The organism is Paenarthrobacter sp. TA1.8 (assembly GCF_048595705.1).
GTDB classification, from domain to species: domain Bacteria; phylum Actinomycetota; class Actinomycetes; order Actinomycetales; family Micrococcaceae; genus Arthrobacter; species Arthrobacter nitroguajacolicus.
Genome location: NZ_CP184287.1, coordinates 169690 through 389202, shown reverse-complemented (window position 1 = coordinate 389202; position 219513 = coordinate 169690). Strand labels below are relative to the sequence as shown.

The window sequence follows — 219513 nt, the reverse complement described above, 5'->3', positions numbered from 1 at the left end:
GAGCTTGTTCCCCACCGCAGCGAAGGTTTCATACGTGCCCTGCAGGATGCCCTGCGTGCCGATGTAAATCCAGGACCCGGCCGTCATCTGCCCATACATCATCAAACCCTCGGCCTCGAGACGGCGGAACTCAGGCCACGTCGCCCAATCCCCCACCAGGTTCGAGTTCGCCAACAACACCCGCGGAGCCCACTCATGAGTACGGAACACACCCACCGGCTTGCCCGACTGCACCAGGAGCGTTTCGTCCTTCTCCATCGTCTCCAACGTCCGGGTAATCGCATCAAACGCAGCCCACGAACGGACCGCACGACCCGTGCCGCCGTAAACCACCAGATCATCCGGACGCTCAGCAACCTCCGGATCCAGGTTATTCATCAACATGCGCAACGGCGCCTCGGTCTGCCACGACTTGGCAGTAAGCTCAGTACCCCGCGCGGCCTTAACCGGACGGGCACCAGTAGTGAAATCGGCGGGTGCCATGGTGACTCCTTCGTCTGTGGGAAGTATGTGGTGGAAAGATCTTCTGCTTCTACTAAAGCCCCTTTATCCTGCGGCCGGAACGGCTTTTTGAGTGGTGCTGTCCGGGATTACAGACCCGCCCAACCCCTCGCATTCGCGCGACAAAAAGAGCATGCTGGACCCATGGGAACGCACCGGGTAACCACGCTCGTCGCCGCGCCGCCCGAGCGCGTCTTCGCAGCATGGACGAATCTTGACCGGTTCCCGGAATGGATCGGCGGAGTAACCCGCGTGACAGACCGCGTGGGCTCCACCGACCAGGCCGGCAGCCGCTACACGGTCTGGTTCGGGCGGATGGCCAGCCCCACCGAAATCCTTGAGGTCGAGCGGCCTTGGCACATCCGCACCCGCTTCGGCAATGCCATCCTGAAGGGCGAGTCAGATGTGCGGTTTGCCAGCGAGGGACAGGGCACGCGCATCCACCAGGAGTTCGTGACCCGGGGGTTTATCGCCGGAATCTTCGGGCGGCTGTTCGCCATGGGCTCCTACCGCGGCAGCTTCCGGGGCGAGCTGGAGACTTTCCGAAAACTCGTCGAGCGCGATGCCTTGGGGCAGGATTAGCCCGCGGGGCGGCCGTGGATCCGCACCGATAGTTCGTCTGCCGCTTTACGGATGCGGGCAGCCAGGACCGGCCATTGCTCAGCCGGCACTTTGTCCTCCAGGAACGTGACGGCGACTGCCGCCGTCGGCCATCCCACATGGTCCGTCACAGCGGCGGCGATGGAACCGAAACCTGGCGTGATTTCGCCGTTTTCCGTGGCGTAGCCGCGTTGCCGAACCTGATCCAGATGGGATGACAACGCGGAGTACTTCATGATGGGAAACTCGACTTCGTGCCGCGAGGTGAAGGCAGCGGCATTCGGATACAGCGCGCGAACTTGCGATTTTGGTAGCGCGGCAAGGATCGCGCGGCCCGAGGCAGTGAGGTGGCTAGGCAGGCGGACGCCGACGTCGGTCACCAGGCTCGGGCGGTTCTTGGCGCGTTCCTCCACGATGTAGAGAACGTCGCGCCCGTGGAGCACCGCCAAGTGCGCGCTCTCACCGATGACGTCAACCAGCGAGGCGAGCATCGGCCGCCCGAGCCGCGATAACGGCTCCTGCCGCGAGTACGCCGAGCTGAGCTCGAATGCGCTGATGCCAAGCCCGTAACGCTGTTCCTCGTGCAGGTGGAGGACAAAGCCGTTCGCCTCCATCACGCCGAGCAGGTGGTACACACTGGATCGCGGCAGGCCGAGCGCTGTTGCAATGTTCGACGCCGCCATGGGACCACGGCGCGAGGCCAACAGCTTGAGGATGCGCAGCGTATTTTCGGCAGCCGGGACTTTGGACGTGGCTTTGCCTGATGCGGTTGGCGTGCTTGTCATGGTTCCTCGCTGCTCGGATTTCGGGATCGTCGAACCGTTGCTGTCCGGTATCCCGTACTCTAGCGTGCACCCTTCGCAGGCCAATCACCAGCACGGACCGGTCGACAGCGTCCGGAATACCGGACACTCCCCGAACCATGCTCCCGGCGAGTGGTGCCGTTGGCCCACTGTCTGCGATCAAAGACACCAAAGCCTCGTGAGTCCGATCACAAGGCGCCCAAAAGTGATCTGCTGGATAGCGATCCCCTCCCAAAGACGAGAAGGTTTTACTATGCAACAAACCAAGCTGGCTGCGGAGAGCTCTGTCCTCCAAGCCGCAGGTACGGCGCTCAGCCGAGGCCTCAACGTCCGTCACATACGCTTCATGGCGCTCGGCTCTGCGATCGGCACCGGCCTCTTCTACGGCTCCGCCTCCGCCATCCAGAAAGCCGGTCCTGCCGTCCTGCTGGCCTATATCATCGGCGGTGCGGCCGTGTTCATGGTGATGCGCGCCCTCGGTGAGATGGCCGTCCGACACCCTGTTTCCGGCTCGTTCGGCCAGTACGCAAGCAAGTATCTGGGGCCGTTCGCCGGGTTCGTGACCGGGTGGACGTACGTGTTCGAGATGGCGATCGTGGCCATAGCCGACGTCACCGCCTTCAGTATCTATATGGGCTTCTGGTTCCCACAGGTGGACAGATGGATCTGGGTGCTCGCGATCATCCTGTTTCTGGGCGCCATGAACCTGCTCAGCGTGAAAGTGTTTGGGGAACTCGAGTTCTGGTTCTCGCTCATCAAGGTGGTGGCGATCATCGCCATGATCGTGGGCGGCGCAGCGATCGTCGTGTTCGGCTTCCAAACGGGCGACGGCGGTGGCGTGGCACCGGGACTTGGGAACCTTGTGAATCACGGTGGTTTGTTCCCGAACGGTTTCGAGGGGCTCCTGGCCGCGTTCGCCGTCGTAATGTTTGCCTTTGGCGGGATCGAAACGATCGGTATCACGGCGGGCGAAGCCACAAACCCCAAGAAGGTCATCCCGCAGGCAGTCAATACTGTGCCCGTCCGCGTTTTGTTGTTCTACGTTCTGACCCTGGGCGTGCTGATGAGCATCTTCCCGTGGAACGAAATCGGAAGCAGCGGCAGTCCGTTCGTGCAGATCTTTGACGGCCTGGGCATTCCTGCCGCCCCTCACATTCTCAACGCCGTGGTCATCACAGCCGCTCTCTCGGCGATCAACAGCGACATTTTCGGGGCCGGACGCATCCTCTTCGGCCTGGCCCAGCAGGGACACGCACCCAAGAGCTTCAGCAAGATCTCCCGACACGGCGTTCCATGGATGACCGTGGTGATGATGGGCGGCATCCTGCTGGTGGGCGTCGTGCTGAATGCGGTCATTCCGGAGGACGTGTTCGTACTCATCGCCTCCATCGCCACCTTCGCCACCGTATGGGTCTGGGTGATGATCCTCGCTTCGCACGTCGCCATGAAACGGGAGATCAAGCGCAAGGGCCTGCCGGCGTCGGAATTCGGCTCTCCGCTGTGGCCGCTCGCATCCATCCTGACCATGGCGTTCATGGCCATGGTAATCGTGATCCTGGGCGTTTTCGAGGACACTCGGGTTGCGCTGTACGTTGGCGGCACCTGGCTCGTGCTGCTCTTCGTGGCTTACAAACTGTGGGTTCGCGGTGGTGGCCTGCGCCGGGCAGAGCTGGTGGACGAGACGGCCTGATTTCCCCGCGCCGAAACTACAGTTAATGCCAATGTTCACGCCGAACATTGGCATTAACTGTCACCTCGGGGGCGCGGGGGCGGGGCGCGGGGCGGGGGCGCGGGGCGGGGCGGAACTATCGCGCGGACCATCCCCCGTCCATGGTGTAGCTCGCGCCGGTGACCATGCCGGCGTCGTCGGAGGCCATCCACGCTGCCAGCGACGCGACTTCCTCCACCTCCACGAGCCGTTTCACAGCGGACTCCGTGAGCATCACCTTGGCCAGGACCTCGGCTTCGGGGATGCCGTGGAGCCGGGCCTGATCGGCGATCTGCTTCTCCACCAAGGGCGTCCGAACGTAACCGGGGTTGATGCAATTGGACGTGACGCCATGCTCTCCACCCTCCAAGGCGGTGACCTTACTCAGCCCTTCAAGCCCATGTTTGGCGGACACGTAAGCGCTTTTGTAGGCGGAGGCGCGTAAGCCATGGACGGACGAGATGTTGATAATCCGGCCGAATCCGTTGGCGTACATGTGCGGGAGGGCGGCCCTGATGAGGAGGAACGGTGCCTCCAGCATCAGGGCCAGGATCCGCCGGAACTCCGCAGGTTCAAACTCCTCGATCGGGGCAACTTTCTGGATGCCGGCGTTGTTGACCAGGATGTCGCAGTCGAGGTTGAGGGCGGCCAAGGCGTCGACGTCCAGGAGATCCACCGTCCAGGCGGTGCCGCCCAACTCGTCGGCGAGGGCCGCAGCTCCGGAGGCATCGACGTCGGCCACTACTACTTTCGCCCCGCGGGCGGCGAGCGCCCGCGCGCAGGCTGCCCCGATTCCGCTCGCCCCGCCGGTAACCAGTGCCTTGCGTCCATTCAAGGAGTTATCCATGGAACTAGCCTTTCGAAGTAGATGCAGTGGCCAGTCCGTGACGGATGGCGTCGGCCTGGTCCACTTCCTGCAAGGCGATGCCCTTGGTCTCCTTCAGCGAAACAACTGCGACGACGGTGACGGCGCAAGCAACCACGAGGTAGATCGCTGTGGGAACCCAGGAGCCAGTGTCCTTGAGCCATTGTGTGGCCAACAGCGGCGCGAGCGAGCCGGCGAAAATCGACGTGACCTGCGAGCCGAGCGAAACACCGGAGTAGCGCATCCGGGTGGGGAAGAGCTCGGACATGATGGCCGGCTGACCTGCGTACATGAACGCGTGCAAGCACAAGCCGATGGTCACGGCGAGGACGATGATCACTGCGTTCCTGGTGTCGAACATGGGGAAGGCGAAGAACGGCCAGGTCGCGCCGGTGATCGCACCCACCAGATACACGGGCTTGCGTCCCCACGAGTCCACCAGGCGCCCGACCTGCGGAATGACCAGGAAGTGGATGACGTGGGCTATCAGGAGTGCCAGGAGGAGCGATGAGGTGTCGTACTTGTGGACGCTCTTGAGGTACACGATCGCGAAGCTCACCACGAGGTAATACATGATGTTCTCTGCGAAGCGGAGGCCCATGGCCTGGAGGATGCCCTTGGGGTACTTGCGGATGACTTCGCCGACGCCGTAGCTGATGGCCTTGGACTCTTCCACCTGTGCCTTGGCTTCGAGGAAGATGGGGGCTTCGGTGACGTGGGTGCGGATGTAGTAGCCGACGAACACGATCACTGCGGACAGCCAGAACGCTACGCGCCAACCCCAACCGAGGAAGGCTTCGCTGCTGAGCACTGTGGACATGGTGAACAGGACGGCGGTGGCCAGGAGGTTACCTACCGGCACTGCTGCTTGCGGCCACGAGGACCAGAACCCGCGGGATTTGTTGGGGCTGTGCTCAGCTACCAGCAGCACAGCACCTCCCCATTCGCCGCCGAGCGCGAAGCCCTGGATGAAACGGAGCGCCACCAGCATGGCCGGTGCCCAGTAGCCGATCTCCACGAAGCCCGGGAGGCAGCCCATCAGGAAGGTGGAAACACCCACGATCACGATGGTCAGCTGCAGGGTGGGCTTGCGTCCCAGCTTGTCGCCGATCTGGCCGAACACGATGCCGCCGAGCGGACGGGCCACGAAGCCAACCGCGTAGGTAATGAACGCCTGGATGATGCCGTCCAGTTCATTCCCTGTGCTCGGGAAGAAGTACTTGCCGAAAACCAATGTGGCGGCCGTGGCGTACAGGAAGAACTCGTACCACTCCACCACGGTGCCCACCATCGACGCCGCGACGATCTTCTTGAGTCCGGAACCTTCGCCGGCGCCTTTCCCTGCTTTTGATGCGGAGCGCTGCTCTACGCTCATATCCATCTCCTCAGTGTCCTCTTTGACCCTTGTGAACGTGATGTGATCCACAACACGAAATGCTCCACTGAGTATTGCTGCAGATTCTCCCGCGCTCAATGACCAAAGTGGCACCCGATGTGTGCAGAATTGCAGATATGAATCCCAACCCCGACGACCTCCTCATCTTCCTCGCCGTCTCACGTTCAGGAAGATTCACGACGGCGGCCCAAGCCTTGGGGCTCAACCACACCACCGTTTCGCGCAGGATAGCGGCGTTGGAGAAGGCGCTGGGCGGCAGGGTCCTCGCGCGTGCGGCCGGTGGTTGGGAAGTGACAGAGCTGGGTGCCGAAGCCGTACTTGTCGCTGAGCGGATTGAAGCTGCGGTGAGCGCGCTGGGACCAAGCGACCGCGCGCCCGACCGCATCACCGGCGTCGTACGCATGACCGCGACTGATGGCTTCAGCGCCTATATCGCCGCACCAGCAGTGGCCCGCTTGCGACGCGAACATCCCGGACTCAGCGTTGAGATCGTGACCGTGACGCGGAGGGCGTTGCAACAGCGCTCGGGGCTGGACATCGAAGTGGTGGTGGGGACGCCGCAGGTTCACCGGGCCGAGGCGATCCAACTAGGCGAGTATCGGCTGGGGATGTATGCCTCGCGCGCTTACCTGACGGACAACGGAACGCCTTCCAGCATTGAGGAACTCACGCAGCACCAGCTGGTCTACTTTGTTGACTCCATGCTGCAAGTGGATGACCTGGACGCTCCCCGCAGGCTTGTCCCGACCATGCGTGACGGCCTGAGTTCCACCAACGTTTTCGTGCATGTGGAAGCTACCCGGGCCGGCGCCGGCGTGGGCTTCCTGCCGTGCTTCATGGCCGACCGGCACGCTGACCTGGTGCGCCTCCTACCTTTCGACTTCGCCGAGCTGCTCCCCTACTGGATGGTCCTCCGCCCGGACTCGATGCGCCGCCCTGCGGTAGCCGCCGTCGTGCAGGCTTTGCGGGAGGAGACGGAGCAGCGGCGGGAGGAGCTGCTCGGCGCTGAGTAGCGCGTCGAGGTGGCAGACCGCGCCGAGGTGGCACTTCGCCCGGTGACATCTGGGGGTTCCATTCCGTCAGACAACGTGTAGCATCCGTCTACGGGCAATGACGCTCGTGACGCTTTTTGGGGGGAAGTGATCACGTTTCCAACAAACAATCGGTGCAGGTTTCTTGCGCTTGCGATCAATGCCGCCTCCTCATCAGGCGTCCTATCACCACACCCACTCCGCGCGCTTCGCATCACACGTCGGTCAGGTGTCCTATGAAGGGACTCTCATGAGCCATAACCCCTACCCCACCGCATACCCTCCATCCCAGGCCCACGGACAACAACCGCAAAGCAACAAGTCATTCCTTGTCACATGGTTGCTGTCCCTTCTCCTCGGTGTCTTTGGCGTAGACCGGTTCTATCTGGGCAAGGTCGGAACCGGCCTCCTCAAACTGTTTACCATCGGAGGTTTGGGCATATGGGCCCTCATCGATCTCATCCTGGTGCTAGCGAACCAAACCCGCGACAAGCAAGGTCGGCCGCTCGAGGGGTACCAGCAGCACAAGAAAGTGGCTTTGATCGTCACGGGCGCATTCGTCCTCTTGAGCATTATTTTCAATGCCACCCGCGTTGGATCGGCGACTACATCGGCGCCCGCCGTTTCCACAGCGAAGGAATCCGCGGCTGCCCCCGCAGCTTCTTCACAGACACAGGACACAGCTGCCGCGTCTGCGTCCGCTAAAGCAAAAGCTGATGCCGATGCTGCGAAGGCTGCGGCAGATGCCGAGGCAGCGGTGAAAGCCAAAGCCGACGCCGAAGCTGCCGCCAAGGCAAAGGCGGACGCCGACACCGCCGCGAAAGCAAAAGCGGACGCCGACACTGCCGCGAAGGTTGCGGCCGATGCTGCGGCGAAGGCTGCAGCCGGGACCACCAGCCAACAAAACGCACTGCGGAAGGCCAATGATTACCTCGAATTCAGCGCCTTCTCACTTACGGGTCTCATCAAACAACTCGAGTTCGAGAAGTACTCGACCGAGGATGCCACGTGGGCCGTGGAAAGGGTAAAGGTCGACTGGAATGAGCAAGCAGCCAAAAAAGCCAAGAACTACTTGGACTTCAGCTCATTCTCACATGCCGGGCTGGTTGACCAACTACTCTTTGAAGGTTTCACAGCCGAGCAGGCGGAGTATGGAGTGAGCCAGACGGGTTTGTAGCGACCCCGGGGTGGCTTGCCGTCCACCCGGGTGACGTCAGTGTTCATCGAGGTGGCACTTAATGCCAATGCTCCGCGGAAACATGGGCATTAAGTGCCATCTCGGCGGGAGGGTAAGGCAAGCCTTACTATGGTAAGCATGCCCTCCAGTTCGGCCTCCCGGCTCTTCAGCTTCACCTTGTTCGCCAACGGCCGCTGGAAGCTGCTGTTGGCGGGCTGCGCCGGACTCTCCCTGCATCAGGTCAGCGAGGCTTTGGTGCCGGCTACCATCGGCGCCGCGGTGGACAACGCCATTGAACCGAACGACGCCGGCGCCCTCCTGGGGTGGCTCGGCGCCTTGGCTATGGTGTTCGTTGTGCTGGCTCTCTCGTGGCGCTTCGGGACCCTGGCCACGGAGCGCTCCTTTAACTACGGCTCGCATGATCTCCGCCAACTGGTGGTGGAGCGGACACTTCATCCCCGCGGCATGGCCGCCCGACGGGCACCGGGCGAAATCGTAGCCATCGCTTCTTCCGACGCCGACAGGGTTGCCGGGCTGTCCTGGCTGATCAGCGGTGGTCTTGCTGCGGCCGCCGGTGTGATCACATCCGCCGTCACCCTCCTGCTCATCTCAGTACCTCTGGGGCTTGCCGTTCTCCTGGCAACACCGGTGATGCTGCTGGTGATGCACCGGCTCACCAAACCGCTCGAAAACCGCAGCGACGTGGAGCAGTCCACAGCAGCTCGCGCGGGCGCCTTGGCCACGGATTTCATAACCGGCTCCCGCCCGTTGAAAGGGCTAGGCGCAGAGGACGCTGCCATCGCGCGCTATCGCGCCGAAAGCCGGGCGTCGCTGACTTCCGCCCTGAAGGCCATCCGCGCCAAGTCCGCTTACACGGGCGCGAGCACCGCGCTGTCCGCAGCGTTCCTGGCCGGTATCGCCTTCTTTGCAGCGTGGTTTGCACTCCAAGGCAGCATCACGGTGGGGCAGTTGGTGGCCGTTGTTGGAGTGGCGCAGTTTGTTCAGGGACCCATGACCGGGCTCGGTTTCGTGAGCGTCGAACTCGCCCGCAAACGCGCCTCCGCCGCACGCATAGCAGTGTTGCTGGAAGAACCCGAGGCGGTGCCCGCACCCGAAGCAGCGGAACGTTCGACGACGGCAATCGGCTCAGCCTCGCCGGCAAACCCACCGGGCGGACCAGCTCCGCTGCTGGAGCTCTTGCCGAGCACTACGCACACTGCTTTCCCGCCCTTCACGGCGTCCGCCGGCGAAATCGTGGGTGTCGTCCTTCCGGACAGCACACAAGCGCGGCAGTTGGTAGACACGTTGGGCTTTCGCACCCCAGCACCCCGCGGTGTAGTGTCCATCGACGGCCACGACGCCGCAGACCTCGACCCCCACCACGCCCGTTCAAGGGTCTTCGCAGACAACCACGACGGGGTCCTGTTTAGCGGCAGTATCCGCGACAACGTGGCAGTAGCCAACGCCGAACTGACGGAACGCGCCATGGCGGCTGCCGCCGTCGAGGATTTCGTGTCACAACTGCCGGAAGGCACCGAGACCGTCCTGACCGGGCATGGCCAGAGCCTGTCCGGTGGGCAACGCCAGCGGCTGGTTCTTGGCCGCTCGCTGCACCAGCAACAGCCGGCGCTGGTCCTGCATGACCCCACCACCGCCGTCGACACTGCCACCGAAGCCGTCATCGCGGACGGTCTGCGGAACTTCCCGGACAAAGCATTGGTGCTGATCACCACAAGCCCCACCCTGCTGGCCATCTGCGATCGGGTGGTGGTGGGCGGAGCCGGTGGGACACCGGAGACCGGGACGCACCGGGAACTTCTCGCCAAGTCGGCTGGTTACCGGGAAGTGGTGGGCTCGTGAACTCGGAAATCCTGCCTATAGCCACCCCTCGCGAGACCCGGAAAGCAATGTGGCGCCTGTTGGCGCAACGCCCCGGTAGGCTCACCCTCACCATCTTCGTGTTGCTGGCGGCATCCTGCTGCGGCTTGGCAGCCCCGGCACTTCTGGGCGTCATGGTCAACATTGCAGCATCCGGAGGGGACGTCCTGTCCCTGCTGTGGCTGGCCATCGGCTTGCTGGTGGCCGGTGGCCTGGGCGCACTGCTGGGCATCGCGGGCCAGAACCTGTTGGCCCGTATCTGCGAGGAAGCGCTCGCCGGGCTGCGCGAGGAAGTGTTCGCGGCAGCCGTTCGGAAGCCGCTGGCACAACTGGAAAAGGCGGGCATCGGCGACGTCGTGGCCCGGGTGTCCGGCGATGTCGAGGCTGTCAGCGAGGCCATTTCCGGGGTGCTGCCCGCGTTCACCAGCGCAGCTTTCACCATTGGGGTGACCCTGCTGGGCTTGGGCGTCATCGACTGGCGCTTCGCGGTGGCCGTGCTCATCGCAGCACCCCTGCAGATCTTCACCCTTCGCTGGTTCCTCAAGCGAACAGCACCCATTTACCGGACGGTCAGGATCACAGAGGCCAACCGAACCGAGCAGATCATCGAGACCGTCCATGGCTCCCCGTCTGTTGTGGCCTTGGGCCTCGGGTCACGCCATGCGGATCTTGTGGCAGCCGCCTCGCACGAGCACATCGGCCATTCGCTGCGCGGGGTTGGTTACCTGACCCGTTTTTACAACCGCCTCAACCTTGCGGAATTGATCGGACTTTCCGCGGTTCTGCTAGTGGGATTCTGGCTCCACGCCGAAGGCGCCGTCACCATCGGCGCGGCGACGGCGGCCGCACTTTACTTCTACCGGCTGTTCGATCCGATCGGGCTGGTTCTGGGGCAATTCGATGAGCTTCAGAAAGCCGCAGCCGGATTGGGGCGCATGTTCGGCCTGACGATGTCCGCGGGGCAAACCACTGCCCCGGTATCGCCAGCTGCCTCTGATGCCGGCATCGTCCTGGACGATGTCACCTTTGCTTACCCGGGCCAGCGGCCGGCCCTCAAAGGAGTTTCCCTCACGATTGCCTCGGGCGAGCGGGTGGCGATTGTCGGCACTTCCGGTGCGGGCAAGACCACATTGGCCAAAATCATCATGGGTTTGGAGCACCCCGGCAGCGGGACAGCCTGGGTGGGCGGGCTGGACTCAGCCGCCGCTGCCCCGGCGGACCTGCATCAGCGCATTGCCATGGTCAGCCAGGAGGTTCACGTCTTCTCCGGAACGCTGGCCCAGGACCTCAAGCTTGCCAAACCAGACGCTTCCCCCGCGGAACTCACACGCGCCCTGCAGGCTGTCGGGGCTGCTTGGGTTGAAACGCTCGACGACGGCTTGGAGACTTCCGTAGGCGCAGGTGGGCATCAGCTCACACCTGAGCAGGCACAACAGCTGGCCTTGGCTCGGCTGATGCTCAAGGACCCACCCATTGCAGTGCTCGACGAGGCCACTGCAGAAGCGGGAACCGGGTCTGCCACCATGCTCGATCAGGCTGCCGAAGCCGCGTTGGCGGGCCGGACGTCCGTGGTGATCGCGCACCGATTGTCCCAGGCAGCGTCGGCGGACACCGTGGTGGTCATGGAGCATGGGCGCATTGTCGAGTCGGGTTCGCACCAGGAACTGATGTCCGGCGGCGGCCGCTACGCACACCTGTGGGAAGCCTGGAACAGTTCACTCAGCCGGAACTGAGGCTTCAACCAAAGGCTCGGCCGCCGGGTCGTGCCGCACCGGGATTCCCCTGGCGAATGCGCGCACTTTTGCGTCATCCCAAATGTGCGCGGGGACGCCTCCGCCCAGGAGCTTGCGGGCCAACGTGGGGTCATCGCCGAACGGCGCATGGCTGCCCGCCATGATCATGTTGCCGTAGCGGCGCCCCTTCAGCATGGCCGGATCGGCAATGATCATGGTGTGCTCGAAAGTGTCCGCGATGGTGGCAGCGTCAGCCCGGGCGTTCTTGAGGTCCGGGGCATCGCCCGAGTTCACCACATACAGTCCGTCAGATGCGAGAACCGAGTCCGCGTGCGCTGTGAACTCCCGGGTGGTCAGGGCGCGGGGCGTGAAAGCTCCGGCGAAGACGTCGCGAATGATGAGATCCCGACTGTCCGGAGTAAGGGATTCAGTGACTTGCCGGGCTTCACCCACGCGGATCCGGAGGAAGGGCGCCTTGGGTAGATCGAACCAGCCGCGCACGTAGTCAGCCAGTTTGCCGTCGAGCTCAACAACTACCTGCCGCGCTTCAGGGTAGGCCGCGTGGAAGTAGCGTGCCATGGAGCAAGCTCCCCCACCTAGATGAAGGCCACGTAGCTTGGGCTTCTGCTCGCGCGGCCAGCGCGATTCAACCAGGGCAGCGATCCAGCGCATGTACTCAAAGTCCAGGAACAGGGGGTCAGCCAGGTCAATGTGCGAGCTCATGACGCCGTTGATTCTGAGAAGCCAGCCATTGGAGTTGTCCTGGTCCTGCAGCAGCTCGCAGTCGCCGGTATCGATGTAGTAGACCCCCGCGACCGGACCGTCAGGACGGGTGCCGGAAGGCACTTCGACGACTCCCGTCGTCGACCTCTGGGACCTGTTTGCCTTGCCGCGTTTCGCCACTACTTCAGCCCTGCATGAGTCATGCTCCAAGCCTAGTGGAGCGCCACATTACTCCGAACGTCCACATTGAAAGTAAGGCTACTTACCGTTTTGCCTTCAGGAGCCATATGATCTCTACATGGAACTCGGAGCATCGGTGTGGGCGGAGGTTTTGACGGTCGCAGTCGCATGGCTGACGGTGGTCTGCCTGATACTCGCTCGCGTCCCTAAGCCACCGAGCCTCCTCGATTCACCACTGGAGGGTTCACCGCGGGATATGGATCACCCTGAAGATCCAGAGCCCCGCTAGAGCCTGGTAATCCGTGCCACCGTCCGCAAATGTCAGGTTCTACGGACGGAAGTGGGTTCGTAAACTATCACCGAGCCCTCCATGGGCGCCCGGCAGGTGAGTTGACGTAATGGCGTGCGGCGGGCGTGCAATTCTACATCGATATGCGCCGGTTGGGGCGGCTTGCCAGTGATGTGGATGCGCCAGTGGTCGCCCTCGCGCAGCGTCTCCGTGACCAGATAATCATGCCGCCCGGCAGGGCCGAAACGTTCAATCACGGCCGCGACGGCAGCCTGCTGCGGCGGGAGGAGGTCCGTGTAACCGCGCAAGTGCTCTGCTCCGATGCGGTCGGCGAGGTGACCCTCAACAGTGGCGACGGAGCTACCGGCGTCGAGCCCTCCGTAGTACACACCGTCGGGGACGATGACCGCGTTGGCCGCGAACCTGTCACCGCCAATGTGGGAGCACTCCCACACCAATTCCGGCCATCGCTCACTGAGCGCACGCCCCACAGGCCGGCCCCGCACTGCGCAGCAGGCGTCATGCTGCCCATGAGCGCAGACCAGGATGACCGGCGGAAGGCCGGGATCCCCGGGAGATGCCAGAGCTGAAACGATCCCTGCAAGGTCCTCGTCGCGGTTCCATGTTCCCCATAGCTGTTGATAGGCGCCGGAGCTTTGATGGCGGAGTACGGCCCAGCTGCCCGGACCATGGCGCTGACGAGCACCGAGCCGGCGGGGGCCGGGACGCCGCACAAGGAGGATCCGTGCATTCGCAGTCCGCGCGGCGGAGCTGACCAGGGCCTTGGTCCCGGCGTCAAGATCAAGGCCCTCGAAACCGTTGGGCGGCCAGGCGCCCGGATACTCTACGAGAACCCAGACCAGGCCCGGTGACGCCGTGCCTGCCATCGAGTCGCCACGCAGCCGGGCACGTTCCGCGCAGAAGAAACGGCCCGTTGCGGCAGCTGGGGATGTCACGGTTCGGGGTCGCAGTTCGCGTTAGGGTCGCAGTTCACGCCGAGATCACTGTTCACGCCGACATCACTGTTCAATGGGGACGAGAACTCCTGCGCGTAACAGCCTCTCCACAAGTTCAACGCCGAGATCAGCCGCGCGGTGAGCCTCGCCGTCCAGCAGGCGCCGCACGGACGGCAGATCCGCCTCCGGGAAGTCGAGCCAGCCGACGCGGGTAGTCAAACGTGAGCCCTCAAACCGGGCTTCAAGTGCTTCCCGAAGCCGCACCAGCGTCTCCGGGCCGAGGCCCTCGACGGCCGCAAGCTGGGCCACCGGGCCAAGCGGGGCCGGGCGTCCCTGACCTCGCCGTGCACGCTGGAAAAGGGAAGTGGTATCAGCCTCCATGACAGCGGCGGCGAGACGTTCGCGAATCGCGGCGATCTCCCCTTCAGGACCATCCACGCCCATTGGCAAGGACCGTCGCATCCCGGGATCGTCGCATAGGGCCGCAAGAGCGGCCTGCGCCAGGTGTTCGGCCAGCGCATGGCGGGTCCAGCTGTGTATCCCCAGCGTGAGATGGATCGAGACCTTCCCCTGCGCCTGTGCGGCGTGCAGCCAACCGCGCGGCAGGTAGAGGACGTCGCCGGGCTCCAAGACGGTGTCAATATAAGGCTCACCTTGAGCGGCTTCTTCGACGGCGGAGCGGCGATCCGTCCACGGCTGGCTACGCAGTGGGTCCACGTGGACCGGCTCATGGATGATCCAACGCTTGGTCCCCTCGATTTGCAGGACGAAGACGTCGTGGACATCGTAGTGATCGTCGAAACCACGGTTCTGAGGCGGGGTGACGTATGCGTTGGCCTGCACAGGATGTCCGAGCTCGGTGCTTAGCTTTGTGCTGAAGCTCGAGACAGGCTCCCACGTGCGATGCAGCGCCTGCAGCACGAGGGTGGCTCCGTCGCCGAACTTGCGCCAAAGCGCTGTGTCGTCCAGCTGGTCGGAGATGGTGGCACCAACGCCTGCCGGAGAAGTGTAGGAGGACTCGGGAAGAGTGGAGCCACCCTTGGCGACGCGCAGGAAGGGTGTCCGCAGACCCCGGCGCGAAATCAGCTCGTCAACCGCGTTGGCCGAGAACAAATCGGAGAAATCGCTGGCACCACGCGTGAGTAACGCGGTGCGCCCCCAGACCTCGCTGGCGAACCTCTCCTGACCGATGTCGATCAGGCGTCTTTCCAAGACCCCGGCCTCCTTCACAGCGCCGGGGTCCTGGAAATCAGTACTGGTAGAGCTCAAACTTAGCTGCCTTGTTGGCCGGCGCCGCCATCGGCACCGCCGTCAGCACCGCCGTCGTGGGTACCTGGGACGCGGCCCGCTCCACCGTCCGCCGGGCCTTCGGCACCACCATCGGCACCACCATCAGCGCCGCCATCGGCACCACCGTCGTGCGTTCCCGGGACGCCGTCCGCGCCACCGTCGGCAGGGCCTTCGGCACCACCATCAGCGCCGCCATCGGCACCACCGTCAGCACCGCCGTCGTGCGTTCCCGGGACACCGGCCGCGCCGCCGTCTGCCGGGCCTTCCTGCTCGCTTGGATCCTGCTCTGGAATGGTCATGCTTCCTCCCGAGAATCGAATGGCGTACACAGGCTCCGGTTATCGACGCCTGATTCCAACCGGACGGGTCGTCACCGACACCGCCCGTGATCACCATATCGACATGAGTCAGCTGTGGGAACAGCTCGCGAGCGTTGGGATTCCGCTACGTCCCGGCTGCGGGGCGCACCATCCGGTGTTCGGGCAACGAGTACCAGGATGGGTCGCAGAGCTGACGTTTGCCGTCCGGCACAAAACCGTTGCGACGATAGAAAGCCTGGGCCCGGGGATTGTCGTCCAGCACCCACAAGTACGCCGGTCCATCGCCGATCAGCGCCTCCACCAACGCCTGCCCAACACCCCGGCCATGGATGCGTTCCAAGGTGTAGAGCATGTAAAGCTCCCGATCGTAAGGACCGTCCTCGTCCTGTCCGGGACCAGCTGCGCCGAGGCCAATCAGTTGGCCATCGGGATCGTGGGCCAGCATCCGGGTGTGGCCTGCAGCGATGAAGGCCCGGTACCGTTCGATGCGGTCAGGCAACGCCGCTTCCTGTTTCTCGAAGAACTCCGGAGGCAGCAAATGCGCGTAGCTCTCCCTCCACGACTGAACATGCATGAGCGCCATGGCCTCGGCGTCATCCACCGTTGCCGGCCGAATCGTGAAATCCACTTACCGCACCCGCGCTATCGCAAAACCGTCCCAACCCTTGCTGCCCACAGTTTGGATGGCGGTGGCATCGAGTCGCGGATCCTGACCCATTCTTTCCAGCATGGCCACAATGCCTGGTGCGTTGACCTCGTCGCGCTCGGGCTCCAAGATGGCCCCATCCCAAATCACGTTATCCACCACGATCACCGTTCCCGGATGACCTAGACGGATGGCCCAGTCGAGATAGTTGGCGTCATTTTCCTTGTCGGCGTCGATGAACACGAAGTCGAACGATTCCTGGCCGGCCAAAGTTGGCAGGGTGTCCAACGCAGCACCAACGCGAATGTCCACCTTGTGCCCCACTCCGGCAGCATCCAAATTGGCTCGCGCCACGTCGGCATGCTTTTGGAGGAATTCGCACGTGACTATCCTGCCGTCGTCGGGCAGTCCCTGGGCCATCCACATGCTGCTGAAACCCGCAAGGGTTCCAATTTCGAGGACCCGCCTGGCCCCCGACATTTGAACCAGCATGCGCAGCAGCTTGCCGGCGTTGGGTGCTACTTCAATGGCAGGCATCCCTGCCTCAGCGGCAGAAGTCACGGCGCGCTTATGGACCGGATCAGGACGCACGACGACGTCAGTCAGGTAATGCTCGACGTCGACCCAACCAGGCTCGGTTCCGTGTTCAATCATGGCCCCCAGTCTGGCACTCACCGCAGCTTGGGGAAAGGATCTAGTCCGTGGCGGAAATGGCTTCTTCCAAGCGCTCCACCTTGCCGGTCAGCTCTCCACTGAATCCGGGACGGATGTCAGCCTTGATCACCAGCGAGACGCGGCTGCCGTAACGGCCAACAGCCTCAGTGGCGCGCTTGACGACGTCGAAGACCTCATCCCACTCGCCCTCGATAGTGGTGAACATTGAATCCGTCTGGTTGGGCAAACCCGACTCGCGGACGATCTTGACCGCCGCAGCGACGGCGTCGTGCACGGAGGCGTCGGGGGTGGGTCCGCCGTTGGCGGCGGAAGCAGGCTGGCCCGAAGGGGCGACTGAAAATGCAAGCAACATGAAATCCAGTGTTTCACGTGCCGGTTTGTCACAAAACAACCTACTCCCGCGTAACAAGGGGCCGGGAGGCCTCCATTGCTACCCTGACAAGCATGGAACAGCCCTCTGAACGCAAGCCCCTCAGGGCAGACGCCGCACGTAATGTGGACAAAATCATCACCGCCGCCAGGCAGTGCTTCCGGGAACACGGCCCCGACGTACCCCTTCAGACCATCGCCGCCACCGCTGGAGTTGGCCCCGCAACGCTGTTCCGCAACTTCTCGGACAAAGAACAGTTGGTGCTTGCGGCACTGTCGCGCCAGCTACGCCTCCATGTGGACCCGGTTGCCGCCGCCGCGGCTGACGGCATGGACGCCGCCGAAGGTCTCATCAACGTCATCGACGCCGTGATGAAGGTCGCCAGCGATGACGCGAACCTCCTCGACGCGGTCGCAGGCCGACGCGGCCTCCTCATGGGCATCACGGGCGGCCTCATCGGATCCATGGAGTTCCTGCTCAAGCGCGGGCAAAGCCAAGGCACCCTGCGCCGCGATATCACCATCGAGGACATGGTCAGGCTGCTGGCGATGCTGATCGGCGCAGTGGACACCATGGAACCTGGATCCGAAGCCTGGAAGCGTCCCGTGGCATTGATTGAGGATGCCATCCGGACCGAACGCCCCTCGCGGCCGCTCCCCGATCAGTCGGGCATCCCGGGCGTGACGTTCACCGAGGCCGTCTAGCCCCAACCCAGCAGCCGCAGCAATGCTGCGGCTGCTGCGCCTGAAATCACTACGACGAGGAACGGCGCGCGGAGCCAAAGCGCGACGGCGGCGGCAACCAAGGCGCCGATGCGCGCATCGAGGACCAGGCCTTGCCCTGAAGCCACAGCATTAACAACCGTCAAGGATGCCAGCAGCCCAATGGTCATGGTGCCGGCGATGTGCATGATGCGCGGGTTTTCCAGCAGTTTGGCCGGGACGAAGTAGCCCACCAGCTTGGTCAAATACGCCAGCGCACAGGCAATGAGGATCCAAAGCCAGAGGTTCATTTCTTGCCTCCGTGTTCACGCTGGTGCTTCTCGGCATACGGATCCAGGTCCGGTTCCAGTCCTTCATCCATGCGTGCGTGGCTGAACCAACCGATGACGCCAGCCACTACTGCCGCCACGAGGATGGGGACTCCGGAGGGAACGAACGGCACGGCCAGGATGGTGGCCAGCGCACAGGCTGCGGCGATTGCCCAGGGTTCCCGGCCTTTCAGCCTCGGCCACAGCAGCGCCAAGAACGCCGCAACTGCAGCACCATCCAGGCCCCACTGCTTGGGATCACCCATGGCGTCACCAGCCAACGCACCAATGGCCGTGAAGATATTCCATAAGATGAATATTCCTATGCCGGCAGTCCAGAACCCGCGGCGTTGCTCGTCGGGATCAGACTGGCCGGACGCCGTCGCCGTTGATTCATCGATGGTTACATGCGCGGAAACGTAACGTTTCCACCCGCCGGGGCGAAGCATGGCATTGATCTGCATGCCGTAGATGCCATTGCGCAAACCCAGCAACGCACTGGCCGTCATGGCCGCGACCCCCGAGCCGCCGCCGGCAACGACACCGATGAAGGCAAACTGCGAACCTCCGCTGAACAGCAGCAAGCTCAGCACCATCGTCTGCCAGAAATCGAACCCTGACGCCACAGCCAAAGCACCGAATGACACGCCATACAGTCCAGTGGCAATACTCAGGGACAGTGCGACCTTGAATGCCGGCGACTCCCTGAGTTTCATAGGGGCAGTACCGGCGCTCATTTCCGCAGGCTCCAGGACCACAGGATAAGCGGAATCTGCAGGGGCAGCCGAACCGTGTGGATGCGGCGCTCGGCGGCCGTACCCTTGGGACCATACGCGCGTCGGAGGGCGTCTATATGCCCTGCAAGGAATGCAGTGAACATCGCTGTGGTGGCGTCCGCGGCAACCTTGCGGGTGGCAGGGATCAAGAGTCCGACGGCGGCAGTCACCTCAAGTAGGCCGGACGACGCAATCCATTCCTCGCGGGACATAACTGCCAAGGGGCCGTTTGGACGGCTTCCCGGCTCGTCGTTGCGGCACAGGTAGTCCGGAACCACCGGGTAATAGAACCTGGGAGTACGGAAGTGCTTGGCGGCGCTGGCCAGGAGCAGTGCGCTCAAAGCTAATGCTGAGGTGGTTCGGGTTGCTTGTGCTGACCAGCGAAAAGACATGAGACCACTCAATCACAAGCGCGGTGACCCCCAAAGCGAGACCCAACTGAGTCGCAGCAGAGCACCTTTTGACGGCTCAAAACGCGCTCTGCTGCGACTCAGTTGGGTACCATCAACTGCGCGAGCACCTGGGCTGGCCTGTTGGTGGTGATTTCGTGGATGCCGAGTCCTTGGCACAGGGCGACGTCCTTCTCCGAGTCAACGGTCCACACCCGGAAGACACGGCCTGACTCCAACCAGCGCTGAACGTTCCGCGCATGCTCCCTCACGTAATCGATGCCCGGGCCGGCGATAGCTACTTCGCCTGCATCCAGGACGCGTTCGGCCTCGAGCTGAGTTGCCCGCATAACGTTCGCTACTGCGCCGCCAGTAAGGAACCCGAGGCCGAGCTCTTGTCGGATCTCTTTCACGGTGAAGTCGTCCACCAATTGGCAGATGTGCTCCTTGGGAACGGTCTGCAGCAAACGCTGAACGGAGTCGGTGTCAAAGCTCATGAAGGAGATCCGAATGTTCTCCAGCCGGGATTCCTCAGGTGTCCAACCCTCCTCCTCCAGCAGGGCAAGAACACGATCCTCCAGTTTCAGTCCGTACGGGCTGGGGTGCTTGAGCTCAATGGCCAAACCAATGTCGCGCCCGGCTGCACGGAGGATATCCAGCAACTCCGGCAAGGTAAGGAGCTGGTCAGCTACTCCCCCGTAGGCATCCGGTATGCGGGCACCCTTCCACGACGAGAAGTCCAAGGCCCGGAGCTCCTCGAGAGTGTGCTCACCAACCGGGCCCGTGCCCGTGGAAGTCCGGTCCAGGTTCGCATCGTGCAGCAGCACCACATGCTGGTCCCGGGTCAGGTGGACATCGCATTCAACACCGTCGGCGCCATCGGCGAGTGCCTTCAGATAGGCAGCACGGGTGTGCTCGGCGAAGGCGGCACTGGCGCCGCGGTGGGCGTAGACCTTGGGCCGGCTCGGGGTGAAGTCGTCGCTAGTCATGCAGACACGTTAGCCCACCCTGCCGGACGCTCGGGGGCTACGCTGGGCTAATGCAGGTGAACTCTGAACAAATCCCAACCGAAGACGTCACCAACCCCGCTCCCACCGCCGGCGCCGCACCCGCACGAGGCGCATCCGCCGTCGTCGCTCCCTCCGCGGGAGATATGGAAAAAGCGGCCGCGTTGGTCCGGATGAAGCGGTTGGCCCTGGCGCTGCTGATCGCGATGGCAGTGATCTTTACCGTGGCGTTCGCGTTCCAGAAGCAGTACCCGTGGCTCGAATACGTCCGGGCGGCAGCCGAAGGCGGCATGGTGGGTGCGCTGGCAGACTGGTTCGCTGTCACTGCGCTGTTCAAGTACCCCATGGGCCTGAAGATCCCGCACACGGCCATCATTCCGCGTCGCAAGGACCAGATCGGGCAATCACTCAGCGACTTCGTCGAGAGCAACTTCCTGTCCCAAGAGGTTGTCCACGACAAGCTGGCAAGCATTGATATTGCCCGCAAGGCCGGGCGCTGGTTATCCGGGCCAGGAGGTGCCGAGCGCGTGGCCAAGGAAGGCGGGGCCGTGATTAGAGGCGCCTTCACAGTACTGAACGACGACGACGTCCAGGCAGTAATTGAGGGCATGGTCCGTAAGCACCTCCTCACGCCGCCCTGGGGGCCACCGGTGGGCAGGATGGCCGAACGGATCTTCGCCGACGGCCACCACCACACCTTGGTTGACCTCTTGGTTGACCGGGCAGCCGACTGGGTGGACGCCAACCATACAACGGTGAACAGGCTCGTTTCGGATCGCTCGCCTCTGTGGGTGCCGACATTCGTTGATGGCCTGGTGGGTGACCGCGTCTACGTGGAACTGTCCAAGTTTGTCCGCGCAGTACAGGCGGACCAGAACCACCAGGTGCGGCAGTCGATCGACGCCTACCTGACTGATCTGGCCCAGGACTTGCAGCACGACCCCGCGATGATCGAGCGCGCGGAATCCATCAAGGCCCAGATCCTCGGTGATCCCGAGGTCCGCGAACTGGCGTCACGCACGTGGGGAACGGTGAAGACTGCGCTGCTGAACGCCGTCGACGATCCCGACAGCGAACTGAGCCAGCGTTTCAAGAGCGCCGTCCGGGACTTCGGCACTCGCCTGGTCAACGACGAAGAACTGGCCGGCAAGGTCAACACCTGGATCGGTGATGCTGCAGGCTATCTGGTGAATACGTACCGTTCTGACATCGCCGGGGTCATCTCAGACACCGTAGCCCGCTGGGATGCCGAGGAAACGTCCCAGAAGATTGAGCTCCAGGTGGGCAAAGACCTCCAGTACATCCGCATCAACGGAACAGTGGTGGGTGCATTGGCCGGATTGGCGATTTTCACAGTGGCGCATCTGCTGTTTGGGTAACCGGCAGCACTGGAGCTATCCGATGGGCCTTGGTAGCTTCAACGCATGCCTATCAAACTTGAGAACGTCGGTATAGCTGTTCGCGATCTTGAGGAAGCAATCGCCTTCTTCACGGATCTCGGCCTCACGGTTCTGGGCAGGGACACGGTCAGTGGCGAGTGGGCCGACACTGCCGTTGGCCTGGATGGCAACCATGCCAAAATTGCGGTGCTTCAAACCCCGGACGGCAACGGTCAACTTGAGCTCTTCGAATATCTCCACCCTGACGCAATCGAGACGAACCCAACGCTTCCCAACGAGATCGGGATGCACCGTGTCGCCTTCTCAGTTGACGACATCGACCATGCCCTTGAGATCGCTGCAAAGCACGGATGCCATCCACTGCGTGGGGTGGCGAACTATCAGGACGTTTACAAGCTGACGTATCTTCGCGGCCCCAGCGGCATCCTGGTCATGCTGGCGCAAAAGCTCTAGGGAAGGCAGGGCCATGCTGAAGCAAGTTGCTGAAGGCGTTCTGGTGCACGAGAGCGAATTCATCCAGAGCAACTGCACTGTGGTGCAGGGTCGGGACGGTGTGTTGCTGATCGACCCCGGCATCACCGTCAATGAAATGGCGGGTATCGCCAGCGACCTTCGCGACGTGGGCCAACCCGTCGTCGCAGGTTTCTCCACGCATCCTGATTGGGACCATGTGCTGTGGCACCCGGACTTCGGCGATGCGCCACGTTACGGCACAGCCCGTTGCGCGGCTTCCATCCGGGGCGTCCTGTCCCAGGCGGACTGGAGGGACCAAGTGGCTGAGGGTTTGCCGCCGGAGCACGCCGGGGAGATCCCCATGGATCTGCTCGGACTCATCACCGGCCTACCCGCCGGCGCTACGGAGATTCCGTGGGATGGGCCCACCGTCCGCATCCTGGAGCACCAAGCCCACGCTCCAGGCCACGCAGCTCTCTTGGTTGGAGAATCCGGTGTGCTCGTCGCGGGCGACATGCTTTCTGACATCCTCATGCCGTTCCTCGACTTGGAAGCAGCGGATCCGCTCAATGACTATCTCAAAACTCTGGACCAGTTCGAGACCGTGGCTGGCAACGTTGCTGCTGTGGTCCCCGGCCATGGTTCCGTGGGTGGCGTTGCGCAGCTGCGGGAACGTATTGCCATGGATCGCGCGTACGTGCAGGCACTGCAGGTTGGCCGAGATCCTGAGGACCCGCGCGTCGGCCCATCTGCACCCTTGGATTGGCTGCCGGACGTGCATTCATGGCAACTCCAGCGGTTGGCAGAAAGAGGAACGAATTAGTTCAGGGCAGGATCCGGGTGTACACCATGTCAAAGTCGTGTTCCAAGGGACCACCAGGGTAGCTTCCCCGTTCCAAGCGTGCATGGATGGTGTTGCCGTCCGCACTGAAGCGGCCAACGAAGCGTTGAGGCCAGTCAGGTCCATCCCGAAAAAGGGTCCACACGTTGTCCTTGAGCGTCATGTCGTAGATCCGTGCGACGCCACGGGAGTCGAAGTAGTGCTGTTGGAAGGCACCATCCGAGCCGGTGCCACCGATGATGCTGACCGCATTGGGATACTCGGATCGCTCGACTGTGGAGCGCTGGATAAGGAAGCCTCCGCTTTCCAGCCATTCAAAGGTGGTCCGGCCGGGGACTTCCAATCCAGGGACGGACGTTTCCCATTCGCCAATGAGGATGTTCAGTTGCTCTAACGTGGGTTTTGGATCCTGTGCCATGGCAGCCTCTCTTCGAGAGTATGAACAGGTTCAGCGTAGAACTCTTCTCCCGTTCAACCCAGCAGGTGCACCATCTGACCAGGCCTTGCTTGTCCGATCAAGTCCAGGTCCTCGTCCCGGACCACTGCGAACACCGGTGACTCTGCAGTATCCGGATGGGCGGCCAACGCGATAACCGGAAGGCCCGACGCCGGTAACAGGACGGAGCCTAATACCAGCGGCTGGGGCTGGGGTGCTTCACCGCCGGCGTCCTTAGAGGCCGCTGCAACATCAAGCGGCCTGCCGGCCAAGCGCGCACCTACCCGATCCGACTCAGGCGAGAGAATCCATGGTTCGCTGGTCAGCCGAAGCCACGTACCGGCGTCGTAATTCCGTGCCTGAGGCCCAGGCGAAACTCTGGCAACCACAGGACGTTCCGGGTCCAAAGCACGCCGTGCAGGGTGCGTCACCTCGGGGAAACGGTGCCCGTGCGGCCGACCAAATGTCAGCGCCGCACCAGCTCGCAGCGGCTCTGCCTGGGCCGCAATGCCGCCTTGGACCCCCACGTAATATCGCAGACCAAACAGGGCAGGGCCGAACTCAAGCACTGCGCCGGGCGCCACCCGTACAGCCTTGTTGAAGGGCAGTTCGTTGCCGTTGAGTCTCACCATGCCCTCGGCCCCGGTGACTGCCACGGCCGACCCCGTGACGAACCTCAACTTCAACCCACCCAACAGCACCTCAAGTCCGGCCGCAGAGTCCGGGTTACCCAGTAGGGCATTGGCCATGTGCATGGACGCGCGGTCCAGTACTTGCTCCGGGCCGAGAACCAACGTGGCCGATCCCGGCTCCACCACTACCGCACCCATAGGGCCTCCCCAGCCACAGCTTTAGGCGAACGCTTCAATCTGAACGCCGGCGTGTTCAAGGCCCTCCCTCACGGCAGCAGCCATGTTTACCGCACCGGGTGTATCGCCGTGGATGCACAACGAGTCGGCTAGCACTGGCACCACGGTTCCGTCGGTGGCCAGAACCTCCTTGCGTGTTGCGAGACGCACGGCCTGGGCCACCACGGCGTCCGGGTCATGCAGCACGGCGCCTTCCTGGGTGCGCGGTACCAGCGTTCCGTCGGGCAGGTAGGCGCGATCCACGAATGCTTCACGGAACACCGGGTGCCCGGATTCCTCAGCAAGCGTCAGCCACGCCGAGCCCGGCAAACCCAGGACCGGCAGCCCGGGATCGTAAGCGTGGACGGCGGCCACTACGGCTTCCGCCTGCTCGGCGTCCCGAACGATCCTGTTGTAGAGCGCACCGTGGGGCTTCACGTAATCCACCGAAGCTCCCACCGCGTGGGCCATGCCGTCGAGGGCGCCAAGTTGGTAGAGAACGTCACCGAACAACTCGTCAAAGGTCATATCCAGGGAGCGCCGGCCGAAGCCGGCCAAGTCCCTGTACCCAACATGCGCACCGACGCGGACATCCAGTTCGAACGCCGCACGGCAGCTGTCCAGCATGGTGAGGGGATCACCAGCGTGGAAGCCGCAGGCCACGTTGGCGCTGCTCACGATGCGGAACATCGAGGCGTCGTCTCCCATGGTCCAGGAGCCGAATGACTCCCCCAGGTCAGCGTTCAGATCCACCGTTACCGCCTTCCAGCGTTGTGTTGTCCAAGACGTTCTTTGGTGCGTTCGGGAGCAATTCGCCAGGGATGGTATCCGGCAGCGGGCCGAAAGCTTCCTTTGCGGTGGACACCACGGCACGGCCCATCATCAGGTTGCCCGCACCACCCACCACGGCGCCGACGCCGAACGGCAGGGCACGGCCGAGGAACGCCGTACCTTGGCGTTTCAGGAGGTTCTTCAGGAATGCGCGCTGGATGGAGTCGCGGATGACACCGAAGCCACTCCCTGGAATCTTCTTGGTCAGCGTCCGGCCCCAGGCGTTGGTCACGCCCTTACCGCGTCCTAGCGATTGTCCGCTCAGGGCGCCCAGCATGGACGTGCCTTCCTCGCCCAGCATGATGGCCATAACCATTGTTTGGGCACGCACAGGGTCAGTGAGCCGGATGCCGTGGAGCTCCGCCAGGGACGACGCATACAGCGCGGTGGTCTCCAGGAAGCCCACCGTTGCGAGCGCGGAAAGTCCCAGCGACGCCGCGGTTCCAATTCCAGGCACGACGGCGGTAGCACCCACTGCTGCACCCCCGCCGGAAATGGCCAGTAGGTAGTGGCGCTCGAGTTTGGCGGCAAGCTGCGCCGGTGAATCGTTGGGGTGCCTGCGTTGGAGCCTGCGAAGGTTGGCCAGGACCAGGGGTCGCTGGACTTCGACAGCCTTCAGAAGCACATTGTGAACTCCGGGCTTGGCGTTGCCTTCGGTGTCAAACACTGCGTTGTGGGCTGTTTCCTGGGCGATCTTCACCGCCGGGTTGGGGCGCTTGGGCATCTTCACCTCTCCTTGGCAGTTAGTCGTTTCACGGGGAACTGCTGGCTTCAGCCTATGCCACGCCTCCACCTTGCGAGACCTGTTCAGCGCCGTATGTGGACAGTATTCCGCGCAGAGTTGACCCCAAAACCGGGGTCCTGCGGCGTAGACTGGGATGCACTCACGGAAGCAGTCCAAGCGAGGACAGGGAGTATCCGTAATGAAGGCGACAGACAAGACCGAGCATGTCAACCGGCACCACACCGACGCTCCGGCGGAGGGTGAAACGGAAGGCTGGGTTTCGCACGATACCGGCATCCACAGCCAGGACGCAGCGGAAGGTCCGGACATCGACGACGACGACGCCCCGCCGTCGGGCGCTTCATAACTTAGCTTCCTCCCGAACTTCGTTCCGGTCACCGGAACCCCAACCAAGCAGGCGCCAGCCACAGCTCCAACGCGCCTTCCACAGCGTCATTTCGCGGGTCTAGGCTAGTGGGATGGCCGCGTTGAGAGCGCTGCGTCCCTTTGCGCACCGGGAATTCCGGGTGCTGATTTCTGCGCTGTCCATTTCCATCTTCGGATCCGGCATGTGGGCAGTGGCGATGGTCTATGAAGTGATCCATCTTGGTGGCGGTCCGCTGGAACTGTCCTTGGTTGCCACCGCGGCCAGCATCGGACTGGTGGGTTTCGTGTTGGCGGGAGGCATAGCGGCAGACAGGCTCCCGCAGAGACTCCTGATCATCGCCGTGGAAGGCGCCAATCTGGCTGTCATTGCCACGATCACAGGACTTGCCATGTTCAATGTCCTTCAACTGTGGCACCTCGCTATCGGTGCTTTCGTCCTGGGAGTGGGCCAGGCGTTCTTCTTTCCCGCGTACTCGGCCATCCTGCCGCGCATACTGCCTGCGGACGACCTCCTGGCAGCGAATGGCTTGGAAGGCACTGTACGGCCGGTCTTGCAGCAGGCGGCCGGTCCTGCCCTTGCGGGAATTCTGGTAGCAGCGCTTTCCCCAGCGCACGCGGTCGCAGGAGTTGCTGTCTGCCATTTGCTGGCGTTCGGGATCGTGAATTTCCTGAGCCGCCGGACGCTGGGTCCAAACACCCCCGGGACGGTTGAGGCCCCGGCAAAATCCTCCCTCTTCAAGGACCTCCGGGAAGGATTCAGCTACACCATCCGGACACCGTGGCTTCTGTGGACGCTGATCTGGGCTTGCCTGTCCGTGCTGTTCCTCATCGGACCCATTGAGGTCTTGCTTCCCTTCGTTGTCCAGGACCAGCTGGGCGGCGACTCGAGGATGTTCGGCTTTCTCCTGGCCATCATGGGTGTCGGCAGTGCCATAGCTGCACTGGCAACGGCGTCCTTGCGCCTTCCCCGCCGCTACCTGACCGTGATGGTGGTGACATGGGGGTTGGGGAGCCTGCCGGTTGCCGCCATTGGTTTCATGGACAGCTTCTGGATGCTCGGCGTTGCCATGCTCATCTTCGGAGTCACAGAGGGGATCGGAACTGTCATCTGGGGCACGTTGCTGCAACGGCGCGTGCCACGGCATCTGCTGGGACGGATTTCCAGCTTGGACTTCTTCGTTTCGCTAGCGCTAATGCCGGTGTCCATGGCTCTCGCCGGCCCGATCGCCGAAGTTGTCCCCATCTGGCTCATTTTCTTCATTGGTGGTTTGGCGTGCCCCATCATGGCCTTCGTGGCGCTGTTCGCCGCACGAATGATGAAGGATGAGATCGAGAACCCCCTGGACTCCAGCGCTGTGGACACGGAATCTGCAGACACACAGCCTGACTCTGTGTAGCGTGGGCACTATCTCAGGAAGGACTTACCCATGGCCGCTGGCACCAAAGACGATCCCTGGCAGCTCACCACTCCCCCAGGCTCGTCCGACTACACAATGTACAAGGACGAGGCCGCCGATCCTCCGACCCTTGTTTGCCAGGTGGGTTCCACAAAACTGCTGTACCAGTTGCGTGCCATTGAGGACCTGCACGCATGGCTCGTAGATCAGGGTGATTGGGTACCCCTCGGCGCCGCGGACGAAGGCAAGGATGCTGCTCCTGGAACAGTAGAGGCCTGGGGTCGCAGTGAGGACAACCCCGTAGGCGGTTGGTACGGACTGCGTAAGGGCTACCGTGGCCGGTTTGGGATGTACATGCCACCGCTGCTCGAGACCCTCGGCTTGGCTGAGCTCACCCACGAGAAGCGAAACAACACCATGCGGGCAGTCACGAAGTAGCTACTTGCCTGCAGCGAGCGTGCCGATCTCGTCCCCGCCCTGGCCGAATACCGCTAGCTTTCCGTCTTCCTGGATCCTTGCCGTGGAGGCGTTGGACAGCCACGTATCGACGCCTCCGCAGGCCATGCGGGTGGAGGCGAGCCCCCCGAACGCGATGGTTTTGCCGTCCTCTTTCCAAGATCCCATGAGTCTGTTGCAGCCATCAGTTCCGGTCGCATTACCATCCGATTTCAGCTCAAGGGAGGGTTGCTTGGGGTCGCTGGTATCACCCCAGACACCGACGAAGGGACTGGTGCCGCTTCCCATGCAGCCCGCCAACAAGGCGGCCGCAACGAATGCAAGGGAAACAACGCGGACGGTGCGGGTCGGGGTCTGCGCCATGCGGTCAGTCTAGGTTTACTCCTCCGGATTTCACCAGAGTTCGGTCGACTGAGGGCGCCCGTAGCCGCGGATCGTGCGGTCGGTCGCGACTCAGACGACCGACCGCACTAGCCCGGTTGACGCAGTGATGGCGCCCCGGGCGGGCCCCAGAACCCGCCACACCCATCACTGCTAACTCCGTCGATGAACCGCAACGCGGCCGAAAAGGGCAACGGCGCAGTACGCGGTTCAAACGACATGGGCACTGGATATGTGCTTTGACCTGCGGAAACGTGACGCGTCGTTTCCAGAATTATTTGTGTTGCAGCAGAAGAAGCCCGACGGCGGTGCGTCACCACGGCCGTCGGCGTTCCTCTGCGGCCACGAGGCAGCCTAAGGTCCGGGGCCCGCGGCCTTAGTGCGAAAGCTCAGTCGTCAAAGCGCAGCTGGTTGTCACTGCTGCCACTGAGGTTGGCGATGATCTCTGACGCGACCGCATGGAGTTTCTGGTTTCGATGGCTTGAAGCTTTGGTCAACACACTGAACGCCTCGTCCTGGCCGCAGCGGTTCTGGGCCATGATGACGCCGCAGGCAAGATCAATGACTGTCCTGGAGGACATCGCCGTCTTCAGATCAGCATTGAGCTGCTCCACGGTTTCGATCCTGATGGCCAGGCGCAACGTACTGCCGGCCACGTCAGCAAAAGCGGCAGCTTCAGCCATCACAACATCCGTGAAGGTTCCAGCGGTAGGGGCAAAAAAGTTGATAACCGCTTCGGATGTCTCCCCGAGGTCCATAGGCACGCCCAAGGCGCTGTGGACGCCCTCAGCTTCCAAGGCCTTGCTGTACAACGGCCAGTTAGTGTCGGTGGCAACGTCTGCCAGCAGCACCGGCCTGCCAAGGTCCAGGGCTTCCAGGCAGGGGCCTTGCCGAAGTTGCTGTTCAATTTTGTCCAGATACACGGCCCTCTCACTGCTGCCTGCAACAGTGGCTGTTCGTTTGCGCCGGCGCAACGTCAGGGCACAGTCGATGTTCTCCCCGGCTACCTTGCTCATCGCATCGCAAGCGAAGCTGGTCACGCCGTTGAGAATCCCGTGGATGTCGGAACTACCGACCACCAGCTCATGCAGGCTTCTGATATGTTCGGCATTTCCGGTGGGTTCCATGAGCCTAATCGTAGGAACACTTCGGCTTCCCGTCACCCATTGCCGCGGAAACAGAGCAGAAGGTACAGTTCAAAAGTAAGTAACCTGACAAGTTCACTTGGGAGCGAGCCGCCGCTTGCAGCGGGATATCTGCCATGGAAGATCCACGTCGAACAGCGCGAAACCTCATACGAAGCCGGACCATTGATCTTGAAGACCTCTGGATCAAGTACTGGGCCCACGGCGGAAATGCTCCCATCTTTGAACTCGACGCCTACGTCTTTGAAATTCAGGAGGGGCACCCCTTCGAGCTGCGGATCTTGTCATGGGCCCTTGAGGATCTGGGCGCCGACGCCGCCCTTTGAGAGGACGACACCCAGCGCGCCGCATAGCTAAGCATGCTTACTATGGTTTCGGGCAGTGACTCAACTACTGACGAGGAGCCAAGCATGACTCAACGAACAGTTTCGGACCTCATGGTGGAACGCCTCCAAGCATGGGGCGCGGACAGGGTTTTCGGATACAGCGGCGACGGCATCAACGGCTTCATGGGCGCACTCCGCCGATCCCAGGGCAAGATCGAATTTGTCCAGGCGAGACACGAAGAAGCGGCGGCTTTCATGGCCGTAGGGCATGGCAAGTACACGGGCGGCGTCGGCGTCGTGACCTCCACGCAAGGTCCCGGCGCCGTCCATCTTTTGAACGGTCTCTACGACGCCAAGATGGACAGCGTCCCGGTGGTGGCGATCATCGGGCAGCAGAGCACCACGGTTTTGGGCTCTGCCTATATGCAGGAAATTGATCTGCTGACGCTCTTCAAAGACGTCGCAGCCCAGTTCGCCCAGCTGGCCAGCTCACCCGAGCAGGTCCCCATGCTGATCGATCGCGCATTCCGCACTGCCCTGGAAACGAGATCGCCGTGCGTGGTGATCGTCCCGCACGACATCCAGACCGCACAAGCGCCCGAGCTTGAGCACGAACACGGAATCGTGGTCACTGCTCCGGTCTGGCATCCGGCACGCGTTATGCCCCGGGACGAAGAACTTGAGACCGCCGCGGACATCCTTTCCAAGGGTGAGCGGATCGCGATATTCGTTGGGCAGGGTGCCAAGGAAGCCCAAAAAGAAGTTGTGGCGCTTGCAGAAAAGCTCGACGCCGGCATCACCACCAGTTTGCTCGGCAAGCCTTACGTTGACGAGACACTCCCGTACGCCGTGGGCACCATGGGCCACCTTGGCACCACCGCCAGTGCGTTTCTCCTCGAAAACTGTGACACCCTGCTCATCATCGGATCCAACGACCCCTGGACGGAGTTTTACCCCAAGCCCGGCACCGCCAAAGCTGTGCAAATTGACATCGACGGGCGCAAGATCGCCAACCGCTACCCCGTCGAGGTGGGCCTGGTAGGAGACGCGGCGGAGACGCTGAGCGTGCTGACTAAACGCCTCGACGGCAAACAACAGCCATCACGAACAGCATGGCGTACCGACGTCGAAGAGCAGGTCCGCGCATGGCGCCAGCTCTCAGAGGAACGCGCCAACATACCCGCGGAGCCGGTGAACCCGGAACTTGTGATCCGCGAGCTCAACGGCAGGCTCCCCGACAACGCTCAGCTGAGTATCGACGTCGGCAGTTGCGTTTATTGGTACGCCCGCCAACTGATCCTTCCGCCCGGAGTCCCTGCCCATCTGAGCGGCACGCTCGCCAGCATGGGGTGTGCCATCCCTTATGGATTAGCGGCGAAACTAGCCCACCCGGAACGTCCCCTTGTAGCGCTGGCGGGGGATGGTGGCATGCAAATGCTCGGTGTCGCCGAATTGATCACCGTGGCGCACCGCTGGCGCGACTGGGCGGATCCTCGGTTTGTGGTCTGCGTCTTCAACAACCGCGACCTCGCCGAGGTCTCCTGGGAGCAGCGTGAAACCGAGGCAGAGCCGAGGTTTCCCGCCAGCCAGGAAATCCCCGACTTCCCCTACGCGGCCTATGCGGAACTGCTGGGCCTGGCGGGAATCCGGGTGGAGGACCCCGCCAAGCTCGGCGACGCTTGGGACTACGCGCTTTCCGTGGATCGCCCGGCCGTCATCGAAGTCCTGACAGATCCGAGCATCCCGCTACTGCCACCCTTCCCTGCCGGAGCGGAGAAGCTGGAGGGCATGCGTTCGGCACTGGCGGAAGAAGGCGCGGACGGTGAGCACGCACGGAGACTGCTGGACACGTACGCGGAGGGCGAGTCCAGCCTGCGTGATTCAGCGCCAAACGAAGCCTAGAGGTTTTCCACCAGCGAGACGTCGCGAACAGCGCCCTTGTCTGCTGACAGGGCCATGGCTGCGTAAGCACGGAGCGCGGGAGACACGTGGCGTTCGCGGTCCTTCGGCTTGTAGCCGCCGTTGGCCTCGAGTTTTTCGCGTCGTTCGGCAAGGATCTCGTCCGAAACCTGCAACTGGAGGGAGCGCTCGGTGATATCGATGCTGATAATGTCGCCGTTCTCCACCAGGGCGATGGCGCCGCCGGAGGCAGCCTCCGGCGAGATGTGCCCGATCGACAGGCCCGAGGTACCGCCGGAGAAGCGACCGTCCGTAATGAGGGCGCACTTCTTGCCCAGGCCGCGGCCCTTGAGGAATGAGGTGGGGTAGAGCATTTCCTGCATTCCCGGGCCACCCCTGGGGCCTTCGTAGCGGATGACCACCACGTCGCCTTCCTTGATGCTCTTGTTCAGGATCTTTTCCACGGCCTCGTCCTGCGACTCGCACACTACTGCCGGACCTTCGAAGATCCAGATTGACTCGTCAACGCCCGCGGTCTTCACCACAGCGCCGTCCACTGCAACATTGCCGCGCAGCACAGCCAAGCCGCCGTCCTTGGAGAACGCGTGCTCCACGGATCGGATGCAGCCGCCCTCAGCGTCGGTATCCAGGGAGGTCCACTGGTTCGACTGCGAGAAAGCTGTGGAAGAACGAACGCCGCCGGGAGCCGCGTGCCATAGTGCCTGCGCCTCCTCAGTGGCCTTGCCGCCGCGGATGTCCCAGTCGTCCAGCCAGCCATCCAGGTCGTTGGAGTGCACGGAGTGAACGTTCTTATGCAAGAGGCCGCCGCGGTTCAGCTCACCCAGCAAGGCGGGGATGCCTCCGGCGCGGTGCACGTCTTCCATATAATAGGTCTTGTCCCCGGCGACGTTCGGAGCCACCTTGGCCAAGCAGGGCACCAGGCGGGACTTGGCGTCCATCTCTTCCAAGCCATAGTCCACGCCCGCCTCCTGGGCCGCGGCCAGCAGGTGCAGGATCGTGTTGGTGGAGCCGCCCATGGAAATGTCCAGGGCCATGGCGTTGTCAAAAGCCTCGGCAGTTGCGATGGAGCGCGGCAGAACGGAGTCGTCGTCGCCGTCGTAATAGCGCTTAACGAGCTCGACGACGGTGGCGCCGGCCTTCTCGTACAGCGCCTTGCGTGCGGTGTGGGTCGCGAGCACGGAGCCGTTGCCCGGCAAGGCCAGGCCGATGGCCTCGGCGAGGCAGTTCATGGAGTTGGCAGTAAACATGCCCGAGCAGGAACCACACGTGGGGCAGGCGTTCTCTTCGATGAGGTTGATGTCTTCATCGGAGATGGATTCATCCACAGCGTCGGCAATCGCGTTCACCAGGTCCAGGGAGCGCACGGAGCCGTCGGTCAGGGTCACGCGGCCGGCCTCCATGGGACCGCCGGAGACGAACACCACCGGGATGTTCAAGCGCAGCGCGGCCATGAGCATGCCCGGGGTGATCTTGTCGCAGTTGGAGATGCAGACCAGGGCGTCGGCGCAGTGTGCGTTGACCATGTATTCGACGGAGTCGGCGATCAGGTCGCGGGATGGCAGCGAGTAGAGCATGCCGGAGTGGCCCATGGCGATGCCGTCGTCCACGGCGATGGTGTTGAATTCGCGCGGTACAGCGCCTGCAGCGAGGATCGCGTCGGAGACGATCCTGCCCACGGGGGCCAGGTGGGTGTGGCCGGGGACGAATTCGGTGAAGGAGTTGGCCACCGCAATGATCGGCTTGCCGATGTCAGTGTTGGCAACACCGGAGGCACGCAGCAGTGCGCGGGCTCCGGCCATGTTGCGGCCGTGGGTAACTGTTCTGGAGCGAAGTGCAGGCATGATTACCATCCTGCTGTTGTTCTACGGCTGGCGGAAGACGGTGCTGCTACTAGTAGTGAAAGTACCAGAGTAATAGTGTTGAGTGCGTGAAAGACGAGAGACGCAAGGAACTGGGGCTCTTCCTAAGGACCCGCCGAAACCAGGCCCTCCGATCGGACTACGGGTTGCCGCCTGTGGGGCGATCCCGCGAGCGCGGCCTCCGCCGGGAAGAGATCGCGTTCCTCTCAGGGGTCAGTGTTACTTGGTACACCTGGCTGGAGCAGGGCCGTGACATCAGCCCATCGCGCCAAGTCCTGGAAGCCGTGGCCCGCACGCTGCATCTTTCGGACACCGGGCTGAGTTACGTGCTCTCTTTGGGCGGGTACTCGTCGGCGCTCCCCAAAGGACCCGTGGCGGCCGATGCGCCCGCTCACGTTCAGCGGTTATTGGACGCCTTGGACCCCAACCCCTCCTACGCTTTGTCTCCGGACTGGGGCATCGCAGGTTGGAACCGCGCCTATGAGGCGCTGTACCCAAACATCAGCACGTTCGACGCCGCCGACCGGAACCTTTTGTGGCTGGTCTTCACCGATCCCTTCATCCGCGACCTGCTCCCCGACTGGGATGTCACCAGCAAGCGCTTTTTGGCTGAGTTCAGGGCCGAAACGGGGCAACGCCTGGGCGACCCGGATGTGGAGTACCAGGTGCAGCGGCTCAAGGAGGCGAGCCCTGAATTCCAGGAAAGCTGGGACCGGTACGACATCCTCGGCTTCGAATCCCGTGAGCGGCAGTTCCACCACCCCGCCGTTGGCGTCCTGCATATGGAGCACCACCAAGTGTCACCCTCTGACCGGCCCGACCTTCACATCGTGGTCTACACGCCGGCGCCCGGGAGTGACGCGGGTGAGCAGATGCAGCGGCTGATGGGGGTCTGATGCACATCACGGGACCTGGTGGTGATTGCCTTTAGCTGGGCTCCCTCTTGTTCAGGACGAAATTCGCCGGCACCGACGCGACGCCGTTTGCCTGGACTACTACGTAGTGCTGCCCTGGGTAGTAGGACCGGGTTGTTATTGGGCGGAAGGAATGAGTTTTTCTGACAGTGACGGTCTCGCCGGGCTTAATTTGGCGGGACGTGAGCTTGAAAGTTTTAGCGCTTACCGTGCCGTTGGCCCGCTGGAAACCGATGGCATAGTCAATGGCTGCTTTAGCGGGCTGGGTGCCTTCATTCACCACCTCGACTGAAAATTCCACAGTTCCGTCCCATGCCACTGAAGTGTGGAGGATTCGAGGCTCCATCACCACGAGTTGGCCACCCGAATAACCCAGGAGGCCCAGTGCTTCGGGATTGCCTTGCTTGACCAGGGTCCTGAGTCCATGGCGAATCACCTTGGGAGTGGCGTCATCAGGTTTTCCTGACCAACGGCGGGCAGTAGCTATCACCAACTGTGGATCGATGCGGCTCAGATCATTGAGATGGTTCGCCGCAGAACGTCGAACGTAATCGGCAGGATCTTGATAGGTGGCATCCAGGATCCCCTGCGTTGCGGCTGGATTGGCCACCAGCCAAGGAACTCTTTTGGCCCACGGCAAGTAAGCGCGAGAGCCCTCGGTAGCGAGCCGGCGGACGTTTTCGTCTTCGTGATTCGTCCAGGTTTGCATGGTCGCGATAGCTCGTTCCGGGCGGGCAGCTATAAGGTCACGGATGGCGAACTCTCCCGTTAGCCTGCTGGTTAGGCGGGACAGGACTGCAAGAGCGGCATCAAAGTCCGCGAGCGACGCCGATTGCAGGGCCCTCCCGGTCACGACTTCGGTTGCCGGCCAGACCATCCATCCGGTAAACCGGGGGTCGTCGAGAGCATCGAGCATGACCTTCTCAACAGCGAGGTAGCCCGCCGGCAAGTCCTCAAGGAGCGCGTCCCTGACGATATCAACACGCTGCCGGAGGCGCTGTCCGCCAAACAAGTCAGGCGACCGCTCCAATGTTGTCAGTTCAAGGCCGGGCTCGGCGCTCATCAGTATGGAGCGCAGTTCGGTGACCACACTGGAATTGATGAGCTCATCCATTGCACCCATATATGTTTCTCCTTCGCCGGTGTTGCCATGGTAGGCGATGGGGGTGACAACAAAAGCGGGCTGGCAACCCACGGTGTACTAGCCCTTAGGCGGGGCAGCGAGCGGTTGCTTGTCGAGCTGCGACGGTTCGGGAGCTGCAGTCCTTTCGGCTGTAATCCGTCCTAGGATCACCACCAAAACCAGAGCCACAATCACAGGTATACACACAGAAAGGACAATGGTGCCGGTATCTACGCCAAGGCCGATGAGAATTCCGCCGAATATCGGGCCCACCACCGATCCGAGTCGCCCCAATGAAGCTGCCCATCCCACCCCCGAGGTCACAGTTGCTTGAGGGTAGAGAGTCACTGCCACAGCGGCCTGGCCAATCATGCCGGCTTGGAGCCCAAGACCAACGCCACCGAAGACGATCAGTAACAGCGCCTTGTCCGGACCAAGGAATGCCGAGATGACGAGGAACACAACCGCTGCTGCTGAAGTCCAGGCCAGGACTGTGGTCATCCGGCGTCGACGTGATCCCAGAATCAGCACACAGGCGCCAACAATGCTTCCTACGCCCAACGCCGCCGATCCCAAGGGCGCCAGACCAAGACCAAAGCCGTAGCTCGTAAGCAGGGTAGGCAGCCACGAGGAGAACACGTAGTAAACGGCGAAGATAAGGAATGAGAAAGACCAAAGTAAAACGGTTCTGCTCCGTACAGGTCCATCGAAAAGGCGGGAAACCGAGGCGTGGTGCTTGGCCACTGAAGTATCCATGGGGGTGATCGACGCCTGTTTACCCGATAGGCCGATCCACAGGAACGGCAGGAGCACGCCTGAGGCGATGGCTCCGAGAATGAAAACCCATTCCCACCCGAGCGCATTAGTGATCACACCCCCGCCGAGCCCAGCGATAAGTGCCCCGAATGAAATACCGGTCATCACGACCACCGCAATCGATTGGCGATAACGCGACGGATTGACGGCGGTCGCATGTGAGACAGCCGCAGGCAGCACGGCCCCTAACCCCAGCCCGGTCACGAAGCGAAGAATGGTCAGCTCCACTATTGAACCTGACCACGCCGTCAGCAGTGAACCAACGGTGAAGAGCACAACGGCGGAAAAGATGACATTCCTTGTGCCCATTTTTGCTACTAAGCGTCCTACCGCCATGTAACCGAGAGCCACCCCCGCGCTCGTAAATGCGAGGGCCGGGGTGAAATGGGCGGGCTCAACTCCCCATTCCTTTGATATCGACGGAATGGACACCCCGAGTGCGACCGTGTCGTATCCATCGAGCACTACAGCGGCAAATGCAAGGCAGAGCACCCACCAGTTCGGTTTGATCTCATCCTGTATTTTGGGTTCGCTCATCGTCTCCATCGGACATCCTTAAAGTTGTGAGGGCTTCAAAGTCGAAGCAGGGGCCTGCCGTCCGGGAACCATCGAAGTGCGCGAGTACTCACTTTCTTGATTTAATGTATCTTAGCATTGAGATTCTACAAAGTGACTCATTTCACGCGCTAGTCCCTCTGGCAGAAGCAAATAGCCTCCACAGGGCAGTAGCTGTACAAAAAATCCACAATTCGGCGCACTATGGAGGCATGAACGCTCCCGGCGCCAACGGCTTTGCGCAGGGTGGTTCCGGTAGCTTCGGGGCCGGCCTGCACCCGTGGTGCCGTTATGTGGCTTTGGGCGACTCGTTCACCGAAGGTTTAGGCGATCCAGAACCGCGGAGCCCCGGCGGCCTCCGCGGCTGGGCGGACCGGATCGCGGAAGAATTGGCCACCGGTCACGACAATTTCGCCTATGCGAACCTGGCCATCAGCGGGAGGCTGCTTCACGAGATTCTCGAAGAGCAGGTGGGTCCGGCCATCGAGCTCCAACCTGATCTGATCACTCTTAACGCAGGCGGCAATGACTTGCTGTTCCACAGGAGCGATCCGGACAAACTTGCCCTTGAACTGGACGCGGGTGTGGAAAGACTGGCCTCGACCGGCGCCACGATTGTGCTCTTTACCGGCCCGGACTGGGGTGCGACCCCAGTGCTGGGCCATACTCGCGGCAAAGTGGCCATCTACAACGAGAACATGCGGGTAGTTGCCGCCCGCCATGATGCCCTGATCGCAGATCTCTGGGCGCTACGCCAGCTCACGGACCCTCGAATGTGGAACGCGGACCGGTTGCATTTCTCGCCGCTGGGCCAGCACACCATCGCCATCATGGTGCTCGATATCCTCAATGTTCCGCATACCCTGGAACCTTTAGCACCCAAGCCCCTACCCGAGCGCAGCTGGCGTGAGGCGCGGGCGGGCGACATCATCTGGGCTCGGGAACATCTCTTCCCATGGGTGGTGCGGCGCCTGACGCAACGAAACGTTGACGATGGACGGCACCCAAAGCGACCCGAGCCAGGCCCTGTCTTTGGGGCAAGCATGCCTCCCGGGGCATACGTAGGGCCGGACCCGCGTATCGACTGAGACCAGGCATGAAACACTCGACCACTCCGTGTTGCAGCTATGGAGTCCGTCACCCTTTGCCGCGCCTGTAGTGGTGTTGGCTGGATGAACGCTAAAATTTCACTTGCCGCAAGTACAAGCCCTTCGGCATCAATCCGCGTTGCATTTCTTAGGAGCGCCATACCGTGAGTGGGGGAACCGACCAGTCATGACGGCAGGTAGTACCCCCAGTCCTCATCCCGGCACTTCAGCAGCCACCAACCAGCCTTCATCCACTACGACGAAGGCCCCAAAGCCGGCAGCTCCTGCAACAAAGCCCGTAGCGTACCCCGCCATTTTGCAGGGGTTCCTCGGTTCACTGTTCATGTTTGCAGGGTCCATTGGCATCGGATGGATCGCCAACGGATCCCCGATGATCCGCCACCCCATAGTCATTGCCCTGCGCACTGAGGGCTGGGGAGTAACGATCTCCGCCGTCCTCCTTACCGTGGGCGCCATGGTACTGGTTCGGTCCTGGCTGAGGTTGGGACAACGGATGGGCAGTTGGGAGGGGAACTCCCTCAAACCGATCGTTGCAGCGATCGGAGCATGGTCCCTTCCGTTGCTGTTCGCTGTGCCCGTCTATTCCCGTGACGTCTATGCGTATATAGGCCAGGGCCGCCTGATGATGGAGGGCCAAGACCCTTACGACGTCGGCATCTCGGCTTTGAACAACTGGTTCGCCTTGGGTGCGGACCCGGCCTGGGCGGAAGCCCGCACTCCGTACGGGCCCTACTTCTTGTGGATGGCCCACGCCGTGGTGGCCATTACGGGCGCCCAGCCGGACGTCTCAGTCCTGCTGTTCCGGCTTCTGGCCGCCGGCGGGGTGCTGTTGTGCGTTGTGTACGTCCCCAAACTCGCGGAGCTTCACGGGATTAATGGTGCCCGGGCGCTCTGGATTGCGGTGGCTAATCCACTCTTCCTCATCAGCTTCGTCGCCAGCGCCCACAACGACGCCATCATGGTGGGCTTCGCGGTAGCGGGAACCTACTTCGCAGCCACCAAGCGGCCGTTATTGGGGATCCTGTTGGTCACGCTTTCCATCGGAATCAAACCGGCCACCGTTTTGTTGCTTCCCTTCATCGGGCTGATGTGGGCTGGTGCCGGAGCGTCCTGGCCGCGCAAGTTCGGAATCTGGGCCGCGACCGCGAGCATCAGTTTCGCTGTTCTGGTGATCAGCGGCATCCCTTACGGCCTGGGTCTGGGCTGGGCGTGGGCCATCACGGACCCCACTCCCGGGTTCACCGGCTACTCGCCGTCGGGATTCCTCGGCCAGCAAATCGAGTTCCTCGGCAACGCCCTGGGGCTGCCGGGCAATGCGATGGCCGACGTCCTGCGAGCGGCCATGAAGTGGGGTGCAGTCGCCCTGGTCCTCGTTCTGATGTTCCGCGGAGACCACTCCCGCGTGGTGCGGCGCATGGCCCTTGCCTTCGCAGCCATCGTGCTGCTCTCCCCCATCATTCAGCCTTGGTACATTCTCTGGTTCGTCCCCTTCCTGGCCGTGACGGGGATCAGGGACGACTGGCAGATGCGGTGCCTCTACGTCGGCGTGACATTCTTTGTGGTGTTCGGTGCGCAGGACCAGTTGTCAGTCTGGTCCTTCGTGGAGGTCTCCGTGGACCTGTCCTCGTTGGCCTTCGCCATCGCGCTTCTGTTCGCGTTCTACCTGGTGTTCCTGGACATCCACACCCGCAGGCTTCTGGTCCAAGGCAAACTGTCGCGCTGGGTGGGGCAGACTGACCGTCGCCTGCTCCACCGCCCTCCGACTATCCGCTAAAGCGCTTTCGGGACCACCGGAGCGCCATCCCGGTTCACGCGCCGCCCCAATTCAACCGTCCTCTGCACCGACCACCACAGCAGCACCACCAGCAAGACATTCCGGGTGGTCAGCACAGCGGCCATGATCGGGTGGGCGTGGATGAGCGGGGTGTAGAACAGCGGATAAATCACGAACGTTGTCATGGCAATGCCCATCAGCAAGGCAGCCGGCACTTTCCACCGGTTCCAGTCGTGCGTCAGGCCGGCAATGATCACAGGGGCCAGCCAGATGATGAACTGCGGCGAGCCCACCTTGTTGAACACGATGAACGCCGTGGTCATCATCAAGGCACCCTCGAGGAACAGTTCCTCGCGCTCCGCTCCACGATTGAGTGCACGGATCAGGAGGATGGCGGCCGCAATCGCGGCAACTATCAGCAGCGGCTGCATCAGGAACGCCGCAACCTCGGCACCGGGCCCGTAGACCTCTGTGGAGTTGATGGCTGTATTGTCGGCCATTTTGGATCCGGCGATGTTGAAGACGCTCAGCCACACCCAGGGCGTGGAGAAAGTGGCTTCCAGCTGCATGCCGCGCTCGCCCTGGTTGATCAGGAAGTCCAGGATGTGGCTGAAGCCACCAGCGAGGTAGGTTCCTAACCCTACGACGGCGGTGACGCCCACCCCGGCAGCGATCATCTGCAGCCGGTTGCGGGAAGCGATGATGATGGGTACCAGCACCGCTGCAGGCCACACTTTGATCCACGTTGCGATGCTCAACAGGACGGAGGCAACAACCGGCCTTTGGGCAGCGCAAATCAAGGCAATCAAAACAATGGAGGTGGTGATGCCTTCAACGCGGGCAAAGCTGAGGTATCCCATGAACATTGTGAAGAACAGCCACCACCATGCGGGCGCGATCCCGGTGACCCGCCGTGGGCCACGCGTCAGGTACCAGAGACCCAACGCGTTGAGGGCCGTGATCAGCAGGGTCCACATCAGCAAGTAGAGGTCCGGACCGGCAATCCCCGCCAGGAAAATGGGAATCTGGGCCAGCACGGGGTAAACCCAGGGGCTGATCTTCCCGTTGAGGTTCTCCGGGTTGTAGCCATCCATCGCCCACTGGCGGTATTGCTCAGTGTCGCTGAAGGTGTTGCCGCTGAGGAAGAAAGAAGCCATCCAGCACAGGAAGTAGAAATGCACCACGGCGAATCCCCACCACACGCTGGAGGGGCGGGCGAACCACGCTACAACTGCGGGAGGAAGGACACGGCTGCGGATACGGACCAGCTGGTCGAAGAACGTCGCGGAAATCTTAGTGCTCCTTGCCCGCTGGTGCACTGACCACGGAGGGCTTACGGCCCAGTGAATACAGGCGACGCGCCGACCAGAAGAAGAGGACCACCAGCAGGACGTTGCGGATGCTCAGGACCAGGGCCATCCAAGGATTGTTGTGACTCAAAGCATCGTAGAAGAGCGGGTAGATGAAGTAGGTGGCAACGGCGATCACTATCAGCATGGTGGCCGGAACGCGCCACTCTTTCCAGTTGTGCGCCAGCCCTACAGCTACAGCCGGTGCAAGCCACACCATGAACTGCGGTGAACCCACCTTGTTGAAAACGATGAACGCGGTCACCAGCGTGAGGGCTCCTGAAAGCAGGAGTTCTGTCCGGTCCACTCCGCCGTTGAGCTTGCCTTGGTGCAGGGCCCAGAAGGTCAAACCCGCGACGGCGGCCGCTGCCAGCAGGAGGAGGGGCTGCATCAGCACGGACATGAACGCAGTGCCGGGTCCGTCCACCTGCATGGAGTTGATGTCAGTGTTCATATACATGCGGGAATCCCCGACGCCGAGGACCGACAACCACAGCCATGGGGTGGTGAAGGTCGCTTCGAGCTGCATGCCGCGATCTCCCTGTTGTGTCAGGAAGTTCAGCAGCTTGGGAACGGCACCAACTGCCGCTGCCAGCCCAACCACAACCGCCGTCGTCGCAATTCCTGCCGCCACAACGTGCAGGCGTTTCCTGACCACTGCGAACAGGGCCAGCATCACGGCGGCGGGCCACACCTTCACCCAGGTGGCGACGCTCAGAAGGACCGACGCGACGAAGGGCCGGGTGACACCGTAAACAAGGGCCACGAGGACTATGGGGGCAGTTAGTCCGTCAACGCGGGCGAAGCCCAACCACCCCATGAGGAAGACGAATACCAGCCACCACCAGGCAGCCGGCATTGCTTCCTGCCGGCGGCCGCGGTCGGTGAGTTTGAGCACCGCCCATCCGTTCAGCAGCGTGGTGAGCAGGACCCAAAGGAAGAAGAAAGGGCCAGGACCGGCTACAGCTGCCAGGCCCATGGGAATCAGCGCCAGGATGGGATAGACCCACGGGCTGGGTCCCCCGGTGAGGTTTGCGTCGTCGAATCCGGCAAGCGCCCATTCACGGTAGATAAAGGTGTCGCTGAAGGCTTCGCCGCGCAACGAGAGCACGGCCCCGAAGACCAGGAACACCAGGTGAATCACCACGAAGCCCCACAGCAGGCCCCGCGGGGAGTTTATGCGTGCCGCCAACCTCGCTGGGATTGTTTTACCGCGGATTTCCGCGAGCTTACTGAAAAAACTGTCCATCAACGAAGAACTTCCTGGCTAGGTGGGTCCTTGCCTCAGCAATCCCCAATTTTCTTGGGACCGAAAAACCCCCGCATGCTACTTTACGCGAGACACCCAAACGCCCGGCAGTTGCTTACCCTGCGGGCTGGGCTTCCGTCTGCGCGCGTATGCTCCATGCGGACCAATCCAACGGGTGAACGGAGGGACGGCCCAGGAGGTAACCTTGCGCTGCTGTGACCTTCAGCGCGGTGACTTCATCAAGCTCGGCTGCAGTTTCGATGCCTTCTGCAATGATGTCCGCGCCGATCTCCCGCGCCAGTTCCACGATGGCCCTGGCCCGGATTTTCTGACCGTCGCTGCTTTCTATTCCCTCAATCAAATGACGGTCCAGCTTGATGATGTCGGGGCGCAGCTGTTCAATCCGTTCCATGGAAACCAAAGCTGCACCGGACGCACTGATGGCGAGCCGCAGGCCCAGGGTTCGCAGTGGCCCCAGGCCGTCGTCGCCGGTTTGCCCTTCCACGGATTCCAGGCTGCCCGTCAGTTCAACAATGATCCTGTCCGGAGCCAGTGCTGCTGCAGCAAGAAGATTCCGCACTCGGGGGTCATTGGACGTTGCGGGGGTGAGGTTTAGCGCCACGGACATGTTGTCCGGGACGTCGTGCGCTGCCGTCAGGGCGCAGTGCAGTGCGGCAATTTCGAGTTCCGTGCCCAATCCGGCTGCTGCGGCCTCGTTGAACCACACATCGGCTCCGGCTCCATCCTCGCCAACGAACCTGGTCAGCGCCTCTACGCCCACCACCTCGCCTCCAGGCAGTGCATGGACGGGCTGGAAAGCTGTCAGCAAGAGCTTGTCCGCCAGGATCGACTGGATGCCTTCGCGGACCTCATGGCTAACAGGGACCGATACTGTCCGGGCTGTGTCCGAGGACTCCAAGTGCAGGCTGGCAACTTCACGCTGAACCGGGACCTTGGCCGTTGAACCCGGCGGCTTGCGGGTCTCGAGCAAGTGCTCCAGCAACGCACGCTCCGGGTCGTCGGGACGTGCCTCAATCAACGCGCGAAGGTTTTTCCTCGCTCCTTCGCTCCGGGCATCACTGTCGGCAAGGATGGATTCAATGATATCCAGCACTTGTTCGCGCATGGTCATGTCTTCGCTGGCCGGCGCCACAACAGCGTCATCGGCCGCCGCAGCGCCATCCTTCGGTGAGCTGCCGCTTTCCGGTTTAAAAGAGCCCGCGTCTTGAGCCATTAATTATTCCTTTGTGTGTCCCCCACTGGCAAAGCCAGCCATGACATGACCTCCACGAAAACGTGTGGGCCTTGTCACGAATCTTACAGAGGAATCAGAGCATCCGAGACACCGCAATGACTCCTGACAAGGGAAAACGTGTCCTTGGACGACAAGCCCTGACATGCTGGAGGGGTGACATCCATTTCAACGGAATCACCCCGCACCGCACTCAGTTGGAAGCTGCTGCCGGCGGCGTTGCTTTCCTTGTCCGGCGTGCCGCTCTTTGCGATGGGCAACGAGCTGCTCGGCTATAGCCTGCTGCTGGCGAGCGTGGCCACCGCGGCTTTCATCGACCACCGATTGATGCGACACCTCGCATTGATCGCGGCGGGCATGACCATCTTCAGCTTGGTACCGCTCAACGCCGACCTCAGCACAGAGCACATGGCCCTCATGGGCGGCGCCCTGGCATTGGCTGTGCTGGTGCCATGGCTGGTGTCCCGGTTCGCCTACCGCGAGGACATCATCAAATTTCCCGTGAACACCGGCCGCAAGTGGCCCTTGGCAGCGAAGCTGTACCTGATAGGCGTGGTGGCGCTCGGTTACTTCATCCTGCCGGTGTACCTGATCCGGACAGGTGTTTACCAAAACTGGCCGGATGCTTCCGATCCCGATATCTTCTGGCGGCTCTTCCTTGGCGTCAACGCCGTGGGTATCTGGGATGAATTGTTCTTCATCTGCACCACCTTCACCCTGCTGCGGCAGCATTTTCCGGACTGGCTGGCCAACCTCCTGCAAGCTGTGGTGTTCTCGTCATTCCTGTGGGAGATCGGCTACCAGTCGTGGGGTCCGCTCCTGACGTTCCCGTTCGCATTGCTGCAGGGCTACACCTTCAAGCTCACCAAGTCATTCACGTACGTGGTGTCCGTACACCTGCTGTTCGACTTCGTGCTGTTCCTCGCGCTGGTGCATGCACACAACCGGGACTGGCTGCCGATCTTCCTTTACTAGTCCGGCTCTCTGAATCGGCGGCGGGCCTACGTCCCCGAACCTGCCCACGCTTCATGTGAAACTTCGATCTCCTGTGCCATGTCGTCGAGGAATCGAATCACCGATTCCCGTTCGGGAGGGCTCAGCCTGGCCGCAGCGAGGAACCGTTTGGCCTGCTGCCGCCCAACGGTCCTCATGGCGGCCTCGTGCGTTTCGGGTGTGATGGCGATGGCGAGGGCGCGGCGGTCGGAGGGGTGCGCGCGTCGCGTGACGTGGCCGGCGCGTTCCAACCGGTCGAGCAACTTGGTGGTTGAGGCTGTCGAGATATTGAGCCGGGAGGCTATTGCGCCTGGTGTGGCTATCACGCCATGGTTGGCGCAGACAATCAGGTAGTGCAGCGCACGCATGTCGGACTGGTTGAGTTTCATGTACCGGAGCGAGGCGTCGGAGAGGCGTTGTTCGGCTTCGCGCAATCTTCCCAGCGCTGCCATTACGTCGCTGATTTGCTGGACATCCGCGTCGGAGAGGTCGGAGCGATCCACCAGTTCCTGATGAGGATCGTTGGCGTCCAAATCGTAGATGCCAGCGGAAACCGGGGTCCCGGCTTCTTCAGGTGTCTCTTCAGGACTGGACATGTTTGGTATGTTACACCTAACTTCCTACATGGTAGCCTTTCTTCTAGCTTGTCTAGCAATATTCAGATTTCGGGCAGAAACAGGGTGTGGAGGAAGGCGCAACATGAACGCGACAGAGATGGTGGTCCTCCTTGATGACGCCGGGGCGCCCATAGGCGAGGCTCCCAAGGCAGGAGTTCACACACTGGATACGCCCCTCCACCTCGCCTTTTCCTGCTACCTGCTCAACGACGCCGGGGAAGTTCTCCTGACCCGCCGTTCACCCGAAAAGAAAACGTGGCCCGGTGTTTGGACCAACAGCTTCTGCGGCCACCCGGGCCCCGGTGAAGAGTTCGAGGATGCGGTTCTTAGACGCGCGCAGTTCGAACTCGGAGTGGACGCCAACAGAATTGAACTGGTCCTCCCCCACTTCCGATACAGGGCAGTAGATCCAACGGGCATAGTGGAAAACGAAATTTGCCCTGTCTACATAGCCCGCATCACCGGGGTGTTGAAGCCGAATCCCGCCGAGGTAGCGGACTGGGCCTGGATCTCACCCGCACTGCTGGCCGATGCTTTGGAACACACACCGTCCGCTTTCAGCCCGTGGCTCGGGCTTCAATTCCCGGAGCTCCTCGAGGCGAACGCATTGCCACTCCAAGCTGGAGCCGAAGCATGACCATCACCTCAAGCGCCGTACGCGGCCGCACCGATCTTTGCACTGCGATCGAAAACGAGTTGAGCGGACTCATCGGCAAAAGGGCCAGCGCAGCGACCGCCTATGGCCCGGACTTCGCCAGGATTTGGGCGCTCGCGGGCCAGAACGTCTTGGGCGGCAAGTTCGTCCGGCCCTTGTTACTCATGGAAACGTACGACGCCCTCTGCCAGCGGCATCAACAGTACGACTCCGCACACTCACGTCAGCGCGAGACCGCCATCAGCATCGCCGCCGCCATTGAACTCCTGCATTACGCCTTCCTGCTGCACGATGACGTGATCGACGGCGACCTTGTCCGACGCGGGCACCCGAACCTGATCGGTTCCCTCCTCGCGGAAGCCTCCGCAACCGCCCGCACGGACGCCGCGGACGGCGCGGACGGCGTTAATGGCGCTGACGGCGTTCGTGGAACCCGCGCCGGTAGCAGCCTCCACTGGGCCCAAACCGGCGGAATACTCATGGGCGACATGCTCCTCGCGGCTACGCACCAGTCCTTCGCCCGGGCGGATCTCCCCCACGAGCTTCGCCTGCGGCTCCTCGACCTCCTGGAACACACCATCAACGAGACAGTGGCCGGCGAACAACTGGATGTGGGTCTGGGTGACGGCGTCATAGCCCCGGACCTCCAGACCATCCTGGTGATGTGTGGCTACAAAACCGCCACGTACACCTTCGAGCTCCCGCTCCGTGCCGCCGCTACGCTGGCCGGCGCCGACTTCGCCGTCGAGAATTCGCTCGCAACCGCCGGCAGGCATCTTGGGCTGGCTTTCCAACTCCAGGACGACCTCCTGTCCACGTTCGGGGATCCTCGCCGCCACGGCAAGGATCCCTTTTCGGACCTCCGCGAGGGCAAGGAGACGGCCATCATCGCCCATGCACGGACAACGCACGCTTGGCCGGACATCGAGCCCTTCTTCGGCATGCCCGAGCTCAGTGTCGGCGACGGCGAGCACGTCCGCCGGCATCTCAGCGATTGCGGAGCCGAGGCATTCGTCCAAGGCCTTATCGAGGAACAAATGCAGGCATTCAACAGTCAGCTGACCACCACCATCCCGGCAAGCGTACGCAACGTCCTGCTTGACCTCGCGGGACAGCTGGAAGGACGGCAATCATGACTGTCGCCACCGATACCTCGTTGACGCATTTCACCCGGACGGCCGAGCGCGCCGCCAACCAGGTCATCTCCGCATACTCCACCTCGTTCGGTTTGGCATGCAGGCTGCTGGGATCCAGGCACCGCCAGCACGTCCGCAACATCTATGCCTTGGTACGGGTGGCCGACGAACTCGTGGACGGCGTCACGGCGGAAGCCGGCCTGAGCTACCAGGAGCAGTGCGACGCCCTGACGCACTTCATTGATGAGACACACCGGGCCGTCAAACTCGGCTACAGCAGCGACCTCATCATCCACGCATTCGCCCAGACGGCCCGTGCGGCGGGGATCGATGACTCGCTCATCGATCCGTTCTTTGACTCCATGCGCATGGACCTCGGCGAGCGCACTGACTTACTTGAGAGAAATGCGGCCCCGCCCGCACCGCTCCGTTTCGACGCCGACGCCCACGACGGTTACGTCCACGGTTCCGCGGAGGTGGTGGGGCTGATGTGCCTGCGCGTCTTCATGCGGGACGAGAAGATCGACGACGGCGACGCTGCGGCTTTGGAGCACGGCGCCAGCAGGTTGGGCGCTGCTTTCCAGAACATCAACTTCCTCCGGGATCTTGCGGACGACACCACCCGGCTGGGGCGCAGCTACCTTGGCACCGCAGACCATCTTGAGGACCGCGACCGCATGGGCTGGGTCAGCACCATTCGGGCGCAGCTTGCCGACGCCAACGCCGTCATTCCAATGCTTCCGCGCGACGCCAGGGCTGCTGTCCGGAGCGCGCTGGCACTGTTCCAAGCGCTCACCGACAGGATCGAACAGACCACCGTGGACGAACTCTACCGCTCCCGGGTCCGTGTACCGGATCCCGTGAAAGCCGGGCTTGCCGCTCGCGCCGTCGCCTCAACCTGGATGGAGTTGCACCGATGACCCGGACAGTAGTGATCGGCGGTGGCATCGCGGGGCTTGCCACCGCCGCGCTACTCGCCCACGAAGGACACGAGGTCCAGCTCCTCGAACAGCGTGACCAGGTGGGCGGCCGTGCCGGCAGCCTCGAGAGGGACGGCTTCCGCTGGGATACCGGCCCTTCCTGGTACCTGATGCCCGGCGTTTTCGACCACTTCTTCAATCTGCTCGGCACCAGCACCGCCGAACAGTTGGACCTCAGGACGCTCAACCCTGCGTACCGCATCTTCAGCGAACCAAACCACGACGGCGTGCGGCCCGACCCGCTCACCGTCCCGTTTGGCAGTGACCAGGTTTTGGAAACCTTCGAGCGAGTTGAGCCCGGCAGCTCCAAACAGCTCAACTCCTACCTCGCTTCTGCGCGGCACACCACGGAAATGGCCGAAAGGTTCTTCCTCTACAACCCGTTCACCAAACTCCAGGCGCTGCTTCAACCACAGGTTGTGCGCAGCCTTCCCAAGCTCGCGCAGCTGCTCCTGACGCCCCTCGATAAATACGTGGCCCAGCGATTCGAGCATCCAGTGCTCCGCCAGGTTCTGGGCTACCCGGCAGTCTTCCTGGGCACCAACCCCTCCGATGCGCCGGCCATGTACCACCTGATGAGTGCTTTGGACCTCGGGGACGGCGTGCAGTACCCGATGGGCGGCTTTTGGGCCCTCGTTGAGCGCCTCGAAGCATTGGCGCTCGACGCAGGGGTCAGGATTCACACGGGCGCGGAAGCCCTCAAGATCACCACGCGCGAAGCCACGCACACCAAGAAACTGGGGCGCTTTGACGGCCTGAACCTTCCCTCCGGCCTTACCGGCAAGGACAGCCGCGAAGTCACGGGCGTTAAGTGGCGCGACAACTCCGGGGCAGAGCACTACAGCGTTGCGGACCAGGTGGTCTCCGGCGCCGACCTGCACCACACCGAAACCCAGCTCCTGGGCGTTAGGGACCGGAGCTACAACAAAAAGTACTGGCAGAGCCGCACCAGTGGGCCCGGAGCAGTGCTGGTGATGTTGGGTGTAAAGGGTGCGCTGCCGGACCTTCCCCACCATTCCTTGTTCTTCACCCGGGATTGGGAGTCAAACTTCGCCTCAATCTTCGGTGAAGAACCGGGCATTCCGGATCCCGCGTCCATTTACGTCTGCAAGCCCAGTGCTACCGACGGCGGTGTCGCACCACCGGACCACGAGAACCTTTTTGTCCTGGTTCCCATCCCCGCCGACCCATCCCTGGGAGCGGGTGGACCTGATGGCAGCGGCGATGTGCTGATCGAACGGACTGCCGACGCCGCAATCGACCAGATCGCCCAGTGGGCCAACATTCCGGACCTCCGCGAACGCGTGGTGGTCCGGCACACCATCGGACCGGCCGACTTCGCACGAGATTACAACTCTTGGCGGGGCGGCATGCTGGGACCGGCACACACCCTCCGGCAAAGCGCGATGTTCCGGGCCCAGAACTCGTCCAAACGTGTTCGCGGCCTCTACTACGCGGGCGCCACCACTGCACCGGGTGTCGGTGTGCCCATGTGCCTCATCAGCGCCGAGCTGGTGTTGAAGCGAATTCGCGGCGATCACAGCACCGGCCCTACCACTGTGAGGCCTGTAGCTAGCAGGATTGGCTAATGGGTGTTCTTTACTTGCTCTCATTGCTGCTGGGTATCACCTGCATGCTGCTGCTCGACCACCGTTTCCGACTGTTCTTCTGGCGGGACGCAAAAGCAGCGGCAATCGTGACCGCCGTCGGGCTCTTGTTCCTTCTTGCGTGGGACCTGGCCGGAATCGGACTGGGGATCTTCCTGCGCGGGGAAGGCACCATCGCCACGGGGTTGCTGCTCGCGCCGGAGCTGCCCATTGAAGAACCCGTGTTCCTGATTTTCCTGGTGCTGTGCACGATGGTCCTGTACACAGGTGCGCGGCGACTGCTTGACCGTTTACTGGTCACTCGCCGTGAGAAAGAGCGGGAGACCGTATGACGTACCTGTGGCTCGCGCTCGCCTTCATCGCCGCGGCAGCCGTTGCCGGCGTGATCTTCGCTCGTCAGGGCGCCCGGCCCGGTGAGGCTGGCAAGCACTGGAAAGCCGTAGGACTCGCGTTCGCGGCCTTGGCCGTCCTCACTGCCGTGTTCGACTCCGTCATGATCGGGATGGAGCTCTTCCACTACGACTCTTCGCATATCCTCGGCCTCAAGATTGGCTTGGCACCCATCGAGGATTTCGCTTATCCGCTGGCGGGTGTCGTGGCGCTACCTGGCTTGTGGATGTGGCTGACGCGCAAGCGTAAGGGTTCCAGTTCATCCAACCTCAAAAGCCTCGTCCCCCAAGCCCTGCTGGCGTCACGACCGGTCAGTTGGATCAACACTGCCTACCCGTTTGCCGCCGCCATGCTCTTGACCACCCGCGAGATCGACTGGGTTCTGATCGTTGGCACGTTTTACTTCCTGATCCCGTACAACCTGGCCATGTACGGCATCAATGATGTGTTTGATTATGAGTCGGACCTCAAGAACCCGCGCAAGGGCGGCATCGAAGGCGCGCTCCTCCTGCCGCACCTTCACCGGCCCATGCTGTGGCTCGCGGCGATCACCAACATTCCGTTCCTGCTGGTACTGGCATTCGCTGGTGGGCCTGGCGCGTGGGTCAGCCTGGCCGTAAGTGCATTCGCCGTGGTGGCTTACTCGGTTGCAGGACTTCGCTTCAAGGAACGCCCCGTCTTGGACTCGCTGACGTCGAGCACGCACTTCGTCAGTCCCGCCGTCGTCGGGTTGGCATTGGCCGGCGCTGACGTGACGCCGGGGCTGCTGATCCTGCTGGCCGCGTTTTTCCTGTGGGGAATGGCCGCACACGCCTTCGGCGCGGTTCAGGACATTGAACCCGACCGGCAAGCCGGCATTGGCTCCATAGCAACGGTCATCGGTGCCCGCCGGACGGTGAGGCTCGCCGTCGGACTCTGGCTTGTTGCCGGACTGGCCATGCTGGCCACGCCGTGGCCGGGGCCGCTCGCGGCGATCATTGCCGTGCCGTACATCGTCAACTGCGCCCCGGACTGGAACGTCACGGATACGACGGCGGCACGCACCAATGTGGCATGGCGGCGGTTCATCTGGCTCAACTACGGTTCAGGATTCCTGATAACGCTCATTTTTATCCTGCAGTGGAGCCTCGCGTCATGAAGGCGGCGTTTGTTCGGGCGCCTCAGGTTCTTCGTCGATCGTGTCCAACGCTTCACGCATGTGCTGCAGGAAGTTCACCACTACCTGCGACTCGTCAGGGCTCAAGGCGCACGCCGCGTCCAGCATCCGGCGGTGCATTCCGCCCAAAGTGTGCCGCACTTCCTGGTCCGAGCCCGGAGTGGCCTTCAGGATCAATGCCCGACGATCAGTGGGATGGGGTTCGCGCCGAATATGGCCGGACTCCACCAAACGGTCAATCAGTGTGGTCATGGACGCCGACGTTATGCCGAGCTTGTCGCCCAAGTCCTTCGGCTTCATCACTTTGCCCGCGGCCTCGGCTTCGAAGAGATAACGCAGGGCCAACAGATCCTTCTCTCCCATTCCCATGGACGAGCGGGTCCTGCGACGCATCGCTTGCTCGGAGGCGCGGTAATCCCGCAAGGCGTTCAGGACATCAATGGCAATGGCCTTCTGGCCCGGGTCTTTCCCGTACCAATAGCCCTTTGCGTGGCCTTCCGAGTCCATCCCACATTCCTTCGATAAGCGTAAAGCTCGTTTCACTAGCATTTTGATACTAGGTCACGTACCTCGTGAATGCATGACATCGCACATCCCACAAGGAAAGAGGCTCAGCATATGGCTACCCGAAGCTCAGATCTTTTGCGGCAAATCATGGTCACCGTGAGCCTGGTGGTCTGCATCGTTGGTTCGATGATCGGCGTTGGCGTCTTCGGCGGGACGCCTATCGCGCAGGCAGCCGGCGGCGCTTTGGCCGCCGATTCAACCCTTTTGGCTCCCGCGACCCCGGCGTTCTCCATCTGGTCTGTGGTTTACACCGGGCTTGCCGCTTTCACGGTATGGCAATGGCTGCCGTCACAGCGCTCCAGCATGCGGCAGCGGTCGCTTGGTTGGATCGTCGCCGTGTCCATGATCCTTAATGCTGCGTGGATCTTGTCCGTGCAGGCTGGCTGGCTCCTGCTTAGCGTCCTGGTGATCCTGGCGTTGCTGATGACCCTTGTGCTGGCTTTCCTGCGCTACAGCCAGAGCCCGGCCGGGTCCTGGGTTGAGGCAGTGGTTGTTGATGGGACCCTGGGCTTGTACTTGGGCTGGACCAGCGTGGCCGTGTGTGCCAACATTGCTGCTGCTTTGAAAGCCTCAGGATTTGGGGGCTTCGGGTTGCGTCCCGAGGTCTGGTCCGTCGCCGTTTTGGTGGTGGTTGCCGTGATGGGCATCGCCTTGGCGATCAAGGGTCACGGGCGCCTCGCTTTGGCGGCCGCCATCGCGTGGGGCCTCATGTGGATTACGGTCGGCCGCAGCGCCAACTCACCGGAATCATTCCCGACGGCGATCGCCGCGGCTGTTGCTGCTGCCCTGGTCCTCGGTGCTGCAATCACAGTGCGGACGCGGGCGGTGCTGGCAGGGCGCTAGCTTCCGGCCGCTGGCCCGGCTGCTGGCCCGGCTGCGAAACCCGCACTAGTTCGCTGCACAACCCGCACAACGGTGAGTCACACGGATAAGCGGGATTCAGGGGTTAAGGTGCGCAGGCGTCCTTGAGGGCCTGAACCGACTCGGCCGGCACCTCGTCTCCGGCTTCTGCGATCTGGTTCAACGGCGTCGTGATTTCAGCGGGAACGCCGGCAGCACCAGCGGCTGAGACCAAGCCGGCAAGCAACTGCTTGTCCTGAACGCTGACCAAACCGTCCTGGACTACAGCGCACACCTGCTTGGTCACTTCATCGGCGGCGGCCGTAGCCACCTTCGATGCGGCGTCGCTGGCTGCGCTTGTAGCTGCTTCCTCCACGGCTCCGCAGCCGACGAGCAGCAGCAGCAAGGGGACGGCGGTCAGGGCGGCAAGGCGACGGGTCATGAGTCCAGCCTAGCAATCGGGCGAGAAGATCCCTTCGCCAGGGGTGTCGTACTGGCTTGCGGCTTCGTCGTCCCAGAGCTTTTGCTGGTTGATCATGGCTCCACTATTGCACCCACCTATGCTTGACGGATGGGAGAAAAGCCAGTGGACCACGTGGCGTTGGCCGTCTGCATGATTGATATCTCGTCCGACATCCGGCGCAAGTCGCTCAACGAAACAGGCCTCCGTCCCATATCCAACGGCGTACTGGAGATCCTTAGGGTCATCGAGAGCCACCCTGGCGTCACCGTCGCTGAGGTGGCCGCGCGCCTGGGGAGGCAACTGAGCAACGTAAGCGCCCAGTTGCGCGAGCTGGTGGCTGCCGGCCTGGTCACGCGAGTCAAGGATGCAGCGGACAAGCGGTACGTCTCCCTCCACCCCACGGACGAATCCAAGCGCATCAAGTCACTCCTCGAGGGTGCATGGGCTGATGCGCTGACGAAAGCCAGCGAACGATTGCTTCCCGAAGAGCGTGAACAGATCACGGCCAGCCTGCCCGCCTTGAAGCGGCTGGCTTCGTTCCTTGCCGAACCCGAACAGGCACCCGAACAGTAAACCGAACTGGCACAAACCCCACAACCAGAACATCACTAGGACATAAGTCACTCCCCTACGGCTTACACGCCTCTCCAAAAGTACTTATACTTTCATAAGTATTACTACTTACAAGAATGGGTGACGCGTGGCATCACAACTACTCGAGACGCCGGGCTCTTTGGGTCAAGGCGGCAAACAAGGCCAACACAACAAAAAGGGGGTCGGCTGGCGCGCCCTCCCCTTCCTGGCCCTGGCCCAGTTCATGGTTGTCCTGGATGGCACCATCGTGAACCTGGCACTCCCCCGCCTCCAGATGGAGATGGGCATCAGCGACTCGACCCGGGCATGGGTGGTCACGGCCTACGCACTGGTCTTCGGAGCTTTCCTGCTGCTCGGGGGGCGCATCGCGGACTTCTGGGGGCGGAAACGGACTTTCATCACAGCCTCGGCAGGCTTCGCCATCGCGTCCCTGATCGGTGGACTTGCGCAGCAGCCGTGGGAACTGATCGGAGCACGAGCGCTGCAAGGCATCTTCGCAGCACTACTCGCGCCGGCGGCGCTGGCGCTTCTGACGGTTGCTTTCCCGGGAGGCAAGGACCGTGGCACCGCGTTCGCCATCTTTGGCTCCATTAGCGGAGTGGGCGCGGCGGCCGGAGTCTTGCTCGGCGGTTTTCTCACCGAGTTCGTCTCTTGGCGCTGGTGCTTCTTCGTGAACGTCCCCATCGCCGTCATCGCCCTCATCGGCGTTTGGACTTTGGTGAGTGAAAGCAAAGCCGGTGGCTCCACCAAATACGACTGGCCCGGCGTCGTTCTTGCCGCACTGGGGCTGGGCTCCCTGGTCTACGGCTTCGCCAATGCCGAACATGGCTGGGGCGCTATCGATTCGTGGGGTTTCATCGCCGCAGGTGCGGTGCTGCTGGTACTGTTCGTCGCCGTCGAACGCAAGGTCAAGAATCCACTGCTCCCGCTGCGCGTCGCTACGGAACGCAACCGCGCGGCAGCCTTCCTGGCGTCGTTCCTGGCGGGGGCAGTGCTGATCGGCGGCATCCTGTTCATCAACTTCTACCTGCAGATCGTTTTGGGCTTCGCGCCGTTTGCCGCAGGAATCGCATCGCTGCCCATGACGGTGGTCCTGATTGTCACGGCGGGCCTCATTGCGAAGAACCTGCCCAGGTTGGGTGCGAGAATCCCCAGCGCCTTGGGGCCTGTCTTCATGGCCGCTGCCATGCTGTGGCTCACCCAGGTCACACCCGAGGGCACTTACACCGTGAACATGCTGCCTGCGCTGGTGTTGATGGGCATCGGCCTGGGAATGGTCTTCGTACCCATGCAGAACCTGGCCCTGTTCGGAGTGAACAAGGACGATGCCGGCGTCGCGAGCGCACTGGTCAACGCGTCACAACAGATCGGCGGCTCGCTGGGCATCGCGCTCTTCAGCACCATTGCGGCCGCGGCCACGGCCGCAGTCGGCGGCGGGACACTGACCGCCTTGACCTCGGGCTACTCACTGGTGTTCCTATGGGCGGCAGGAGTGGCGGTACTGATCGCCCCGATTGCATTGCTCCTCATCAGGATCGACCGCAAGACCTTCAGCGGCACCGAGGACACTCCCCACATCCATCTCGGATAAACGCAGAGGCGCCGCCACCCCGGCAAAGGTGGCGGCCCCTTGCCATGGGCCGCGGAACCACAAATTACGACGGCGGCCAACTCACGTAATGATTGACATGACATAACTCACATTCTGTAAGCTAATTTCATAGTCACGCAGTCGGCTTCCTTCGCACTCATCAGGGAGGTCCGCTTTGGCCCCCAATTCCCTCAAGTCAGAGATCCTCCTGGCCCACGGGGCCGCGCCTTCCGCGGCCAGCGTTGCTCGACGAAGAGCAGCCGCAACCCATGGAAGCCACGGTGGGTCCAACAAACCCGACGCCCTTCTTGGAGCCATCGCCGTCAGGCAGTTGTTTCACCGCTGGCCCTTAGTGCCGTCACGGGAACTGGAACGGATCCGCCACGTGCTCCTGCACTGCGACCAGCTGGGCTCCCCCGACACCCACCACCTGTCCGAGCCTGCCCAAGCGCTCCTGGAGCTGATCAACTGCGAGTTGGAACGGCGTCGAAACGCCGCGGCTCCGCAAGGGGCGCCCGGGGCAAAGGCGCCCGCAGAGGTTCCGGAACGGGGCGCCGCATAGATGGCCGGCCACTTTGAGTTGTTCGAAGAATCCGGAGGTGATTGCCGCGTCCGACTCGTCGATGGCGACGGGACGGAACTCGCTCTCTCCATCTGTTTCCAAGACAAAGACTCGGCAGCCAGGGCCATCTATTCGCTACGGGAGATCGCGGCGAGTGGCCTTATTGAGGACCACACGTCGCGGGCATCCTGACGCGGGTCGCGGCACCGGTGGCTTAATGGATGATCGGAAGGCCCGCCGTCGGGAAGACGCTGGGGAAGATCGACGGCGGCGGGACGGGTACGGTGTCCAGCGGCACGGTGACGGTGACCGCACCAACAGTGACGTCGTAACCCCGCACATCAATCCTCAACGGCTCGTCGCTGTAGCCCTCACCAGGTACAACTGTCAGGGCCATGGAACCCTGCGCGAGGTCCACGGCCAGCAGGCGTCCCTGCACCTTGAGCCGGAAGGACAGGCCTTCCCACTCCGAGGGCAAGCGAGGATCAAAGCGCAGCACCTCGCCCTGGTCGCGCATGCCCGCGAAACCGCACACCAAGGAGCTCCAGATACCGCCAGTGGAGGCGATGTGGACGCCGTCGATGGTGTTGCCGTGGGAGTTGTCGAGGTCGATGAACAGTGCCTCGGTGAAGTGCTTCAACGCGACGTCGCCGTACCCAACTTCAGCCGCCATGATGCCCTGCACGCAGGCGGACAGGGTGGAGTCGCCGGTGGTGATGGGATCGTAGAAGTCAAAAGCGCGCTGCTTTTCCTCCGCTGTGAAGTCCTGCCACTGCAGGAACATGGCCAGCACGGTGTCAGCCTGCTTGAGGACCTGGTGCCGGTAAATCACCAAGGGGTGGAAGTTCAGCAGCAGCGGGTACTTGGACTTGGGTGTATTCCAGTCCCACGGCTCCAGCGTCATGAAGTCGTTGTCCTGGCTGAAGACTTCCAGGTGCGGGTCGTACGGGAGCGACATCCGCTCGGCCGCCTGACGCCACACCATGCGCTCGGTTTCCGCGATCCCCTCGTGTTCCAGAGCGGCGGCGGCCCGCAGATTAAAGCGCGCCATGACGTTGGTGTATAGGTTGTCGTTGACCACGGCCGTGTACTCATCCGGGCCGGTGACGCCGTGGATGTGGAACATTCCGTCCTTGCCGAAGAAGCCCAGCGACGCCCACATGCGTGCTGTTTCAATCAGCAGGTCTGCGCCGAGTTCGCCGCGGAAGGTGTCATCGCCGCTGGCCCACTGGTATCGGTTGGCGGCGAAGGCGATGGCCGCGGCAATGTGGAACTGGGCAGTACCGGCGGCGTAGTAGGCACTCGCTTCGAGGCCGTTGATGGTCCGCCACGGGAACAGTGCACCGTCCACACTGAGCTCCTTGGCTCGGACACGCGCGTCCGGCAGCATTGCGTGCCGCGATTCCAGCACCTTCCGCGCACCGCAGGGATTGGTGTAGGTCAGGTACGGGAGGAGGTAGACCTCCTGGTCCCAGAAGTAGTGGCCCTCGTAACCGGAACCGCTCACACCCTTGGCCGGGATACCCGCAACGCCCGCCCGGGCAGTAGCCTGTGCCAACTGGAACAAACCCCAGCGCACCGCCTGCTGCATCTCCGGCTGACCGCCAATGGAGATGTCCGCCGTGGTCCAGTATTCGGCGTAGTGGGCCTTGCTCTGGGCCAGGATGTCGGAGAAGGACACCAGGTTCACTTCGGCTTCGGCCGCGAGGCTTTCACCACGGTCTTCGGCGTCAGAGGAGCCGGCAGCCACGTAGCTGACCGACTTCTCCAAACGGAAAGTGTCGCCGTCGTGAATGGCCAAAACGTAGCGGACGGACGATTCGTCCTCCGCCACCAAGGTCTCGAAGGGCTGGCCTTCAGCCGAAATCCAGTGGTCAACGGCCATGGCGACGCGCTGCCGGGACTCGGACGTTTCCCATGCCAGGCGAAGCGAGCCGTCGGTGCCCTGGAGGTGCAGCGGCAGCAAGACCCGGCCAGCGTGCCGGCCAGAGCGGCGGGGGTCGTGGACCGAGTGGTCCTCCACAGGCTGGTCCTGGCGGTTCACGACGCCGGAGGTAATGTCCGCGGACACGTCGCGGTCAGCTGTCAGCGACAGTTCCAAGCCAAGACATCCGCGGGAGTCGAAGCCTACGGCGCGACGCTCCACCGTCGTGACGGTAGCGCCCGAGCGGCAGGCCCAGGTGATGCTTTCCTCGTAAACCCCTGTGGAAAAGTCCACGCTGCGGTGATAGTCCAGCACCGTGGATTCGGCAAGGCTCAGGGCTTCGCCATCAATGGAGACTGTGAAGTTGTTGGCGTCCGGCACGTAGACGATCCGCTGGCCGGTCCGGGCAAAGCCATACGCATTTTCGGCGTGCTTGATGTCCCAAATCTCATGGAAGCCGTTGATGAACGTGCCGGGAAGCTCGCCGTCGCCGGCGGTCGAATGCGAGCCACGAATACCAAGGTGGCCGTTGCCAAGCGCGAATAGCGTTTCCAGCGTTCCCTCGTCACCGGGGACGTGGATATTCTCTACGAGCTTCCAGGGCTCGCAGGGGAAGCGAAGCCGATCGGAGCTGATGAGTGCCATGGGCTGTTGAAGTCCTTCGAAAAAAGTAGGGTCAGAGAAGATCGTTGAGGTCGTCCACCACCAGCGTGGCGCCGGCGTCGAGCAGGGTTTTCCGGCCCGCCCCGCGGTCCACGCCGATCACGGCGTAAAAGTTGGCTCCCGCGCCGGCCTGCACGCCGGACACTGCGTCCTCAACCACGATGCATTCCTCCACAGGCACGCCCAGCAGGCTTGCTCCATAGACGTAGGTGGCGGGGTCCGGCTTACCTGGAAGTCCGACGCCGGCAGCAACCTGACCGTCGACGACCACCTCAAAGTGGTGGTCGAGCCCGGCGGCCTTCAGTACTGCAGGCGCGTTGCGCGAGGAGGACACCACAGCCACCTTGAGACCCAGTTCCACTGCGGCGTTGATGAACTTGACCGAGCCCTCATACGGCTCAACGCCGCGGGAGTTCACGATCTCGTTGAAAATCGCGTTCTTGCGGTTGCCCAGGCCCTGCACGGTCTCGTTGTCCGGGTGGTCATGAACCGGCCCTTCGGGCAGTGTGAGGCCGCGGGACGTCAGGAAGTCACGGACGCCGTCGAATCGGGGCTTGCCATCGATGTGATCGAAGTAGTCGCTCTCCTGGTAGCCCTGCGGATGGCCCGTTGCGGCCAGGTAACCGTCGAAAAGCTCCTGCCACGCCTGCTCATGCACCACGGCAGTGGGCGTCAGCACGCCGTCGAGGTCGAACAACAGCGCCGAGGCGCCAGTCCAGGCATTACGAAGATCAGTCATGTGCATTGTTCCGTTCAGCGCTTGTGGCGCGTGGTCTTGCGTTCGATGAGCTTGGTATCGAGCAGGTGGTTGGAGGGTTGATGGGGGGTTTCAGTATTCAGCAGGCGTTCACACAGCAGGTTTGCTGCGAAGGCGCCTTGGTCGGCAACGGGTTGCGCCACGGTGCTCAGGCCCAGGAACCAACTCATGGGGTGATCGTCTATGCCGATCACGGACACGTTCTTGGGCACGGAAAGGCCGTGTTCACGCAGTGCCATCAGGGCACCGAACGCGGCCTCGTCGCAGTGGGCGAACACTGCTGTGGGCCTCCCGCCGCGGGTCATGAGTTCAGTCATTGCCCGCCTGCCGTCGTCGATGCTTGGCCCGGCTCCCACCACAAGGTCCGGGTGGACGGTGAGGTGGTGATCATCCAGCGCACGTTTGAAGCCACGGAACCGTGGAGTCTCAGTCACAACGGAGTGTTCATTGCTCGAGAGAACTGCCAAGTCCCAATGGCCCAGCCCCAGCAGGTGTTGGGTGGCCTGCCAGGCTGCGTGTTCGTCATCGATACCTACATTGTCCCACGGAACATTTCGCATGCCCACGCTGGCCACTGCCAGCCCGCAGGCTTCCAACGCTTCCACTTCTGTGGGGGCGAGGTCAATATTGAGCAGCAGCAGCCCATCCACTCTTTGCGCCAGGTTTCCCAGATCCGCAAAGAACTGTTGCCGCACGCCGGCCTTGTTGCGCAGGCTGATCAGGACTGTGTCGTAGCCACTGTCGCCGAAGACTTCCTCTGCTGCTTCCACGGCCTGGGCGAAGAACCAGGCAGTGGCGGTCGGGGCCACGATGGCCACCGAACCCGTGCTCCCACCGGCCAGCCTGGACGCTGCGGCGGAGGCTTTGTAGCCAAGTTTGCTGGCGGCTTCCGCCACCTGTCGCTGGGCTTTTTCAGAAACGTTGGGGAGGTTCCTGAGGGCCCGGGACACCGTGCAAATGGACAACCCGGAGAGAACGGCTACGTCCTGGATTGTCACTCTGTGAGTCCTAACCATGCAACACGGCCTCAACCCTTTCCATCCTCGTCTGACGCCTTCGCGTGAGCCCCTAACCGGGACACCAGCCAAAAGTGTAAGCGCTTACAATTTTGTCATTCAATAGAGTGTGGTCGAATGCGATATTGTGACGCGAATCTCGGCGAAAGCTTGATTCCGTGGTCTGGATGCCTTCTAATCCTTGGGGCTTAACCCAAGACGTAGTACTTCAGGAACGCGCTCACATCCACCAATTCGGGCGGCTCGATCCTGTGACCCATCCCAGGGTAGGTCCGCGCCGTCAGTGCGACGTTGGCATCCAACCACTCCTCCGTGTGGGCAATGGCGTCCTCGTTGATGACCGGATCGGCCTTATCCCGTCCCCAGAAGAACGGTGGCGGGGCGTCAAAGGACTCGCTCAGGGCCAGGAGATCGTTGTCCAGGACGAACCCGGACAGCCCGACCGTTGCCTTGAACGCGTTGGGCCGCAGGCGTAGGAGCGTGCTGGCCATTGCCATTCCCTGCGAGTAGCCCAGCAGGCTGACGCTTCTGTGGTTGTCCTTGACGGAGTTGATCCAGTTGAACACCGAGTTGGTGGACGCGATGACATCCGCGAAGTCGTTGGTCAGGAAGTAGTCCAGCAGGAACCAGCCGTAGTGGTCACCGATGCTCTTGGGGCCGCGAAGTGCCGCGCAGGTGAACTCGCCGGGAAGGTGCGGGAAGAGGTCAACCATACGCTGCTCGCTGGTGCCATACCCGTGCATCATCACCAGCAACGGCGTGCCCTTGCGCTGGTTTTCGGGCTTCGACCACACCACTGATTCCATGGGGACGAGCCTAGTAGACTGTGCCCATGACTCCGCAGGAACTGGCCAACCTGGCCCATCTGCGGCGCGCCCGCGACTTCATCGATCGCGAGTATGCGCGTCCGCTGGACGTGCCCATCATGGCCGCCGGCGCACTGATGTCTCCCGCACATTTCTCCCGCCAGTTCAAAGCCGCCTACGGCGAATCGCCGTACAACTACCTCATGACCAGGCGCATTGAGCGCGCCATGGCCCTACTCCGCACAGGAACAAGCGTGACAGATGCCTGCATGGAAGTCGGCTGTACCTCGCTGGGCTCGTTCAGCACCCGCTTCACGGAGATTGTGGGAATCAACCCCAGCGAATACCGGGCCCGGGAGCACCACGCCGTGAAGGCCATGCCCAACTGCATCGCCAAACAGCACACCCGTCCTGAACGAACAGGTAACAAAAACCTGAGCAGGATTGAAGAAGCGCCCGCGTCCTAGCTGCAATAGCGTTTGATTCATGAACATTTCATTGAAGTACGCACACGTCACAGTCAACGATGTCGATGAGTCGCTCGCGTTCTACCGGGACGCCCTGGGTTTTGACGTTCGGAACGACGTCGGCTCGGACGGCCAGCGCTGGGTCACCATCGGCAGCGATGCCCAGCCTGATCTTGAGCTGGTCCTTTCCCCGCCGCACGCAGGCCGCTCACAGGCCGACGGCGACGCCATCCAGGAACTCCTCACCAAGGGCGTCATGCCCATGCTCGTGTTCACCACGGATGACCTCGACGCCACCTTCGAAAAGCTGCGCGCATCCGGCGCCGAGGTACTCCAGGAACCCATCGACCAGCCCTGGGGCCCGCGCGACTGCGCCTTCCGCGACCCCTCGGGCAACATGATCCGCATCAACCAGGGCTAACCATCCTCGCAGGGTTCACAGCCCATGAGCACGCACGGCGGGACGTTACCGTGGGCACCCACGGCGACGTGCCGCCGTCGTCGTTCTTCTGTTGTCAGAGACTAATCAGGCTGGCATCCGACCGCTCGCCGTCCTGATGCGTGGATGTGATTGCCGCAGTTACGACGTCGGACAGCCGCATCCGCCGGCCATAAGCTTGCCGCTGCAGCCGCTCGCCGGTTCCGCGCCGGAGGATGTTCGCCACCCCTGTCCGCGCGAGCGCCAGATCCCCGGATTCAGTCAATGCCCGTCGGATGTGCCGGAGTAGGGCACCGGCCACATCGGCGGCAGCATATGGCGCCTGCTCCAGCGGGTGCAGCAATTGGTTGTTGATGCCGAAACGGCTGGCCTTCCAGTTGGCCATGCGTATTACCGGCGTCAAAGTGCTCGACGGCGGGCCCCCCTTGCGCCACTCGCTTGCCGACGTTTCCACAAGAGCACGTGCGAGGACCGCAATGGTGAGGGCGTCTTCGGCGTAGAGGCAGACGTCGGCAACCCGAAGTTCCACCGTCGGGTGACCCCTGGACAAGCGGGCGTCGAAGTAGATCATGCCCTCATCCAGTGGAACTCCGGTCCCCAGCAACTCTGAAAGCACCGCCCGGTAGCCGTCCGCCGAGCCGAAAACATCCATGGGGCCCGCCGTGGGCCATCTGTTCCAGATCTGCGTGCGGTAACTGGCGAACCCCGTGTCAGCGCCCATCCAGAACGGAGAATTGGCGCTCAGCGCCAAGAGGACCGGCAGCCAATGGCGCATCCGGTCCAGGACTGCAACTCCCTCCTCCGGCGACTCAATGGACACGTGGACGTGGAAGCCACAAGTGAGTTGCTCGCGGGAAATCAAACCAAATTCCGCGCCCATGGCAGCGTAGCGTTGGTTGCCCGTAGTCGGCGTGGCATGGAAGACCGGCGGGGTGGCCAACGCGGCAACCCGCGCCCCGACAGCCAGGGCAGCAGAGTCGGCCAACGCCCGCCCGGCGCGGATCTCGGCCCTGAGTTCCTTGGCAGTCCGGCAGGGCAGCGAGTTGACCTCAATCTGTTCCTGTTTGAACTCCGACTTCAGCGAAGGCCCTTGAGGGTTTGACTCCGGGCCTTCAGGGGAGGCCACATCCAGGATGTCGGCGGCCAATGCCAGTGGCATGCCGTCCACCGGATCGGCAATAAGTAGTTCCTCTTCGACGCCAAACGTACGCATAGCCACCCCTCCCCGCAACGAGTTATTTAGAGACGGCGGTTATCCAACGTGGCGCGGAACCTCCATTTGGAAACCACAACGACAGTGGAGCACCTGCGTCTGCAAGTACACCTCAAGGAGGCTGGGACTGTCCGGATCGTCAGTGGTCCGGGGCGCCTCAATGACGCGTTCCGTGGGGCGTCCCAAGGTCATGGGATCACCGCAGTGGGTGCAGCTGAACCAGAGGCCCGCTGCAGACGTTGAAAGAAATTCACTCTGGATGGCGGGTACCAAGGCATCCAGGCGGACTGCGTGGGCGTAAAACGTATCGCATTCGCTACACGTGTAACTGACTTCGACGATCTCCGACTGATTCGGTGTTGCTTCCACAACCGTCTCAACAAAAATATAGGAATCAGTATTGCAAACGGTGCACCAAGGGCGTGCTCCGGTATCGACAGTTGCAGGCGCCCGTCCGCTTGCAGGGTTCGGGGCGGGAATCGGGGATCCAAGCGTCATTGCCATTCTCCTTTTGCTCCTTCAAGGAACCTGCATGGAGGCACGCTGTGAGCCGGCCGAAAGGGGCCGCGGCTGAAAAGGTGCAGTTCTTGGACCATCCGGGATGGTACAACTCATGAGGCTCCAAGGGCTATCTGCTTAACCCATGTATGAATGTAGTTCACTAGTGGCACCCGTCACAAGTGATGGGTTTGCTGCCTGCCCCTTGTGCGCGCGCTTTTACGCTTCGAAGTGCGCCACGGGAGTTTCGTTGGCCACGCTCTTGACGATAGTCTCTGCCACGTCCCGCAGCTTCTGGTTCCGGGTGCTCGATGCCTTCTTGAGGATTTGGAACGCTTCTTCCTGCGTACAGCGGTTCTGGCCCATGATGATTCCACTGGCGAGGTCGATCACGGTACGAGTCTGCATGGCTTCCTGCAGATCGTCAGCGTGCTGCTGCTTCACACCAATCCGTACAGCCAGCCGCAGTGAGCGCTCGGCTTGGCTTGCGTACAGTTCGCAATTGCGGATGGTGGCGTCATCGTAGGCGTTGGCCTGCGGCGCGAAGAAGTTGAGCGCCGCCGTGGCGCCTTCATCCAGCTCCAAGGGCACGCAGAGAGCGGAAAGATGTCCACGCTCGGCAATGACTGAGCAGTACTCGGACCACCTTTCTTCGGTTGATGTGTCGGGAACATGCTGGGTGCTGCGGCTTCGCATGGCCTCCAGGCAAGGACCATCACCGTACGCCTGCTGCACTTCATCGATCAGCCTGGCTTCATGGGTGCTTCCAGCTACCGTGGCAGTGCGGCGGCGCCGGCTGAGAGTGATGCCGCAGAGCACATCCATGCCAACGGCCTGCGATACGGCAGAAGCCGAAAAAACCGCGAGCTCATGGAGGAAACCACCCACATCTTCGCTGTCTATCACCAGGTCCTGCAACTGCTCAGGCACCGAAACATCGTCGGGCGCAGAGACAGCATCAGGCGCCGCAAAATCAATGTTCATTTCGTCCATGCCTCATTTTACGGTCGCCCAAGCCCAACTCGTCACCCGATCAGCAAAGGAATCAAAAACCTTGCATCTGGCGTGCACCTATGTGCACAATCGACCTGTAGTCCACATCACGGGACTCAGGTTTTCCAGCTCATGCAGACGGGCACCCCGCATTTTTTGATGCAGAGGTACAGACCCATGCCGGCTCAGCCAGCGTCCAGAGTCCCGGACGAAGCACATCAACCACCCGATGAACCGCTTTGGTGCTCGCGCTGTAATACCGACCAGCACCTCCTGGTGAACTCAATTCAGTCGCACTATCCGCCCGCGCCCAACATGGTGGAAGTGGCGTACGAGTGCCATGTCTGCAGGTACTCCTACCAACATGTCGCCTCCGTGCGACGCGTGGCCGCGGTCCTGAACCGCCCCGGCGTCCCCCAAGGGGTTCTGCAATTCGGCGGCCAGTACCTCCACTGCGGTGAACCCATGAAAACCAAAAGCTGCGAGCTTCGCAGGGTCCAGGCACCCCTGGTGCTGACTCCGGGAGCGCAGCTGCGGATGTACGAGGTACTTATCAATACACGCATCCTCGGGTGCCACTGCGGCTTCCGCATGGAAATCCCGGACTGACATTGGAGACGGATGAGAGGCAGAGCCATGCGGAGCTACACCAACAATTCTGGAGCTAACGGGAGGGATAGCATGCACGCAGAATCACAACGGAAAGAACCTTTGACCACAGGTGGGAAGCTGGGGCAAGCCGCTAAGCGCCGCCTTCCGGATCCGCCGGATCCGGACAACCTTCCCATCGACTACCCGGGCTTGGGGTGGGACTCCAGCAGGTATCCCTCTACTGTTCCAGGGAGCCTTCGGCCGCAACACTCCACCCACCGGCAGAGCGCCTGATCATGAGTGGATTCCCGTCGGACCCATCGCATCCTGATCCCACCCGCGAGCCAGGACCCACTCCTGAGCCCGTTCCGCTGCCGGAACCAGGGCCGCCACCCGTCCCGGACCCCACGCCAGGACCCACAGTGCCCTCGCCACCGACGCCGGGACCGCCAACGCCGGGAGAACCGCCTGGCCCTTTGACCTAGCCGAGGCCGGCAAGGAAACCAGGCAGGTTCACTCCATAGACCGGATCCCGTATTTATCCCCCAGTCGGGATCCGAACGAGGGCATGCCGCGCTACAGGGAGCGCGGCATGCCCTTTTCGTGCGCCTGGAGTCTTGTGCTGTCCAGACTTGTCCGCATCCGCATCTGTGTTTATGTTGATTTCTATTGACTTACCAACATAAACAAAGATAGAGTCAAGCAATTCCACATCGTTGTGACAGCAGTCACTGATGTGGCTGCACTGATACGCAGCTTGACCGCTATGGAGGGTAAGTGTTCGCCGAAGAACGCCAGCAACTGATCTCCGCACTCGTCGCAGAGCGCGGACGGGTGAGCGTCACTGACCTTGCCGACCGTTTCAGCATCACCACTGAGACAATCCGCCGCGACCTTGCGGCCCTTGAGGTTTCCGGGAACCTGAGGCGCGTTCATGGCGGCGCCGTCCCCTCTGACCTCCTGAGCACCCGCGAGGAGAGCATCCTCGAGCGCGCCGTCCAGCGTCAGGTGGAAAAACTCCGCATTGCTAACGCGGCACTCGCCCTGATCCCCCAACTCACCACGGGCAGCGTCCTCCTGGACGCGGGTTCCACCACCGAAACCCTCGCCGACCTTCTGGCCCAGCGCACGCCACCGGCCAACGGAAATGATGAGCTCGTGGTCATCACGCACGCCATCCCCATCGCCGGCAAGCTCTCCTCCACGCAGGGCATAGCACTCCAGATCCTTGGCGGGCGTGTCCGCGGACTGACGCAGGCCGCCGTCGGCCAGTCAACCGTGGAGGCAGCTCACAAACTCCGCCCGGACATCGCCTTTGTTGGTGCCAACGGCATCCATGCAACCTTCGGGCTCAGCACCCCGGATCCCGAAGAAGCCGCGGTGAAAGCCGCTTTCGTCACGTCAGCCCGCCGTGTGGTGGCCCTGGCCGACTCCTCCAAACTGGACGCCGAAACCCTAGTCCAGTTCGCCACCCTGAAGGATGTTGACACTTTGATCACAGACAGCGAACCGTCCGCGGAACTCGCAGCAGCCTTGGCCGATGCCGGCGTAGACGTGGTGATCGCATGATCATCACTTTGACCGCCAACCCCAGCCTGGACCGCACGGTGGAGCTTCCCGGAGCCTTGGCCCGCGGCGAGGTTCAGCGCGCGGTGGCCGTCCACCAGGAATCCGGCGGAAAGGGTGTCAACGTTTCACGGGCTCTGGTTGCCTCTGGCCTGGCCACCCTGGCAGTCCTCCCGGGCGCCGATTCGGATCCTGTGCTTTCGGGGCTCCACGACGGCGGCGTACCGTTCGCGGCGCTGCCCATCGGTCAGGCGTTGCGCAGCAACGTCACGCTCACCGAACCGGACGGTGTCACCACCAAGATCAACGAACCCGGCCCGGAGCTGAGCGGAGAACAGCAGGAAGCCCTGATCGGGCTGCTGCTGGAACGCTCCCGTGGCGCCAGCTGGGTGGTTCTCGCAGGTTCACTCCCACCAGGAGTGCCTGCGGATTTCTACGCCACCATCGCTCGTCGACTCCGGTCGAACGGGGACGGAACGGCGGCCCCAAGCATCGCCATTGATTCCTCCGGGGCGCCGCTCGCGGCCGCCTTGGTGGGCGATGCCGCAGGAAAGCCCGACCTCCTCAAACCGAACGCGGAAGAGCTCGCAGAGCTGGCCGCCGCCGCCGGTTTTACCAACGTCTCCACTGCTGACGAACTGGAAGCAGATCCGGCCAAAGCCGCTGAAGCTGCAGCCGCCGTCGTCGCCAGCGGTGTAGGTGCCGTTCTCGCAACACTCGGGTCCAAAGGAGCAGTCCTGGTGACGGCGGACGGAGCATGGTTCGCCACGCATCCGCCCATCAAAGCCGTCAGCACGGTGGGCGCCGGGGACTCTTCATTGGCCGGCTATTTGCTGGCTGCAACCCAAGGTGGCTCTGCGCAGGACTGCCTTCGTCAAGCCGTGGCACATGGTGCCGCTGCTGCTTCGCTGCCGGGCTCCACTGTCCCGGCAGTCCACCAGACAACCCCCAATGCCGTAACCATCACGGCCCTCCAGAAGGACTCACAGTGACCCAGCTGATCACACCCCAATTGGTCACCCTCGACCAAAACCTGGGCGACTCCCCTGCCGACGTCATCCGCGTCCTGGCTGGCAAAGTTGCCGCCTCCGGCCGTGCTTCCGAGGTTGAAGGCCTCTTCGCCGACGCCTTCGCCCGCGAGCAAAAGACCGCAACCGGCGTCCCCGGCGGAATCGCTATTCCGCACTGCCGCTCTGCCGCTGTCCAGGAGCCTGCCCTTGCCATGGCCCGCCTGTCCCACAAAGTGGACTTCGGCGCCAAGGACGGCCCCGCTGACCTCATCTTCTTCATCGCAGCCCCGGACGGCGCGGACCAGGAGCACTTGAAGCTGCTGTCCAAGCTGGCCCGATCACTGATCAAGAAGGACTTCACGGCAGCACTGCGCGCGGCTGCCACTGAGCAGGACATTGTGGACCTCGTTGACGGTGCACTGGCCGATAAGCCTGCGGCCGCACCTGCGGAGGCTGCGCCGGTCGCCGCTGCCGCAAGCACGACGACGGCTGCCGCACCCAAGCGCATCGTGGCCGTGACCGCTTGCCCCACAGGTATTGCGCACACGTACATGGCTGCCGACTCGCTGGTTGCCGCCGCCAAGGAAATGGGCGTCGACCTTCAGGTCGAGACCCAGGGATCCTCAGGCGCGAAGCCCCTGGACCCGGCAGTGATCGCAGCAGCTGACGCGGTGATCTTTGCCGTCGACGTGGACGTTCGCGGCAAGGAACGTTTCGCCGGCAAGCCGGTCATCAACGCACCAGTCAAGCGGGGCATCGACGAACCCACCAAGATGGTCCAAGAAGCACTTGCAGCTGCCGACGACCCCCGGGCCCGCCGCGTTCCCCATGCCGGCGCTGAAGATCAGGCTGAGCGCGATGAGGAGGAGAAGGGCGAGCACATCGGCCAGAAGCTGAAGCGGGCACTCCTCACCGGCGTGAGCTACATGATTCCGTTCGTAGCCGGCGGTGGCCTGCTGATTGCCCTGGGCTTCCTGCTGGGTGGTTACGACATCACCGAGGTGGCCGACAAGGTGGTGCTGGAGAACAACTTCGGCAACCTGCCTGAAGGTGGCCTTGCTATTTACCTCGGTGCAGTCTTGTTCAAGATCGGAGCCCTGTCCATGGGCTTCCTGGTCCCGGCCTTGGCTGGCTATATCGCCTACGCCATCGCCGACCGCCCAGGTATCGCACCGGGCTTCGTTGCCGGTGCCGTATCAGGGTTCATGGGTGCCGGGTTCCTCGGTGGCATCGTAGGCGGTCTCCTGGCCGGCTACGTCGCACACCTGATCGGGACGTGGCAGGTGCCGCGCTGGCTTCGTGGCCTGATGCCCGTCGTCATCATCCCGCTGCTTGCCTCTATCGTCGCTTCGGGCCTGATGTTCCTGGTCCTCGGCGGTCCCATCGCTGGCCTGACCGTAGCTCTGAACAACTGGCTGACCGGCATGAGCGGTGCTTCCGCAGTGGTTCTTGGCATCATCCTTGGCCTTATGATGTGCTTCGACCTCGGCGGTCCCGTGAACAAGGTTGCCTACGCCTTCGCCGTGGCCGGTTTGAGCGCCGGCAGCGCCGACAACCAGGCACCCTGGCTGATCATGGGTACCGTGATGGCTGCGGGCATGGTTCCGCCGCTGGCCATGGCTCTCGCCACGGTCCTGAACAAGAAGCTCTTCACCCTCAACGAACGCGAAAACGGCAAAACAGCCTGGCTGCTGGGCGCATCCTTCATCTCCGAAGGCGCCATCCCGTTCGCAGCAACTGACCCACTGCGCGTCATCCCGGCCAGCATGCTGGGCGGCGCCCTGACCGGCGCCCTCTGCATGGCCACCGGGGTCACTTCACAGGCTCCCCACGGCGGGTTCTTCGTCTTCTTCGCCATTGGCAACCTGCCGATGTTCATCATCGCCATCGTGGCTGGAATGGTAGTCAGCGCCCTGGCGGTCATCGCCCTCAAGCGCTGGGCCGTCAAGAAGCCGGTAGAAGCGGAAGCCGCACCGGCCACCGTCAGCGTCTAGACTTCCCACAAAGCCAAGCCTCTCAACAGCCACCTCTTTCAACAAAGGAGCACCAATGCCAGAACGTACAGCCACCATCGCAAGCCGCGTCGGCCTCCACGCCCGCCCGGCAGCCATTTTCGCCGAAGCAGCTGGAGACCTGAATCTTGACGTCACCATCGCACGCCAGGGCGAGCCCGCGGATGACGCCATGGACGCCGCGAGCATCCTGTCACTGATGAGCCTTGGCGCTTCCCACGGCGATGTCGTGGTGCTGCGCGCCGAAGGTGAGGGTGCGGATGCAGCCTTGGACAGCTTGGTGAAGATCCTCGAAACGGACCACGACGCCGAGTAGGGTCACCCAAACCCCTCAGCGACACGCAAAGAGCCTGGTGCCACCCGGATATGGGTGGCACCAGGCTCTTTCTGTGTCCGCCTAAGGACCGGCGAGCTCGTCAAGGTGGCGCGAGAGCACGCGGAGCATCGGACCCGCCTCCGGGAGTTCACCGCTCCACAATCCATGCATCGCGATCCCATCCAGGAGCGCACGCAAGCGCTGGGCTTCATAGTCGGGGTCGCGCCCCGGGTTGAACTGTCCCGCTTCGGCCAGGAGCTGGAGGGCAACGTAACAGACGCGCTCGACTCCCTCGCTAAGCCTCATCGCAGCAGGGCGAAGTGCACTATCCGTCAGTGAGAGGACACCAAGCTGCACCTGCGCCACGAGTTCCAGCCGCCGTTCCTTGTCGAGAGGAAGCAACTGCAGGAGCAAGCCATCAACCAAGGCCCGGCCAGTGAGCTCAAGGGCGGCGATTCGGGCGGTGACCCGGTCCTCAATGAGTTGCAGGCAGAACTCCCTCAGGGCATGTTGCGTGGCAAACGCGCGCCTCAGTGAAGCAGCGGCGATGCCCGCTTCCGCTGCCACCCCGCGCACGGAAAGGCCCGAAAGACCCTCACGTTCCAGCACCCGCAAGGAAGCTTCCGCTATTGCTGCGCTGCGTGCCTCTGCATCGATTCTCCGGGGCATGGTTTCAGCGCGACAGGGTAGCAGCGGGAATAGTGCGGGCGGCTTTCTTCGGCCAGATCGTGTAGCTCAAGGCCCAGAGGAAGTCGATTGCGAAGATGATCCCCAGGATGCGAAAGAAATCCGAGAGGGCAGAGGTTCGTGCAGCGTCGTTGACCAGGAAGATGATGGCTCCCAGTGTCCCCGCAGCGATGGCCACTGCCAACGCAGTCAAAAGCACATCCCGCCAGCACTTGATCGTGTAGCGGGTTCCTGTGACTCGTTCCGGCACAGGTCCGCCCGCGAAGCGATATTGGAAGTGCGCATCAGCCCATGCCACCATCCGTTTGCCGTAAGCAATGGAGACGCCGATGTAAATCGCCGCCAGCCCGTGCTGCCATGATGCCGTTCCCCCGCCCAGCAGATCCAAGGAGACTAGGGCAAGCAGGACAGCGTCAATCACCGGAGCAAGGATCAGGAGAGCACCGCCAAGGCGAGGCCTCCGCAGCAGGTAGCGCGCTGCGAGTCCGGCGATAATCGCCACCCAGAACGCAACTTCGCACACCACGATCGCGATCAGAATCATTGACTGCTCCCCAAGGCTTGTCACACCGAACGTTATTAGTACGAGTGTACTCACAAGTTCATGGGAGCCGGCCGCTATGGCTTGCTGGTGAAACCTTGGGCTACGTCCTCGACGTTTCGCCGTTAAGGAAGGCGGCAACAGACGCCTCTGTGGGCTTCACTTCCGTGAGCTTGCCCGAGAGGTAGGCCTCGATGATCCTTGGGTCGACGTATGAAGAGCGGGCCACCGACGGGGTGTTGCCCAGCAACTCCGAAGCTTCCTTGATGGCCCGCACTATCGCTTGGCGTGGTGTGCCCTTATGTCCGGACTTGATCAGGCATAGCGCCGCAGCCGCAGTGCCCTTCCACGTCCGGAAATCCTTGGATGTGTAGGCTTCGCCGGCGATACCGCGCAAGTATTCATTGATCATGGACGCGTCAACGGAAACCCATGACCCGTTGGCTTGGTACGCCAACAACCTCTCTTTACCTGGCCGCTGCGCAAGGGGCTCAAGGAAGGCTGCCAGAGCGGGGTCGTGGATGGATGTGTCCCACAACTGGCCGCTCTTCCCAGGGAACTTCAGGAAGACGTCCTGCCCCTCCACCCGGGCGTGGCGGCATCGGAGTGTGGTGAGCCCATAGGAGCCGTTCTGCTTCATATAGATCTCGGAGCCGACGCGGAGCGCACCCAGATCCATGAGCCGTACCGCCGCGGCGAGGGTTTGTTGCCTGGGATCTTCGGTGTTCTGCAGGTGCACCGTCACATTGCGCCGTATTGCGGGAAGGACAAGGCCCAACTTGGCTGCCCGAAGGAACTTCTCGGTGTCCTTACGTTCCCGCCACCGGGGATGGTAGATGTACTGGCTGCGTCCTGCACCATCAACCCCGGTGGCCAGAATGTGGCCGTGCTCGTAGGGGCTGATCCATACATCGGTCCACGCAGGCGGGATCGCCAGCGCATTAATGCGCTGGCGATCCTCTTTGCTAACCAGGCTTCCATCCGGATGCCTGTAACTGAACCCTTTTCCTACCTTGCGGCGGACGATGCCGGGCTTGGACAGGTCACTGCGCTTAAGCCGGGGCACGGTTCTTCCGCCCTACTCTGACCGAGCCGGTCCGGTAGGTCTAGGCCTCGTCCGGATCCGTCACGGCAGCTCCGGCATTCATGATTTCGGCGTTAATCATCCACACCAGCTGCTCAAGGCGGGAGATGAACGCGTGCAGCAGGTCCGCCGTCGTGGGGTCTTCCTCGTCAACTTCGTCATGGACGTCGCGCATGGTCTGGACTGCGCGCTCAACGCGGTCAGTAACCAGCTTGACGGCGTTCTTGGTGTTGACCAGACCGGCCGGGAATTCTTCCAGGCGCGTGCCCTTGGCGATGGTCGCGCTGCGGCCATCGGGCAGGGCGTGGAGTGCTCGCATGCGCTCGGCGGTGTCGTCTGCGAACTCGCGCGTGGCCACTACAAGCTCGTCCAGCTGGAGGTGTAGGTCGCGGAAGTTCGGACCCACGATGTTCCAGTGCGCCTGCTTTCCCTGGAGCTGGAGCTCAATAAGGTCTGTCAGGACGATCTGAAGGTTGTCTGCAAGCTGCTGTGACGCTTTCATGTGTTCCTCTCATGGACGTTCATGTGAGCCAAAACGCGCCGCAAAATGTCTGCGGCAACTGCCCAATCATCAGGTGACGACTTCAATAAGCCTTTCATAAGGTTGCTTAGTAGTACAATGGGAAGTGTTACTGTTCACGACTGGCGAACTTCACCACAAGGCGAAGACCGGTATGTGATACACGAAAAGGCACTTTGAGGCCGTGGAACGCCTCCAAGTACCGGCATAACTAAATCGAAGTAAATCGGAATGCATAGTTGGGAATCGGCGATTCATCAAAGATTCCCCGAGAAAGGAATGTGCTGACCATGAATACGCTTCTGATCATTGCTGGTGTAGTAGCAATTGTTCTTCTCCTGGTGGGCGGCTTCACCGAAGCCCTGAGTTGGTTGCTGTGGGTAGGCGTCATCCTCCTCGTCATTGCGGCCATCGGCTGGTTGCTGAGCTTCATGTCGGGTCGCAGGGGACACACGGTATAAACCAGAACCGGACATACCCCACCCGGATTTAACGGGCAGGCCTTAAGCACTTACAGACAGTGAGGGCTGTTCCCACCACTGCATGTGCACGGGAACCGGCCCCCGGCTTCACCCGTCGCCCTCGGCGCCTTTACCGGTTGCTGAAGGCGGCGGGGCCGCATCAGGGTCTTGGGGTGTGGGGAACTCGTCACCCGGGGCATCGGGGACTCCCTGGGCCGGCCGTTCCGGCGTCTCGCGTTCATCACCCTGACCAGGCATTTCCTGTTCCGGAGTGGGTGTGCCGTAGCCGCCGGGTTCGCTCTCAGGGTCCACGCGGTGTTCGTCCTGGTTCATTGCTTCCTCCTTGGAAATCCGATGAGGCCCCGATAGAAAAGATCGAGGAATGCTGACAGTTCGACCGTAGTCCCGTGCATGGTCGTCGTCCACCAAAACCACCACGGAGGTGCACAAATGGTAGAGCCGGAGCAGGCTCCCAGGATCGGCAGGAACGAGTCCACCGAGGAACGGATGGACCGCAACTGGATGGAATTGATCCAAGAGTTACGGGTTCTCCAGACAGGGGTACAGATCCTTGGCGGTTTCCTGCTCACGCTCCCCTTTCAGGAAAGATTCGAACTCCTGGACGACTGGCAACGGAACCTCTACCTGTTCAACGTGATGGTGGCAGCGCTAACCACAGTCCTCATCGTGCTGCCCGTCAGCGTTCATCGCCGTTTGTTTCGTAGGGGGCTCAAGGCCACCTTGGTCTCCAGCGCCGATATTGTCACCAAGTGGGCGTTGGCTGGAGTGGCGTTGTTAATTGTTGGCTCGGCCACCTTGGTTTTCGATTTCACCGCCGGACGGACCGCCGGACTTGTGGCCGCCGGATTCATCATTCTGGTGCTGCTGCTCCTTGTAGTGGGCGCTCCTCTATGGCTGCACCGCCGCGCCATCCGAAACGGCGACGGCAACGGCAACAACGGAAAAGCAAAGGACGCGTAAGGAAGATGCTGCGGCCCTCCAAACACCAGGAGACTTCCGGTAAAGACAACAAGCCGGCCCGCCATTGGATCAAGGACCATGGTTTGCTGTTGGTCAACGCAGGGCTGTTCGTCGTTTTCCTCGGCGGCATGATCATCTCAGGGGCAGCCCATTACAGCGAAGAACAGCAAACGCACGGACAACCGGCAACCGGCATTTCCGATTTCCTGACTTCCGGCAATTTCTGGGAAGCCGTCTTCGAGAACTGGGAGTCGGAGTTCCTCCAGATGGGCATGTACGTGGTCCTGACGGTCTTCCTGTTCCAAAGGGGCTCCTCTGAATCAAAGCCCGTGGACAAGGACGCCCCTCAGGACGAGGACCCGCGAGACGCAAAGATGACAGCGAAGACGCCTTGGCCTGTACGCCGGGGTGGCTGGGTCCTGAAGGTCTACGAGCACTCACTTTCGGGCCTGCTAGGCCTGCTTTTCCTGCTCTCGTTCACCTTGCATGCTTTCGGCGGCACAGCCGCTTACAACGACGAACAGCGCAGCCATGGCCTCCCCGAGGTCTCCACGTGGGAGTACATCGGTTCCAGCCAGTTCTGGTTTGAGTCTTTCCAGAACTGGCAAAGCGAGTTCCTTGCTGTGGCCGTGCTGGTGGGAGCTTCCGTATACCTCCGCGAAAGAGGCTCACCGGAATCCAAGCCGGTCGCCGAGCCACACTACGAGACGGGCGCCTAAACCAATTCAGAGAAAGGAAGGCATCATGCCTGGAAAGAAGAACTCCAGTTTGAAGGACCCCAAACTTTATGAAGAGCTCCGCGAGGATGGCGCATCCAAGGAGAAGGCTGCCCGCGTCTCGAACGCTGCCGCGGCCAAAGGCCGCAAGGAAGTAGGACGCAAGGGCGGAAAGTCCGGTGATTACGATGACTGGACTGTGGACAAATTGAAAGTCCGAGCCAAGGAACTTGGCCTCAAAGGCTATTCAGACAAGAAGAAATCCGAGCTCATCTCGATGCTGCGGAACCACTAAAGCCAACAAAAGCAGCGGCCACCTGGACGGCGGCCGCGCTTTTATGGAATTACGACGCCGGTTCACGCCTTTTTCTTGGCCCGAGCCTTTGGTTTGCTGGCAGTTTTGCTGGCGGCAGCGGCGTCGTCGTCCGCCTTTTCCTTGCCGCGTTTCTTGTCCAGGCTGCGTTTGAGTGCTTCCATAAGGTCGATAACGTCCCCACCCTCGCCTTCTCCTTCCACCGCGCCGAAGGTGGCCTCGGTGTCCAGGGCCTCGCCCTTCTCCAGTTTGGCCTCGATCAGCGTTCGGAGCTGCGCTTGATAGTCATCGGTATATTCATCGGGGTCAAAGTCGTGCGCCATGGATTCCACCAGGGCGGAGGACATTTCCAGTTCCTTGTCGGAGATCTTGATGTCGGTCTCCAACGACGGGAACTTGGCCTCGCGGACCTCATCGCCCCACAGGAGTGCCTGCAGCAACAGAACGTCCCCACGCACCCGCAGCGCCCCCAAACGGGTCTTCTGCCGCAGCGCGTACTGGACAATCGCGATCCTGTCCGTGTCCTCCAGCGTCTGCCGGAGAAGCATGTACGCCTTGGGCGATTTGGAGTCCGGCTCCAGGAAATAGCTGCGCTCGTACATGATGGGGTCCAGCTGCTCGGCGGGGATAAACTCCACCACCTCAATTTCGCGGCTGTTCTCTTCAGGCAATGATTTCAATTCGGCAGACGTCAGGACCACTGTCCGGCCTTCTTCTTCGTAAGCCTTGTCGATATCCTCGTACGCCACAACCTCGCTGCAAATTTCGCACTTCCGCTGGTACCGAATGCGCCCACCGTCCTTATTGTGGACTTGATGCAGGCCGATATCGTGATCCTCCGTGGCACTGTAGAGCTTCACTGGTACGTTGACCAGACCGAACGCGATAGATCCCTTCCATATGGCCCTCATGCACCCAGTCAACAGCACAACACAGCAGAGGAGAAGAGGTGGCAGGCAAGCAACAGGAGCGGGTGAACGTGGAAGGCCACGAGCTCACCCTCACCAACCTGGGGAAAATCATCTACCCCGAAACCGGCACCACCAAGGCAGAAGTGCTGGGGTACTACGCCGCCGTCGCGCCTTTCCTGATCCCGGCCGCTGCCAATCGGCCGGTCACCCGTAAGCGCTGGGTCAATGGGGTGGGCACCGCCGAAAACCCCGGGGAAGTGTTCTTCCAAAAGAACCTCGAGGACTCCGCGCCCAAATGGATACCCCGTGCCGCCATCCAGCATTCGGACCACACCAACGTTTATCCCATGGTCAACAATCTGGCCACGCTCACGTGGATGGCCCAGATCGCATCCTTGGAGATCCACGTTCCCCAGTGGCAAGTGGATCCCTCAGGGAAGCCGCTCCGACCCGACCGCTTCGTTCTGGACCTTGACCCCGGGCCGGGGGCTGGACTTCCCGAGTGCGTTGAAGTGGCCAAGCTGGCCCGCTCCATCCTGCAGGACATGGGCATGGATCCCGTCCCAGTCACCAGTGGAAGCAAAGGGATCCATCTCTACACCGGTCTCGACGGAACCCTGAAGTCAGAGCAAGTCTCCGCCTTCGCCAAGGAACTCGCCCGGGCCTTGGAGTCGGACCACCCGAAGTTGGTGGTCAGCGACATGAAGAAGTCCCTCCGCCACGGCAAAGTGTTGGTGGACTGGAGCCAGAACAGCGGGAACAAGACCACCATCGTCCCCTACTCGCTGCGCGGAAAAGCCCACCCTACAGTCGCCGCGCCCCGCACCTGGCGGGAGCTCGCCTCCCCTTCGCTGGACCACCTCGACTACTTGGCCGTGATGAAGCGGGTTGCTACCGGCAAGGACCATTTCGCGCCGATCTCCGACCGGCACCTGCCGCCGCACGGCGAGGATGAGAATGACGACGACGGTGCTGCTTCGGGTGACTCCGGTGCCCGTGAGCGTGTGGTGACGGTCGAGAACCGTCTCGCCAAATACGTCGGGATGCGCGATCCGGGCAAGACCCCGGAGCCGTTTCCGTCGTCGTCGGCCGTTTCTCCCACACCAACCCGGGCCTCGTCCTCGGAGCAACCGAAGCCCGGCGACCCTCCGCCGCCGGGAGGCATCTTCGTCATCCAGGAGCACCACGCCCGCCGCTACCACCTGGATCTGCGCCTGGAGCACAACGGCGTCCTGGCCTCATGGGCGCTGCCGCGTGGCATCCCGGAAACCCCCGACCGCAACAACCTCGCCGTCCATACCGAGGACCACCCCATGGAGTACGCCACCTTCGCGGGCGTCATCCCGAAGGGCGAGTACGGGGCCGGGACCATGACCATTTGGGACCGTGGCGAGTACACCTGCGAGAAGTGGCGAGACGGCAAGGAAGTAATCGCAACCCTCACAGGCGAGCCGGGCGGTGGCCTTGGCGGCACCAAACGCTTCGCGATCATCAACACTGGTCAGAACTGGCTCATCCACCTTATGAAGGAGCAGCCGGGAGGGCGGCGGGCTACCGCAGCGGCCAGTAAAGCTGTGGCACCCAAGTCCACTCCGGCGTCTCCACAACCCATGCCGAACTACACCCCCATGCTCGCCACCTCCGGAACCACCACCGATCTCCGCGGCGACGATTGGCTGTATGAACTGAAGTGGGATGGAATCCGGGCGATCATCACCGGCACCGAGGGCAAGATCCGGCTCATGAGCCGCAACGGGAACGATCTCAGCGCCGCCTATCCCGAACTGACAGACCGCGCATGCTGGCCCGACGGCGACTTCGTGGCTGATGGCGAAATTGTGGCGCTCGGCAAAGGCTCCCGGCCTGATTTCGGGCGGCTGCAGCTCCGGATGAACTTGGTGAAGGCTGCGGACATCGAACGTGCCCGATCAACGGTTCCGGTGCAGCTGATGCTGTTCGACCTTCTTTACGACGACGGCACGGACCTAAGCGGGCTGCCTTTCCGAGAGCGTCGCGAGAGGCTTTCCGGGTTTGCGGGGCGCCTGCGAAAAGGTTGCCCGCTACATCTTTCAGCAGTGTTGGACCACGACGTAGAGGACCTCATGACCAGCGCCGCCGAGCTTGGCTTGGAAGGTGTCATGGCCAAGAAGGCCGATAGCCGCTACGTGATTGGTCGCCGCAGCAGGGCCTGGATCAAGCTGAAGCTGGAGCAGAGCCAGGAAGTGGTGGTGGGCGGTTGGCGTCCCGGTGCGGGTGCAAGGGGCGGGACCTTCGGTGCGTTGCTGCTGGGCATCCCCGACGGCGACAAGCTGCACTACGTGGGCCGGGTGGGCACCGGGTTCAAGGACTGGCAGCTCCGGGACGTCATGGAGAAATTGGAGCCCCTGGTGGTGAGTGACTCCCCCTTCGCGGACATTCCCCGGGAGGATGCTGCTGGCGCCAAGTGGGTGAGCCCTGAGCTGGTGGCCGAGGTAACTTTCGGTGAATGGACGGGTCCCGGCCGGCTACGGCACCCGGTGTGGCGTGGCTGGCGTCCGGACAAGTCCCCTGAGGACGTAAGCCCGCCCAACTGAGTCGCAGTTGAGCGCGTTTTGAGGGCTCAAAACGCGCTGTGCTGCGACTCAGTTGGGCTGGCTACGCGGGTGGTGCGGTTGATGCGGCGATGCGAGCCTAGGAGGAATGCGGCATCTGCGGGCGGCTGGTCCTGTGGATCGCCGTCACGGCTGCACCCTGGCCCATGCGGCCGTGGGCTTGGTCGCGCTCCTTCGGGTGGCGACGTTTACCGTTGCCGTCCGGCCACTGCCTGCTCTGGTCAGCACCCAGTGCAACGGCGATGGCGGTCGGTTCGGGCATAGGAGCCATGTCCATGGACTCCACCAAGTGGCTTGCAACCTCAGGATTGATGCGGTCGGAATCGTGATTCGCAGTCATGGTTCTTCCTTTCCAGTGTGCCTGTCCGCAGGTTTTACCAGCGGACCTTCTTCTCGGTCTTAGCCTGCTTGCCGCTGGCGGAGGTGGGCTTGTGCCCCTTGCCGGTGCTCTGCCAGCCGGCCGGTGCGCCACCCCCGGATTTGCTGGCCAGCATGGCCTTCTGGGCGTCGGTCAGTTTGGACTTGATACCACCGGAAGCCGGGGTCTTCTTGTTTTCGGAAGGGTTGGCAGTCATACGTGGACTCCTAAAAGTGTGAGTCCTGAAGAGACACGTATCCCATGTCGTTGCGGTTCGGGAAAAAGGCGTCGAGAACGGGAACGGCATGGAGGCAGGGCCTCAACAGGCGTGGATTTTTGTCAGGTGAAACTCGGCTGTGCCGCTAAGGCAGAGGCCGGTCTACTCAAAAATCAGTGTTCCCATGCCTCATACCCTAACCAAGTCCCGGCAGATTTGTGAACCCCTCACCTGCAGCTTCTTCCTGCTCCACCAGGATTAATCCTCGGCTAGCATGGCAAACGTGACCCGGAGAGCATCCATCGCCACCACTCTGCGTGCCGCCGGCTGCGTTTTCGCAGAGGATGAAGCACAACTGCTCATCGATGCCGCCCACCATCCGGACCAGCTCACCCACATGGTGGACCAACGCCTTCGAGGACTACCCCTTGAACACATTGTGGGGTGGGCGGATTTCTGCGGGACGCGCATCGCCGTGGAACCGGGCGTCTTCGTGCCGCGCCGTCGCACGGAGTTCGTCGTGCGGGTGGCGGCGATGATCACCAAACCCGGAGCCGTCGTCGTCGACCTTTGCTGTGGTTCCGGGGCGATAGGTGCAGCACTCAACGATCTCCTGGGGAGCTGCGAACTGCACGCGTCGGACGTCGACCCCGCGGCGGTTCGGTGCGCGCGCAGTAACGTTGAGCCTCGTGGCGGCCGCGTCCATCAAGGGGACCTCTACGCTGCACTCCCCCGGGAACTGCGCGGGAAAGTGGACGTGCTGCTCGCGAACGCGCCGTATGTTCCAACGGGGTCCATCGCGATGATGCCGCAGGAGGCACGCCTCCATGAGCCGCGGGTAGCGCTCGACGGCGGCGCTGACGGTTTGGATGTCCAGCGTCGGTTAGCGCTGGGGGCGGCTCAGTGGCTGGCGCCGGGTGGGTCCATCGTGATGGAAACCTCGGAGCAGCAGGTACCGCGGACCGTCCGGCTCCTGAACGAGGCGGGGTTGCTCGCGGAGGTGGCCTCGGACGAAGAATTGGATGCAACGGTGGTGCTCGCTGCGCAAAGGTAACCCCTCAAACCATCAGTTTTTAGGCCCGAATCCGGCCTGTTAAGTGGGCTCCGCTAAACAATTTGGTAACAACGTGCTCCGGAGGGCAAAAACGAAGCCGGATCCGCATGATTGCAGGGCAAGAGCGGGCAATGAGATGCAACACAGCTAGGCAATTTGCGCTCTCATATGACCCAAAAATCGGATCTCAACTCGGGTTTTCGTGCAAAAACCCGTAAAATTGAAGGCCTGCCCAGAGCGGGGCAGCAGAAGTCGCAAGCAAATGACCTCCCTAGGAGAACCCCAAATGCCCACAGACCAAAGCAACACCGTCTCTCCGGATGGCGCAAGGAACGCCTCCGGGACCCAGGTATTGGCAGGCCCCACCCCGGCCGCCACGAACGCAGCAAATGCAGTAAAGAACGCAACGAAGAAGCTTCGCCCGAAGCGCCGGCTGAAAGAGTCCGACGTCAACGTGGTGAACAAGCCGATGCTACGTAAAGCACTCGGAGGCACAATCGTCGGCAACACCATGGAATGGTACGACGTCGGCGTGTTCGGCTACCTCATCACCACCATGGGCCCCGTCTTCCTGCCCGAAGCAGACCCGTCGGTCCAAACACTCTTCCTTCTGGGCACCTTCGCCGCAACCTTCATCGCGCGTCCCCTCGGTGGCATCGTGTTTGGTTGGCTTGGCGACAAGGTGGGCCGTCAGAAGGTCCTCGCAGCAACACTGATGCTCATGGCGGCAAGTACGTTCGCCGTCGGCCTCCTTCCCGGCTACGCGCAGATCGGCATCTGGGCCGCCGCGTTGCTGGTGATCCTGAAGCTCGTCCAGGGCTTCTCCACCGGTGGCGAATACGCCGGTGCCACAACCTTCGTTAGCGAGTACGCCCCGGACAAGCGCCGCGGCTACTTTGCCAGCTTCCTTGATATGGGCAGCTACATTGGCTTCGCCCTCGGTGCCGCCCTGGTTTCGGTCCTGCAGCTCACGCTCGGACAGGCAGCCATGGAGGAATGGGGTTGGAGGATCCCGTTCCTGATCGCCGGTCCCCTGGGCCTCATTGCCGTGTACTTCCGTAGCAAGATCGAGGAATCACCCCAGTTCCAGGCAACCTTGGACGCCCAGGAAGCCTCTGCCAAGGACGCGGCAGCTCAGGATGCTGCCGTCGCCAAGGGACCCATTGGCATCATCAAGGCTTACTGGCGCCAGATCGTGCTGGCCATGATCCTCGCGGCCGCCGCCAACACTGTTGGTTACGCCCTGACGTCGTACATGCCCACTTACCTCACGGATTCCAAGGGTTACGACCCCGTCCACGGCACGCTGCTGACCATCCCGGTCCTGGTGATCATGGCTGTTTGCATTCCACTGACCGGTAAGCTTTCTGACCGCATCGGCCGCCGTCCTGTGCTGTGGATCGGCGCAGGCAGCACCATCGTCTTCGCCATTCCGGCCTTCCTGCTGATCGGCATTGGCGACATCTGGTCCACGCTGGCCGGCCTGGCACTGATCGCCTTCCCGGTGACGTTCTACATCGCCAACCTGGCTTCGGCCCTGCCCGCCCTGTTCCCGACGTCCAGCCGTTATGGCGGAATGGGCATCGCTTACAACTTCTCGGTTGCGATCTTCGGCGGAACCACGCCGTTCATCGTCCAGGGCCTGATCGAAGGCACTGGCGACGACATGATGCCGGCGTACTACCTGATGGCCACGTCCGTTGTGGGCGCAATCGCCATCTACTTCTTGCGTGAATCCGCCCAGCGCCCCCTGCCGGGCTCCATGCCCAGCGTGGACACCCAGGCCGAGGCACGCGAGCTCGTAGCCACGCAGGACACCAACCCGCTCATCAACCTGGACGAGATGCCGTTCGACGGACAGCCGATTGATGACACAGTGTTCGGCAAAGGCAACAAGGACCTGACTCCCGCTTAGGAACTCAATGCCTGCAACTTCTGCGCAGCGACTCAGTTAGTTCGCGGCAGCTTGCCGCCCACCGTAGCCACCACCTCAAGGCGCTCTTCTTGAGGTTGGTGGCTACGGCTGTTAAAGCCCCAACTGGGCCTGCACCGCCGCGCCAATGATCCGTGCACCTTCCGGAAAACCGCCCGGATTCGGGCCGGCGTAGTTGAGCCGGATGTACGGCCCTTCCGGTTCCGCGGGGAACCACTCCGTGCCCGAGGCGATGAGCACCCCGGCCGCTTCGCAATCCTTGGTGAGCTGATCGACGTCGAACCCGTCCGGCATCCGCAGCCACAAGTTCAAACCGCCTTTTGGCAAGTGGCTGAGATGTGCCTGCGGAACGTGCTCGCGGAGGCTGGTGACCAGCAGATCTCGCCGCGACTGCAGCTGATGACTGAGGCCGCGCAGGTGCGTGTGCCAACCCGGCTGCGTGACGACGTCGAGCGCTGCTGCCTGAAGCAGGCCGCTGACGTACATCGATTCGGCGGCCTGCGCCCCCATGATGCGTTCGCGTGCCGGACCTCGCGCTATGACGGCTGCGATGCGGATCGACGGCGAGACGCTCTTGGTCAGCGAGCGAATGTAGACCACATGCCCGGAATCGTCTTTGGCGGCGAGCGGGACCGACGGCGCGGTGATGCCGAAGTCGTGCGCCCAGTCGTCCTCCACAAGGAAAGCTCCGTGCCGCTGGACTATCCGGAGCACCTCTTCCCCCCGATCAGCCGACCACTGCGCTCCCGTGGGATTGGCGAAGTTGGGCTGCGCGTAGAACAGCCGCGCGCCCGATTCCTCGAAGGCCCGGTCCAGTTCTTCCGGGTCGGGGCCATCCGGGCCGCTCGGGACAGGAATGACATTGACGCCCGCCTGGCCCGCCGCCAGCAGCGCACCCCAGTAGCTGGGCGACTCCACCAACAGCGGTTGGCCGTGCCCCACCAGACCTCGGAAAATCGAGCTGAGTCCGCTCTGGCTACCGGGAAGAACGACGACGTCGCTTGGCTGGGGCGGCGTGACGCCCACCGGCGTTGAGGTGCTGAGTTCCTGCGCGAACCAGGTCTGGAGTTCGGGAAGTCCTTGCGCCGGCGGCCGGGACAGGGCAGCGTCTCCCCTTGCGGCCCGTGTGAGGGCGGCGCGGACGAGCCTTTCGGGGAGGAGTTCGCGGTCCGGGTATCCGGAATGGAATGCGATGACGTCGTTGGTAGCGCTCCGCATTGCGCCAGAGGTCAGTGGTCGCGCGACTTGGGCTGCCCGCAAGGCTGCTGTTTGCCAGCCGTAGTCAGAGGGCCTGGCCGTGCGGTAAGCACGGACGAACGTTCCAACGCCGGGCCGACTCTCAATCAGGCCCTGTGCCGTGAGTGTCCTGAGGGCCTTCTGAACCGTTACGGGGCTGGCCTGGTACTCAGCAACGAGTTGGCGCGTAGATGGCAGTTTGGCTCCCGGCGCAGCCCCTGCGATCCATTCTTTTACTCGCGAGACGATTCGGGAACTGCTATCGTTGTTCATGAGTCCTAATAGTAGCGCTACTACACTTTTGCGGCCAGTGGTATCCACCAAGACATCGACTGGTATCTGGTGGGGCCTCCTTGGCGTCGTCGCTTTCTCCTTCACTGTTCCACTGACACGGGTGGCTGTGGAGGGAATGTCACCCCTGTTTATCGGCGCTGGCCGTGCAGTTGTTGCCGCCATCCTCGCGGCCCTTGCCCTCGCGCTGACTCGACAACGGTTGCCGCGCGGCCGGCAATGGATTCGCCTTGCCGTGGTGGCCGGGGGAATCGTGGCCGGATTCCCGCTGCTGACCACGTTCGCGTTGACCAGTACTTCCGCCAGTCACGGAGCTGTGGTCATCGCGCTACTGCCCGCAGCCACAGCGACTGCAGCGGTGATCAGGGGACGGGAACATCCTCGTCCATTGTTCTGGGTACTGACAGTGGTGGGCGTGATCGCCGCGGTGGTATTCGCTTTGGTTCAGTCCGGCGGATTTGGTGCGCTTCACTGGGCGGACCTTCTGCTGCTGGGTGCCGTGGTGGCTGCCGCCATCGGTTACGCAGAGGGCGGGCTGCTGGCCCGGGAACTCGGTGCATGGCAGACCATTTCCTGGGCGCTAGTGGTGGCCGCGCCAGTGATGATCCTGCTAACGGTGGTATCGCTGGGCCTTGGCGCACCTTCTGCCACTCCCGTCCAGTGGTTGTCCTTCGCGTACTTGGGAGTGGTGAGCATGTTCCTTGGCTTCTTCGCCTGGTACCGGGGCCTGGCCATCGGACCCATGGCGCAGGTCAGCCAGATCCAGCTCGTCCAACCGGTCATGAGCATCGCCTGGGCCGGGCTCCTGTTAGGTGAGTCGATGACGTGGACCACCGTGGTGGGCGGCCTCGCGGTGATCCTGTGCGCCGGCGCTGCCGTTCGCGTCAGGCTCAGGAAGTAGGAACCCGCGTGCCCGTTGCGACTCGGCGAGCGCAACCGATGTGCAACGGCTGCGGACCTCGTAGAATCGGCGCATGCGTGAGGTTCCGGTGGGATCAATCCACCATGTTGAGATCTGGGTGCCGTTCCTTGACCGGGCAAGGGAAGAGTGGGGCTGGCTGCTGGGTGAGCTGGGTTATGAGCCATTCCAGGAATGGCCCACGGGGTGCAGCTGGAAGCTTGACGGCACGTATGTGGTGGTGGAGCAGACTGATGCAACCACCGCCACAACCCACCGACGCACTGATCCCGGGGTCAACCACATAGCCTTCCACGCCGGGACCCGGGAGAACGTGGACAGGATCCGGGCGCTCGGGGCGGATGCCGGTTGGTACGAGATGTTCGAGTCGAAATATCCGCACGCCGGCGGCCCGGACCACTACGCGGCATACCTGCTCAACACGGACAGCTATGAGGTCGAGTTGGTGGCAGGCTAACCCGACCGGCTGGGTTACTTGGGCGGAACTGCCGGGCGCCACATGGCTACGCGGGGCCAACGGGTCAGGCCCAACTCAGCCTCGTGCTCCATGAGGCGGGTCAGCTCCGGACCCCAGCTGCCGGCGTCGAGCACTTCGAAGCCGAGGCGGCGATAGTACGGGGCGTTCCACGGCACGTCCCGGAACGTGCTCAGGGTTTGCCGCTGCATCCCGTGTCCGCGCGTCCATACGCGCGCGGCATGCAGGAGCTCACGGCCCAGGCCTTGGTGTGCTTGATCCGGATGGACGCTGACCTGCTCCACGTGACCGTTGCCGTCAACGATGTCCGCCAACAGGTACGCCACCGGGTAGTCGAGCCCATCGACGGAAACCCAGGCGCGCCCGGCCGTGGCATAACTGTTCAGCTCATCAATGGACAGGGGCTCGTCGTCCGCGACGGACTCCATTCCCAGAGCCCGGAAAGCCTCGCCCGCGGCACGCTCGATGTCCTGCAGAATCAGCAGGTCGTCCGCGTGCGCGAGCCTGATCATTGCCGCGAATCCAGGGCAGGAGGGGTTGGGGCCACCAAGAACGCGTTGCGCTTCTCAATCAGGTTCTGCAGGTATCGGGCCAGAATCAGCTTCTCCACCAAACGGCCCAGCGGGCCGAACGGTGCAGCGAATTCCACGGTATCCACCATGAGGGTCCCGCTGCCGTCCGGCCGGAACTCATGCGTGTGGCGGAGGTACTTGAAAGGGCCCTTCACCTGTTCATCAGAGAACAACGACGGCGCCTCCATCCGCGTAATGCGACTGGTCATGCGGAACCGGACTCCGAGGTGCCATGCCTGCCAGGTGACAGTCTCACCTTCCGAAATGAGCCCAGTGGTGACGCCGCCGATTGCCTTCTCCCGGCTCTGCGTCATGGACCCTACGTGGGCATCGATGTTGCGGGAAAGATCAAATAGCTCCTGCGGTGGCATGCTGGAGCGGGTGCGGCAGACGAAAGCGACGGGCATACCTTGATCTTCCCAGAACTTCCCCCGTCCGCGCGCCCAAGTCCGCTACGGGTTGTGACCGGGCTAATGGCGGCCTGGGCCGCGATGATGCTAATTTCCAAAGACAAGCCCTGACCGATTGGTGGTGTTCCCGCATGCCCGCACTCATCTCGCATGCCCGTGAACTCCACCGGATGGGTCCTGCCAACAACGACCACCTCTCGGCTGTACGGGTGGCCTTGAGCGTCGCAGTGCCTGGCTTGTTCCTCATTCTCATCGGCCGCCCGGACCTGATGATGTACGCCGTATTCGGTGCACTAACCGGCATGTACGGCCGCAACGAAACGCATCAGCTCAGACTCAAACACCAAGCCCAGGCTGCCCTGTTCCTGGTTGGAGGACTCACCATCGGGGTGTTTCTCTCCGTCAACCACATCCAGTCCTGGTGGTTGGTACTCGTGGCAACCTTCTTTGCCGGCGCCGGTTCCCTCTATGCGGACGCCGTACGCCTCCGGCCCATAGGCCCGTTCTTCGGCATCCTCGCCTTGGGCGCCTGCGCCTCCGTCCCAACCAACGTGCCATTCACGACGGCGGTACTCATCGGCGTCGCGTCCGCCGCTTTTTCCTTGGCGGTGGGTTTCAGCGGCTGGTTCCGGCGACGCACTTGGGTGTCCGGGGCAGGCCGCGATGTTCCCGTCCTTCGCGGCCCGCAGCGCCAGGCCGCGTTGGTCCATGCTGCACGCTATTCGCTCGCGGTCGGCGTGGCCGGGGCCATCGGGGTGCTGAGCGGCAGCGGCCACCCACATTGGGCCATGGCCGCCGCGGCCGTGCCCCTCGCAGGTGCCGACCTCCCAAGCCGCGTCCACCGAGGTATCCACCGCATCGTGGGGACGTTCCTCGGGTTGGGGATAGTCGCCATCGTGCTTTTCCCCAGTCCGCTATCGCCGCTTCAGTACTTCCCTGGCCAAACCGCAGTGGTGCTCGCTGTGCTGGTGGTTTTGTGCCAGTTCCCCACCGAGCTGTTCATGGCACGACACTACGGTTGGGCCATGGTGTTCTTTACTCCCGTGATCCTGCTGATCGCCCAACTCGCTGCTCCCATGGACCCAGGGGTGCTGGTCATGGAGCGTGCCATCGAGACATTTGTGGGGGCCGTTGTTGGGATCGCGGTGGCGGTGCTGGTGCGGGCCCCGAGGGGCAGGGTCAGTTTGTAACGGGGTCAGTTTGTAACGGGGTCAGTTCGTAACTGTTTCAGTTCGTAACGACGAGGATGTTCGGGTGGATTTTCGTCAAGCCGCTTGACTCAAGCTCCTTGGTGTCATAGCCGTCGGAGACCAGAACAGCAGATTTTTGGTCGGGACCACTGATCCTCAGCATCTCTCCCTGGATGGAATCACTGCAGCCGCTATGCGAGAAGTATGGTTCCGCAGCTTCTACGATCAAGCAGGACGGACGGCCCTGTTTGCCCTGTCCCAAGTAGTACTTCTTCCCGTTCGCTTCAGCGACCAACAGCACCTTTTCCAGTTCGAATTGCTCGAGTTTCAGGCCCGTCGGCGGAGTGTCGGTCTCCGTCGCCTCTCGCTCCAGCGCCTTGAAGCCCGTGTTGCTCGTTCCGGTGCAGCCGCTCAGTAGTAGTCCGCTTACGACCATGGCCACAATGAATGCCAAGGATTTGTTCCTCACGGCGCTGCCCCCTCAGGCTCGAATGAACTGTCATAGTAACCCGGACCTCAGATTTACGGTTCGAGCGGCCGCCGGGGTGGGCCGGAAGTCAGCTTCGCCGGCAGGATACGTGCAAAGAAACTGACCACTTTGTAACGGCGCGTCGGTATGGAGACACCCTTGCCCTTGGCGTTGTCCTCCAGACCCTCGCGCACGACCCGCTCGGCTGTGAGCCACAAGAACCGGGGAGCAACGGTTTTGTCCATGCCCATACGGTCGTGGAATTCGGTGTGGGTGAAACCTGGGCAAACAGCGGTGACCTGCACTCCGGATTTCGCGTAGGTGATGTTGGCCCACCGACTGAATGTCACTTGCCATGCTTTGGCGGCGGAGTAAGTACCCCTGTTGGCGAACGCTGCCACGCTGGCGACGTTGATGATCCGCCCCTTGCCGCGAGCCAGCATGACTTCAAGTGCAGCGTGGCTCAATTCCATGGGTGTCTGGACGTGGAGCCTCAGGTGGCGACGTTCCTCGTCCAAGTCATTCCGTTCGAACGACTTCAACAGCCCGATGCCCGCGTTGTTGACCAGGACATCCACAGGCCGCGCAGCGTCCCGCAAGCGGTCAGCGACTGCCGAGACGCCGACGTCGGTGGTTAAGTCTGCGGGAAGGACCTCCGCCGAGATACTGAAGTCGCGCTCAAGTTCCTCGGCCTTCTCTTTGAGTCGCTCTTCATCGCGGGCTACCAGGACAAGGTGGTGTCCGGCTTCGGCAAGCTGGCGGGCGAATTCTGCACCGAGCCCGGCGGTGGCACCGGTAACCAAGGCAGTGAGTTCGTTGGCTCGAGTGGTCATGCGCCTAGACTAGCCCCTCCCCTTTTCCCGCTCTGCCGAGGTGACAGTTAATACCCATGTCTGCGAGCAGGATTGGTATTAACTGCCACCTCGGCGCAAGGGGACGTGCCGGTTATCTACGCGTACTGGGTGATGTGCAGCCTGTTGAGCGTGGTTGAACCGCCTACCGAGTAAAGGGAGACGTCGTTGCTCGTCAAGGACGGAAAGACTAGTTCCGTCATGGTGACTTGGCCGCCTTGAGCAAATACCTCCACTGAACAGCGGTCCACGAAGAGGGTGAGCTGGTACTTGTCCTCCACCAACCGGATGGGGGCGGTGTCGATGGATGCGAAGGCTTCATGGAAGTCTGTATGCCCCGATTCGCGGCGGTCGACGACCAGGGTCCCCTCGGCAGGCCGAATGCCAATGCGGGTTCCTTGCGAACCCCCGCCCCGGACAACGAGCCCGAATTCTTCGGCTACTCCTGGCGTCCAGGAAATGTCAATGCGTTGGACCGTTCCAGCCGCACCGTCAAGAATCGTGGTGCCCGCCGGGATGGTGGTTTCAGGGAGGCTGAAGTTTGAGACCGAGGCACTTACGGCAGCCCAGTCCCCCACCGGCTGCTGCACCAGGTGCGTCTCGCCGCCGATTGTTTGGAGTGTCAGTTCCCGGACCAGTGACATGGGGCTTCGCCATGATGCCGTGGGAAGTTCGTTGACGTATTGCCAGTTGTTCATCCACGCGATCATCAGGCGTCGGCCCTCTGGTGCATCGCTGAAGGAGACGGCGGCGTAGTAGTCCCGGCCCCAGTCCAGCCACTGGTACTCGCCCAGCCGGTCAGGGTCTTGAAGGCCTTCAGTCACTGTCGTGGCTGAGGTGAACGTGGCGCCGTCGAAGTCACCTACGAAGTATTGTCCGGCCGAGCCGCCGTTTGGACCGCCCGGGTTCAGGTTGACAGTGAGCACCCATTTAACGTCTTCGGGGTCGCCGTCGACGGGCAGGGGGAACAGGTCCGGGCATTCCCAGATCCCTCCTGTCGCGTTCGCAGGACCGAAGGTGCTCAGGTACTCCCAGTTCCTGAGATCCCGGGACTTGTAGAGGATGACTTGGAAGTCCTGCGCTTCAACGGCCACCATGACCCAGTAGCTGCCGGCGTCACCCTCGTAGCGGAACACTTTAGGGTCCCGGAAATCAGCTGAACGACGATCCAGAACGGGATTCTCCGCGTATTTTCTCCAGGTGTACCCACCATCGAGGCTGTAGGCCAGCGACTGGGCCTGAATCCCTTCCAGCCCGGATGCGGGTTTGAAGGCGCTGGTGTAGATGGCCACCAGGGGTGCTGTTCCATCCTTGCCGAAGCCGCTGGTGTTCTGCCGGTCGAAGACGATGCTGCCGGAGAAGATGTCTTCGTTCTCGTCACAGGCGATGGCGACGGGATGGTCAGTCCAGCTCACAAGGTCGGTGGACGTAGCGTGGCCCCAGGAGAGATTGGCGTGCTCGCTGCCGAACGGGTTGTTCTGGTAATAGAGGTGGTAAGCGCCGTCATGGAAGATGAGGCCGTTGGGGTCGTTGAGCCAGGTGCCTCCGGTGCTGTAATGAAGGGCGGGCCGGAAGATGTCGGTTGTCGTGGCGGCGGCGGCAGTCATGAAAGGTGAGTCTCTTTCTTGGCAGGTGATTTCTGCAGTTCTCGTGGGAGTCCCGCAGACGGAAGAGCGGTCAAGGTGGAACCAGCGCGCTGGGCGCCGGTTCCACCTTGGGTGTTGGCAGTTAGGAGTTCTTCTTGAAGCGGTCGTAGGCCGCCTGGTAGACCTCGATCATCTTGTCGACTCCCACGTTCTTGAGCTGGGTGACGTAACCGTCCCATTCCTGCTCGATGCCGCCGGAGACGATCCACTTCGCGGTGTTTTGCTTGACCAGCGAGGTGACGTCGGCCTGAATGGTACCGATCTGCTGCAGCTCTTCGTTGGACAATGCAACGGGCGGGTAGCCGTCGTTACCTGCGAAGGGCTTGTAGTTTTCAGTGACCGTCTTTTGACGGGCCGCGGCGCGTGGTTCGGGCGCGACGACGGAGGTGAAGTTCTCGGCGGTGTTTGCCTTCGGTCCGCCAGGGGCGACCTTTTGGCGGCGTTCGCCTTCGCTGGTTCCGGCGGGCGCCGGGATTTGGGTCAGGATGCCGCTGGCGTCCTTCTGCAGGGTCTCGCCAATGGGCCCCCAGTTGGCCTGGGCCGACTGGATGGGATCGTACAGGTTGTCGGCCCAGCGCATGGTGGCTGCCGGGTATTTGTTGGCCCGGGTGATGGCGAATGCGCCGCGTGCGATTTCCTGGTTGTTGGACTGGCTGGCGATTCGCTTGCCGTCGACGCCCTCAAGGACGGGCACCAAGGCGTAGTCGCCGGCGCGGTCCGCTCCAACCATTTCAGGAATTTCCCACCAGACAAATGAGCCGAGGTTTTCCGTGGCGGCCTTGCCCTTGGCCAAATAGGCTTTGTCGTCCTGGGAGAAGGACTCAGGATCGATCAGGCCCTCCTTGTACCACTCGTGCAGGGTTTGGATGGCCTTCTTGTAGCCATCCTGGGTGGCCGTGAAGATGACTTTGTCGTCCTGGACGATGCGGTGGTCCATGTTGTCCGGGGTTCCGCCGAGGGCAGCGATCAGGTCCACGATGTCGCCGCACCACGAGCCGGGCATGAAGCTCAGGGGGATGGTTTTGCCTGTGCCGGAGGCATCCTGGGCTTTGAAAGCCACCAAGGCGTCGTGGAACTCATCGATGGTCTTGGGCATGGGGATGTTGAGCTTCTTGAGCCAGGAGGTGTTGATGGCCAGTTCATTGGGGAACTGCACCAGGCCGAGCTCTTCCACGGACGGCAGGGAGTAGATGTGTCCGTCCGAAGAGGTGATCGCCGCCTTGATGTCGGGGCGTTCGGAGAGGAGTTTGGACAGGTTCGGCGCGTTTTTCTCGATCAGTCCTTCCAGCGGGATCAATGTGCCGCTGGCGGAGTATGTGGCGATCTCGGCGTCCGTCAAACCTGTGTTGAAGAACGCGTCCGGCAGGTCGCCACTGGCCAGGATCAGGTTCTTCTTTTCCTGGAAGACCGTCTCGGGAAGGTTTTCCCACTCGATGTGGACGTTGGTGGCCTTTTCCCATTCCTTGACTACGGTCATCGTGTTGTAGTCCGGAGCCAGGGCCGCCTTCGTCCCGGAGAACTTCAAGGTCAGCTGCTTGCTGACAATGGGGAAGCCTTTTTCCTGAAAGCCGAAGTCTGCGGAGGCATCTTTGATCTCCGTGGTGCCCGAGTTCGAGCCCGAGCAGGCGGTGAACGTCAACGTTCCGGCCAGCACGGCGCCAAGGACGGCGAGTTTGCGGCTGATTGCCATGGTCATTCCTGTTCTGAGGTGTTTTGGATGAAGTCCGGAGGCCGAATGCCTTGGACCGTTTCTTAGAGGTGGGCGATTATTTGACGGCGCCGATCATGGCGCCCTTGGTGAAGTGCTTCTGCATGAATGGCAGGGCAATCATGAGTGGCAGGCTCGAGACGACGATCATGGCGTACTTGGTGAGCTCTGCGATCCTTTGCGCTGCCGCATAGGATTCGATGTCCCCGCCGGTTGTTCCGGTGGAGGAGACGTCTGACTGGATCAGGATGTTCCGCAGCACAAGCTGCAGCGGGTACTTGGTGTCGTCGTTGAGGAAGATCAAGGCGTCGAAGAACGAGTTCCAATGGGCCACCACGTGCACCATGATCATCAGCATGATCAATGGCTTGGATAGTGGCAGGACCATGTTGAAGAAGAACTTGAAGTCCGTTGCCCCGTCCATCTGGGCGGCCTCGCGCAGTTCGTTCGGGATGGTGTGCTCAAAGAATGACCTTGCAATGATCAGGTTCCAGACGCCTACGGCTCCCGGCAGAACCACTGCCCAAATGGTGTCCAGCATTCCCAGGTCCCGGACCACCAGATACTTGGTGATGAGTCCGCCGTCGAAGAACATGGTGATCACGAACAGGAGCATCAGGATCTTGCGGCCCGGCATGTCCTTCCTGGACAGCGCGTAGGCACCGCACAGGATGGTGGTGACACTGATGGCGGTTCCCAGGACCGTGTACATGAGCGTGTTACCCAAGCCGTTCCAGATCCTGCTGTCAGCGAAGATCCGTTCGTAGCCTTCGGTGGTAACTCCGGAAGGGAACAGCCAGACTTTCCCCTCATAGACGGCATTGGGGTCGCTGATGGAAGCGATCACAATGAAGTAGAGCGGGTAGACCACGGCAAGGATGGACAACAGCAGCACTGCCGTAGCGCCAACGTTGAAGACGCGATCGCCGTATTTGTCGCGCAGCGTCTGCTTGCGGCGCCCCGGGTTGGGAGCGCGGTTGGCCTGGCGGATGGTTGAGGGTTCGGTTGTCAGGGACATTTCGGCATCACCACAGGGTCGCTTGGTTGGCCCGACGCGCGATCGTGTTGAAGACGAGCAACAGCGCAAGGTTGAGGAGGGAGTTGAAGAGGCCAATGGCGGCCGAGTAGCTGAACTGCGCTTGCTGCAAACCAGCGTGGTAGACGTAGGTCTGGATGATCTCTGATGTGGACAGGTTCAACGGTGTCTGCATCAGCAATGCCTTTTCGAAGCCCACGTTCAGCAGGTTGCCGATAGCCAGGATGAAAAGGATGGTCACCACCGGCATGATGCCCGGCAGGTCGATGTGGCGGATGCGCTGGAGCTTTGACGCACCATCCACCTTCGCGGCGTCGTGAAGTGCGGGGTCGATAGCGGCCAAAGCTGCGAGGTAAACGATCATGGAGAACCCCGCGTTCTGCCAGACATCCGAGATGACGTACACCGGCCGGAACCACTCAGCCGAGCCCATGAAGAAGATCGGCTCGCCGCCGGTGAGTTGGATGGCGTTGTTCACCAGCCCTGACCGCGGCGACAGGATCACGAACATGATTCCCACCACCACAACCGTGGAAATGAAGGCCGGTGAGTAGAGCACCGTTTGGGTGAACTTTTTGAACCTCTCGCTCTGGAGCTGGTTGACCAGCAGAGCCAGAATGATGGGGATCGGAAAGGCCACCAGAAGGCCCAGAACCGCAATCCAGAGAGTGTTTCCCACCACCTGGCCGAACTGGTAAGAGTTCACGAACCGGACGAAGTGGTCAAGCCCCACCCAGGGGCTGTCCGTAAAGCCATCCACCGGGTTGTAATTCTTGAAAGCAATCTGCACGCCATACATCGGCCAGTATTTGAAAACCAGGATGTACACAAGAGCAGGCGCTAGTAATACGTATAACTGCCAGGCCCGAAAAATGCGGCGGAGGCGGAGCAAAGCAGAAATTTTTCGTTGCGGAACTTGCGGCACCGGTGCCGCAGACGGACGCCCGCGTTTCGCCGGCATAGTGCGGCTCATGGCATCTCCTTAGGGTGTGTAACTGACTTTCGTTCAACAAGGGGGCATTCCATGAGCTCCACCCGACCGTCGGGTTCGGCGCCTTGGAGGATAAGTTCAACGGCGCGCCTACCCATGGCAACAAAGGGCAGCTCAAAGGTTGTCAGCCCCGGACGAAGATGGGGCGCAACGATGGCCTGGTTATCAAAACCCACAATCGACACGTCGCGGGGAATCGAAAGCCGAAGATCAGCCACTGCCTGATAGGCGCCCCACGCTGTGCGGTCGTTGGCGCAGAAGATTGCCGTAGGTTTCTCCGGGGCAGTCATCAATTCCATTGCATACTTGTAGCCGTCATCCTCGCCGCCCCTGCCGAAGCGCACCAGCGCGGGGTCCGCGTCCAGTCCAGCCTCTGCAAGGGCTGCCGTATAGCCTTCGTAGCGACCCACTGCGGCGGGGAGGCCACTTTCGAGCAATTCGATGTTGATCATCCCAATACGGGTATGCCCGGCATCGATCAAGTGACGTGTAGCTGAATAGCCGCCGCTCACCTCATTGGGCGCCACGCTGGGAAGGTGACCGTCCCGGTCCTGGGAATTCAGCACCACCGAGGGGACACCGGCGAGGGCTTTGGGCACCTCCAGCAGCCGGTGGTACATGGAGCCATAAACGACGCCTGCCACATTGTAGGAAAGCATGGCATCCAGGGAGGCGGCTTCAAGCTCCTTGTCCCCGCCGGTATTCATGGTCACCAGGAGGAGCCCATCCTCCCAAGCGCGCTCTTGCGCACCTTCGATGATCGCCCCGGCAAACGGGGAGGTCGCCACGGAGTCGCCGATGAAACCAACCATGCCGGCAAGTCCATCGCGAAGCATCTTTGCGTGGGCATTCGTGCGGTAACCAAGTTGCGCGACGGCATCTTTGACCTTGCGTCGGGTCTCGTCGGAAAACCGCGACCCGCCCGCTGAGTTCAGCACCAGGGAGACAGTGGCTTGCGAAACACCGGCAGCAGCAGCAACGTCATGCATGGTCGGCTTGGAATGCGGCTTCGACTTAGCCATGGGGCACCTCCTTGGGCCGTTCCAACATACGGGTTATTCGTATTAGTTATTCGTATAACGCGCCTAAATGTATCCCGCGTCACGTTGGAGTGTCAAGGGTTAGGAAGCACCCGCTCTGCCGAGGCGACAGTTCATACCCATGTCTGCGAGCAGGATTGGTATTAACTGCCACCTCGGCGGAACCGATTAAGCGAACTTGGCCAAGGGGTTCGCCAAGCGGCCCGCCATCTGGAGCCCGCCGGAGGGATCAGAGATGTCGAGCATTTGCTGGTTGTTCCGGAGCTGCAGGCGGTTGAGGCAGGAGAGCTCGAAGTCCGGGGCAAAGAGATCGTGCATGGCGAACTGGTCTGCAAGCTCCGGGTGGCGCTGCTGGTATTCCCGCAACACTGCGGCCGCAGTTCCCCAGAACTCGTCCTCGCGCAGCGTCCCGTCCTCCACAAGGATGGCTCCGAGGAAGCGGAAGATGCAGTCGAACACGTCCGTGAAGATGGCCAGGACCATTTCCTCGGCAGGGATCTCAGCCTTGACGCGGGAGACCTCCTCCGGGAGTTCCAGCCGGTCCCCCATGACCACGATTTCCTCGGCGATGTCCTTCATGATCGCCCGGACGGGCACACCGTTTTCGAGGATCAGGATGACGTTCTCGCCGTGCGGCATGAAAGCGAGCTCGTACTGGTAGAGGCAATGGACCAGCGGCACGAGGTAGGCCTCGAAGTAGCGGCGAAGCCACTCGGTGGGCGCCAGACCGGAGCGCTTAATAAGGGCAGACACCACCGATTCTCCGGAGGAGTCCACATGCAGCAAAGACGCCATGGTGGCCAGCTGCTGCCCGTCCTTGAGCAATGGCAACGGACTTTCCCTCCACAGGGCCGAGAGCATCTTCCGGTAAGGGGACCCCTTGGCCGAAGCAGCCTCGTAGTAGTGGTTGTGGTAGCCGATGGCCGCGGTTTCACGGATCATGGCCAGGCCCCGGTCCTGGAGCTCCCGGTCATTGCCGATCAATTCCTGCAACCAGTCGTTGATAGCTGGCGTTGCCTTCATGTACTGCGGAGAAAGACCACGCATGAAGCCCATGTTCAGCACGGACATGGCCGTCTTGACGTAGGCCTTTTCCGGGTAGTCGGTGTTGAAGAACGTACGGATGGACTGCTGCGCTTGGTACGAATCTTCACCGGTGCCAAGGTTCACGATGTGGCGTTGGGCGATTTCTGCAGCGAACGTCACCGTGAGCTTGTTGTCCCACTGCCACGGATGGACCGGCATGAGGAGGTAGTCCTCCGGATCCAAGCCGGATGCGGACAGTTCCGCCTTGAACCAAGCAAGAGTCGCGGGCCCAAGTTCGGCCTCGAAGTGCGTCCGGTAATCCAGCCCCGCGCTGGAGGTGAATACCGCCTTGCTGCGATGCACGGCGATCCACTGCAGCTTTATGGCTGCGCCGGTTTCCGGTGCAAATGCATGGTAGTCGGCGATCCCGAACCCAAGCCGGCCGTTGTTGGCCACGAAGCACGGGTGGCCCTCGGTCATGCTGTGCTCAATGGCTTGGAAGTCAGCGGCGCGGTCAGTGCCGCCGGTGATGCCCGCAGCCAATTGGGCCGAGCTAAACGGCTTGCCCTGCTTATAGGCGTGGCTGGCCAGCGTGCTGCTGATTTCCTCGAGGTACACAGGCAGCATTTCCTGGCGGATGGCCAGTGCCTCATGGAACTCGGCAATGAAGTCCAAGGCATCCACAGGGAGCTCTTCACCGTCCCGCATCCGAACGATGGATTCCTCGGATACGGACCAGTGCTCCAGTTGCAGCAGCCGGGCGCGGAAGCGGTATTCAGTAGCAGCGTCATCGCTCACTACCTTGTTCAGACTGACGCCGGCTTCCTCCGCGCGGATCACTTCCGGCACCAGGATGCGCTCGTGCGAGAACTCAGCGATCGCCTTGCGGACCAGGTGCCGGTTGGCGATGGCCCAGCGCTCGGGGGTCAGGTGCGACACGGAATCAACGGCGGTGATTGTCGCGTTGTCGGCAGTTGTGGTCACAGGGATTCTCCTCTGGTCGCCGCGGCAGGCGCGGCCAGAATTGGGGTCAGGGTCGCCAGGAAATCCTCGCGGGTGCAGAAGCTGAGCAGCCCCTGCTTGTGGTCTTCGGCAGGGTCGACGGCGGGAAGGGTCACCACGCCGTGCGGCCGGAAGCCCACTTTCTCGTTCAGGACATGGATCTTGTGGTTGCGGGCGTCAGGCTCGACGACGACACGCCGGGTTGCCGGGTCATCGAAGAGTTCCGTCATGACGGACTGCATGACGGCGGTGGTGAAACCAGGCTGCGGCTCCCCGTTGGGCGGCGCCACCAGAAGGTGCATGCCGACGTCACCGCGTTGGACCTCGTAAACGTCCGCCAACGGCGATGACTCCGGTCGGTACCGCTCCATCAGGAAGGCGGGGACTCCGTCGTCGAGCCCCAGGAACGCTTGGTGATGGCCGGACTCGGCGATCCTCGAGTACTCCTCCACAACGTCCTGCCCGGTGGCCGAAACCATGCCCCAGAACCGCGCATATTCTTGGCTGACCCAGTTGTGGAGGAGGGGTGCGTCCGCTAAGGGATCAACGGGCCGGAACGTGAAGCTCATACGGTGGCTCCAGCGGTTTCGGGGACGGCAGCAGTCACGGGAGCCGGAGCGCCGAACTGCTGGAACGCGATGCTGCGCTCGATCGGGTAGACCTCACGGCCGGTGATTTCACGCAGGATGCAGGAGTTGCGGTAGGCGGCCATGCCGAGGTCCGGGGTGACGAAGCCGTGCGTGTGCAGCTCAGCGTTCTGAACGAAGATTTCGCCGGGTTCAACGCCGGTTCCGTAATTGCGCTCGACGTCGAAGCGGCCCTTGGCGTCACGACGGATCCGATCCTGGATGCCTGCCAGGAAGGCGGGCTCCTTGTATGTGTAGCCGGTGGCGAGGACCACGGCTTCGGATTCCAGGGAGTAGCCCTGCCCGTGTTCCTCGTGGTGCAACCGGAGTGTATGGGTGCCGGTGGTGGCATCCCACTCTGCAGCGGTGAGGGAGGAGTGCGTGTGCAGTTGGGTGTCCACCATTCCGGAGAGGCTCTTGGTGTACAGGAGATCGTAGATGTCGTCGATCAGGTCCGAGTTGATGCCCTTGTACAGGTTCTTCTGGCTCTTGATCAGCGAATCACGCTGCTCGCCCGGGAGCGAGTGGAAGTAGTCAACGTACTCCGGCGAGGTCATCTCCAGGGTGAGCTTGGTGTACTCAAGCGGGAAGAAACGGCCCGAACGGGTGACCCAGTTGAGCTGGTAGCCGTAGACATCGATTTCCTGCAGCAACTCGTAGTAAAGTTCCGCGGCACTCTGGCCGCTGCCCACGATGGTGATGCTGCGCTTGGACTGCAGCTCGCTCTTCCTCGACAGGTAGTCGGCATTGTGGAGGACAAGTCCACCGGCGTCCACTATTCCTGCACAGGAGTCCGGGACATACGGAGAAGTCCCGGTGCCCAGGACCAGCTTGCGGGCGCGAAGCACCTCAGCACCCGCCGGCCTCTGCACCGAAAGCCGGTACACACCGTCGTCGTAGGTCACATCCAGCACATCCGTGCTAAAACGCACGGACTCAAGCTGGCCGGCCACCCACTGGCAATACTGGTTGTACTCGGCACGCAGCGGGTAGAAGTTCTCGCGGATATAGAAACGGTACAAGCGCCCGGTCTGCTTCAGGAAGTTCAGGAACGAGAACGGCGACGTCGGGTCGGCGAGCGTCACGAGGTCCGCCATGAACGGGACCTGCAGGTGCGCCGGCTCCAACATCATGCCGGGGTGCCAGTCGAAGGACTCGCGGCGGTCCAGGAAAACGCAGTCGAGGTTTTCCACGGGCTCGCTCAGCGCGGCCAAGCCCAGGTTGAAAGGCCCGACGCCGATGCCTGCGACGTCGTAAATCTTGCCGTTGTCTTGGGTGCTCACGCTGCGGCCTCCGTGGTGTTCGCCAACAGGTTGTCGCCCGTCCGGCGGATAAGTTCGATGATTTCCTGGATGTCCCTCAGGCTCGCCTCGGCGTTGAGGAGGGTGAATTTGAGGTAGTGGCGGCCAGCCACTTTGGTGCCGGCAACAACGGCCTGGCCGGAAGCGAAGATCGCGGCGCGGATAGCCGGGTTGAGAACGTCTGCAGCATCTTCATCGAGGGCTGCGCCGTCAACCACTGGGCGGTAGCGGAAAACCAAGGTGCTCAGCTGGGGTGGGGCAGCGAGCTCGAACTCAGCGTCATCAGCCAGCAAGGTTCCCACCCGGGCGGCGAGGTCGATCGCTTCGTCAAAGAGTGCGCCGATGGCGTCTGCACCCATGATGCGGAGGGTCAGCCACAGCTTCAGGGCATCGAAGCGGCGGGTGGTCTGGATGCTCTTATCCACCTGGTTGGGGATCTCTGCCTTTGCCGCGCTCTCCGGGTTCAGGTAGTCCGCGTAGTAGGTGACATGCCCCATCATGGAGCCGTTGCGGACCAGGACTGCGCTGGAGCTGACGGGCTGGAAGAAGGTCTTGTGGAAGTCCACTGTGACGGAATCCGCCAGGTGGATCCCGTCCAGGAGGTGACGGTGCCTGCCGGAAACGATGAGCCCTCCACCGTAGGCGCCGTCCACGTGCAGCCACGAATCGTAGGCGCGAACCAACGCTGCCATTTCGGACAATGGGTCAACCGAACCGAAGTCCGTTGTCCCGGCGGTGGCCACAACCGCCATCGGCACCAGTCCGGCGTCGTGCGCTTCTGCCAAAGCAGCCGCGAGGGCGGTGGGGTCCATGCGGTGGTCCCCGGTGGTGGGCACTGCGATGACGGCATCGAAGCCCAGGCCCAGCATTGAAGCGGACTTCTGGATGCTGAAGTGGCTGTCCACGGACGTGAAGATCCGGAGGCGGTCAAGAAGGTGCGGCAGGCGCGCGTCCCCATTCGCGGCCCGCAGCTTGGCTACGGCATGATTCCGGGCGATCAGCAGAGCCTGGAAGTTGGACTGGCTGCCACCGGACGTGAATACGCCATCGGCGTCTTCCGTGAAGCCGATGCGTTCCGCCGTCCAATCGATGAGGCGGCGCTCGATCATGGTGGCACCGGCGCTCTGATCCCAGGTATCCATGGAGGAGTTCACCGCCGAGAGCACTGCTTCACCTACCAGGGCCGGAATGACAACCGGGCAGTTGAGGTGCGCCGCGTAGCGGGAATCGTGGAAGTAGATGGCGTCCTTGAGGTAGAGCTCATCGAGCTCTTCCAGCGCCGCAGCCGTGTCCGGAAGCGGGCGTTCAAGATCCACCGCACCAACCTTGGCCTTCAGTTCGGCATGCCCGACGCCGGTGAACGGCTGGGCTGTCCGCTGAACTTTGGTTGAGACCGCATTGACCCCCTGGAGAACCTGAGCGACGTAACTGGGTGAATTTCGTGCGTTGAACAGCTGGTTTGTGGCAGCGAGGGCCAGTTCCACTTTGGAGCCAAAATCCTGCTCCTGAGCGATCCGCTCTTCGACACTAGGTGACGTCACGTCAGCTTCCTTCCATTGCGTTGGGGCGCTTGTTAGCAAGGTAAGCCTTACTTAGGTAATCCTTTCCGTCAAACTTTTGTGATGTATTTCGCCGAGAAGGCGGTTTCTCGTGGCTGCCCGCGCGGATATACGTCATTGACTTTTCTTCGGGACCGCTTTGGGTGCAAAATATGGCACTCTTTTCGGGACCGAAGGCTTCGCTGGGCCGTGTGTGCACGACCTGCTGTCTTCCGGTCTCCAGGGGGTAGAGTGCTAGGACTATCCGCTGCCCACGGTTGGGGGACCACATGAAGGACCACGCCCACGAGCGAATCGGCTTCCGCGAAATCGACGAGCATGGCAACACCCAGCCCGCCGTTAGCCCCCACGTGCCGGAGACCGCGGGCACGGAACGCAAGCGCGTCCAGCTCAATCCATTCATCATTGCCTTGTGGGCCCTGGACGCCGGCTTGGCATGGTTTGGACTATGGGCCCTTACGACGGCGGCCAGCGCGATAGTGGGCACTGCGCAAGCTCAGTCCGCCGAATCAGCCCAGACAGCCCAAATAAACTTCATCATGCTCTCCAACGCACCCTATGCAATCCTGGCTGCGTTGCTGATCACTGCCGCCTTGCTCTTGTGGCATGCAGTGCAATGGCAAAGAAAACGGTCCCTGCTTCCCTAGCGAACCGGTTCCCCAGGGAAGGGAACGGCAAGTTACTCGTTCTCGGGTTCGCCCACCGGCTTTTCCGCGGGCCAGTCGACGTCCTGCTCGTAGCCCTCGTGCTTCGTCAGGTACGCGGCGATGTAGGGGCAATGCGGGATGATGCGCTTTCCGGAGGCCACCACGTCATCCAGCGCAAAGTGCGCCAGTACTTTTGCGAGGCCTTGGCCGTTGAACCCGGGTTTCGTTTCAGTGTGAATGAAATCAATATGACCGGGCTTGTCCATGAACTGGGAGATCACGGCCAGCTCACCGTCCACGTGCAGCTCATAGCGGTGAAATTTGTCGTTGCGCACCGTGGTGACGCCAGCTCGGAACGACTCTGCCAGTGAATCCGTGTACTCGGTCATGTTTCGAGATTGGCACGTAATTCCGGCTCTGGCAACGTGCGCCACCGGCCCCCGCGGAATTCAGCGCCTTCCTGCGTGGGCCGCGTCAGCACCGGCGTCGGAACCCTGCCAAGCAAGAGGACCGAAAGGGCAAAGCACGCCGCTCCCCCACCCAACAGGGCAAGGGTCAATCCGTTGAAAGCGGCGTCCGCCAGCGGGACCAAAACCACGACGGCGGCGGTCACCACAGCGGTACGCGACGGTCCCCGCGCATGGCTGGCCGCCGTCGGTCGGTTCTCCAAACGACCAAAAAGCCACACCACCGGGACCAGCAGGGTAAGCACCGCGAAGAAGACCGGAATCCGCGCCCACCACCACTCTGCAGTCCCTGCGAATGGCTGGGGCACATCGGTGAGCAACAGCAACCCGGACATGCCCACCAGCAGTGGAAGGTGCCACAGATAGACGGTCATGGAACGCCGCCCCGTTACAGCTATGACTACCTGGACCCATCGGAGGTCCGCGATCCACCGAATGCCATTGTGGAGCAGTTGAAGCGTCGCCACCTGGGAAATGCCCAAGAGAAGCAGGCAAAAATTGGGCGGATTCAGGTTTACCACCATGTTCCCCGGATACACGGCCACGCCGGTCACCAATCCCAGCAGAAGGTTGCTGGAAACCACGGCACCAAGAAGCCAGCTGCGACTACGTTTCTCGAAGAAGCCATCGGCCATGAGGAATCCCAGTTGCTGGACAGCGCACCACACGAAGATCATGTTTGCAAACGCCATGACGGGGACAGCGCCGCGGAGGGAATCCACCGTGATGATCAGTGCCATCAGCACAGCGAAAGTCAGCAGAGGCACGCGTTCGTGAAGCCGGGCCATGAGCGGGATGCTGAGTTGGGCCGTGAGGTAGGCCGCCAGGAACCACAGGGGCATCGCGGCCCCGGCAGTCATCAACTGGATGACTGCCGGGTGGACACCAAGCAGCAGCGCGACCCATAGCCCTCCCCACATGACGGCCAGCACAGCCATGGCCGGGCGGACCAGTCGCAGGAGCCGTAACTGGGCGAAGTCGAACCCGTTGCCGCCGTGCGCTTTCAGGCGCCGCCACGATTGCAGCCCGGTCACGCCGCCCAGGACGAAGAACAGGGGCACAATCATGAGCCCCCATGCCACAGGGGTGAACCAGCTTTGCTCCATAAGCACGTTCAGGGTAGTGACAGTGCCATCCTTGTGCAGGACAGGGCTGACCATCATGCAGTGTGCCGCGACGACCAGGAGCAGGCAGGTGAAGCGGACAAGGTCGATCGCCGGGTCCCGTTGCACAGCCCTTTCCTGGCTGGCGGAAGGATGCGCGTCCATCTCCATGGTTCTCCCTACAATGGCACGCGCCTGCGTGCTGACTCCATTGTCCGCCCGCGCGAGGGCTTGGGCCATAAGGCAGGGCGGACAACCCGCCGTTATCCACAAACTCGAAATTGGCTCTGGACGAGCCGCCGAAACACCGGCAGGATCAGACTCATGACTACGTCGATTTTCGTGAACCTGCCCGTCAGCGACCTTGAGGCATCCAAGGCCTTCTACACGGCCCTTGGCTACTCCATCAACCCGAACTTCACCGATGAAACTGCGGCCTGCGTGGTCTTCAGCGACACGATCTACGCTATGCTTCTGACCCACGCCAAGTTCAGCGAATTCACCAAGCAGCCCATCGCGGACACGCAGAACTCGACGGCGGCAATTGTCGCCATTTCAGCCGACAGCCGTGAGGACGTAGATGCCCTGGCGGCCAAGGCACTTGAAGCCGGCGGTTCCGAAACTTACGACCCTATGGACATGGGATTCATGTACAGCCGCGCGTTCCGCGACCTGGACGGGCACCACTGGGAAGTTGTGTGGATGGACGACGCCGCGGCCCAGGATGGTCCGCCGGAGTCCTAGCCCATTGGCTTAGGCCATCTTGGCTTAGCCCAGCGTCACTGCCAGCACGCCAAGAACGACGGCGAGAAGCGGCGTGGTGCCTTGGAGGGTAGCTGCGCGGAGGTACTTCTTGCCGCTTGCTGCGAGCACAAGGGCGGCCAGGAGCATGGAACCGCAGCTGCTGAAGACAAGGGTCCATCCCACTTGGGGTGCACCCATGGCCACTGCAACAATGCCGATCAGTGCGCCGATGGCCAGGAACAGGTTGTAGAAACCTTGGTTGTACGCGAGCGGCTTGGTGGTTTCCGCGTCGGCCTGGGAGGTGATGCTGAATGTCTTCCAGGTTTTGGGCTTTGTCCAGGTAGTGGACTCCATGGTGAAGATATAGACGTGGAGCAAGGCGGCAATCGTCGCGAAAATCAGGGAGGCCAGGATCATGTTTTGATCCTAGCCTCCCTGTGTTGCCGGACTTGGTTGCCGGGCGGCCCGTCAGGCGCTGAGCAACTCCAGTGTGGCGCCCGCAAAAGCTGAAGCCGAGCCATTCCACTGGGCCAGCAAACCCTGAAGATTCTCGCCATCGGCGCGGTGGGCTGGGGTTTGCGACTCCAGCATCGACAGAATGCCTGTGCGCAGTTCCGTGTTGAAGTTGACCTTGCCCACCTGCATGGAGGGAGCCTTCGCTAGTTCGTCGGCCGGAATGCCGGAGGCGCCGTGGAGCACCAGCGGCACCTCTGTCTCGGCAGCGACTTCCTGCAGTACGTCCCAACGGATGTTTGGTTCGCCTTTGTACTTCCCATGCACGTTGCCCACGGCGACAGCCAGTAGCTGGGCACCCGTGCGCTCCACAAAGTCGGCCACCTGTGCCGGGTTGGTGAGTCCCGCAACGGACGCTCCGGCGTCGTGCGCTGAACTTTCGGCACCGAACGCCTTGTCCTCGTCGCCCGCAAGGCCGCCCAACTCCGCCTCAATCACGACGTCGGCAGCGCCTGCCGCGTCCAGCGCCGCACGGACTTCACGGACGAGGGCGATGTTGTCCTCGTAGGGCAATGATGAACCGTCAGCGAGCACCGCATCCGCACCGGCCGCCACGGATTCCAGGATGACCCTGAGATCGGAGGCGTGGTCCAACTGCACCGAAACCGGGACGCTGGCGTCGTTGGCCAGGCCGCGAAGGGCCGCGATGAGGCGCAGTCCGTTAGGCGTGGACGCGGTCTTCGGAGCGACGAGCAGGATCACGCCGAGCCGGGCTTCCTCCGCTGCGCCAACAACAGCCAGCGCTGTGGTGAAGTCGTAGCAGGTGAAGGCCGGAACAGCCGAGCCGGAGGCCAGGGCAGTGTTGACCATATGGTCGAGGTTGGCGCGCATCAGTGGGCCAAACCTCCCACCAGGATCCAGGCAACGTAAGTCAACGCGAAGCCGGCCAGGCCCAGGATAGTGGTGAGGACGGTCCAGGTCTTCAGGCCGTCAGACACTGTGAGGCCGTAGTAGCGGACGACCGTCCAGAACCCGGCGTCGGTCACGTGGGAAAGGCCCAATGAACCGAAGCCAATGGCAATGACGATTACCGCGATCTGGGCCGGCGTGTAGCCACCTTCCATCACGGCAGAGGTAAGCAGGCCAGTTGTCGTCACGATTGCGACAGTGGCAGAACCCTGGGCGGCGCGCAGTGCCAGGGAGATGATGAAGCCGAGCACGATGACCGGCAGGCCGAGGCTATCCAAAGTGTGGGACAGAGCTGCGCCGATTCCGGATGCACGGAGGACTTCACCGAACACACCACCAGCGGCCACCACCATGAGGATGGAAGCGATGGGAGGAAGTGCGCCTTCGAAAATCTCGCCGGTTTCCTTGAGGGACCAGTTGCGGCGGACGGCCAGCAGGAAGAAGGATAGAGCCACAGCCACCAGGAGTGCGAAGAACGGGTTGCCGACAAAGGCGGCCACGCCGTACCAGTAGTTGTCCTTGGGGAGGGTCAGCGTTCCCACGGTGCCGAGGAGGATCTGGACGATGGGAGCGGCGATCAGGAACATGATCAGACCAGGCCGCGGAGGAGCGATGGCGTGTGCACCGGGGCCGTCATGGCCAACGTGGACCAGTGATTCGGAACCGAACTCGTCCACTTGCTGCTTGACGCCTGGAAGCAGTTCGTACTCTTTGCGGTTCATGATGCTGGCAACCCAGTAGGACAGGAAGCCAAGCGGCACGCAGATGATCAGTGAGATCAGGGTGATGAGTCCAATGTCCGCACCGAACACGCCGGCGCCGGCAACGATGCCCGGGTGCGGCGGGACGGCCACGTGAATGGACAGCATGATGCCGGCCATGGGCAGGCCGAACTTGATCGGGTGTACGTTAGCGATCTTCGCGAACGCATAAACAATGGGAACGAGGACGATCACGCCCACCTCGAAGAACACGGGGATCGCCACGAGGAAGCCGACGGCCGTCAGCGCAATGGCAACGCGTTTGGCGCCGAGTTTCTCAGTGAAGTGGGTGGCCAGCGACTGCACGCCGCCGGAAACTTCAATCATGCGGCCGAGGATGGCGCCAAGGGCGATCAGCAATGCGACCTTGCCCATGGTGCTGCCAACGCCCGTGGTCACAACAGTGAAGATGTCCTTGAGCGGAATCTGCGCGGCGACGCCCACCAGGATGCTGACGGCAAGCAGGGCAACAAAAGCCTGGATTTTGAAGCGGATGATCAGCACCAGCAACAGGGCGATGCCCGCTGCGGCGATGGTCAGCAGCAGAGGTGTGCCCAGCTCCACTGCGGGCTTGATGGCGGGGGCGTCCGCCATCTGAACCATCAAAGAGTTATTGAGGGGATTCATTGGGGGTGTCTCCTTTGACATACCAGTCTAGAGAAGACCGGCGGGAGGTGGCGGCGACGGCGAAGGGGGGATCGCCGTCGTCGCGCGTTCTGGTGGGGTGCTTAGGCGGTGCGCTTTGCGGGCGCTACAACCTTGATGACGGCGGAGTCGTCGGCGGCGGCGAGACCCTGGGCCTGGCCGAGAAGGTAAAGCTGTTCGGCAGCGGCGGCAACGGGTGCGGCGAGGCCGGCGGCCCGGGTTGCCTTACCGACGATGCCCATGTCCTTGACGAAGATGTCCAGGCGGCTGAGTACCTCGGCACCGTCCTCGGAGTAGGCCTCGAGGATGCGCGGGCCACGGTTTGAAAGCATGAAGGATCCGGCGGCTCCGGCTTCGAGGGCGGCGAGGGTCTTGGCCTGATCGAGTCCCAGGGCGTCGGCAAGAGCCATGGCCTCGGCAGCAGCGGCGATGTGGACACCGCAGAGGAGCTGGTTGACGGTCTTGAGGGCCTGGCCGTCGCCGGGCTTGTCGCCCACGATGCTCAGGGTGGAGGCCAGCAGTTCCAAGGCAGGACGCGCCTTTTCAAGTGCTTCGGGCTCCGCCCCGACAACGATCAGCAGATCGCCTTCGCCGGCACGCTTCGGGCCGCCGGACAGCGGCGCATCCACCAGGGCCACACCGTATTCCGCAAGCTTTTCCACCGTGGCAGGGATGGCTTCAGTACCAACGGTGCTGCCGAGGATCACGACGGCGCCCGGCTTCAGTACCGAAGCCACGCCGTTCTCGCCGAAAAGGACGTCGTTGAGCTGCTCGCCGTTGCGGACGGCCAAGAGCAGCGCGTCGGCGCCGTCCGATGCCTCGCGTGCAGAAGCAAAGGTCTTGATGCCGGCTTCTGCGGCGAGTTCCAAGCGGGGCTCGGCGATATCAAAGCCGTGGACAGTCAGCTCGGACGCGAGCCGGGTAGCCATGGGCAGGCCCATGGCGCCCAGGCCCAGGACGGTGACGGTGTAGTTGCTGCTGGTCATGGTGTTCTCCATTGAATAGGTAGGGCCCACGCTTGCCGGGTTCCTTGGCCGAGCGTGCGAGGTTAGGGGGCAAGTGGGGATGTGGCGCTGAGCTTGCGGGTGACCTCAGTCAGGGATTGGTCGTCGCCCACGTTGCCGGCGAACACGATGTACGGGATGCCCTTGGCGGGACCGTCCACGGGCTCCCACAGCGAAACAATGCCCGGCAGCATGGGGCCGCGGACGATCGCGTGACGAATTTCCAGTCCGTGCGCGGCGACGTCCGAGGATGTGATGCCGCCCTTGGCGATGACAAACCGCGGCGGGAAGGTCTTCAGCGTCCGGTTCACAACTGCGACGACGGCGGACGAGACGGTGCGTGCGATCTTCAGGCTTGCTGCGGCGTCGTCGGTCTTGATGAGCAGGCGGCTGGTGTGGACGATGACGTCACCCTTGCGAAGTGCGTCGACGACGTCGGACACGACCGTTGCGATGTAGGCCTCGGCCTCGCTTTCGCCCGCACTTTCGGTCCCGGCAATGAGTTTCTCGACGTCGATCTCAATGGTCCGTGCCGAGCTGTGTTCTGCGGTCAGGGCGTTGAGCTGACGGGTGGTGACGCCGACGTGCGAGCCGACCACGATCAGGCCGCCGGCCGTGGAGGGAGTGTTGCCTGCAAAAGCCTCCTGGGAGGTCAACGCGGTGCGGATCTCCTGGCCGATGCGGCCCCTCACGAAGGGCGGGCCCACACGGTACAGGAGCTTCTTGCCGCGGCGCTCGGCTTCTTCGAGGCCCAGGGCCAAGGCGCGGAAATCATTCTCGGTGACGATGTCGGCCACGATCGGCGTGGAGTTGGTGGCGGACTCAAGGGCGTCGGCGATGGCCTTCGCTGAGATGGTGGGGTCCTGCGCGGAGGCGCCGGCGCGGATGATGTTGAGGTCAAGCACGATCACATCGCCTGCAGGGAACCGGCCCCGCGACTTCTCCTCCACGTACTTGGCCATCTCAGAGTTCTTGAAGCCGAAGCTTGCGTCCTTGGCGAATTCCGTCTCGGCCACGGGGGTGAGTGTGCCTGCGTCTTCACCGGTGCCCCGCATATAGTGCACGCCGCCGATGGTGACTCGGCCGGCGTCGGGGAATGCGGGAACGATCACCACGCCGTCGGTGGCTTCACCGGTCTCGGCAGCCACGGTGGCTGCAATGACGTCGGGCTCCAAGGGGTAGTGGCCACGGAGGGTGGAGTCACTGCGACTGACAAAACCGAGCCTCACATTTCCGGCTGCCGCGGCCAGGGCATTGCGGACGATTTCCTCGTTTCGGGCTGCGGCTTCGGCCGGGTCCAGACTGCGGGTATTGGTGAGGACGTACACGGCAGGTTTGGTCTGGTTCTGCCGGATGTGGGTGAAGGCCCATGCGAAATCTGCGACGTCCCACTGGGTTAGCACGGCGAGATCCGCAACGGACTGCGTTCCCGTGGGGTCGTCGTCGAGGACTACCAGGACGCGGGGAGACGTTGCCGAGGACGCCGCAACGGCGTCGGCAACCAACTGAGCAGGAATCTGGACTTCCGCCGGGAAAGCGGCCAGAACGTCGGCTTCAAGGGTCACTGTGCACTCCATCGTGGGAAATCTCTGTAGCGGTTTGGTGAATGTAAGATGTCAGACATCTAACATTTGAATTAGTGTGACACACGGCTCTACAGCGCGCAAGGTGCTGTGCATCACTAGGCTGGGGGCATGGCTGACAGTGTTGTTTCGCTCCCGTTCGTGAACGTCCTCACGCCTACCGTTTCCGCAGGTGAGGCGGTTCCCGTGGCGCTGATCCACGGTTGGGCCTCCGGCTCTGTGTACTGGGAACCACTTGCGAAAAAACTGCTCGACGCCGGCCGGACGGTCTGGATTTTCGACCTCCCGGGCTACCACCCGGGCGAAGAAGTGCCACCGGACTTCCCGTGGACGCTGGACTCGGTAGCCGGTTCGGTAGCGGCAGCCATTGAAGTCAGGAGCAGCGGACCGGTGCACCTGGTGGGGCATTCCATGGGAGGCAGCGTTTCGTTGACACTTGCGGCAGCCCGCCCCGAACTGGTGGCCACCATAACCTTGGTGGGCATGGCGCCCGTGCCGCAGAATCAGGGGTTCAAGAAGCTGCTGAGCTCGCAACTGGATCAGGGATTTTTTGATCCCGAGACCGTAGCGAAGCTCATGAATGCTTGGTACGGGGAACTGTCCGCAGCCGACATGTCGCGGCTCAGCACAGGGTTTGATGCGCCGTTCCCGATTCTGTCCGCCAGCGCCGTAGCTGCCATGACCGGCGTCGAACCTTCAGTGCCCGGGCGAGTCCACGCGCCACTGCTGGTGATAGCCGGCAGCGATGACCGGGTGCGGCCCGTGGAACAAATGCGCGCATTCGTGGACGAAAGCCCGAATCGGCAGCTAAGCGCCATCCTCGGCGCTGGCCATAACGTCCACTGGGAACAGCCGGAAAAATGCGCCACGGCGCTAACCGGGTTTTGGAAAACAAGCTGGCCACCGCCAGCGTAAGATGTCTGACAACCGCCCGTCCGAGGGAAATACACGGGGAGCCGGGCGGTCTGAAGTATAGGAAACGGGGATACATGGCACGCAAGTCGCTGGTCGGCGTCGTCGCTGACGAGTTGCTGGACCGGATCATCGCGGGCGAGTTTCCGCCCGGAACGGTAGTCCCGGGAGAGCTGGAGCTCAGCGCCAAACACGAGGTAAGCCGCATGACCGTGCGCGAGGCCATGAAAACCCTTGAGGCACAGCGGATCCTTAGTGTCGAACGCGGCCGTGGAACCTTCGTCAACCCCCTCAACCAGTGGGCGTCACTGGAAGCCGTTTTGCGCGCGGCCTCAGAGGGAACCAAGGATGCGGCTGCCGCGATCCAGCTGATCGAACTGCGCCGCATGCTTGAAACCGGCGCATGCCAGCTGGCCGCGGAGCGCATCTCCGACGACGAACTCGCGGCGCTCAAAGAGCATGTGGAAAAGATGCAGGCCGCCCACGAAACCAATGACCTCGCCGCCTTCGTGGAAGCCGACCTTGCCTTCCACGACGTGATCCTTCACGCCTCAGGCAACGTCTTTGTCGCCGTGCTCTTCGAGCCGCTGCACCGGGTCCTCGAAGCCCGACGGGCCGAAACTTCAGCGTTTCCTGAAATCCAGGAACACGCGATCGGCCACCACAGGAAGATCGCGGCCGCTTTGGAATCCCGCAATCCCAACGAGGCACGGCTCGCCATGGATGCGCACATGCAGCAGACCCTGGACGACCTGAAGACGTACGTGCTGGAGGCGTAGCAGGTAGAGAACGCCTTAAATGTTAGGCACAATGAATTTAAATCTTGCATGGGTGCGGACAGTTGGAATCCTTGATTTTTAGGGCAGAATCGCATCATGCTCTTAATTGTTGCCAGTGCCGTCCGAAAATTCTGCGCGTGAGACCACTTGAGTTTCCCGAGTTTCCCTTTAGGTCTCCGTTGGCGAGAGCCATCATCCAGCTTGAACGGGTTCGCGCAGATTTAGGGGATGGAACCACCCCTCCCGAGGTCTTCGCGCAGCTCCGCACGCTGTTTCAATTGCTGTCGAGCATCATGAGCGCGCGCATCGAAGGCAATCGCACCTCAAATCGCCCTCGCCCACCATCGGTTCGTCTGGATTCATCCTTTCGGGGATGGCAACGGTCGAGTCGGGAGACTCCTGACGTACGCAGCCATGCGACGGCAGGGGTTTTCCGACACCGCCGGATACAGGGCTCTAAACCCAACGGCAGTATTTGGGGAGAATCGCGACCTCTACTACGAGCGGCTCGAAGATGCCGACTCCCTCGAACCTGAATCTCTCATTCGCTGGTCGACTTATGTCCTGGAAGGTCTACTGACGGACCTAAGCAGGTTGGTGAAACTCGGCGATAAGGACTTCGTTACAGAAGGTCTTTTAGTTCCTGCAATCGAAAGAGGCCTTGCGTCATCGCGCTTCACAGCGGAAGAAGCCTTCGCTTTAAAAATCATCGCCCGCAAAGTTGAAGTGAAGGCCGCAGACCTTAGTTCAGCATTCACGGGTTCACCCGCGACTCGAAGCCAGGACATTCGAAAACTGTTGGAGCGCGGAGTCATAGAACCGGTGGCGAAAGGAAAGAGATCCTACCGGCTTCGACTCGCCCCGAGCGAACTAACGCCCCTCCTGGTTCGGGAATTGGACCGGCTGGGATTCCTCCCGCGCATTCTGCGCGATACAGAATAGTCCGCACCGGCAGATCTACTATTGTGTATCTGAACGCACAATAGTAGATCTCAATGTCTTGCCTCAGCGGCGCAGGCTCTCCGACGGGAGCTCGCCGAAAGTCTTCAGATACAGGGCGGAGAAGCGCCCTTGATGCGTGAAGCCGCACAACTCCGCGATTGCCGTGACGCTCTGCTCCCGCGGACTCGCCTCCAGGAGCATCTCGCGGGCGCGATCCAGCCGGATACTCCGCAACAACTCCGACGGCGTCGCACCGGCTTCCGCCCTGAGCGCGGTTTGGAGAGTCCGCACCGAAACACCCAAGCACTCGGCGATGTCCGGCACCGTGAGTTCTTCAAAGGCGTGCCGCTCCAGCAGCTCCCTGCACTCGCGGACCAACCGACCCTCCGCTTCCGCGTTTCGCGCTTCCCCGCCGGGCGGTTGCATCGCCATCAGCAGTCGGGACACCATGCTGTCCGCCAGCAGCCCCTGAACGAACGCGGGGGCACTGGAGGCGGGCTGACTGATCATGTCGTCATGAAGTTCGACGACGGACCTCAGGAACGCGCGGCCCGCTCCACCTGAGAGGTCCATGCCGTAGCCAAGGTCCACAGCGCTGTCGCCGTACAACTGCTCGGCCACCCGTTCAAGCGCCGAACGCCTCACGTAGACAATCAGGTGCGGACTTCCGCCGTCCCAACTCATGGAAAAGGGCCGGTCGATGGGCGGAACCGTGGCCATACGCGGACTGGATTCCACGGTGTTCGCACCTACTTGCATGGAAGCGTGTCCTGCCAGCGGGATCTGCACCAGATGGAAGTCCTGAAGGCCCTCGGGCTCAATCCGAACATCCGCGCCGTAGTCCAGGAACTCGATCCCCACATCGCCCCGATGCAAGGAGCGCAGTTTCATGTCCACTGACGACGTCCGGGTGCGTGGCGCGAGCTCATGGCTGCAGAACAGCTCAGCGATCTTGGCGTGTGCTTCGTCCACGTCAGTTGTGGCCATTGTTGGCCGTCCCCGCAAAACATCACGAGGAAGAATCTTCACCATTTCGGCACCTACTCCACAGTTTTGCGCTTTTCGGATGATCCTCGCGCCACGTGGATATTCCGGATTTCAACGGCCGCCTAGAGTCGCCCTTAGGACAAGTATGACTCAGCTCACATCACCATAACAGCGCCGAAAGCGAGGTGAGGACCAGTGAAGAACATCGAGCTCGTGCACCACCGGCGGGAGGAGTGGGATGAAAACCACTTCGAACTCTGGGCGGCGGAACTTCAAGCCAAGAACGCTCAACTCACCTCCGCGGCTTGGGTTGGTTGGCACGAAGAAGAGGAAGACCCTGCGTAATTCGGATGGCCCTTGCGCCAAATGGATAGTCCGGATTTCAGCGACTGCCTAGAGTCGTTTCTAGAAGAACTATGACGCACGTCATATTTTCACAACGTGACAAGTACGGGAAAGGCTTGGACCATGTCAGGACTTCAGGGCAGGACGGCAATCGTTACCGGCGGTGCAACCAAGGTCGGGCAGGGCGTGGTGGCCGCGCTGCGGGACGCCGGCGCCGCGGTGGTGGTTGCGGACATAGATCCCGACGGCGAATCACTTACCACCGGACTGGGCGAAGGCATCCACTACTCCCACACTGACATCACCGATGACCACGCCGTGAACCGGCTGGTCAGCGCAACCGTCGCCGCGCACGGAAGCCTCGACATCCTGGTGAACCTTGCCTGCACCTACAAGGACGACGGCGCTGCGTCCGGGCGCGCCGACTGGCTCGAGGCTCTCAACGTCAACCTCGTCAGCGCAGTGGTGGCCAGCAACGCAGCCCGCCCCCACCTGAAGGCCTCCGGGCACGGCGCCATCATCAACTTCACCTCAATCTCCAGCTCAGTAGCCCAAACCGGCCGCTGGTTATACCCGGCGAGCAAAGCCGCGCTGGTGCAAGTCACCCGGAGCATGGCCGTGGACTTCGCAGAAGACGGTATCCGCGTGAATTCCGTCAGCCCCGGCTGGGTCTGGAGCAACATCATGGACTCACTCAGCAACGGGAACCTCGAAAAGACAGACTCCGTGGCGGCCCCCTTCCACGCACTCAAGCGGGTCGGCCGCCCCCACGAGGTGGGTGACGTCGTCGCGTTCCTCGCCAGCGACCAAGCAAGTTTCGTGACCGGCGCAGATTGGGCCGTCGACGGCGGGTATTCCGCCTTGGGCCCGGAACGCGCCGAAGAGACCATTCCCCTGCTCGCAGCAAACTAACGCCAAGCTTCAGAACAACTTCCACCACAGAGAAAGGCAACGCCATGACGCAACGCCACATCACCATCGTCGGTGCCGGCCAGTCCGGGCTGCAGCTCGGCATCGGACTGCTGGACGCCGGCTACCAAGTGACCACCATTTCCAACCGCACACCGGAAGAGATTCACGAAGGCAAGGTTGCCTCCAGCCAGTGCATCTTCCACAACGCCTTGGAGCACGAGCGGGCGCTCGGCTTGGACTTCTGGCCCGATGCTCCCACCGTGGACGGCATTTCGTTCACCATCCCCCACCCCGAACTGCCGGGCGAGAAGGCGATAAGCTGGGCCTCACGCCTGGACAACCACGCCAAGTCGATCGACCAGCGCGTGAAGTTCCCGCGGTTCATGGAGGAGTTCACAGCACGCGGCGGAGAGCTCGTCTTCGAAGACGCGGGGGTAGCCGAGCTGGAGAAGTACACGCAGAACTCGGACCTGGTGATTGTGGCCGCCGGCAAGGGCGAGATCGCGCAACTGTTCACCCGTGACGCGGACCGCAGCACCTACGATGCACCGCAGCGCGCCCTGGCCTTAACCTACGTGAAGGGCTTGAAGCCGCGGGAGGACTACTCGGCGGTCTCGTTCAACCTGATCCCCGGCGTTGGCGAGTACTTCGTCTTCCCGGCGCTCACCACCACCGGCCCCTGCGAAATCATGGTCTTCGAAGGGGTTCCGGGCGGGCCAATGGACTCTTGGAAGGAACTCTCACCCGAGGAGCATTTGGAAAACTCCAAGAACATCCTCAAGGCCTTCCTGCCGTGGGAAGCAGAGCGCGCCACTGATGTGGAACTCACCGATCCCAACGGCGTTCTCCAGGGCAGGTTTGCGCCCACCGTCCGCCACCCAATTGCCACCTTGCCGAGCGGCCGGCAGGTACTTGGCCTGGCCGACGTCGTGGTTTTGAACGATCCGATCACGGGGCAGGGTTCCAACAACGCGAGCAAATGTGCGGCGTCGTACTTGGACAGCATCACCCGGTACGGCGGTGGAGCCTACGATGCAAACTTTATGCAGGCCACTTTTGAGCGCTATTGGGATTACGCGCAGCACGTTGCACACTGGACGAATGCCCTCCTGGCTCCGCCTCCGCCCCATGTCCTCGAGCTCTTGGGGGCTGCGAACAGCGAGCCGGCTATCGCCCATCGCTTCGCCAACGGCTTCAACCACCCACCGGAATTCCAGGAGTGGTTTATGTATCCGGATAAAGCCGCGAGCTACCTCGCGGACCTGTCTGCCGCCAAAGTTTCGTAGCACGACCCTGCTAATAAGGACTCAACCATGCGAAAGATAGCAATCGTGGGGGCCGGCGAATCCGGCGCCCAGCTGGCCTTGGGCCTGCAACGTGACGGCTACGCGGTGACGCTTCTGTCCGACCGTTCCGCTGCCCAGATCCGCACCGGCAAGGTCATGTCCAGCCAGTGCATGTTCTCCACCGCCCTGGACGCCGAAGCCCACATGGGAACGGCGCTCACCGAATTCTACGAATCCGGATCCGTCCCTGGCATCACTTCAATCCGGCTACGTGTGGATGCTGATGAACCCGTCGAATGGGAAGCACCCCTGGACGGTCCCGCCCGGTCCATTGACCAGCGCATCAAAAGTGCCCTCTGGATCGAAACATTTGTTGCAGCCGGTGGTGACTTCCGCATTGAGAAAGTCACACCTCGCATGCTCGAAGAACTCGCCCATGACTACGAGCTGGTCATTGTGAGCACCGGCAAGGGCGAGATCGGCCAGATCTTCCCGCGGGATAAGGCCAGGTCGCCCTTCGACCGGCCGCAGCGGGTACTGGCCCTGAACTACGTCACGTCCGACGACGGTGCTTCCGCCGGCTCGTCCGCCGCCGGTACCGGCAGCGCGGGCGACGCCATCCGCATGTCCATGGCCCCCGGCGTCGGCGAATTCTTCACGTTCCCGGGCCTGACCGTATCGGGCCCCTGCCGCATGATGGTGTTCGAGGGCGTGGTGGGCGGCCCCATGGACCGCTGGACCGACGTCGGAACCCCCGAAGAGCAGCTCAAGCGTTCGCTGGAAATCCTGCGGGAACATTTCCCGCACGAGGCAGAAAACTTTGCCGCCGCGGAGCTGACCGACAGCGGCGCGACGCTCCTGGGGCGCATCACGCCCACGGTGAGGTCCGCCGTCGGGGAACTCGGCAACGGGAAGCTGGTGTTCGGGCTCGGTGACGCCGTGGTCCTCAACGATCCCCTCACCGGGCAGGGTTCCAACAACGCCACCCTGGCCGCGAAGTACTACCTGGATTCGATCGTTCGCCGAGGCCAGCAGCCTTTTGACCGTGCCTGGATGGAGCGCACCTTCGACGAATTTTGGCGCGGCTGGGGGCAATGGGCGGTGGAGTGGACCAATGATCTCCTGAAGCCACGCCGCGATCATCAGAAGACGCTCCTCCGTGAAGCCGCTGACCATCCGGCACTGGCGGCAAGCATCGTCAGCGGCTTCGATGATCCCCGGACGTCATACCCCTGGTGGTTCGATCCCACCGCGGCCGCTGACTTCATGCAGGCCCGGAAAGAGGACGATGCTGCTGCCTTCGATGTGAGGGACTTCAGGGGTGCGTTGGGTCAGTTCGCCACGGGCGTCACGGTGGTTACCACTGTGTCTGCGGACGGCCGAAAAGTGGGCATGACCGCGAATTCCTTCACGTCAGTGTCCATGGATCCGCCGCTGGTGCTCTGGTGCCCCAGCAAACGCGCCCCCAGCCTGGGCGATTTCGAGGACGCAACGCATTTTGCCATCAACATCCTGGCGAGTGACCAGCACGTCCTGTCCCGCCAGTTCGCCACGCCCGCCACGGACAAGTTCGCCGGCGTGGAAACAGCTGACGGCATCGCCGGTGTTCCGCTACTGGAGGGTGCAGTAGCAACATTCCAGTGCCGCACCGTTGCGCGACATGATGCCGGGGACCATGTCATCTACGTGGGTGAGGTGGAAAGCTACAACCACCAAGACGGCGCTCCCCTGGTGTTCCACGGCGGAAACTACCACGCCACTGCCAGCCATCCGGATTTCTAAGCACTCCCTTTTGACTTCTGTGCACTTCTGAAAGGAACGGATATGGACCATCCCCTTGACGTCGCGATCATAGGCTCAGGCATCAATTCGCTGGTCGCGGCAGCCGAGCTGGCCTTGGCAGGGAAGCGTGTGTGCATCATTGAGCGCTCGGATCGCTTGGGTGGGTTCATCCAATCCGCGGAGCGTACCCTCCCGGGTTTCATCCACGACACCTTCTCCTCCTGGCACCCTTTGTTTGTGTCCGGTGGTGCCTACTCGGCGTTGGGAGAAGAACTGCACCGCCGGGGTCTGGAGTACTGCAACACCTCCGGCCCAGTGACGGCCAGCATTGCTGCGGATCCTGCTACCGGAGCCCACCGCGTGGTCATCGCACACAGGGACCCGGCCGAGACGGCTGCTGCGTTCAAGGCCTCTCGCGATCAAGCCGCCTATATGGCCATGCTGGATGATCTTGGGCGGAATGCCGGAACCGTGTTCGGGGCTTTCGGGGCGGAACTTCGCTCGTTTGGGGAGGTGGCGAAGATTGCCTTCGGAGCCGTGGGACGCGGGCGTTTCTCAGGGACGGAGGCCTTTGTCCGGGACTCCGTGATGAGCGGACGGAACTATGTCCGCAGCCGTTTTGACGGCTGGGAAGCGGACCAGCTGTGGTCGCCCTGGCTTCTGCACGCAGGACTAGGCCCGGACCAAGCCACCGGTGGCGTCATGCTCCCGGTCATGGCCATGAGCATGCACGGCTTCGGGCTTCCTGTTGTGAAGGGCGGCGCCTCGCAGTTTGTGGCTGCCTTTGAGTCTTTGCTCAGGGACAACGGCGTCCGGATCATGCTGGGTGCGGAGGCCGACGAGATCCTGGTGGACTCATCCGGTGCCGTGGCCGGAGTGCAGACATCGCAAGGTGTGGTCACCGCAGACACGGTGCTCGCGAACGTATCGCCCCAGGCCCTCTACACCCAACTCCTTCGCCAGCCACCGGCCGGTACTGCCGAAGCCGCTGAACGCTACCAAAACGGCCGCGGGGCCATGCAGATCCACCTGGCCCTGGACCGTCCTGTCGAGTGGCTCGATCCCAGGCTCAACAGCGTTCCGCTGGTTCACATCAGCAACGGCTCGGACAGCACGGGAATTGCCTGCGCCCAGGCCGAAGCCGACCTGTTGCCCAGCGAACCCACCGTGGTGGTGGGACAGCAGTGCGTACTGGATCCGTCGCGGGCTCCGGAGGGCAAGGCAACGCTGTGGCTGCAGTTGCAGGAAGTGCCGTTCTCTCCCGTGGGGGACGCGGCGGGCCAATTGTCGGTTGCCGAAGGTTGGACCCACGAACTGAAGCAGGGATATCTGGAACGGGTCCTGGACCGGTTGGAGCAGTTCGCCCCGGGAACCCGGGCTACTGTTCTTGCTTCAGACATCCTTGCCCCCACGGACCTGTTGTCCGCGAACCCCAACGCCGTCGACGGCGACCCGTATGGCGGCTCCGCGGAGCTCTTCCAAAACCTGCTGTGGCGGCCCTTCCCCTCCGCCGCCGGACACCGGACTGCCGTCCAAGGGCTGTGGCACATCGGCGCTTCAACCCATCCCGGTCCAGGGCTTTCCGGCGGTTCCGGACATCTGGTTGCGCAGAAATTGACCGCGAAACCCTCACGATTTTCCCGTATTCAATCAGCACTGAAACCAAGCAAGCGATAGGAGAACAATGTCTGTTCTGGCCGGGCTCACTGCAGCCCTCTCGAGTGGTTCGGTGGAAATCATCGACCTCACAACGCCCCTGAGCTCCGAAACCCCCATCCTGAACCTGCCGCAGCCGTTCGCGAACACGGTGGGGTTGTCCGTTTCGCCGGTGAGCAATTTCGACGACGCCGGTCCGGCCTGGGCGTGGAACGACGTCACCGTGGGCGAACACGCCGGGACGCACTTGGACGCCCCGGTCCACTGGATCACGGGCAAGGACGGCAAGTCGGTGGACCAGATCGAACCACACCGACTGGTGGGCCCGATTGTAGTGATCGACAAGTCGCTCGAGGTAGCGGATGACCCTGATTTCCTGTTGGAACCGGAACATTTTGAGCAGTGGCAGCAAGAGCACGGTGCGTTCCCGGAGAACTGCTGGGTGATCTTCCGAACTGGTTGGGCGGCCCGAGGCGCTGACGCTGCCGCTTTCGTCAACGCGGACGACGCCGGACCCCACACTCCCGGCGTCTCTGCCGCAGGTGCCAAGTGGCTCGCCGGAAACGCCTCGATCAGTGGATTCGGTGTAGAAACCGTGGGCATCGACGCCGGACAGGCAGGCGCCCTGGATCCGATGTTCCCCGTCCACTCGTTCCTGCTCGGCGCGGACAAGTACGGCGTGACGTCGCTCCGGAACGTGGACCGACTCCCCGTCACCGGTGCGACGTTGGTAGTTGCTCCGTTGCCGATCGTCGGCGGGACGGGCAGCCCGAGCCGCGTGTACGCGCTGGTGGAAAAGGGCGCGGTGGAGAAGGCATGAGCGGGCAAGTGCGGGTCTCCACGTTGGTGGGCAGGACGCTGGCGAAGCTCGGCGTCGGGCACGTTTTTGGGGTGGTGGGCAGCGGCAACTTCGATGTCACCGGCACTCTCATGGCCGAGGGCATCCCGTTCACGGCCACCCGGCACGAGGGCGGTGCGGCGACCATGGCCGACGCGTACTCCCGGATGTCCGGGAAAGTTGGGGTGGTCACCACGCATCAAGGGTGCGGTCTGAGCAACGCCATCACCGGGGTCGGTGAGGCAGCGAAAAGCCGGACCCCCATGATCGTGCTCACAGCCGACACCCAGGCCGCAGCGATCAGGTCCAACTTCAAAATCGACCAGGACGGACTGGCCCGCAGCGTAGGGGCCGTGGCCGAGCGCATTCACTCCCCCGCCACCGCCGTCGCGGACACCGTTCGGGCCTTCCGGACAGCGGTGAACGACCGCCGCACAGTGGTCCTTAGCCTGCCACTGGACGTCCAAAGCGGCACCGCGGCAGACGAGGTGAGTGCCGTCGTCGTGCCTGAACCGTTGAAGGTGCGCCCGGACGCTTCGGCCATAGAGCAGTTGGTGGCGCTGATAGCGGCCGCGGAACGGCCTGTGTTCGTCGCCGGACGCGGCGGGCGCGGTGCACGGGACGAGATCCTGGAACTCGCACACCATGCCGGGGCGCTGGTGGCGACGTCGGCTGTGGCCAGTGGGCTGTTCAACGGCGACTCCCACAATCTGGGTATTTCGGGCGGTTTCTCATCGCCGACTACGGCGGAGCTCATCAGCGGTGCGGACCTGATTGTGGGATGGGGTTGCGCGTTGAACATGTGGACCATGCGACACGGCCGGCTGATCTCTCCGGGCACCAAAGTGGTGCAGATCGACGTCGAAGATTCAGCCCTCGGCGCGAACCGGCCCATTTCACTGGGAGTGCTTGGCGATTCGGCGCTGACTGCAGTTGATGCTTTGGAGGTGCTGCGCTCCGTGGAGCCCGAGCCGGCGGAAAAGTACCGCACCGAAGCCATCGCCCTAGCCATCAAGCAGGGCTCCAGATGGCGCGACGTCGACACTGAAGACTTGTCCACGGCGACCTCCATTGATCCGCGCGTCCTCACCCGCGAACTCGACACCCTGCTCCCGGCCGAAAGGATCGTGGCGGTCGATTCGGGCAACTTCATGGGCTACCCAAGCCAATACCTCGCCGTGCCGGACGAATTCGGGTTCTGCTTCACCCAAGCCTTCCAAGCAATCGGACTCGGACTGTACACGGCCATCGGCGCAGCACTTGCCCAGCCGAACCGCTTGCCGGTCCTCGGTGCAGGTGACGGCGGATTCCTCATGGGCATCAGCGAGCTGGAGACCGCAGCCCGGCTCAAGCTGCCCCTGGTGTGCATCGTCTACAACGACGCAGCCTACGGGGCAGAGGTCCACCACTTCGCTTCGGAGCACACGGAAGCAGAGCTTTCCAGCGTCGTGTTCCCCGACACCGACATCGCAGCGATCGCCCGTGGGTTCGGGGCTGAGGGCGTCACCGTGCGGACCGTGGCGGATCTGGAAGCCGTGCGCCCCTGGATCGCCGCCTACCAGGCCGGGACACAGGACCGACCGCTGGTCATCGACGCGAAGATCGCTTCAGACGGCGGTTCGTGGTGGCTGGCCGAGGCCTTTCAGGGCCACTAGCCGCCGTGCACCCAACTGAGTAACAGCAAACGTCGCTATGAGCGGTCATAGCGACGTTTGCTGTCACTTACTTGGGTTGGTTATGCGTCGACGTCCGTGTTCACGATGTACACGTCGCAGGGAGCACCGTGCGCCACGCTGTTGGCGATGCTGCCGAGTACGCGGCCGAGGCCCTTCATGCGCTTGTTGCCCACCACGATCAGCGAGGCGTTGTTGGTCTCGGCGTAGTTGATGAGGGCGTTGGCAGGTGTGCCGCGGGCTGCGAAGTACTTGATGTTGCCGGCGGGAACGTCCAGCTCTTCGGAAACCTTGCGGGCCACGTATTCTGCGGAGTCCGCGGAGGAGACGGTGATGCGGTCGCTGCCGCTGCCGAATTCTTCAATGCGGTCATCGGAGAAGCCGCTGATCACGTGCAGTTCGGCGCCGAGGGCGGTGGCAAGCTTCGCTGCTGCCACTGCTGCACGCTTGGCCGTCTCGCTGCTGTCAACGCCGACCACAATAACTTCTGACATGAGTACTCCTGGTTGTGGGGATTCACTGGGTGCTGCTGCAAGAAATCTACACTCCATCCCCATCCGCCGGGATGACCCTTTTGCGCCGGGAGTGTTTACGGCCGGAATCACTGGGTAGTGATTAAGGATCGGAGCGATCACACGACCGAAAGGCAAGACAATGAGCGACGCACCATTTTCCCCGCAGACCGCCATCGTCACGGGATCGGATTCCGGCATCGGAAAGGCCACTGCGGTGGCGTTGGCCAAGGCCGGCATGGACGTAGGAATCACCTGGCACTCGGACCAGCAGGGAGCTGAGGAAACCGCGGAGGAGGTCCGCGGCCTGGGCCGGAAAGCTGTGGTCCACCAACTGGACACCACGGATGTCCGGGGAACGGCCGTGGCCATCGACAAGCTCGCTGAGGAACTTGGCGGCGTGGACGTCTTCGTCAACAACTCCGGAACCGGCGACGGCACAAAGTTCCTTGAGCTGGACTACGACACGTGGATGTCCACCTTGGACACCAACCTCAACGGGGCTTTCGTCGCAATGCAAACAGCAGCCAAGCGTATGGTGAAGGCCGGCCGCGGTGGGCGGATCATCGCTGTCACCAGCGTCCACGAGTTCCAGCCAAGGGTTGGAGCCTCGGCGTATGACGCGTCCAAGCACGGCTTGGGTGGCCTCATCAAAACCATGGCCCTGGAACTCGCTGAGCACGGCATCACTGCCAACAATGTGGCGCCGGGCGAAATCGCTACCCCCATGACAGGCCAGGAGGACGAGGATCCCACTCAGAAGGAACGGCCCGGAGTTCCGCTGGGACGCCCCGGCGATGCCCGGGAAGTCGCCGCCGTCATCGCCTTCCTGGCGTCACCGGATTCCAGCTACGTCAACGGCGCTTCGTGGCCGGTGGACGGCGGAATGTTGCAGATGGGACCACAGGCAGGTTCACACATCACCAGCAACGACTGGCGCGAAAGCTAAGCCCCTGCAGACTCTGGCCGCACGGTGATCCGTGGGCTAGTCTGCATGGACGGCCTGCCTGGCGGGCCTGATTTTCCAGAGATTCGTAAGACGTTGATGAGGAGCACCATGGCTGGCCACACATATAGCGTTTCCGAAATTGTAGGAACTTCCACCGAAGGCGTTGACGACGCGATCAAGAATGGCATCGCAACAGCCTCCCAGACCCTGCGGAACCTGGACTGGTTTGAGGTCAAGGAAATCCGCGGCCACCTTGAGGACGGCGCCGTGGCCGACTGGCAGGTCACCATCAAGCTTGGTTTCCGCCTGGAGCGCTGATCACCCCTCTACCCACCCCGCGAGATGGCAGTTGACGCCCATGTTTTCCGAAAACATGGGCGTTAACTGTCGTCTCGGCGGGCGGGTTCGGGTTCGGGCACGGCGGCGGTCGCCTCACCGAAGCTCAGCAGCGTCAAAGCGTCCGACGACGGCGAACCGGCCTTCGCGGAATAGATCCTCAGCATCTGGTCGGGGTCGTCCGGGAGACTTAGCGTCTCAAAGTTCAGTTCCAGGTCACCCACAATCGGGTGGTGCAGGCGAACAGTTCCAGCGGATCGCGATGCCACCCTGTGCCCGGCCCACCATTGCCGGAAATGCTCGCTGTGTACGGCAAGCTCGCCCACGAGTTGGTTGGTCTGCGGATCGTTCGGGTGCCGGCCCACGTCCATCCGGAGGGCGCCCACGGCTTCAGCAGCCACGGTTTTCCAGTCCCTGAACAATGCCCCGGCGGACGGGTCCAGAATGATCCAGCGCGTCAGGTTGCGCTCCGCGGCCGGCAGCGCAGTGAAGTCGGTGAAAAGCAGGTGAGCCATCCGGTTTCCGGCGAGGACATCGGCGCGCCTGCCCAGCACCATGGCCGGAACATCGCCTACGGCGTCGAGCAGCTGCCGGAGCCCGGGCCTCACCTTCTGCACGGGGCCGGGGTTGACTGCAGAACCCGCACAGTGTTCCAGCAGGTCCATCATGTGCGCCTGCTCCCCCGCGTCAAGGCGCAATGCGCGGGCAACAGAGTCGAGGACCGCCTTGGATGGGTGTATGTTGCGTCCCTGTTCCAGACGGGTGTAGTAGTCGGTGCTCACTCCGGAGAGTCGGGCAACTTCTTCGCGACGGAGTCCGGGCACCCTGCGGGCACCGCTGGGCTCTTGCGCTCCAGCGTCCTCGGGTGAGAGGCGGGCACGCATGACCTTGAGGAATTTACCGAACTCGGCGCTTTGACCCATCCGTCCATTCTGCCGTTCGGGGCGTGTGAAAGACCACCATTTTGGGTAGGACTACCAGACCTAGGAAAAACAGGATCAGGTTGGATTGCTGACTCTGCCACCAAAAGTGCATAGGCTCAGTACAGAGCCTCCGAAAACGCTTTCTGGAGTGTCACCACCATAACCATTCCGTCGAAGGAGACCGTCATGCCAGAGCTGACATTGAACAACGGCGTCACCATCCCCCAGCTCGGATTCGGGGTCTTCCAAGTACCTGCTGAGGAAACGCAGAAGGTAGTGGAAGACGCCCTGGAAGCCGGCTACCGCCATATCGACACCGCGGCTGCCTACCGCAACGAGGCAGGAGTCGGCGCTGCCGTCGCGGCCTCGGGCATTCCCCGTGAAGAACTATTCATCACCACCAAGCTCCGCAACGGGGAGCAAGGCGAGGCCTATGACGCCTTCCAGCGCAGCCGCGACGCCTTAGGCCTTGAAGTTATCGACCTCTACCTGATCCACTGGCCTGTCCCGTCGCAGGGCCTCTACACGCAGGCATGGAAGGAAATGGAGAAGCTGTACCAGGACAAGCAGGTCCGGGCCATCGGCATCTCCAACTTCCTCTCGGACCACTTGGACACGTTGCTAAAAGAAGCAGATGTGGTTCCCGCCGTAAACCAGATTGAAGTCCATCCCACGTACCAGCAGGGCGAACTGGCCAACAAGTGCCGCGACCTCAGCATCGCAGTGGAGGCCTACAGCCCGCTGGGCCAGGGCAAGGACCTGAACTCCGAGCAGGTGGCCCTGGTGGCTGCTGCCCACGGCACTACCCCTGCACAGGTGATTCTGGCCTGGCATCTCGCCCAGGGGACGATTGTGATCCCCAAGTCCGCGGACTCGAAGAGGATGCGCGAGAACTTTGGCGCCGCCGATCTCACCCTCACCGAATCCGAACTGGCTGCCATCACGGCACTCGAGGCGGGCGCCCGGATAGGGTCCGATCCCGCCGTCGCTGCTTTCACCCAGCTCTAAGCTGCTTTCACCCAGCTCTAAGAAAAGGACAAACATGCAGTACACGCATCTGGGCCGTTCGGGCCTGAAAGTTTCACGTCTTTGCCTGGGCACCATGAACTTCGGTCCGCAGACGGATGAAGCGACAGCCCACTCGATCATGGACTCCGCACTGGATTCCGGCATCAACTACTTCGACACCGCCAACGTGTACGGAGGAACCGGGCACCGCGGCTGGACCGAGGAAATCATCGGCCGATGGTTCGCGAAGGGCGGCGAGCGCCGCGAGCGGACTGTCCTGGCCACCAAGTTGTATGGCACCATGACGGACCGCCCCAACGAGTCCAAGCTGTCGGCGCTCAATATCCGCCGCGCACTCGATGCGAGCCTGAAGCGGCTGCAGACGGATTACATCGACATTTACCAGTTCCACCACATCGATCGGGATACGCCGTGGGACGAGATCTGGCAGGCTATCGAGGTAGCTGTCCAGCAGGGCAAGATCCTGTACTCGGGCAGCAGCAACTTTGCGGGTTGGCACATCGCCCAAGCCCAGGAAGCCGCCCGGAGGAGGAACTACACGGGCCTGGTCAGCGAGCAGTCCATCTACAACCTGTTCAGGCGCGAAGTTGAGCTTGAAGTCATTCCGGCCGCACAGCAATACGGCTTGGGCCTGATCCCCTGGTCCCCGCTGCAGGGTGGGCTCCTTGGTGGTGTGCTGAAGAAGGAAGAGCAGGGTGTTCGCCGTGCCGAGGGCCGGGCGCTTGAGACCCTCAAGAAGCATGAGGAACAGATCCGCCAGTACGAGGATTTTGCGGATGAGTTGGGCCACGCCCCCGGAGATGTAGCGCTTGCGTGGCTGCTTCACCAGCCTGCGGTGACAGCCCCGATCGTGGGGCCCCGAACCCAGGAACAGCTCGATGCCGCTATCCGCGCCCTGGACGCCACCCTGAACGAGGACGCCCTCAAGCGCCTCGACGACATCTTCCCGGGTCACCGCACTGCCCCCGAGGACTACGCCTGGTGAGCAGTTCTCTCCCCGACGCCCTCGGACCGGCGGCGGACACCGTCTCGCCTCGGAACTTCCTGTTCATCGGCGGGACCGGGGTTATCAGTGCGGCGGCGGCTGAACGCGCCGTCGCATTGGGCCACCGGCTGACCATCCTCAACAGGGGAAGGTCGGCCGGCAGGCCGGTGCCGGAAGGCGCGGAAGTACTCCATGCGGACGTCCGGGACGCCGCCGCCGTGCGCGAGGTACTTCAAGGAAGAGAGTTCGACGCCGTCGCGGACTTCATCTCGTACACACCGGATCAGGCGCGGGCCGGGTTCGAATTGTTCCGCGGACGGACCGGACAGTACGTTTTCATCAGTTCCGCTTCGGCTTACCAGAAGCCACCCACTACGCTGCCGATTCGGGAATCAACTCCGCTGAAGAACCCGTTCTGGCAGTACTCGCGGGACAAGATCGCTTGCGAGGAACTGCTGTTCGAGGCCTACCGTGAGCAGGATTTTCCGCTGACCGTAGTCCGACCGTCCCACACTTACGACCGGACCAAGATCGCCATGGTGGGCGGCTGGACCGACATCCACCGGATGCGGGCCGGAATGCCGATCATGGTGCACGGCGATGGAACGTCTCTCTGGACGCTGACCCACAGCCGGGACTTCGCCAAGGCGTTCGTCGGTCTTCTGGGCCGACCGCAAGCCGTGGGCGAGAGCTACACGATTACCTCGGACGAGTTCCTGCCGTGGAACCAGATCTACCGCTTGTTTGCGCGTGCGGCCGGGGTGGAGGAACCGGAACTGTTCCACGTTTCTTCGGACACCATCGCAGCCCACAGCTCCGAGCTCGGCCCCAATCTGTTGGGCGACCGCTCGCACTCCGTGGTGTTCGACAACTCTAAAATCAAGGCACTCGTCCCTGATTACAGGGCCACGATTCCGTTCGCGGACGGCGCCAGGGAGATCGTCGCGTGGCACGACGCCCACGCTGAGCTGCAGAAAGTGAGCGAGGATTTTATGGAGTTGAGTGATCGGCTCCATGAATGGTCGCGGCGGTAGCTGTTGCCAAGCAGCAAGCGGCAAGCGTAGAACAGCAACAGACCCAAAGGAGATCACGCGCATGACAATTGCCCCGCTCATTGAACTCAACGACGGCCACAAGATCCCGCAACTGGGGCTCGGCACGTGGCCGTTGAATGATGTCCAGGTTGCCGATGCCGTGGTGGAGGCGGTATCTCACGGCTACCGGCACGTGGACACGGCGAAGAAGTATGGCAACGAGAAGGGCGTGGGCAACGGCATCCGGGCCTGCGGGGTGAATCGCGAAGAACTCTTCATCACCACCAAATTGGACGGGGAATTCCAAGGTTCCGGCAAAGCCGTGGCAGGGCTGGACGGCTCGTTGGAGCGCTTGGGGCTGGAGTATGTCGATCTCCTTTTGATCCACTGGCCGCTCCCCCGCCGCGGTGAGTTCGTGTCCACGTGGAAGACCTTCGAGGAACTGCAGGCCTCCGGCAAAGCACGGTCCATTGGTGTTTCCAACTTCAAGCCCTCCCATCTGGACCAACTGTTCAGGGAGACCGATGTTGTTCCTGCGGTCAACCAGATCCAGGTCAGCCCCTCCATCCCGCGGCCCGCCGCCCGGGCTTTCAACGAAGCGAATGGCATCATCACCGAGTCGTACAGCCCGCTGGGTGCCGGCACCGACCTCTTGAACGCGCCAGTGTTGGCCGGCATCGGCAATAAGTACGGCAAGACGCCGGGCCAGGTGGTCCTCCGATGGCACATCCAGCAGGGCTTGGTGGCCATACCCAAAACCGCGAATCCGCAGCGCATGAAAGAGAACCTGGACATTTTCGACTTCGAACTGGACCACGACGACCTCACCAAACTGCAAACCCTCGACGCCGGACCGGACGCCGGTGTGGACTCAGACGTACAGGGGCACTGATCACCATGGTTATCCAAAAGACACTGATCTGGGTTGGTTCGTACACAGCCGACAGGAACGGGAACGGCGAGGGCATCGTCGCGCTTTCGGCCGATGATGACGGTCAGCTGACGTCGCTTGGTTTGGCGACTGCCGCCAATTCACCATCGTTCCTTGCACTGCACCCTTCACTCCCGGTGGTCTACGCCGTAGCCGAGGAAGGCAAGACTGTGCGGGCGTATCGCCGGACGGGGGACGCTGAACTGGGGGCTTTCGGCGATCCCTGGCCGGCAGGCGAAGCAACCTGCCACGTAGCCGCCGATCCGCACGGACGCTTTATTGTGGCCACCTGTTGGGGTGACGGCCAGGTCATCCTGTACGAACTGGACGACGACGGCGCCATCACCTCGCGCACGAGTGCGGCAGCCGCCGTCGATCCCCACACTTCAACGTCTCCGGACGAGCCGCGCCCGAGTCGGGCGCATTCAAGCCTGATGCTCCCGGACGGCCGTGTCATGACCACAGACTTGGGGCATGATCTGGTCAGGGTGTGGCAGTACTCGCCGGGCGAGGGCCTGCAGTTGGATCACCAGGTAATCCTGCCGGCGGGCTCCGGGCCCCGGCATATGGCCCGCCATCACAGCGGAACAGTCTTTGTGGACACCGAATATTCCGTGGAAGTAGCCGCCCTACGGATGGAACCGGACGGCACATACGAGCTGACCACCATGGTTCCGGCGAGTGCAGCAGGGGCAAAAGAGGGCGACGCCGGCGCGGAGATTGCGCTCTCGCCCGATGGCCGCTTCGCATACGTGGGCGTGCGGGGATCCAACCGCATTTGTGTTTTGAAGGTGTCCCACGGCGGGGCTGAGCTGGAGCCCCTCGCGGAGGTGCCGTGCGGCGGCGAGTGGCCGCGCCACCACCTGGTCCGCGAAGGCTGGCTGTACGTAGCCAACGAAGGCTCGGACGACGTCGTGAGCTTCAAACTGAACCGTGAAACCGGGCTGCCGGACGGCGTTGTGAGTCGGGTGGAGACGGGCTCTCCGAGCGTGCTGATTCCCGCCGTTTAACTACCGCCGAGATGGCATTTAATACGTATGATCCGCTCAGACATTGGTATTAAATGCCACCTCGGCGAGTCTATTTAGACGGTCCAGACCTCGACGTCGTCCGTTCCGCAGATGAGCCTGCGACCGGTCGGTTCAAGGATGACCCAGAGCAATTCCTGGTGCTTGGAAACATCGTCCACGCGGCCGGTCCCGGCACCCCACGCCACGTCGTAGATCCACACGGGATCGCCGGAGCTGAGTTCAGTCCACTCTGCCGCCGGTACGTGGCGGTAATCGGCGGGCCTGTTCAGGATGGTGCTGGTCATGACGACACTTCAGCGGCAGTGCGGCGGCGCCACACAGTGGGTACGCCATTGTGCGCCGGCAGGATGTGGCCTTCCGCGAAAACCTGAACGGCATCGGGATCGGATTCCGGGCTCCACAGGCCTGACGCCGGGCAGTGGGATCCGGTAGGCATGACGCGGGTGGCTCGTTCGCGCAGGAGGGCGATGCTCTTCATCGTTGAAACTCATCCTTGGAGGTAGATCGGGGGCGTTTTGTGAAGCAGATCTCTTCAACCCTATGCAAGTCACGCGAGCTTGGTTATGGGCAAGTGCATAACATTTCCTGCCAGCACCATGCAGAGGCACAGTCAAAATTCCGCGCAATTTCAGCTAGAAACGGTGCAAGCGCTTCCAACAATCGGAATCCAAGCAGTCCGTCATATTCTGAAATGCCTGCTATCTATGGCATGAGAGCGCGGAAGCGCTTACAGTTGTGACGTGCCACACAGCATCCTTGTCCCACAGCACTGTCGCTTAGCGGAAGGTTCCATCACTTGTTATCTCGCAGCAATAGACACCACCTCTGCCCCCAGCGCCCACCACTCGGCCGAATCGCAGCAATTGTGCTGACGACGGCGGCACTCACCGCCTCGGCCGTCCTCCCCGCAGGTGCCGCACCAGCCAGCACACCCGATCCGGCCGCCCAGCACTCAATCCGCGGCGGTGTCAGCGACCAGAACTTCTACTTCGTCATGGCCGACCGCTTCAACAACGGCACCAAGACCAACGACGACGGCGGGCTGGGTACCGATCCGATGGTGTCCGGCTTTGACCCCACACGCAAAGGCTTCTTCAACGGCGGCGACTTGAAGGGCCTCCAGGACCAGCTGGACTACATTCAAGGGCTGGGCACCAATTCCCTGTGGCTCACACCGAGCTTCAAGAACAAGGCGGTCCAGGGTGACGGCACCCTGGCGAACAGTTCGGCCGGCTACCACGGGTACTGGGTCACGGACTTCACCCAGATCGACCCCCACTTGGGCACCAACGCCGAGTTGAAGACCCTCATCGATGCCGCACACGGCCGTGGCATGAAGGTGTACTTCGACATCATCACCAACCACACCGCGGACGTGATCCAGTATGAGGAGACCGCCTCGGCTCCCTACATTTCCAAGGAAGCGGAACCCTATCTGACCGCTGCCGGGGAGGTCTTCGATGACCGCGACTATGCCGGGACGCAGGACTTCCCCACGCTGGATCCGGCGGCGTCCTTCCCGTACACGCCAGTGGTCCCCGAGGCAGAGAAGGACGTCAAGGTTCCGTCCTGGCTGAACGACCCCACGCTCTATCACAACCGCGGCAACACGAACTTTGCCGGTGAGGACTCCCTCTACGGCGACTTCTTTGGGCTGGACGACCTGTTCACCGAGAACCCGAAGGTGGTGAACGGGATGATGGACGTCTATAAAACGTGGATCCGCGACTTCGGGATCGACGGCTTCCGCATCGACACCATGAAGCACGTCAACGACGAATTCTGGCAGCAGTTCGGACCCCAGGTTCTCAGCTATGCCAAGGAACAAGGCAAGGACGAGTTCTTCATGTTCGGCGAGGTCTTCGACACCTCCAAGAGCATCACGTCCAAGTTCACCACCAAGAACCAGATGCAGGCGGTGCTGGACTTCGGCTTCCAAGGAGCGGCCCGGAGCTTCGCGTCCCAGAGCAGCAAGGCAACCGGCCTGGCGGACTTCTTCAATGGGGATGACTGGTACACGGATGCCGACTCCAACGTCTACCAACTGCCTACTTTCCTGGGCAACCACGACATGGGCCGCATCGGCACCTTCATTGCCCAGGACAACGTGGGAGCAACCGAGGGCGAACTGGTGGAACGCGACGAGCTCGCCCATGAGTTGATGTACTTCTCGCGCGGCAACCCCGTGATCTACTACGGCGACGAGCAAGGCTTCACCGGTGCCGGCGGGGACCAGGATTCACGGCAGACGATGTTCGCGAGCAAGGTCCAGGAATACCTGGATGACGATCTCTTGGGCACCAGCTCCACCCACGCCACGGACAACTTCGACACCCAACACCCGCTGTATAAAAAGATCAGCGAACTCGCGGCCCTCACGGCTGAGCATCCAACGCTCCGTAGCGGTGCCCAGCAGAACCGCTATGCAGCGGATGGTGCAGGGATCTACGCCTTCTCCCGCATCGACGCCAAGGACCAGCGCGAGTACATCGTTGCCGTAAACAACAGCGAGACCGCCCAGACCGCGGCGATCCCCACGTATGAAGCCAAGCAGCCGTTCAAGCTGATCTACGGTGACGCCGCGAAGAACGCCAAGACCGACTCTCAGGCAAACCTGGCCGTCACCGTCCCGCCGCTTTCGGCTGTGGTTTACGAAGCAGCGGGGCGACTTGCCAAATCCAAGGCAGCACCCGGCGTCGTGCTCAAGAAACCGGTCACCGCGGCTGGTGACGCTACTCGCCTGAAGGTGACGGCCGACGTCGACGGTAACTCGTTCTACGAAGTCACCTTCCAGGCGCGTACTGCCGGTGGCGAGTGGGCTCCGATCGGCACCGACGACAATGCGCCTTACCAGGTGTTCCACGACGTATCGTCCGTGGAGGCGGGGTCCTCAGTGGAGTATCGCGCAGTGGTTTTGGACAACCGCGGGCAGACGTCGACGAGCGAGCCGAAGAGCGGCGTCGTGGGAGAACCAACCCAACCCGAAACTGTCACCGTCGCTGGCAGCCTCAACACCGAACTGGGTTGCACCGAGGACTGGCAGCCGGGCTGCGAGCAAGCGCTCATGAGCTACGAGCCGACGCATCGGTTGTGGCAACTGAACGTCCCCAACCTGCCGGCGGGCAGCTACGAGTTCAAGGCTGCGCTTAACGGAACCTGGGACGAAAACTACGGTGCGGGTGGCGAGTTGGACGGACCCAACGTGGTGTTCCAGCACCCTGGCGGCGCTGTCACGTTCCTGTACGACCACGCCACCAACGTGATCAGCGCAGCGCTTCCGGGCCAGCAGCCAGCGGCGGTCTCCGTGCCGGGAAGCCTGAACTCCGAGCTCGGCTGCGCGGGTGATTGGATGCCGGACTGCGCCCAGGCCCAGCTGGCATTGGATGCCGCTGATGGACTCTGGAAGCTCACTGTGCCCGATCTCGCCGCAGGAAGTTACGAGTTCAAGGCCGCCATCAACGGCTCATGGGCCGAGAACTACGGCCTGTCCGGAGCCCCGAACGGCAGCAACATCGCGTTGAAGCACGACGGCGGCCCGGTCACCTTCCGGTACGACCCCGCCAGCCATCTGGTCACCGTCCGCTAACCCAAGTAGGTAGCAGTTGAGGCCGTTTTGAGCTGTCAGAACGGCCTCAACTGCTACTCAGATGGGCTTATTTGTAGCTCACGCTCAAGAGCATGGACTTGAGCCGGCCATACTGGGCGCTGCCCATCCACGCCTTGGCAGCTTCCGGCGTAGCGAAGGCTGGCTGCTTGTTGATGTCGAAGATGACACGTGCGGACATGTACCCGTTGGGCATCAAGATCTGGTTGGATCCGGACCCCGTCTCACCGGGCTGGAGTTCCGAAGCAATCCGCAGGTCCATGAAGTAGCTCGGCGGATCCAGCACCGGAGCACTATCCGCGGGTGCTCCGTAAGGAACATACCTGGCCTGATTGGCCGCGAAGCCGAACTCCACGGGATTGCCGGACGTGTCCGTAAGACCTGGCACCACTGCGCGGTCATACACCGTCCTGGTAACAGGGCCACCGGTTCCGTCGCCGTAGAAGCCGCTGTTCATAAAGGCAACCTCGGCACCGGTGGCGTCCAAGATGGTGGCACCCGCGGAAGGTCCTTGCTCCGGGCGAACGGTCCAGCCCACCGGGTACGTGAAGGAGATGTGTCCGTCGGGGAAGGTGTAGGTCTGGGAAGTAGCAGCGGGAACGGGCGGCTGCGTCGGAGCAGTTGTTGGCGCGACCGCCGGAACCGTAGGAGCAACAGGCGGGGTGATGATCGGCCCGGCGACTGTGGGCGTTGCGGTCGGAGTCACTGAGGGCGTGGGAGTGGGCGTTGGGGTTACCGAAACGCTTGGCGTGGGTGTCGCTTCTGTGGACGTAACCGTGACGGCAGGCGCCGGCGCGGTGTTAATCGAGCCAAAGTTGGCGGCCACAAGCACTCCCGCTGTAACGGCAGCAGCGCCGAGTAACAGTCCCCCGGCAATCTGGGCTTTGCGTCGCCTGCGCTGTTCCAGGGACGTCACTGCGGCGATCGGGCGGCTGTCGCTGAACACCGTGGTGCCCGACAGAATTTTGTGGAGCGCTTCTTCGCCGTTGGGTTCCGCCACTGGATCGATAGTGAGCGGGTCAATCGCTGATATCTGGTTCTTGATCGGATCCATTGTCTTCAGACCCCCATCTTCTGTGTAGTCGATTCGGCCCCTGCAGGCAGTTGTTTTCTGAAGGCTGTCCGCGCCCGGTGAAGGCGGACTTTAGCCGCCGATTCGCTGCACTGCAGCACTTTCGCTATATCGGCGCTCCCCAAACCGTCCCAGTACGCCATCTGCAAAATGTCGCGGTCCTTCTCGCGCAGGCGTTCCATCGCATCCTGGACAGCAACGTTCTCGGAGTCGTCACCAAACCGTTGGACCGCCGTCGTCCGCAGCTTTTCCTGTAGCGCCAGGCGCCTGTCACGGCTCCTGTACGCATTTCCCACCAGGTTCCGTGCAACCGTCAAGAGGTACGGGAGGTCCGGTCGGGAATCGTCGGTCCATTTTTGCCATACGACCCGGAACACGTCGGCCGCGATCTCTTCAGCTACCTCCGCGGATTCAACGCGTCGGCAGACGAACTTGAAAACGGATGGGTAGCTGTCTTTGTGAATGGCGATGAACGCCAATTCGCGCTCTGAAAGCACGATTGTTCCCCCTGATAATTAGAGCCCTGAACTGCAGGATACTTGTATAGTTTCCGGCCGGGCGGCCAGGGTTACACGGGGTGGCAAGTTTTGCCGCGCCGCACGATATGTTCGATGCACACACCCCGAACGAAGGCGTAAACAACCATGGTGGAAACAGGACCCGCTGCAGACTGGGCCCGCAAGCAGGTAACCCACAACCGTGTGCCGGTAGCGGTTCTGGGCGTCGCTTCGAGCCACGGCATTGAGGACATTGTGGCCTTCGGGTCCGACGGCGGCAGGCACGCCACAGCCGACGACCACTTCGCGCTTTTCTCGGTCACCAAGCCGATCAGTGCACTCACGGTCATGCGACAGGTTGAGTTGGGGAAACTTGCGCTTGCAGCTTCGCTCGGTGACGCGCTGCCGGGCTTTGGCGTCGGCCGCACGGACACCGTGAACCTTGAGCAGCTGCTCAGCCACCGTTCCGGAATTTCCGACCCAGCGCTCGACGACGGCACTCCCCTCCGCGAAGCGCTCACCACAGCGGGGCAAGCCTTTTACTCCGGCTCTCTGGTCCAGTACTGCAACATCGCTTTCGAGGGCGCAGCGGCAATGGCCGAATGGGCCGACGGACGCCCGTTCGAGGATCAGCTCCTGGCCTTGGCAACTGACACCGGGGCACACGGCCTTACGTTTAACACGGAGTCCAACCCGCACACCGTCCACGGCACCGACACTGCGGGCCTTGATGTCCAGGCAATGTACAAGAACAGGCATCCCGGAGCCGGCTTGTTCGGTACGGCCACGGATCTCCTCAATCTTGGTACTGAGCTCCTTCGGAATTCCGGAAAAGCTGTTCGGCCAGCAACGCTGGCTGCCATGCGGAGGCCTCGAACCAGGGAGGTTTCCCACATCACCACCCGGCCACAGCCGCTCCGCCACACCGGGCTCGGGTTCCAGATGCCCGCCAACGAGTCGGATCTGTTCGCGCAGGGGATTTATGGGCACCCGGGCTGGTCCGGAACGGAGTGGTGGATGTTCCCGGAGCAGGATCGCTGCGTTGTGTTCCTGACCAACGTGCTGGACACCCCGGACCGCGGTGTGGACACGAACGAGCTCTTCAACGCGGTGGCAGCTTCCTAACCCAAGTGAGTCGCAGTACAGCGCGTTTTGAGGGCTCTAAACGCGCTGTACTGCGACTCAGTTGGGCGTCGCTGGCCGTGTTACGCGCCCACGCACCGCGGACACCGCCCAAACGATCACGAATAGCCCCACCAGGATCAAGCCGGCGTCGCCAAGGTCAATGCTGCCAAGCCACGTGGTGAGGGGGTCCTCCAACTCAAAGGCAGCGTTGACGAATCCCCCCAGGGTGATCACTGCAATGAACAGAGCCGAGACTGCTGAGATGCCGGTAATCACGGCGTTGAATCCGAGCTTCCGTCTCGGGTTGTGGATGGCCGATCTATACATCTTCATCATGGCCACGCCGTTGACGGAATCGCACAGGGTCATGGCGGCGGTGAACGCGAGCGGAAGCGCCATCAAGGCAAGCGGCGAGACCCCGGCGAGTGACGCCGTCGTGGTGATGACCAGCAGCCCGATGGTGGTGGCGGTGTCGAACCCGAGCCCGAACAGGAAACCGATCACGTAGATGTTCCGTGGTCGCTCCACCTTGGACAGCGGTTTGGCGAGCAACCGGGCTACGAAGCCTTTCGCTTCAAGGTCTTCGGGACGGGCCTCGCTTCCGCGCCGCACCTGACGGTAGACGCTCGTGGCGCGAACGAACGCCGAGCCGTTGAACAAGCCCATAGCCAGCAGGAACAGCCCGGAAACACCGCTGCCGATCAGGCCCAACACCTTGTTTCCAGTGGTCCCGTCCTCCATGAACTGCCCGATCAGCGTCGCACCCGCAACCACCAGCAGCCCGGCCAGGATCACCACGGAGCTGTGGCCCAAGCTGAACGCGAACCCCACACTCACAGGATCCTTGTGTTGTGCCACGAATTTTCGCGTGGAATTGTCGATTGCAGCGATGTGGTCCCAGTCGTAACTGTGCTTGATTCCGGCCACGTAGGCGGTGATCAGCAGCCCCAGCGCCAACGGCTGCGCGCCACCCGCTGAACCAACAAGTAACAGCACGACGGCGGCAAGGTGCAAAGCGGCGACGGCACCGAACGTGAACAACAGCCGGGTACGCAAGGACAACGTCTCCCGCTCCCGGTACATGGTGGCGAACTCGGTCAGCGCAGTCATCAATACTTCCTCAGGTTCAAGGGCGCCTGCCCGTACCAACGTTCCCTCAGGACGCCGGCGCAAGCACCCAGCAAATTGTTGAGTTCCTCAGTGCTGTTGGACAACGATCGCAGCACAATCCCGGCAGTCCCGGCAATAGTCGCGGTCAGAGACACTCCGGTATGAGCGTCAAATCCACGGACTATTTGGTCCAGCTCATCAGCAAGCCTCTGGTCCACCCTCGGATCCACCACCACCAACGACCCCAAATGGCTGAAGCCCTCCATGAACCCCATCGCGGTCACATCGTTGCAGGGTGGCCGGATCAGCAGATTGTCCAGCGCCAACAACTTGGACCCGTCACCGGTCTCCACCCGGATCTCGTTGCGCAGCCGCACCTCTTCGTACCTGAACGCCCCGCCGTCCGGGGACCATCCCGGCGTGACGACCTCGGCCATGACAAGGCTCGACGTCGGATGGAGACTGATGTTCGAATTCTGCCGATAGCTCGCTTCCCGATACGCAATCAACTGGTCGGGCATCAGCTCCAACCGCGAGCCCTCCCCCAGCCGCACAGTCATCCGCTGCTCAGCAAACGACCCCGGAGTCCGATACACCTTGGTAGCCGACTGAGTGGTGAGCAACAGATCCGCCCGAGCCTCGACCTCCACGTCAACAACAAACAGATCCAACCCAAGATAGGCCCCGCCCGGATTGACCATGACATAACAAACCTGCCCGGACTCATCCAAGTAATGCGGCCGCAACACCCTCAACGCGCCCTCATGAAACTGCCGCGAAGCAACGGACCGCCCGCCCCGCACACTAATGCCCAACTCCAACCGCCCCCGCACCCCCCGCTCCCCCTCGCCAAAAGCCAACCCAGCGTGGGGCTCTACTTTCCCCAAAGTGGCGGTCATCGTGTGATGCCCACTGTCTCAAGGTGACCGAGAGCCGAGGCTGCGGAGCCGGGGATAAGGGGCCGCGGCGTGGTGGGCACCGCGGAGCGGGCACGGCCCCTTATCCCCGGCGGAGCGGCCGGACTTCCGCTCACCGCTTCGGCACTGGAAGACGCCCTCATGACGCCAGATCCAGCATCAGGACATCGCGCCGGATCCAGTTGAGGACGGCGTCCAACCCTTCGTCGGTTTTGAGGTTCGTGAAGCAAAACGGCTTGTTGCCGCGGAACTCCTTGGAGTCCCTCTCCATGACCGCGAGGTCCGCTCCAACATAGGGTGCCAAGTCTGTTTTGTTGATGATGAACAGGTCGGATTTGATCATGCCTTGGCCGGCTTTGCGGGGGATTTTTTCGCCTTGGGCGACGTCGATGATGTAGATGGAGAAGTCGACGAGTTCGGGGCTGAAGGTGGCGGAGAGGTTGTCGCCGCCGGATTCGACGAAGATGACTTGGAGGTCGGGGTGCCTGGCTTTGAGTTCTTCGATGGCCGCGGTGTTCATTGAGGTGTCTTCGCGGATGGCGGTGTGGGGGCAGCCGCCGGTTTCGACGCCGATGATGCGGTCTTCGGGGAGGATGCCGTTGGCGGCGAGGATTTTGGCGTCTTCGATGGTGTAGATGTCGTTGGTGATGGCGGCCATGGAGATGTCGCCGCTCATGTGCCGGGTGATGCGTTCCACGAGCTGGGTTTTGCCTCCGACGGGTCCGCCAACGCCGATTTTGATGGGTTCAGTCATGTTTTCTGTCCTTTACACTGGCTAGCTCATGAACATGCGCGCGCGTTGCCGTTCGTGCCGCATTTGTGAAATTTCAAGGCCGGGGCTGACGGCCCCGAAGTCGTCCCAGCACAGCTGTGCTACATCATCGACGGCGGTAGCGACGACGTCGTGTGCTTGGCGAAGTACGCGCTGTCCGGCGTTCTGCCCAAGCGGTATGGCCCGCACCGCGTTTTGGGTCAGCGAAGTAACGGTGGCAAACAAATAGGCAGAGAGCGCCGCTTCAAAAGGAACCCCCAAGGACCGCGCAATCACCCCAAAAGCCAAGGGCTGATGCCCCGAAGCCAACCCCTCCCGAACAAGCCCCCGATACGCCTCCAACTCCGCCGAAGGAAACACCTCCCCGCCGATCTCCAACAACCGCCCACCCATCTTCAAAGAGGCCTCCCGGACCTCCCGAGCCAACAACTGCGCAGACAACACCCCATCGAGCAAGCCCACATCCACGCCCTCATACAAGAACCGCAGAGCCAACCCATCGGAATAAGTCAGCTGCTGCCCCACAAAAACACCCAACCATTTCCCAAAAGTGACCTCATCCCCCACCAGCCCCCGATGTATGTAGCTCTCAAACCCCAGAGAATGAGCAAACGCCCCCGTAGGCAACGCAGAGTCAGTCAGTTGCTGCAGCGCCAGCTGATATCCAGCACTCACAGCGCACCGCCGGAGGTGCGGCCCGTGCGCTGGAGCGGAGCTGGGAAGGGGGCCGCGGCGTGGCGGGCATCGCGGAGCGGGCACGGCCCCCTTCCCAGCGAAGCGCAAGCGCGCGCACCCAAGCTGACCGGCTGCTTAGCTTTAGTGCGAATGCTCGGCATGGCGGAACGGCACCGGCATGACCCGTTCTTGCCTGTCGTAGGGGACGCCGACGCTCTTCAAATAGTCTTCGACCGTGTGGTCATACTGACAAACCATGACCTCCGCGCCGTACTCGGATGAAGCGTCGAAGAACTGTGCCTGCAGGTGCCGGTTGCCGAGCGAGTGTGCCACGACCCCCATTTCGTGGATGCTGCGCGGCGCGATCACCAGGACGTCGGTGGGCAGCACGGACACGACGATGATGTTGTGGTCGTCGACGGCGAGGATGTCGCCGTCGCGGAGGTCGCCGGTTCCGGTGGGGAGGCGGATGCCGAGTTCTTTGCCGTGGTCGGTGGTGACGCGTTGGATGCGTTTGACCAGCAGGGCGCTGGGCAGGACCACTTTTTCTTTGTGTCGGCCTGCATAGTGGCCGGGCTGTTCGTGGAGGTTGCCCAGGATTTTTTCGATGATCATGGAAGCTCCTAGAAGAGGAAGTAGCGCTGGGCCATGGGCAGCACGTCGGAGGGCTGGGAGGTGACTTCGACGCCGTCGACGCTCACTTTGTAGGTTTCGGGGTCAACGGCGATGTCCGGGGTTTCGCCGTTGTATTTGAGGTCCGCTTTGGTGAGGTTGCGGATGCCGGTGACGGGTTTGATGATGCGTTCGAGGCCGAGCTGGGCGGGCACTCCGGCGTCGATGGCGGCTTGGGACAGGAACGTGATGGACGTCTTCTGGAGGGCCTTGCCGTACGTGGCGAACATGGGCCGCATGGTCCGTGGTTGGGGGGTGGGGATGGAGGCGTTGGCGTCGCCCATGAGTGCGTAGGCGATTTGCCCGCCTTTGATGACGAGTTCGGGTTTCACGCCGAAGAACGCGGGGTCCCAGAGGACGAGGTCCGCGAATTTGCCTTCCTCCACGGAGCCGATGACGTCGGCCATGCCTTGGGCAATGGCCGCGTTGATGGTGTATTTGGCCACGTAGCGCTTGAGCCGGAAGTTGTCGGATTCGGCGGAACCGTGCACGGCGCCGGACGGATCGCGGAGGACCCCGCGTTGTCGTTTCATGGCGTCGGCTACCTGCCAAGTGCGGGTCACCACTTCGCCTACGCGTCCCATGGCTTGGGAGTCCGAGGACGTGATGGCGAAGATACCGAGGTCGTGCAGGACGTCTTCCGCGGCGATGGTTTCGGCGCGGATTCGCGAGTCTGCGAAGGCCACGTCCTCCGGGATGTCCGGGTTGAGGTGGTGGCAGACCATGAGCATGTCCAGGTGCTCTTCGATGGTGTTTTTGGTGTACGGCAGCGTGGGGTTGGTGGAGGCGGGGAGCACGTTGGGCAGGCCGGCGATCTTGATGATGTCGGGGGCGTGGCCACCGCCTGCGCCTTCGGTGTGGAAGGTGTGGATCACGCGCCCGTCGATCGCCCGGATGGTGTCTTCCACGAAGCCGCACTCGTTGAGGGTGTCTGTGTGGATGGCAACCTGGACGTCGTATTCGTCGGCTACCCGCAGCGACATGTCGATGGATGAGGTGGTGGACCCCCAGTCTTCATGGACTTTCAGCCCGACGGCACCGGCGCGGATCTGCTCTGCGAGGGGCTCGACGGCGGACGCGTGACCCTTCCCGAACAGGCCGATATTAACGGGCAGTCCCTCGGCGGCCTGCAGCATCCGGGAGATGTGCCAGGCGCCGGGTGTGATGGTGGTGGCTTTGGTTCCTTCGGCCGGGCCGGTGCCCCCGCCCACCATGGTGGTGATGCCGGTGCACAGTGCCGCGGGGACCTGCTCCGGGGAGATGAAATGGATGTGGGTGTCGATGCCGCCGGCGGTGAGGATTTTTCGTTCGCCGGCGATGATCTCTGTGCTGGCGCCGATCACGATGTCCACGCCGTCGGTGATCTGCGGGTTGCCTGCCTTGCCGATTTTGAAGATGTGCCCGTCTCTTAGGGCAACGTCGGCTTTGTAAATGCCGCTGTAATCGAGCACGATCACGTTGGTGATCACCGTGTCCGGAATGTCCTCGGATCGGGTCAGTTGGCCGTTCTGGCCCATGCCGTCGCGGATGACCTTGCCGCCACCGAAGACCACTTCTTCGCCGTAGACGGTGTGGTCCTTCTCGATTTCGAGGAACAGTTCGGTGTCGGCCAAACGGATGGCGTCACCTGTCGTCGGACCGTACAGCTCGGCATACTGTTTGCGGGGAATCTCGAAGCTCACTTGGTGTCTCCTTCTGGAGCAGTCCCGCTCAGCGAAGCAGTCCCGCTCGGGCGCGTGCCGCCGTCGAGCTTTCCGTTGATTGCGTTGCTGAGCCCGTGCACTTCGCGCGTCCCGGCGAGTTCAATCAGTTGGACCGTCTTCCTGTCCCCCGGCTCGAACCTTGCGGCCGTACCTGCTGGGATGTCCAAGCGGCGGCCGTAGGCGGCTACGCGGTCGAACTCCAGGGCGCTGTTAGCCTCGGCAAAGTGGTAATGCGAACCGACCTGCACGGGCCGGTCGCCGCGGTTCACAACCTCGACGGCGATCGCCGTACGGTCGCCATTACACGCAATGGAACCGGGTTGGAGCCTGTATTCACCGGGGATCATGGGGGGGGCTCCTAACGGATGGGGTTGTGGACGGTGACGAGCTTGGTGCCGTCGGGGAAGGTGGCTTCGATCTGAACGTCGTGGATCATTTCCGGCACGCCTTCCATAACGTCTTCGCGGCGGAGCACGGTGGTTCCATAGCTCATGAGTTGGGCAACTGTTCGGCCGTCCCGGGCCCCTTCGATGAGTTCGTAGCTGATGATCGCCACGGCTTCCGGGTAGTTCAGTTTGAGCCCTCGCCCTTGGCGGCGCCGCGCAAGGTCGGCGGCCACCACGATCATGAGTTTCTCCTGCTCACGGGGCAAAAGATGCATGGTTACTCCTTGGACGCCGGGCACCTGGACAGATTGTGACCAGCGTAGGGAGCAGAAGTTTCGGCTACGTTTCCGAATCGTCTCAGTCGAGGGTCGGTTTCTCAGGAATTGACCTCAACTTAAGTTGAGGTCCTAGCATCAATCAGGTGTGTGCCTGCACGAGGCGCCCTCCCAAACACAGTTCCAGTCCCACGAAGGTGTATGAATGACCCACCCCAAGCCCCTGCCATCCGAACCAGTCGGCGAGCTTTTCAGGGCCGCGTTTCGCGCTCATCCGGCAGGAGTCTCGATTGTCACGGCAGCGGGACCGGAGGGAGCAGTGGGGCTGACGGCATCCTCAGTGGCATCCGTGGCAGTGGATCCACCAGCGCTGGCATTCTCTGTAACCGGCGGCCGCTCGGCTTCTCACGTCGCAGCCGCACAGACAATCGTGGTCCATCTGGTCGGCGCCGATCAGGTGGAGCTCGTCCGGACCTTTGCAGACCCAGCAGCCCCGCGCTTCACGGACGCCATGGACTGGGAGGTACTGCCCACGGGAGAGCCCCTGCTCAAGGAGGCCATTTGGGCATTGCGGTGCGAAATCATCCACCGCGCACCGATGGGCGGCTCGGTGCTGCTGGCCGCGAGGGTTTTGGACATCAGGTCCAACCCGTCAGCTTCAGCTCCGCTGGTTTACCACAACAGGGAGTTCCACACCCTGTTCCAGAGTGTGTCAGCGGTGGCTTAACTGCAGGTACTGGTCCATCAGGTCCACAAAGACCTGCCGGTTGGTTTCGAAGGCCACTTCGGCATAGTGAAGGATTTCCTGCTTCTCGGTGTCCGAGAAATCGGCCTCGTCCAGGTGACTGCGGTATGAGCCCTTGTACGGCTTAATTTTCCCAATGCTGTCAAAGGCGTAAAAGTTGAGCGCTTCGGGTTTGACGCCGTAGTGCCGCTGAACAAGAGCGGAAATGATCTGCCCACCCGAAAGATCACCCAGATAGCGGACGTAGTGGTGTGCCATAAGATACGTGGCCGAGCCCGGACCGAGTGCGCCGAGTTCGTCGGCGTACGTCTGGGCTCCGGACGTCACATGCAGTTGGCCAGCGCCGAGCTTCCGCTCCCATCCATCTCCGAAGTGCACCGCCAAGTCCTTTTGCAGAGCCGGGACCCGCATGAGCGCCGGGTCAGCGAAGGGTGCGAGACGAGGGTCCGGGTTGACATCCAACGCTGATTCCAAAGCCCTGTAGATGACGAAGTTCTGCAGCAACATGGCTGCTACCTGATTCGCCTCCAACCGGCCGGCCAGCAATTCAGTGACGAATTCAGCCTGCTCGGCATGCTCGTGCGCGGAGGCTGTATGGCTTTTGAGCTCCTCGGATAAGGCGGTCATAGTTGACTCCAGTCGTCACGCTAAACGGACCAAAAGGCTGTTTGATGACACTCTGTCACAGGACCCACAAGGGGTAAAGCTTATTCGCGCCAGTTCCGCGAGGGCACTTCGTCACCCTGTCTTGGTTGGTCCGGCTGTGGGTCTGAAGGGGTTCTCGCTTGGGGGCCGTGGGCCCCAGGATCAAGTGAATTTAGGTGAATTTGTGGGCTGGCCTAAGCGTATACTCGCCCTCGTAGCGCCTCGTCAGAGGCGTCGCTACCGCGGCGCGTTAAACTTCGCATCGACCAAATGTTTGGGGGAAGCATTGGCCACCGACTCAACATCGGCAACTGCCGATCAGAAACGCTCTGCACTCGCATATGCCGGCCGCAGCCGCATCGGTGGTCTTGCGCTCCTCGAGGAGCCCGACGAAGTGTGTGAACTGCGCGTGGAGTCGTGGTTCCCGAAGCCCGCCGACGTTGTGATCGACTTCTGCCTTCAGCGCCAGAACTTCATCGCGATCATGCCCGACCGAATGCAGGTCATTTGGTCGTCGACCGAGACGGGTGAGTTGGGCGGCACGTACCACTTCCGCTGGTGGCTGAAGGACGTGATTCCCGTCCAGTGGGTGGCGTTCATCGACTCGTACACACCAGGCCACGAATTCAGCGACCAGCAGGTTCGGGGCTTTTTCCGCTACTTCCACCACACCCATACAGCTGTGGACGACGGCACAGGGAGTCGCTACACCGACACTCTGCGGTTCGCCGGGCCGTTTGGCGCCCGTGTGGATCGTGCGGTGTTACTGGGGCAGATGCGGAGGACATTCCGTGCGCGGCACGAGCGAATGAACCGCATGCTTTCGGTACTGGCATAACCGTCCGGATCTGCGCGGTGTCCGCCCCGGCGGAGCCGCGGCGTCAAATCCCCGCTGCAACCCGTTCCACCGACACGCCCTCCTCACAACAGACGCCCCGGCTTAGTTGTTCCGCCCCCGCGCCGCCACCGTCCAATGCTCCACCACGTCCCCTCCGCGCACCACAGTAACTTCATCCACAAGGTTCATGGTGAGGCACACATGGTTGGGGATGACCTGGAGCCGCGTGCCCAAGGGCGGCAGTTCCGAAGAATCCGGCCACACAACCGTGGCGTGGTGCTCGGACAGTGCGGTCACCCTGGCTTCGGGGTATTCGGGAAGCCGCCCATATCCTGCGGCCCAGTCCGGGCGGTCACTGCCCAGGATCTTGCTGCCGGCATCCACCACAACGCGGCGCATGTTCCCGTCACGGGCTTCGTGCCTACTGACCACAGTGGCGGCAACGGTCAGTGCGACATCGTCCCAGTTGCAGCGGTCGAGTTCCAATTGCTGGGCGTCACCGAACACGTAAACTCCGGGGCGCAGTTCGGTTGCCGCGGTGTCACCAGAGATCAGGGCAGTAGGTGTGGATCCCCCGCTGATGGTCTTCACGTCAAAGCCGGCCTGCGTCAAAGCCTTGGCGGCCGTCCCCAACGATTCATTCTCGTTGCTCGCCGCCCCGACGGGCATGCCGGGCTTGTAGCTGTGCCCCGGAAAAGTAAAGACCCCTGCCACGTTCAGCCCGGCAGAAGCGGCGGCGCGCGCAACATCCACCACCTCGTCCGGCAGCACGCCGCTCCGGTGATGTCCGCTATCCACTTCGATCAGCACCTCAATGCTTCCGGCATCCGTACCCAGCTGGCGACCCATCGCCGTCGCACTTTCCGCTGAATCCACGCCGACCGCGAGACGGCACTGAGCCGCCAAGGCGCGAAGCCGTTCCGCGTGGGACGCTTCCACCCAGAGCGGGTAGGCGATGAAGATGTCCGTCACGCCGTCCGCAGCGAAGACCTCGGCCTCGCCGATCGTGGCCACAGTGATGCCAACGGCTCCCGCCGCGAACTGCTTACGCGCGATCTCCAGCGTTTTGTGCGTCTTCACGTGTGGACGAAGCCCCAGCCCGCGCCCGCGCATGCTCGACGCCATCCGTTCGATGTTCCGGTCCAGGACATCGACGTCGATCAGGACGGCAGGGGTGATGACTTCAGCGGGAATCACGTTCATTCCTCAAACACTAACGGCCGGGACGCTGACCCCCCGAAGCCAACCACCCTACGGCGCCGACTGCCTGACGCGCATTTCGAACGCCGCTTTCGGTTGCTGAACAGTGAGGGCGGCGTCCTTGCTTTCAATTCGCTGGATGAGGAGTTCGACGGCGCGCTCCGCAATTTCCGTCCGTCCCGGCGCCACAGTAGTCAACGACGGCGACGCGAACCGCGACTCATCAATGTCATCGAACCCCGCCACGGCTATCTCTTCTGGGACTTTCCGGCCGCGAACCAGCAGTTCGTGCAGTGCCCCCAGGGCGAGGACGTCGTTAAGCCCGAAAACGGCGTCGAATTCCACACCACTGTCCAGCAACCTCGCGATGGCGTCGGCACCGCCGTCGCGCCGCCATTCGCAGGGGACCACCAGGGCCGGGTCGTGCTCCACACCGGCGGCAGCGAGCGCAGCCCGGTACCCACGGAGGCGAAGGCCGTTGCTGCCGGTTTCGTCGCCGTCGTGCGCTCCCAGGACTGCTATACGACGGCGGCCACCCGCCAGCAAGTGCGTGGTAACCGCTGCGGCAGCTTCTTGGTTTTGGATGAGGACAATGTCCAGTCGCGGGTCCTGCACGAATTCGCCCAGGAGGACCAGCGGTTTCTTACCGGCAGCGGCGATGATCTCTTCGGCGTCGAGCGCTAGCGGGATGAACAAGAGACCGTCCGTGAGGCTGCGGAACTGGCCCTGAAGCGCAGCCTTTTCGTGCTCCGCCTCGTTGCCGGATTGCTCCACCAAAACGCGGTAACCACGGGCCCATGCCGCCTTCATGATGTCCGAGGCGAGCTCGGCGTAGTACGGGATGGAGAGGTCGGCGAGGACCAATCCGAGCATGCTTGTCTTACCGGATCGGAGGCTGCGGGCCGTCAGGTTGGTTTCGTAGCCGAGCTCGTCGATCGCATCAAGGACGCGCTGCTTGGTGGCGGGCCGGATGAACTCGTAGTTGTTGATGACGTTGGAGACCGTCTTCAGCGAGACTCCCGCCGCGCGTGCGACGTCGTTCATGGTGACGGCCATACGGGTGCTCCTTCTCTACGTTGGTATACATCGTTGCAGATAGGGGGCCTCATACAGTGTCCATCACCGCGGCGACTGCCTCGATTTCCACCAACTGGTGGTCATAGCCGAGGACTGTGACGCCCATGTGCATGTTCTCGATCGCCTTCTCTGCCTGTGCCTTGTAGTCACCGATTCCGGCCGTGGAGCCGTCCGCATTCAACGGGCAGGATCCCGCGAGGAAGATCAGCCGGGCCTCTGCCGGCGCTGTGGCGGCGTAGGCGTACTGGGCGACGGAACTGAGCTTATCGGAGCGAATCAGGCTTACTGCACTGGGCATGGACGTCCTTCTTTTTGTCGGTTGAGTACATCCCATCACGGGCCGCCGCCCTGTCATGTTGAATGGCATCGGCGTAGTGTCGGGAGTAGGAGATTTCGGGTTGCGGCTAATGGTCCGGAGTCGAATATCCGGGCTTTGCGCGAACACGAGCGCACTGCCGCCCAGCCGGAGATGCGTGGACTCCGGTGATGCTGGAATTGAGGCCGCATGGCCCAGAGTGACGCAGTGCCCACAGCCGAACAGCTGCAGGACCTGCTTTTGGAAAGCCCGGGGTTCACCGAATTTCTTCTTGGATTGGCAACCATTTCGGCGTCCCTTCTTGGGGGTGACTCGCCCATGTTGTGCGCCATCACGGTGGAGCGTGAGGGCGGCCCATCCACAGTTGCGAGCAGCAATGACGCTGCCCGACGCCTGGATGAAAAACAATACGAGTTCGACGACGGCCCTTGCCTTACGGCCCTCCGGCAGCAGCGCACGGTGTTGATTCCGGACCTTCAGACCGATGAGTCCTGGCAGCACTATGCAAGGGAAATCTCGGATGAGGGCATCCGTTCTGTGCTGGCAGTGCCGATCCCAACCGATGACGGGTCGAAGTGTGCGCTGAACTGCTACTCCACAGAGCTGGGAACGTTTGGGCCTGACACGGTTGCACGGGTTGAAAGCCATGCCGAATCATTGTCAAGGATTCTGCGGCTGGCCCTTCGCCTGCACGCCGAAGACCCCTATCCTGAACATCTCAGGTCCGCTTTCAAATCCCGCGCCATCGTGGATGCTGCAATCGCCCTGATCATGATGCAGAACCACTGCAACCGGGAGTCAGCGCTCCGGCTTATACAAGTGGCCTCACGCAACAGCAATAAACGGCTCCATGAAATAGCCGGAGACATCCTGGACCGTGCCGGCTACATGGATCAGGAGGGCCGGTAGATTTCATGAACCCTGAACCCTGGGATGTGCCGGGAAACCATGGAGAATTTGATCAACGTCTGCGGGCGTCTTGCAGATTCCAGGTGGGAAATATCAGCCTTGATAGATTGTGGACCTACTATTTCGGGATTGGAGGAAACGCCGACGAATTGGCTTTGGAGGCCTACCTTAACGAACTTCTGACCCTAACCCCCGGTCAGATGCAACTCGTAGACACTGCCTTGAAGGAGCTCAGCTCCAACGGTCGGACGGAACCGGCTGGGCAGTAGTAAGGAAACACGCATTGACTGAAACCCAGCCCTCGGAACAGATTCCCGTCCCGGCCCCTGACGAGGACCACGTAGATCTGACGGACTTTCTGGTGCACCTTCAGGAGCTACTCGTGGAGAATGCCGACATTCGGGAATTCCTCCAGGATCTTGTCGACATGACTGCCGGAAGACTCAGCCGGAATGGCAACACCATCGCTTGCGGCGTAACTGTTATTCGTCAGAAGAAGCCTGTAGCCGTGGCGGACAGCGATCCCCTGGCCCGCAGACTGGACGACATCCAGAACAGCTTTGGAGACGGCCCCTGCCTCACCGCCCTCCGCACACGCACCATCACGCACGTCCCGAATGTCCGTGAGGAAACCCGATGGGCGGACTATATGAAGGCCGCCGTCTGCACGGACGTAGGCTCAATTCTCGCCTTGCCGATGGAATTGAACAGCACCGCAGAAGCCGTGGTAAACCTTTACTCAACGCGTCCCCACGGCTTCTCCCAGGAGGACATCGCCGCTGCTGAGAGGATCACAGCAACGGGAGCGAAAGCGCTGTACTTAGCCCTGAAAATTGCCCAGCTGCGGGATGCCCGGGAGAACCTCGCAGCCGCCTTGGACTCACGCACGGCGATCGATACCGCCGTCGGAATCGTTATGGCACAGAACCGCTGCAGCCGCGATGCCGCATTTCAGATTCTGGTCAGCGCTTCCAGCCACCGCAACATCAAGCTTCGCACTGTAGCGGAGAACGTCATCAGCCATGTTGCGGGAGACCGGAATATCACCACCGCATTTGAGGAGTAGAAATTGGGCCACTCGGTTGGGGCATGAGGTTCCAAAAGCACTAGGCTGGAATTGCAACACGAAATCCAGCAATTCACAGAATTTACGTGTCGGCTTGCCGACATGAACGGCCGGGAGAAGACCATGACGAAGAAGCAACTTCCTCTGGATGAACTCTCCGGTGCCATCGGCAGGATACTGGGCCTTCTCCTCACCGAGGAAAAGGTGGATCACGCAGTTCAGAACCTTTCACAGGCCATCAAGGAATCCGTACCGGGGACTATTGGCGCAGGGGTTTCCATCCTCGATTCCCAAGCCCGCAGAACCAGCACAGGTTTCACGGACAGCATCGTGGAGCAAGCCGACCATCTGCAGTACGAACTCGGCCAAGGTCCTTGCCTCACTGCCTGGGCGTCTGAGGAGACGGTTCTTCTCGATGACGTCCGCACAGACCCCCGTTGGCCCGAATGGAGCGCCTCCGTCAGCACTTTGCCCATCAGGTCAGTCATCAGCGCCCCCCTCATGGCCAACGGACACAGCATCGGTGCCATCAAAATTTATGCTTCCGAACCTTCCGTGTTTGACGCCGCCGCTGTTTCGTTGATGGAGCTCTATGCTTCCCCCGCCGCTACGCTTCTAGCCCACATCCAGAGCACCGAGACACCCAAGCGCATCAGCGAGGGTCTCCAAGTGGCCTTGAACAGCCGCGACCTGGTCAATCGGGCTTGCGGAATCCTCATGGAACGCCACAAAACTACTCATGAACGGGCTCTCCAACAACTGATACTGCAGGCTCGTAACCAGAGCCAGAGCCTCCAGGAAGTCAGTGCGGAGCTCGTAGCCGGGATCCCGGCAGACCGGAACTAGGGCCGCAGGACTATGGGCTTCGATAACAACGAACCCGAGCAACGCCGCCGACTCCATGCGGCACTTTCAGGCGCGGGGATCACCACAGGCACTTTATGGCTGCAGTACTTCAGCATCGGCGGATCGGTGGGCGAGTACGAGGTTGAAGCTTACTTGCAGGGAATGCTCTCCCTCCCCGAGCTGGAACGCGACCTCCTAGCCATGGCTGCTAACGAACTGTCCAACAGCGGTCCCGGACCCCACGCGCCGTACTCCGATGAATTCCCCCTCGACGCTCCGCGGGAAACCGATTCCACGGAGGACGGCCCCGCTTCCTCGTAACTGTCACACCCCGCTCATTTTCCTGCAACGCGCCCGCAACAAACATGCGCAAAGCTGGGTCCCATAGACGACGCGCAGCCAGCTGAGGGGTGCAGACATGAGCATTGTAAACAGGGATCTTTTCCAGGCACTGAAGACACAGGCAAGCCTGGCGCAGGCGTTCGGCACTTTGCCCGGAAGCCAGGATGAACCACATGCGCTGAAGCCGGGCGAGTTCATCGAGGCGTGGCACAACGGCCGCCTTTATCATCGGGGCACCGTAGTGAAAACAGTGGCCGGCACCGACCTTTTTTGGCTCCAGGACGAAACCGGCAGCCGCCGCCTGCTGGACATGGAGTCAATGGAAATCGTGACTGGCGACGAGCCGGCCCCGGCACCTGCAACGCAGGCACCGGAGCCCACCCCGACGGCCACGGTCACGCCGATCTCGGCGTACCCCATCTTCCGCGACGGCTCACAGGCTATTGCCTAGGAGTTGAGGGCCAGCCGGATCATGCTCCAGCTCACGGCCGGAAGCTCGGCGGTGAGGCGGCCGCCGTCGAGCTTTACACTGACGTTTTCGGACGGCAGGACCGACGTCGAATCGTCAGCCGTCGCCTGCCAGTACGGGTCTTTATTCGTGTAGGTAACAGCCTCGATGACTTTGCTTGCGTTGAGACTTCCGACCGCGGCATCCAACATCAGCACCTCGGCGGCAGCGCGGTTCACAGCGAACACCACGGCCTCGTTGGCTTCGGCGTCATAGGTTGCCACGGCTGACAGCGACGTGAATCCGGACGTCTTTTCGCTGGAAAGCTGTGGGGATTCGACGGCGAGATTCAGTACCGTGCCCGAGGCGTGCTGCGAGGTGAGCGCGAACGGGTGGAAGGTGGTCTGCTTCCAGGCGCGGCCGCCTGGCTCAGTCATGATCGGCGCGATCACGTTGACCAACTGCGCGAGGCTCGCGGAGTGGACGCGGTCCGTGTTGCGCAGCAAGGTGATGAGGAGGTCGCCCACCACCACGGCGTCCGCCACCGTGTAGCGGTCCTCGAGCAGCACGGGGGCGACAGGCCAGTCGTCCCCGGTGGGGGCCTTGGACTCGTCGCGGGACATGTGCCAGACATTCCATTCATCGAAGGAAATGTTGACCTGCTTTGCGGATTTCGTTGCCGATTTCACGTGGTCGATGTGGGACACGAGGTCCTTGATGAAGGCTTCCATGCGGTGCCCGGCGGAGAGATGCTCCTGCAGGTCTCCGAAGTCCTCGAAGTACTGGTGCGCCGAGATCAGGTCCACCAGTTCATAGGTCTCGCTGAGGACCACACGCTCCCATTCACCAAACGTCGGCATGGTGGGTGCCGAGCTTCCGCAGGCAACCAGTTCAAGATCCGGGTTGACCATGCGCATTGCCCGCGCCGTTTCGGCGGCAACCCGCGCGTACTCGCCCGCCTTCTTATGGCCGATCTGCCAGAAGCCGTCCATTTCGTTTCCGAGGCACCACATTTTGATGTTATGGGGCTCGACGGCGCCATTCGCCTTGCGCTGTTCGGACAGGGCCGTTCCACCCTTGATGTTGGAATATTCCAGCAGATCCAAAGCTTCCTGGGTTCCTCGAGTGCCCAGGTTGACGGCCATCATGGGCTCGACGCCGGCCTTCTCGGACCACTTGGCGAACTCGTCCACGCCCACCAGGTTCGGGTCGCTGGAGTGCCAGGCGAGGTCGAGCCGTGTGGGGCGGTCTTCCTTGGGCCCAACTCCGTCTTCCCAGCGATAGCCCGAGACGAAGTTGCCGCCCGGATACCGGACCGTGGAGACACCCAGTTCCTTGGTGAGCTCCAGGACGTCGGTGCGGAACCCGTCCTCATCGGCTTTGGGGTGCTCGGGCTCGAAGATGCCCGTGTAGACGCAGCGGCCCAGGTGCTCCACGAAAGCGCCGAAAGTCTTCCTCCTGACGGGGCCGACCACGAACGCGGGGTCAAGGGTGATTTTGGCCGTGGGGTTCTCTTGATTTCCCAAAGGGTGAGTCCTTATCTGCTGGGTTGCTGCTTTGCCGTTTTCTACAACGTTATAGAAACTATGCTGACTGTGCCGAGGGGTGTGAGTCAAGGGTTTTCTTCACCCGGCTCTCCCAAGCCCGCTCTAGTTTGCCGGGCACACCGTTGTGCGGCGGGAGATTCACATGAGTGCGGGTCTGGGCGCCACGTAGGCTGAGTCCCATGTCATCCGGGAACGTTGCAGCCGCCTATTCCGCCCGCGCAGCCGAGTACACCTCGCTGTTCGGATCGATCAGCTGCACGCATCCGGCCGATCAGCAGCTGATTCTCGCGTGGGCACGGGGCCTTTCCGGCAAGGTCATCGACGCCGGCTGCGGACCCGGACACTGGACGGATTTCCTGCACTCCGCCGGAGTGTCCGTCGAGGGCGTGGACTTGGTCCAGACGTTCATCAAAACTGCCAGGCAGCATTACCCGGACGCTCAGTTCTCTGTCGGATCAATTGAAAGATTGCCGACGGCGGGTCGGTCACTAGCAGGGATCCTCGCCTGGTACTCGGTGATTCACACTCCCCCTGATGCCATCGAAGCGGTTCTGGACGAGTTCTCCCGGTGCATCAAGCCCGGCGGGAGCCTTCTGCTCGGTTTCTTCGAGGGCCCCGCCCTTGAGGCTTTCCCTCATGCGGTGACTCCGGCTTACTTCTGGCCTGTGGAGGAGATCTCGGCTCGGCTTCGGACGGCCGGATTCACAGTTGTCAGCACCCACTCCCGCGTCGACCCCGGAGCCCGCCCACATGCCGCCATCATTGCCCGGCGTGCGAAACTCTGACTTTCAGCACACCCACACTCACCCTTGTTTGCTGACCCCGCCGTTGTGCGGCGGGAGATTCGTACCGAAGCAGGATCCGTGGAGCGAGGGAAACAAAAAAACAGGCCGGAGACTCAACGTCTCCGGCCTGTCTTGGAGGGTGGGCCCTGTGGGGATCGAACCCACGACCCACGGATTAAAAGTCTGGTCTGGCAACAAATCGGGTTGGAACGGGTCAGCCGAAACCCTGGAATCTAGAGGTTTTTGGCCCCCCTAACGGCACCTCTCGGAACGGGTCAGCCCGAAGATAGGCCCTCAAATAGGCCCTCAAATCCCTTGTGCCGCCTCCCCGCGAAACCTTGCCTCGGCAAGTCTCTCCAGCTGGTCAAGTGATGGCCCACCAGGGGTGAATGCTGCCTCAGCAATCTCACGAGGACTCATTCTGTTCATTCGAGCCGTCGCCTCGGCAAGGACTCTGCCTGCGGCCGCGATATGGGGCTGAGCTTCGGGTGGTACCTGACGAGGCCCAGGGGAAGTCCGGGTGGGGTGGGTGATCATGCGAGCAGCCTAGTCCCTCGCTGTCAGTGCCAGCTCGTAAACTCTCCCAATGCTTACTAACCAGCAGAAGGCCATGCTCGACTTGGCCGGCGAACACTTCAAACATGCAGGCTCTCTCGACTCGGCGGCCATGGATCGCTTTGGCATGACCCCGACCAGGTACTGGCAAGAGGTCAATCGGCTCATCCAAACAGAAGCGGCTGTCGCGTACCGCCCCGCAACAGTAGCCCATCTCAAGACAAGGCGACGCTCTATGGTTCGGACGGCCAGCCGGCTGCTCCGTTAGCCTCGGCAAAGCTCAACTACCACCGTGAAGTCCTGACTCTCGGTCAATGCGCTCCAGCACCCTGTTCGCGTACTCCCGCAGGTGCACCCAAATGTCAGGCTCCCGGTCAGCCACCCGGTCCCGGATCTCCCTAATCAACGGCGTTGGCGTTTTGGGGTTTGATAACACCCGTCCAAGAATCTGCGCGTTGTCGAATGTGGCCGCCCAGGCCAGATGCTCCGACGTAACGTCCTGGCGGCCCAAGATGCCCAGCACCACCTCTAGGTGAGCATCGTGCGTCATCAGCCCCGCCACTACCTCTGGTCGAAGGTTGGCCCTCGAAAGAACGGCGACGGCTGCACGCCAATCGCCGGCTAGCGCGTCGGCCTCAAACTTTTCTGCGTCATACCCAGTCATGCAACCATCATGCTCCGCTTAGTAGGGCTCTATTACCGAAGCGCTAGCCATCGATCTATCGTCACGCTTTTGGGGCACGCCGTAGACTGAGCGCAAGCTTCATCACTCAACTAGGGGGACTTTCGTGTTTGGATCATTCCGTGCCCTTTTCCGCGCTCCAGACCGAAAGCACCGCAAGCCGGGCCTGGACCTGATCCGCGGAATTGCTGTAGGCATGGTTCTCCTTGGCCACGCATGGCCCGCAGCGTTCCCTAGCGCAGGGATCGTCGGAGTAGTCATATTCTTCACCCTCAGTGGCTACTTGATCACAGGGCTGCTACAGAAGGACCTCCGAACTCAGGGGCGCATCCGATACGGACGGTTCTATCTTCACCGAGCATTCCGGCTAATCCCGGCACTCATTGTTGTGCTTATAGCCTTCGCGATAGTGGAGAGTGTTTGGAACGTCCTGGGCTCGCGCGATGAGATATTGCGGACGGTTATTGTCGGCCTGACGTACACGATGAACCTCGGCTTCTTTGATCGTGGAAGCGAGGCGATGCGACACCTATGGACGCTCGCGACTGAGGAGCAGTTCTATATCGTATGGCCGGCGCTCTTGGCGTTTGCCTTCCGTAAGAATCGAGTTCGCACAATCCTCGTAGTCTCGCTTGTGGGGGTCTTAGCCCTGTGTGCCGCCACGATCTTCCTCACCGCTCCTGACGTTCACAAGGTTTACACGTTGCCGACGTCATGGGCGGCCGCGATGGTCATCGGATGCTGGGCCAAGATCGAAGAGCGTCGGATCATTGAATGGATGAGCCGTTGCCGTAGGGGCCTTGTCGGCGCGGTAGCACTAGCGGCGCTGCTGGTCCTTGGATTTATTCACGATGGCAAGGACATGCCTCTCACCTACCTCGTAATCGGCCCAGTTATAGCCATCGCGTCTGTTGGGCTGATCTTCGAGTACGCCAAATGGGATGAGCTGCCGAGCCGTCATCTGAAGCCGCTATTGGGCCTCGGTGTCGTATCGTATGCCGCGTATCTCTGGAACTACCTCATAGTGAACTGGATGGGTGGAGCCCGTCCCGACTTCGCGTTCGGTGCTGCATCTATCGTGCTAACGGTAGCGGCCGCAGTGGCGAGTTGGTACCTAGTCGAGCAGCCTGCGACAAACTTGCGAATTTGGCTTGAGAACCGAAATGCCTTCAAACGACCGGCCGGCGCCCACCGCTTGCAGCGGAAGGACCTTGAAGAAGCCCGAGAGTAGCTCTAACCATGGCAGCGGCGGGATACATCTAAACTGAATCGTCAGCGTAAATCTTTCGGGGGACATAATTTGAAGAGTCTGCGAGCCATTGACCGCACCGATGTCATCTTCTTCATGGTCAGCGTGGGTCTACTCATCCTTCTGGTCCCTGCTCTAGCTGCTATAGGGCCTGGCGCTCTCGTTCTGGCTTTGATCCTGTTGCCGATCGGGGCGTTGTTTGCGGCGAGGCGAGCGTTGAACGCACCCTACCTCTCGCCCACTTTCATTGTGGGTGCGTTCTTCACGTTCATTGGTGTTGGCGGCTATCTCCTGCGAGACCTTCTCGCCAGTGCTGGCTTCCGAGGTGCCGGGATATCGATCATGCTGTCTGAAGCAGAGAGCTTCAACACTCTCGTACTCATATCCTCAATGACAACGGTTGTCATCGCGGCGTCCTATGTGTGCATCAAGGGAGCTGCAAAACGTAACGATGAAATCCGGGAATTCCGGAAGTTCGAATGGGTCTCGAAAGACCCGTCAATTCTGATCGTTTTTGCCACCATCGTTCCCCTCCTTTTCATCGTTGTCACGGTTGGAGTCAATGACCTAATCGCTCGGTCCTACTACCTGCTCGGTGAGCGTGGAAGCTTCGCGGTAAGTCTCGGTGCCCCTATGGCGACCGCCGCCGTTGTGGTTGTCGGCTACGTATTCGGTGCCAGCCGCGGCACCAAGCGACTGCTGGCAATCGCACTCTTGGTGTCCTATGCGGTAGTGCTCCTATCCTTTGGGTCGCGGCGCTTCGCCTTGATCCCGATACTCTTCGCATTGGGTGTGTTCGTGGCAAGCAACACTAGGAAGACCCGCATTGGCCTGGTGATTGCTGCCGCTCTCACTGCTGCCTTGCTGCCGCTCCCGTTGGCGTTTCGCGGTGCACCCGGGCATGGGCTTCTCCCCTACCTGGAAATGTTTCGGACACTCTCACCCTTAGACGCCGACTGGCTGGGTGCCCTAAATAACGTTCTCGTGTCCTTCGCTATCATCGGGCGCACAGCGTTCGGGCTAATCGATATGAACATGACAGATATCTGGATCTCAGTGAACCCAATTGGCGGAGACTCCGCAGGCTGGTATGAGATCGCCCATAAGATGCGACTCAACGCTTACACACCAACCGCAGGGATTGGCGAGCTGGCGAATGTTGGCTGGATTCCTGTTACTGTCTTCGCGCTGGCCCTTGGGGCTGCGCTGGCGTGGGTCGAGCTGGCCGTGAGGCGCCAAGTTCAAAGCGGCGCCCAAGTGGTCGCTGCCATGCTCCTCGGCCTCACGGCACTCTTTGCCCTGCAAATGGTGCAGTACAACCTGCGTTCAGCCATACGCATGCTCGTCTATCTTGCCGCCTTGGAGCTGGCTAGAAGGTTCCTGCTGCTCATACATCGCAGCCTAAGCAAGAACAAGGAACGTCGGCGCTACATTGACCAGCGCGGTTCCACGCTCACCAAGTCAAGGGAGAGCGTGGAACTCGGTCGGTAGCATCTTGGGACTACTTGGCTACCCAGCCAGTATTGCCGGTGCCGGTCTCCTTGACGTAGGTGGCCGTGCCGACGCCGCCGTCGAGCCGCTTGTAGTCGGAGCCAACGCGAGCCGTCACGACACCTTCCGGTGATCCGGTTCCCATCCAGTTGGTGATGCTGCCTGATCCGGGGGTGCCGCCCACCCGGATAGGTGCGGCGATCTGGAACGGTGTCGTCACAGTGGGGGCAATCTGGCCGCCCCTCAGCAGGGTATCAACGGCGGTCTCATCAATGACGATGCCCAAGGTTCCGCCAATGATGTCATAGTCCCCGAGCGTGGTCCGCTGCGCGGCGCCGTCAACTTGGATTTGCGCCTGGCCAGCCCCATTCGGGCCGATCCGGACTCCGCCGCCGACAAAGCAATCACGGCCACCGCGAATCAGGACCCCTCGACTTCCGTTACCCCTCACGAGCCCGCCGACTACTGAGAGCCGGTACGTCGCGCCAGGGAAGCTGCTTGTTTCTGCAGTGATGCCATTGACGCTGTTGCCTATGGCTTCACATCCTTGCAGCACGGCATCAATAACCTGCGAGTTTGAGGCCGGAAAGGTATAGAAGCCGTGGCCAGTGTTGTTGTTAGCGCGGCAACCGATGTAGGACCATGAGCCACTGTTGAGAAGGAATCCGTTTTCAGTTGCGTTCGTGATCGTCATACCAATGACAGTGCCAGTGCAGGTACCGGTTGAGTTCGGCGGGTTCACTTTGAAGCCGGGGGCCTTATTTGTCGCCGTGCCCGCCGTGTCAATGGTGTCTCCCTGGAAAGTGAATTCGTTTCCGCCGATTACACCGAACCCCGCAAAGGGCAGTTTGTTCGATTGCTTCCCCTTGCGGCAGGCCCTGATGATTTTATTGCCACTGGTGCTGTTGCGCCTGGCATCCTCGCGGCCCATTTGCAGGTAAATTCCGAACCCGTCTACGTCCTGGATGGTGTTTCCATCAACACGGTTGTCGCACATACCAACGGTGGCGTTTGCTGTGCCGTAGAACAGCACTCCATATGCTGAGACGATGCGGCTAATGACAGTGCCAGATGTGGGGTTTGTGCCGTTCAGGTTCAGGTAGATGTACCCACCTGAGATGCCCCAAGTATTAGCAGCCGGGTTAGTAGGAGTGGTGATGTCTTCGGTCATCTCCGTACCATTCCAGAGGATGACGCGCGTGCTGCCATCCGTCCGGTCTGTTGCCCGATAGACGTTGCCGCTCTGGAGGGCCCACCCCGTCATGGTTAGATCAGGCAACGCCGTGAGGTTCTTGATGGTGCAGTCTTGCACCGTGCAGTTGCTGGAGTCGTAGAACAGGATGCCGTCGGGGGCGCCGCCTGCCATGTCCACCGTGACGTCATCGACTGTTATGTCAAGGTTGCTCGAAGCGCCCGCAGCGACAAGGATCGCGGATGCGTTCTGTCGCGCAAGCGAGTTTGTGAACTTGCCGCCGCGAATAAGGGCGCCGTTCGCCTGTCCGTGCACAAGGTACAGCCCAGCTTGGTAGGCACCGCTGTAATTGCAGTCAATGGACCGGAACCCCTTTGCTTGAACAACGACACAAGACCTGTCCGCCGTGGTGTCAGATGACGAAACGAAGGCAGCCCGTGAGACGTTCAGGCGCAGAAGCTCGATGTCGTCAGCACTGATGAGGAGCGCCCGGTGAGGCCCGGCCAAGAGAGTCCCGTTCTGAAATCGGACCGGCTTTCCAATGGTGACAGTGGAGGCAATTACATACGCAAGTCCACCCAGATCAATCGTCCCACCTGGGCTGGTCGCTGCGATTGTCGCTGCGAGCGCGCCGGCATCGTCCGTAACACCGTCTGCCGTCGCGCCGTACGAAAGTGGGGAGCTTGCAAGCTTGCGACCGAAAGTGGCGCTCAGCTCCGTTTCTGATAAGCGGGAAGGGAGTGCCTTATCCGGCACGCGGTGAAAGTCCAGAATTCCCATGGGTCTACTCCTCGGTGACTGTGATTGCGGGGCGGGTGGTAATGTCGCCGGCCTCGTTACGGGTGACCATGGGCTGGGTGAATTTCAGTACTGGGATTCCCGTTTTTGTGATGATGTAGGAATTCACTGCGCCTGGCCATGACACCGAGGCCGTGCCTGAGTAAACACCGGTGGAGCCGTCAGGCCAGACGACGTTGGCTGAGGTTGGGGCTCCGTCGCCGTTCACGACAACGGAGCCGCTGAAGAGTGCTTCCGGCGAGCGCGCGAGCTGCATGAGCGCGGCTTCCAAGTCCTCTTCCAAGTCATTCAGCCGGGCCGCGTTCAGCGGGGTGTTTCCGATGATGCCGTTGGCCCAGGTCCTGCGTGCCATCAAATATCTCCTCCGAGAGCGCGGACAGCCGCGGTGAGCTTGTCGATCTGTTTTTGTTGTTCCTGGACGACGGGCAGGAGTGCCACGCCCAGCAGGTCGTACCGGACGCCGTCCACTTGCCCGTCGTAGCGGGTGACGATCTCGGGCAGGAATTCCTCGACTTCTTCAGCAATGAGGCCGAATTCGCCCTTTGCGCCGAGGAATTGCTGTTCGGGACCTATGAGCCTGTTGCCGTCCGCGTCCTGGGGGAAGCGGTAGGTTGCCTTCCGGTCGTACCTGACCGGACGCAGCTGGAGGACGTTGAGTGGGTCCACGTCGGCGTTGATGACGTTTTCCTTGTACTTGATGGAGGAGACGTTCCTACCGAAGTGGTATCCGCCGTCGTTGCCCACCCAGAGGGCGTAGAAGGTGCCACCAGCTACGTTGTTTGTCCACCCGTACTGCGAGCCGTCGGCTTGGGCCGCGTGCGTGGCCTCCGTGGCATTTGTTGCGTTGGTGGCCGTGGCCGCGTTCGTAGCGTTCACTGCGTTGGTTGCATTGGCTACGGCCGAGGTGATGTCCGCCCCAGCATGGGTGTGGCCTGACGGCGGGAAGGTCGCCGGCTTCCCAGATACGGCATCCCAGGTGGTGACCTGGTTACCGAGGCGCACCCATGTGGAGCCAACCAGCACTTCCACGCCGTACTCACCCGGTGCGGTCTCCAGCAGCTCACCGAAGCGCGTTACAGGCGCAGCACCGGCGTCATCGAACACCGTGAAGGTTCCTGTCTCCGGATCAACCTGCACGCCTACTGTTTCGTCAGTGCGCCGGAACTGCATGAAGCCGTTGACCAGCACTCCACCAGCTGCAGCGTTGATGCCGGCTGTTGCAAGAATGTTCGCCGCACTGAATTGCTGGATGCGCTGCTCCAGCTCCCGGATCCGGCGGTTGATTGCATCCTCACCCGGGAACTGAGATCCCGGGAGTCCTGGCTGAGCCATTTAGTCGATCCCCCTCACGGCAGTGACATCAATCAGCGGAGTGATCGTCTCGTCAGTCAGCTCCCAGCCGACACAGCGAGCCGTCCCGACCAGCCGGTCAGGGAACTCCGGGGCCTCGATGTCGAACCCCACATCATCGCCAATGAACCAATCCAGTCCCAGCTTCGGGGCTTCGCTCCGGTTGGCTGTCAGCGTCATGGCCAAGGAACCGTCTTTCATCGCTGCGAGCGCCCGTTGAGCATGTTGCGTCAGTGTGGAGATGTCTTTGATGTCGCTCTCCGGGGTCCACCTGAATTCAAAGCGTGGCCGGAGGTCTGTGGTGACCTTTTGGTGTGGTGACTGCGGGCGGGCACCTTCCGTGCCTGTGGATACGGCCATGACGTCGTTGGCGCCCTCGTCGGCTCCGAAGCCTTCCACCAGCTCGGCTTCGGTGACGGAGCCGGGAAGGTAGAACTGTGCAGCCGGGCCGAGGCCGGCCGGCGGTGTTCGACCGATCCGGTCACCGACGTAAAGGACCAGTCCGAGTTTCTGTTCGTCCACCCATTCCCAGCCGACAGTCCATTCAGAGCCGCCGATGAGTCCGGAGAAGTCAGTCAGGGCTGAGTACAGCGTTTTGTCGGCCGCGTCCTTCCAGGTGTTCTTGTCGCGCAGCACGCCGTTGCCTCCCACGATCTGCACGCGCAGCGGCAGGCCACGCTTCGTGGTTGTGGTCTTGGCGTACTTCTCAGCCATGGTCTTGACGATGATGTTCTGTGCCGTGGCCGTGAACGCCTCGTCCTCGACGTAGACCCGATCGAAGTAGCCCTCAGCTGTCACCAGACTGAGGTCCACCCCGTTGCCGACCTTCCGCGTCCGACGAATAATCAAGCCGCCCCAGAGCGGAAGGCCGCGTGGCTCGTTCTCCTCCGGTTCAGACAGGGCCACCAAGAACACGGCACCCTTGCGGGTAGCCTGCCGCCAGTTTTCAGGGGCCCCATCTATCGGCAGGTTCGCCGTCTGAGACTCGTACCGCATCAGCGTCTGCTTGAGAGCGCCGCCCACGGTCAGCGTTGGGAGGTCCGCAATGATCGTGCCGTCATTCGCGTTCACGGCAACCCAAGAAATGGCCAAGTGAGGACCCCCCTACGTTTGGAAGCTACGCTTCGTGCTTGCCCTGGTTCGAACCGATCGGTGTTGCTGCCTGAATTGCAGGCGCAACTCCCGTCGGCTTCCACAGGAGCTTGTAGCTGTTCCCCGCAGTAACGAAGATGACGAGGAGGGCGACGATCAGGCCCGCGGTGTTGAATATCCCGCTGAGGTAGGCCGTGACAGCCGCCACCACCACGTAGAAAAGGAAAGCCACGATGGACTGCTTGCGTGGCGACCAACGGGATTGCTGAATGACGGCAATCACCAGGGGGCTGAAGAAGCCCACGGCGAGAAGCCAGAGAGCGACAGGGCCGAGGGCGGCGAGCGCTGCCAGTGTTTGGGGGTCGAGCGATTCCATATGTTTAGTCCTTGCTGGTCTTGGGGATGATTTCGAATGAGGGCAGCTCAAATTCAGGCATGTTGGCCTTGATGTCAGCTGCTATGCGGTCGTAGTCGATGACTACGGGGACGCCCTGGCTGAGCTGCGCCACGAGCTGCTGAAGCAGCGAGTTCTGAGCCCTGAGGAGCGAATGCTGGGCAGCCAACGAAGCGTTGGCCTGGGCAATGCCCTGAGCGTTGTAGGCCAGCTGCTGATAGGCCGACGTTTGGTACTCACCCCAGTCGATCTGCGGGTTCCAGAGAGCATCAACCGGAGCCTGCTTGATCTGGAACTGGAGAGAATTGCCGCCGTCCATTGACGGGCCGCCGACCAGGATCGCATCAACAGGGAAATCCTGCTTCTGCTGGTTGTTCATCTTCTGGGATGGTCGATCATCAGTCATCGTGCTTCTCCTTACGGGAGGGTGAGGCCAAGGTTGAGGAGGAACTGCTCATCGAGCGTGTACGTCGGTGCGGTGACGATCTCGCCCTGAAGCACCAAGCCGGATCGGGGACGCAGGTATCCGAGGAGGCCCTTTTTGGGGAGCCACTGATCTAGCACTGGTCCGGACGACTGGCCGGGGAACGGGTTGTCCCACCGGCCTTCGGAACTGTTCTGGGAGGCGCACCGGAGGTACTCGTAGCCGACGTCCTCAATAACCTGAGCTACGTGCGTTTTCGGGTAGTACCAAAACGAGTCGCCCCACACAGCGGTGTCTCCCGCCTTGCCCGGCTGGGACGCCGGAATACGCTCGTAAGCTGCCTCGATGGCTGCCGTCTGGGGATAGTCCCGGTACATGGTGCCCGCGTAACCGGCCCAGACGCCCGAGCCGCCTGTGGTGTTGATGACAGGCAGGCCAAAGAACCTGGCGAAGTGCGCATGCAGGTCCCAGCATTGGGCACCATAGGCGCCGTCCGCGTCGATGTAGCCGCCCAACACTGAGGTAAGCCAAAACTGGAACCGCGAAAGCTCGAATGCCATAACGCCTCCTAGGTGGTTGGTGGAGCTGGCGAAGCCTCCGGGGTAGCAGTAGCTGCACAGGTGTATGTCGTGGAACCTGGAGGATCAGGCGTGCAGGTCAGGGTCTGCCCGCTCTTGGGATCGACGATGACGATCGACGAAGGCGGATCTCCCTTGTCACCTTTCTCGCCCTTCTGACCGGTGTCCCCGGCAGGGCCCCGGCAGGCGTCGGACGCGCAGAACTGCTGGACGGCAGCAAGTATCGCTTCGGGGGTGGGAGGTGGGCCGGTTGCGCCGTCAGCGCCTCGGCATACTCCGGTGGAGCACACTTCCGTGACTGCCGCGAGCACCATCTCCGGGGACGGAGGCAGCGGCTGGGCATCGGCGCCATCTGCCCCATCCTTGCCGTCCGTCCCGTCAATGGCGTCTTTGCCAGCTGGCCCTGTGCAACGGCCGTCCGAGCAGAAACGCGCGAATGCGGCCGCGACGTCGTCAGGTGTTGGCGGCTGACCGTCCTGGCCTTTGCAGTTACCTCCCGCGCAATACTCGCGGAATGCGTTGACCAGATCAGGCTGGGATGGCCCGCCAACCACTGCGGGAGCTGTAGGAACCACATTCGGCTCTTGGGCAGCCTCCGCCCATTTCTCGCACAGGTCCCGGTCGTAGATCTCCCGATCGCCTGATCCGCAGAGTGCCTGGCCAGCTTCCTTGGCTATCGCCTTCTTTTCGTCCTGCTGCTGGGTTGCGAAGGCGGCGTTTTCCGAGGCGAGGCGTGCGTTGTTGCTGCCTAGGACTATCGCTATGGTGGTGACCGCCGCCAACAACAGGACAGTGAACGCGAGGCCAAGCTTCCAGCGCTTATCGGACTTCCTGGACTTGGACGAGAGTTCCGCAGCCGCGAGCAGCTTGGGGTCATTCAGTGTCGTCATGGTCGTCCTCCACTGGCCAGTCGTTCGGGTCAGGTTGGATGTCGTTCACGAGGAGCTGTTCCCGCCACTTGCCGGCGGAAGCCTTGACCCGCGAGGTGTACCGCTTGTCCTTGCGACGCTGCTTCTCGAAGTCAGAAGCCATCTGGACCTTGTCCTCCTTCAGTGTCAGGTTCTCGGCCTCCAGAGAAGCGACCCGTTCTTTCAGGAGTTCCTCCACGGCCACCTCCCTTCGCAGACGTTTCTTGTCCGCGCGGTCGATGAGCTTCCAAGCCCCTCCGCCGGCAGCCGTGAAGACCGCCAGAATTGCTGTGATAAGCGCTGTCGGCTCCACACGTCAGCCCCTCCTGCCCGGCATCAGCCGTTCCATCCGATGCCATCCAGCGGCCACAGCATCTTGCCGACGTCCTGTGAGGGCACCGGCACGAAGAAGCTGACGCGGATTTGCCCGGCTGTGGTCACCCACATGGTGCAGACGTAGCCACCAGGGGCAACTTGGAAAATGGGCGCCCTCGTTGCGGGGCGGAACCCCGCTGGTACAGTGCCGATGATGTACTCGGTGTTCGCATTGAACGTGATAGGTACGTTGTTGGCGATCGCGCCCTGCCCCGATATGCGCCGTCCGTTGCGGGTCACGGCTGCGTCGGCAAGGGTCTGGTCGTAGTAGGTGCCGGCGTTTCGGTACACCGGAGGGCTTCCGGCAGCGAACGTGATCGGCGCGGGGGTCTCGTCCTGCCACCCCGTCGCGTCACGGACATCGAGCGGCCGTCCCGGGAGATCCATGCGCCGTACAACCAGGCCGTCATACGCGGATAGCTCGCCGCGCTCCGTCAGACCCGAAACCGGCTGGATGCCTCCAGCCGAAACGAACACCGCCGGGTTGCGAACCACGGTCGGAGATCCCGCCCCGACTTGGGGAACGCTGATCGTTCCCACCAGGAAGCTTCGATCCGGAAGATCCGGCGCCTCCGGAGTCGCTGACGGCGTGCCGGCCAAATACAGCACCGGAGCGTTCAAGCCACCGGACCCATCGCCCGAAGAAGAATCGTTCACCTGAATGTAAACGATGTCTTTCCGCGGCAGAGTGGCATTCGCAGCCACCAGAGCGCCGGACGCGTTTGCATCCGTAGCCCATCGGTACGACCCCTGAGCCGTGGTGGCTTTCGGTGAGATCGCAATCGCGCAAGGTTGCAGGGTCCACGTGGTGGAGGTTGCCGTCAGGACATTGCCGGTCCCTGGACGAAAGCCAGAGCGGGCAGCCAACGGCAAACCAGAGCCGCCGCCGTACATGACAGCGTTCGCCTGACGCTCGTTCGACGCCGAGTAGGCCGGAAGGTCGGTGCCCTCCGCCGCGTCCATAGGCTGGCAAGTAATAGTCATCTCAGCTCCAAGCCGGTTTCGTGAGTATGGTCAGTTGCGCGGTAGCCGAGTAATTGGCCGCGCTGAATGCAATGTCGTTATCCCCTGGATCCAGAGAGAACCAGCCGCGGGAAGTGATGTACCCCTGCCTTGCCGACTGGCCTTGCGCGAGAACCTCGCGTCGGTCCATGTCCACGGTCACGAACTCGCCCGAAGCGAGCGCCAGCGCCGAAGCGAACGTGAGTGCTCGTTTCTTGCCCACGTGGGTTACTGTCCAGCCGCCGGCGGGGATTGGCCCGTCGATGCGCAGCCAGACCGGGGCTTGAGTGTTGCCCGGGTTGTGGATTCGAACTCGGCCGGTGTTGGAAACGCCTGTGTAGACCAGGGGGTAGGTGGCAGGGTATTTCCGGCCACCACGAGCGAAGGGCAGCAACGTGGACTCGGACAGGAGATCCCCGAACTTTCGGGGGTCCTTACCGAAGACCTGAATGCTAAACGAGGCGGCGAATCCGTCTTTGAGGGTGTCCGTTAGGATCTCGTCCTGACGCTGCACCTGCATGTGGCGTACCCTGCCCGACTCAGATACCAGCAGAGTGAACGGCTCAACGCTCACGGCCGCGTTGAGCCTATCGAGTGCGAAGGAGAGGGCCTCAGGCGACCGGGCGCGGATCTTGCCCTCCATGGGCAGCACCTTGCCCGTCAGGAAGCCCTCAGTTGTTGTTGTCCCGTTGCCGCGGGCGCGTTGGTTGAACTGAGCAGTGGAACCCGGAGAGCCCAGCCAGCCGGGGTTCTTCTCCACCGCCCATATCGTGCCATCTTCGTCTACCCAGTTCATGAGCAGGTCACCCAAAGCTATGGGTGACCTGCCCTGAAGTTCCGGGAGCGTTGTTCCCGGGAACAGCAACCTGGACGGGTAGGTGATCGGGGATGGGTAAGGCATGTCAGGCCCCTCCTATGGTGCTAGTGCGCCGAGGCGCCTAACGACGGCAGCCGACGTCCCGTTAGGGTCAGTGACTTCGTTGATCGTGATGTGGTTGGTCTGGCCCCCGACGGAAGCTGCCCCTGTACCGAAAGCGGCGCTGCCTCCACCCACGCCAGTGACGTCTGGGATAGTGACCAGCCGCTTTGCAGCCTCGGCCACCGACTTCACCTTGTCCAAGATGCCCAGCCGGGCACCCTCACCAACCTGCTGGCCAACCTCAAACCGGAACCGCCGCGACGGAGACTTGATGCCAAGGAAGCCCTTGACGCCATCGAGCATCGCCCCGCCAACGTCCTTGATCGCGCTCACGGCGTTGTCGATCATTCCCTTGGCGCCGTTGATGAGGCCTTGGACGATGTTCCTGCCGACGTCGAGCAACCACGTGCTCGCGCCGGAGAGTGCACCCATGATCTTGCCGGGCAAATCGTTGAAGAACCCAAGGAATCCGGAGATGAACCCGGAGACGCCGCTGGTGATGTTCCGCCACGTGTCGGCGAAGAACGAACCGATGTTGCCCAGGACCGACCCGACGACGTTGCCGACGATACTCAGTCCCGCCTGGATGACAGAACCGACGATCTGGATAGCTCCGCGGACAACCGCGACGATGGTGTTCCAAATACCGCCGAAGATATTCTGGATCCCGGACCAGACCTGCGACCAGTTCCCGGAGATAATCCCGGTGACCACCTGGATGATTCCCTGCACGATCTGCATCGCCGCTTTGATCACGTCAGCAATCACGCCGAAGACCGTCACCACAACAGGCATCAGAGCTTGAATCACCGGAATCAGGAGATCCATGATCTGCGTTATCAGCGGAGCAATCGCCGCGATGACCATGCTGAAGATACTGATCAGCGGAGGCATGATCGAAGTGACCAGGTTGATGATGATCGGCGCGAGCTGAGACACCAGCGTGGTGATCAGCGGGAGCACCGCACCGAGAACCATGCTGATAACCGGAGACAGCATGGTGAACGCGTCACCCAGCATCGAAATCAGGCTGACGATGCTGGGCATGATCGCGATGAACACGCCGCTGAGAACCCCGATCAGCGTCTGAATCAGCGGCTGAACCGTTGTCAGCGCCGAACCCAACACCCCGGCGAGCGCCATGCCCAGCTGCCCTATTGCTGCGGCTAGAACCGGAAGGACCGGTTGCAGAGCTTGGAACAGCAGCCCGATTGGTGAGAAGGACTGGAACAGCCCCAGCACCGTCGGTGCGAGCGCCTTGAAGGCGTCGAACACCGGTTTGAGCGCGTTGGCGAGCTGCTCCATGAAGCCGGGGAAGCCGGATGACGTTACATCGCCGTTTGCGGCTTTCCATGCAGCGCCGAAGGCCCGGAAGCCTCCGCCCACCTCGTTGGCTGCGTCCCGAATGCTGAACAGGAATCCGACGAAGCCTGAATCTTCCTCGACGTTGAACGCTTCACGCAGGTTCGTGGTGAAGTCGCCGTTCGCGAAGACATCGATCAGGCCAGAAGCTGCCTTACCGGTCCACTCAAAAGCCTTGCCGAGTCCGCCGGAGACGAGGTTGATGGCCCCGGTGATGCCGGGCTTCATCTTGTCCAGGGCACCCATCAGGCCCGAGTTGATCGTGGCCTGAAGGTTGCCGATGGCACCCTCAAACGTCTTGGTGGACTTTGCAGCCTCCACGGCCACCGGATCGTTGCCGAGCTTCATCAGCGCGGCGTTGAACTCTTCGGAAGTGATTTCACCTGCAGCCATCGCGTCGCGGAAGTTGCCGGTGTAAGCGCCAGCCTCCTCGAGCGAGCGCATCAGCGGACCAGCTGCACCAGGGATGGCGTCAGCCATCTGGTTCCAGTTCTCCGTCGTGAGCTTGCCCGCGCCGGCGGTCTGGGTCATGACCATGGCCACTGACTTGAAGGTGTCAGCGTTACCGCCGGCAACGGCGTTGAGGTTACCCGCGGCCTTTGTCAGGCCGGTGTAGTCGCTGACGCCGTTGGATGCCAGCTGCGCGATGGTGTTCTGGATCGTCGGCAGGTCAAAGACCGTCTGATCCGCATAGTCCTTCGCTGCCTTCGACGCTGCGTCAATGGCTGAGGTATCCAGCCCCGCGAAGTCCATCGTGGCTTTGAACTTGTCCGTAGCGTCACTGGCCCGGGCCGCCTCGGCAACAAAGCCACCAAAGACGCCTGCACTGGCCAGTGCGATGGCGGGACCAACGAGGGCTTTGAAGCCCTTACCGAATCGCCCGCCAGAATCCTGGCCAGCTTTGTCGGCGGCTTCCTTGGCTTTGTTGCCCTCTTCGTCCACGGCGCTCTTGGCCGCTCCGGAGAGCTTTGACTTGATGCTCTGCCAGCCCCGGCCGAAGCGTCCAGCGGCCTGCTCGCCGGAAGATCCGGCAGCGTCCATGGCTTCTGCCAGTTTCGTCTGGGACTGGCGCAGCTGGTCCGATGCAGCGATGGTTTTGCCGCTGGCCTCGGACAGCTTCCGCTTGGCCGTTGCCAGACGCTCTTCTGCGGCGATAACGCGGGCGCTACCTTGCTCGCCCCTGGCCCGGGCCTCGTTGAGCGCTGCTTCAGCTATGCGGACCTTGCCTGTGGCGTCCTGCTCTTGGAGACGGGCCGCGGAAAGAGCTTTGGCCCCGGATGCGATCTGCGCGTTGAGCTTCTTGACCAGCGCTTGGCCGGGGTCACCGGCGCCAGCGCTGAACGCGGAGCTGAACGTTTTGCCGCCCTCGCGTCCAGCGCCAGCAACCTCTGAGTTGACTGAAGACCGGAACCCCCGAAAGGTGGGGAAGATTGCTACCTGACCGGACCCGACTTCAGACACCAGAGGCCCCCTTATTTAGTTCTGATTTGCCCGAAGGCGCTGTACTGCCTCAGTTGCGCCTCAGCTCGGGCGCGTTCCTCGGGGGTGACTTCTTCAACTGGCGCCTCGGTGGGCCATGGCCAGTCGGGCACGAACGGCGGAGTGTCCTTGTCCCGGTTTGCGTTGAACTCCCGAGTGAATGAGGCCGTGGCCATCATTTCCCCGCGGGTCATCGGGAAGGACCAGCCGGCGAGCGCAGCGAACAGGCGAGAGCCCATGTCCAGGGCTATCTGTTCGGCAAGCTCCACTGCCTCCCAGACGGGCAAGCCCTCGCCAATGTCATCAACGGAGGTGCCTAGCTTTCGGAAGTCGTAGGCGATTGCTCCTCGGTGCTCTCCGAGGAGTCCGACGAGCCACCGGATTTTCCCATGCTCACCTGGAACCGCTTCGAAAGGGCCTCGCTGTATTCCGTGAGGATCTCGCCGGCCTCGGGAGCGTCGAGTTCATCCAAGGCTTTGTTGTCGGCTTCGCTGAAGATCTCCGACATGAAGAACTCGAACTCTTCGTACTGGGTCTTCTGCTCACCGCCCATGAGCTTGCGGATGGTTCCAAACTTGACCGAGAGCGGCAGGGAGAGTTCGCCGTTTTCGGTTTGGCATTTGAGGGTGTTTTCAACGACGAGGAACTTGGGCTTGGGTGCTGCTACCTGCTTGGTCATTGCTGCTCCTAATGGGTGCGATGGGTTGATGGGTTAAAAGCTGTGGTCCCGCGCTCACCCATCGAGAGCGCGGGACCACAGGTCTAAGGAGCCCTGAGGGCTAGGGGGTGACGGGCAACGGGATCAGCCATTCGCCCAAGTGCTGGTTCTCCAGCTCCGGTGCGCGGGAGATCGAGAAGGTCACTTCGTAGCCGAGTACCTTGCCGCGCTCGGACTTGTCTTCCTTGACCGACTTCACACCGACATTCGCAGCCACGCGCCGGCGGATCACGCCGTTCTTGAAGATCTCCTCCGTGAAGGCCACGTACCTGGTGGACGTGCCGCCGCCGTCGATGGTCATGTAGCCATTGGCGTCCGCGGTCTTACCGCGGATGATCTGACGCACCGTCTCATCGGTCTGGGCGAACTTGACCTTCAGTTCCACGTTCGCGAGGCCGGAAGGGATGGAGTATCCCTCCTGCCAGAAAGTGATCGCGTCGCCGTCAGCCTCCATGGTCCATTCAAAGCCGCCGTCCTCCGTGAGGAGACCGGGGATCTTGAAATCGACCGGAAGTTCGTAATCGAGGGCCTTGCCGGCCACAGGGGTGGGGACATCTGTCCCGAAAGGTGCGAAGCCGATGTGACCGGTTACCGGTACACCAACAGCTTCGACGTCGTTGCCGAGTTCATCAGCAGCCATTATTTGCCTCCAAATAGAAAAACCATCCACAGGCGTGAATGGCTGGTTGATTGGTTTGGGTAGTGCTTAGGGGAATGCCTTGCCGGCTACTGACAGTTCGGCCGTCATGTAACGCCGGGGGCAGCCGGTTTCGTCCGGGACCTTATACGGGCCGTTGAAGCCAAGCACAGCAGCAACGGGGTTACCCGGCTCTACGCGAGCGCAGCCCTTGACTATCGCCTTGACGAGCAAGGCAAGGTTGGTGGCCGTCTCACCCTCGGTCGGGTCTTCATCAGTCAGGACGGTAACCCCCACAGTCGGTTCCGCCGTGATGATCGAGGCGTCAGGGCCGCCGTCGTCGCGGACTATCACCGACTTAGGCCGGGCCGGATTGGGAAATTCGTTGCTCACGAACACATCAGAAGCGAGCGGAGATCCGATGGCCTCCAGCTCACGCCTGATGAAGCCCGTGAGGAATTCCTCAAGGTCAGAGTGAATGACGCGGCTACCCACTCTTCTTCACCTGGTTCAAAGCCCGGGCAAGGTTGCCGGTCTTGGACTCGACCAGCAACGCAATAGGGCTGTCCGCGATTACGAGCGCCGCGTTACGGCGGCCGCGGCGAACAACTTCCACGCGGATGCTGTTCGCGTACGCGTTGCTGTCCCTCGGCGCGGAAGCACGGGCCGCAGCGGCAACCCTATTGGCCTTTTCCACACACAAGCCGGTTACTTCCGGCGAGCGCCCGAGCCGTTCAAAGAATGAGTCATTGAAGTCCACGCCAGCCATCAGCCCACCACCTTCGTCACCCGAAATTCGACGCCCGGGTTCCAGCCAGTGAGCGCGTTGCGCCAGTCTGCAACTTCGCCCTCAACCTGCCAGAGTCCAGAGCGTGCCCTGATTCGGTCCTGAGGCAACACATCGACGCCAGGAGCGCCATAGAGGCTCATGGACGTGGTCACTGTATTCCGGTTCTCGGTCTGCGTCTCAACGCTGCTGGACGGGGCAATAGCGCAACCCTCGATGTCGAGCTTGTCCGGGTCCGTCCAGTCCCTTTTGGTGGCTTCTCCCGAGTACTTGTCATTCACGAGCGGGGCCCGTTCCCGAACCACGGTTTCGCCGTTCACCAGCGGAAACATCAGCACCCCCCTTCCGGCCATACGAACAGGCCCTCATAGCGGCCTGAGGGTGGCGAGTGGAAAACCGGAAGGGCTGCGCTGCGCCCTTCGAATACCTCCACCATCCAGCCGTGGATCTCGGTCGGATTGGTGCTGCCAGCCAGCAGTGTGGCTGACCGCGACATTGGCCCAACACCTTCTGAGAAGGACTTAGCGCCCCGTATAGGCGGAACGTCCACCGCACTGAGAACCATCTGCACCACGACGTCAGAGACGTCATCAGCAGTCAGGTAATCGTCAGGGTTGAGAATGCGTTGATCGACGTCAGGCCAACGACGTCGGATGGCGCGAGAAGCCTTGCCGAGGTAGTACTCGGCCCTGGGCTTCTCCACGGAGTTGAGTGGACGCCATGCCTGCTCGATCGTTGGAATTGTTGCCAGATCAGTAGCCATGGCGTCCACCTCCTCTTACTTCGCCGGGGTTGTCTTGGCCGCTGTAACCTTCGCCGCCTCGGCCGCCGCCTTAGCGTCAGCTGCTTCCTTGGCATCAGCAGCTGCTTTGGCGTCAGCTGCTGCCTTCGCGTCCGCAGCGGCTTTTTCGGCAACCTCTGCCGCGCTCGGAGCATCCTTCTCGAACCGCACCAACCCGGCCGACACCAGTCGTTTGCGCTCCTCTGTGGAAACGCTGGACGGAAGCAGGGCGCCCTTGTCGAAGTAGCGCTCGGTGTCGCCGGTCTTTGCCACGATCAGCGTGGCGGTGACGATGTGTCCCATATCAGAGCCCCGTATTCGTGATCTTGACGCCCGCGTTGGGTTCCAGCACGACGGGCACTGTCACGCGGCGAGCGCGCAGCAGGTAACCGTCGGTCTCTTCCTCACGGATGACCTTGGTTTCGACGCCAACACCGCCGGAGCTGACGTAGCCGGGCCCGCCAAGCTTCTCGTCGGCCATGCCGCCGAGCTGCTCCCGGTCAACCAGGAGCGGGTCAGCTGTGGGGCTATGGTTCGTGCTCACCCACGTCAGGCCCAAGGCCTGCGGCCACGAGCCAGTCACGACCGGGTTGCTTGCCTCTCGCGGGAGCAGCCCGGCAGTAACCAGACGGCCGATTGCCTTGGCCCACTGCGAATCGTTGAGCACGATCACGTTCGGATCGTATCCCTCATCCAGGCCCGTGACCTGAGCTTTGGCAAGCAACGTACCTTCGACAATCTTGTTGCCGTCCGTCCACGCGCCAGGGGCGCCACCAGCGGTGACGCTGTACGTCTGGGTGATCTTCGACGCGATCACCCCGAGTGCGGCGGAGTCCACGTAGCGAATGGAGCGGTTGACGAGCTTCGTGAAGGCGCGCTCAACAGGGTTGATACCGAGCCGAGCAATGGCCTCGTCGAACACCGGGACGTCCTGCCCCCACTTGGTGGTCTTGGCAGAAGCGAGCTCACCAGCAGAGGCCTTGGTCTTCGGGTAGCCGGCGCCCGGAGCGATTGCCTCAGGGTCGTCGTCTGTGAAGATCTCTTCGCCCGTTTCATACAGGATGGACCCGCCGACGGCTACGAATCGACCGGCAAGCAGGAAGTCTGCGATGTAGCGCTGCTCAAGCAGCGTGCGCAGACGCCGGGCCACCAGAGTAGGCGTCCGGAGGAGGTGATGAACCTCAACAGTGTCACCGTCGGTTACGACGGCGGGTGGTGCCGGGTATGTGTACGACAACTTGGGCTCCTTAGCGGGTGAAGTCGATCTCGACGGGCACGTCCGTGCCGCCGGTGAGGGCGATGCCGACGATTGCTCGGCTGTTGGTGACGTCCGCCGGGGTCGGTGTAGTGACGGCGGCGAGCGCCGACACCTTGCCTGCTGCGGCTGCGACTACAAGAGCGCCGGCTGCGATTGCTCCGGAGGCAACAATCTTCTGGACGCCGCCCTTGAGGACGGTGACTTTGTCTCCTGCTTTGGCGTCGAACGCGGCGGTGCCGACCCATGCCACTGTGTTGGCGCCTGCGGGGCCGACGGTGCGGTTTCCGGTGACAACGACGAGCTGACCGCCGGTGACATCGGCAGAAGCGGTGAACGTTACCGGGTCGCCGGGCTGGAACAGATGAACGTGCTGGCCCATGGTCAGCCTTCCTTTCCGGGGTAGAACTTGGAGTAGAGCTCGTCCTCATCCGTGGACTCATTGACGCCGCCCGTGTAGCCCGACGGCTTCAGGTTGACCAGACCGGGTGCGAGGCCCGCCAAGGTCTCGGCCATCCCCGGATCGGCGGCGAGTGCAGCGACCCAGTGGTCGCGACGGGCGGGGGCGATCCGTCCGTCATTCACTGCGGAGTCGACGATTGCTGCCCGTTCGGCTGCGAGCTGCTGGTTGCGTGCTGCGCGGCCTTCCTCAGCTGCGGCTTGGAGGTTTGTGTACTGGGCTTCGTCCAGCACGACAGTGCCCGCTGCTGCGGTCGGTGTAGTGTTGTCCTGCTCTGCGAGCACCTCGTCAACGGCCGCCAGATAGGCGTCGTCGTCCAGGTTTGCTTCGGCGGAGATGCCGAGCCGCTCACGGAGCCCCTTTTTCAGTGCATCCGACATGGTGTCGGTTCCTTCCTCTTGGGGGTGGGTGGTGTCCTTCGGCTCGGCCGGAGGCATTGTGGAGGTCTTATTGACCAGGTTGGTGAGTTGCTGGAGCGCCTGGCCGTTGGCGAGGCTCAGGCGTTCCTTGCGGGAGTGATTGGTGGGGACCATAGGCTGTGGGGCGTCGCGGCGGCCGGCATGGGCGAAGATCGACAGGTCGAACTTGGCAGTCGATGCCTCCGCTTCGTCGTCCGTCTCGTTTCCCTTGCGGGTCACGACGCGGTCAGCGAGGCCAGCGGCCACAGCTTCGTCTGCTGTGTACCAGGTCTCCGCGTGCATCGCGGTGCGCCATTCTTCAGTGGTGCCCCCGGCGCGCTCTGCGTAGACGCTGGCGATCGTTTCGGACAGCTGATTGAGGACCTTAGCCGTTTCTTCCATGTCCGATGCGTTACCCCAGCACACGGCTGAGGCGTCGTGGATCATCATTTCCGCGCCGAAGCCCATGACCACTTCATCGGCCGCTTGGACGATGAAGGAAGCAGCTGAGGCTGCCAGCCCGTCCACGGTGGCGGTGACGTGTGCCTTGTGCCGGCGGAGCGCGTTCATGATGGCAGTTCCGTCGAACACTGACCCGCCCGGGGAGTTGACGTAAAGGTTGATGTTCTCGACGTCCAGGGCGGCCAGCTCTGTCACGAACTCGGATGCGTTCACACCCCAGTAGCTGTCAATGACGTCGTAGATGTAGACGTCTGCTGTATCCCCGGATTTGGCTTCCATCCGATACCACTGCTTACCTTCGGTTGCCATCTTCAGTGGTCTGCTCATCTGAGTTCTCCTTGTCATGAACCGGGCCAGCGGTTTTCGGGGGACTGTGGGTCCTGGCTCGACTGCGTGGTTGTGACCCTCTCGCGGGCCGTTGCAGGGTCCGCTGCCGGGAGGTTGTACTGGTTCCGGAGATGGGCCTCCAGTGGGTCATCCAGGGTCAGCGCACCAACACCGACCAAACGCGCGATGGACTCGGCCGTTGCCGGATGCCGGGACCCGATCTCGTCAAACACGAGCTTTGGCGCCGGCTCTTCCGGGCCCCAATTGTGATCAACCAGATCCTCAATGACGTGCTGATTGGTTACGTCCGCGATCTGGTTGGCCACTGTCTGTAGCGACAGCGTGAAGAAGTCCGCGAAGGTGGAACCCAAGGCCCAGGAACCTGTCTCGGTGCCAAGGTTCAGGAAGTGCGCCAAGACTGCCCGGGCCATCTGTTCGTCGTAGTACCGAATGGGCTTATCCGCGTCAGGCAGGTCACCCTCGACGCCCTTCAAGTCGAGCTTTGCCCCGTCAGGGATTGAAGCGCCCGAATTGTCACCCGAACGCAGGCCCTTGGCGATGTTCAGACCAGCTTTGATCTCCTCGTTCTGGCGCTTCACATACTCCGCCTCGGAGAGCCCATCCGGGAGCTTTGAGGCAGTGTAGATCGGGACGCCCATGCCGTTGCGATCCAAGGTTTGCGCTTGGACCCGCAATGCACGGTCCTTGAGGAGCCAGTACTTGTAAGCCGGTCGGATGACAGACTGACCCAACCAGTTACCGCCCTCTCGGTCATTGACGTAGGCAACCAAGTTGCCCACTTCAATGCGAGGCTCCTTACTACCCGCCTTCCCAGCGAATTGCTCGATCGCGACCAGACCGCCGTCCGAAGCGACATCGATCTTGCTAATGGTGCGCGGCGGACGCCATTCCAGCTTGCGCAAATGCGCCCTGCCACCCTCGATTCGGTACACCTGCTCAAAGAACGAGTGACCGAAGGGAAGCATTGTCAACGCCAGACGCAGATGCTCAGCCCAGGAGAACCTGTTGCGAGTTCGGAGGATCGAACGCCCGGAATCACCCACAATTTGCAAACCCATGTCATCTGCCACTTGCTGGGTGACTTCGTCCCGGGCGCCGTTGGGATCGATTCGGTAGGTAGTGCGTCGGATCGGCAACGTGATGGCTCGGAGGGTGGAAACTACCTGGGCATCCTGACGGCGCATCTGGTCGTACACACGAACGTTCTTCGGCCACTGTAGCTCGGGTGTTTCCTCTTCGTCTGGTGCTGCCCACCACGGAGAGGTGTTCACCGCGTAACCCTTAGCGGATTCCGGAACTGCCATGCGGTGCTCCTCTCATTCAGAAGCCCATTTGGGCGACGTCGTCACTTGCGTAGTCGGTATCGGCGCTTTGTAGTGCCTCGGGAGGAGGCGCCGGCGGAGGTGGTGCGATCTCCCGGCGACTCATCAGCCACTTGGCGGCTGTGAACGCCATGAGAGGCGCAACCTCAGCTGGTGATGCACGGTGATCAGGGATAGATGCCCCACCGCTGAACACCTTCACGACAGCTGTTGCTGCTGCTGTGTCCAGAACGGGCTGCGGGTTGTGGAAAACGGTCACGTCGCGAACGGAATCGAAGACATCGGCCCACCCGTTGGTCAGGTCACTGCCTGACCATTCGATAACCGGGATGCTGAACTCTCGGTCAGCAGCCAAGCTCTCCATGAGCGGCGAAATCGGGGCACCTTTTGATTGGCCGGCTACAGCTTTGATCCGGCCGCGCCTCTTTTCGTCCATCAGGTAGCCCTTGACCCAATCCGAGCCATGGCGTGCCGCCACAATCTCGATCTGAGCCTTGCCGTCCGCCCTGAAACCGCCGAAAGCTACATATGTCATCGACCGGTCGTGGGACTGGTCAACACCGGCCCAGACTTCCGAGCCCGGGACTATCCGGTGCTCTTCTGCGACCAATCGAGTGCCGTCTTCGAGAATCAGGACAGGATTCTTGCCTTTATCCCAAGTGCCTGGCGGAAATGGGCCAAGGAGCGTGCCTTCAGACCACTGGCAGAGCACCTCTGTGCGGAAAACCCACTCAGGGTCGGTCTTGCACGCAGCGGCGATGGTCCGTTCCGTGAATCCGGGGTTCCAGTTCAGCGACGGGTTAGCTTGCGCCCAACCTTGACGGTCGCGTTTGTCACAACCTGGAGGAGCGGACCACTCTCCGAGGAAAAGGGTGTCTTCATCCTGCTCAAAATCGGCCAGCTCGTCGTCGTCAAGCTCTTCGTCGTCCTCAGAGAGGTCCGCGACGTCCAATGCGGTTGGGCCTGCGGCCCCGATCTCTTCGCAAATCCCGTCTGGATCTCCGATGGCTTCGTGCGCCATCTTGCGGAGGTACTTGAGGACAATTGACGTCATGTCGCCGGCGTTGGAAAGCGCCAAAATCAACGCCTCGGCCTGCGCCATGGTCGTCTTGGTGATCGCTCCCCAGGCTTCCCAGTTCTGATGCTCGCGCAACTCGTCAAGCATGATCAGATTTCCGGTGAAACCACGTCCGGCCCGACGGTTTGCAGCTTTCACCTTGTACCGGCTGCCGGCCTTCAGCTCAAGGGCTTTCTTGCCGTTGACTTTGACGACGCGTTTGAGGAGTTTGGAGAGTTCCTCATCCTCTTCCACGAGATCGACGGCGCCCTGCCACACTTCTTCTGCCGTTTCGAGGTCCTGAGCGGTGCCCATGACCAGCGGCCAGCCCCAAACGATCATGAACCAGAGCGCGAGTACCTGTGAAAGGGTGCTCTTGCCGTTCTGGCGAGCGATCAGGACCACTGCGGTCCTAAACCTCAGCGACCCGTCCGGGAGAAGCTCCAGCATGCGGCAGAGCAGGACCTTCTGCCATGGGTAAAGATCAAGCCCCAAGACGTCGCGTGCGAAGTCAATGACGTCATAGCCGAGCGTCGTCTCCGGAGTGAGCGCCCGGAGGGGCGGCGTGCAGATCCGAGGCTCCGCGTAGCCGAATATCTTCTTCCGCTTAGCTCCGGACTGATCAGGTTCTGCGACATGGCAAACCGAGCGGTAGTAATCGCCCGGATCTACTGCGTTAGGACCACTAACCGGAGCGGCGTGCCCTGGCGCGAGCTTGGAAGTCTGAGACATTCGCGCCCTCCGGCTTTCCCTCTTCTGCCGGTTTGGATTCCTCAGCTGTCGGAACGGCCGTCAGCCCCGCGCCGGATGGAAGGGAAGCGGGTGTAATTTGCAGTTCAGCGCAGGCTTTGAGGTAGTTCGGCACGGTTGTTGTCATGGCCTTCTGGAGCGCTTCCATGCTGTCTCGCTGGGCCTCATCGATCATCCAGGCAAGTGTCTTCACGGCTGCCACTGGACCAGCGAAGCGAGGCCCTTCAAGGTGCTTCGCGGCCGTGAGGGTCAGCGCAGTCGCGTCGGCCATGTAGCCGCGCTTTCTGGCTGGCTTCACGAGCGGGGCGAAGCGGTCACCCCACGCCCGGATCTGCTCCGCGGTGGACCGTTCGACGGCGAGCGCCGGATGAGGGATGACGCGGCCTCGGGGGTCGGTGACCACCATGCCTTCGTCCTCGATGCGCTGTCGTGCTTCACGGAGTCTCGCCATGAGCGTGCAGAAGGTCTCCAGTGCGGAGCGGTCCACATTGCCTACCAGGTCGTTACTGGCCACGATCTCGCGCCACACCTCCGCTACGGGTTCCGGAAGGTGATCGGGAGGGTCGATGTGGTTCTCATTTGAGGTCATAGTGTCAACTCCCCTAGTTTCATCGAGCCGCACTGGAGGGGCTTTGTGGTGAGCTTGCCAGTAGCGAGGGATTCGAGCGGGCGAGCTTGGACGGTAGGCCACTCGTTCGCGCTCTTTGGCCTGAGGCGTGCCACGAGGTCTGAGAGCTGCCGACGGGATTTTCTCCAGTCGATCAGGAGGGCAACGTCCGCAACGCACATCTGCGGATAGTCGGCCAGGACGTCCCGGACGGCCGGCTCAGCATCTTCGATTGCAGAGGGCCGGTAGTAGCCGTCTCGAGCGCCCGGCCGGATCGCCCGGCGGACGGCGTTCCGAGAGGCTCCGTGGTCCCTCGCAATGCTCCGAATGGAGTTGCCCTCGTCCCGCTGTTCCCGGATAGCTGGACGGTCGTGCACGCTACTTCTTCGTGCCCTGCCATGCCTCAGCGTGACCAACAGTCAGAAGGCGGGGCAGGTCCTTGAGTCCCAGGAGCGCCGTCAGGATGTGGGCGGTGTCGTCAACACCGTATTCCACGCCCTGGCGGGGGCCCTTGTTGAGTAAGGTCCGGTAGCTGATGATCCGCGGATCACTCTTTGGCAGCCCGTAAGAGGATTTGAGCTGGTCAGCCGAGTTGTTGTCGGTGACAATGAGAACTCGCTCCACTCCCTCTGGAGCGTCTGTGAGCCACTTCAACGCGAGGCGGGTCTTACCCTCTTGGCGGGCTCCGATGATGACATGCTCTGGCCCGTCGAGGATAGACGGAGCGGCCAAGGTCGCTTGGCGGGCTTTGGCGGCCTTCAGCTTGGCGCTGAAGACGGGAGCGGGATCGATGGTCAGCGCTGATCCGATCATGCGATCCGGCGAGTAAGCCAGGACGTCAGGCTTGGCAGCAGCCGCCATCTCGTCAGTTACGGCTGCGGCGAACTCTTGCAGTCGCTGTTGCAGCTCAGCTTCGTCAATGCGGACTCTGGCCGTGATGGAGACGTGCCCTACGGTATGGGTCGTTTCATGAACGACGGGAAGCTCTATCTCTCCCACGTCCTGGGGTTCGCCGTCCCCGATTCGAGCCGAAAGGACGAGCGTGAGATTTCCGATCTTAGCCATGATTCGATCACGCCTTTCAGGTATGATGATGGGTCCGTTTTCCCCGCCAATTCAACGATCTTGGGCTTTTTCCCTCGGGGAAACTCCCGGGGGGAGAGGGAGGAGCAGGCGGGGAGTGTCCGGCGATTCGCCTTGCTGGATTTTTTCGAGGCCCGCACGGTCACCAGTCTTCGGAAGTGATGCCCATACCGAGGTCCTCGCCCGTACCGGCGGCCTTGTTGCAGTCCAAGTGGGCGGGCTTCCAGTTGCTCGGTTCCCACGTCAGTTGCGGGTACAGCTTGCGGGACTTCACATGCTGCACACTGCACGACTGCTTATGCGGATACGACAGTGAGTAATCGATGCTCTGCTTACAGATGCAGCAGACTGCGTTGCGTCGTCGGCCCTCGGCCTTGACCTTGGCCAGCGCTTCACCTGCTCGCCTGCCTGACCACGAGGGGATGCTCAGTCCGTTCACATCAGTCTCACCACCTTTGGCTGGACATGACAAAGGCCCCGATGGTTGTCCATCGAGGCCTTCACTCAAAGCTGTAGGGACAGCTATCCCCTCGGAATTACTGTACTGCATTTCTAGACAGGTGTTCGACGCCTCGCCCGCATGCGCTCTGACACCTCCAGCACATCTCCCGGGTAGTAGATCCGTGGAGCCTTGGTTGTAGTTGTGACTCGATCCAAGACGTAGCGCAGTCTGCCCAGCTTCACCCAGTTCTCGAAGTCGAACTTCGTGACGATCACCTTTGTCTTCCGCTGAAGGTACTCACGTACCGCCCTCGGTGGCATCGGCTCCCCTCTGGCCTTACGCCTCAACTTGTCCAGCACATCGCTGACGTTGTGGACGGTGTTGCAGACAGGGCACTTCACCGTGGCATCATCCGGATGGGCGACCAGCCGACCATCACACGGTATCGGATCGTCATCTTCATCCTCACCCTCGAGGGGCTCCTCACAGTGACCATAGACCCGCTTGTCCTCGGGGCCCCACACCAGATCACGTCCCTGCTGCACCCAGATGCGGGCCATGTAGAGAATCTCCCCGGCCTTCGGGTTGTCCATTGCCGTGGCGTGAGCGCGGCTCGGGAGCTGATGCAGCCATGACCGAAGCAACCAGGCATCCACATTCATAGCAGGCTGAGACTTCGCATGACCACCACCGCCACCACTCGCGCCCGGACTCCTGGTCACAGCAGTCTGGTCAATGACACCGTCGATGAACTGAAGCAGAGGGCCAACGTCGGCAAGGAGTGAGTCGAGTTCCAGGATGCAGTCAGTGCACAGATAGAGCGAGGTTTCCCGGTAGCAGTCATCAGCCGTGCACGTTGTCATTTGTCCCCTCTCAGTTCTCGCTGGATACGCCCACTCCGCAGATCCTCGGGACGCCACACGTCAGCATCGAGGCCGGCCAATTTCATGATCTTCAAGCAGATGACTTGGGCAGGACGCACCCGGCCCGTTGCAGACTTCAGCTCCCGGAACAGGACGCGTCGCCTGGACAAACTGCCCAGGACGAGATCCGGGAAGCCAGCCTGCGAACGCCGGCTGTCTGGGTTGTGATAGCGAAGCTCATATCCGAAGTACTGGGCGAGTTCCAGGACAGACTCTTGGAGCTGATCTTCTGATGGTGAGTTGTGCGATGAAAGTCGTTTGGTAGGCATGTTCAGTTCCGTCCTCGGTTGCGGGGGCGTCTTCGTCTCTTGGTTTGGTTCTTGGGTTTGCCTTGGGTTGAGTGCGGGGCTTCCTGCCCTTCGCTGCCCTTACCTGCCAGACCCGTCCCGTCCCTACCCGTCCCGACGAATCCAGATCCGGGAGACCTGTGTCCTGGGTCAGGATTTGGTCTGGTGTTGGTTCTGGATCCCGTTGCAGCCGGGTGTGCCGTTGCTGCCGGTTGGTGCTTGGCCTGTGCTGTGTGGGCCGGTGATTCGCTGGACGGGCCGGAGTGAGCCGTTGCCTCGTCTGTTCCCGGAGCGGCCGCTGTGGGCTGCTCTACGGGGTGCGTGTCGTCCGTTGCCTTGGTGCTGCTGGCCGGTGTTGCTGGTGGTCGGGTGTAGGTGGGTTCTATCGGTGTGCCGTGCTTGGCGATGAAAGCAGCCGTTGCTGGGCCAATGATCGGCTCATCCGGAACTGGAAGGGTCTTCCAGGTGCTTTCAGGGTCATGCTGTCGTCGTCCGTTGCATTCGCGGCAGCAGACAACGAGCGTGTCCACGGTTGCGGCCTTGCCGGGGTTGACGTGATCATAGGTGGCTCCTCGGCCCGACTTGGTGTCTCCCCAAGCCACGGACTTGCCGCAGTATCTGCATGCGTCGCCATCGCGGGCTCTTACTCTCCATGTCAGCTCATTGTTCCTGGTGTCCTTCTTTCTCTGGTTGTCCCACTCGCGCTCTGCCTTGAGGATCATGTGGAAGAGGTCATTGTCCTCAACCAACTTGAAAGCTCTGCGCTCTTCGCCCTCGACGGTGATCGATGTTTCTGTGAGGTAGCCGCAGAACTTCGCCGCCTTGATCAGCTCGTTGTATCTCCCCAACGAGCCGGCCATGAGCTTGGCTGTGCCGACGCTGATGATGTAATCCTGCTCGTACGCTGCCGCCTGGGTAGCGCAACGGGCCACGAAACCGAAGCACTCATTGAGAATCCGGTCATCTGCATCTTCCATCTCCACTGCTGAAAGGACGATCGGGTGATTCGCCGCCGCGTCGCCCTGCTTCAGCCATGGCACTGGATGGACCTTCTTTCATAATGGCCGGTCTCGGCAAGTTGTAGGTGTATCGGCCGCGCTGCACAAAGAGAGGCGCGGGATTCCGCAGTTGGGCGAGGCGCCGCAGGTACGCCTTCTGCCAGGGCGCCAGTTTCATGCCAAGTACCTCCTCCGCGAATGCAGCAAGGTCGCGCGGATTCCGCTTGCTCATCGGGAGCGCCCTCCCGTCTGTAGCTTCTTGATCTGTCCTGAGAAGCCAACTCGCACGAGCACGGGCGTACGTGGGTCAATGCCAGCCCGTTCCGCTTCCTGGATGAACTGGGACAGCTCGGCCAGAGTCGCTCCGCCCTTTGGGTCTTCCGCGTCTCGCATGATCTGTATTAGTGGCTTGGGACGGCCGCTGAAGTGTTCGCTCATTACGACTCCTCTCGTTTTGTTCCTGGGCCGGTGCACGCGCACCGGCGAATGCCGTTCGAATTCTCTGGGTAGGTATAGCCCTTGCAGGACGGCCACTGATCGTTAGCTTCTCCGTGGTGATGACCGCAACTGGAGCAAAGACCTCTCTTCACTCGTCATCGATGAGGGTGCCCCCACCCTCCGGTTCGCTGAATGGGAAGCGTGGAGTTCTTCCAGGACGCTGCTCAATTGACTCCCTCCCCAAGCGCGGCCTTGGTGCCAAACGTCGCGGCTGCCTGCTTCCACCCGTCTGCCGTAAGCATCGGTTGGTGCCGGCACCCGACCAGGGCGCACGTGCATTCTTCAAGTGGCGCAATGATGGCCGCACGAATAACGCGGAGGGCTTCAGCGATACCTACAGCGCGCCCCGCCTGTCGAAGTGAATTGATGGAGCCGTTGCCGTTTCGGTCGAACTTCTCATAAACACGCTCGGCAACATCCGACATCTGGTTCATTGCCGCCTCAGCAGCTGCGAGCGCACGGAGCAGCGTCGGGACGTCTGCCGATGACGCTTGAATGGCGAGAATCATTGAAGCGTCCCAGATGGGGTCTGGGTTCTTCCTGGACTTCTCCCGTTTGGCTTCGGCTTCCTCCACTCGGGCCTGGATGGGTGCGAGGAATTGGGAGATTGGCTCTGTCATTTTGTGGGTTCCTTGTCTCTGAGAATGTCGGCTAGCTGCTGGGGTGAGAGGTTCCGCAGCTTCCGGTCGAGGATGGGCGTCGGTGATTCGGCCGACGGGGGTTCGTCGGCTGCCGCTGTCACTGTTCGTCCTCGTCGTAGTGGGGCAGCTCCGCGAACCGGCACAGAATGTGCTCAATGTCTTCGGCGCGGTCCGCTGAGATCGGACTGTAACCAGGCAAGCCCCAATCGAGACGGCCGCGGGCGTAGGTGGCGACCTGGGCGGCGTGCCAGAACTCGGCCGCCAGTTCCACTCCCGTGAGGCGCTTGCTCTGCGAGAGTGCAGCTTCCTTGATTCGCTCGACCTGCCATTCGACAGAGGCTTTGAAGCTTCCGACTGCCTGAGTAAACGGGGTTCCTCCGGGCGCAACGGCTGGCGGGAAGCTCGGAATCGGGGGGTGAATGGTGACCTCCATAGGCCGGCTCATGCGTTCGCCGCCAGATTCCAGAGGCCAAGCTGTCCGATCTCGGGGAACGGGCAAGCTAGCGGCCTCGGGTTGGCGAGCTCCCAGTGGTAGAAGCCCGGGCGAGCCCACTCAGAGCAGTAGCCCTCTGCGGTTCGGCATTCGGTCGAGTAGTGGCAACCCACGACATCGACCGTGCCGAGCACGTGGCCCTTCAAATGCAGGTTGTTCTTGACTGCCTGTGATGCCTTGGCCCGTGCCTGGCGGAACGTCTCGTTCTCGTACCCCGCTTCGTCGTCGCGCTTCGCTACGTGGATATAGAGGGTGCCGCGATGGTTGATGGACTGCGAGCGGTTCTCGACGTCCTTGCCAGCGTGGAGGATGGACCATGCCCAGGGGTTCTTGACCGTGACGGCCTTCAGGGCCAGCGCTTCGATCCCGCTCATGAGCAATCACACTCGTCGTTACCATTGAGAGCCTTCTGGCAGGCCTTGCAGGTGTCGAGCTTCGCCGGTCGGCTGAGCAACTGGGCCATGATCGCCGCTTCTTGCTGATCGTCGGTCAGCTGGATCCAAGCCATTTACTCGCCTCCCAAGGTGCTAGGCATGCGGACGGGCATGATCAAGTGCCGGTAGGTGCCTTGTTTCTTGCCCTTCTCGTTTACGGGCGAGATGCAGACCGGCTTAGGCAGGCTGAAGAAGGAGAATCTGACGACTTCCGCCTTGATCACGGTCAGGGCGTCCAGCAGGTAGTGCGGGTTGTAGGCCACGGTGACCTGCTCGTCAATGTTGGTCGTATCCGCCAACAGAACGGGCGTGGTTGCCTGGTCGGCGCCCTCGTCGAAGGTAGGAGAGACAGTCACGGAGCCGGGGCCGATCTTGACCAGGGCCGGCAGGTTTCGTTCGTTCAGTTCCCGGGCAACCAAGACCTGATCCATGAGGTCCCTGCGGTTGACGTCCAGCGTTTGGCTGTAGTGCTGCTCAAAGAGAGACTTGATTTTCGGGTAGTCCCCGCCGACGCCAGAGAGAGTGTACGTGCAGTCTTCCGTGGCGAGGTAGATGGTGGAGCTGCCGCCGCTGCGTCCAGCGACGTCCCCTGAAACCAGAACGCCGACCGTGATCTTGTCGCCCGCAAGGTGCTTAGCCATCGCCTTCCACGCGGTTGCCGGCAGGAGGAAGTTGAACTCCTGCACAGTGCGCGGCAGCTTCAGCGTTTCGGAAGACAATCGGTACCGGTCGGTTGCTTGGAGCGTGAGGCTTTTGCCCGAGCAGTCCAACTCGATGGACGTCAGGATGGGGAGCGTGTCGTCCTTGCTCGCTGCTATGGACGCCCGGTCCAAAGCTGCGGCCAGATCTTCACGGTCAAGGGTGAAAGTGTCCAGCTCGGCATGCTCCGGAAGAGCCGGGTACTCGGTAATCGGCATGCCATGCAGCAACGGGATGGTGAATCCTGCGGCCGTAACGGTAACCAGCATCCGACCGAGCATCTCTTTTGATGCCACTGTCACCGGCACATCCCGCTTGCGGGTCGTCAGGACTCGGATCGTCCTGGCCAACCACGACAGGGGGACCAAAGCCTTCGCGTTACGGAGAGCTCCAACCGTTTCGTGATTCATCTTGACGACGGCTGACGTCGAATAGTCGTAGCCGGTGATAGTCGCCTTACCGCGGCTGCACTCCAACAGCACGAAACCCAAGACAGGCACGGGCGGGCGAGAAGAGACAGCAACTCCCACTGCGGCAAGTCTGCGCAGCCACTCGGTGCCTGTAGCGGTGATTTCCAGATCGGCGAGCGCCGGTTCTGTGTTCGTGATGGGCTTGGTGGCGGTGATGGTCATCTTCTGGCCTCTCGTGGTTCGTGGGTGTGGTGCTGTATTTCTTCGGCTTGGAGTGCTGCCCAAGCGGCTTGCATGTTGTCGCGTGCGAGGTCCAGCTCGTCGTCGGTTTGGCGGAGCCGGCGGGACTTGGTGGTGGTGTCGAGCCCGTCTAGGTCGTCGGCGAGGATCTCTGTGAGGATGTTTTGCCGGCGGATGACGAGTGCCGCTGTGATCTGCGCGGCTTCGTCGTAGCGGCTGCGGTAGACGCGTATCTTTTGGTCTTGCCAGCGCTTGTCTTGCGTTACCCAGGCCATCAGCGGGTCATTCCGTTCAGGCGAGTACCGGCCTTGCGGTGTGTGCCGATGACGAGCTGCCCGTAATCGAAAGCTTCCCGGGCCGTGTCGTGCCACTGGTGCTCGGACGGGAGTGCGTGCATTACTCCGGGTTCGTCCCAAAGGGTGAGCTTCCACCGGCCGCTTGCTCCTGGCCGAACCCCGGCCCGCGGGTAGCGGCTATCTGGGCTGCCGTCGAACGGGGCCGAAGGGCGGAAGCCTGACATTGCGTCCACGTGATCGAGGACGTCACGCTTGGCTTTCCATTGGATGCCGACAGGCGCGGGGTCGTCCAGGATCTCGGGACGGAACCCGCAGCTACAAACGGGCTCGTTTTCGGCGTTCCGCTTGAGGAAGTGCTTAGGCGTCTTCATCGTCGAGGTCCCATCCCTCGTCGTTCTCAGCGGACGCCGCTGAAGCTTCCTTTTCCTTTTCATCCCAGTAATCAAGGGCTTCCTGTTCGTATGCTGTGACGTCGTAGCCGAAGATCTCCTTGCGGGTATCGGTGAACTTTTGAAGCGACTCACGTTCAAAGGAGTAACGGGCGTGCCACGTACTTGGCTTGTGTAGGTCGTCTTTCATCAGGTGCAGGAATGCGTGGAGGTAGGCCAGCTGCAGCAACTTGAGCTTCGCTATGGCCGCGTCAACTGCGGCCTGCTCTTCGAGGGTCAGACTGGAGCTTGAAGCAACGGAGATGCCCAGGACCCGTGCCGCCCGGGCATGTGAGGCTGCGTACCCGGAGAACATCGACTTCCGCAGCGCAAGGACTGCGGGAGCGTTCTCGGGCTGTTCGAAGTGGCCAGCGGCGTCACGGATCTTCCGCTCGATGAATTCGAGCCAAAGCGCCTCTGATTGCTCCAAGCCAGCCGCGATGTCCTTGAGTCGTTTCTTGTCCGCGATCTCTTCGTCGGTCAGTTTCTTCTTCGTGACCTGCTTGACCTGGTACCACTCCAAGTCGCCGTTGTGACCGATGACGGCCACCTGTCCTTCGGTTACGCGCTGGCCCGGGGTCTTTTCGCGGTCGTAGTCGCGGTTGTACTTATTGGAGGTGTACGTTTCGTGCTGCTGGATGGTCGTGATGCCCAGGTCCGTGATCAGCTGCTTTGAAGCGGCTTTCTTGAAAGCCACCTCCCTCTCGCGCTTCAGCCGGTTCACGGTGTACGTCCAGTCGGTGGTGCCGGCGTTCTTTGTCAGCTCGGCCGTTGCCTCGGGGTTGTCGGCAAAGTCGTCAAAGATCTGAGACTGCTCCAACGTCATCCGCCCTGCGTCGATAGCGTGCTTCGCGGAGTCAGGCAGCTTCACCAGGGCTGAGCGGGAACGGATGAACGTCTCCGAACGGTGGATACGCTTGGCTACCTTCTTCACGGACATGCCCTCGCAATCGAGCATGGCCTGAATGGCTTTCGCCTCGTTGATCGGCGTGATGCCCTCGCGGTGGGTGTTCTCCCGCAGCATCGTCTCCAGCTGCTTATCCAGAGAGTCCAGATCCGGCCGGAGACGGCAATACAGCTCCTCCACGTTGCCGAGGCGTGCAGCTGCCGTTCTTCTGTGGCCAGCGACCAGCAGGAACTTGCCAGCGTCCGGGCCGTCCTGGAGCGGGAAGACGTGCAACGCTTCGGTGTTGCCGTTCTCCGCGATGTCGTTGGCCAACTCGGCCAGCTTCTGCGGGTCCCCAAGATCGTCTCTCGGGTTCTGTGGATGGTCTACAAGATCCGCAACCGGGATCATTCTGAATTCGATGGGTGTCATGACTGTCCTTCGCAAGTGGTGGAAAGTGCTTGCTCCGCCAGGGCAAGGGTCAGCGCGGCCTGTAGCCGGCTGATAGCTGCATCGAGTTCGCCATCCTGCAACGCCGAAAGGGCGCGGGTGGTCGTACGTTCGATGCGGAGAAGGCGCAACGCAGCGTCATCACGGACTACTGGGTTGCCAAGCCACTCTTGTTCGGTGGCTGCTTCCTGCCTCTGGCGGTGGACGTTCTCCTGATCCTTCTGAGTAAGGACCGGGACAGCGTCCGCTGTCTGGGGTAACGGGGCGGCGCCGGGGTGGGCGCCTGGTGGTCTATCTGTCATCGGCGCCCCCAATCGCCGGCCATCATCTTCTACGCCCGGGCTGCGGGCCCGACTCGAGAACGAAACCACCAGCACCGGTCAGCATGATCAGCAGACCCGCGAGGTACGCGCCGTTGATGTTAGGGCTCGTCATGAGAATCAGCGCAGCGCCGAGGACCACGAGGGGACCGTAAAGGCAGGCGCGGCGGCGATACAGGCCGACCCGCGCCGTCGGGCGCCTCACAGCTCCAGCCCAAGCTGGATAGCCTTACGGGCCGATTCCCGATGCTCGTGCTCCGAGAACTTGCCCCGATCAACACCGTTCACGACGATCGTGTTCGTAGAGAGGTCGATCTCGATCGCCTGAGGCAGCGGCCACTTACGACGGGCGTAGGCCGTCATCTGCTGCTTGAACTCCGCAGTGCTGCGGTAATGCAAATCGCAGGTGTCCTGGAAAGGCCGGTGTCCGATGGGGTGGACCACCGCGAACGTCTTCTTCCGGGCCTTCATCTTCTGCTATCCCGAAGTCGTGCTTGCAGGTCCAACTCGTGAAGCTGGGCAAGCGCGGAACGGTTGGGGTCGAAAACCGTCACCGTTGCCAAATGGGGCCCCGGCTTCGGAGTGGAGGCAGCTGCCGCCGGCACGTCGGGAGTTTCGACGGCAGCTGCCGGATCAGAGGACTGCCCCCCGGCAGCCTCTTGGGAACCGTCGCTACCTCGACGGAATTGATTTGCGCTCGTTTCGACCGCCGTGACGAACAGCATGGCGTTCTCCACAACCTCCGCGAGCGCTGCTGTGATTTGTGGGAGAGCGTGATCGATGTTGCCCAGGCGGTCGAAGTGCCTAGCCGTTTTGAGAGCGCCGATAAGGTTCTCCGCGTCCATGATTGTGGACTGGAGATCGCGGAGGCGCCGGGACACCGAGGGGCTCGGGTGCTTGGTTGCTGGGTTGATGCTGAAATAGAAACCCTTGGGCAGCCGACCGCCGGCGTTGGTGGGCACCGTCTGAATCTGTGTGTGGCGCTCGATCTGGCATCCGCCGGCATCGTGGGCCCGGACCATGGCGCGCATCTCCGTCTGCTTTGGGTCCTCGTTCGGAGCCAAGCCCTCAGTCACGGGCCACTGAAGGGAGAGCCCGCAGTCGTCGCATTCGAAGTAAGCGTCAGTCATGTAGCCGTCTTCGTCGCGGCCGCCGTTGCTCCAACTGCTCATGCCGCACCTGCTGACGTTCTGTTGTCGATGAACGCTTGGAGGTCATCAGCGCGGACGCGGATCTTCTGGCGCACGTTGGTGGCCAGCTCCACAATGCGCAACTCCCCTGCGTTGATCCTGTCCTGGACGTAGTGCTTGGAGACGCCGAGGACTTCTGCTGCGTCCACAACGCTTAGGAGAGCTGTGACACCTCTTTCGGCGGCTCTGGACTCGGACGGTCCGGGGAACATTGATACGCTTCCCATTAGAGATTCCTTTCTCAGTGGATCGGGTTTTCGATTCAGGCCCTCAGCTGTTGCACCAGCTGGGGGCTTTTTTATTTGCTCTTTTGGGCCGGTGCAGCGGCAGCGGGGGAAGATGCCGCTGCACCGGGGTCTGTGGTGGAGATCAGTTCAGAGATGCTCATGCGTGCATCCTCTTCTTCCGATCGGCAGAGATTGAATGTGTTGAATCTGCAACTGGAGGCAAAATGTCATGCTCCTCGGCTTCGAAGAGTTCCTGCCAGGGAACGCCGAGCCAAGCGGCTATGCCGATCGCAACGCCCTCCGTGCAGGTCTTCATGCCCCCCGTTTCGAGGAGGTGAATCGTCTGCTGCGAGCGCCGGATCAGGGTTGCCAATTGCTGCTGAGAGAACCGCTGCTGCTTTCGCCACCGACGGAGCGCGGCCGGGTCTTTGACCTTCATCCACGTATCCCTTCGATTGAGCGACGGACGCCGCCTTGTTGTCTGCATAGTCATTCTGACCTCCACTTGTAGTTTTTACAAGTTCAATATCTCTAATCTTTGGCTACTTGTCAAACCCACAAGTGAGACAGCCCTTCTAATCTCTGCAAAGATGAACAAGTTACTTGTATTCAGATTGCAGCTCGCCCCTTACTAAACGGCGACACCATCAGGAAGAGTCATCGGTGTGAACCAACCTCAGAGCCTCAGCGAGCTAGTCGAGCTTGCGGCCCAGTATCGCGACACATCAGGCCTCGGCCTTTCGCAGCTGGCTGCTAAGAACGGCTACCAGTTGACGGCTACGACGATCAACCAGATCCGCCAGGGCCTGTACAAGTCGAAGCCGCGTGAGGGCACCCTACGTGCCCTTGCATGGCTGGCCGGCGTTTCGGATGAGGTTGCGTTCACAGCTGCGGGGCAAACCGTCCCCGGCCCACCGTTTGCCGAGGAACTCCCTCCCGGTGTCGACAACCTCTCGCCCAAGGCGAGGAAGGTCGTGCTCGACATGGTGCGGGTCCTTGTGGACTTGGAAAAGAGCGCAGATGCGAGTAACACCGATGCACAGGAACAACCAGCCGACATCCGCGATGCCAGCAAGCGCCGTGACGCTCGCGCTGGACAGAAGACCAGGCGCGGATTGAGCGCAGTACCCTCTAACCCCGACGCTCCGGTGGATGGCAATATCCCGTTGCCTGACAACTGGCAGGAGCTTGCGGCCTACACAGGCCCGTCCGGCCACAAAGACCGCGAGTCCGAATGGGCGAAGCGCGGCGAAGAGTCCCAGGACTCCGACGACGAAAGCTGACGCGGAGGGCCTCACGCCCTCGATGTCTGCCCGGCCTAGTACTGTCCGGGATGTGTTTCATCCTTGGAGGGCCCTGCGAGCGCTGGCCCATGTGCGGCTGTCGTGGGTAGTCATGCCCGACGGCGCTCCTGGACGTACCAACGGCATCGATACCATCTGGCTCGATAAAAGCCTTGACCAAGTTGAGCGCCGCTGCGCCATCACGCACGAGTTGATCCACCTTGAGCGCAAGCACCTTGGCTGTCAGCCGCCGGCCATCGAAGCCGAGGTATGCGCCGAGACAGCGCGGCGCCTCATACGGATTGAGCACCTGACAGCAGGACTGGCCTGGTCCCGTTCCTTCGGGGAACTGGCCGACGAACTCTGGGTCACCCCGGAAGTCCTCCGGGACCGATTCAAAAGCCTCACCGAGGATGAATGGACGATCCTCCTGGGCATCGAACTACAGCAGCACTAAACAATCACCGCACGCGAGCGCCGTTGGCCTCGCTGCTCATACTCGCATCATGGAGGGGAAGCCATGTCCGAACCAGAGAAGCCTAAAAAGAGGCGGCCCAAAGGCGACGGCGCTGAGGCGTACCAACAAGCTGACGGTCGCTGGCGGGCGGAGGTAGACCTTGGCATCGGGGCCAACGGCAAGAGGCGACGTCGCTCGGTGTACGGCGCGACCAGAGCTGAAGCAAACAGGGCGCTCCGTGATGCCGTCCGCCAGAAAGAGGACGGCGTCCTATCCGCGTCCCGCCCGCCAACTTTGCAGGCCTGGCTGGATCACTGGCTGACGACAATCGCACCAGCGTCCGGACGAGTGCGGCCCCGGACGCTGGTGGGATATCGCTCCTATATTCGTGTCTGGGTCGAGGACAAGCCACTTGGCAAGGTCCGCTTGGACAAGCTCAAGCCTGAGCATTTCGAACTGGCGTATGCCAGCATGCGCCAGCTGGGCAAGTCAGAGAGCACCATCGCGCAACTGCACCGCATCCTACACAGGGCCCTCAAAATCGCCGTGCAGCGGCAGCGGATCGCAACAAACCCCACAGACAGGATGGACGGGCCACAGGCGGCATCGTTCGAACCACAGATCCTCACGACGGCCGATGCCAAGAAGCTCGTGCGCGCAGCGGCTTCGGACCCGGAGAACGGCGCACGGTGGCTGCTGTCCCTGTCCATGGGGCCGAGGCAGGGCGAAGTGCTTGGCCTCGCCTGGGACAAGATGGACCTGGACGGCGGCAAGCTCAGTATCCACCGCGAGTTATACCGGCTGCCTTGGCACCATGGCTGCCCAGGCGCGACGCCCAGCTGCGGCGGCAAACGCGGCGCGGACTGCCCCAAACGTCACGGCGGCGGCCTGTACCTGGGCGAGCCGAAGTCAAAGGCCGGCAAGCGCGACGTCCCCCTACCCGATGACCTCGTGAAGGCCTTCCGCGTACACCGACGTGAGCAACTGCGGATCCGGGCCGAGGAAGGCGACAGGTGGGCGCCGTTCACCTCAGCCAACGGCGAGACCGTGGATCTCGTGTTCAGCCAGCGCAACGGCAAAGCCCTCGACGCCCGCAAAGACCACGCAGCATGGAAAACGTTCCTGGCGGACAACGGCGTCGATGAAGTGCGCGTGCACGACTCCCGCCACACGGCCGCCACCGTCCTGCTGCTCATGGGCGTGCCCGGGCGCGTTGTCATGGACATCATGGGCTGGTCCCAGATGTCCATGCTCACCCGCTACCAGCACGTCCTGGACGAAATGAAAGTGGACGCAGCCCGGAAGATCGGCAACGCTCTCTGGTCCCCCGATCCGGAGCCAGAACCCGAACCAGAGCCCGAACCTGCGGCCCCGTCCTCCGTGGTTGATTTCGCCGCATTCCGGAAGCGTCGGAGCGGATAGGCCCTCAAATAGACCCTCAAGCCCAAAATCTGGGCACACAAAAAATCCCCCGGAACCGTGTGGTTCCGGGGGATTCGGAGGGTGGGCCCTGTGGGGATCGAACCCACGACCCACGGATTAAAAGTCCGATGCTCTACCAACTGAGCTAAAGGCCCCTCCAGCTGTAGAAACAGCCATGAATACTGTACCCCAACGTCACGGTAGACGAGGAACTCAGGGCGGCATGCGCCGTCGTCACCTGTTTTGGGAGAAAGTTCGACGGCGGCGCGCGGCGGCAGCGGCGCGTCGGGCCCGGGGCGGCGGCAAAGTAGGTGGTGGCGGCACGCCGGCAGCACGAACGGCAGCCCCGGCAACCGTTACTCGACCCCACCAGAGCACAGGAGTACGGTGAACTCATGAGCGAACAGCCAGGATCACGTGCGTACGGCGGAGCGAACAGGCATCACAAACCCAAGCCCTTCGCGCCCATCGATTTCGAGCCGTTCGCGGGCGGGGCAGATCCCGCCCGGGTTTCGGAGGCAGCCCATCTGGCCGCACAGGCGCTGGTGAGACGCGGCCGGGACAGCGATGACCCCAAGGTCACCCACCGCCTGGTGAAGCTGGCTGACGAGCAGGGCCTCGAAGCCATCGCCGAGATGTGGGCCGAGAGCCCTGCGCGTTCCTTGCCCGGCGCTCTTTGGAGGCTCTACGCCCTCCGTGCCGCCACCATCCAGAACCCCGAACGGATCTCCGTCTACTTCAGGGCAGGACGTGACACCGCACAGGTTTCCAACGTGGTGGCCGGCGCAGCAGAGCCGCCGGGAGCCGACGAAATGAAGACCATGGCTGACGCCATTTTGTCCGGCGCTTTCGACGGCGAGTTCGACGTCGCGCTGGAACGCTCCGCCGCGTTCTGCCGCGTGGTGGCGCTCGGCCAAGCGACTCTTGCCGACGGCGCGGAACACAGCAACGAGGGCCACGCCAGCAAGCTCACACGTAATTCGCACCAGCTGGTGAAGACTGCCGAGGACCTCGAGCACGCGGCCAACGCGTGGCGCTTGGGAGAGCTCGACTAACCAGGCAAAAGGGCAAAACGTACCCACGTCGGGCCCGGACTGTCAATGTTGACTTAGCCCGCCTGACGGTGAAAACTAAAACTGGTGTCGAACCGCGAAACCCCCGGGCTTCAACTTACAGCCGCTTCGAGCGGCCTACCGCCGAGAGGCGTATCCGGTTCGGCACCATTTTTATGCCCGAACGCAGCTTTGCCCGGGCTTGCACTGTGGCAGACCCGGGCAAATGCGCTGAAAACTACTTCAGCGTGACCGTGGTTTCGGCCTTTTCCTTCTTGTCGTGGTCCAGCTTGCCGTCTGCTGCAGCAGGAGTCATGGTCGCCTCGATCTCGGCTTCCTTGCCCGCGGTGTAGGCGAAGTTCTCCGCAATATTGAAGGACTCGCCCGGCTTCAGCACGAACGGGGCCTCTTCCTTGAGCTTGGTGCCGGAGCTGCTGAGGCCGTGCTTTTTGTAACCATCGCTGCTGGAATCGGACGGCATTCCGCCGAGGTACTTCCAGTCCGTGTACTTCGCGCTGGGAGTGATCAGCGAGTGGCTCAGGGGAATGTCCGCGGACGAGGTGTTGGTGACCACGTAGTTCAGGTAAACCACGGGATCGCCCTTCTTGAGCAGGTTTTCCTTGGTTTCCTTGTCCACGAACATGCTGTCCTTGGACGCGACATCGGTGGCCACCTGGTAGATGTCCACGCTGAAGCTGTCGCCCTTGAGGCTGCCCAGCTTGTCCCCTGCTTCCGAGATGGGCAGCGCCCAGGCCGCTACCTTGTAAGAACCCGAGGAGGTGCCGGCGCCTTCTGACGAAGTCGAGGCCAACGGGGAAGCAGACGCTGAAGGCGAGTTGGACGCAGACGAGGACGACGACGATTCGGGACCAGCCGTCGTCGGGCCCGCCGTTGCTCCGCCGCAGGCGGTCAGGGCCAGCAGGCCGGCAGCGGCAAGGCCCGTGATTTTCACTACATTGTTGAATCGCATAGTTCCCCCATTGAGTGGATTAATTGAGTGCTTACCCAGTGTTGCACGGTTACGGAGGCTCAGCGATGGGGACTACTCCCCGTCACGGTGTCCTGCCCTTCACCGACGCCGTGGCAGTGCCGGTAAAGTTGGGAGCGAAACGGGCGGCGTCAAGTCAAACCACCCGTGCCCATCCGTCCCCAGCCCGGAAGCGAAATGAAGCTGCGCCTTTTTCCCCAGGAACCTGCCGGGCTCGTACTGCTCGCGCAGATGGCCGGCGTCATCGTTGCCGCTACTGGAACGCTCTCGGAGATACTCGGGGCGCCCGCCAGTGAGCACCAGCGTCTCGCCGAAGAATTGCACGAGCACGAGTCCAAGTCCTTGGACCTGCATTTCGCACTGCTGACGCACATGCGCACCAGCTTTGTGAACCCGCTCCCCCGCGAGGACATGTATACGCTCTCCCGCCACCTCAATGAGGCCATGGAGAAGTTGGACGCCGCCGGAGATCTTGTAGCTCTCTACAAGCTGGATCGGCTCCCCAAGCGCGCTGCAGACCAGTTGGAGATCATCAGCCGGCAGGCCGAGCTTACGGTGGATGCGATGCGGAAGCTTGAGGACCTGGACGAACTTGAGGACTACTGGATCGAGATCCTTCGGCTGGCCAAACGTGCTGAGCGGTCGCACCGGATCTGGGTGGCCGAGATGCTTAAGGATATGAAGTCCACGCAGTACGCGCGGCACCGGGACATCGCCAACCAGCTGGTGGAAGTCACCAAGGACATGCGGAAGGTCGCCACCCAGGTAGGCAGCATCATCGTCAAGGAATCATGACGTGACCATCGCCTTCCTGGCCCTCGTGGTTGCTCTGGCCTCCGGGTTCGCATTCCTGAACGGCTTCCGCGACGTCTCCAACGCCGTCGCGCTGTCCACGCGGACCCGCGCCCTCACGCCGTCAGTGGCTGTGCTTTTGGCTGCAGTCTTCAATTTCGTGGGCGCCATGCTCAGCGGCACCTTCATCCTCGCCTTCACGCAATCGTGGATCACGTTGCCGGAGGGCACCAGTGGGCTCACCATGCTGGCGTCCGCGCTCACCGCAGCCATCTTGTGGGGCGTGTACGCGTGGTGGCGAGGCATTCCTTTGTCTTCCACCAACTCATTGATTGGCGGCCTGATCGGTGCCGGGGCCGCGAGTGTCCTTGTGGGCGGCAACGCGGTGGGAGGCATGGACAATGTCCTGCTGACCCAGGTGGCCCTGCCCCTGGTGCTCTCCCCTGTCATCGCCTTCGTGGCCGCATACCTGCTGGTGTGGCCTGTGACCTGGGCTGCGCGCTACACCCAACCGAACGTTGTAAACCGTCGGTTCCGGCGGGCGCAGGCCATCTCAACCGCCGCTGTGGCATTCGGCCACGGGCTCCAGGACGGCCAGCGCACGGCCGCCGTCATGGTCCTGGCCATGGTGGCCGCGGGCTTGTCCAGCGGCAGCGACGTACCTCTCTGGATCCTCCTGCTCACCGCTATCATGCTCACGGCAGGGACCATGTTTGGCGGCTGGCGGATCTCCCACACCCTCGGCCACAAACTCATCCGGGTGGATCCGCTGCGCGGTTTCGTGGCGCAGACCCTGACGTCCGTGATGCTCTTCATCGGTGCAATCGGATTTCACCTACCGCTTTCCACCACCCATACGTTGACCGCCTCCGTGCTGGGTTCGGGCGTCAACCAGCGGTTCCACACCGTCAACAGGCGCTTGGTCAGGAGGGTCCTGCTGTTCTGGGTGGCCACACCGTTGATCACGGCAGCTGCGGCCTTCATCCTGGAGCTGGCGTTCTCGCCCCTCGCTGACCTCTAAACCCAAGTAAGAAAAAACGACGGCGGCCGTACCCCCAAGGCGACGGCCGCCGTCGTTCTGTGCCGACTCCCCCCATAGAAGCCGGAACCTGCAGAACCCTTTATCCGAAGCGGCCGGAGACGTAGTCTTCCGTTGCCTTTTGGGCGGGGTTGTTGAAGATGCTGGTGGTGTCAGCGAACTCGATCAGTTTGCCGGGCTTGCCGGTGCCCGCAATGTTGAAGAACGCGGTCTTGTCGGACACACGCGCAGCCTGCTGCATGTTGTGGGTCACGATCACCACGGTGTACTGGTCCTTGAGCTCGTTGATGAGGTCCTCCACGGCCAAAGTGGAGATAGGGTCCAGTGCGGAGCAAGGCTCATCCATGAGGATCACCTGGGGCTCCACGGCGATGGCGCGGGCAATGCACAGGCGCTGCTGCTGGCCACCGGAGAGACCGGATCCGGGCTTGTCCAGGCGGTCCTTCACTTCGTTCCACAGGTTGGCGCCCACCAAAGACTTCTCCACCAGGGCATCCGCTGCGCCCTTGGAGATCTTCTTGTTGTTCAGCTTCACGCCGGCCAGCACGTTGTCACGGATGGACATGGTGGGGAACGGGTTGGGGCGCTGGAAAACCATACCAACCTGGGTGCGGACGGTCACGGGGTCAACACCGGGTCCGTAGAGGTTGTCCCCGTCCAGGAGGACCTCGCCCTCAACGCGTGCGCCGGGAAGGACCTCGTGCATGCGGTTCAGCGTGCGGAGGAAGGTGGACTTGCCGCAGCCGGACGGGCCAATGAAAGCCGTCACGGACTTGGCTTGGATGTTGATGTTGACGTCCTCGACGGCCAGGAAGTTGCCGTAGTAGACATTCAGGTCTTTGACGTCGATGCGCTTAGACATGGTGTTCCTTTGTTCCTTGGGGGGTGTGGAAGTTTGAAGGGGCCGCCGGGAAACCGGTGGCCGGCCGGCTAGCGCCCCGTTTTGGGTGCGAACAGGCGGGCGATGAGGCGGGCTCCGAGGTTCAGGAGCATCACCAGGATGATCAGCACCAGCGCGGCGCCCCAGGCACGCTGGTCCGAGGGGCCAGGGTTGGACGGCGACGTCGGGTTGAGGATCTGCGTGTAAATGAACGTGGGCAGCGAGGCCATCCAGCCACCGAACACATTGTTGTTGATGGTGGTCGCGAACCCGGCGGTGACCAGGATCGGAGCGGTTTCACCGATGACGCGGGCGATCGCCAAGGTGACGCCGGACGCGATGCCGGAGATCGCCGTCGGAATAACCACTTTGGTGATGGTGCGCCACTTACGCACGCCCAGCGCGTACGAGGCCTCGCGGAGCTCGTTCGGTACGATCTTGAGCATTTCCTCGCTGGAGCGGACCACAACAGGGATCATCAGGACGGAAAGCGCGACGGCGGCTACCGCACCGGTCTTGGTGCCGGGGCCCACGATCGCGAAGAAGAACGCTGCCGCGAAGAGGCCGGCCACGATCGACGGGATGCCGGTCATGACATCCACGAAGAACGTGATGGCGCGGGCCAGCGGACGGTCGTTGCCGTATTCCACCAGGTAGATGGAAGTCAGGAGGCCCACGGGCACGGAAATCACCGTGGCAAGTAGCGTGATCTGGATGGTGCCCAGCAGTGCGTGGTAGATACCGCCGAGGACGGGTGCGCCTTCCTCCACTGCCTTGTTATCGAACGCACCGGTAACACCGTTCATGGAGGTGCCCAGGAAGCCGGGTGTGATGAGCCCGGGGATGCCGTTGACCAGGACGGTGACGATGACCGAGATCAGGGGCAGCAATGCAACCAGGAAGGCACCGACCACCAGGCACGTGGCGAGCTTGTCCTTGGCTTTGCGGGCACCTTCAACAGCGCCGCTCCAGGAGACCAGCCCCACCGCGAACAGGATGGCGGAGACGATGCCCCAGCCGAAGGCGTTGAAGCCGATGAGCGCCAGGATGGCCGCGCCGACAATGAGCGCGACGGCCAGGACAATGTAGGGCGCGAACTTGGGCAGTTGGCCCTTGGTGAGCGCTGAGCGCTTGCGGACTACTGTGGCGGACATTTAGTTGGCTCCCGAGAATTCTTTGTGCCGGGTGATGATCCAGCGGGCGATCATGTTGACGCCAAGGGTGATGACGAACAGCACCAAGCCGGCTGCGATCAACGTGTTGACCTTGATACCGCTGGCTTCGGGGAAGTTCAGGGCGATTTCCGCGGCGATGGTCTGGTTGCCGGACTGGATGAGGCTTGCAGTCAGGACACCGGACGAGAGCACCAAGGCAACGGCCATGGTCTCACCGAGTGCTCGGCCGAGGCCCAGCATGATGGCGCTGATGATGCCGGGGCGGCCGAAGGGCAGCACGGCCATCTTGATCATTTCCCAGCGGGTAGCTCCAAGTGCCAGCGCTGCTTCCTCGTGCAGCTTGGGGGTCTGCAGGAAGATTTCGCGGGACAGGGACGTGATGATGGGAAGGACCATGACGGACAGGACGATGCCGGCGGTCAGGATGGTCTTACCGGTGGCGGATGCCGGTCCTTCGAAGATCGGGATCCAGCCGAGGTAGGTGGCCAGCCAGTCGTAGGCCGGGGAGATTTCCTTGGCCAGGAAAGCTGCACCCCAGGCGCCGTAGACAACGGAGGGGATGGCCGCGAGCAGGTCCACCACGTAGCCGAGGCCCGAAGCGAGCCGACGCGGGGCGTAGTGCGAGATGAACAGTGCCACGCCGATGGCCACGGGAGTGGCGATGACGAGGGCGATCACGGCGGCAATCAACGTGCCCACCACGATCGGGGCGATATAGGCGAAGAAGCCGTTGCCGCCCTGGATGTCCTCAGCCGGGGCAGTGAGGGCGGGAATTGCCTGCACCACAAGGAATAGCGCGACTCCGAAGAGGACCGCGAGAATCAGGCACCCTGCGGCCATGGCGGCCCCGGAGAAAACCTTGTCCCCGGCGCGTCCTGCGCCTTGGGAGGTTGTCAGGGAGTTGGTGGTCACTTCACGATCCTTCAGTCTCAGTGAACTGGTCTTACATGGCTAAGTTCCCTGCCCCGCGCGAGCGGCTCTGCGGCCACGTCGCGCGGGACAGGGAACTTCAGTGTTCAGCCGGGTTCAGCAAACCCGCCGGGAAACCTTAGGCCTTGGCCTTGATGGTTTCGATAGCGGCCTTGGCCTTGTCCTGCAGCGTCTTGGAGAGCGGTGCGGACTTCGCGGCGTCAGCGGCGGTCTTCTGTCCCTCGTCGGAAACGACGTAAGTTTCGAAGCCCTTGACCAGGTCAGCAACTTCCTTGGTCTCGTAGGTGGAGCAGACAACGTGGTACGAGACGAGGACTACGGGGTAGGCGCCCGATGCGGTGGTCTTGCGGTCCAGCTTGATGGCGACATCGTTGGCGGCGCGGCCCTCAACAGGCTTGCCTGCTTCGACAGCCTTGGCAGCGGCTTCTGCGGAGATCTTGACGAACTCTTCGCCCACCTTGATGGAGGCGGTGCCCAGCTTGCCGGAGACAGCGGAGTCGTCAGCGTAGGTCACGGCACCCGGGGTGTCGGTGACGGTCTTGACGACGCCGGAGGTGCCCTTGGCGTTCTCGCCGGCGAGGCTTGCGGGCCAGATGCCGGCAGCCTTGTCCGTCCAAACCTCTGGTGCAGCAGCTGCGAGGTAGTCGGTGAAGTTGGTGGTGGTGCCGGAGTCATCGGAGCGGTTCACGGGGGTGACCTTGAGGTCCGGCAGGGTGACGCCTTCGTTGAGGGCGGCGATTGCGGGATCGTTCCAGTTGGCGATTTGGCCGCGGAAGATCTTGGCCACGGTGGGGGCGTCCAGCTTCAGGTCCGTGACGCCGGGAACGTTGAAGGCAACAGCGATCGGGGAGATGTACACCGGGATGTTGATGGCGCCTTCGGGGCCGCACTTGGCCTTGGAGCTCTCGAGCTCTTCGTCCTTCAGGTAGGCGTCGGAGCCGGCGAACTGTGCCGAGCCGTCGATGATGGCCTTGCGGCCTGCGCCGGAACCATCCGGGGAGTACTGAACAGTTGCGCCGGAGTTCGCGGCGGAGAAGCCGGCCTTCCAGGCGTCCATGGCTGCGCCGGTGGAGGAAGCGCCAATGCCGGTCAGGGTGCCGGTGACCTTAGGGCCGGAGGCTGCCGACTGGGTGCCGCCAGTGGTGCCCGTTGCGTTGTCTGAACCGCAAGCAGTGAGCGCGAGAGCGCCGGCTGCGATGACCGCGATTGCCGCGTTGCGGCCGAAGTGAGTTGCCTTCACTTGGATGTGCCCCTTCCAGGGATTCTTCGATGCGGGCCGAACGGAGATTTCGGCGTGCGCGAGCTGTGGACCTTTTTGTTCCTTTACTGAAGGTAAGGAGTGCAGGTAACGGGATCTGCGGTGAAAGGTGAACGGAAGGTGAACGACGGCGGACCATTGGGTTATGTGGCGCGTGCCACCTTGAGCGGCACCCGGCTTGCGGTAGTTGAGGGGGGTTGGGCAAATAGACTGGAAGGCATGGCTGCCGCGAAAGGATTTTCTGCAAGCAAGAGGTTCCTGCGCGCCAGAGTCCGGACGGGCCTGGTCCGCAGCCGCAATTCCCTGACTCCGGCCATTCAGATGACGGTGTGCGCCGTCGGTGCCTACGCTTTCGCCGAGTACGTACTGGGCCACCAAGGACCCCTGTTCGCGGCTACCTCGTCGTTGATTGCCCTTGGCTTCTCCCGCGATCCGAGGCTGCGTCGCGTGATCGAGGTAGGCCTTGGCTGCACGCTGGGCATCGTGGTTGGTGACCTGTTGCTTCACTGGCTGGGCGCTGGGATCTGGCAGGCCGCCGTCGTGCTTCTTTTCTCCATCCTGCTGGCCAGGTTCCTGGACAGCGGCACGATCTTCACCACCCAGCTGGGACTGCAGTCGTTGCTGGTGGTGCTGCTGCCGGCGCCGGCCGGCGGGCCGTTTACGCGAAGCCTCGACGCCGTGATCGGTGGAGTGTTTGCGTTGCTGGTGACCATCCTGGTGCCCAAAGATCCGCGACGGGAGCCCCGGAAGGACGTCCAGAAAATTCTTCATGAGCTCGCGGAGGTGCTCCGTGAGTGCGCCAAGGCGATGATCGAGAGCGACTCCACTACTGCTTGGCACGCCCTGATCCGCGGCCGGAACTGCCAGCCATTGGTGGACCGGATGCGGCAGACTTTGCGCGCTTCCGGGGAAGTTGCCACCTTGGCTCCGGCCCACCGCAGGCATCGCGACGAACTCGCGAGCTTGGAACATTCGCTGGAGTACATCGACCTCGCGCTCCGTAACAGCCGGGTGTTTGCGCGGCGCCTCACCAGCGCAATCAACCATGCAGCGTTGTCCGATGAAGCGATCGACAGCATCTCCGATGTCCTTCAGGAAACTGCGGCCGCGATTGATGAGATGAACATCGGCTTGTCCGAGCAAAGTGAGGGTACCCGCCGTGTGCATCTCCGCCGTGCCCGGAATGATCTTTCAGATATCGCAGCCCGCCTGCATCCCAAGATGCTGGACGTCCAGAGGCTCGAGGGCGAAACCGTAGTCATGCTTTTCCGTCCGCTCATGGTGGACCTGCTGGAAGCGAGCGGGATGGAGGCGGACGAGGCCCGGGCGGTGCTCCCGGCGTTGTAGCCTTCGCCGAGATGGCATTTGATGACGATGCCACGGCCTGACACTGTCATTAAGTGCAACCTCGGCGGCTAATCCTGTCGGTGCCCGCCACTACGCTTGAACCCATGGCTTCCAAGACCTCCCGAGCATCCAAAACACCCGCCTACAAGTGCGCCGAATGCGGCTGGACCGCCATCAAGTGGGTGGGCCGCTGCGGTGAGTGCCAGGCTTGGGGAACGGTGGAGGAGTACGGCGCCACGGTAGCGCGTACGACGGCGGCCGCTACCGTTTTGGAGCCTGCCCGCCGTATCGCTGAGGTGGATGGGACCACAGCGGCGTTCCTGCCCACTGGCGTTGACGAACTCGACCGCGTCCTGGGCGGAGGGCTCGTTCCAGGTGCCGTCATCCTGCTGGCGGGGGAACCCGGCGTCGGAAAGTCCACGCTCCTGCTGGACGTCGCGGCGAAGTTCGCCCGCACGGGTCAGGACGTCCTCTACATCACGGGTGAGGAGTCTGCGGCGCAGGTAAAGCTGCGCGCTGAACGAATCGACGCCGTCGCCCATACTCTTTATCTCTCCGCGGAAACCGACCTCGGGCAGGCGCTGGGCCAGGTGGAGAAGCTTGAGCCCAAGCTGCTGATTGTGGACTCCGTGCAAACCCTGAGCAGTGCGGACGTGGAGGGCAGCGCCGGCGGCGTCTCCCAGGTACGTGAAGTTGCGGCGTCGATCATTTCTGCGGCCAAGCGACGCAACATGACAACGTTGCTGGTGGGCCACGTGACCAAGGAAGGCACCATCGCAGGGCCGCGCTTGCTGGAACACCTGGTGGACGTCGTATGCCAGTTCGAAGGCGAGCGCCACTCACGTCTGCGGCTGCTCCGGGCTGTAAAGAACCGCTACGGGGCTACGGACGACGTCGGATGCTTTGATCTCAATGAGGCCGGCATCGAGGGGTTGGCCGATCCCAGCGGACTGTTCGTTTCGCGGACCCGGGAGCCGGTCTCCGGAACCTGCATCACGGTGACAATGGAGGGTCGCAGGCCACTGCTGGCGGAGGTTCAGTCCCTTCTCGCTGAGAGCGCCAATTCCCAGCCCCGCCGTGCCACCAGCGGGCTGGAAAGCTCCAGGGTTGCCATGTTGCTCGCAGTACTTCAGCAACGTGCCGGCTGCATGCTTCACAAGGACGACTCCTATGTGGCAACCGTGGGCGGCGTGAAGCTCACGGAACCGGCCACAGACTTGGCTGTTGCTCTGGCAGTAGCATCGGCCAAATCCCGCAAAGCACTCCCCCAACGGCTCATTGCGTTCGGCGAGGTGGGCTTGGCTGGCGAAGTCCGTCCCGTGCCAGGGATTAACCAGCGCATCCAGGAAGCTCACCGTCTCGGGTTCACGCACGCTATTGTTCCGGCCAGCCCGGCAGGTGCCGGCGTTATCCCGGATGGTTTCTCCGTGCGCGAAGTAGGCCACTTGGCTGAGGCACTTGAACTGCTGATCACGTAATCCTGCCGGGGTGTCGGGAGCCTTCTGAGCTGCGGTTTCGGCGAGGATGAGAGACATGACCAAACGGAATGTGCTTATCGCGGGACGCTTTTTCTTTGGCCTTCTGACCTTGGTGGCAGTGGGAACTCAGCTGACAGTTCATCTGGGCATGGGCTATGACCTCTGGAACTTCTTCAGCTACTTCACCAACCTGTCCAACATTTTCGCTGCCCTTGTGCTGCTGATCAGTGGCTATCGCGTGCTGATACGAAAACGGCCCAGTGAAATCGATGATGTCACTCGAGGCACAGCCACCATCGCCATGGCCGTTGTGGGGCTGGTGTTTGGTGCACTACTGGCCGGTGAGGACCTCGGCTCCCTGCTCCCTTGGGTCAACTTCGTGGTGCACTATCTGATCCCCGTGGTGATGGTGGCGGACTGGTTGTTTCAACCGCCCAGGGCCACTCTCCGTCCCAAGCACATCTGGTACTGGCTGCTCTATCCCATCGGCTACTTGGTCTATAGCCTCATCCGCGGGGCATTCGTCAACTGGTACCCGTATTGGTTCATCGATCCCGCCCGTGCTGGTGGCTGGGGCGGCGTGGTGGTGTTTGCCGTAGCCATTTCCGTCGGCTTCCTCGTGGTGAGCCTGGCGATGCTGTGGCTGGGGAACAAGCTCAAGCGGCAGGTGGATTACTAGGCGATCTTCCTCCACGAAGGGCGGATTAACTACAGCAACTGGCTATATTCGCCCATGTCAGCAGACAAACTTCCGCAAAGTGCTCTTGTGGGACAGCTTGGAAAATGCACCTTGCAGGCAGCGCCGAACATAACGAAATGACCCACTTTGGGGCTTGCTGGTGCGGTTAACGGTGCCCGGAAGCCCTATCATTGTGCTTGTCGTCATGTGGGCATTTTTCGGAGAGCGCACTGACGCCCGATTCAGCTTGTCTGTGAGCCGTGGCTTGCACCTTCGAAGGGAAACCCTATGGCCCGGAGTCCGGAAGAGTCGCTCAAGGCGACCTTGGCCAGAGTCGCACCCGGAACTCCATTGCGTGATGGCCTGGAACGCATCCTCCGTGGACGCACAGGCGCCTTGATTGTGCTGGGCTACGATCGCACCATCGATTCCATCTGTTCGGGCGGATTCGACATCGGCATCGACTTCTCCCCAACACGCCTCCGTGAGTTGGCCAAGATGGATGGCGCCATCATTTGCGACAAGGACGCCAGCAACATTGTCCGGGCAGCCGTCCAGCTAGTCCCCGATTCAAGCATTGAAACCCAGGAATCCGGCACCAGGCACCGCACCGCCGAGCGCGTCGCGATCCAGACCGGCGTTCCCGTCATTTCCGTCAGCCAGTCCATGCAAATCATCGCGCTCTACGTGAACGGCCTGCGCCACGTCCTGGAGGGCTCCGAAAAGGTCCTCGCCCGCGCCAACCAGGCCCTCGCAACCCTGGAGCGGTACAGCGCACGCTTGGACCAGGTCACCAGCTCTCTTTCTGCCCTGGAAATCGAGGCACTGGTTACCGTTCGGGACGTCGCGGTCACGCTGCAGCGCCAGGAAATGGTCCGCCGCATCTCCGAGGAAATTGCCCAGTACGTGCTGGAACTCGGTGAAGACGGCCGGCTGCTCTCACTCCAGGTGGAGGAGCTCACCGTGGGTCGCGGCCCGGGCAGCGATGTCATCATCCGGGACTACTCCGATCCCAACGCTACGCCCGAGGAAATCGAGGAAGCCGTCCAGGCCCTCCTCAATCTGGGCCCCACGGAACTGATCGACCTCAGCCGGATTGCCCACATCATCGGCTTCGCCGGTGGTGTGGAGCAGCTGGACGCCGTCGTGCAGCCGCGGGGCTACAGGCTACTGTCCGGCTTGAAGTCCGTGCCGAAGGCCGTAGCTGACCGTTTGGTGGACTACTTCGGCGGGCTCCAAAACCTCATGGCAGCAACGATCGACGACCTCATGACCGTGGACGGCATCGGCGATCAGCGCGCCCGCACAGTCCGCGAGGGCCTGAGCCGCATGGCCGAGGCGAGTCTCCTGGACCGCTTCCTCTAGCCCGCCGCCGTCGAAGGCTGCTAATTCAGCTGGAAGGCAACCTTGGCACTGGACTTGTTCCCAAGGCGCGCTTCAAACGTGTAGTAGGCCCCTCCAGCGCCCGGCTTGGCGGTGATCGCAGCACAGCCTTCAAGCGTGCGGTTGCGTTGCCACGGGAAGTTTGCGGTCTCGCTCTTGCCGGGTTGGATGGTCTTGATGAGGTCCTCGCCGCCCGTCTGGCAGTCCTTTGACGAGAAGATGCGGTCCGATCCGCTCATCAGCAGGTACTCCATTTGGGAGGTGCCCACGTTGACCTCGCACGGGGCGGTGCCGCCGTTGGTGATGGTCATGGTCAGCAGCGGCTTTTCCTCCGGGCCGTAAGCGGGCTTGTCGGTCTTGGCGGCAACGGTCATCAGGTTGAAATCGCAGACAGGCGTTGGCGAGGCCGAAGGCGAAGGCGCCGCTGATCCTGTCGAAACAGTCCCCTGCGTCGGTGCCGTTGATGCGTCCGGCGTGCTGACTGCCTGCGGTTCCGGGTTCCCGGCGAGCGCACCCGTGAGCGCCACGACTCCGCCAACGATCAGTGCGATGACCAGCAGCAGGGCGCCAAAAACCACCTGCCGACGACGGCGATACACGGCAGGGCTCGGTCGACGCCTGTTCGCCGGGGCACTTTTGCCCGGCGTGCCGGCGCGGGATGAGCCACGGGCAGCACCCTTCGCCGGCGCTGATGTGCGCGCGGTCGACTGCTGCTTACCCTTGTTGGCCATGGTTCTAGGCTAGGCTCGCGGTCGCATGGGCACCTAACCTCCACGCCGCAGGGGTCCAATCCCGGCCTGTGTGACGTCGGCCATGAGCACTGCCAAGGGTGGCGGCCCCGGGATTCCACTACAGTGGATGGCAGCATGACACTTCCCGATTCAGGCCAGCTGGCAGGCCTCCACCAAGCCCTTGATCAGTGGTTCGCCGAGACCGCCCGCGACCTTCCGTGGCGCGAGCCCGATTGCAGCCCATGGGGCATCCTGGTCAGCGAAGTGATGCTCCAACAGACACCCGTGGTGCGGGTGCTCCCAGTGTGGCTGGATTGGATGGAACGCTGGCCCACACCCGCCCACCTTGCCGGCGAGCCATCCGGCGCTGCCGTCCGCCATTGGGGTCGCCTCGGCTACCCACGCCGGGCCCTGCGACTGCACGCGGCCGCCGTCGCAATGCGCGAGCAGCATGACGGCCAGGTCCCTGATAATTACGTTGAACTTCTGGGGTTGCCGGGCGTCGGCAACTACACAGCGGCCGCCGTCGCAGCCTTTGCTTTCGGCCGCCGCGAAACCGTGGTGGACACCAACATCCGGCGCGTCCACGCGCGGCTTATCTCCGGAAGTGCGCTCCCCGCTCCTGCCTTGACCGCCGGGGAGATGCGGCTGGCTGACGCCCTCCTGCCCGATGACCGGGAGTTATCCGTGCGGTGGAACGCGTCCGTCATGGAACTCGGCGCCATGGTCTGCACCGCCCGCAGCCCCAAGTGCGCTGACTGTCCTGTTCGCTCCAGTTGCGCCTGGCTCGCGGCCAGTGAGCCGCCGCCGTCGTACACCCCGAAGGGCCAGTCCTGGCACGGCACGGACCGCCAAGTACGCGGCGCCGTGATGGCCGTCCTCCGAGAAGCAGCCACCCCGGTCCCCCGCGAGATGTTCGAGCAAGCGCCAGCAGACCTCGGGTTCGCGCCGTCCGGCGTCGGAATCCCGCTCGCCGCACTGCACCGGCTCAACTCCGCGCCCGAGCAGCTGGAGCGGGCACTTGCGGGCCTGTTGGTGGACGGTTTGGCGGAAATGCACGACGGCGGTCTGCGGCTTCCGGCGTAGCGTTCGTCCGCTGCGGTATCAGTTCGGCCACGGGACTGGGCAACGAGTAACGATGCAGCTGCCTCTTTGGCAGACGCTGGAGACAGTTGCTGCGCCCCGTCCTACTCTGAAGCATGGGCAGAATCGGATTGGCTTTGACCCTTGCCGGAACCGCAGCACTGCTTCCCGGTTGCTTCGCCGAACCTGTGGCCTGCCCGGCGATCGGGCACGTAGCCGGTGTTTCCCTGGCCGTCGCCGCGGACTATGCGGACGACGTTGCATCGTTACGGTTGAAGGCCTGCCAAGACGGAATCTGCACGGAAAAAGACCTCATGCTGAACCCAGGGGCGACAGCCGTGGACCAAGGCTGCACTCCGGATGGCGTGTGCTCAGCGACGTCGTCGCCGGACGGAACTCTTCAGGGTTTTCTTGAGCTGCCCGCCCTCAGTGAAAGCCCCCTCGAGGCGACCGTGACCGGCACTTCCCCCGCGGGAATGGCGTTGCCGGTCCGCACACTGACCTTCACTCCGAAGGGCGATTACCCGTTCGGTGAGCAGTGCGGGCGGGTGACTATTGCTGCCCTGACGCTGGATACAGACGGGTTGCGACAGCTGTAAGCCTGGGAACGCGCCCTAGGATGGGAGCGTGCCTGCCAATGATGTCCACCCCGACGTAGCCGAGGCGTTGAAGGCTCTGGGTCAGCCCGTCTCGTGGGACTCCTTGCCAGTGCCGGAGGCCGACAACCAGGAGTATGGCGCCGCCGTCGCCAGCCTCGGGCCGGAACGGATCCGGTTCCGCGTTGGCAAGCTCACCCCCACGAAAGTGGGCCTCTTCGTTGCGGTGTGGCGCCGCGCCCAAGACGGATCCACAGAACCCTTCCCCGCAGAAGACGGCATCGGGCTATTGGTGGTGACAGTACGGGAAGGAAGCAACATGGGCCATTTCGCCTTTCCCAAGTCGGCGCTGGTCAAGCACGGCATCGTTTCCGTGAAAGGCTCCGGCGGAAAGCGCGGCTTCCGGGTTTATCCGCCATGGTCGGAAGTGAGCAACCGGCAGGCCATAAGGACCCAGCAATGGCAGTGCGAATATTTCAGCTAGCCACCCATATCAAGAACCGTCGCATGCCCGCCTCCGGGGTCGCCGCCATCGTCGTATTTTCCGCAGCGGGTGCAGCGCAAGTAGCGGCTGCCGTCATCCGTGTGTTCCACATGCCACTGGTGGCCCAGATTCAGCTTGCACATCAGCTTCCTGAGCATTGCGCTCTCCGTTCCGAAAGCCCGCTGAACACGTCTTACCGTGCCCGAAGCGTCGCTACGTCCAAGCTTAATCAGGAGCGACCCCAGCGACTACCCCTCAACTGACCGCCGGTACGAACTCGGCGTGAAGCCCAGGTACTTCCGGAAGTCGTTCGTCAGGTGCGCATGGTCGGCGTAGCCAAGTTCGACGGCGATCGCAGTAAGGTCCGCTGTTGGGTCGGACCGGGTACGCTCGGCGGCATCCTGCAATCTTCGACGCCGGATCAGGGCTGAAGGGCTCAGCCCGACGTACTTTCCGGCGATTCTTTGCAGCGTTCTGGGTGAGACCGCCAGGGAAGCAGCCACGTCCTCAATTCTAGAAACGTCAGGCTCTGAAGCGATCACGTCCACCATCCGGTTGGCGAGCAAGGCCTCCTCTGAAGCAACAAACTCCAAGGAAACCAGCCACGCAACAAAGGCTTCCACGGCCCCCTCGCGGCGAGCGCCGCCGTCGTGCCTGTCACCGGAAGGCGGGGTCATGGCTGCCGACACGGCCCCGTGGAGGTCAGCCAGCGCCAGAACGATTTCCTGATCGCGGAGAGCTCCCGGATTGTCAGTGAACAGCGGCACCGCTGCCGGGCGGAGAAGTGCGCCAACAGCCCAACCCTGGCCGGTCAGGTCGCGGTAAGACGCCCGGGTAGTGGGCCCGGAGAATTCGACGACGTCGCCCTGCACCACCAGATTGGACGTGGGGTAGGCGATGACGTGCTGCCGGGATGACCGGCCGGGCTCGATGTTCCACTCCGGGATCCAGAACCACTGCACCAGGTCTGCAACGGAAGCCGGGGCCGGAAATCGATGGAAGGTGGGCAGTCTTGCCGGATAGAGGATGCCCTTGAACGAATCCTCCATTGGACCTTTCCCAAGCGCATCAAAGCTGTCGCAAATCTCCAAGCGCTAGCTGGCAGAAGGCCCGTAGCGTCGTAACCATGACAGATACTACAAGCACAGAGTCCACCACGGCAGCCCATGGCGAATACACCACCCATGGCATCCCGAACGGTCTGACCAGCCTCACGCCGTTCCTTGCGGTGCGCAACGCCAAGGAAGCCATCGCGTTCTACCGTGACGTGTTTGGGGCCCGGGTTGTGGGCGAAACCGAAATGGGAGGGATCGTGGTCCACGCCGAACTCGACTTCGGCAACGGCCACCTCCAACTGGGCGAGCCCAACCCGGAATTCCACTTGGTCCCGGCGCCGAGCGGGGAGGACGACTGCTATTCCCTCGGCCTCTACTGCCAGGACGCAGACGGACTCGTCAGGAAAGCAGAGCAAGCAGGAGCCACCATCCGTGAGCCGCTGTCCACCTTCGTCTCAGGTGACCGCTACGCCAGCATCCGTGATCCGTTCGGCGTTCGCTGGTCCATCATGACGCGCGTCGAGGACTTGTCCGAGGAAGAGAGCAACCGCCGCGTTGACGAGTGGGCCGCGCAGCAGGGCTAAGACAGCAGCAGGGCTAAGACCCGGGAGACCTTAGCTCAGGCAGAGGCAGAACGGGTGCCCGGCCGGATCGAGGAACACCCTGAACGTCTCTCCAGGCTGATGGTCGGCCTTGGTCGCACCAAGGGAAAGCGCAACTTCCTCACCCTTGTCCAGGTCCTCTACCACCATGTCGAGGTGCATTTGCTGCGGGATGGTCTGTCCGGGCCATTTTGGCGGTTGGTACACCTCCACTTGCTGGAAGGAGATGCAGTTGCTGCCGTCGCTGGGTCGGATGTCGAACCAGTCGCCTTTGTCCTCGATTTCCCACCCAAAAAGCTCGCCGTAGAAGGCGGCCAGTGCGGCTGCGTCGGGACAATCGATGACGACACTCGGGAATTTAGCTATAGCCATTTGTTAAACCTCGTCACCTGTCTTCTTCATGCGGGCCAGGGCGCTCTTGGTGCCCCGCTGGGTGAGAACGTGAACTACTGCTGCGACGGCAGCCGAGACAACCGCGAAGACCAGCACACCGGGGAGTGAGTCGTTGAGGTCCGTGCTGTCCTTGGGGGCAGGCTTGCCGGTCTTCTTCTCCCAGAGACCCTCCAGCGTCTTGTTTGCGAGCGCGCCGGCGCCGAGGCCAATTGCCAGGCCGAAAATTTTCACCAGTATGTTCAACGAAGTTCCTCCATCAGATAGCGCGCCGCCGAGCGACGCCTCACAAGGGTCAAAACAAGGCAGGGCCGCTGCAATTGCAGCGGCCCTGCCTGGATTCTTAGTCCTTCTTGAAAGCGTCTTTCAGCTTCTCGCCGGCGCCCTTGAGGTCGGCCTTCGTCTGGTCGCCCTTGCCTTCGGCTTCCAGTCGCTCGTTGTCCGTCAGCTTTCCGGCGGCTTCCTTAGCCTTGCCACCGAGCTTCTCGCCAGCGTTCTCCATCTTGTCGTCAGCACCCATGTGTCGCACCTCTTTCTTGTAGTGAACCTGTACCTCTACCACATCACTAATCAGTGTACTTAGCAATATTTGAGAGAAAATCTCCCTGAACTAGAGCTCCCCGAACCCTTCCTCCACAAGCCGCCCCACGTATTCAACCGCCTTCAACGAATCCTTGCCGCGGGCTTCGACCCGCAGGGTGGAACCCTTACCCGCAGCGAGCGCCATCAGCGCCATGATGGACATCCCGTCGACGCCGTTGACCGTCACCTCCGCGTCCAGCCCGGAGAGGCCTCCGGCGATTTTCGCGGCAGGCCGTGCATGCATCCCGAGGGGGTTGATGACTTCGAAGTCGCCGCTTGCGTCTGGTTCATCCTTGTCGTCGGGGATCTCCGGACCCCCCACGCCTGCGGGCACGTTGCCAAAAGCCACAGCCTCTGCCGCCTTGCAGACATCCTCGACGCCGGCACCTCCCTGGGCGGCGACGGCTGCGGCCACGAGCCCCTCAACCAGCGGCGCATCAGCAAGGAGCACAGCGTCCGGATCGCTGGCAAACTCCACCGCCGACTCCGCTGTCATCACGGCCGAACCCAGATCGGTCAGCACCACCACGCCATCGCCACCGGAATCCACCAGGGACTGTTCGACGGCGGCAAGCACCTTCTCAAGGCTGGTTCCGATGCGCTCGTCGTCGGTTCCCCCGGCGGCGACCAGTTCGACGTCGGGAGCCATCTGCGCGGCAAGTTCCACCGCTCCCTCAGCGATCTTGCTGCTGTGCGATACAACCACTATCCCCACCGTCATACGGCGTCGGTTCCCGTGTCACCGGTGGAGCCTGCAGCTGCAGCTGCGGCCGCGCGAAGGAGCAGGGCGGTTGAAGCGGCGCCAGGGTCGCGATGCCCTGCGCTGCGCTCCCCCAGATAGCTGGCCCGGCCTTTGCGTGCCACTAACGGGTCCGTGGCCATGGCCCCTGTTTCGGCAGCTTCCGCGGCCGCTTCCAACACGCCAACGGGGTCAGAGCCGCCCGTTGCGGCCATTTGGGCCGCTTCAACGGCCGGCGTCCAAGCGTCGATCATCGTCTTATCCCCGAGCTCGGCTTTACCTCTGGCCACCACCCCATCCCGGGCGGCTGCGAGGGCCGCAGCCAGCGCCTCTGCATCAATATCGCTGATGTCCCCCAAAGAGGTAGCGGCCCGCAGATACGCTGTGCCGTAGAGCGGTCCCGCAGCCCCACCCACCTTGGACATGAGCGCCATCGCCGCAGCTTTCAATGCTGCTCCCGGAGTTTCAGGCGGGTTCTCATCGAGCTTCTGCAGCACGGCTTGGAAACCTCGGTCCATGTTCTCGCCGTGGTCCGAGTCGCCAATGGCACGGTCCAACTCAATCAGTTCCACCCGGTGCTCGGCCATGGCTTTTGCGGAGAGCTTCAGCCAATCAACAGCCCAATCAACATCCAACCCCATGCTCAGGCTCCCCACCGCAGGGCAGCCGTGTGGACGGGAGCGTCCCAGAGCCTGGTCATCTCCTCATCGAGGCGCAGCACCGACACTGAGCATCCCTGCATCTCCAGGGACGTCACGTAGTTCCCCACCAAGGAGCGCTCCACGGTGGCACCACGCTCGGCGAGGACCTGGGCCGCCCGCCGGTACACGATGTACAGCTCGCTTTGAGGGGTGCCGCCCATGCCGTTGACGAACAGCAGCACCTTGTCCCCGGATGCGAGGGCAAGGTCCTCAAGGACAGGCTCCAAGAGGCGGTCCGTGATGGCGTCAGCGTTTTCCATGGCGATCTTGTGCCGGCCAGGCTCACCGTGGATGCCGATGCCAATCTCGATCTCATCTTCCGCGAGCTCAAAGCTCGGCGTCCCGGCGTGCGGAACCGTGCAGCCGGACAGGGCTACACCCATGGTCCGCACATTGGCCACCACGCGCTCGGCGATGGCCGTGACCGCGTCAAGATCGTCGCCACGTTGGGCGGATGCACCCGCGATCTTTTCCACAAGGACAGTTCCGCCAACTCCGCGCCGGCCAGCCGTGTACAGCGAGTCCTCCACCGCGACGTCGTCGTTCACCAGCACCGAACGTACGTGAACGCCTTCGGCTTGAGCCATTTCGGCGGCGGTTTCGAAGTTCAGGACATCGCCGGTGTAGTTTTTCACGATATGGACGACGCCGGCGCCCGAGTCAACTGCCACGGTCGCGGGGATGATCTGGTCGGGTGTAGGCGAGGTGAAGACTGCGCCGGGGACTGCTGCGTCCAGCATGCCGAGGCCCACGAAGCCCGCGTGCAGGGGCTCGTGGCCACTACCTCCGCCGGATACCAGGGCGACTTTGCCCGCTACAGGAGCACCTTTCCGGATGACGTACTTAGGCTCGGGATGGACGTCCACGATGTCGGCATGGGCCATGCCGAAGCCTTCGACGGATTCGTCCACCACGGCGCGTGGATCATTGATGAGCTTTTTCATGAGGTGCTCCTGGGCGTGCTGTGGCTGGTGCTCTGACCCTACTACCGGCGGCCCGGGCCACGGTAGGCCTTGCGGCCTTGCCTGTGCATAAATAGCTGCGCCGGCGCCTATGAACGGTGCCCACTGGTTAAAAGCGGAAGGGACAGCCCCCAATGACTGTCCCTTTCGCTGATCCATTGGATCCGCTACTCCTCGGCGGCTTGTGTTGTCACCACCTCGGACTCGTTCCGGACCCGGTACTCAGGCCAAAAGGCCGAGTACAAATCCGGGTTCGAGTGCCCCGCGTCCTGCCATGAGGCTTCGTGCGGCCATGACCCGTGGGGAATGTCGATCTGAAAAGCGGAAAAATCCGGGAACGTGACCCTATGGTCCATTGTCCGCATCCCCTTCAGCTGTTCAGGACGGCGTCGCCGCCGGTGACGACGTCCTCGAGCAGCACGGTCTGATCTATGACCGGAAGCCCCACAACGTGCCCGAAACTGAACATGTTCTTCGGATCAAGCTCCGCTTTGGCCTTCCTCAGCCGTTCGCGGACTGTCGGGCCCCAGGCCCGCTCCCGGTCCTCAGCGTCAACAAAGTGGCCGTGCAGGTTCACGAAAGTCCCGCCATTGGAGGCGTCGCGCAGGTCCTCACGAACGGCGTCGAACACTACCGGAAGCAGCTCCGCCAGCGGCGGGACCGCCATGCCTGCCATGAAGAAGCTGAATGCGGCGTCGCGGGCGCCAACGGTGTCCTCGCCTTCGGCGCTCTTGGCCAAGGCGCCGCCGAGCAGCCGCAGCTCAGCCATCAACACGGGACTTTCGACGCCGGGGCCGAAGTGCCGCAGGATGGCCTCTTTTGCTCCACTGTCCAAACGGTCCAACAGGAAGCCCCGCTCGCGCACGGGCACGGGCTGGTCCGGGTCCTGATGGATCATGTCGAACTGTGTGGCATCCAATGGACCGGTCCCGTCCATCATGAAAGGCGCACTCTGGCGCATCGGCTCCAGCAGCCGCGAGGCCACCGCCGCGTCACCCTGGTAGGCGTAACGAAGATGAACGACGAACTTACCGCGCAGCGGCTCGGGAACGATGTCCATGTCCGGCAACCGCAGGAAAGCCAACGACGCTGATGCCTCCTGGGGGAGCGAGGTCACCCAATCGCTGAACTGCTCGAGGACCGCAGCGGCATGCTCGCCGTCGTAGTACAGCCCGCCGGCAAAGAGGTCCGATCCCGGGAAGAGGTGGAATTCCATGGCAGTGACGATGCCCAGGTTCCCCTTGCCGCCCCGGAGGAGGTAGAACAGCTCCGAGTTCTCGTCCTTGGTCACCCGGCGCTGCGTGCCGTCGGCGGTGACGAGCTCGAAAGCAATCACGTGGTCTGAAGCGAAGCCGTATTTGCGCCCCAGGATGGGCAGGCCGCCGCCCAAGGTGTAGCCCACCACTCCGACGTCGGTGGTGGAACCGCAGAGCCCCATCAAGCCGAAGGTCGCGGCGAGATCCACCACGGCCTTCCAGCGGACGCCCGCACCGACGCGGGCCGTCTTCTCGATGGGATCGATGCTGAGTTCCAGCATTCGTCGGGTGCTGATGAGCAGGCCACCTTCAATGGCGTTGGTGGCACCATGTCCGGTGGATTGGACGGCGACGGGCATTCCCCGCTCTGCCGCCCAACGAATAGCCGTGGAAACGTCCTCTGCGTCGAGGGCGCCGAAGGCCAGATCAGGTTGGTGTTGTGTAGAGAGGTTGAAGGCCGCTACTTCGGGAGCAAAGCCCGGATCGGCAGGCGTGAACACGGGACCGCGCACGCTGAGTTGGAGTTCTGAAACATCTGAAAAGGACGCGTGGGACTGCATGATCTTCTCTCAATTGACCGATGTGGTGGAAGCTTCCCCAGCAAGCCTAGACCAGTTTATCCATCAACTGGATATAAGAGAAGAGCTAATAAATCACTCATAATCGGGCAGGGTTGATCGACCCCCCGTGTGGGCGCGGTATCAGTGGCGCGCGAGTGCTATCCGATGGCGCTAAAGCTGCTTGATCATGCGGGTGTTGCCCAGAGTATTGGGCTTCACGCGAGCAAGATCCAGGAACTCCGCCACGCCTTCATCATGCGAGCGCAGGAGCTCGGAGTACACCTGAGGATCCACGGCAGACTGGTCCGCCATGACTTCGAACCCGTGGCGCTTGAAGAAGTCCACCTCAAAAGTCAGGCAGAACACGCGGCTCACGCCAAGGGCCCGGGCTTCCTCCAGCAGGTTCTCCACCAAGACGTGACCCACACCCCGCCCACGCCAGGAGTCAGCCGCGGCGAGGGTGCGGATCTCCGCAAGGTCCTCCCACATCACATGGAGGGCCCCACAGCCAATGACTTCACCCTCATCAGACTCGGCGATCCGGAATTCCTGAAGGCTCTCGTAGTACGCCACGGTCTCCTTGGCCATGAGAATCCGTTCCTCGGCCAGGGGCGCCACAAGCCTCTTGATGGCCGCCACATCACTGGTGCGGGCAGGGCGAAGGCTAAAGGTCGAATTCACTCCCCCATCCTAGCTACGGGCAACCGGGCACGCGTTTTATGGCTTGCGCTCTGCCGCTTACCAACACTTATTCGCCTAAGTGTTGGTAAGATGACGGAATGCCAACACCTGCGGAGGCACGCATCCCGATCACTCCGGTTTCATTCGAGACCCTCGACTGGAAGCCGCAAGCGCCTGAGATGTTCTCACGCGCAGAGGTGGTGCGTCAGACGGGCCCCTATGAAGCGGCCGTCACCGCGTCTATTGCCGGCTGGACTCCCAGCATCTCCGGTGAAATTTTTGCCGACGTTGAGGATGCAACACGGCAGCTCGTCGATTTCGACAAGCATGCGCAGCAGACACTTGGCACCAACAACCCCGCACTCGGACCAATGACGGCAATCCTGCTGCGCACGGAGTCGGCCTCCAGCTCGCAGATCGAGCAGTTGACGACGTCGGCGAAGCATCTCGCCCTCGCTGAGATCAATGAGGGCGATAAAGCGAACGCTCTCACTGTCCTCGGCAACGTCCATGCGATGGAGGCGGCCCTCCAACTGGCCGACGACATCACTGAAGCGACCATCCTTTCCATGCACGAGGCGCTGATGATCCATCAGCGCGGCTTCGATCCACTCGACGCCGGCCGCTTTCGCGAGGAAGCTGTGTGGATCGGCCGCGGAGAAGCTGGCCCGCGATTGGCCGACTTTGTAGCCCCACACCATGACCGGATCCGCGGTGCCATCAAAGACCTGATTGGATTCGTCGACCGTCAAGACCTACCCGTGCTCGTTCAGGTCGCGGTCAGCCACGCACAGTTCGAAACGATCCATCCGTTCCCTGACGGCAATGGCAGGACCGGCCGAGCACTGGCACAGTCGATCCTCCGCAACAAAGGTCTGGTCGGCTCAACTGCGGTGCCGCTCTCGGCGGGCCTCCTCGTCCACACAGAGCGCTACTTCGAGGCACTGGGGTCCTTCCGCGCCGGCGACGCCGGGCCAATAGTCCGCGAGTTCGCCCAGGCAAGCCGGGTCGCCGCGACTACAGGGTCGGGGCTCGTGGACAACCTTGTCGAACAGCTTGAGGAATCCCGTGCGAAAATGACGGGCCTCCGGTCAGACGCCGCGGCGTGGAAGGTGCTGCCCACACTAATCGGGCAGCCCGCAGTGAACTCGAAGTACCTTATGAGCAAGCTCGGCCTCGGCGAGATGGCAGCGCAGCGCGCGCTCGACGCTCTCACTGACCGCGGCGTGCTCGTCGAAACGTCCGGCCGCGGCCGAAATCGCGTGTGGCAGCATCCCGGAGTCTTCGAGGTCCTCGACGGCTATGCCGCCCAGATCCGGCGGATGTCAGAGCGCTGATCAGATCCTCCAGCCACCCCGTTAGACCCCCAGCTCCTCCGGCAAGGCAACCTCCTCGCCCAGCACCTGCTTCGCCAGGAAGTGTTCCACTACGCCATACCAAACCTTCGCGTGCTGCGGCTGCAGGACCCAGTGGTTCTCGTCCGGGAAGTACAGGAAGCGGTGCGGGCTCTGGCCGTTGTCGTCGGCGGGCAGCTGCGATGAGGACAGGAGTTCATACCAGAGGCGAAGTCCTTCGCCGATGGGTACGCGGTAGTCCTTGTCTCCGTGGATGACGAGCATAGGCGTCTTGATGTTGCCCACGTTCAGGTGCGGCGAGTTTTCCATTGCCATTTCCACGGTCATTTCCTTGAGCCAGTACTGCGCCGCGTCGGTGGTGGGGCCGAACTGGTCCAGTGCCCAGAGGCTTGCGTGGGTGACGATCGCCTTGAAGCGGTCAGTTTGCCCGGCAACCCAGTTGGCCATGTAGCCGCCGAAGGATCCACCCATGGCCGCGGTCCGCGATTCGTCGATGTCCGGCCGGGCAACCACTGCGTCTGTGATGGCCATGAGGTCGGTGAAGGGCTTCTTTCCCCATTCGCCCCAACCGCGCTGGATGAATTCCTGCCCGTACCCGGTGGAGAGGGCAGGATCAGGCAGGAGAACGGCGTAGCCCTTGGCCACGAGCAACCACGGGTTCCAGCGCCACGTCCAGGCATTCCAGGAGTTCAGCGGTCCTCCGTGGATCCACAGCAGGAGCGGTGCCGGATTGCCCGCAGAGGCACCTTCCGGGAGCGCCAAGTACGCCGGTACGCGCGAGCCATCTTCGGCCGTCGTTTCCACGCGTTCAAGGCGACCCCTGTAGAGGGGTCGCTCCGCCGGCGCCTGCAACCGGACCACTTCGCCGGTGGCGAGGTTGATCCGAACGGCTTCTGCAGGGAATTCGTACGAGCTTCGAAGCGCATACGCCGTGGTCCCGTCCGGAGAAACCACGACGTCGGAATAGGCGGCAGCATCCGGCGTCACCCGGGTGACAGCACCGTCCGCGACGTCGATCCGGAAAAGCGGCCCCGCGCCGTCGTCGTCCGCTGCTGCCAGAACCGCAGTGCCGTCCGGGAGCCATGCGAGGGGCGTCGCCCAACGGTCCCACTGGTGGGCGAGTGGCTCAAGATCCGTGGTCTCGCCGCCGCTGACGTCCACCAGGTGCAATTTCACGTGGGGAGCCTGGGTGGGCGTCGTGTCGCTCTCGCTCTGGACCACCAGGGTCCGATTGTCAGGACTGACCGGCCCGGGGAAGTAGCTCATGCCTTCGTGGTCGAGCAGCACCTTGACGGTCCCGGTGGCGACGTCGACGGCGGCGAGCACCTCACGACTGTCAGCCTTCGCCAGCGCCTTGGTCATGCTGGTGTAGATGGTCTTGCCGTCCGGGCTCACCACTGTTTTGGCTTCGCGCAGCGAACTCCCGACGCCGGCCGTCAGGTTCCGGAGTTGGAGCGGCGCTGATGCATCCACTGTGGAGGGTTTGCCGGGCTCTTCTTCCGCACCTTGCTCCACGGCGAACAGCCGCGGCTCGGCCGGGCCAAGGTCGGTGTCCCAGTAGCGGACCGGGTAGCCGCTGTGCAGGATGGCCGAGACCTTGTTGTCCTTGCGTGCCTTGCGGCGTTCCTCGTCGTTCGCTTCGTCGGCGGATCCGACCAGGACCTCGGCGTTGACGAAGGTGACGTCCGCATCCTTGGCGGCCATCACTGAAGCGATGCCGCCTGCACGTGAGTGCACCACACGCGCCTCTCCCCCGTCGGCGGGCAGCAGCCACAGTGCATTGACGGGGTCGGCGTCAGGGCTCTCCGGATCAGGGCGCGCCGAGGTGAAGTAGAGGTCGCCGTTGGCAGCAAAGACCGCACCTGCTTCGCCCTTGGAGCTGCGGGTAATGCGGCGGGCGTGCTTCCGGCCGCTGGGGTCGAGTTCCCAGAGTGCGGTGGCGAACTCAGTTCCCTGGGCGTTCAGCGTCGTCACAGTGGTAACCAGGCGCTTGCCATCCGGGCTGAGCGTGAGGCCGCCAACCCGCGGGATAGCGAGGTAATGGTCGATGTCGTGAAACGGGGTTTCGGGCTGCCCGCCCTGGGTGTCAGCAGAGTCCATGTACCGATTCAACACGGATTGTGCCCCCGATCACAGAGTGGTTCACTCACAGTGAAACAGTACTTTCACATATTCACCCAAGTAAGTCGCAGCAGAGCGCGTTTTGAGTGCTCAAAACGCGCCCTGCTGCTACTTGGATGGCAGGTTTCGCAGGGCTTCGAACACTGGCCCGGTTCCATCTTCAGTCGCGATGGCGGCCGACACTTCCGCTGCCCTCTTCGCGTACGACGGCGTGCTGACAGCTTCCGTAATGGCGTCACCAAGGCGCTCCGGAGTCAGCA

General features: G+C 62.2%; 244 protein-coding genes, 1 tRNA gene and 2 pseudogenes (2 of these 247 cut by a window edge). 93 read left to right on the top strand and 154 right to left on the bottom strand.

The annotated features are described in order from the left end of the window. Positions 1–483, bottom strand: the start of a protein-coding gene (locus ACNAOT_RS02045; protein WP_420179835.1) for a urocanate hydratase. The gene continues 1299 nt to the left of window position 1, outside the view; only the first 483 of its 1782 coding nucleotides appear in the window; it begins with the start codon at positions 481–483; its stop codon lies beyond the left edge, outside the window. Between the two features lie 162 nt (positions 484–645). On the opposite strand from ACNAOT_RS02045, the gene ACNAOT_RS02040 reads away from it, so the two are divergent. After that, positions 646–1083: an SRPBCC family protein gene (locus tag ACNAOT_RS02040; RefSeq protein WP_420179834.1), complete on the top strand. Its 438-nt coding sequence runs from the start codon at positions 646–648 to the stop codon at positions 1081–1083. Here ACNAOT_RS02040 and ACNAOT_RS02035 read toward each other — a convergent pair. Next, entirely contained in the window at positions 1080–1886 is an 807-nt protein-coding gene (locus tag ACNAOT_RS02035; RefSeq protein ID WP_054809310.1) for an IclR family transcriptional regulator, read from the bottom strand. The genes ACNAOT_RS02040 and ACNAOT_RS02035 overlap by 4 nt on opposite strands. A 271-nt stretch (positions 1887–2157) precedes the next feature. Here ACNAOT_RS02035 and ACNAOT_RS02030 point away from each other — a divergent pair, with 271 nt between their 5' ends. Then, a complete protein-coding gene (locus ACNAOT_RS02030) occupies positions 2158–3594 on the top strand; it encodes an amino acid permease (RefSeq protein WP_420179833.1) in 1437 nt (478 codons plus the stop codon). A gap of 115 nt (positions 3595–3709) precedes the next feature. Here the strand turns inward: ACNAOT_RS02030 and ACNAOT_RS02025 are convergent, their stop codons facing one another. Both ACNAOT_RS02025 and ACNAOT_RS02020 read right to left on the bottom strand, forming a co-directional pair. Continuing rightward, on the bottom strand, positions 3710–4459 hold the full coding sequence (locus tag ACNAOT_RS02025) for a 3-hydroxybutyrate dehydrogenase (protein WP_420179832.1): 750 nt from the start codon (positions 4457–4459) through the stop codon (positions 3710–3712). 4 nt (positions 4460–4463) lie between these two features. After that, a complete protein-coding gene (locus ACNAOT_RS02020) occupies positions 4464–5852 on the bottom strand; it encodes an MFS transporter (protein WP_091467451.1) in 1389 nt (462 codons plus the stop codon). A gap of 137 nt (positions 5853–5989) precedes the next feature. Between ACNAOT_RS02020 and ACNAOT_RS02015 the strand changes: the two genes are divergently transcribed. The 4 genes from ACNAOT_RS02015 (at position 5990) to ACNAOT_RS02000 (ending at position 11692) form a co-directional block, all read left to right on the top strand. After that, positions 5990–6886: a LysR family transcriptional regulator gene (locus ACNAOT_RS02015; protein ID WP_420179831.1), complete on the top strand. Its 897-nt coding sequence runs from the start codon at positions 5990–5992 to the stop codon at positions 6884–6886. Positions 6887–7154: 268 nt separating this feature from the next. Next, positions 7155–8081 carry an Ltp family lipoprotein gene (locus tag ACNAOT_RS02010; protein ID WP_420179830.1) on the top strand — a complete coding sequence of 309 codons (927 nt, stop codon included), beginning with the start codon at positions 7155–7157 and terminating at the stop codon, positions 8079–8081. A 138-nt stretch (positions 8082–8219) separates the two neighbouring features. Next, positions 8220–9941: an ABC transporter ATP-binding protein gene (locus ACNAOT_RS02005; protein ID WP_420179829.1), complete on the top strand. Its 1722-nt coding sequence runs from the start codon at positions 8220–8222 to the stop codon at positions 9939–9941. After that, entirely contained in the window at positions 9938–11692 is a 1755-nt protein-coding gene (locus tag ACNAOT_RS02000; protein ID WP_420179828.1) for an ABC transporter ATP-binding protein, read from the top strand. The genes ACNAOT_RS02005 and ACNAOT_RS02000 overlap by 4 nt, the downstream gene beginning before the upstream one ends. Here ACNAOT_RS02000 and ACNAOT_RS01995 read toward each other — a convergent pair. From ACNAOT_RS01995 to ACNAOT_RS01965, 7 genes are all read right to left on the bottom strand, one after another. Then, positions 11675–12595, bottom strand: coding sequence for a spermidine synthase (locus ACNAOT_RS01995; RefSeq protein ID WP_420179827.1), 921 nt, complete (start codon positions 12593–12595; stop codon positions 11675–11677). The two genes, ACNAOT_RS02000 and ACNAOT_RS01995, sit on opposite strands and share 18 nt — an antisense overlap. 321 nt (positions 12596–12916) lie before the next feature. Then, positions 12917–13771: a sucrase ferredoxin gene (locus tag ACNAOT_RS01990; protein ID WP_420181104.1), complete on the bottom strand. Its 855-nt coding sequence runs from the start codon at positions 13769–13771 to the stop codon at positions 12917–12919. Positions 13772–13903: 132 nt separating this feature from the next. Then, a complete protein-coding gene (locus tag ACNAOT_RS01985; RefSeq protein ID WP_420179826.1) occupies positions 13904–15109 on the bottom strand; it encodes a cupin domain-containing protein in 1206 nt (401 codons plus the stop codon). 2 nt (positions 15110–15111) lie between these two features. Then, entirely contained in the window at positions 15112–15429 is a 318-nt protein-coding gene (locus ACNAOT_RS01980) for a BatC protein (protein WP_420179825.1), read from the bottom strand. Positions 15430–15574: 145 nt separating this feature from the next. Further along, entirely contained in the window at positions 15575–16078 is a 504-nt protein-coding gene (locus ACNAOT_RS01975) for a GNAT family N-acetyltransferase (RefSeq protein WP_420179824.1), read from the bottom strand. Next, positions 16079–16750, bottom strand: a complete 672-nt coding sequence (locus ACNAOT_RS01970; protein WP_420179823.1) for an O-methyltransferase — start codon at positions 16748–16750, stop codon at positions 16079–16081. It abuts the gene before it with no gap. Between the two features lie 40 nt (positions 16751–16790). Continuing rightward, complete coding sequence (locus ACNAOT_RS01965; RefSeq protein WP_178992977.1) at positions 16791–17123, bottom strand: thiamine-binding protein; 333 nt, start codon at positions 17121–17123, stop codon at positions 16791–16793. Positions 17124–17215: 92 nt separating this feature from the next. Here ACNAOT_RS01965 and ACNAOT_RS01960 point away from each other — a divergent pair, with 92 nt between their 5' ends. After that, on the top strand, positions 17216–17845 hold the full coding sequence (locus tag ACNAOT_RS01960; protein WP_091464799.1) for a TetR/AcrR family transcriptional regulator: 630 nt from the start codon (positions 17216–17218) through the stop codon (positions 17843–17845). Here ACNAOT_RS01960 and ACNAOT_RS01955 read toward each other — a convergent pair. The 4 genes from ACNAOT_RS01955 to ACNAOT_RS01940 form a co-directional block, all read right to left on the bottom strand. Then, positions 17842–18153 carry an AzlD domain-containing protein gene (locus tag ACNAOT_RS01955; protein ID WP_091464797.1) on the bottom strand — a complete coding sequence of 104 codons (312 nt, stop codon included), beginning with the start codon at positions 18151–18153 and terminating at the stop codon, positions 17842–17844. The two genes, ACNAOT_RS01960 and ACNAOT_RS01955, sit on opposite strands and share 4 nt — an antisense overlap. Continuing rightward, positions 18150–18908, bottom strand: a complete 759-nt coding sequence (locus tag ACNAOT_RS01950; RefSeq protein WP_420179822.1) for an AzlC family ABC transporter permease — start codon at positions 18906–18908, stop codon at positions 18150–18152. The genes ACNAOT_RS01955 and ACNAOT_RS01950 overlap by 4 nt, the downstream gene beginning before the upstream one ends. Beyond that, positions 18905–19339, bottom strand: a complete 435-nt coding sequence (locus tag ACNAOT_RS01945) for a hypothetical protein (RefSeq protein ID WP_364307357.1) — start codon at positions 19337–19339, stop codon at positions 18905–18907. The genes ACNAOT_RS01950 and ACNAOT_RS01945 overlap by 4 nt, the downstream gene beginning before the upstream one ends. A 98-nt stretch (positions 19340–19437) precedes the next feature. Next, entirely contained in the window at positions 19438–20325 is an 888-nt protein-coding gene (locus ACNAOT_RS01940) for a glycerophosphodiester phosphodiesterase (RefSeq protein ID WP_420179821.1), read from the bottom strand. 50 nt (positions 20326–20375) lie between these two features. Here ACNAOT_RS01940 and ACNAOT_RS01935 point away from each other — a divergent pair, with 50 nt between their 5' ends. From ACNAOT_RS01935 to ACNAOT_RS01925, 3 genes are read left to right on the top strand one after another with little or no spacing between them, the layout of a single operon-like run. Beyond that, entirely contained in the window at positions 20376–21722 is a 1347-nt protein-coding gene (locus tag ACNAOT_RS01935) for a DUF445 domain-containing protein (RefSeq protein ID WP_420179820.1), read from the top strand. A 45-nt stretch (positions 21723–21767) separates the two neighbouring features. After that, positions 21768–22196: a VOC family protein gene (locus ACNAOT_RS01930; RefSeq protein ID WP_178992970.1), complete on the top strand. Its 429-nt coding sequence runs from the start codon at positions 21768–21770 to the stop codon at positions 22194–22196. 13 nt (positions 22197–22209) lie between these two features. Beyond that, positions 22210–23019, top strand: coding sequence for an MBL fold metallo-hydrolase (locus tag ACNAOT_RS01925; RefSeq protein ID WP_420179819.1), 810 nt, complete (start codon positions 22210–22212; stop codon positions 23017–23019). 1 nt (position 23020) lies between these two features. On the opposite strand, the gene ACNAOT_RS01920 is transcribed toward ACNAOT_RS01925, so the two are convergent. From ACNAOT_RS01920 to ACNAOT_RS01905, 4 genes are read right to left on the bottom strand one after another with little or no spacing between them, the layout of a single operon-like run. Then, positions 23021–23455, bottom strand: a complete 435-nt coding sequence (locus ACNAOT_RS01920; RefSeq protein ID WP_420179818.1) for a hypothetical protein — start codon at positions 23453–23455, stop codon at positions 23021–23023. 53 nt (positions 23456–23508) lie between these two features. Beyond that, positions 23509–24303, bottom strand: a complete 795-nt coding sequence (locus tag ACNAOT_RS01915) for a biotin-dependent carboxyltransferase family protein (RefSeq protein WP_420179817.1) — start codon at positions 24301–24303, stop codon at positions 23509–23511. Between the two features lie 21 nt (positions 24304–24324). Continuing rightward, complete coding sequence (locus ACNAOT_RS01910) at positions 24325–25074, bottom strand: LamB/YcsF family protein (protein ID WP_420179816.1); 750 nt, start codon at positions 25072–25074, stop codon at positions 24325–24327. Then, entirely contained in the window at positions 25058–25876 is an 819-nt protein-coding gene (locus ACNAOT_RS01905; RefSeq protein ID WP_420179815.1) for a hypothetical protein, read from the bottom strand. Before ACNAOT_RS01905 ends, ACNAOT_RS01910 begins: the two co-directional genes overlap by 17 nt. 199 nt (positions 25877–26075) lie before the next feature. Between ACNAOT_RS01905 and ACNAOT_RS01900 the strand changes: the two genes are divergently transcribed. The 3 genes from ACNAOT_RS01900 (at position 26076) to ACNAOT_RS01890 (ending at position 28098) form a co-directional block, all read left to right on the top strand. Then, positions 26076–26243, top strand: coding sequence for a hypothetical protein (locus ACNAOT_RS01900; protein WP_420179814.1), 168 nt, complete (start codon positions 26076–26078; stop codon positions 26241–26243). A gap of 112 nt (positions 26244–26355) precedes the next feature. Next, a complete protein-coding gene (locus ACNAOT_RS01895; protein ID WP_420179813.1) occupies positions 26356–27660 on the top strand; it encodes an MFS transporter in 1305 nt (434 codons plus the stop codon). A gap of 30 nt (positions 27661–27690) precedes the next feature. Then, entirely contained in the window at positions 27691–28098 is a 408-nt protein-coding gene (locus tag ACNAOT_RS01890; RefSeq protein WP_420179812.1) for a DUF6855 family protein, read from the top strand. On the opposite strand, the gene ACNAOT_RS01885 is transcribed toward ACNAOT_RS01890, so the two are convergent. Together ACNAOT_RS01885 and ACNAOT_RS01880 are read right to left on the bottom strand one after the other, a co-directional pair. Continuing rightward, positions 28099–28479, bottom strand: a complete 381-nt coding sequence (locus ACNAOT_RS01885; protein WP_420179811.1) for an META domain-containing protein — start codon at positions 28477–28479, stop codon at positions 28099–28101. 407 nt (positions 28480–28886) lie between these two features. After that, positions 28887–29624, bottom strand: coding sequence for a GAF and ANTAR domain-containing protein (locus tag ACNAOT_RS01880; protein ID WP_420179810.1), 738 nt, complete (start codon positions 29622–29624; stop codon positions 28887–28889). A 134-nt stretch (positions 29625–29758) separates the two neighbouring features. Here ACNAOT_RS01880 and ACNAOT_RS01875 point away from each other — a divergent pair, with 134 nt between their 5' ends. Next, the gene (locus ACNAOT_RS01875) at positions 29759–29968 is read left to right on the top strand and encodes a hypothetical protein (RefSeq protein ID WP_091464767.1); all 210 of its coding nucleotides are present in this window, start codon (positions 29759–29761) and stop codon (positions 29966–29968) included. A gap of 84 nt (positions 29969–30052) precedes the next feature. Beyond that, positions 30053–31870 carry a thiamine pyrophosphate-requiring protein gene (locus ACNAOT_RS01870; protein ID WP_420179809.1) on the top strand — a complete coding sequence of 606 codons (1818 nt, stop codon included), beginning with the start codon at positions 30053–30055 and terminating at the stop codon, positions 31868–31870. On the opposite strand, the gene ilvD is transcribed toward ACNAOT_RS01870, so the two are convergent. Further along, on the bottom strand, positions 31867–33729 hold the full coding sequence (gene ilvD, locus ACNAOT_RS01865) for a dihydroxy-acid dehydratase (protein ID WP_420179808.1): 1863 nt from the start codon (positions 33727–33729) through the stop codon (positions 31867–31869). The genes ACNAOT_RS01870 and ilvD overlap by 4 nt on opposite strands. Positions 33730–33815: 86 nt before the next feature. Between ilvD and ACNAOT_RS01860 the strand changes: the two genes are divergently transcribed. Then, a complete protein-coding gene (locus ACNAOT_RS01860) occupies positions 33816–34643 on the top strand; it encodes a helix-turn-helix transcriptional regulator (protein ID WP_420179807.1) in 828 nt (275 codons plus the stop codon). 31 nt (positions 34644–34674) lie between these two features. Here the strand turns inward: ACNAOT_RS01860 and ACNAOT_RS01855 are convergent, their stop codons facing one another. Then, a complete protein-coding gene (locus ACNAOT_RS01855; RefSeq protein WP_420179806.1) occupies positions 34675–35784 on the bottom strand; it encodes a DNA alkylation repair protein in 1110 nt (369 codons plus the stop codon). Positions 35785–35862: 78 nt separating this feature from the next. Beyond that, positions 35863–37146 carry an MFS transporter gene (locus ACNAOT_RS01850; protein ID WP_420179805.1) on the bottom strand — a complete coding sequence of 428 codons (1284 nt, stop codon included), beginning with the start codon at positions 37144–37146 and terminating at the stop codon, positions 35863–35865. Between the two features lie 221 nt (positions 37147–37367). On the opposite strand from ACNAOT_RS01850, the gene ACNAOT_RS01845 reads away from it, so the two are divergent. Both ACNAOT_RS01845 and mptB read left to right on the top strand, forming a co-directional pair. Beyond that, complete coding sequence (locus ACNAOT_RS01845; RefSeq protein ID WP_420179804.1) at positions 37368–38243, top strand: SGNH/GDSL hydrolase family protein; 876 nt, start codon at positions 37368–37370, stop codon at positions 38241–38243. Positions 38244–38559: 316 nt separating this feature from the next. Continuing rightward, the gene (gene mptB / locus ACNAOT_RS01840) at positions 38560–40038 is read left to right on the top strand and encodes a polyprenol phosphomannose-dependent alpha 1,6 mannosyltransferase MptB (RefSeq protein ID WP_420179803.1); all 1479 of its coding nucleotides are present in this window, start codon (positions 38560–38562) and stop codon (positions 40036–40038) included. On the opposite strand, the gene ACNAOT_RS01835 is transcribed toward mptB, so the two are convergent. The 3 genes from ACNAOT_RS01835 to ACNAOT_RS01825 all read right to left on the bottom strand — a co-directional run bounded on the left by ACNAOT_RS01835 (position 40035) and on the right by ACNAOT_RS01825 (position 43870). Continuing rightward, complete coding sequence (locus tag ACNAOT_RS01835; RefSeq protein WP_420181103.1) at positions 40035–41297, bottom strand: glycosyltransferase 87 family protein; 1263 nt, start codon at positions 41295–41297, stop codon at positions 40035–40037. The genes mptB and ACNAOT_RS01835 overlap by 4 nt on opposite strands. Before the next feature lie 34 nt (positions 41298–41331). Further along, on the bottom strand, positions 41332–42636 hold the full coding sequence (locus ACNAOT_RS01830; RefSeq protein WP_420179802.1) for a glycosyltransferase 87 family protein: 1305 nt from the start codon (positions 42634–42636) through the stop codon (positions 41332–41334). A gap of 115 nt (positions 42637–42751) precedes the next feature. Beyond that, entirely contained in the window at positions 42752–43870 is a 1119-nt protein-coding gene (locus ACNAOT_RS01825) for an EAL domain-containing protein (protein ID WP_420179801.1), read from the bottom strand. Between the two features lie 174 nt (positions 43871–44044). On the opposite strand from ACNAOT_RS01825, the gene ACNAOT_RS01820 reads away from it, so the two are divergent. Next, positions 44045–44863, top strand: coding sequence for a CPBP family intramembrane glutamic endopeptidase (locus ACNAOT_RS01820; RefSeq protein ID WP_420179800.1), 819 nt, complete (start codon positions 44045–44047; stop codon positions 44861–44863). 26 nt (positions 44864–44889) lie between these two features. On the opposite strand, the gene ACNAOT_RS01815 is transcribed toward ACNAOT_RS01820, so the two are convergent. Continuing rightward, positions 44890–45477, bottom strand: a complete 588-nt coding sequence (locus ACNAOT_RS01815) for a MarR family winged helix-turn-helix transcriptional regulator (protein WP_420179799.1) — start codon at positions 45475–45477, stop codon at positions 44890–44892. Positions 45478–45580: 103 nt separating this feature from the next. Here ACNAOT_RS01815 and idi point away from each other — a divergent pair, with 103 nt between their 5' ends. The 6 genes and pseudogenes from idi to ACNAOT_RS01785 all read left to right on the top strand — a co-directional run bounded on the left by idi (position 45581) and on the right by ACNAOT_RS01785 (position 51404). Further along, positions 45581–46135, top strand: coding sequence for an isopentenyl-diphosphate Delta-isomerase (gene idi, locus ACNAOT_RS01810; RefSeq protein WP_420179798.1), 555 nt, complete (start codon positions 45581–45583; stop codon positions 46133–46135). Beyond that, positions 46132–47289, top strand: coding sequence for a polyprenyl synthetase family protein (locus ACNAOT_RS01805; RefSeq protein ID WP_420179797.1), 1158 nt, complete (start codon positions 46132–46134; stop codon positions 47287–47289). Before idi ends, ACNAOT_RS01805 begins: the two co-directional genes overlap by 4 nt. Next, a complete protein-coding gene (locus tag ACNAOT_RS01800) occupies positions 47286–48209 on the top strand; it encodes a phytoene/squalene synthase family protein (RefSeq protein WP_420179796.1) in 924 nt (307 codons plus the stop codon). Before ACNAOT_RS01805 ends, ACNAOT_RS01800 begins: the two co-directional genes overlap by 4 nt. Beyond that, positions 48128–49858: pseudogene (gene crtI / locus ACNAOT_RS01795) on the top strand (phytoene desaturase family protein); the annotation flags it as partial. The gene ACNAOT_RS01800 and the pseudogene crtI, both read left to right, overlap by 82 nt. Continuing rightward, on the top strand, positions 49858–50208 hold the full coding sequence (locus tag ACNAOT_RS01790; protein WP_420179795.1) for a lycopene cyclase domain-containing protein: 351 nt from the start codon (positions 49858–49860) through the stop codon (positions 50206–50208). The pseudogene crtI and the gene ACNAOT_RS01790, both read left to right, overlap by 1 nt. Beyond that, entirely contained in the window at positions 50205–51404 is a 1200-nt protein-coding gene (locus tag ACNAOT_RS01785) for a prenyltransferase (protein WP_420179794.1), read from the top strand. Before ACNAOT_RS01790 ends, ACNAOT_RS01785 begins: the two co-directional genes overlap by 4 nt. Here ACNAOT_RS01785 and ACNAOT_RS01780 read toward each other — a convergent pair. Then, positions 51399–51929: a MarR family winged helix-turn-helix transcriptional regulator gene (locus ACNAOT_RS01780; RefSeq protein WP_420179793.1), complete on the bottom strand. Its 531-nt coding sequence runs from the start codon at positions 51927–51929 to the stop codon at positions 51399–51401. The two genes, ACNAOT_RS01785 and ACNAOT_RS01780, sit on opposite strands and share 6 nt — an antisense overlap. Before the next feature lie 111 nt (positions 51930–52040). On the opposite strand from ACNAOT_RS01780, the gene ACNAOT_RS01775 reads away from it, so the two are divergent. Further along, a complete protein-coding gene (locus tag ACNAOT_RS01775; protein WP_420179792.1) occupies positions 52041–52832 on the top strand; it encodes a TspO/MBR family protein in 792 nt (263 codons plus the stop codon). Positions 52833–52935: 103 nt separating this feature from the next. On the opposite strand, the gene ACNAOT_RS01770 is transcribed toward ACNAOT_RS01775, so the two are convergent. Beyond that, positions 52936–53271: a hypothetical protein gene (locus tag ACNAOT_RS01770; protein ID WP_178992942.1), complete on the bottom strand. Its 336-nt coding sequence runs from the start codon at positions 53269–53271 to the stop codon at positions 52936–52938. Between the two features lie 129 nt (positions 53272–53400). Between ACNAOT_RS01770 and ACNAOT_RS01765 the strand changes: the two genes are divergently transcribed. Then, a complete protein-coding gene (locus ACNAOT_RS01765) occupies positions 53401–53865 on the top strand; it encodes a MarR family winged helix-turn-helix transcriptional regulator (RefSeq protein WP_420179791.1) in 465 nt (154 codons plus the stop codon). A 127-nt stretch (positions 53866–53992) separates the two neighbouring features. Beyond that, complete coding sequence (locus tag ACNAOT_RS01760; RefSeq protein WP_420179790.1) at positions 53993–55477, top strand: MFS transporter; 1485 nt, start codon at positions 53993–53995, stop codon at positions 55475–55477. Positions 55478–55835: 358 nt separating this feature from the next. On the opposite strand, the gene ACNAOT_RS01755 is transcribed toward ACNAOT_RS01760, so the two are convergent. The 5 genes from ACNAOT_RS01755 to ACNAOT_RS01735 form a co-directional block, all read right to left on the bottom strand. Next, a complete protein-coding gene (locus ACNAOT_RS01755) occupies positions 55836–56141 on the bottom strand; it encodes a hypothetical protein (protein WP_420179789.1) in 306 nt (101 codons plus the stop codon). Between the two features lie 112 nt (positions 56142–56253). Continuing rightward, on the bottom strand, positions 56254–58608 hold the full coding sequence (locus ACNAOT_RS01750; protein ID WP_420179788.1) for a glycoside hydrolase family 65 protein: 2355 nt from the start codon (positions 58606–58608) through the stop codon (positions 56254–56256). A 31-nt stretch (positions 58609–58639) separates the two neighbouring features. Continuing rightward, positions 58640–59371 carry an HAD family hydrolase gene (locus ACNAOT_RS01745; RefSeq protein ID WP_091464727.1) on the bottom strand — a complete coding sequence of 244 codons (732 nt, stop codon included), beginning with the start codon at positions 59369–59371 and terminating at the stop codon, positions 58640–58642. A gap of 8 nt (positions 59372–59379) precedes the next feature. Continuing rightward, on the bottom strand, positions 59380–60381 hold the full coding sequence (locus ACNAOT_RS01740; protein ID WP_243836645.1) for a LacI family DNA-binding transcriptional regulator: 1002 nt from the start codon (positions 60379–60381) through the stop codon (positions 59380–59382). A gap of 206 nt (positions 60382–60587) precedes the next feature. Next, complete coding sequence (locus ACNAOT_RS01735) at positions 60588–61205, bottom strand: alpha/beta hydrolase (RefSeq protein ID WP_420179787.1); 618 nt, start codon at positions 61203–61205, stop codon at positions 60588–60590. 26 nt (positions 61206–61231) lie between these two features. On the opposite strand from ACNAOT_RS01735, the gene ACNAOT_RS01730 reads away from it, so the two are divergent. Continuing rightward, complete coding sequence (locus ACNAOT_RS01730; RefSeq protein WP_420179786.1) at positions 61232–61672, top strand: helix-turn-helix transcriptional regulator; 441 nt, start codon at positions 61232–61234, stop codon at positions 61670–61672. Positions 61673–61691: 19 nt separating this feature from the next. Beyond that, positions 61692–62093 carry a VOC family protein gene (locus ACNAOT_RS01725; RefSeq protein ID WP_011773069.1) on the top strand — a complete coding sequence of 134 codons (402 nt, stop codon included), beginning with the start codon at positions 61692–61694 and terminating at the stop codon, positions 62091–62093. Positions 62094–62187: 94 nt separating this feature from the next. On the opposite strand, the gene ACNAOT_RS01720 is transcribed toward ACNAOT_RS01725, so the two are convergent. The 3 genes from ACNAOT_RS01720 to ACNAOT_RS01710 all read right to left on the bottom strand — a co-directional run bounded on the left by ACNAOT_RS01720 (position 62188) and on the right by ACNAOT_RS01710 (position 64815). Next, positions 62188–63324, bottom strand: a complete 1137-nt coding sequence (locus ACNAOT_RS01720; protein ID WP_420179785.1) for a glutamate--cysteine ligase — start codon at positions 63322–63324, stop codon at positions 62188–62190. A 39-nt stretch (positions 63325–63363) separates the two neighbouring features. After that, positions 63364–63822 (bottom strand): hypothetical protein, encoded by a 459-nt coding sequence (locus tag ACNAOT_RS01715; RefSeq protein WP_420179784.1) that lies wholly within the window; start codon positions 63820–63822, stop codon positions 63364–63366. 219 nt (positions 63823–64041) lie between these two features. Beyond that, a complete protein-coding gene (locus tag ACNAOT_RS01710) occupies positions 64042–64815 on the bottom strand; it encodes a GAF and ANTAR domain-containing protein (protein ID WP_420179783.1) in 774 nt (257 codons plus the stop codon). A gap of 276 nt (positions 64816–65091) precedes the next feature. Here ACNAOT_RS01710 and ACNAOT_RS01705 point away from each other — a divergent pair, with 276 nt between their 5' ends. From ACNAOT_RS01705 to ACNAOT_RS01685, 5 genes are all read left to right on the top strand, one after another. Next, on the top strand, positions 65092–65424 hold the full coding sequence (locus tag ACNAOT_RS01705) for a hypothetical protein (protein WP_420179782.1): 333 nt from the start codon (positions 65092–65094) through the stop codon (positions 65422–65424). Between the two features lie 759 nt (positions 65425–66183). Beyond that, positions 66184–66975, top strand: coding sequence for a DeoR/GlpR family DNA-binding transcription regulator (locus ACNAOT_RS01700; RefSeq protein WP_364307289.1), 792 nt, complete (start codon positions 66184–66186; stop codon positions 66973–66975). Next, on the top strand, positions 66972–67964 hold the full coding sequence (locus ACNAOT_RS01695) for a 1-phosphofructokinase family hexose kinase (protein WP_420179781.1): 993 nt from the start codon (positions 66972–66974) through the stop codon (positions 67962–67964). The genes ACNAOT_RS01700 and ACNAOT_RS01695 overlap by 4 nt, the downstream gene beginning before the upstream one ends. Further along, positions 67961–69976 (top strand): PTS fructose transporter subunit IIABC, encoded by a 2016-nt coding sequence (locus ACNAOT_RS01690; protein ID WP_420179780.1) that lies wholly within the window; start codon positions 67961–67963, stop codon positions 69974–69976. Before ACNAOT_RS01695 ends, ACNAOT_RS01690 begins: the two co-directional genes overlap by 4 nt. A gap of 55 nt (positions 69977–70031) precedes the next feature. Then, positions 70032–70310, top strand: coding sequence for an HPr family phosphocarrier protein (locus ACNAOT_RS01685; RefSeq protein WP_420179779.1), 279 nt, complete (start codon positions 70032–70034; stop codon positions 70308–70310). An 81-nt stretch (positions 70311–70391) separates the two neighbouring features. Here ACNAOT_RS01685 and ACNAOT_RS01680 read toward each other — a convergent pair whose 3' ends face one another. From ACNAOT_RS01680 to ACNAOT_RS01665, 4 genes are all read right to left on the bottom strand, one after another. Beyond that, a complete protein-coding gene (locus ACNAOT_RS01680; RefSeq protein WP_420179778.1) occupies positions 70392–70979 on the bottom strand; it encodes a TetR/AcrR family transcriptional regulator in 588 nt (195 codons plus the stop codon). Between the two features lie 4 nt (positions 70980–70983). After that, positions 70984–71541, bottom strand: coding sequence for a hypothetical protein (locus tag ACNAOT_RS01675; RefSeq protein ID WP_420179777.1), 558 nt, complete (start codon positions 71539–71541; stop codon positions 70984–70986). Positions 71542–71641: 100 nt separating this feature from the next. Next, positions 71642–72604, bottom strand: a complete 963-nt coding sequence (locus ACNAOT_RS01670; RefSeq protein WP_420179776.1) for a DNA topoisomerase IB — start codon at positions 72602–72604, stop codon at positions 71642–71644. Between the two features lie 40 nt (positions 72605–72644). Beyond that, positions 72645–73124, bottom strand: a complete 480-nt coding sequence (locus ACNAOT_RS01665; RefSeq protein ID WP_024819119.1) for a Dps family protein — start codon at positions 73122–73124, stop codon at positions 72645–72647. A 308-nt stretch (positions 73125–73432) separates the two neighbouring features. On the opposite strand from ACNAOT_RS01665, the gene ACNAOT_RS01660 reads away from it, so the two are divergent. Continuing rightward, complete coding sequence (locus ACNAOT_RS01660; RefSeq protein WP_017197102.1) at positions 73433–73603, top strand: hypothetical protein; 171 nt, start codon at positions 73433–73435, stop codon at positions 73601–73603. Positions 73604–73711: 108 nt separating this feature from the next. Here ACNAOT_RS01660 and ACNAOT_RS01655 read toward each other — a convergent pair whose 3' ends face one another. Then, complete coding sequence (locus ACNAOT_RS01655) at positions 73712–73936, bottom strand: hypothetical protein (RefSeq protein WP_420179775.1); 225 nt, start codon at positions 73934–73936, stop codon at positions 73712–73714. A gap of 117 nt (positions 73937–74053) precedes the next feature. Between ACNAOT_RS01655 and ACNAOT_RS01650 the strand changes: the two genes are divergently transcribed. The 3 genes from ACNAOT_RS01650 to ACNAOT_RS01640 are packed head-to-tail and all read left to right on the top strand — an operon-like array spanning position 74054 to position 75595. Continuing rightward, a complete protein-coding gene (locus ACNAOT_RS01650) occupies positions 74054–74584 on the top strand; it encodes a DUF6328 family protein (RefSeq protein ID WP_420179774.1) in 531 nt (176 codons plus the stop codon). A 5-nt stretch (positions 74585–74589) separates the two neighbouring features. Continuing rightward, on the top strand, positions 74590–75303 hold the full coding sequence (locus tag ACNAOT_RS01645) for a DUF6766 family protein (protein ID WP_420179773.1): 714 nt from the start codon (positions 74590–74592) through the stop codon (positions 75301–75303). Between the two features lie 25 nt (positions 75304–75328). Further along, positions 75329–75595 carry a DUF7218 family protein gene (locus tag ACNAOT_RS01640; RefSeq protein WP_420179772.1) on the top strand — a complete coding sequence of 89 codons (267 nt, stop codon included), beginning with the start codon at positions 75329–75331 and terminating at the stop codon, positions 75593–75595. Positions 75596–75657: 62 nt separating this feature from the next. Here ACNAOT_RS01640 and ACNAOT_RS01635 read toward each other — a convergent pair whose 3' ends face one another. After that, positions 75658–76524, bottom strand: a complete 867-nt coding sequence (locus ACNAOT_RS01635) for a Ku protein (RefSeq protein ID WP_091464695.1) — start codon at positions 76522–76524, stop codon at positions 75658–75660. A 38-nt stretch (positions 76525–76562) separates the two neighbouring features. On the opposite strand from ACNAOT_RS01635, the gene ACNAOT_RS01630 reads away from it, so the two are divergent. Continuing rightward, positions 76563–79097 carry an ATP-dependent DNA ligase gene (locus tag ACNAOT_RS01630; RefSeq protein WP_420179771.1) on the top strand — a complete coding sequence of 845 codons (2535 nt, stop codon included), beginning with the start codon at positions 76563–76565 and terminating at the stop codon, positions 79095–79097. 97 nt (positions 79098–79194) lie between these two features. Here the strand turns inward: ACNAOT_RS01630 and ACNAOT_RS01625 are convergent, their stop codons facing one another. Then, complete coding sequence (locus ACNAOT_RS01625; protein ID WP_054809225.1) at positions 79195–79455, bottom strand: hypothetical protein; 261 nt, start codon at positions 79453–79455, stop codon at positions 79195–79197. 34 nt (positions 79456–79489) lie between these two features. Next, positions 79490–79690 (bottom strand): hypothetical protein, encoded by a 201-nt coding sequence (locus tag ACNAOT_RS01620; protein WP_043469623.1) that lies wholly within the window; start codon positions 79688–79690, stop codon positions 79490–79492. 274 nt (positions 79691–79964) lie between these two features. On the opposite strand from ACNAOT_RS01620, the gene ACNAOT_RS01615 reads away from it, so the two are divergent. Further along, positions 79965–80744 (top strand): putative protein N(5)-glutamine methyltransferase, encoded by a 780-nt coding sequence (locus ACNAOT_RS01615; protein WP_420179770.1) that lies wholly within the window; start codon positions 79965–79967, stop codon positions 80742–80744. A 286-nt stretch (positions 80745–81030) separates the two neighbouring features. Beyond that, entirely contained in the window at positions 81031–82659 is a 1629-nt protein-coding gene (locus ACNAOT_RS01610; RefSeq protein WP_420179769.1) for an MFS transporter, read from the top strand. A 111-nt stretch (positions 82660–82770) separates the two neighbouring features. Here ACNAOT_RS01610 and ACNAOT_RS01605 read toward each other — a convergent pair whose 3' ends face one another. Next, entirely contained in the window at positions 82771–84186 is a 1416-nt protein-coding gene (locus tag ACNAOT_RS01605; RefSeq protein ID WP_091464687.1) for a PLP-dependent aminotransferase family protein, read from the bottom strand. Here ACNAOT_RS01605 and ACNAOT_RS01600 point away from each other — a divergent pair. Together ACNAOT_RS01600 and ACNAOT_RS01595 are read left to right on the top strand one after the other, a co-directional pair. Then, positions 84185–85105, top strand: coding sequence for a DMT family transporter (locus tag ACNAOT_RS01600; RefSeq protein WP_420179768.1), 921 nt, complete (start codon positions 84185–84187; stop codon positions 85103–85105). The genes ACNAOT_RS01605 and ACNAOT_RS01600 overlap by 2 nt on opposite strands. 73 nt (positions 85106–85178) lie before the next feature. After that, on the top strand, positions 85179–85580 hold the full coding sequence (locus ACNAOT_RS01595) for a VOC family protein (protein ID WP_420179767.1): 402 nt from the start codon (positions 85179–85181) through the stop codon (positions 85578–85580). A gap of 14 nt (positions 85581–85594) precedes the next feature. On the opposite strand, the gene ACNAOT_RS01590 is transcribed toward ACNAOT_RS01595, so the two are convergent. Beyond that, positions 85595–86110 carry a GNAT family N-acetyltransferase gene (locus ACNAOT_RS01590; RefSeq protein ID WP_420179766.1) on the bottom strand — a complete coding sequence of 172 codons (516 nt, stop codon included), beginning with the start codon at positions 86108–86110 and terminating at the stop codon, positions 85595–85597. Continuing rightward, positions 86107–86577 carry an SRPBCC family protein gene (locus ACNAOT_RS01585; RefSeq protein ID WP_420179765.1) on the bottom strand — a complete coding sequence of 157 codons (471 nt, stop codon included), beginning with the start codon at positions 86575–86577 and terminating at the stop codon, positions 86107–86109. Before ACNAOT_RS01585 ends, ACNAOT_RS01590 begins: the two co-directional genes overlap by 4 nt. Positions 86578–86711: 134 nt before the next feature. Between ACNAOT_RS01585 and ACNAOT_RS01580 the strand changes: the two genes are divergently transcribed. Then, on the top strand, positions 86712–87770 hold the full coding sequence (locus ACNAOT_RS01580) for an FUSC family protein (RefSeq protein WP_420179764.1): 1059 nt from the start codon (positions 86712–86714) through the stop codon (positions 87768–87770). A gap of 37 nt (positions 87771–87807) precedes the next feature. On the opposite strand, the gene ACNAOT_RS01575 is transcribed toward ACNAOT_RS01580, so the two are convergent. The 11 genes from ACNAOT_RS01575 to ACNAOT_RS01525 all read right to left on the bottom strand — a co-directional run bounded on the left by ACNAOT_RS01575 (position 87808) and on the right by ACNAOT_RS01525 (position 101007). Further along, a complete protein-coding gene (locus ACNAOT_RS01575) occupies positions 87808–88239 on the bottom strand; it encodes a hypothetical protein (RefSeq protein ID WP_420179763.1) in 432 nt (143 codons plus the stop codon). A 53-nt stretch (positions 88240–88292) separates the two neighbouring features. Beyond that, positions 88293–89072: an SDR family NAD(P)-dependent oxidoreductase gene (locus tag ACNAOT_RS01570; RefSeq protein WP_178992921.1), complete on the bottom strand. Its 780-nt coding sequence runs from the start codon at positions 89070–89072 to the stop codon at positions 88293–88295. 116 nt (positions 89073–89188) lie between these two features. After that, complete coding sequence (locus tag ACNAOT_RS01565; protein ID WP_420179762.1) at positions 89189–90697, bottom strand: glycoside hydrolase family 32 protein; 1509 nt, start codon at positions 90695–90697, stop codon at positions 89189–89191. Between the two features lie 121 nt (positions 90698–90818). Further along, positions 90819–92426, bottom strand: coding sequence for an ABC transporter substrate-binding protein (locus ACNAOT_RS01560; RefSeq protein WP_420179761.1), 1608 nt, complete (start codon positions 92424–92426; stop codon positions 90819–90821). Positions 92427–92502: 76 nt separating this feature from the next. Next, complete coding sequence (locus ACNAOT_RS01555) at positions 92503–93462, bottom strand: carbohydrate ABC transporter permease (protein WP_420179760.1); 960 nt, start codon at positions 93460–93462, stop codon at positions 92503–92505. A gap of 7 nt (positions 93463–93469) precedes the next feature. After that, a complete protein-coding gene (locus ACNAOT_RS01550; protein WP_218649216.1) occupies positions 93470–94279 on the bottom strand; it encodes an ABC transporter permease in 810 nt (269 codons plus the stop codon). 170 nt (positions 94280–94449) lie between these two features. After that, positions 94450–95493, bottom strand: coding sequence for a LacI family DNA-binding transcriptional regulator (locus ACNAOT_RS01545; protein WP_420179759.1), 1044 nt, complete (start codon positions 95491–95493; stop codon positions 94450–94452). Positions 95494–95679: 186 nt separating this feature from the next. Continuing rightward, entirely contained in the window at positions 95680–97521 is a 1842-nt protein-coding gene (locus tag ACNAOT_RS01540) for an IucA/IucC family protein (protein WP_420179758.1), read from the bottom strand. After that, complete coding sequence (locus ACNAOT_RS01535) at positions 97518–98108, bottom strand: GNAT family N-acetyltransferase (protein WP_420179757.1); 591 nt, start codon at positions 98106–98108, stop codon at positions 97518–97520. The genes ACNAOT_RS01540 and ACNAOT_RS01535 overlap by 4 nt, the downstream gene beginning before the upstream one ends. Further along, a complete protein-coding gene (locus ACNAOT_RS01530; protein ID WP_420179756.1) occupies positions 98105–99448 on the bottom strand; it encodes a lysine N(6)-hydroxylase/L-ornithine N(5)-oxygenase family protein in 1344 nt (447 codons plus the stop codon). Before ACNAOT_RS01530 ends, ACNAOT_RS01535 begins: the two co-directional genes overlap by 4 nt. Further along, positions 99445–101007, bottom strand: coding sequence for a pyridoxal phosphate-dependent decarboxylase family protein (locus ACNAOT_RS01525; RefSeq protein ID WP_420179755.1), 1563 nt, complete (start codon positions 101005–101007; stop codon positions 99445–99447). The genes ACNAOT_RS01530 and ACNAOT_RS01525 overlap by 4 nt, the downstream gene beginning before the upstream one ends. A 287-nt stretch (positions 101008–101294) precedes the next feature. Between ACNAOT_RS01525 and ACNAOT_RS01520 the strand changes: the two genes are divergently transcribed. Next, positions 101295–101672 carry a hypothetical protein gene (locus tag ACNAOT_RS01520; protein WP_420179754.1) on the top strand — a complete coding sequence of 126 codons (378 nt, stop codon included), beginning with the start codon at positions 101295–101297 and terminating at the stop codon, positions 101670–101672. Between the two features lie 32 nt (positions 101673–101704). Here ACNAOT_RS01520 and ACNAOT_RS01515 read toward each other — a convergent pair whose 3' ends face one another. Beyond that, positions 101705–102061 (bottom strand): GNAT family N-acetyltransferase, encoded by a 357-nt coding sequence (locus ACNAOT_RS01515; RefSeq protein WP_091464660.1) that lies wholly within the window; start codon positions 102059–102061, stop codon positions 101705–101707. Further along, positions 102058–103413 carry an acyltransferase family protein gene (locus ACNAOT_RS01510; RefSeq protein WP_420179753.1) on the bottom strand — a complete coding sequence of 452 codons (1356 nt, stop codon included), beginning with the start codon at positions 103411–103413 and terminating at the stop codon, positions 102058–102060. Before ACNAOT_RS01510 ends, ACNAOT_RS01515 begins: the two co-directional genes overlap by 4 nt. A 153-nt stretch (positions 103414–103566) precedes the next feature. On the opposite strand from ACNAOT_RS01510, the gene ACNAOT_RS01505 reads away from it, so the two are divergent. Then, a complete protein-coding gene (locus ACNAOT_RS01505) occupies positions 103567–103986 on the top strand; it encodes a VOC family protein (RefSeq protein ID WP_420179752.1) in 420 nt (139 codons plus the stop codon). A 24-nt stretch (positions 103987–104010) separates the two neighbouring features. On the opposite strand, the gene ACNAOT_RS01500 is transcribed toward ACNAOT_RS01505, so the two are convergent. The 5 genes from ACNAOT_RS01500 to ACNAOT_RS01480 all read right to left on the bottom strand — a co-directional run bounded on the left by ACNAOT_RS01500 (position 104011) and on the right by ACNAOT_RS01480 (position 109383). Continuing rightward, on the bottom strand, positions 104011–104403 hold the full coding sequence (locus tag ACNAOT_RS01500; protein WP_420179751.1) for a DUF1304 domain-containing protein: 393 nt from the start codon (positions 104401–104403) through the stop codon (positions 104011–104013). A 51-nt stretch (positions 104404–104454) separates the two neighbouring features. After that, complete coding sequence (locus tag ACNAOT_RS01495; protein ID WP_420179750.1) at positions 104455–105330, bottom strand: class II fructose-bisphosphate aldolase; 876 nt, start codon at positions 105328–105330, stop codon at positions 104455–104457. Continuing rightward, positions 105330–106796 (bottom strand): GntP family transporter, encoded by a 1467-nt coding sequence (locus tag ACNAOT_RS01490; RefSeq protein ID WP_420179749.1) that lies wholly within the window; start codon positions 106794–106796, stop codon positions 105330–105332. The genes ACNAOT_RS01495 and ACNAOT_RS01490 overlap by 1 nt, the downstream gene beginning before the upstream one ends. Positions 106797–106897: 101 nt before the next feature. Further along, positions 106898–107800, bottom strand: a complete 903-nt coding sequence (locus ACNAOT_RS01485) for an NAD(P)-dependent oxidoreductase (RefSeq protein ID WP_091464645.1) — start codon at positions 107798–107800, stop codon at positions 106898–106900. A 62-nt stretch (positions 107801–107862) separates the two neighbouring features. Then, the gene (locus ACNAOT_RS01480) at positions 107863–109383 is read right to left on the bottom strand and encodes a four-carbon acid sugar kinase family protein (protein WP_420179748.1); all 1521 of its coding nucleotides are present in this window, start codon (positions 109381–109383) and stop codon (positions 107863–107865) included. A gap of 129 nt (positions 109384–109512) precedes the next feature. On the opposite strand from ACNAOT_RS01480, the gene ACNAOT_RS01475 reads away from it, so the two are divergent. From ACNAOT_RS01475 to ACNAOT_RS01460, 4 genes and pseudogenes are all read left to right on the top strand, one after another. Further along, complete coding sequence (locus ACNAOT_RS01475) at positions 109513–110316, top strand: alpha/beta fold hydrolase (protein ID WP_420179747.1); 804 nt, start codon at positions 109513–109515, stop codon at positions 110314–110316. 74 nt (positions 110317–110390) lie between these two features. Then, positions 110391–111092 (top strand): FadR/GntR family transcriptional regulator, encoded by a 702-nt coding sequence (locus tag ACNAOT_RS01470; RefSeq protein WP_420179746.1) that lies wholly within the window; start codon positions 110391–110393, stop codon positions 111090–111092. 315 nt (positions 111093–111407) lie between these two features. Further along, positions 111408–111458: pseudogene (locus ACNAOT_RS01465) on the top strand (hypothetical protein); the annotation flags it as partial. 48 nt (positions 111459–111506) lie between these two features. After that, complete coding sequence (locus ACNAOT_RS01460; protein ID WP_420179745.1) at positions 111507–112034, top strand: hypothetical protein; 528 nt, start codon at positions 111507–111509, stop codon at positions 112032–112034. 63 nt (positions 112035–112097) lie between these two features. Here the strand turns inward: ACNAOT_RS01460 and ACNAOT_RS01455 are convergent, their stop codons facing one another. Beyond that, positions 112098–113021: an AraC family transcriptional regulator gene (locus tag ACNAOT_RS01455; protein WP_420179744.1), complete on the bottom strand. Its 924-nt coding sequence runs from the start codon at positions 113019–113021 to the stop codon at positions 112098–112100. Between the two features lie 195 nt (positions 113022–113216). Here ACNAOT_RS01455 and ACNAOT_RS01450 point away from each other — a divergent pair, with 195 nt between their 5' ends. The 7 genes from ACNAOT_RS01450 (at position 113217) to ACNAOT_RS01420 (ending at position 121495) form a co-directional block, all read left to right on the top strand. Continuing rightward, a complete protein-coding gene (locus tag ACNAOT_RS01450; RefSeq protein ID WP_420179743.1) occupies positions 113217–113366 on the top strand; it encodes a hypothetical protein in 150 nt (49 codons plus the stop codon). Positions 113367–113489: 123 nt separating this feature from the next. Continuing rightward, the gene (locus ACNAOT_RS01445) at positions 113490–114278 is read left to right on the top strand and encodes an SDR family oxidoreductase (RefSeq protein ID WP_309073910.1); all 789 of its coding nucleotides are present in this window, start codon (positions 113490–113492) and stop codon (positions 114276–114278) included. A gap of 44 nt (positions 114279–114322) precedes the next feature. Then, positions 114323–115564 carry a styrene monooxygenase/indole monooxygenase family protein gene (locus ACNAOT_RS01440; RefSeq protein ID WP_420179742.1) on the top strand — a complete coding sequence of 414 codons (1242 nt, stop codon included), beginning with the start codon at positions 114323–114325 and terminating at the stop codon, positions 115562–115564. Positions 115565–115591: 27 nt separating this feature from the next. After that, on the top strand, positions 115592–117346 hold the full coding sequence (locus ACNAOT_RS01435; RefSeq protein ID WP_420179741.1) for a flavin reductase: 1755 nt from the start codon (positions 115592–115594) through the stop codon (positions 117344–117346). Between the two features lie 42 nt (positions 117347–117388). Continuing rightward, entirely contained in the window at positions 117389–119023 is a 1635-nt protein-coding gene (locus ACNAOT_RS01430) for a phytoene desaturase family protein (RefSeq protein ID WP_420179740.1), read from the top strand. A 7-nt stretch (positions 119024–119030) separates the two neighbouring features. Then, positions 119031–119822 carry a cyclase family protein gene (locus ACNAOT_RS01425; protein WP_420179739.1) on the top strand — a complete coding sequence of 264 codons (792 nt, stop codon included), beginning with the start codon at positions 119031–119033 and terminating at the stop codon, positions 119820–119822. Beyond that, entirely contained in the window at positions 119819–121495 is a 1677-nt protein-coding gene (locus tag ACNAOT_RS01420) for a thiamine pyrophosphate-binding protein (protein ID WP_420179738.1), read from the top strand. The genes ACNAOT_RS01425 and ACNAOT_RS01420 overlap by 4 nt, the downstream gene beginning before the upstream one ends. A gap of 80 nt (positions 121496–121575) precedes the next feature. Here ACNAOT_RS01420 and ACNAOT_RS01415 read toward each other — a convergent pair whose 3' ends face one another. Then, complete coding sequence (locus tag ACNAOT_RS01415) at positions 121576–122007, bottom strand: universal stress protein (RefSeq protein ID WP_054808808.1); 432 nt, start codon at positions 122005–122007, stop codon at positions 121576–121578. A 160-nt stretch (positions 122008–122167) separates the two neighbouring features. On the opposite strand from ACNAOT_RS01415, the gene ACNAOT_RS01410 reads away from it, so the two are divergent. Both ACNAOT_RS01410 and ACNAOT_RS01405 read left to right on the top strand, forming a co-directional pair. Beyond that, the gene (locus ACNAOT_RS01410) at positions 122168–122974 is read left to right on the top strand and encodes an SDR family oxidoreductase (protein WP_420179737.1); all 807 of its coding nucleotides are present in this window, start codon (positions 122168–122170) and stop codon (positions 122972–122974) included. Between the two features lie 108 nt (positions 122975–123082). Beyond that, complete coding sequence (locus tag ACNAOT_RS01405; protein WP_011773002.1) at positions 123083–123292, top strand: dodecin; 210 nt, start codon at positions 123083–123085, stop codon at positions 123290–123292. A 62-nt stretch (positions 123293–123354) separates the two neighbouring features. Here ACNAOT_RS01405 and ACNAOT_RS01400 read toward each other — a convergent pair whose 3' ends face one another. Continuing rightward, positions 123355–124233, bottom strand: a complete 879-nt coding sequence (locus ACNAOT_RS01400; protein ID WP_420179736.1) for a helix-turn-helix transcriptional regulator — start codon at positions 124231–124233, stop codon at positions 123355–123357. A gap of 186 nt (positions 124234–124419) precedes the next feature. Here ACNAOT_RS01400 and ACNAOT_RS01395 point away from each other — a divergent pair, with 186 nt between their 5' ends. The 5 genes from ACNAOT_RS01395 to ACNAOT_RS01375 all read left to right on the top strand — a co-directional run bounded on the left by ACNAOT_RS01395 (position 124420) and on the right by ACNAOT_RS01375 (position 129222). Next, positions 124420–125241 carry an aldo/keto reductase gene (locus ACNAOT_RS01395; protein ID WP_420179735.1) on the top strand — a complete coding sequence of 274 codons (822 nt, stop codon included), beginning with the start codon at positions 124420–124422 and terminating at the stop codon, positions 125239–125241. 34 nt (positions 125242–125275) lie between these two features. Then, on the top strand, positions 125276–126247 hold the full coding sequence (locus ACNAOT_RS01390; RefSeq protein WP_420179734.1) for an aldo/keto reductase: 972 nt from the start codon (positions 125276–125278) through the stop codon (positions 126245–126247). Further along, positions 126244–127281 carry an NAD-dependent epimerase/dehydratase family protein gene (locus tag ACNAOT_RS01385; protein WP_420179733.1) on the top strand — a complete coding sequence of 346 codons (1038 nt, stop codon included), beginning with the start codon at positions 126244–126246 and terminating at the stop codon, positions 127279–127281. Before ACNAOT_RS01390 ends, ACNAOT_RS01385 begins: the two co-directional genes overlap by 4 nt. 61 nt (positions 127282–127342) lie before the next feature. Then, positions 127343–128173 carry an aldo/keto reductase gene (locus ACNAOT_RS01380; protein WP_420179732.1) on the top strand — a complete coding sequence of 277 codons (831 nt, stop codon included), beginning with the start codon at positions 127343–127345 and terminating at the stop codon, positions 128171–128173. Positions 128174–128178: 5 nt separating this feature from the next. Then, positions 128179–129222, top strand: coding sequence for a lactonase family protein (locus tag ACNAOT_RS01375; protein ID WP_420179731.1), 1044 nt, complete (start codon positions 128179–128181; stop codon positions 129220–129222). A 74-nt stretch (positions 129223–129296) separates the two neighbouring features. Here the strand turns inward: ACNAOT_RS01375 and ACNAOT_RS01370 are convergent, their stop codons facing one another. Then, the gene (locus ACNAOT_RS01370) at positions 129297–129527 is read right to left on the bottom strand and encodes a hypothetical protein (RefSeq protein WP_054808809.1); all 231 of its coding nucleotides are present in this window, start codon (positions 129525–129527) and stop codon (positions 129297–129299) included. Continuing rightward, positions 129524–129721 carry a hypothetical protein gene (locus ACNAOT_RS01365; protein WP_420179730.1) on the bottom strand — a complete coding sequence of 66 codons (198 nt, stop codon included), beginning with the start codon at positions 129719–129721 and terminating at the stop codon, positions 129524–129526. Before ACNAOT_RS01365 ends, ACNAOT_RS01370 begins: the two co-directional genes overlap by 4 nt. Before the next feature lie 318 nt (positions 129722–130039). Between ACNAOT_RS01365 and ACNAOT_RS01360 the strand changes: the two genes are divergently transcribed. After that, positions 130040–132829: an alpha-amylase family glycosyl hydrolase gene (locus ACNAOT_RS01360; protein ID WP_420179729.1), complete on the top strand. Its 2790-nt coding sequence runs from the start codon at positions 130040–130042 to the stop codon at positions 132827–132829. 67 nt (positions 132830–132896) lie between these two features. On the opposite strand, the gene ACNAOT_RS01355 is transcribed toward ACNAOT_RS01360, so the two are convergent. Together ACNAOT_RS01355 and ACNAOT_RS01350 are read right to left on the bottom strand one after the other, a co-directional pair. Beyond that, on the bottom strand, positions 132897–133901 hold the full coding sequence (locus ACNAOT_RS01355) for a hypothetical protein (RefSeq protein ID WP_420179728.1): 1005 nt from the start codon (positions 133899–133901) through the stop codon (positions 132897–132899). Positions 133902–133906: 5 nt separating this feature from the next. Then, positions 133907–134416, bottom strand: coding sequence for an RNA polymerase sigma factor (locus tag ACNAOT_RS01350; protein WP_420179727.1), 510 nt, complete (start codon positions 134414–134416; stop codon positions 133907–133909). 147 nt (positions 134417–134563) lie between these two features. On the opposite strand from ACNAOT_RS01350, the gene ACNAOT_RS01345 reads away from it, so the two are divergent. Further along, entirely contained in the window at positions 134564–135541 is a 978-nt protein-coding gene (locus tag ACNAOT_RS01345; protein ID WP_420179726.1) for a serine hydrolase domain-containing protein, read from the top strand. Positions 135542–135598: 57 nt separating this feature from the next. On the opposite strand, the gene ACNAOT_RS01340 is transcribed toward ACNAOT_RS01345, so the two are convergent. From ACNAOT_RS01340 to ACNAOT_RS01305, 8 genes are all read right to left on the bottom strand, one after another. Beyond that, positions 135599–136651: a HoxN/HupN/NixA family nickel/cobalt transporter gene (locus tag ACNAOT_RS01340; RefSeq protein ID WP_420179725.1), complete on the bottom strand. Its 1053-nt coding sequence runs from the start codon at positions 136649–136651 to the stop codon at positions 135599–135601. Then, positions 136651–137550 (bottom strand): urease accessory protein UreD, encoded by a 900-nt coding sequence (locus ACNAOT_RS01335; RefSeq protein ID WP_420179724.1) that lies wholly within the window; start codon positions 137548–137550, stop codon positions 136651–136653. Before ACNAOT_RS01335 ends, ACNAOT_RS01340 begins: the two co-directional genes overlap by 1 nt. 157 nt (positions 137551–137707) lie before the next feature. Continuing rightward, on the bottom strand, positions 137708–138322 hold the full coding sequence (gene ureG, locus ACNAOT_RS01330; RefSeq protein ID WP_420179723.1) for an urease accessory protein UreG: 615 nt from the start codon (positions 138320–138322) through the stop codon (positions 137708–137710). Positions 138323–138343: 21 nt separating this feature from the next. Further along, positions 138344–139015 (bottom strand): urease accessory protein UreF, encoded by a 672-nt coding sequence (locus ACNAOT_RS01325; RefSeq protein WP_420179722.1) that lies wholly within the window; start codon positions 139013–139015, stop codon positions 138344–138346. A 141-nt stretch (positions 139016–139156) separates the two neighbouring features. Then, positions 139157–139630, bottom strand: coding sequence for an urease accessory protein UreE (ureE, locus tag ACNAOT_RS01320; protein WP_420179721.1), 474 nt, complete (start codon positions 139628–139630; stop codon positions 139157–139159). Between the two features lie 8 nt (positions 139631–139638). Further along, positions 139639–141369, bottom strand: coding sequence for an urease subunit alpha (gene ureC, locus ACNAOT_RS01315; RefSeq protein ID WP_420179720.1), 1731 nt, complete (start codon positions 141367–141369; stop codon positions 139639–139641). Further along, positions 141366–141737 (bottom strand): urease subunit beta, encoded by a 372-nt coding sequence (locus ACNAOT_RS01310; protein ID WP_420179719.1) that lies wholly within the window; start codon positions 141735–141737, stop codon positions 141366–141368. The genes ureC and ACNAOT_RS01310 overlap by 4 nt, the downstream gene beginning before the upstream one ends. Positions 141738–141748: 11 nt before the next feature. Further along, positions 141749–142051 (bottom strand): urease subunit gamma, encoded by a 303-nt coding sequence (locus tag ACNAOT_RS01305; protein WP_091464608.1) that lies wholly within the window; start codon positions 142049–142051, stop codon positions 141749–141751. Positions 142052–142256: 205 nt separating this feature from the next. On the opposite strand from ACNAOT_RS01305, the gene ACNAOT_RS01300 reads away from it, so the two are divergent. Further along, on the top strand, positions 142257–142778 hold the full coding sequence (locus ACNAOT_RS01300; RefSeq protein ID WP_420179718.1) for a flavin reductase family protein: 522 nt from the start codon (positions 142257–142259) through the stop codon (positions 142776–142778). Here the strand turns inward: ACNAOT_RS01300 and ACNAOT_RS01295 are convergent. Continuing rightward, a complete protein-coding gene (locus ACNAOT_RS01295; RefSeq protein ID WP_420179717.1) occupies positions 142764–143423 on the bottom strand; it encodes a heme oxygenase (biliverdin-producing) in 660 nt (219 codons plus the stop codon). The genes ACNAOT_RS01300 and ACNAOT_RS01295 overlap by 15 nt on opposite strands. 304 nt (positions 143424–143727) lie before the next feature. On the opposite strand from ACNAOT_RS01295, the gene ACNAOT_RS01290 reads away from it, so the two are divergent. Next, positions 143728–144279, top strand: coding sequence for an SRPBCC family protein (locus ACNAOT_RS01290; protein WP_420179716.1), 552 nt, complete (start codon positions 143728–143730; stop codon positions 144277–144279). A gap of 102 nt (positions 144280–144381) precedes the next feature. Here the strand turns inward: ACNAOT_RS01290 and ACNAOT_RS01285 are convergent, their stop codons facing one another. From ACNAOT_RS01285 to ACNAOT_RS01275, 3 genes are read right to left on the bottom strand one after another with little or no spacing between them, the layout of a single operon-like run. After that, entirely contained in the window at positions 144382–145482 is a 1101-nt protein-coding gene (locus ACNAOT_RS01285; protein WP_420179715.1) for a D-TA family PLP-dependent enzyme, read from the bottom strand. 48 nt (positions 145483–145530) lie between these two features. Next, the gene (locus ACNAOT_RS01280) at positions 145531–146535 is read right to left on the bottom strand and encodes a LacI family DNA-binding transcriptional regulator (protein WP_420179714.1); all 1005 of its coding nucleotides are present in this window, start codon (positions 146533–146535) and stop codon (positions 145531–145533) included. A 49-nt stretch (positions 146536–146584) separates the two neighbouring features. Continuing rightward, positions 146585–146854 (bottom strand): hypothetical protein, encoded by a 270-nt coding sequence (locus ACNAOT_RS01275; RefSeq protein WP_420179713.1) that lies wholly within the window; start codon positions 146852–146854, stop codon positions 146585–146587. Between the two features lie 207 nt (positions 146855–147061). Between ACNAOT_RS01275 and ACNAOT_RS01270 the strand changes: the two genes are divergently transcribed. From ACNAOT_RS01270 to ACNAOT_RS01250, 5 genes are all read left to right on the top strand, one after another. Further along, positions 147062–147781, top strand: coding sequence for a GAF and ANTAR domain-containing protein (locus ACNAOT_RS01270; RefSeq protein WP_420179712.1), 720 nt, complete (start codon positions 147062–147064; stop codon positions 147779–147781). A gap of 283 nt (positions 147782–148064) precedes the next feature. Beyond that, a complete protein-coding gene (locus ACNAOT_RS01265; RefSeq protein ID WP_420179711.1) occupies positions 148065–148847 on the top strand; it encodes a GAF and ANTAR domain-containing protein in 783 nt (260 codons plus the stop codon). A 123-nt stretch (positions 148848–148970) separates the two neighbouring features. After that, complete coding sequence (locus ACNAOT_RS01260; protein WP_420179710.1) at positions 148971–149693, top strand: GAF and ANTAR domain-containing protein; 723 nt, start codon at positions 148971–148973, stop codon at positions 149691–149693. Between the two features lie 12 nt (positions 149694–149705). Next, a complete protein-coding gene (locus tag ACNAOT_RS01255; protein ID WP_420179709.1) occupies positions 149706–150014 on the top strand; it encodes a hypothetical protein in 309 nt (102 codons plus the stop codon). A 97-nt stretch (positions 150015–150111) separates the two neighbouring features. Continuing rightward, positions 150112–150486 (top strand): hypothetical protein, encoded by a 375-nt coding sequence (locus ACNAOT_RS01250; RefSeq protein ID WP_364307183.1) that lies wholly within the window; start codon positions 150112–150114, stop codon positions 150484–150486. On the opposite strand, the gene ACNAOT_RS01245 is transcribed toward ACNAOT_RS01250, so the two are convergent. Beyond that, a complete protein-coding gene (locus tag ACNAOT_RS01245) occupies positions 150483–152009 on the bottom strand; it encodes an alpha-N-arabinofuranosidase (RefSeq protein WP_420179708.1) in 1527 nt (508 codons plus the stop codon). The genes ACNAOT_RS01250 and ACNAOT_RS01245 overlap by 4 nt on opposite strands. Before the next feature lie 200 nt (positions 152010–152209). On the opposite strand from ACNAOT_RS01245, the gene ACNAOT_RS01240 reads away from it, so the two are divergent. Beyond that, the gene (locus tag ACNAOT_RS01240; protein ID WP_420179707.1) at positions 152210–152815 is read left to right on the top strand and encodes a class I SAM-dependent methyltransferase; all 606 of its coding nucleotides are present in this window, start codon (positions 152210–152212) and stop codon (positions 152813–152815) included. 586 nt (positions 152816–153401) lie between these two features. Beyond that, positions 153402–153638, top strand: coding sequence for a DUF3263 domain-containing protein (locus tag ACNAOT_RS01235; protein WP_420179706.1), 237 nt, complete (start codon positions 153402–153404; stop codon positions 153636–153638). A gap of 12 nt (positions 153639–153650) precedes the next feature. On the opposite strand, the gene ACNAOT_RS01230 is transcribed toward ACNAOT_RS01235, so the two are convergent. Beyond that, complete coding sequence (locus tag ACNAOT_RS01230) at positions 153651–154034, bottom strand: hypothetical protein (protein WP_420179705.1); 384 nt, start codon at positions 154032–154034, stop codon at positions 153651–153653. Positions 154035–154158: 124 nt separating this feature from the next. On the opposite strand from ACNAOT_RS01230, the gene ACNAOT_RS01225 reads away from it, so the two are divergent. Further along, positions 154159–155283 carry an acyltransferase family protein gene (locus tag ACNAOT_RS01225; RefSeq protein WP_420179704.1) on the top strand — a complete coding sequence of 375 codons (1125 nt, stop codon included), beginning with the start codon at positions 154159–154161 and terminating at the stop codon, positions 155281–155283. 69 nt (positions 155284–155352) lie between these two features. Then, the gene (locus ACNAOT_RS01220; RefSeq protein WP_420179703.1) at positions 155353–156792 is read left to right on the top strand and encodes a hypothetical protein; all 1440 of its coding nucleotides are present in this window, start codon (positions 155353–155355) and stop codon (positions 156790–156792) included. A gap of 10 nt (positions 156793–156802) precedes the next feature. On the opposite strand, the gene ACNAOT_RS01215 is transcribed toward ACNAOT_RS01220, so the two are convergent. The 47 genes from ACNAOT_RS01215 to ACNAOT_RS00985 form a co-directional block, all read right to left on the bottom strand. Continuing rightward, positions 156803–158764 carry a right-handed parallel beta-helix repeat-containing protein gene (locus tag ACNAOT_RS01215; protein ID WP_420179702.1) on the bottom strand — a complete coding sequence of 654 codons (1962 nt, stop codon included), beginning with the start codon at positions 158762–158764 and terminating at the stop codon, positions 156803–156805. A 4-nt stretch (positions 158765–158768) separates the two neighbouring features. Then, a complete protein-coding gene (locus ACNAOT_RS01210) occupies positions 158769–159134 on the bottom strand; it encodes a hypothetical protein (protein WP_420179700.1) in 366 nt (121 codons plus the stop codon). Continuing rightward, positions 159134–160114 (bottom strand): tail fiber domain-containing protein, encoded by a 981-nt coding sequence (locus ACNAOT_RS01205; protein ID WP_420179699.1) that lies wholly within the window; start codon positions 160112–160114, stop codon positions 159134–159136. The genes ACNAOT_RS01210 and ACNAOT_RS01205 overlap by 1 nt, the downstream gene beginning before the upstream one ends. Continuing rightward, on the bottom strand, positions 160115–161224 hold the full coding sequence (locus ACNAOT_RS01200) for a hypothetical protein (RefSeq protein ID WP_420179698.1): 1110 nt from the start codon (positions 161222–161224) through the stop codon (positions 160115–160117). A 25-nt stretch (positions 161225–161249) separates the two neighbouring features. Continuing rightward, positions 161250–161600, bottom strand: a complete 351-nt coding sequence (locus tag ACNAOT_RS01195; RefSeq protein WP_420179697.1) for a hypothetical protein — start codon at positions 161598–161600, stop codon at positions 161250–161252. 4 nt (positions 161601–161604) lie between these two features. Continuing rightward, positions 161605–162024, bottom strand: coding sequence for a hypothetical protein (locus tag ACNAOT_RS01190; RefSeq protein WP_420179696.1), 420 nt, complete (start codon positions 162022–162024; stop codon positions 161605–161607). Between the two features lie 11 nt (positions 162025–162035). Further along, a complete protein-coding gene (locus tag ACNAOT_RS01185) occupies positions 162036–162602 on the bottom strand; it encodes a hypothetical protein (protein WP_420179695.1) in 567 nt (188 codons plus the stop codon). Positions 162603–162610: 8 nt separating this feature from the next. Further along, positions 162611–163510, bottom strand: coding sequence for a hypothetical protein (locus tag ACNAOT_RS01180; protein WP_420179694.1), 900 nt, complete (start codon positions 163508–163510; stop codon positions 162611–162613). Further along, positions 163494–163841 carry a hypothetical protein gene (locus ACNAOT_RS01175; protein ID WP_420179693.1) on the bottom strand — a complete coding sequence of 116 codons (348 nt, stop codon included), beginning with the start codon at positions 163839–163841 and terminating at the stop codon, positions 163494–163496. The genes ACNAOT_RS01180 and ACNAOT_RS01175 overlap by 17 nt, the downstream gene beginning before the upstream one ends. A gap of 23 nt (positions 163842–163864) precedes the next feature. Continuing rightward, positions 163865–164887 carry a hypothetical protein gene (locus tag ACNAOT_RS01170; protein WP_420179692.1) on the bottom strand — a complete coding sequence of 341 codons (1023 nt, stop codon included), beginning with the start codon at positions 164885–164887 and terminating at the stop codon, positions 163865–163867. A 1-nt stretch (position 164888) separates the two neighbouring features. Then, a complete protein-coding gene (locus ACNAOT_RS01165) occupies positions 164889–165806 on the bottom strand; it encodes a phage distal tail protein (RefSeq protein ID WP_420179691.1) in 918 nt (305 codons plus the stop codon). A gap of 12 nt (positions 165807–165818) precedes the next feature. Further along, positions 165819–168647 carry a tape measure protein gene (locus ACNAOT_RS01160; protein ID WP_420179690.1) on the bottom strand — a complete coding sequence of 943 codons (2829 nt, stop codon included), beginning with the start codon at positions 168645–168647 and terminating at the stop codon, positions 165819–165821. 11 nt (positions 168648–168658) lie between these two features. Continuing rightward, positions 168659–168952 (bottom strand): hypothetical protein, encoded by a 294-nt coding sequence (locus ACNAOT_RS01155; protein ID WP_420179689.1) that lies wholly within the window; start codon positions 168950–168952, stop codon positions 168659–168661. A 29-nt stretch (positions 168953–168981) separates the two neighbouring features. Further along, complete coding sequence (locus tag ACNAOT_RS01150) at positions 168982–169344, bottom strand: hypothetical protein (protein WP_420179688.1); 363 nt, start codon at positions 169342–169344, stop codon at positions 168982–168984. 100 nt (positions 169345–169444) lie between these two features. After that, the gene (locus tag ACNAOT_RS01145) at positions 169445–170023 is read right to left on the bottom strand and encodes a hypothetical protein (protein WP_420179687.1); all 579 of its coding nucleotides are present in this window, start codon (positions 170021–170023) and stop codon (positions 169445–169447) included. Between the two features lie 66 nt (positions 170024–170089). Beyond that, a complete protein-coding gene (locus ACNAOT_RS01140; RefSeq protein WP_420179686.1) occupies positions 170090–170515 on the bottom strand; it encodes a hypothetical protein in 426 nt (141 codons plus the stop codon). Continuing rightward, positions 170508–170789 (bottom strand): hypothetical protein, encoded by a 282-nt coding sequence (locus ACNAOT_RS01135; protein WP_420179685.1) that lies wholly within the window; start codon positions 170787–170789, stop codon positions 170508–170510. The genes ACNAOT_RS01140 and ACNAOT_RS01135 overlap by 8 nt, the downstream gene beginning before the upstream one ends. Next, positions 170789–171139, bottom strand: coding sequence for a hypothetical protein (locus ACNAOT_RS01130; RefSeq protein WP_420179684.1), 351 nt, complete (start codon positions 171137–171139; stop codon positions 170789–170791). The genes ACNAOT_RS01135 and ACNAOT_RS01130 overlap by 1 nt, the downstream gene beginning before the upstream one ends. Continuing rightward, entirely contained in the window at positions 171139–171570 is a 432-nt protein-coding gene (locus tag ACNAOT_RS01125) for a hypothetical protein (RefSeq protein WP_420179683.1), read from the bottom strand. Before ACNAOT_RS01125 ends, ACNAOT_RS01130 begins: the two co-directional genes overlap by 1 nt. Before the next feature lie 15 nt (positions 171571–171585). Continuing rightward, a complete protein-coding gene (locus tag ACNAOT_RS01120; RefSeq protein ID WP_420179682.1) occupies positions 171586–171891 on the bottom strand; it encodes a hypothetical protein in 306 nt (101 codons plus the stop codon). A 1-nt stretch (position 171892) separates the two neighbouring features. Then, positions 171893–172825 carry a hypothetical protein gene (locus tag ACNAOT_RS01115; RefSeq protein WP_420179681.1) on the bottom strand — a complete coding sequence of 311 codons (933 nt, stop codon included), beginning with the start codon at positions 172823–172825 and terminating at the stop codon, positions 171893–171895. Between the two features lie 10 nt (positions 172826–172835). Continuing rightward, positions 172836–173225: a capsid cement protein gene (locus ACNAOT_RS01110; protein ID WP_420179680.1), complete on the bottom strand. Its 390-nt coding sequence runs from the start codon at positions 173223–173225 to the stop codon at positions 172836–172838. Between the two features lie 2 nt (positions 173226–173227). Continuing rightward, complete coding sequence (locus ACNAOT_RS01105) at positions 173228–174490, bottom strand: head maturation protease, ClpP-related (protein ID WP_420179679.1); 1263 nt, start codon at positions 174488–174490, stop codon at positions 173228–173230. A gap of 14 nt (positions 174491–174504) precedes the next feature. Further along, positions 174505–175815 carry a phage portal protein family protein gene (locus ACNAOT_RS01100; protein WP_420179678.1) on the bottom strand — a complete coding sequence of 437 codons (1311 nt, stop codon included), beginning with the start codon at positions 175813–175815 and terminating at the stop codon, positions 174505–174507. 16 nt (positions 175816–175831) lie between these two features. Beyond that, complete coding sequence (locus tag ACNAOT_RS01095) at positions 175832–177622, bottom strand: terminase large subunit domain-containing protein (protein ID WP_420179677.1); 1791 nt, start codon at positions 177620–177622, stop codon at positions 175832–175834. After that, a complete protein-coding gene (locus ACNAOT_RS01090; protein ID WP_420179676.1) occupies positions 177576–178229 on the bottom strand; it encodes a P27 family phage terminase small subunit in 654 nt (217 codons plus the stop codon). The genes ACNAOT_RS01095 and ACNAOT_RS01090 overlap by 47 nt, the downstream gene beginning before the upstream one ends. Continuing rightward, positions 178226–178624 carry a hypothetical protein gene (locus tag ACNAOT_RS01085; protein ID WP_420179675.1) on the bottom strand — a complete coding sequence of 133 codons (399 nt, stop codon included), beginning with the start codon at positions 178622–178624 and terminating at the stop codon, positions 178226–178228. Before ACNAOT_RS01085 ends, ACNAOT_RS01090 begins: the two co-directional genes overlap by 4 nt. Position 178625: 1 nt before the next feature. After that, positions 178626–179312, bottom strand: a complete 687-nt coding sequence (locus ACNAOT_RS01080; RefSeq protein ID WP_420179674.1) for a hypothetical protein — start codon at positions 179310–179312, stop codon at positions 178626–178628. A gap of 160 nt (positions 179313–179472) precedes the next feature. Further along, positions 179473–179769: a hypothetical protein gene (locus ACNAOT_RS01075; RefSeq protein ID WP_420179673.1), complete on the bottom strand. Its 297-nt coding sequence runs from the start codon at positions 179767–179769 to the stop codon at positions 179473–179475. A 113-nt stretch (positions 179770–179882) separates the two neighbouring features. After that, a complete protein-coding gene (locus ACNAOT_RS01070; protein WP_420179672.1) occupies positions 179883–180635 on the bottom strand; it encodes a hypothetical protein in 753 nt (250 codons plus the stop codon). Beyond that, positions 180632–180964, bottom strand: a complete 333-nt coding sequence (locus ACNAOT_RS01065; protein ID WP_420179671.1) for a VRR-NUC domain-containing protein — start codon at positions 180962–180964, stop codon at positions 180632–180634. The genes ACNAOT_RS01070 and ACNAOT_RS01065 overlap by 4 nt, the downstream gene beginning before the upstream one ends. A gap of 2 nt (positions 180965–180966) precedes the next feature. Next, on the bottom strand, positions 180967–182022 hold the full coding sequence (locus ACNAOT_RS01060) for a hypothetical protein (RefSeq protein ID WP_420179670.1): 1056 nt from the start codon (positions 182020–182022) through the stop codon (positions 180967–180969). A gap of 186 nt (positions 182023–182208) precedes the next feature. Next, positions 182209–182418, bottom strand: coding sequence for a hypothetical protein (locus tag ACNAOT_RS01055; RefSeq protein ID WP_420179669.1), 210 nt, complete (start codon positions 182416–182418; stop codon positions 182209–182211). A 224-nt stretch (positions 182419–182642) separates the two neighbouring features. Beyond that, entirely contained in the window at positions 182643–183098 is a 456-nt protein-coding gene (locus ACNAOT_RS01050; RefSeq protein ID WP_420179668.1) for a hypothetical protein, read from the bottom strand. 118 nt (positions 183099–183216) lie between these two features. Then, positions 183217–183564 carry a hypothetical protein gene (locus ACNAOT_RS01045; RefSeq protein WP_420179667.1) on the bottom strand — a complete coding sequence of 116 codons (348 nt, stop codon included), beginning with the start codon at positions 183562–183564 and terminating at the stop codon, positions 183217–183219. Continuing rightward, positions 183561–183986: an ASCH domain-containing protein gene (locus ACNAOT_RS01040; RefSeq protein ID WP_420179666.1), complete on the bottom strand. Its 426-nt coding sequence runs from the start codon at positions 183984–183986 to the stop codon at positions 183561–183563. Before ACNAOT_RS01040 ends, ACNAOT_RS01045 begins: the two co-directional genes overlap by 4 nt. Then, entirely contained in the window at positions 183983–184120 is a 138-nt protein-coding gene (locus ACNAOT_RS01035; protein WP_420179665.1) for a hypothetical protein, read from the bottom strand. Before ACNAOT_RS01035 ends, ACNAOT_RS01040 begins: the two co-directional genes overlap by 4 nt. Beyond that, complete coding sequence (dnaN, locus tag ACNAOT_RS01030; RefSeq protein ID WP_420179664.1) at positions 184121–185377, bottom strand: DNA polymerase III subunit beta; 1257 nt, start codon at positions 185375–185377, stop codon at positions 184121–184123. Further along, complete coding sequence (locus ACNAOT_RS01025; protein ID WP_420179663.1) at positions 185374–185670, bottom strand: hypothetical protein; 297 nt, start codon at positions 185668–185670, stop codon at positions 185374–185376. Before ACNAOT_RS01025 ends, dnaN begins: the two co-directional genes overlap by 4 nt. Then, entirely contained in the window at positions 185670–186062 is a 393-nt protein-coding gene (locus ACNAOT_RS01020; protein ID WP_420179662.1) for a hypothetical protein, read from the bottom strand. The genes ACNAOT_RS01025 and ACNAOT_RS01020 overlap by 1 nt, the downstream gene beginning before the upstream one ends. Continuing rightward, positions 186049–187437, bottom strand: coding sequence for a ParB/RepB/Spo0J family partition protein (locus tag ACNAOT_RS01015; RefSeq protein WP_420179661.1), 1389 nt, complete (start codon positions 187435–187437; stop codon positions 186049–186051). The genes ACNAOT_RS01020 and ACNAOT_RS01015 overlap by 14 nt, the downstream gene beginning before the upstream one ends. Then, the gene (locus tag ACNAOT_RS01010) at positions 187434–187757 is read right to left on the bottom strand and encodes a hypothetical protein (protein ID WP_420179660.1); all 324 of its coding nucleotides are present in this window, start codon (positions 187755–187757) and stop codon (positions 187434–187436) included. The genes ACNAOT_RS01015 and ACNAOT_RS01010 overlap by 4 nt, the downstream gene beginning before the upstream one ends. A gap of 22 nt (positions 187758–187779) precedes the next feature. Further along, on the bottom strand, positions 187780–187980 hold the full coding sequence (locus ACNAOT_RS01005) for a hypothetical protein (protein WP_420179659.1): 201 nt from the start codon (positions 187978–187980) through the stop codon (positions 187780–187782). Beyond that, the gene (locus tag ACNAOT_RS01000; protein WP_420179658.1) at positions 187977–188246 is read right to left on the bottom strand and encodes a hypothetical protein; all 270 of its coding nucleotides are present in this window, start codon (positions 188244–188246) and stop codon (positions 187977–187979) included. Before ACNAOT_RS01000 ends, ACNAOT_RS01005 begins: the two co-directional genes overlap by 4 nt. Next, complete coding sequence (locus tag ACNAOT_RS00995; RefSeq protein ID WP_420179657.1) at positions 188243–188947, bottom strand: hypothetical protein; 705 nt, start codon at positions 188945–188947, stop codon at positions 188243–188245. Before ACNAOT_RS00995 ends, ACNAOT_RS01000 begins: the two co-directional genes overlap by 4 nt. After that, positions 188944–189192 (bottom strand): helix-turn-helix domain-containing protein, encoded by a 249-nt coding sequence (locus tag ACNAOT_RS00990; RefSeq protein ID WP_179017443.1) that lies wholly within the window; start codon positions 189190–189192, stop codon positions 188944–188946. The genes ACNAOT_RS00995 and ACNAOT_RS00990 overlap by 4 nt, the downstream gene beginning before the upstream one ends. Positions 189193–189349: 157 nt before the next feature. Beyond that, positions 189350–189631 carry a helix-turn-helix transcriptional regulator gene (locus ACNAOT_RS00985; RefSeq protein ID WP_420179656.1) on the bottom strand — a complete coding sequence of 94 codons (282 nt, stop codon included), beginning with the start codon at positions 189629–189631 and terminating at the stop codon, positions 189350–189352. 226 nt (positions 189632–189857) lie between these two features. Here ACNAOT_RS00985 and ACNAOT_RS00980 point away from each other — a divergent pair, with 226 nt between their 5' ends. From ACNAOT_RS00980 to ACNAOT_RS00970, 3 genes are all read left to right on the top strand, one after another. Beyond that, complete coding sequence (locus tag ACNAOT_RS00980; RefSeq protein WP_420179655.1) at positions 189858–190475, top strand: helix-turn-helix domain-containing protein; 618 nt, start codon at positions 189858–189860, stop codon at positions 190473–190475. 52 nt (positions 190476–190527) lie between these two features. Then, positions 190528–190932, top strand: a complete 405-nt coding sequence (locus ACNAOT_RS00975; RefSeq protein WP_420179654.1) for an ImmA/IrrE family metallo-endopeptidase — start codon at positions 190528–190530, stop codon at positions 190930–190932. A 63-nt stretch (positions 190933–190995) separates the two neighbouring features. Next, positions 190996–192354: a tyrosine-type recombinase/integrase gene (locus ACNAOT_RS00970; protein WP_420179653.1), complete on the top strand. Its 1359-nt coding sequence runs from the start codon at positions 190996–190998 to the stop codon at positions 192352–192354. A gap of 82 nt (positions 192355–192436) precedes the next feature. Here ACNAOT_RS00970 and ACNAOT_RS00965 read toward each other — a convergent pair. Next, positions 192437–192509: transfer RNA gene (locus ACNAOT_RS00965), tRNA-Lys, on the bottom strand. Positions 192510–192749: 240 nt separating this feature from the next. On the opposite strand from ACNAOT_RS00965, the gene ACNAOT_RS00960 reads away from it, so the two are divergent. After that, positions 192750–193409 (top strand): hypothetical protein, encoded by a 660-nt coding sequence (locus ACNAOT_RS00960; RefSeq protein WP_091464593.1) that lies wholly within the window; start codon positions 192750–192752, stop codon positions 193407–193409. 235 nt (positions 193410–193644) lie between these two features. Here ACNAOT_RS00960 and ACNAOT_RS00955 read toward each other — a convergent pair whose 3' ends face one another. After that, the gene (locus ACNAOT_RS00955; protein WP_420179652.1) at positions 193645–194376 is read right to left on the bottom strand and encodes a hypothetical protein; all 732 of its coding nucleotides are present in this window, start codon (positions 194374–194376) and stop codon (positions 193645–193647) included. Between the two features lie 195 nt (positions 194377–194571). On the opposite strand from ACNAOT_RS00955, the gene ACNAOT_RS00950 reads away from it, so the two are divergent. Then, positions 194572–195189, top strand: coding sequence for a DUF47 domain-containing protein (locus ACNAOT_RS00950; protein ID WP_043469600.1), 618 nt, complete (start codon positions 194572–194574; stop codon positions 195187–195189). A gap of 1 nt (position 195190) precedes the next feature. After that, positions 195191–196207 (top strand): inorganic phosphate transporter, encoded by a 1017-nt coding sequence (locus ACNAOT_RS00945; protein ID WP_420179651.1) that lies wholly within the window; start codon positions 195191–195193, stop codon positions 196205–196207. Between the two features lie 100 nt (positions 196208–196307). Here the strand turns inward: ACNAOT_RS00945 and pstB are convergent, their stop codons facing one another. The 4 genes from pstB to pstS all read right to left on the bottom strand — a co-directional run bounded on the left by pstB (position 196308) and on the right by pstS (position 200450). Further along, a complete protein-coding gene (gene pstB, locus ACNAOT_RS00940) occupies positions 196308–197087 on the bottom strand; it encodes a phosphate ABC transporter ATP-binding protein PstB (protein WP_017197024.1) in 780 nt (259 codons plus the stop codon). Between the two features lie 68 nt (positions 197088–197155). Further along, entirely contained in the window at positions 197156–198259 is a 1104-nt protein-coding gene (gene pstA / locus ACNAOT_RS00935; protein WP_178994029.1) for a phosphate ABC transporter permease PstA, read from the bottom strand. Next, complete coding sequence (pstC, locus tag ACNAOT_RS00930) at positions 198260–199192, bottom strand: phosphate ABC transporter permease subunit PstC (RefSeq protein WP_017197022.1); 933 nt, start codon at positions 199190–199192, stop codon at positions 198260–198262. 136 nt (positions 199193–199328) lie between these two features. Beyond that, a complete protein-coding gene (gene pstS, locus ACNAOT_RS00925; RefSeq protein WP_420179650.1) occupies positions 199329–200450 on the bottom strand; it encodes a phosphate ABC transporter substrate-binding protein PstS in 1122 nt (373 codons plus the stop codon). Positions 200451–200687: 237 nt separating this feature from the next. Here pstS and ACNAOT_RS00920 point away from each other — a divergent pair, with 237 nt between their 5' ends. From ACNAOT_RS00920 to disA, 4 genes are all read left to right on the top strand, one after another. Next, on the top strand, positions 200688–201815 hold the full coding sequence (locus ACNAOT_RS00920) for an FUSC family protein (protein ID WP_420179649.1): 1128 nt from the start codon (positions 200688–200690) through the stop codon (positions 201813–201815). Between the two features lie 104 nt (positions 201816–201919). Then, a complete protein-coding gene (gene radA / locus ACNAOT_RS00915) occupies positions 201920–203293 on the top strand; it encodes a DNA repair protein RadA (RefSeq protein ID WP_017197019.1) in 1374 nt (457 codons plus the stop codon). A gap of 55 nt (positions 203294–203348) precedes the next feature. Beyond that, positions 203349–203972 carry a Pr6Pr family membrane protein gene (locus tag ACNAOT_RS00910; RefSeq protein WP_420179648.1) on the top strand — a complete coding sequence of 208 codons (624 nt, stop codon included), beginning with the start codon at positions 203349–203351 and terminating at the stop codon, positions 203970–203972. Positions 203973–204260: 288 nt separating this feature from the next. Further along, complete coding sequence (gene disA / locus ACNAOT_RS00905; RefSeq protein WP_017197017.1) at positions 204261–205337, top strand: DNA integrity scanning diadenylate cyclase DisA; 1077 nt, start codon at positions 204261–204263, stop codon at positions 205335–205337. A gap of 20 nt (positions 205338–205357) precedes the next feature. Here disA and ACNAOT_RS00900 read toward each other — a convergent pair whose 3' ends face one another. Beyond that, positions 205358–206086: a hypothetical protein gene (locus tag ACNAOT_RS00900; RefSeq protein WP_420179647.1), complete on the bottom strand. Its 729-nt coding sequence runs from the start codon at positions 206084–206086 to the stop codon at positions 205358–205360. A gap of 135 nt (positions 206087–206221) precedes the next feature. On the opposite strand from ACNAOT_RS00900, the gene ACNAOT_RS00895 reads away from it, so the two are divergent. The 3 genes from ACNAOT_RS00895 (at position 206222) to ACNAOT_RS00885 (ending at position 208249) form a co-directional block, all read left to right on the top strand. Further along, a complete protein-coding gene (locus tag ACNAOT_RS00895) occupies positions 206222–207172 on the top strand; it encodes an A/G-specific adenine glycosylase (protein WP_420179646.1) in 951 nt (316 codons plus the stop codon). Between the two features lie 113 nt (positions 207173–207285). Beyond that, complete coding sequence (locus ACNAOT_RS00890) at positions 207286–207768, top strand: hypothetical protein (protein ID WP_420179645.1); 483 nt, start codon at positions 207286–207288, stop codon at positions 207766–207768. 28 nt (positions 207769–207796) lie between these two features. Continuing rightward, on the top strand, positions 207797–208249 hold the full coding sequence (locus ACNAOT_RS00885; RefSeq protein WP_420179644.1) for a MepB family protein: 453 nt from the start codon (positions 207797–207799) through the stop codon (positions 208247–208249). Here the strand turns inward: ACNAOT_RS00885 and ACNAOT_RS00880 are convergent. After that, the gene (locus ACNAOT_RS00880; RefSeq protein WP_243836641.1) at positions 208246–208392 is read right to left on the bottom strand and encodes a hypothetical protein; all 147 of its coding nucleotides are present in this window, start codon (positions 208390–208392) and stop codon (positions 208246–208248) included. The two genes, ACNAOT_RS00885 and ACNAOT_RS00880, sit on opposite strands and share 4 nt — an antisense overlap. Positions 208393–208497: 105 nt before the next feature. Continuing rightward, positions 208498–209298, bottom strand: a complete 801-nt coding sequence (locus ACNAOT_RS00875) for a helix-turn-helix domain-containing protein (RefSeq protein WP_420179643.1) — start codon at positions 209296–209298, stop codon at positions 208498–208500. 77 nt (positions 209299–209375) lie between these two features. Here ACNAOT_RS00875 and ACNAOT_RS00870 point away from each other — a divergent pair, with 77 nt between their 5' ends. After that, on the top strand, positions 209376–209888 hold the full coding sequence (locus ACNAOT_RS00870; RefSeq protein WP_420179642.1) for a VOC family protein: 513 nt from the start codon (positions 209376–209378) through the stop codon (positions 209886–209888). A 30-nt stretch (positions 209889–209918) separates the two neighbouring features. On the opposite strand, the gene ACNAOT_RS00865 is transcribed toward ACNAOT_RS00870, so the two are convergent. The 8 genes from ACNAOT_RS00865 to ACNAOT_RS00830 all read right to left on the bottom strand — a co-directional run bounded on the left by ACNAOT_RS00865 (position 209919) and on the right by ACNAOT_RS00830 (position 215777). After that, entirely contained in the window at positions 209919–210278 is a 360-nt protein-coding gene (locus ACNAOT_RS00865) for a VOC family protein (protein ID WP_011772948.1), read from the bottom strand. A 3-nt stretch (positions 210279–210281) separates the two neighbouring features. Then, on the bottom strand, positions 210282–210542 hold the full coding sequence (locus tag ACNAOT_RS00860) for a DUF4235 domain-containing protein (RefSeq protein WP_420179641.1): 261 nt from the start codon (positions 210540–210542) through the stop codon (positions 210282–210284). 97 nt (positions 210543–210639) lie between these two features. Further along, complete coding sequence (locus tag ACNAOT_RS00855) at positions 210640–210816, bottom strand: CsbD family protein (protein WP_035760998.1); 177 nt, start codon at positions 210814–210816, stop codon at positions 210640–210642. A 90-nt stretch (positions 210817–210906) separates the two neighbouring features. Next, positions 210907–211599, bottom strand: a complete 693-nt coding sequence (gene dhaM / locus ACNAOT_RS00850) for a dihydroxyacetone kinase phosphoryl donor subunit DhaM (RefSeq protein WP_420179640.1) — start codon at positions 211597–211599, stop codon at positions 210907–210909. Further along, on the bottom strand, positions 211596–212258 hold the full coding sequence (gene dhaL, locus ACNAOT_RS00845) for a dihydroxyacetone kinase subunit DhaL (protein ID WP_420179639.1): 663 nt from the start codon (positions 212256–212258) through the stop codon (positions 211596–211598). Before dhaL ends, dhaM begins: the two co-directional genes overlap by 4 nt. Positions 212259–212260: 2 nt before the next feature. After that, positions 212261–213262, bottom strand: coding sequence for a dihydroxyacetone kinase subunit DhaK (gene dhaK, locus ACNAOT_RS00840; RefSeq protein ID WP_091464558.1), 1002 nt, complete (start codon positions 213260–213262; stop codon positions 212261–212263). Between the two features lie 388 nt (positions 213263–213650). Further along, positions 213651–215096, bottom strand: coding sequence for an FAD-binding oxidoreductase (locus tag ACNAOT_RS00835; protein WP_420179638.1), 1446 nt, complete (start codon positions 215094–215096; stop codon positions 213651–213653). Positions 215097–215267: 171 nt separating this feature from the next. Further along, entirely contained in the window at positions 215268–215777 is a 510-nt protein-coding gene (locus tag ACNAOT_RS00830; RefSeq protein WP_017197002.1) for an amino-acid N-acetyltransferase, read from the bottom strand. Between the two features lie 98 nt (positions 215778–215875). Here ACNAOT_RS00830 and ACNAOT_RS00825 point away from each other — a divergent pair, with 98 nt between their 5' ends. Further along, on the top strand, positions 215876–217114 hold the full coding sequence (locus tag ACNAOT_RS00825) for a Fic family protein (protein ID WP_420179637.1): 1239 nt from the start codon (positions 215876–215878) through the stop codon (positions 217112–217114). A gap of 21 nt (positions 217115–217135) precedes the next feature. Here ACNAOT_RS00825 and ACNAOT_RS00820 read toward each other — a convergent pair whose 3' ends face one another. Beyond that, entirely contained in the window at positions 217136–219232 is a 2097-nt protein-coding gene (locus tag ACNAOT_RS00820; RefSeq protein WP_420179636.1) for a S9 family peptidase, read from the bottom strand. A gap of 129 nt (positions 219233–219361) precedes the next feature. Continuing rightward, positions 219362–219513: the 3' end of a glycosyltransferase gene (locus tag ACNAOT_RS00815; RefSeq protein WP_420179635.1), read on the bottom strand. 1066 nt of this gene lie beyond the right edge of the window; the window shows 152 of its 1218 coding nt (coding positions 1067–1218); its start codon lies beyond the right edge, outside the window — the gene reads right to left on this strand; the stop codon is at positions 219362–219364.

What these genes read in the sequence shown, in the direction of transcription:
- ACNAOT_RS01055 (WP_420179669.1), bottom strand. Translation starts at nt 182,418, where the DNA reads ATGAGCGAACACTTCAGCGGCCGTCCCAAGCCACTAATACAGATCATG.
- ACNAOT_RS01095 (WP_420179677.1), bottom strand. Translation starts at nt 177,622, where the DNA reads ATGTCTCAGACTTCCAAGCTCGCGCCAGGGCACGCCGCTCCGGTTAGT.
- ACNAOT_RS01890 (WP_420179812.1), top strand. Translation starts at nt 27,691, where the DNA reads ATGGCCGCTGGCACCAAAGACGATCCCTGGCAGCTCACCACTCCCCCA.
- ACNAOT_RS01205 (WP_420179699.1), bottom strand. Translation starts at nt 160,114, where the DNA reads ATGGCTCAGCCAGGACTCCCGGGATCTCAGTTCCCGGGTGAGGATGCA.
- ACNAOT_RS01050 (WP_420179668.1), bottom strand. Translation starts at nt 183,098, where the DNA reads ATGACAGAGCCAATCTCCCAATTCCTCGCACCCATCCAGGCCCGAGTG.
- ACNAOT_RS01805 (WP_420179797.1), top strand. Translation starts at nt 46,132, where the DNA reads ATGACCATCACCTCAAGCGCCGTACGCGGCCGCACCGATCTTTGCACT.
- ACNAOT_RS01535 (WP_420179757.1), bottom strand. Translation starts at nt 98,108, where the DNA reads ATGAGCTTCACGTTCCGGCCCGTTGATCCCTTAGCGGACGCACCCCTC.
- ACNAOT_RS01040 (WP_420179666.1), bottom strand. Translation starts at nt 183,986, where the DNA reads ATGAGCGGGATCGAAGCGCTGGCCCTGAAGGCCGTCACGGTCAAGAAC.
- ACNAOT_RS00895 (WP_420179646.1), top strand. Translation starts at nt 206,222, where the DNA reads ATGACACTTCCCGATTCAGGCCAGCTGGCAGGCCTCCACCAAGCCCTT.
- ACNAOT_RS01430 (WP_420179740.1), top strand. Translation starts at nt 117,389, where the DNA reads ATGGACCATCCCCTTGACGTCGCGATCATAGGCTCAGGCATCAATTCG.
- ACNAOT_RS01100 (WP_420179678.1), bottom strand. Translation starts at nt 175,815, where the DNA reads ATGGCAGTTCCGGAATCCGCTAAGGGTTACGCGGTGAACACCTCTCCG.
- ACNAOT_RS01825 (WP_420179801.1), bottom strand. Translation starts at nt 43,870, where the DNA reads ATGGCTCAAGACGCGGGCTCTTTTAAACCGGAAAGCGGCAGCTCACCG.
- ACNAOT_RS01260 (WP_420179710.1), top strand. Translation starts at nt 148,971, where the DNA reads ATGACGAAGAAGCAACTTCCTCTGGATGAACTCTCCGGTGCCATCGGC.
- ACNAOT_RS02020 (WP_091467451.1), bottom strand. Translation starts at nt 5,852, where the DNA reads ATGAGCGTAGAGCAGCGCTCCGCATCAAAAGCAGGGAAAGGCGCCGGC.
- ACNAOT_RS01735 (WP_420179787.1), bottom strand. Translation starts at nt 61,205, where the DNA reads ATGGAATCAGTGGTGTGGTCGAAGCCCGAAAACCAGCGCAAGGGCACG.
- ACNAOT_RS01310 (WP_420179719.1), bottom strand. Translation starts at nt 141,737, where the DNA reads ATGATCCCCGGTGAATACAGGCTCCAACCCGGTTCCATTGCGTGTAAT.
- ACNAOT_RS01105 (WP_420179679.1), bottom strand. Translation starts at nt 174,490, where the DNA reads ATGAGCAGACCACTGAAGATGGCAACCGAAGGTAAGCAGTGGTATCGG.
- ACNAOT_RS01415 (WP_054808808.1), bottom strand. Translation starts at nt 122,007, where the DNA reads ATGTCAGAAGTTATTGTGGTCGGCGTTGACAGCAGCGAGACGGCCAAG.
- ACNAOT_RS01485 (WP_091464645.1), bottom strand. Translation starts at nt 107,800, where the DNA reads ATGACCAGCAGCAACTACACCGTCACCGTCCTGGGCCTGGGCGCCATG.
- ACNAOT_RS01500 (WP_420179751.1), bottom strand. Translation starts at nt 104,403, where the DNA reads ATGATCCTGGCCTCCCTGATTTTCGCGACGATTGCCGCCTTGCTCCAC.
- ACNAOT_RS01405 (WP_011773002.1), top strand. Translation starts at nt 123,083, where the DNA reads ATGGCTGGCCACACATATAGCGTTTCCGAAATTGTAGGAACTTCCACC.
- ACNAOT_RS01475 (WP_420179747.1), top strand. Translation starts at nt 109,513, where the DNA reads ATGGCTGACAGTGTTGTTTCGCTCCCGTTCGTGAACGTCCTCACGCCT.
- ACNAOT_RS01745 (WP_091464727.1), bottom strand. Translation starts at nt 59,371, where the DNA reads ATGCACATGACTGATCTTCGTAATGCCTGGACTGGCGCCTCGGCGCTG.
- ACNAOT_RS01950 (WP_420179822.1), bottom strand. Translation starts at nt 18,908, where the DNA reads ATGAGCGCCGGTACTGCCCCTATGAAACTCAGGGAGTCGCCGGCATTC.
- ACNAOT_RS01990 (WP_420181104.1), bottom strand. Translation starts at nt 13,771, where the DNA reads ATGGCAGGCACGGCGTCACCGGGCCTGGTCTGGGTTCTCGTAGAGTAT.
- dhaK (WP_091464558.1), bottom strand. Translation starts at nt 213,262, where the DNA reads ATGAAAAAGCTCATCAATGATCCACGCGCCGTGGTGGACGAATCCGTC.
- pstA (WP_178994029.1), bottom strand. Translation starts at nt 198,259, where the DNA reads ATGTCCGCCACAGTAGTCCGCAAGCGCTCAGCGCTCACCAAGGGCCAA.
- ACNAOT_RS01025 (WP_420179663.1), bottom strand. Translation starts at nt 185,670, where the DNA reads ATGGCCTGGGTAACGCAAGACAAGCGCTGGCAAGACCAAAAGATACGC.
- ACNAOT_RS01650 (WP_420179774.1), top strand. Translation starts at nt 74,054, where the DNA reads ATGGTAGAGCCGGAGCAGGCTCCCAGGATCGGCAGGAACGAGTCCACC.
- ACNAOT_RS01425 (WP_420179739.1), top strand. Translation starts at nt 119,031, where the DNA reads ATGTCTGTTCTGGCCGGGCTCACTGCAGCCCTCTCGAGTGGTTCGGTG.
- ACNAOT_RS01555 (WP_420179760.1), bottom strand. Translation starts at nt 93,462, where the DNA reads ATGTCCCTGACAACCGAACCCTCAACCATCCGCCAGGCCAACCGCGCT.
- ACNAOT_RS01965 (WP_178992977.1), bottom strand. Translation starts at nt 17,123, where the DNA reads ATGTTGCTTGCATTTTCAGTCGCCCCTTCGGGCCAGCCTGCTTCCGCC.
- ACNAOT_RS01925 (WP_420179819.1), top strand. Translation starts at nt 22,210, where the DNA reads ATGCTGAAGCAAGTTGCTGAAGGCGTTCTGGTGCACGAGAGCGAATTC.
- ACNAOT_RS01710 (WP_420179783.1), bottom strand. Translation starts at nt 64,815, where the DNA reads ATGGACGAAATGAACATTGATTTTGCGGCGCCTGATGCTGTCTCTGCG.
- ACNAOT_RS01490 (WP_420179749.1), bottom strand. Translation starts at nt 106,796, where the DNA reads ATGAATCCCCTCAATAACTCTTTGATGGTTCAGATGGCGGACGCCCCC.
- ACNAOT_RS01600 (WP_420179768.1), top strand. Translation starts at nt 84,185, where the DNA reads ATGAGTCCTAATAGTAGCGCTACTACACTTTTGCGGCCAGTGGTATCC.
- ACNAOT_RS02025 (WP_420179832.1), bottom strand. Translation starts at nt 4,459, where the DNA reads ATGGATAACTCCTTGAATGGACGCAAGGCACTGGTTACCGGCGGGGCG.
- ACNAOT_RS00825 (WP_420179637.1), top strand. Translation starts at nt 215,876, where the DNA reads ATGCCAACACCTGCGGAGGCACGCATCCCGATCACTCCGGTTTCATTC.
- ACNAOT_RS00870 (WP_420179642.1), top strand. Translation starts at nt 209,376, where the DNA reads ATGACAGATACTACAAGCACAGAGTCCACCACGGCAGCCCATGGCGAA.
- ACNAOT_RS00950 (WP_043469600.1), top strand. Translation starts at nt 194,572, where the DNA reads ATGAAGCTGCGCCTTTTTCCCCAGGAACCTGCCGGGCTCGTACTGCTC.
- ACNAOT_RS01945 (WP_364307357.1), bottom strand. Translation starts at nt 19,339, where the DNA reads ATGTCTTTTCGCTGGTCAGCACAAGCAACCCGAACCACCTCAGCATTA.
- ACNAOT_RS01775 (WP_420179792.1), top strand. Translation starts at nt 52,041, where the DNA reads ATGGCTACCCGAAGCTCAGATCTTTTGCGGCAAATCATGGTCACCGTG.
- ACNAOT_RS01065 (WP_420179671.1), bottom strand. Translation starts at nt 180,964, where the DNA reads ATGCCTACCAAACGACTTTCATCGCACAACTCACCATCAGAAGATCAG.
- ACNAOT_RS01935 (WP_420179820.1), top strand. Translation starts at nt 20,376, where the DNA reads ATGCAGGTGAACTCTGAACAAATCCCAACCGAAGACGTCACCAACCCC.
- ACNAOT_RS01370 (WP_054808809.1), bottom strand. Translation starts at nt 129,527, where the DNA reads ATGACCAGCACCATCCTGAACAGGCCCGCCGATTACCGCCACGTACCG.
- ACNAOT_RS01455 (WP_420179744.1), bottom strand. Translation starts at nt 113,021, where the DNA reads ATGGCCACAACTGACGTGGACGAAGCACACGCCAAGATCGCTGAGCTG.
- ACNAOT_RS01800 (WP_420179796.1), top strand. Translation starts at nt 47,286, where the DNA reads ATGACTGTCGCCACCGATACCTCGTTGACGCATTTCACCCGGACGGCC.
- ACNAOT_RS01135 (WP_420179685.1), bottom strand. Translation starts at nt 170,789, where the DNA reads ATGGCTGGCGTGGACTTCAATGACTCATTCTTTGAACGGCTCGGGCGC.
- radA (WP_017197019.1), top strand. Translation starts at nt 201,920, where the DNA reads ATGGCTTCCAAGACCTCCCGAGCATCCAAAACACCCGCCTACAAGTGC.
- ACNAOT_RS01375 (WP_420179731.1), top strand. Translation starts at nt 128,179, where the DNA reads ATGGTTATCCAAAAGACACTGATCTGGGTTGGTTCGTACACAGCCGAC.
- ACNAOT_RS00955 (WP_420179652.1), bottom strand. Translation starts at nt 194,376, where the DNA reads ATGCGATTCAACAATGTAGTGAAAATCACGGGCCTTGCCGCTGCCGGC.
- ACNAOT_RS01300 (WP_420179718.1), top strand. Translation starts at nt 142,257, where the DNA reads ATGACCCACCCCAAGCCCCTGCCATCCGAACCAGTCGGCGAGCTTTTC.
- ACNAOT_RS01940 (WP_420179821.1), bottom strand. Translation starts at nt 20,325, where the DNA reads ATGACTAGCGACGACTTCACCCCGAGCCGGCCCAAGGTCTACGCCCAC.
- ACNAOT_RS01595 (WP_420179767.1), top strand. Translation starts at nt 85,179, where the DNA reads ATGCGTGAGGTTCCGGTGGGATCAATCCACCATGTTGAGATCTGGGTG.
- ACNAOT_RS01185 (WP_420179695.1), bottom strand. Translation starts at nt 162,602, where the DNA reads ATGGCATTCGAGCTTTCGCGGTTCCAGTTTTGGCTTACCTCAGTGTTG.
- ACNAOT_RS02030 (WP_420179833.1), top strand. Translation starts at nt 2,158, where the DNA reads ATGCAACAAACCAAGCTGGCTGCGGAGAGCTCTGTCCTCCAAGCCGCA.
- ACNAOT_RS01335 (WP_420179724.1), bottom strand. Translation starts at nt 137,550, where the DNA reads ATGACCGCCACTTTGGGGAAAGTAGAGCCCCACGCTGGGTTGGCTTTT.
- ACNAOT_RS01210 (WP_420179700.1), bottom strand. Translation starts at nt 159,134, where the DNA reads ATGGCACGCAGGACCTGGGCCAACGGCATCATCGGAAACACCCCGCTG.
- ACNAOT_RS01855 (WP_420179806.1), bottom strand. Translation starts at nt 35,784, where the DNA reads ATGGGTGCAATGGATGAGCTCATCAATTCCAGTGTGGTCACCGAACTG.
- ACNAOT_RS01725 (WP_011773069.1), top strand. Translation starts at nt 61,692, where the DNA reads ATGAACATTTCATTGAAGTACGCACACGTCACAGTCAACGATGTCGAT.
- ACNAOT_RS01400 (WP_420179736.1), bottom strand. Translation starts at nt 124,233, where the DNA reads ATGGGTCAAAGCGCCGAGTTCGGTAAATTCCTCAAGGTCATGCGTGCC.
- ACNAOT_RS01895 (WP_420179813.1), top strand. Translation starts at nt 26,356, where the DNA reads ATGGCCGCGTTGAGAGCGCTGCGTCCCTTTGCGCACCGGGAATTCCGG.
- ACNAOT_RS01090 (WP_420179676.1), bottom strand. Translation starts at nt 178,229, where the DNA reads ATGACCTCAAATGAGAACCACATCGACCCTCCCGATCACCTTCCGGAA.
- ACNAOT_RS01365 (WP_420179730.1), bottom strand. Translation starts at nt 129,721, where the DNA reads ATGAAGAGCATCGCCCTCCTGCGCGAACGAGCCACCCGCGTCATGCCT.
- ACNAOT_RS01145 (WP_420179687.1), bottom strand. Translation starts at nt 170,023, where the DNA reads ATGGCTGCTGATGAACTCGGCAACGACGTCGAAGCTGTTGGTGTACCG.
- ilvD (WP_420179808.1), bottom strand. Translation starts at nt 33,729, where the DNA reads ATGCCTGCACTTCGCTCCAGAACAGTTACCCACGGCCGCAACATGGCC.
- ACNAOT_RS01580 (WP_420179764.1), top strand. Translation starts at nt 86,712, where the DNA reads ATGCCCGCACTCATCTCGCATGCCCGTGAACTCCACCGGATGGGTCCT.
- ACNAOT_RS01545 (WP_420179759.1), bottom strand. Translation starts at nt 95,493, where the DNA reads ATGGCTAAGTCGAAGCCGCATTCCAAGCCGACCATGCATGACGTTGCT.
- ACNAOT_RS00910 (WP_420179648.1), top strand. Translation starts at nt 203,349, where the DNA reads ATGACCAAACGGAATGTGCTTATCGCGGGACGCTTTTTCTTTGGCCTT.
- ACNAOT_RS00820 (WP_420179636.1), bottom strand. Translation starts at nt 219,232, where the DNA reads ATGGACTCTGCTGACACCCAGGGCGGGCAGCCCGAAACCCCGTTTCAC.
- ACNAOT_RS01605 (WP_091464687.1), bottom strand. Translation starts at nt 84,186, where the DNA reads ATGAACAACGATAGCAGTTCCCGAATCGTCTCGCGAGTAAAAGAATGG.
- ACNAOT_RS01640 (WP_420179772.1), top strand. Translation starts at nt 75,329, where the DNA reads ATGCCTGGAAAGAAGAACTCCAGTTTGAAGGACCCCAAACTTTATGAA.
- ACNAOT_RS01685 (WP_420179779.1), top strand. Translation starts at nt 70,032, where the DNA reads ATGCCAGAACGTACAGCCACCATCGCAAGCCGCGTCGGCCTCCACGCC.
- ACNAOT_RS01645 (WP_420179773.1), top strand. Translation starts at nt 74,590, where the DNA reads ATGCTGCGGCCCTCCAAACACCAGGAGACTTCCGGTAAAGACAACAAG.
- ACNAOT_RS01780 (WP_420179793.1), bottom strand. Translation starts at nt 51,929, where the DNA reads ATGGACTCGGAAGGCCACGCAAAGGGCTATTGGTACGGGAAAGACCCG.
- ACNAOT_RS01665 (WP_024819119.1), bottom strand. Translation starts at nt 73,124, where the DNA reads ATGAAAGCGTCACAGCAGCTTGCAGACAACCTTCAGATCGTCCTGACA.
- ACNAOT_RS01110 (WP_420179680.1), bottom strand. Translation starts at nt 173,225, where the DNA reads ATGGGCCAGCACGTTCATCTGTTCCAGCCCGGCGACCCGGTAACGTTC.
- ACNAOT_RS01655 (WP_420179775.1), bottom strand. Translation starts at nt 73,936, where the DNA reads ATGAACCAGGACGAACACCGCGTGGACCCTGAGAGCGAACCCGGCGGC.
- ACNAOT_RS01420 (WP_420179738.1), top strand. Translation starts at nt 119,819, where the DNA reads ATGAGCGGGCAAGTGCGGGTCTCCACGTTGGTGGGCAGGACGCTGGCG.
- ACNAOT_RS01505 (WP_420179752.1), top strand. Translation starts at nt 103,567, where the DNA reads ATGACTACGTCGATTTTCGTGAACCTGCCCGTCAGCGACCTTGAGGCA.
- ACNAOT_RS01340 (WP_420179725.1), bottom strand. Translation starts at nt 136,651, where the DNA reads ATGACTGCGCTGACCGAGTTCGCCACCATGTACCGGGAGCGGGAGACG.
- ACNAOT_RS00990 (WP_179017443.1), bottom strand. Translation starts at nt 189,192, where the DNA reads ATGGGAAGCGTATCAATGTTCCCCGGACCGTCCGAGTCCAGAGCCGCC.
- ACNAOT_RS01355 (WP_420179728.1), bottom strand. Translation starts at nt 133,901, where the DNA reads ATGGATCCGATCAAGAACCAGATATCAGCGATTGACCCGCTCACTATC.
- ACNAOT_RS01610 (WP_420179769.1), top strand. Translation starts at nt 81,031, where the DNA reads ATGCCCACAGACCAAAGCAACACCGTCTCTCCGGATGGCGCAAGGAAC.
- ACNAOT_RS01635 (WP_091464695.1), bottom strand. Translation starts at nt 76,524, where the DNA reads ATGAGGGCCATATGGAAGGGATCTATCGCGTTCGGTCTGGTCAACGTA.
- ACNAOT_RS01870 (WP_420179809.1), top strand. Translation starts at nt 30,053, where the DNA reads ATGACTCAACGAACAGTTTCGGACCTCATGGTGGAACGCCTCCAAGCA.
- ACNAOT_RS01615 (WP_420179770.1), top strand. Translation starts at nt 79,965, where the DNA reads ATGGCAAACGTGACCCGGAGAGCATCCATCGCCACCACTCTGCGTGCC.
- ACNAOT_RS01395 (WP_420179735.1), top strand. Translation starts at nt 124,420, where the DNA reads ATGCCAGAGCTGACATTGAACAACGGCGTCACCATCCCCCAGCTCGGA.
- ACNAOT_RS01240 (WP_420179707.1), top strand. Translation starts at nt 152,210, where the DNA reads ATGTCATCCGGGAACGTTGCAGCCGCCTATTCCGCCCGCGCAGCCGAG.
- ACNAOT_RS01390 (WP_420179734.1), top strand. Translation starts at nt 125,276, where the DNA reads ATGCAGTACACGCATCTGGGCCGTTCGGGCCTGAAAGTTTCACGTCTT.
- ACNAOT_RS00855 (WP_035760998.1), bottom strand. Translation starts at nt 210,816, where the DNA reads ATGGGTGCTGACGACAAGATGGAGAACGCTGGCGAGAAGCTCGGTGGC.
- ACNAOT_RS01930 (WP_178992970.1), top strand. Translation starts at nt 21,768, where the DNA reads ATGCCTATCAAACTTGAGAACGTCGGTATAGCTGTTCGCGATCTTGAG.
- ureG (WP_420179723.1), bottom strand. Translation starts at nt 138,322, where the DNA reads ATGACTGAACCCATCAAAATCGGCGTTGGCGGACCCGTCGGAGGCAAA.
- ACNAOT_RS01830 (WP_420179802.1), bottom strand. Translation starts at nt 42,636, where the DNA reads ATGGACAGTTTTTTCAGTAAGCTCGCGGAAATCCGCGGTAAAACAATC.
- ACNAOT_RS01295 (WP_420179717.1), bottom strand. Translation starts at nt 143,423, where the DNA reads ATGACCGCCTTATCCGAGGAGCTCAAAAGCCATACAGCCTCCGCGCAC.
- ACNAOT_RS01170 (WP_420179692.1), bottom strand. Translation starts at nt 164,887, where the DNA reads ATGACTATTACTTGCCAGCCTATGGACGCGGCGGAGGGCACCGACCTT.
- ACNAOT_RS01150 (WP_420179688.1), bottom strand. Translation starts at nt 169,344, where the DNA reads ATGACCAAGCAGGTAGCAGCACCCAAGCCCAAGTTCCTCGTCGTTGAA.
- ACNAOT_RS00970 (WP_420179653.1), top strand. Translation starts at nt 190,996, where the DNA reads ATGTCCGAACCAGAGAAGCCTAAAAAGAGGCGGCCCAAAGGCGACGGC.
- ACNAOT_RS01460 (WP_420179745.1), top strand. Translation starts at nt 111,507, where the DNA reads ATGCGACGGCAGGGGTTTTCCGACACCGCCGGATACAGGGCTCTAAAC.
- ACNAOT_RS01510 (WP_420179753.1), bottom strand. Translation starts at nt 103,413, where the DNA reads ATGGAGATGGACGCGCATCCTTCCGCCAGCCAGGAAAGGGCTGTGCAA.
- ACNAOT_RS01880 (WP_420179810.1), bottom strand. Translation starts at nt 29,624, where the DNA reads ATGGAACCCACCGGAAATGCCGAACATATCAGAAGCCTGCATGAGCTG.
- ACNAOT_RS01585 (WP_420179765.1), bottom strand. Translation starts at nt 86,577, where the DNA reads ATGCCCGTCGCTTTCGTCTGCCGCACCCGCTCCAGCATGCCACCGCAG.
- ACNAOT_RS01190 (WP_420179696.1), bottom strand. Translation starts at nt 162,024, where the DNA reads ATGACTGATGATCGACCATCCCAGAAGATGAACAACCAGCAGAAGCAG.
- ACNAOT_RS01015 (WP_420179661.1), bottom strand. Translation starts at nt 187,437, where the DNA reads ATGACACCCATCGAATTCAGAATGATCCCGGTTGCGGATCTTGTAGAC.
- ACNAOT_RS01750 (WP_420179788.1), bottom strand. Translation starts at nt 58,608, where the DNA reads ATGGCACTCATCAGCTCCGATCGGCTTCGCTTCCCCTGCGAGCCCTGG.
- ACNAOT_RS01590 (WP_420179766.1), bottom strand. Translation starts at nt 86,110, where the DNA reads ATGATCAGGCTCGCGCACGCGGACGACCTGCTGATTCTGCAGGACATC.
- ACNAOT_RS01275 (WP_420179713.1), bottom strand. Translation starts at nt 146,854, where the DNA reads ATGCCCAGTGCAGTAAGCCTGATTCGCTCCGATAAGCTCAGTTCCGTC.
- ACNAOT_RS01000 (WP_420179658.1), bottom strand. Translation starts at nt 188,246, where the DNA reads ATGAAGGCCCGGAAGAAGACGTTCGCGGTGGTCCACCCCATCGGACAC.
- ACNAOT_RS01255 (WP_420179709.1), top strand. Translation starts at nt 149,706, where the DNA reads ATGGGCTTCGATAACAACGAACCCGAGCAACGCCGCCGACTCCATGCG.
- idi (WP_420179798.1), top strand. Translation starts at nt 45,581, where the DNA reads ATGAACGCGACAGAGATGGTGGTCCTCCTTGATGACGCCGGGGCGCCC.
- ACNAOT_RS02005 (WP_420179829.1), top strand. Translation starts at nt 8,220, where the DNA reads ATGCCCTCCAGTTCGGCCTCCCGGCTCTTCAGCTTCACCTTGTTCGCC.
- ACNAOT_RS01900 (WP_420179814.1), top strand. Translation starts at nt 26,076, where the DNA reads ATGAAGGCGACAGACAAGACCGAGCATGTCAACCGGCACCACACCGAC.
- ACNAOT_RS01550 (WP_218649216.1), bottom strand. Translation starts at nt 94,279, where the DNA reads ATGTATGGCGTGCAGATTGCTTTCAAGAATTACAACCCGGTGGATGGC.
- ACNAOT_RS01920 (WP_420179818.1), bottom strand. Translation starts at nt 23,455, where the DNA reads ATGGCACAGGATCCAAAACCCACGTTAGAGCAACTGAACATCCTCATT.
- ACNAOT_RS01410 (WP_420179737.1), top strand. Translation starts at nt 122,168, where the DNA reads ATGAGCGACGCACCATTTTCCCCGCAGACCGCCATCGTCACGGGATCG.
- ACNAOT_RS01305 (WP_091464608.1), bottom strand. Translation starts at nt 142,051, where the DNA reads ATGCATCTTTTGCCCCGTGAGCAGGAGAAACTCATGATCGTGGTGGCC.
- ACNAOT_RS00985 (WP_420179656.1), bottom strand. Translation starts at nt 189,631, where the DNA reads ATGAAGGTCAAAGACCCGGCCGCGCTCCGTCGGTGGCGAAAGCAGCAG.
- ACNAOT_RS01125 (WP_420179683.1), bottom strand. Translation starts at nt 171,570, where the DNA reads ATGGCTACTGATCTGGCAACAATTCCAACGATCGAGCAGGCATGGCGT.
- ACNAOT_RS01270 (WP_420179712.1), top strand. Translation starts at nt 147,062, where the DNA reads ATGGCCCAGAGTGACGCAGTGCCCACAGCCGAACAGCTGCAGGACCTG.
- ACNAOT_RS01565 (WP_420179762.1), bottom strand. Translation starts at nt 90,697, where the DNA reads ATGACTGCCGCCGCCGCCACGACAACCGACATCTTCCGGCCCGCCCTT.
- ACNAOT_RS01790 (WP_420179795.1), top strand. Translation starts at nt 49,858, where the DNA reads ATGGGTGTTCTTTACTTGCTCTCATTGCTGCTGGGTATCACCTGCATG.
- ACNAOT_RS00920 (WP_420179649.1), top strand. Translation starts at nt 200,688, where the DNA reads ATGGCTGCCGCGAAAGGATTTTCTGCAAGCAAGAGGTTCCTGCGCGCC.
- ACNAOT_RS01875 (WP_091464767.1), top strand. Translation starts at nt 29,759, where the DNA reads ATGGAAGATCCACGTCGAACAGCGCGAAACCTCATACGAAGCCGGACC.
- ACNAOT_RS01720 (WP_420179785.1), bottom strand. Translation starts at nt 63,324, where the DNA reads ATGCGTACGTTTGGCGTCGAAGAGGAACTACTTATTGCCGATCCGGTG.
- ACNAOT_RS01380 (WP_420179732.1), top strand. Translation starts at nt 127,343, where the DNA reads ATGACAATTGCCCCGCTCATTGAACTCAACGACGGCCACAAGATCCCG.
- ACNAOT_RS01165 (WP_420179691.1), bottom strand. Translation starts at nt 165,806, where the DNA reads ATGCCTTACCCATCCCCGATCACCTACCCGTCCAGGTTGCTGTTCCCG.
- ACNAOT_RS01695 (WP_420179781.1), top strand. Translation starts at nt 66,972, where the DNA reads ATGATCATCACTTTGACCGCCAACCCCAGCCTGGACCGCACGGTGGAG.
- ACNAOT_RS01080 (WP_420179674.1), bottom strand. Translation starts at nt 179,312, where the DNA reads ATGGCTAAGATCGGAAATCTCACGCTCGTCCTTTCGGCTCGAATCGGG.
- disA (WP_017197017.1), top strand. Translation starts at nt 204,261, where the DNA reads ATGGCCCGGAGTCCGGAAGAGTCGCTCAAGGCGACCTTGGCCAGAGTC.
- ACNAOT_RS00995 (WP_420179657.1), bottom strand. Translation starts at nt 188,947, where the DNA reads ATGAGCAGTTGGAGCAACGGCGGCCGCGACGAAGACGGCTACATGACT.
- ACNAOT_RS01845 (WP_420179804.1), top strand. Translation starts at nt 37,368, where the DNA reads ATGAACGCTCCCGGCGCCAACGGCTTTGCGCAGGGTGGTTCCGGTAGC.
- ACNAOT_RS01345 (WP_420179726.1), top strand. Translation starts at nt 134,564, where the DNA reads ATGGTGGAAACAGGACCCGCTGCAGACTGGGCCCGCAAGCAGGTAACC.
- pstB (WP_017197024.1), bottom strand. Translation starts at nt 197,087, where the DNA reads ATGTCTAAGCGCATCGACGTCAAAGACCTGAATGTCTACTACGGCAAC.
- ACNAOT_RS01445 (WP_309073910.1), top strand. Translation starts at nt 113,490, where the DNA reads ATGTCAGGACTTCAGGGCAGGACGGCAATCGTTACCGGCGGTGCAACC.
- ACNAOT_RS01675 (WP_420179777.1), bottom strand. Translation starts at nt 71,541, where the DNA reads ATGATTCTGATCGCGATCGTGGTGTGCGAAGTTGCGTTCTGGGTGGCG.
- ACNAOT_RS02015 (WP_420179831.1), top strand. Translation starts at nt 5,990, where the DNA reads ATGAATCCCAACCCCGACGACCTCCTCATCTTCCTCGCCGTCTCACGT.
- ACNAOT_RS01770 (WP_178992942.1), bottom strand. Translation starts at nt 53,271, where the DNA reads ATGACCCGTCGCCTTGCCGCCCTGACCGCCGTCCCCTTGCTGCTGCTG.
- ACNAOT_RS01955 (WP_091464797.1), bottom strand. Translation starts at nt 18,153, where the DNA reads ATGAACCTCTGGCTTTGGATCCTCATTGCCTGTGCGCTGGCGTATTTG.
- ACNAOT_RS00865 (WP_011772948.1), bottom strand. Translation starts at nt 210,278, where the DNA reads ATGGCTATAGCTAAATTCCCGAGTGTCGTCATCGATTGTCCCGACGCA.
- ACNAOT_RS01660 (WP_017197102.1), top strand. Translation starts at nt 73,433, where the DNA reads ATGAATACGCTTCTGATCATTGCTGGTGTAGTAGCAATTGTTCTTCTC.
- ACNAOT_RS01470 (WP_420179746.1), top strand. Translation starts at nt 110,391, where the DNA reads ATGGCACGCAAGTCGCTGGTCGGCGTCGTCGCTGACGAGTTGCTGGAC.
- ACNAOT_RS01440 (WP_420179742.1), top strand. Translation starts at nt 114,323, where the DNA reads ATGACGCAACGCCACATCACCATCGTCGGTGCCGGCCAGTCCGGGCTG.
- ureE (WP_420179721.1), bottom strand. Translation starts at nt 139,630, where the DNA reads ATGATCATCGAAAAAATCCTGGGCAACCTCCACGAACAGCCCGGCCAC.
- ACNAOT_RS01435 (WP_420179741.1), top strand. Translation starts at nt 115,592, where the DNA reads ATGCGAAAGATAGCAATCGTGGGGGCCGGCGAATCCGGCGCCCAGCTG.
- ACNAOT_RS01285 (WP_420179715.1), bottom strand. Translation starts at nt 145,482, where the DNA reads ATGAACGTGATTCCCGCTGAAGTCATCACCCCTGCCGTCCTGATCGAC.
- ACNAOT_RS01195 (WP_420179697.1), bottom strand. Translation starts at nt 161,600, where the DNA reads ATGGAATCGCTCGACCCCCAAACACTGGCAGCGCTCGCCGCCCTCGGC.
- ACNAOT_RS00880 (WP_243836641.1), bottom strand. Translation starts at nt 208,392, where the DNA reads ATGTGCAAGCTGAATCTGGGCCACCAGTGGCATGTGGAACACACGGAT.
- ACNAOT_RS01130 (WP_420179684.1), bottom strand. Translation starts at nt 171,139, where the DNA reads ATGTTTCCGCTGGTGAACGGCGAAACCGTGGTTCGGGAACGGGCCCCG.
- ACNAOT_RS01120 (WP_420179682.1), bottom strand. Translation starts at nt 171,891, where the DNA reads ATGGGACACATCGTCACCGCCACGCTGATCGTGGCAAAGACCGGCGAC.
- ACNAOT_RS01980 (WP_420179825.1), bottom strand. Translation starts at nt 15,429, where the DNA reads ATGACCATTCCAGAGCAGGATCCAAGCGAGCAGGAAGGCCCGGCAGAC.
- ACNAOT_RS02040 (WP_420179834.1), top strand. Translation starts at nt 646, where the DNA reads ATGGGAACGCACCGGGTAACCACGCTCGTCGCCGCGCCGCCCGAGCGC.
- ACNAOT_RS01495 (WP_420179750.1), bottom strand. Translation starts at nt 105,330, where the DNA reads ATGCGCGCCAACCTCGACCATATGGTCAACACTGCCCTGGCCTCCGGC.
- dnaN (WP_420179664.1), bottom strand. Translation starts at nt 185,377, where the DNA reads ATGACCATCACCGCCACCAAGCCCATCACGAACACAGAACCGGCGCTC.
- ACNAOT_RS01680 (WP_420179778.1), bottom strand. Translation starts at nt 70,979, where the DNA reads ATGCCCCGGAGAATCGATGCAGAGGCACGCAGCGCAGCAATAGCGGAA.
- ACNAOT_RS01230 (WP_420179705.1), bottom strand. Translation starts at nt 154,034, where the DNA reads ATGACTGGGTATGACGCAGAAAAGTTTGAGGCCGACGCGCTAGCCGGC.
- ACNAOT_RS01560 (WP_420179761.1), bottom strand. Translation starts at nt 92,426, where the DNA reads ATGGCAATCAGCCGCAAACTCGCCGTCCTTGGCGCCGTGCTGGCCGGA.
- ACNAOT_RS01250 (WP_364307183.1), top strand. Translation starts at nt 150,112, where the DNA reads ATGAGCATTGTAAACAGGGATCTTTTCCAGGCACTGAAGACACAGGCA.
- ACNAOT_RS00960 (WP_091464593.1), top strand. Translation starts at nt 192,750, where the DNA reads ATGAGCGAACAGCCAGGATCACGTGCGTACGGCGGAGCGAACAGGCAT.
- dhaL (WP_420179639.1), bottom strand. Translation starts at nt 212,258, where the DNA reads ATGGGGTTGGATGTTGATTGGGCTGTTGATTGGCTGAAGCTCTCCGCA.
- ACNAOT_RS01520 (WP_420179754.1), top strand. Translation starts at nt 101,295, where the DNA reads ATGAAGGACCACGCCCACGAGCGAATCGGCTTCCGCGAAATCGACGAG.
- ACNAOT_RS01235 (WP_420179706.1), top strand. Translation starts at nt 153,402, where the DNA reads ATGCTTACTAACCAGCAGAAGGCCATGCTCGACTTGGCCGGCGAACAC.
- ACNAOT_RS01885 (WP_420179811.1), bottom strand. Translation starts at nt 28,479, where the DNA reads ATGGCGCAGACCCCGACCCGCACCGTCCGCGTTGTTTCCCTTGCATTC.
- ACNAOT_RS01620 (WP_043469623.1), bottom strand. Translation starts at nt 79,690, where the DNA reads ATGACTGCCAACCCTTCCGAAAACAAGAAGACCCCGGCTTCCGGTGGT.
- ACNAOT_RS01070 (WP_420179672.1), bottom strand. Translation starts at nt 180,635, where the DNA reads ATGACAACGTGCACGGCTGATGACTGCTACCGGGAAACCTCGCTCTAT.
- ACNAOT_RS01915 (WP_420179817.1), bottom strand. Translation starts at nt 24,303, where the DNA reads ATGGGTGCGGTAGTGGTGGAGCCGGGATCGGCCACGTTGGTTCTCGGC.
- ACNAOT_RS01020 (WP_420179662.1), bottom strand. Translation starts at nt 186,062, where the DNA reads ATGAAGACGCCTAAGCACTTCCTCAAGCGGAACGCCGAAAACGAGCCC.
- ACNAOT_RS01515 (WP_091464660.1), bottom strand. Translation starts at nt 102,061, where the DNA reads ATGACCGAGTACACGGATTCACTGGCAGAGTCGTTCCGAGCTGGCGTC.
- ACNAOT_RS00875 (WP_420179643.1), bottom strand. Translation starts at nt 209,298, where the DNA reads ATGGAGGATTCGTTCAAGGGCATCCTCTATCCGGCAAGACTGCCCACC.
- ACNAOT_RS01905 (WP_420179815.1), bottom strand. Translation starts at nt 25,876, where the DNA reads ATGCCCAAGCGCCCCAACCCGGCGGTGAAGATCGCCCAGGAAACAGCC.
- ACNAOT_RS01730 (WP_420179786.1), top strand. Translation starts at nt 61,232, where the DNA reads ATGACTCCGCAGGAACTGGCCAACCTGGCCCATCTGCGGCGCGCCCGC.
- ACNAOT_RS01045 (WP_420179667.1), bottom strand. Translation starts at nt 183,564, where the DNA reads ATGAGCCGGCCTATGGAGGTCACCATTCACCCCCCGATTCCGAGCTTC.
- ACNAOT_RS01970 (WP_420179823.1), bottom strand. Translation starts at nt 16,750, where the DNA reads ATGATTGAACACGGAACCGAGCCTGGTTGGGTCGACGTCGAGCATTAC.
- ACNAOT_RS01035 (WP_420179665.1), bottom strand. Translation starts at nt 184,120, where the DNA reads ATGGCTTGGATCCAGCTGACCGACGATCAGCAAGAAGCGGCGATCATG.
- ACNAOT_RS02035 (WP_054809310.1), bottom strand. Translation starts at nt 1,886, where the DNA reads ATGACAAGCACGCCAACCGCATCAGGCAAAGCCACGTCCAAAGTCCCG.
- ACNAOT_RS01625 (WP_054809225.1), bottom strand. Translation starts at nt 79,455, where the DNA reads ATGACTGCGAATCACGATTCCGACCGCATCAATCCTGAGGTTGCAAGC.
- ACNAOT_RS02010 (WP_420179830.1), top strand. Translation starts at nt 7,155, where the DNA reads ATGAGCCATAACCCCTACCCCACCGCATACCCTCCATCCCAGGCCCAC.
- ACNAOT_RS00835 (WP_420179638.1), bottom strand. Translation starts at nt 215,096, where the DNA reads ATGCAGTCCCACGCGTCCTTTTCAGATGTTTCAGAACTCCAACTCAGC.
- ACNAOT_RS01010 (WP_420179660.1), bottom strand. Translation starts at nt 187,757, where the DNA reads ATGACAGATAGACCACCAGGCGCCCACCCCGGCGCCGCCCCGTTACCC.
- ACNAOT_RS01570 (WP_178992921.1), bottom strand. Translation starts at nt 89,072, where the DNA reads ATGACCACTCGAGCCAACGAACTCACTGCCTTGGTTACCGGTGCCACC.
- ACNAOT_RS00890 (WP_420179645.1), top strand. Translation starts at nt 207,286, where the DNA reads ATGGGCAGAATCGGATTGGCTTTGACCCTTGCCGGAACCGCAGCACTG.
- ACNAOT_RS01850 (WP_420179805.1), bottom strand. Translation starts at nt 37,146, where the DNA reads ATGGAGACGATGAGCGAACCCAAAATACAGGATGAGATCAAACCGAAC.
- ACNAOT_RS01960 (WP_091464799.1), top strand. Translation starts at nt 17,216, where the DNA reads ATGGAACAGCCCTCTGAACGCAAGCCCCTCAGGGCAGACGCCGCACGT.
- dhaM (WP_420179640.1), bottom strand. Translation starts at nt 211,599, where the DNA reads ATGACGGTGGGGATAGTGGTTGTATCGCACAGCAGCAAGATCGCTGAG.
- ACNAOT_RS01765 (WP_420179791.1), top strand. Translation starts at nt 53,401, where the DNA reads ATGGGAGAAAAGCCAGTGGACCACGTGGCGTTGGCCGTCTGCATGATT.
- ACNAOT_RS01180 (WP_420179694.1), bottom strand. Translation starts at nt 163,510, where the DNA reads ATGACGACACTGAATGACCCCAAGCTGCTCGCGGCTGCGGAACTCTCG.
- ACNAOT_RS01785 (WP_420179794.1), top strand. Translation starts at nt 50,205, where the DNA reads ATGACGTACCTGTGGCTCGCGCTCGCCTTCATCGCCGCGGCAGCCGTT.
- ACNAOT_RS01280 (WP_420179714.1), bottom strand. Translation starts at nt 146,535, where the DNA reads ATGGCCGTCACCATGAACGACGTCGCACGCGCGGCGGGAGTCTCGCTG.
- ACNAOT_RS01215 (WP_420179702.1), bottom strand. Translation starts at nt 158,764, where the DNA reads ATGGGAATTCTGGACTTTCACCGCGTGCCGGATAAGGCACTCCCTTCC.
- ACNAOT_RS01715 (WP_420179784.1), bottom strand. Translation starts at nt 63,822, where the DNA reads ATGACGCTTGGATCCCCGATTCCCGCCCCGAACCCTGCAAGCGGACGG.
- ACNAOT_RS01815 (WP_420179799.1), bottom strand. Translation starts at nt 45,477, where the DNA reads ATGTCCAGTCCTGAAGAGACACCTGAAGAAGCCGGGACCCCGGTTTCC.
- ACNAOT_RS00900 (WP_420179647.1), bottom strand. Translation starts at nt 206,086, where the DNA reads ATGGCCAACAAGGGTAAGCAGCAGTCGACCGCGCGCACATCAGCGCCG.